Source organism: Plantibacter sp. VKM Ac-2885, assembly GCF_015351205.1.
GTDB classification, from domain to species: Bacteria; Actinomycetota; Actinomycetes; order Actinomycetales; family Microbacteriaceae; genus Plantibacter; species Plantibacter auratus.
In genome coordinates this window covers 1,967,538-2,197,684 of record NZ_JADKSK010000001.1, presented here as the reverse complement: position 1 = coordinate 2,197,684, position 230,147 = coordinate 1,967,538, and the positions used below count along the sequence as shown (strand labels likewise).

The window sequence follows — 230,147 nt, the reverse complement described above, 5'->3', positions numbered from 1 at the left end:
CTCGAGTGTGTATGCACTCGAGTATAACGAGTCCAAGCTCGTCGTTTCAAGATGGTTAGACTACGCGACTAAGTCGGCAACGGCGGACGAAATCTTAAAGAGAGTTTTGGGTCTGCCCAGCACATATCCGGTATGGGCGGAGGATCGATTCGCTCAGATTTTGGAGCGACACCTGCATGGATCCCTTAGTGCAGAAGCGATTGCAAGCTTGAGGCGGGAGCTCGAGAATGCGGGACTCGAGTCGGTCTTCCCGGAAGCGACGCTAGCCCTCCTCGATGGCGAACAGCGAGGACTCGCGGAATGAGGACGCTTCAAAAGCAACCGGAGCCTCAGGTCTTGATCCAAAAGGGCGCTGCGTGGACTCGCAATTATGTCGAGGCCGCCGCCCCGGATCGAACCACGAAGGAACGCTGGCGACACAGCCAGATCAAAGACGCACTACGGGTCGAGACTGGGGATCGATGCGCTTACTGCGAAGCCTACGTGCGAGACGTCTCATACGATCATGTCGAGCACATCAGGCCCAAGACACTGTTCCCGGAATTGGCGCATGTTTGGACAAATCTGACGGCTGCTTGCGCTGTCTGTAACGTCTCAAAAGACGATTACTATGACAGTGATTTCCCCGTGCTGAATCCGTACACTGATAGTCCTGAGACGCGACTACGTCCAATCGGGCCTCTTATCGACTGGACCACAGGGGACGCTCAGGCAGAAATTTCTATCTCTAAGCTTGGCTTGAACCGAATCGAGCTGGTTCATTCACGGACTCGGCGCCTTCTAGCGGTCCGGCAGCTCCTGGAGCGTTGGAGGACTAGTTCGCAGCCCCTTCGAGACGTCGTTGCTGATGCGATCCTCGAAGATGCCAGAGAGGGCGAGTTTCCTCAATCTGTGCGTGGCTTCCTTGCCGACCAGGGGTTCCCGTTGGGCTGAACCGGGCAACTTTCCAAACCTTTCACCAATTGGACCGGAAGTTCGACGGCCACCCGGACCCCGAAGGCGTTGCACTAACGGATTGCTTCGCAAGCAGGGTATAGAGATTCGACCATTGCTCCGGTTTCAACAGTCAACGGCTCGGTGCTGCAACACGTGCACCGGGCAGCAAGCAGGTTCCTGAGTAGTTTGATCAGCACCGCGCAGACTCAAGCGGTTACCCCGCGCAGACAGGTTACGCGTTAGGTTGTGCGGCCGGTCCGAGCAGGGGCTCGGTAGAGCGTCCAGGAAGCCTTCAGTCGGCCTGTGCCTCGGCCTTCGCCGCTGCGATGGCGGCGTGCACCTCGGACATGTCGAGACCGCGCACCTGCGAGATGAGGTCCTCGAGTGCCGGCGCGGGGAGGGCACCGGCCTGCGAGAAGACGAGCACGCCGTCGCGGAACGCCATGAGCGTGGGGATCGACGTGATCTGCATCCCGCTCGCGAGCTCCTGGTTCGCCTCAGTGTCGACCTTGGTGAACACGACGTCCTGGTGCTGCTCGCTCGACTGCTCGAAGACGGGGCCGAAAGCCTTGCACGGGCCGCACCACTCGGCCCAGAAGTCGACCAGGACGATGCCTTCGGCCGACACGGTGTCCTCGAAGTTCGAGATGGTCAGTTCCTGCGTGGTCATCATGTGCCCTTCGGATCGGTGGTCGGACGCTTCGCATCCGACTGACGAGCCTACCCGCGGACGACGGGCCGTCCTCCCCTTGTGCCGCGCCGCGGTCAGTGCCCGGGCGGCTGCTCCGGGAGGAGCAGGAGCCGGCGCTGTATCCGCGACATGATCAGGAGCACCCCGCCGAGGACCGCGAACAGGACGCCGCCACCGACGACGATGCCGCCGATGAACCCTCCGAGGAAGCCGTAGCCGTCGCCGCTGCTATTGACGAGGATGACCACGCCGACGGCCAAGGCGAGCACACCGATCCCGAGGACGACCCAGGACATGACGAGATAGGTGCGGAACGCGCGCGCTCCATGGAACGTCGGCCGGATGCCGTACTGGGTTCCGACGTACTGGGCCCAGCGTGAGCCGGTCCACCACCTCGTCGCCCGAGACGACACGGAGTACCAACCGGCACCGGGACCGTCCTGCTCACCGGGTAACGGACGGACCACGTCCGTGACCACCGGGGTGCCGACCGGCTGCGGGATCCGCCGCACGGCGGTCGTCTGGGCGGCGATACCGAACCAGAGCAGCGTCAGGAGGAGCATCGGGAATCCGTTGAACGACAGGTGGGTGGACAGCGCGCCGAGGCTGAACTGCGCGATCGCCAGCACGAGGAAGACCGATCCGAACACCCAGGCCAAGCTCGGCTGCTCGGTGGTCGCCCAATCGGTCCCGGGCTTCCCGTTCTTGACCCTGAGCCCCGTCCAATGCGAGCCGTCCCACCATCGGAGCTGATCCGGCCCCGTCGGATACCAGCCCAGCTGCGGTCCGGACGGCAGCTGCGACGGCGACACCATGGGAGTCGGCGCCTGCTGCTTCACCCGTGGCGCGGCGTCCGCCTCCTGAGCAGTCCACTGCGTTCCATCCCACCAGCGCAGCTTGCCCGGCGTCCCCGCCTCGTACCATCCCGGTGCAGCGGTCATCGCTGCTCCTTCCCCCGAAGATCACGCTCATGACGTCCATGCAGCGACCCCAGTGTCCCGTCTGCGGGTCATCGCGGCAAGCCGCCGTTGTCGAACATCGTGCGAGCCAGGTAGGTTGACGGCGACGCGACGAAGGGACCACCGTGGCCAGACGCAAGACGCCGGAGCAGATCGCCGACGAGGAACGTCGCTACGAGCTCGCGAGATCGGCAAGCACGTTCGAGGAGTTCTCCGTCCTCGCGAACGACCCCAATCAGGCGATCCGCGCCGCTGCGGCGCACAACCCGGCAGCCGACCCAGCGGCGTTGGAGCTCTTCCTCAAGGATCGATTCTGGGGTGCGCGCATCGAGATCGCGCTGCACCCGAACGCGACCGAGGAGCTCTTGCTCCGCCTCCTCGAAGCCGATCCGCGCAAGCGTGGCGTCGTCCACCACGAGGCGGAACGCCGTCTGGCCGCGAAGGGCGTCCACTTCGACGACGACGGCCTCCCGCTGATCGGCGACGCCGGCACGAGCGCTCGTTGAGCCCGTACAGCCAGGTCGACTGGGACGCGAGCCCCGAGCATCCGTCGTCCGTCGCCGAACCGTATCTGATGGGCACCGGCGTCGTCACCGACGAGGACACCGGGAGTCGACCGCTCTCGCCACCGCACCGTCATCCGGACGCCATGCTCGCCTGGTGCTACCGCGGCACCGTGTGGGTGCACCTCCCGAACGCGTTGTGGCGCCTCGCACCGGGTCAGGGCGTGTGGATCCCAGCACACACGCCGCACACCGCGCACCACGAGCGCGACTCCACCGGGTGCTACACCTACCTCCCCGCCAGCTCGCTGATCGCGCCCGTCGAGACCGTCACCCAGGTCCTGGTCCCGCGTGCGGTGCAGGAGATGTTGCTCCACCTCGGGATCAACGACATGCCGACCGACCTCCGGGTCCGTGCGCAGGCGGTCCTCATCGAGATGCTGCAGCAGCCCGCGCCGGAGACGGCGGACGGCTGGGGCGAGATCCCGATGCCGTCTGACGATCGTGTCCGTCCGCTCGTCCGTGCGATCCTCGCCGACCCGGGTGACCTCCGGGGCGCGCGCGAGCTGTTGGACGTGCACGGCCTCCACGAGCGCACCGTGCTGCGGATCTTCCAGCACGACACCGGGATGAGTTTCGCCCGGTGGCGGACGGGTGTCCGGATGACGCTGGCGGCGCGGCTGATCATCGACGGCATGCCGATCGGGGCGGCCGCGCACCGGTGCGGGTACGCGTCCTCGAGCGCCTTCTCCGCGAGCTTCCGAGCCCGGTTCGGCATGACCCCGCGGGAGTACGTGGAACGGGTGCAGGCGGACCCCGCCCATCAGCTCTACTGGCGCTGATCCACCCGGGCACGCATCGTCGTGTCGGATCGGCGACAGAACTCGTCGGATACTCGACACTGTCGCGCGCGGAAGCGCCCTACGATCGTTCTGTTAGGACATGCTTACCTAACTTCTGGATCGCCAGCGGTGATCCCACTCCCCCCTCTTCAAAGGAGCCCCATGCCGCACGCTTTCGCGCGCCCGAACGTCCGCCGAGGATCCACCCTCCTCGCCGCCGTCATCGCCACCGCTCTCGCCCTCGCCGGATGTTCGGCCGCCACCGGCGACACCGGATCGACGACGGCATCGACCGACGGCGTCGTCATCGAACACGCCCACGGTGAGACCGTCATCCCGGAGAAGCCGGAACGGATCGTGGCTCTCGGGTGGATGACGCCCGACATCGTCGCCGCCCTCGGCACCAACCCCGTCGGCATCGAAGAGGTCTGGGGAGCCGGTGAGAGCGGCTACCAGCCCTGGTTCGAGGACTACGTCTCCGAGGCGTACGGCGAGATGCCCGAGATCATCCCCTTCACGGACGACGGCCCGAACTACGAGGCGATCAAGTCGTTGAAGCCCGACCTGATCCTCAGCCTCTACTCCGGTGTCACCGACATCGAATACGAGCGGCTCACCGAGATCGCCCCGACCGTCCCGTACATCGAGGGACCCTGGAACCCGGGCACCTGGGAGGGCATGACCCGCACCGTCGGGAAGGCGATGTCGGAGGAGGCCAAGGCCGAGGAGCTCATCGGCGAGACCGAGGACCTCATCACCTCCCTCGCCGACGCGCACCCCGAGTTCGACGACAAGAGCTTCGTCTGGGGCCTCACCCTGAACGAGGGCGGGACGGACCTCGGCGTCTACCTCGAGTACGACCCGCGGGTCCGCATCACCGAAGCACTCGGCTTCACCTCGACGTCGGCGATGGACAGCTTCCTCGCGAGCGCCGAGGGCGACAACTGGTACACCGGCGTCAGCCTCGAGCAGCTCTACGACGTGGACGCCGACCTGTTCGCCGCGTGGGGCGGAAGCGCCGAGGAAGGGACGTACACGGTCGAGAACGCCGTGGTGTCGCGCTGGGCGCCGATCGCCGCCGGGTCCTACGTGATCTACGCCGACGCCGCCAAGGCCTCGGCCATCAGCGCGCCGACCGTCCTGTCCCTGCAGTACGTCCTGCCCGGCTACGTCGACGACCTCGCAGCGGCGCTGCAGGGCGAGCCGACCATCGACGGCAAGTGACGTCGGAGATGTCCCGGTCCGCCGCCCCGTCAGCAGCGCCGGCTGCGGGCGGGGCGGCGGACGTCCCGACGCCCGGTGGGGCCGGACGCGCGGACGTCTCGCCCCACCGCACCGGGACCCTCGCCGCCGGGCTCCTCGTCGCCACCGTGGTGCTGATCGCCGCAGCCGTCGCCTCACTCGCCATCGGCAATCGGGCCATCGATCCACTGACCGTCATCCGTGCGCTCGTCGCCTACGACGACGCGAACCCCCTGCACCTCATGGTCATGGAGCTGCGCGTCCCACGGACGCTGCTCGGCATCCTGGTCGGTGCGGCGCTCGCCGTCTGCGGCGGGCTCATCCAGGCCTTCACCCGCAACCCGCTCGCCGACCCGGGCATCCTCGGTGTGAACGCCGGTGCGTCGTTCGCCGTGACCTTCGCGGTCGGTGTCCTGGGACTGACGACTCCCGGCACCTACGTCCCGTTCGCCCTGGCGGGTGCGTTCATCCTCACAGTGATCGTCTACACGCTCGGATCCGTCGGGGCCTCGGGCGCGACCCCGATGAAACTGACCCTCGCGGGGGTCGCCCTCGGTGCTGCCTGCACCGGTTTCACCACTGCGATCGTGCTGCGGGACGAAGGCACCCTCCAGGTCATGCGCTTCTGGAGCGTGGGATCCATCGGAGGCCGCACCCTCGACCAGCTCACGTGGGCTGCTCCGCTGATCGTCGCGGGCCTCGTGATCGGTCTGCTCTGCGCCCGGTCGCTGAATGCCCTGACCCTGGGAGACGAGCTGGCCCAGGCGCTCGGTGCGCGAGTGCGCAGCACCCGGGTGTGGGTCGTCGTCGCCGTCACCCTCCTGGCCGGCACGGGCGTCGCAGCCGCCGGTCCGATCGCCTTCGTGGGCCTCATGATCCCCCATGTCGTCCGGTGGTTCACGGGCCCCGACCAGCGCTGGGTGCTGACGTACTCGATGGTGATCGGCCCCGCGTTCCTGCTGCTCGCAGACGTCCTCGGCCGGATCGTGTTGCCGTCCGGAGAGCTCCGGGTGGGGATCGTCACGGCGCTCCTCGGCGCTCCCATCCTGATCATGCTGGTGCGTCGGAAGCGGGTGAGCGGACTGTGAGCGTCATCGACCACGGCCGACGGCTGATCCGCGTGGAGACCGCGCACATCGCGACGCTCGTACCCGTGCGGTCCGTCCTCGTGTGCCTCGCTCTCATCGTGGTGATCATCGGAGCAGGGCTGTTCGCGACGACGATCGGAGCGTACGAGATCGGCTTCGACGCGGTCTTCCGGGCGATCGTCGACCCCGCGTCCGACCCGGACGTCCGCCAGGTCGTGACCGAGTGGCGACTGCCGCGGGTGCTGTTCGCGGTGCTCTGCGGAGCGGCGCTCGCGCTCGCCGGGGGCATCTTCCAGTCGCTCACCCGCAACCCGCTCGGCTCACCGGACATCATCGGGTTCGGTGTCGGCGCGCAGTTCGGTGTCACGCTGACGATGCTCGTACTCGGGCTCAACACCTACCTGTTCAAAGCCGCCGGGGCACTCGTCGGCGGTCTGCTGACCGCCCTGCTCGTCGCCGTCCTCGCGAACCGCCACACCATGTCGTCCTTCCGGCTGATCATCGTCGGCATCGGCGTCTCGGCCGGGCTCGGTTCCCTCACCTCCTGGATCCTCATCTCCGTCAGCGTCGAGCAGGCGATGATGGCGGCCACCTGGGGTGCCGGATCCCTCGCCTCGCTCGGCTTCGACCAGCTGCTCCCCGCCGCCACGGCCTTCGTCGTGTTCGCCCTGCTGGCGCGGCCACTCCGACGTTCGCTCCCCGTGCTCGAGATGGGCGACGACGCCGCCATGGCCCTCGGGGTGCGTCCTGGGCGAACCCGGCTGATCGCCATGGTGGTCGGTGTGGCCCTCGTGGCGCTCGTCACCGCCGCCGCCGGCCCGATCTCGTTCATCGCCTTGGCCGCCCCGCAGATCGCTCAACGGCTCACCCGCTCGAACACCCCGATGGGCCTCGCGCCGGTGATGCTCACCGGAGCCGCCCTGGTCGTCGTCTCCGACGCCGTCGCCCAGCTGCTCGCGGTCCCGGTCGGCGTGGTGACGCTCTCGGTCGGTGGCATCTATCTGACCTGCCTGCTGGCCGCCCAGTTCGTGCGCCGCACGTGAAAGGAACTCCCATGACCACGTCGCTCCTCGCCCGTGACCTCACCCTGGGCTACGGCGATGCTCCGATCGTCTCCGAGCTGTCGCTCGAGGTGCCGGACGACTCGTTCACGATCATCATCGGACCGAACGCCTGCGGCAAGTCGACCCTGCTCCGCGGACTCGCACGGCTCCTGCGCCCGACCGCCGGTGCCGTCCTCCTCGACGGGGCGGACATCCGCGCGTCGAAGCCGAAGGACACCGCTCGCCGACTCGGGCTCCTCCCCCAATCCGCCATCGCCCCCGACGGGATCACCGTCGCCGACCTCGTCGGGCGTGGGCGGTTCCCGCACCAGAGCGCGATGCGGACGTGGAGCAGCGCCGACGAAGCGGCGGTCTCGGAGGCGATGGCCGCGACTGGGGTCACGGAGCTGTCCCGCCGGCTGGTCGACGAGCTCTCGGGCGGCCAACGGCAACGCGTCTGGGTCGCGATGGCACTCGCCCAGCAGACCAAGCACCTGCTGCTCGACGAGCCGACGACGTTCCTCGACATCGCGCACCAGATCGAGCTGATGGAGCTGTTCACGGATCTGCACCGCAGCGGCACCACCCTCGTCGCGGTCCTCCACGACCTCAACCACGCCGCCCGCTATGCGACGCATCTCGTCGCGATGCGCGACGGCGCGATCGTCGCCCAGGGCGATCCGCAGGAGATCATCACCGCCGACCTCGTGGAGGCCGTGTACGACCTGCCGTGCCAGGTCATCACCGACCCCGTATCCGGTACCCCGCTGGTGCTCCCGCTCGGACGGCGGAGCCGGTGAGCGTGACGACGACGAGTACGCCGCGGCGGCTCTTCGGCATCGCGCTGGGAGCGGACGGTCGCGGCGCCATGCTCGTCGCCGCGACCGGCCTCCTCATCGTGCACGCCCTGTCGGAGGCGGCGATCCCCGTGATCATCGGGGCGACCGTCGACCGAGCGGTGGTGCCGTCCGATCCGGTCGCCCTCGGGGTCTGGATCGGTGTCCTGGTCGGAACCTTCCTCGTCCTGACGGTGAGCTACCAGTCGGCCTCGCGGCTCATGGTGTCGATCTACGGGCACGGCGAACAGGCGCTCCGGCACCTCACGCTGTCCCGGATGCTTCGGCCGCAGCTCTCACGACAGAACCTTTCGGCGGGTGAGGCCCTGACGGTCGTCACGTCCGACACCTACCGGGTGGCCGGCGTCGCCTGGTCGGTCGCGCAGCAGTCCGCCACCATCGCGGCGATCATCGGAGCCGCCCTGGCGATGTCGGTGATCTCGCCCGTGGCGACGATCGTGGTGTTCGTGTCGACCATCGGGATGATGCTCGTCATGCGCGTCGTGTCACGCCCGCTGGAGCGCCGCGGGTTCGCCGAGCAACGGGCGGCGACCGAGGCCGGAGCGGTGGCCGCCGACTTCATGAGCGGGTTCCGAGTGCTCGTGGGCATCGGCGGGCGTGCTGAGGCCGTGCGCCGGTATGACGCCGCCAGTGATGTCTCACGACGCGCTGCGACGGCCGCCGGGCGGTCCCTCGCCCTCTTCGACGCCGTGAGCGGCACGCTGGCGGCGTTCGTCATGGCCGCCCTCGTCGGTTTGTCCGCCTGGTTCGCTGCGGACGGGCGGATCAGCATCGGCGAGCTCGTGACGGTGCTCGGCCTCGCGCAGTTCATCAGCGGATACCTCGCACAGGCGGGATCATTCCCGTCCAACTGGATCCACAAGCTCGCCTCCGCCAAGCGCTTGGCCGTGGTCGTCGACGCCGAAGACCTGATCGAAGCGGGCGGTCGGCTGGACGAGACGTCCGATTCCGGCCCTGCGACGGACGTCGTGCTGTCCTTCCGCCCCGAACACCAGGACCGACCGGTGGACGTCCGTGCTGGTGAACTGCTCGGCGTCCGGCCGCCCGACAGCGACACGGCGCGCGCCCTCTCCCGTCTGCTCGGCATGCGGACCCCCGCCGAGCGCGGCAGCGTCTCGCTCGCCGTCGACGGCAGACTCGTCGACCAGCTGGACCTCGACCCGGTGGCGTACCGCCGTCGTGTGGTCGCGCCACCGCACGGCCAGCGCATCATGAGCGGCACCCTGGCGGAGGCGGTCCGCGGTCATGACGTGACCGGCGACCCGGACGCGATGTTCGTGGGCATGGCGGCGCTCGACGATGCGGTCGTGCAGCTCGGCGGCTGGTCGTCACCGGTCGGTGAGGCGGGCAGACGGCTCTCCGGCGGGCAGCGCCAGCGCGTCGGCATCGCCCGGGCGCTCCATGCCGGTGCGGACGTGCTCGTCCTCGACGAACCGACGTCGGCCGTCGACGTCCTCACGGAGACCCGCATCGCCCGAGCGCTCGCGTCGCACGACGGCACCGTCGTCGTCATCACCACCTCGCCGGTCCTGTTGAACGCCTGCGACCGCGTCGTCGAGCTGACTCCCGGTTCGGAGACCCGCCATGACTGATCCCGCCACGGAGCCCACCACCGCCGCGATGCTGCCCGTCGCCAACGGCTCCCGCGTCCGAACCGTCGTCGGTGCCCTCCTCCGACGACACCGCGGACGGACCGCCGCCGTGGTGGCCCTCTTCCTCGCAGCCGCCGCACTGGGCGTCGTGATGCCCGCGTGTCTCGGGCGGATCGTGGACGCCGTCGCTTCCGATGCCGGGCTGAGCGTCGTCTCAGGCTGGGTGGCCGGAGCCGCCGTCGGCGCTGTCGGGGCCGTCGCGGTGACGCTGTGGGCGACTCGCGTGCTCACGGGGCTGGTGCAGGACCTGCTCGCCGAACTGCGCGAGGACGTGTTCGCCTCGGCCATGCGGCTCCCGGTGAGCACCGTCGACGACGGTGAGCGTGCCGATCTCCTGTCCCGGGTCACCGGCGACGTCGACGCGGTCGCGGAGGCCGGCGGGAACGTCGCCCCGACACTGCTCTCCGCCGGGTTCGCGATCGGGGTGTCGGCCGTCGCCCTGGCAGCCGTCGACCCGTGGCTCGCGCTCGCCGGTCTCGCCTCGGCGCCGTGCTACGTCCTCGGGACCCGTGCGTTCCTCCGGCGATCCCGCGTGGTGTTCCGCACGGTCCGGATCCGCGAGGCATCACGCAGTCAGGCCGTGCTGGACGCGGTCGACGGCGCGGAGACGCTCGCCGCGTTCACCGGGACGGACCACGCGCTCGAACGCGTCCGGGAACGCGCGGCCGCCTCCATCGACGCGCAGATCGAGGGTGTGCGCGTCGCGAACCGTTTGTTCCGATGGATCAACTCGGGTGAGCTCCTCGGGCTGTCGGCGATCCTGGCGACCGGCTTCCTCCTCAACCTGCAGGGCACGATCACCGTCGGGCTCGTGACCACCGCCGCGCTCCTGTTCCACCGGCTGTTCGATCCGGTCGGCCGGCTCATCTTCGGGCTCGACGACATCCAGCGGGCCACGGTCGGGCTGGCTCGGCTGGTCGGGGTCATCGACCTCGCAGCAGCGTCGTCCGCGATGCCGGAGTCGCCCTCGCCCGTCGGCGGTGCCGCAGGCGGCGTCGCCGCAGCGCCGGCGATCCGAGTGCGCGACCTGACGTTCCGGTATCCGACCACGGACCGTGGGATCGCGGAGGTCACCATCGACGTACCGCCCCGGACGACCACGGCGCTCGTCGGCACGTCCGGCTCGGGCAAGAGCACCCTGGCGCGGGTCGTCGCCGGGCACCATCCGCCGACGTCCGGGCGGGTGCTCGTCGACGACACACCGTACTACCTGTCGCAGGAGCTCCACCACTTCCGTGGCTCGATCGCCGACAACCTCCGGCTCGGGGCTCCGGACGCCAGCCGGGACGAGATGGTCTCGGCGCTCCGTGCCGTCGGAGCCGAGTGGGCGGTCACCGCGTTGCAGGACGACCCGGCGGCGGACCCGACCGACTCGAGGGAGTCGCCCGTGCCACTGGACGAGGGACGCATCCAGCAACTCGCGGTCGCTCGGGCGTTCCTGGCGGACCCGGCGATCGTGATCATCGATGAGGCGACGGCCGACGTCGGCTTGCACCATCGCGACGCCGTCGAAGCGGCGATCGCCGTCCTCCGGACGGACCGGACCGCGCTGCTGATCGCGCACCGGTTGGAGCAGGCCGCCACCGCCGACCGGATCGCGGTCTTCGCGGACGGTCGGATCGTCCAACACGGCACGCACGCGGAACTCCTCGCCTCCCCCGGCCCCTACCGCGAGTCCTGGCTCGCGCACAGGCCGCATCCGACCCAGCACACCGAACCGAACCGAGAGGCCGAGACGCCATGAAGATCCACCGCGGAATCGTGACCGCAGCGACACCCCTGAGTCCGAACCTGGTCCGCATCGCCCTCGGCGGTCCGGGCGTCGAGGACTTCGTCAGCACCGGCACGGGTGATGAGTACGTCCGCGTCTTCTTCCCCCACGGTGCCGACCCGACGGACGTCTCGCTCCCGGTGCCCGCAGGCGACTGGTGGGAGACGCCGGAGGGCTCCCCGCAGGCACCGATGCGGACCTACACGATCAGCGCCGTGCGGCAGGATCCCGTCGAGATCGACATCGACTTCGTCGTGCACGAGGCCGGGGTCGCGGGGCCGTGGGCGGCTCGCGCCCAGCCCGGGCACGTGCTGGGCCTGAACTCGCCTACCGGTCTGTACGCACCGCCCGCCGACATCGGTTGGCAGGTGCTCGTCGCGGACCTCACCGGCCTTCCCGCAGTCAGGCGCATCGTCGCACAGACACCGCGCGGACTGCGGACCCGAGTGGTGCTCGAGGTGCCGAGCGAGCGGGATCGGATCGCGGTCGAGACGAACGACGACGTGACGGTGACCTGGGTGATGGGCGGCAACGGACACGGCCCGAGCGCATTGGGTCGTCTCGTCCGGAGTGTCGTGGACGACCGCCTCCCGCTCGATCAGGGCTACATCTGGGTGGCGGGTGAGACGGTCGCCCTCCGCGACGTGCGCAAGTATCTGCGCAAGGAGCTCGGGCTACCCGCCACCTGCTTCAAGGTGGTCGGGTACTGGACGCCGATCACCGCGTGGGACGAGAAGTTCGCCGCCCTGCCGGCGTCCGTCCAACAGGAGCTCGACGCGATCTGGAGCACCGAGGAGGACGCCGAGCCGGAGGACGTGCAGATCCGGTTCGAGGACCAGCTCGACCGCCTCGGCCTCTGACCGCGGTGGGGCGTGTGCCCACGGCCATCATCACCCCAACAGGCCGACCGGCGAGATCCAGACCGTGGACTCCCCCGGAACCGCGCCGGCTTGGAGCGCGCCCAGGACGACGGCATCGTGCTCCGCCTCGAGCGGGAAGGGCTCGGTCCCGAAGTTCGTCACGACCTGCCAACCGTTCGGCCGCACGAATCGGATGACGTCCGTCCGCCCCGTCTCGGCCCACTCGAGGTGCTCCCCGGTCTGGAGCAGCCTCCGCAGTCGGAGTGCCTCGCGGTAGAGCGAGAGCGTCGAGGTCGGATCCGCAGCCTCCACGTCGACCGCGTACTCGGCGAACCAGGCCGGTTGCGGCAGGTGCGCGACCGCGCGTCCGAAGCCGAAGGCCGGGCCGTCCGCCGACCACGGCAGCGGCACGCGGCAACCGTCGCGACCCAGCCCGTCGTACTCGCCGCCGCGGAAGAACGCGGGGTCCTGGCGCTGCTCCGCCGTGATCGCGGCGACCTCCTGCAGACCGAGCTCCTCGCCCTGGTAGAGGTAGGTGCTCCCGGGAAGCCCGAGGAGCAGGAGCGTCGCCGCTCTGGCGCGTCTGAGCCCCTGGTCGCGATCGATGTCGGCCTCGGGACCACCCGCCGCGACCCATTCGGTGCCTTGCTTCACCGGTCGCCCGGCCAGGGGTGGGAGTCCGTACCGCGTGGCGTGACGGGTCACATCGTGGTTGGACAGCACCCACGTCGTCGACGAACCCGTCTCCCCCGCCTGCGCCAGGTTGTCGGTGATGACCGTGCGGAACTCGGCGGCATCGAAGTCCGCCTCGAGCAGGTCGAAGTTGAAGGCCTGGCCGAGCCCCTCCGCCGAGGCGTACTTCGCCCGGCGCTCGGGCGAACTCACCCACGCTTCGGCGACGGCTGTGCGCGGCGGTTCGTACTCCTCGAACACCCGCCGCCACTCGGCGTACACCTCGTGCACGTCGTCGCGGTCGAGGAGCGGATGGTTGCCGTCCTGCGGCATGAGTTCCAGTTCAGCACGACTCGGCAGCGGTTCGGTGAGGTCCTTCGTGAGCATGTGCGCGACGTCGATCCGGAAGCCGTCCACGCCCCGGTCCGACCAGAACCGCAACGTCTTCAGGAAGTCGGCGCGAACCTCGGGGTGGTCCCAGTTGAGGTCCGGCTGCTCGGTGGCGAAGTTGTGGAAGTACCACTGGCCGTCCTCGACCCGCTCCCAGGCGGGGCCACCGAAGACCGACTCCCAGTCGGTGGGCGGTTCCTCCCCCGATGCGCCCTTCCCCTCGCGGAAGACGTATCGGTCGCGTGCCGCCGACCCGCGCCCGGCGGCGAGTGCCTCCTGGAACCACTCGTGCAGATCCGAGGTGTGGTTCGGCACGATGTCGACGATGACCCGGATACCGCGCTCGTGCAGTGCGGCGATCAGTTCATCGAAGTCCTCCAGCGTGCCGAGCCGCGGGTCGACGTCGCGGTAGTCCGCGACGTCGTACCCGCCGTCGGCCAGCGCCGAGGGGTAGAACGGACTGAGCCAGATCGCGTCGATCCCGAGCTCGGCGAGGTAGTCGACCCGGGAGCGGATGCCCGGCAGGTCGCCGAGACCGTCCCCGTCCGCGTCGGCGAAGCTCCGCGGGTAGATCTGGTACACGGCGGCCTGACGCCACCAGGTGGCGTCGGCGGACTCAGTGTCGGTGTCGGTGTCGACGAGTAGTGCGTCGGTCATGACGGCGTGGTCCTCGATTTCTCTGATGGTGGGTGGATCCGGTGTCGGTCCGTCGGTCGGACGGGTCACCCCTTGACGGCACCCTGGGTGACGCCCGACATCACCCAACGCTGCGCGAACAGGTAGGCGATGATCGCGGGGGCCATCGCCATCAGGTACGAGGCGAAGGCGACGTTGTAGTTGCTGCTGAACTGGGTCTGGAAGAGGTTCTGCCGCACCGGAAGGGTCTGGAGTCCCGCGTCCGAGATGATCAGCGACGGCATCATGAAGTCATTCCAGGCGTAGAGGAACGCGAAGATGCCGACCGTGGCGCTCATGGGAGCCAGGAGCGGGAAGATCAGCCTCCAGAACGTCTGCCAGGTGCTCGCACCGTCGATGCGCGCACTCTCCTCGAGTTCGATCGGGATCGATCGCAGGAACGCCGTGAACAGCAGCACGCTGAAACTCAGCTGGAACATCGTGGCGAGGATGATCACCCCGAACGGGTTGTCGAGTCCGACGCGACCGGTCAGCTGGATCTGTGGGAGGGCGACGACCGGGAACGGGATGAACATCGCGGCGAGCAGGTAGAAGAACGAGAAGCGGAACAGTCGGCGATCCCAGTTGCGCACGATGGCGTACGCGGCGAAGGAGGCCAGGATGATCGTCGCGACGACGGTCCCTGCGGTGACGAGCAGCGACATCGCGAAGCCGACCGGGAATTTCGTCAGCGTCCACGCCTGGACGAAGCCGTCGATGCTGAACGGCGCCGGGAGCGAGAAGGCGTTGCCGTCGACCGACTGGGTGTCGGTCTTGAACGCCATCGAGATCGTCACGTAGAGCGGCAGCAGGACGGTCACGGCGCAGAGCAGCAGGATGATCGTCGTCGACCAGCTCACCCGCTCTCCCCTGGTCCGCTGCTTCGGGGTGGCGTTCGCCGTGGTGATGGACTGGGTGCTGAGCACGGTTGGCGTGGCCATCAGAGTGCGTTCCTTCCGCGCGTCGCCGAGAGTTGCACGAGGGCGATGATGATCGTGATGATGAAGAACAGGGTGGCCGTGGCCATCTGGTAGGCATAGTCACCCGTCTGGAACCCGCGGATGATCGTCATCGAGATGCTCCGCGTGGAGGTGCCCGGGCCACCGTTGGTCAGGCCGACGATGATGTCGTAGGCGTTCAGGTAGTTCTTGAAGCCGAGGATCACGTTGATCACGACGTATCCCATCACCAGCGGCAGGGTGATCCGCAGCAGCTGCTGGCGCTTGTTCGCGCCGTCGAGCGACGCCGCCTCGTAGACGTCGCCGGGGACTGCGAGGAGACCCGCGATGTAGATGAGCAGCGTGCCGGGGATCGACTGCCAGGCCGTCACGATCACGATGCCGAGCCAGGCGAGGTCCGGGTTGGAGAGGATGCTCGTCTCGAGGAACGGGATCCCGAGCGCCGAGCCGGCGGCCGGTACCGAGTTCATGAAGAGGAACTGGAACACGTAGGCGATGATGATGCCCGAGATGACCATCGGGATGACGAAGATCCCGCGAAGTCCCATCTTGAAGCGGATCTTCGCGGTCAGGCCGACCGCGAGTAGGAACGCGATGACGTTCACCGCGATGACCGTCACGAGCGAGAACCCGAAGGTGAAGAGGAAGCTCGTGAGGATGGCCGGATCGCTGAACGCGGCGATGTAGTTCGTGAAGCCGATGAACTCCCAGTCGCCGATCCCGATGGAGTCGGTGAAGCTGAAGAAGATGCCGACGACGCCGGGGAGCGTGATCGCGAGCGTGAACAGGATGACGGCTGGGAACAGGAAGAAGTAGTAGATCGGTTCGACCCGTTTGGTGCTGCGTCGGACCTTCGGGTTGCCCCCGGTCACGATCGATGTGGTGGCGCTCATTCGGAACCCTCCTTGCTCGCGACGGGCGGCTGTCGGAACGCGAGTCGTGCCCAGTCCGCGTCCATGGTGCGGAGCATCGACGCCGCGTCGGTGCCGAGGACCAGCGACTGCGCGTAGTTCTCGGTCGGGATGGCGCGGGGGTTGAGCACGCCCGGCCCCTGGTAGAACGCGCCGGCGTCGTAGTACGGGATCATGCCCGCGACGCGCGGGTCGTCGGGAGCCTTGCCGTCGTCCGTCGGGACGAACCCGAGCTGCGACTCGTTGTACGCCTGGATGATCTCCGGCTGGAAGAGGTACTCGAGGAAGTCACGGGCACCCTCCGGGTTCTTCGCCTCCTCGGGGATGATGGTGACGAGGTCGAGGTTCACCCGGACCTTGAGGTCCTTCGGGTCTTCGGTCATCGGCAGCGGGAAGGTCCCGAGGTCGAGATCGGGTGCGGTGAGTGCGATCTGGCTGAACGCCCACGGGCCCTGCAGGTACATGGCGCCCTTGCCCTCGGCGAAGGCGACATTGCCGGCGTCGTAGGTGCGACTCGGCGCATCAGCCTGCGTGTACTCCTTGGCGAGCAGCTGCATCTTCTCGATGGGCTCCAGCAAGTCCTTCTCGAACGAGACCGGAGCATCCGGTCCCACCTCGGTGCCTTCCTCCGCGAGCCGGTCGTAGAAGTCCGGGATGTCGACGGCGCCACCGACCGAGTAGTCGAACCAGCCCTGGTTGGCGGTCCAGGCATCGGCGAACGTCGCGTAGAACGGCGCCACGCCGGCCGCCTTCAGCGTGTCGGAGACGGCGATGAGTTCACTCCACGTCGTCGGCACCTCGAGGCCGTACTCGGCGAAGATCGTCTTGTTGTAGATGACGGAAGCGGCCATCACCGAGTAGGGCAGCGCACTCGTGCGTCCCTCGCAGACGCCGTACTGGTCGAGCAACGGCTGGAGGTCGTCGCGGATGGACGCCGCCGCTGTCGTGTCGGACAGGTCGGAGAGCGCGCACCGTTCGACGAAACGCGACACCTCGTGGTTGTAGTTCGAGAGCATGAGGTCCGGCGGGTTGCCACGGACGAAGCTCGCCGCGAGCGGATCGGGCCCCGAGGTGTCCATGACGACCTCGTACTGCTGCTGCGAGGCGTTGTAGTCCGCGACGGCCTGGTTCATGAAGGTGAACGCCTCACGCTTGCTGAACGTGAAGTGGATGGTCTCCCGGCCATCACTCGAGCAACCGACGAGGACGCTGGCCAGGAGCGCCACACCCGCCACTCCGGCCGTGGCGCGTATCGCGCGTTTCAGTGGGTTCGACATCGTTGTCCTTCCGCGGAACCCTCGATGGATCCGCTGACTAAATACAGAGAGTAAATCAACTGATGACGGAAACTCTGCCATCCGTTCGGCGTCTGGTCAAGCACCGGTTCCATCACGACATCCACGGGCCGGACGCCGTGATCGTTCACGGTTCTGCGCACGGTGCAGCGCCTCCCCGGCTCGGCATCCGCGCGCGGTCTGCGGATCGTGGATATCGTTGTCGGTCATGGAAGCGACGACGACGGAGCGGGCAGCGGAGCCGCGCTCTTCCAGCATCACCGCCGTCCTCGATCACGCCTGGGCGACGTCCGCGTTCACCGCGGCCGACGTCATCACCGCCACCGGGTTGTCACGATCGACGGCGATCACGCTCTCCGACGAACTCATCGGACTGGGTTGGCTGACGGAGCTCGACGACGCACGTCAGGCCGGTGCCGCCTATCGGAAAGGTCGCCCCGCCCGTCGCTACGAGCTGCGCATCGACGCCGGGATCGTCGTCGGTGTCGACGCCGGAGCCCACTCCATCACCGCCATCGCTGCAGACCTGCGCGGTCGGGAACTCGCGAGGTCGCACCACACCGTCGATCCGGCGGCCACCCCTGAGGCACGGGTCGACGCCGTCGACGCGGCGATCGACGAGGCCCTGCGGCAGTGCGGGCCGAAACCGCCGCTCTGCATCGTGCTCGGCGTCCCGGCCCCCATCGACGCACTCGGGCGGTCACCCGAGGGCAACGTCTTCTGGGACCGCATGAACCCTCGGCTCGGTGAGCGCATCCGCGACCACGGCTGCGCGGTCGTCACCGACAACGACGCGAACCTCGCCGCCGTCGCCGAGGGTGCGATCGGCGCCGGCGTCGGCGTCGACTCCTACATCACGGTGGTCACCGGCGAGCGGCTCGGAGCCGGATACGTCGTCGACGGTCGACTCGTCCGCGGTCGCGGCCGGGCGGGCGAGCTGCACCTCCTCGACCTCGTCGACGGCGTCGGTTCGTCGCGAGGCATCGCCGCACTCCTGCGCGACTGGGGTCGCGAGTACCGCGAGAGCGGCGGGCTCCCGGAGAGCAGCCCGCTCAGCCATATACCGGTCGCGCAGGTGGATGCGCAGTCGGTCCTCGCTGCGGCGGACCATGGCGACACGGTCGCGCTCGACCTGGTGCGCCGGATGGGTGATCGCATCGCGCGGATGAGCGCCATCCTGGGCGGGTTGCTCGACGTCGAGCGCATCGTGTTCGCCGGCGGGATCGCTCCGTCGATGTCGCAGCTGCTCGAGGTCGCGTCGGAGCGCATCCCCGGCTACATGAGCGCGGAACCTCCCTTGCTCGTCGCGTCGGAACTCGGTGCCGACATGGTGGCGCAGGGTGCGGTCGCGACCGCGATCGACGACGTGCGTCGCAACGCACTGCGGATCGACCTCGCCCGACCAGTACGCTGACGTCGTAGCCAGCCGGAAGGAGCACCATGGCCGATGCGATCGTCCTCGTGTCAGGAGGTGCGGCCGTGACCCCGTTCACGGGTCCGGACCATGCCGCCGGCTCCGGCCTCGCCGCCGGGAACACCCTCACCGCGCTGCGTGCGCACCTGCTCGGGCGGGAGATCCCGGTCTTCACCGCGCCGGCACGGATCGGTGCCGGGGAGGTGCACGAGGACGCGGGTTGGCAGGGGTTCGCCGACGTCCCGATCGTGCTGCCCGCCGAGGTGACCGTCAACGCCGTCGGTGGGATCGACGCCGGCGGGACGAGCCTGGCCGCGTTCCTGCGGTGGCTGTCCGACGAACACGGCTTCGCGAGCGTCGACCTCGTCGCCCACTCCATGGGCGGTCTCTTCTCTCGTGCCGCGATCCGCGAGTTGCGCGGTTCCGACCCGTCGATCGGCCGCCTCGTCACCCTCGGCACACCATGGGAGGGATCGCTCCTCGGCGACGTGCTCACCGGTGAGGTCTCGGTCCACGACGCCCACGGCGACGAGGGAACCACGACGATCCTCGAGCGCTCGAGCAGCTATGCCGCCGAGAACTCCCAGGGCGCTGCCGACGAGGTCTCACGCCGGTTCCTGCGCGAGTGGAACACGACGCAGGCCGGCTTCCTCGATGGCGTCGCCGTCACCGCAGTCGGGGCGGGTCACTTCCACACGGCAGCCGAACCCCGGCAGCTGTGGCCACACGACGGTCTGGTGGCCCTGCGAAGCGCCCGAGCCGACGACGTCCCGGTCGACGTGCTCCCCCGCGTGGTCCGCCGTTCCTTCGAGGACGACGTCCACAGCATCTTCTTCGCCGACGCCTTCGACCTCCCGTGGGAGCGCGCGCTCACCTGGGATCCCGAGGTCTTCGCCGTGGTCGACGAGGCGCTCACGTCCTGAGTCGGCGTCGATGCCCGTGTGAGCGGACCAGCACTCCGGAATATACCCCCGAGGGGTATCGTTCGACCTCTTGGACGAACCGGAGGAGTGCTCATGAGCGACCAGACCCACCACCACCACCACCACGGCCCAGCAGCCGACAATGCGACCTCCTGGCGGATGGCCGCCACCGCCACCCTCCACTGCCTCACCGGATGTGCCATCGGCGAAGTGCTGGGCATGGTGATCGGCACCGGCCTCGGACTGCACAATCTCGGGACCGTGGTGCTCTCGATCGCACTGGCCTTCGTCTTCGGCTACGCGCTCACGATGCGCGGCGTGCGCCGCGCGGGACTGTCCTGGCGCGCCGCCATCGGTGTCGCCCTGGCGGCGGACACCGTGTCGATCGCGGTCATGGAGATCATCGACAACACCGCGATGCTCGCCATCCCCGGAGCGATGGAAGCCGGCCTCACCAGCGGCCTCTTCTGGGGCTCCCTCGTCGCCGCTCTCGCCCTGGCCTTCATCGTCACCACACCGGTCAACCGTTGGCTGATCGGCCGCGGCAAGGGGCACGCCGTCGTCCACGGACTCCACCACTGAGGCCATGATGGGCCTCCGACCTCGCGGTCTGCGACTGTCATTCGGACGGCGCGTTGCCGTCGACGGGGCCTGCCTGCTTCATCGTCGGCGGAGGTCTCGCAGTGCCTCCGGCGACGGGGTGAGACTGCCGACGATCTCGCCGAGGCTGCTGATGACCGGGTGACGTCGATGCGAAGGCGCGTCCTGGTGACCACCGTCGAATCGCAGGAACCGCACCTGGAGCGCTTCGGCGATCTCCTCGTCATGATTGGTGTCGCCGACCATCAACACGCGCCGGGGATCATGGCCCGAGTCCTCCAACCACGCGGTCACGACATGCTCCTTCGACGCCGCATAGACATCGGTGATGCCGTGGACGTGTGCGAAATGACCGTGCAGCGCGTGGGGAGCCAGCTGACGCTCGAGGGTGACCTCTGGGGTCGCCGAGATGAGGACCTGCTCGACGCCGAGCACGTCGATGGCCGCAAGGGTCGCGCGGGCCTGCGGTTGGAGCGACGCCGCTCCCACACCGGCCGCGAACAGCGCGAGGTATTCGTCGGCCGCCTCCAGGAAGTCGGCTGCATCGACACCGAGCCGGGCGTAGAAGGCCCGGATGGGGAAGCCGAACACCGCCCGATACGCCTCCTGGTCGGAAATCTCGGCAAGACCGCGCTGCCGGAGAACGGTGTTCATCGCGGCAAGCGCCACCTCGACGTCGTCGAGGAGCGTGCCGTTCCAGTCCCAGCACACCGCGTCGATGGTCGTGGATCCGTTCTCGTGCACGAGGTCGAGTCTCACACGGCCGGCTGACATCGGTCGGATCAAACGAGGCCGGTGGCTCCTGCTCAGGTGGTCCCGACGCCGACCGCCAGTCCCTCCAGGACGTCCGCGAGTGCCACGGCGCCGGCCTCGGCGTCGGCGTCCTCGGCGCGCTCCTCCGGCGAATGGGAGACGCCGGTCGGGTTCCGGACGAAGAGCATCGCGGTCGGCACGTGCGACGCGAGCACTCCGGCGTCGTGCCCCGCTCCGGTACCGAGCACAGGCGCCTCCGGCAGCATCCGTTCGAGATGCCCGCGGAGGAACGGGTCGAAGTCGGTCGTGGCGCTGAACGACTCCTCGGTGATCGCGGCCACGCAACCCTCCTCCGCTGCGACGAGCGACAGGCGTTCGGTGATCCTCGCCACGATCGCGGCGGTCACGACGTCGTCGGGATGACGGACGTCGATCCAGAAGTCCACGCTCGACGCGATCACGTTCGTGCCTCCCGGCAACGGGAGCACCCGACCGACGGTCGCCCGAGCGTCCGGCGTGGCCCGCCCGATCGTGCGGATCTCGGTGATCATCCGCGCAGCCGCGACGAGCGGGTCCCGTCGATCGTGCATGAGCGTCGTGCCCGCATGGTTTCCTTCACCGCGGATCGACACCCGCCACCGTCCATGCCCGAGGATGCTCGAGCCGATCGCGACCGGGCGATCGAGGTCGACCAGCGCCCGCCCCTGCTCGACGTGGAGCTCGACGAACGCGTCGATCGCTCCGAGCCCGGCCGGATCGGGCCCCACACCCCGCGGATCGACACCATTGCGTGCGAGGACCTCGGCGAACGTGTCGCCCTCCACGTCGCGCAGGGCCAGCGCCCGCTCCGGACTGATCGCACCGGTGAGGAGCCGCAAGCCGAGGCATGCGACGCCGAAGCGCGAGCCTTCCTCCTCGGGGAAGACGGCGACGACGATCGGCTTGGTCGGCTCGACGCCACGCGAGCGCAGGTGATCGATAGCGACCAGCGCCGATGCGATCCCGAGTGGTCCGTCGTAGGCGCCACCGCCCGGCACCGAGTCGAGATGGCTCCCGGTGACCACCGCACCCGCCGTCGAACGTGATGGCGCATGCCACCAGGCACGGATGACCCCGTTCCCGTCGATGTCCACGTCGAGGCCACGGCGCTCGGCCTGACCGACGAACCACTCCCGCAGCTCGAGTTCAGCCGCGGAATAGACAGGCCTCGAGTAGCCTCCCCGACGCTGATCCCGACCGATCCCCGCGATCTCGTCTAGGAGCGAGACCACGGTGTCGCGGGTCACCGGACCGCTGCCAGGCTCGGCCGGAACATCGCCGGCACATCGTCTCGGCCCTCGATCAGCGCGAGGGCGTATTCGCCGATGAGCGGGGCGAACTTGGCACCGTGGCCGGAGCAGGGCGCCAGGACCGTGATCCCGTCGACCCGGTCGATGACGAAGTCCTCCGTCGGGGTGTTCGTGAACAGGCAGGTCGTCTCGGCGTACGGTTCCGGGACGAGGCTCGGGAGGAACTCGCGGACGTAGGCGACGACCCGTCGGCGGTTCGCGTCGTCGACGACGCCGTCATGACCGGCGGCCGAGGGGATGCGCCTGCCACCGTTGTACTCGGCGACCTTCTGACCACGCCACTCGGCGTCGCGCCCACCGGGGAGCCCGTAGGCCTGCATCCGCTCGGACTTGTGGATGAAGGTGGGCCACACGGGTCCAGGTCGCGCCGGGTCTTCCGAAGCGACGCCGAGTCGGTCCCTGTACGGGAAGTGGTACGCCTGCTCCTGACGGACCTCGAGGGCCGGGAACGCGTCGAGGAACCCGCCTGGCAACGCGAGTACGCTGAGGAGGTCCGGAAGCCAGCCCCCGGCAGCGACCACCACCTGCTCCGCATCGAACGCCCTCCCCCCATACCCGAGCACCCGGTACCCGGTGGCAGTCCGCTCGACCCGCTCGACCGGCTGATCGTTCAGAACCGTGGCCCCGGCGCGGACGGCGGATTCGAGCATCGCCATCACCGCCTGCTCCGCGTCGATCACGCCGGCTCCCGGATGCCACAGGGTGGGCGTGTCGAAGCCGATGTCCCAACGGGCTCTGGCTTCGTCTCGGGAGAGCAGCTCGTGATCGATGCCGTGCTCGGCCAGCACCGACGCGAGGTGCTCCGGGCGACGGGTCGTCCCGAAGTCGAGCGCCCCCGTCGGCGTGATCAGTGGACGCCCGTGCTCCAGGCCGAGCTCGTCCCACCCTGATGCCGCCGCGAGGACGAGACGAGTGTAGGACGCCTCCGGGTAGGCGTAGCGGAAGATCCGGGCCGATCCGTGGGACGATCCCCACTCGTTGGCCGGGCGACTCCGCTCGAGGACGGTGACGTCGTGCCCGGCCTGGGCGAGGCGCCAGGCCGCCGCAGCACCTGCGAGCCCGGCTCCGACGACGATGACGCTCGTCATGCGCGTGCTTCCAGGTCTTCGTCCTCGTAGGCGCGCTCGGCGTGCGCGTGCTCGTCGATCCCGGCGACCTCGTGCTCCTCGGGGATCCGCAGACCGATGGTGATCTGGATCAGCTTCGCGATCACCCAGGTGACGATGAACGAGTAGGCGAGGACCGCGACGGTCGCGATCGTCTGCACGCCGAGCAGTTCGAATCCGCCGCCGTACAGCAGACCCGAACGTCCGTTCGGAGCCGCATCCGTCGCGAACACCCCGATGAGGAGCGTCCCGATGATGCCTCCGACGAGGTGGACCCCGACGACGTCGAGGGAGTCGTCGAAGCCGAGCCGGAACTTCCACTCGATGGCGAGGCAGCAGACGACGCCCGCGATGGCCCCGATGATGATGGCACCGATGGGCGAGACGGCACCGCAGGCGGGGGTGATCGCCACGAGGGCGGCGATGATCCCCGATGCGCTGCCGAGGCTCGTGACCGCTCCGTGGCGGAGCCGGTCGACGATGGACCAGCCGATGAGCCCGGCACAGGCGGCGACGGTGGTGTTGAGGAACACGACGCTCGCCGCATTGCCGGCTGCCAGCGCCGAGCCGGCGTTGAAGCCGTACCACCCGATCCAGAGCAACCCGGCGCCGACGAGGACGAGCGGGCGGTTGTGCGGACGGAGCTTGCCGCCCCAGTCCTTGCTCTTCCCGAGCACGAGGGCCAGTGCGAGCGCCGCGACGCCGGCGTTCATGTGCACGGCCGTCCCGCCGGCGAAGTCGACGGCACCGAGGGTGTTCGCGATCCATCCACCGGTCGCCGTGTCGTTCGAGAAGGCGAACACCCAGTGCGCGACCGGGAAGTACACGAGCGTCGCCCAGAGCCCGGCGAACAACAACCAGGCGCCGTACTTCATGCGACCGGCGGCCGCGCCGGCGACGAGTGCCGTCGTCACCCCGGCGAACAGCAGTTGGAACGCCGCGAAGAGTGCGAGGGGAATGCCGGCATCGGGGTCGTCGACGAGTGCCTGGTCGAGCCCCGCGAACTCGAACGGGTTCCCGATGAGTCCGAGCCCGCCGACGGAGTCACCGAAGACGAGCGAGTACCCGAAGGCCACCCAGAGCAGCGCGACGAGGCTGGCCCCGCCGAAGCACATGATCATCATGTTGAGGATGCGGCGGGACGAGACCATCCCGCCGTAGAACAGAGCCAGGGCCGGGATCATGAGGGCGACGAGCGCCGAGCTCGTCAGGATCCAGGCGACGTTTCCAGCGTCCACAAATCACTCCATCGTTCGAGGTGCACAGCGGCCGGGCGGCCACAGCGTCGGGTTCGGGTGGAACAGGTGTCGGTGCTCGGTGCCGGACGGCGGTCAGGCCAGGTCGGGGGCTTCCCAGAGGTTGAGCTTCGTGCCGATCCCCTGCTCGACGGCGTTCTCGTAGATCGTCTTCGCCCACGCGACGTCCTCGACGCCCATCCCACCGACGCTGAAGAGCACCGGCTGCTCGGGGAACTCGCGCCCGACGGCGTTCCCGTCGAAGACGTCTCCGATGTTGACCACGCGGGACTCGTCGAGTTCACCGGTCCCGATGAGGTCCTGCCAGTAGAGGCCGATCATGCCGAACGCGGTCTCGTGCGACGGTGCCGGGTACTCCTCGGCCCACGCCTCGTAGATCTTCTTCGCGTCCGCGATGAGGCGCGCCTTGCCGGAGAGGGTGTACTCCTTGTCCATACGCAGGTTGGCGGGCAGGCTCAGGAAGGCGCCCGGCTTGATCCAGTCGCCGTCGATGAACGGGTAGTTCTCCGAGCCGACCAGGCCGGTGACGGCTTCGGAGACGATGTCCGAGTCGCGCACAGCGGCCTCGACCGTCTCGGCGATCTCGATCGTCGTGAACTGCGGGTAGTGCTCGCGGACGTAGTCGGCGAACGCCTCGGAGGTCGACCGTCGGCGCCCGTGGATGCGGATGGTGTCGAGCGAGGGGCGGGCGGTGGTCATGGCGTGCAGGGCGCTCTTGTTCATGGCGCCGGGCCCGATGATGCCGAGTGACTTCGCGTCCACCGGTGCCAGGAGCTTCGCGGCGGCTCCCGGCACGGCAGCAGTGCGGTAGGCGCTCTCGAGGTTGCCGGACATGATCGCGTAGGGCGCGCCGGTGTCCTTGTCGTTGAGCACGATGAGGTGGATGGAGCGCGGGAGGCCCCGCTCGCGGTTGTCGACGTTCGACCCGTACCACTTGACGCCGGCGGTGTCGAAGCGTCCGCCGAGGTAGGCGGGCATCGCCATGAACCGACGGTCGGCGGCGTCGAGCGGCATGCCGGGGAACGGTGAGGTGGCGGGGAACCCGATCGGTGCTCCGTGCGAGTTGGCGGTCGGGCCGGCCATCCGGTAGTCACCCTTCGCGACGAGCACCAACACCTCCTCCATGACCTCCATGCAGTGGGCCATGTCCTTCATGCCGGCGGCGATGACCTCCGGTTCGCTCAGGTAGAGCATGTCGATCCGGGTGTTCGGGGAAGCGTCTGCGGTCACGGGTGGTCCTCCAGGTCGGGGTGTGTGGTCCTCAGCGAACACGGTCGCGATCGTCCTGGTCAAATACCGATTCGAACCTCGATTGAGAGCGTTTCGCTCGCAATCTGGACGAAACAGCGCGGTAATACGAGGGTCGTATCGTCGATGGGATGGAGCTCCGCCAGCTGCGCTACTTCCTCGCCGTCGCCGAGGAGCTCCACTTCGGGCGCGCCGCTCGACGGCTGCACATGTCGCAGCCACCGCTGAGCGTCCAGGTCGCACGGCTCGAGCAGGAGGTCGGCACCGCGCTGTTCGACCGTTCGACGAGGCGGGTGGCGCTGACCCCCGCTGGACGACATCTCCAGGCGCGGGCGAGACACATCGTCGAGGAGCTCGACACGGTCCGGGGTGAGATGCGCGACTTCGTCGACGGTCTCGCCGGGGAGCTCACCGCGGGGTTCGTGAGTTCGGCCAACTACACGGTCCTCCCCGGTGTCGTGCAGCTGTTCCGGGCGAGCCGCCCCGGGGTGACGCTACGCCTGGTGCCGTTGACCTCAGGAGAACAGTTCGACCGGCTCCGCGACGGCACGCTCGACGTCGGGATCGTCCGTGACGAGGTCCCGCAGACGCCATCCGACAGCTCTCCAGCGCTCACCACCGAGGTCGTCTTCGAGGAGCGTCTCGTGGCGTGCCTCCCGGTCGGTCACCCGTTGGCAGGGCGACCAGAGGTCACCGCGGAGGAACTCATGGACGTCCCGATGATCTCCTACCCGCGGGCGCTCATGCCGGGATTCGTGGACCGCGTCGCGGAGGTCCTCGGCACGTCGAGTCGGACGCAGGTGGTCGAGGAGGTCGTCCATCAGGAGACCGCCCTCGGGTTCGTCGCGGCCGGCGTGGGCACGACGATCCTGCCCGAGTCGGTGCGGCAGCTGGTGCCGCCGTCGATCGTCGTCGTGCCGCTCGCCGGGTCGCCGACGACACGCTTGCTGGCCGCCCGTCAGGAACGGACGGACGAGAGCCCGGTCCACGACGCGTTCATCGCCTGTCTCCGCGACGCGGCCGCCCAGCTCGGGTGAAGGTCAGCCGGAGACAGTCTCGATGCGACGGGTATCCTCGGGAAGGCCAGGCTCGGCGAGGCCGGGAATCCGGTCGGCAGCTCACCACCAGGAGAGGAACAGCATGACGTCTCTCGCGTCCGCAGGACGACGGGTCGCATTGGTGACCGGCGCATCCAGAGGCCTCGGCGCGGGGATCGCCCGGCGACTCGGGGCCGAGGGGTACTTCGTCGCCGTGAACTACCGCTCCGGGGCGGACCAGGCTGCGGAGGTCGTCGAGTCCATCCGTCAGGCCGGCGGTGCCGCCGACGCGTTCAGCGCGGACGTGACGGACGAGGAAGCCGTGTCCTCGCTCGTCGAGCGCATCACGGGAACCGCGGGTCCCATCGCGGTCCTGGTCGCCAACGCCACCGGGCCGCAACCGACGGTCGCGATCGACGACCTCGACTGGGACGACCACCTCGCCCAGTTGGACTTCTTCGTGAAGAGCCCGACACTGCTGGTGCGGGCGGCCGTCCCGCACATGCGCGAGCACCGGTTCGGCCGGGTCATCCAGATCGGATCCGACATGTTCGAGCGGGCCCTGCCGGGGATGTCCGCCTACGTCGCGGCGAAGGGGGCGCAGCTCGGTCTCACCCGCTCCTGGGCTCGGGAACTCGGACCGTCCGGGATCACCGTGAACCTGGTCGCTCCCGGGTGGATCCCCGTCGAGCGACACGCCGATGCGTCCCCGCAGGAGATCGCCGCCTACCTGGCCGAGGTGCCGATGGGGCGGATGGGCACCATCGACGACATCGCGGAGACCGTCGCCTTCCTCGCCTCGGACCGGGCCGGCTTCATCACCGGCCAGCGGATCACCGTCAACGGCGGCCACACCATCGACTAGGCGGCGCACCTCGCGCGTTCCGCCGCCCGCGATGCCGCTCCGGTGTTCAGGCAGAACCTGGACAAACGGGTCGACCCTGTCCAAGCTGGATCCGATGACCGACACCAGTGACGACTTCACCATCCGACGAGCCACCCCGGACGACGTCCCTCTCCTGCAAGCGTGGAGCTGTGACGAACCCGTCGCCTGGGTCGATCCGGAGCGGCTGACCGCCGAACTCGCGAGTCGGAACTATCGGCCGGAATGGTCGTGGATCGCCGAGCAGGACGGTCGCCCGGTGGCACGAGCACTCTGGTGGGGCAAGGCGGACGCGAACCGGCCCGCCACGCTCGACTGCCTCACCAGCACGGTCGAGGTCGCGGAGCCCGAACGTGTCGGCGCTGCGCTCATCCGCGCTGGACTGGACGCCTTCGGCGCAGGTCCCGCACTGGAGTTCAACGTCGACGTCTCCCCTGCGTGGGCAGATGACGCTGCGAGTGTGGAGGCGGTGCGGTGGCGCCATGAGGCTGCACGCGCGGGTGGGTTCTCGCGCACGACCGAGCGGGTCAGCTTCGCGAGGTCCAGCTCCGATCCGGTGCCGGCACGATCGCAGCGCCTCCGTTTCGTCGCCGCCCCGGACGACGCGTTCCACGAGCTGTTCGCCCTGGTCGCGACCGGCACCCTCGATGCGCACACGCAGGACATGGTCGCGCGCGAAGGACTCCAGGCCCTCGCGGACGACGACCTGGCGTTCTACCGATCACTCCCCGGCGAACGGGACGCCTGGCGGGTCGCTGAGCTCCTCGACGGGACGATGGTCGGGTTCATCATTCCGACCAGGACGGCGTACGACGCGAGCATCAGCTATCTGGGCGTGTTGCCCGAGCACCGCGGACACGGTTACGTGCACGACCTCCTGGCGGAGATGGTCCACGTGCACCACGGGTCGGGGCAGGACCGGATCGTCGGCACCACGGACGCCGCGAACACCCCGATGCGCGGCGCCTTCGATCGAGCCGGTTTCTCGGTCACGCGCGTTCGGATCGTTCACGAGCAGTAGGTTCGCCCCGGGCTCGGTTCCGACCGAGTCAGCTGAGCACCGCGACACGGTCGACCGTCGCGCTCGTCAGACCCGCGACGACCGCAGTACGCGGACGACCCCGGCGCAGACCGCGAGCCAGATGATCGCTTGCAGGACCGCAGCGACGACGAGTGGCAGCACGAACGACCCGCCTTCGGCGGAGGACAGCCAGACCATCGAGACGACGGTTGCGGCGATCCCTGCGCCCGAGACCGCCAGGAAGAGGGTGCGCGTCGCCGCCGCCTCCCGCCGGTCCACGGACTGCGCAGTCGCCGTCTGTGGCTCCGGCGGGCCGCCGGTTCCCGGAGTGACGCCGGACCACACGGAGATGGCGTGGATGATGCGGTTCTCGGAGACCTGCAGCCCGAGCAGGATGACGACGCTCGTCAACGCGACCGCGAACCCGATGAGGACCACGAAGCCGAAGAGCGCCCCGCTCTCCCCCACCCAGAACGGACCGAGGACGGTCACGGTCGCGACGGAGAGGGTGGCGGCCGCGACGAGTGCTACGGACGAGACGAGCCCGAGCGCCAGGCGGGCCGGGCGACGGTACTCCAGGAGCAGGACCTCCAGCGCAACGTCGCCGACCTCAGGCTGTCGCTGTCCACGCTCGGTGGCACTGATCCACGCTCTCGCCTCAGGTCGGAGCAGGAAGGCGTTCCAGGCTGCCGCAGTGGATGACGCGGCCGGCGGCCTCGATGGTGCTCGCCGCAGGGCCGGCTGGCGGGTTCGCTCGGGGTGCATGTGCCGACCTTACGCCGACCGCGTGCCGGGGGAAGGCGACAGGGCCACCCAGAACCGTCCGCACGGCGCGGCCGAGTTCGCCGAAGTCGGGTCCATCGAAGCTGAGCCGGTGATCACGGTCGAGGCTTCAGCCCGTCGAGCATCACCTGCAGGAGGAGGGGCAGGTCTTCGGGAGTACCGAGCCGCACCGCGTGCTCGATTCCGCACACGAGGTGCGACAGACGATCGACCGTGAGATCGGCGCGGACGGCACCCGCGGCGCGGGCGGCCTCGAGGACGGTCGTGAAGGATTCGAAGATCTCGCGTTTGACGTTCCGCACGGAGTCGGCCTCGTCCTCCGGCGAGAGGAGGACAGCCTGCAGACCGCCGTCCTCGAGCTGCAGCCTGAGTGCCGAACCGAGGTAGAGCGCCAGCCCATCGCCCGGATCCGGCTCGGCTGCGGCACGCCGAGAGGTCTCGAGCATCGCGTCGAGCGCGTCGGCTGACAGCGCTTCGATGAGTGCGTGGACCGTCGGGAAGTGCCGGTAGACGGTTCCGACCCCGACTCCGGCCTCGCGGGCGACGTCGTTGAGTCGAAGCGTCGCGCGGTCGTGGGTCCGGGCGACATCGAGGATGTTCGCCCGGCTACGTGCTGCGTCGGAACGGAGAGCGGCCATAGGACCACTCTACGCCAAACGGATTGCCTATCCGCTTGTGCTATCGTCCAAACGGATAGATCATCCGCTTAAGGAACGAGGACAGTATGACCTGGGACCCCACCCGCCTGCCAGACCAGACAGGACGAACCATCGTCGTGACCGGTTCCACCGCCGGAATCGGGTACTTCGCCGCGGAGCAGCTGGCTGCCGCTGGCGCGGACGTCGTGCTCGCCTCCCGATCGCCTGACAAGCTGCGACGGGCCGCCACCTCCATTCGGAGCCGAGTCCCGCAGGCCCGGGTCCGCCACGTGGGACTCGAGCTCGGCTCGCTCGCCGCCGTCGACGAGGCCGCTGCCGAACTCGCCTTGCTCCCCCGCCTCGACGCCGTCCTGCTCAACGGCGGTGCGATGAGCATGAACCGACGCGAGCTGACTGCGGATGGATTGCCCCTCCTGCTCGGCACCCACGTGGCCGGCAACGCCCGACTGCTGGCCAGGTTGCTCCCGACGTTGGTCGCCACGGCCGTGGATCATGGCACGGTGGCTCGGATCGTCCACACCTCGACCGGGTTCGTCCAACTGCTGCGTGTCGGCATCGACGACCTCCGCCAGGTGCCCGCGATCGGGGTCGTGGCCTACACCAAGGCCAAGACCGCGACGGAGGTGTTCGCCTTCGAGCTCGACCGCAGGCTCCGAGCGGCCGGACTGCCCGCCGCATCGGTCGTGACCCGGCCCGGTGTCGGCGTCGACGCGAAGACCCCGGAGCGACCTGGCGTCCGCGACGACACGACTCCATATCAGCGGAATCCCTACACGCCTTGGGCACAGGGCAAGGACACCGCCGCCTGGTCCGCGGTCAGGGCTCTCACGGATCCCGAAGTCCGGGGCGGCGAGTACTTCTCGCCGGTCGGCCGACTTCGGGGCGCTCCCGTCGCCATCGTTCCACCGGCCAGGACTGCTACGCCGGCGGGCGACGCGGCGTCGTCCCTCTGGCGGCAGGTCGAGGACCTCGTTGGCGTGCCCATCGACGTCGGCGCCTGACGCGAGGCGACCCCGGAGCCCGCCTCGTCGAGCCGGTACGTCCTGTGAGATGGGCCCGACCTGATGCGGTGCGTGTCATCTCACTGCGCATCGATGAAGGTGCGAAGCGCCTCGGCCAACTGCTGCTGTGCGTCACGGCGCCACAGCACGGTCCGACTTCTCGCCGAGCCGTGCTGTGGCGGCTACCGAGCCGCGAGCATCCGGTCGGCCGTGCGCAGCGACAGCGCCATCTGTGCCAGGCCCGGGTTCGCGGAGAGCGCGCTCGGGAACGTGGAGTTGTCGCAGATCCACAGATTGTCGATGTCGTGCGATCGACCATCCCCGTCGACCACGCCGTCACTCGGATCATCGCTCATCCGGCACGTGCCGAGCGTGTGTGCCGTGCGCGCGAGCACCCTGGTGCTCCGTGCCCCGGCTGCCTTGAGGATGTCCGTCATCGTGCGGATGGCGTGACGGTCGATGGCCTGCTCGTTGTCGCCGGGCGAGAACGAGATGGTCGCACGCGGCAGACCCCATTCGTCCTCCTCCGACGAGAGCTCGAGCCGGTTGCCGTCGGCGGGCAGGCACTCGGCGTTCATCCCGATGCCGGCGTTGTACCGGGACGCGTCGAGCTCGTCGACGAGCTCGGTGCCCCAGAGACCGCCGCCGCGCACGAGGGTGGTCGCGTAGTTGAACGGCATGACGCCGAGGCTCTGGAGCAGATATCCTCCAGCGAAGTCAACACCTTCGGGGCGGACGAAGTCCTCGGTGATGAGCGCCGACGGGTAGCCGCGGTAGCCGCGGATCTGCTCGTCGAACCGTCCCCACACCTGCACCGCACCATGGGCGAGGAAGTTCCGGCCGACCTGACCGCTGGTGTTCGCGAGGTCGTTGTGCAGCAGGAGCCGAGGGGTCTCCACCCCGCCGCCCGCCAACACGAGCACCTCGCAGCGCTGCCGCTTGTCAACGCCGTCCTGGCGATAGACGACGCCCGTCACCCGACCGCGGGCATCCCGCTCGATGGTGTGCACGACGGCGTCCGGACGGATCTCCGCTCCCGCCGCGACCGCCGCCGGCAGGTAGGTGATGGCGGTCGTCGCCTTCGCACCGTGGCGTTCGCCCTGGTGGATCGAGCCGACGTTCGTCGTGGCGCGTCGCAGGCCGTGGTGCGGCTGATCGCGGTCGCGCGTGATGATCGCGGCAGGTGCGTCGGTCGCACGGATACCGAGCGACTCGGCGCCCTTCGCCATGAGGTCCGCCGGGGCGTTGCGCTTCGGCGGCGCATACAGGTAGGTGCGCGACGGGTCCCACGGATACGGCATCGGCCCGGAGACACCGATGGTCGCCTCGACCTCCTCGACGTAGCGGGTGAACTCCGCATGGTCGACAGGCCAGTCGCGCCCGAGACCGGTCTCGCTGCGCAGACGCAGGTCACGGGCGTCCGGACGGGGCGTGAACGCACCCCAGTGGACGGTGCCACCGCCGACGCCGAACCCGCTGTTGTTCGGGCCGAACGCCGTCGGAGCGTCCCCACCGCTGAACCGGCTGGACATCCAGTTGATCGTCGTCGCGTCGACCTCGTCCGGCGTGGACTCCGCGGGGTCGTGATTCGGCCCGGCCTCGAGCGCGACGACGCGCAACCCCGCCTCAGCGAGTCGGGCGAGCAGTGGCGCACCACCTGCTCCGGTACCGACCACCACGACGTCGACGCTGTCGTCGAGGTCGTAGGTCTTCATCGCGTCCAGGTTCACGCTGTGTCCTCCTGCTGCTGTGCGGGTGTGGGGGCGGGTGCGGCGCCGAGGTCGGAGGGCTCCCAGTCATCCCGGGTGTCGGCACCGAGCTCGCGGTAACCGGCGAAGTCGACGTCCTCAGCGCCGGTCGCGAACCCGTCGTACCCGACCCTGGCCAACGACGCGGGGTGGATGAGCCACTCCCGCGTGACGTCCACGCGCAGGTCCTCGAACCAGCGCCGGAGATCGTCTCCGTCGATCGTGCCCCCTGGAACGCCCTGGCCGTCGATCACGGCGCGGATCAACGCCTCCTGACCGTCGGTCGAATCCGGCCAGGCGACTCGGAGGTCGTCCAGCCCAGCGCGGTACGCCTCGTCGTCCGTGAGCCCTCCGACCGGCCGCCATCCGTCGCCGCCGCCGGCTGCGAGGTCGGCGTCGACCCGCGCGGCGACGTCGATCCGCCCACCCGCCGGCTGCGGAACCAAGCGATCGGCGACGGCGCGGAGCAGGTCCAGCTGTTTCATGCTCAGCGCGCGGGGCCGATACCGGGGGTCGTCCGGCAGGGCGCGTCGTGCCAGCGCACTCCGCACCCGCGGCGTGGTCCGCGGGGACGCGATGATGAGCCCCCACTCCGCGGGGACGATCGCACTGTGGGCGACGATCTCGTCCCACAGCTCGGTGATCGCGCGCGCCACCTCGACCGGACGTTCGGAGGAGAGCAGATGTCCGGCTCCGGCGAGCGACACGAATCGAGCGCGGGGATAGACGTCCGAGAGCAGCTCCGGTTGCACCGCGGCTCCGAGTGCCTCGTCCTGATCTCCGGCGAGCACGGTGCACGGGAGGTCGAGGGTGCCGACGGAGGACGCGATGTCCTCCACGCTGCCCTGCTCCAGCCAGCGGCGCCACGCGACGGGTGACATGGCCTGCGCGGACGCCACGGCGGCGGCCTGCAGCTCGGCCGGCAGGGGCGCACCCACGTTGTCGTCGACGAAGGTCTGTGCGTCCGCCTCGGCGATGGGCCCGTCCTCGACCCAGGTGAGCATCTGGTGGCGCTTGGCGTCCGGCATCGGCTCGGGCGTGGGCGGTGACGGCGCGAGGAGCACGACGCCGAGGAGCCCGAACACGGGGACGTCGCCGTCGCGGACCCGGGCGGCGATCCCGGCGGCGACCTTGCCGCCCATGCTGTGGGCGCACAGCATCCAGGGTCCGCCGTCGGCCTGCTCCGCGATCACGGCGAGGGCCGCGTCGACCTGCGACTCGACCGAACCGTCCGGCGCGTCGGCCGTGTCGCCCTGGCCGGGCAGCTCGACGGCGATCACCCGGAACCGAGCATCGAGCTCACGAGCCACCGGTGCGATCGCGGCGGCGGCGAGGCCCAGCCCGGGGAGGAAGAAGACCGTGCACGCAGCCGCGGTCACGGGGTGACCATGCCGCCGTTGACGTTCAGCGTCGCCCCGGAGACATAGCCGGACTCCGCTGAGGCGAGGTAGACGTACGCCGGCGCGAGCTCGGCCGGCTGCCCGGCACGCTGATAGGTGTTCTCGTCGTCGAAGTGCTCCATCTGCTCGTCGGAGACGCCGTCGGAGACCTGCAACGCGGTCCATACCGGGCCAGGGGCGACGACGTTCACGCGGATCCCGCGCGAGGCGAGCTGCAGCGCGAGCCCCTTCGAGAGGTTGTTGATCGCGGCCTTCGTCGCCGCGTAGTCGAGCCGGTCGGGTGACGGCTTGTACGCCTCGAGCGACGCCGTGTTCACGATGCTCGCGCCCTCGCCCAGGTGCTCGAGTGCCGCCTTGGTGATCCAGAAGTTCGCGAACACGTTCGTCCGGAACGTCTCCTCGAACTGCTCGTCGCTGAGATCTTCCACCCGGTCGACCGCGATCTGCTTGCCCGCGTTGTTGACGAGGACGTCCAGGCCTCCGAGGAAGTCCGCGGCCTCCGCGACGAGCCGACGGCACTGGTCGGCGTGCGAGATGTCGGCGACGATCGCCTTGCCTCGGCGCCCTGCGTCGGCGATGAGCGACAGCACGTGCTCGGCGTCCTCCTCCTCACCCGGGAGGTGAGCGATGACGACGTCCGCGCCTTCGCGAGCGAACGCGATCGCTGTTGCCGCACCGATCCCGGAGTCGCCACCCGTGATGAGCGCCTTCCGACCGTTCAGGCGTCCGCTGCCCCGGTAGCTCGCTTCGCCGAGGTCGGGAACGGGGGTCATCCTGGCCTGCACGCCGGGCTCCGGCTGATGCTGCAGTGGTGGCTCGACCCGGTCGTACTGGGTCACGGGGTTGGTCAGGTCGTACTGGTCGCGCGGAGACATGACGACCACGCTAAACGAGACGCAGGCCGCAACCGGTGGGGTTGCACTCAGCGCGTCCGGTGGTGCAGACGTCCGACGGAGGCCGGCGTTCGGGCCGCGTGATCCATGCGTGGAGCGCGTCGTCGCCGATCGGGTCAACAGAACGATGAGGGTCCGCCCCAGCCGCCGACCCAGGCCGCCACCCGGGGATCAGGCCGGAGCTGGTGGACGCCGTCGGCGACGAGCTGCTGCGTCTCGAAGGCATCGGGACTGCCCCAGCGTTCCTCACGCCGCGCGGCCCGCCGGGATCGCACGCGGCCGAGCGACGCGCCGTCCGGGTCGACGAGCTCGACGGTGCCCACGTCTCCGGTGCCGAGGCGCGCGACGAGATCGACGATCCACGTCGGGTCGAGGATCACGACCGGACGGTCGAGCTCCCACGTCACTCGGGCGTCGACTCCGGCTACTTCACCCAGGACGCGCGGGTCTGCCCCGAGCTCCTCAGCTCCGCCGTCCTCGAGGACGAACCGAGCCTGCGGGAAGGCGGTGAACAGCGAGTCCGCCGCGACGAACCGAGCGGCCGCCGTGTGGGCGCCCCGCAACCGCACGACGAGATCCACCGTGTCCGACCAGAGCGCTCGTGGCGCTGACCCCGACACGGGGATCGACGTGAGGAGCCGCATGGTCTGGGCGTTCGCGCGGTCCACGCCTGAGCCGTCGCGCTCAGCCCATTCGGGGCCGTCGTGCCAGGCCACCGCGGCCGGGACGTGGGCGAAGACCGCTCCCGCCTGCCACATGCGGTGCGCCCACTCCCAGTCCTCCCCACCGTAGGAGGTGAAGGACTCGTCGAATCCGCCGACCTCGTCGAACATGCTCCGCGAGCATGCGAGGACCGCGCCGATCATGAATCGATAGGAGCGGTCGTCCGCGTCGCGCAGATGCCGACTGCGCGCGTACTCCTCGGCGAGCCACGCCGGTTCGGCGAGCTCACGGCCGGCGGCCGCCTCGACGACCGGTGTCTCCGGGGCGACCCCGGCGAAATCGGCGTGGCGACGCCGCCCCACCGTGACCGCCTCGGGCAGCAGGGCGGGCAGCCGCGTGAGCGCGCGCACGTACCCCGGCTCGGGGACCGTGTCGGCATCGAGGAAGCACAACACCTCGCCGCTGCTCGCCCCCACGCCCAGGTTGCGGACGGCGGCAAGCCGGAACCCCTGGTCCTCCTGCCGGACGAGGATCACGTCGTCCGGAACCGACACGTCACCCGGGGATCCGTCGTCGGCGACGATCACCTCCAGGAGGTGACGCGGGTAGTCCTGCGCGGCGAGGGCGTGCAGGGTCCGGAGCAGCTCACCGGGCTGGTCGTAGTGCGCGACGATCACCGAGACGCGTGGCAGCGGATCAGGATGGACGTCGTCGAGCGTGTCCCACCGGTTGCCGACGACCCACGGCTGCGCACTCCCGGTCACGCGTTGCGCCACACGGAAAGCAGGGCCGCGAGCCGGTCGACGGCAGCGACGACGAACTCGGGGTGGGACGCATACCAATCGATGTGGGCGGCGCGCACCTCGGCATCATCGACCTCGACGCCATCGATGATCCAGTGGTCGCGGGGCTCGTCCGTCAGGGACCAGGCGTCGACGACCTCGGGTGCGATGGGCGCGCGCACCGCGTTGAGCAAAGGGCGCCCGGGGTCGGTGACGCCGCCAGGGGCCCCCAGGGTTTCGAGGACGCGGGCGCCGAGCGGCAACCAGATCGCGTTCCCCGGGTGGTTGACGGTGCGCGCGTGGTCGGCGGTGACCGAGTCGAAGAGGTCGGACACCGGCACGTCGGTCGCGGCCTCGCGTCTCCGCAGTTCCTCGACGGAGGCTCGGCCGATCGCGCGCACGGCGTCCGGCTGGAGCGCAGACACGACGGGGATGCCTGCGGCGGCCGCGAGCGTCCGGACGTCGTGGTACGCCACGATCGGCGGGTTCTCCTCGACGCCGGGGACCCGGACGGCGGCCTGGAACGGATGCAAGCCCCCGAACCGCACCGGAGTCACCGTGAGCACGCGGCCGCTCGTGGAGGCTGCCACCTGACGCGTGCCGAGCGGCAGATCGTGGTAGTCGTCCCGTACGGGTTGCGACACCACGGTGTGCGCGACGCCGACCACCTCGTGCAGTCGCTCCGCATCCTCGGGGGTCATCTCATGCACGGCCGGCACGCGCACGAACCGGCGGTCCGGCGCATCCATCACGGTGCGCAGGGATTCCGCCTGGCAGTTGCCGAGCACCACCCCGAAGTCCGTCGGCAACGGAGCGAGGCCGTAGAACTCCGCGTAGTGCCTGCGGCGTGCCTCGATCGGCGACCCGGCGGGTGCAGCGGTCGTACCCGGTTCCAGGGTGTGGCTCATGCCTCGACGGTATACCGTCGCCGAACCTGGCATGGTCCTGCCGCATCGGGGTTGCGCCGGGAAGCCGCGGTCTGCCATCAGCGCCGGGCATGCGCGTCTGCACCGCGCTCGATCGGGGTGGCGCTGCTCGCCTGGCGGCACGGCGCGGCCTCATGACGGTGGTGACGGTCTGCAAGAATGGGCACATGTCGTCCGCCCGCTCGACCCGCACCCTTCGTGGTGTGGTCGCCGCGGCGTTCTCGACCTTCGTTGCACTCCTGTCGCACGTCGCCGGCGGCGGCTCGATGCCCGGCGTCCTCGGTGTCGTCGTGCCACTCGTGTTCTCGACCGTCGTCTGCGTCCTGCTCGCAGGCAGACGGCTGTCGATCGTCCGTCTGTCCGTCTCCGTCGCGGTGAGTCAGGTCCTGTTCCACACGCTCTTCGTCCTCGGCACCGCCCAGGGCACCACCTCGACGACGACGCCGAGCGGCCACCTCTCCCACGGATCACCGGTGATCCTCGAGACGTCGTCGATGCCGATGATGCACGACGGCCACGCCGGTGCCGCCATGTGGTTCGCCCACCTCGTCGCCGGCCTCGTGACCATCGCCGCGCTCCACCGAGCCGAGACGCTGCTGTCGACGGCCGGAGCCATCACGGAGTTCGTCCTCGCACGGCTGGTGCCCGCGGTCCTCGCGGCTCTGGCGTCGCCGGTGCTGCCCGCCCGGGTGCTGCCGCAGCGTGACGTGCCGATCCTGCGCCCACTCGGCGTGTATCCGGAGACGACCGCCTTGCGCGGGCCTCCGGCGCTGTCCTTCCTCTGAGATCACGGCACGACCTCGCCGAGCTGCACGCTCGGTCGACGGTCACCGCTGCGTGCGCATAGGACGCTTCCTCGACGACGACGCTCGAACCAGCGTCGTCCCGATGCGCCGTGCACCGGCGGAGTGCCACCATTTCCGCCGCTCGGTCCTGCCCCGGCGCCCGTTCGGGTGCGGTCGCGGGCTCACCGGGTGAGCTGTGCCGCTGGGTTCGTCCACTTGAGCCCGCGGGGAAGGAGCCACCTCCTGTGGCAGAAACAACCATTCCGTCGAGTGCGCCCGAAGCCGATCCGAGCGGTCAGCGAGGCCAGTCGCCCGTCCTCGTGCCGATCCGTGCACCTGAAGCCGTCATGCTGGCTGCGTTGCCGGTGGCGGTCGTCGTGGCGCTCTCCGCGCTGCAGTTCACGGGTGCGTTCACGACCGGCACGCTGCTGTCGGATCCGGGGGTGATCGTCACTCGCGGTCTGCCGGTCGCGAGGGTCGTCCACGATGCGGCAGCGTCGGTCACGATCGGCCTGCTCATCGCTGCGACCTTCCTGCTGCCAGGGCAGCGGATCCTCCCGGGTGTCGTGTCGTTCTCGCAGTCGAAGGCGATCCGCTGGGCGGCCTGGGCGGCCTCCGTCTGGCTCGCGGCGGGAATCGCAGTGCTGGTGTTCACCGCGGCGAACTCCATCGGTGTGCCGGTGTCCTCGCCGACGTTCGCGAAGACCTTTGTGTTCTACGCGACGCAGTTGGAACTCGGGCAGACCCTGGTGTGCTCGCTCGCGTGCGTGCTGGTGGTGTTCTGCATCGTGCTCCTCGCCCGCCGTCTGGCGTGGATCGCCGCCGCGAACGCGATCGCCGTCTTCGCACTGCTTCCGCTGTCCCTGTCTGGTCATGCTGCAGGCTCCGACGAGCACGGCAACGCGGTCAACTCGCTCGCGATCCACCTGATCGGCGTCACCGCCTGGGTCGGCGGTCTCGTGGCCGTGATCCTGCTCCGTCGGAAGATCGGTGATCAGATCGGCGCGGTCGTCGCACGCTACTCGGTGCTCGCCGGTTGGGCGTTCGGTGCGGTGGCCTTCTCGGGCGTCGTGAACGCCTCGCTGCGACTCGCGGGCCCGACGGACCTCCTCACCCCGTATGGGCTGCTCCTGGTCGCGAAGACCGTCGCGCTCGTGCTGCTCGGACTCGCCGGCGTGTGGCACCGGCTCCGGCTCATCCCCCGGCTGCAGGCCGAACCCGGGAAGCGGTCGACGTTCATCCGGCTCGCTGTCGTCGAGGTCGTCGTCATGGCGGTCACGATGGGCGTCTCGGTCGCGTTGTCGCGCAGCCAACCGCCGGTGTCGCAGGAGCCGGTCGCCGACGACGTCCGCCGCCGGCTCCTCGGGTTCGCCTACCCGCCGGAGGTGACGCCACTGCGGATGTTCACCGAGTGGCACGTCGACTGGATGTGGGCCGGCCTCGCCGTGGTCGGTGCGGCCTGGTACCTGTGGGCGTTCCGGACGCTCCGGCGCCGCGGCGACGCCTGGCCCGTGGTCCGCCTGATCGCTTGGCTGGCCGGCTGCGCGGCGCTGTTGTACGCGACCAGCGGTGGCCTCGCCGTGTACGGGCAGATCCACTTCAGCACGCACATGCTGCAGCACATGGCGCTCATGATGATCGTGCCGCCGTTGCTCGTCCTGGGCGGCCCGATCCTCCTCGCCCTGCGAACCCTGCCGAGTCGCACCGACGGAGGCCGAGGCCTCCGGGAGTGGATCCTCGCCGTCGTGCACTCGCGGTACCTGCGGCTGCTGTCGAAACCGGCCGTCGCAGGAGTGCTCTTCGCCGGGAGTCTGGTGGTGTTCTACTACACGGGTTGGTTCGAGTGGGCGATGCTCGCCCACCAGGGTCACATCCTGATGACGGTGCACTTCCTCGCCACCGGGTACCTGTTCTTCTGGGTCCTCATCGGCATCGACCCGGGCCCGAACCGTCCGGCCTATCCGTTCCGGATCATCCTGCTGCTCGCGACACTCGCCTTCCACGCCTTCTTCGGACTCGCGATCATGTCCAGCGCCACCGTGCTCGCGGAAGGGTGGTGGACCGCGCTCGGCTACACGGACACCGCAGCGCTCCTCGCCGATCAAGCGGTCGGTGGCGGTATCGCGTGGAGCGTCGGCGAGATCCCCGCCGTCCTCGTCGCCCTCATCGTCGTCTCCCAGTGGGTGCGGAGTGACGAACGTGCCGCGAAACGCTACGACCGCCGAGCAGAACGCGACGGGGACGCAGAACTCACCGACTACAACGCCCGCCTCGCACGCATCAACGACCACGACCAGGCCCCTCGAAAGGACCACCCGTGACCACACGCGCACCGGCCCATCTCCACGCCGACGGCCCACCCCCGAAACCGGACCGCAGCCGAGGCTGGTTCCCGCAGCTGCTGCTCCGCCTCCACTTCATCGCCGCGATCTTCGTCGGACCGTTCATCCTCGTCGCGGCGACCAGCGGCGCGCTCTACGCCCTGACCCCGCAACTCGAGCAGCTCGTGTACGCCGAGCAGCTCCATGCGCCGGAGGCCGACGAGTATCTGCCGCTCGCAGACCAGATCGAAGCTGCGAACGCGTACACGAAGGACCAGGACACCATCGTCGCCGTGCGCCCCGCACCGAACCCCGGCGACACCACGCGCGTCATGTACACCGGTGACGGGCTCGGCGAGAGCGAGACCCGCGCCGTGTTCGTCGACCCGGCCACCGCCCAGATCCGCGGCGACCTCACCGCGTACGGCACCAGCGGAGCACTGCCGCTGCGCACCTGGATCGACCAGCTCCACCGCAACCTGCACCTCGGCGAGGTCGGACGCCTCTACAGCGAACTCGCCGCCTCCTGGCTCGGTGTCGTCGCCCTCGCCGGCCTCGGCCTCTGGATCGCCCGCATCCGCAAAGCCCGCACCAAGAAGGACTTCGTCCGCCCGAACAACCGAGCCAAGGGGTACCGGCGCATCCTCTCCTGGCACACCTCCACCGGCATCTGGCTCCTCGTCGGCGCACTGTTCCTCTCCGCCACCGGCATCACCTGGTCGCATTACGGCGGCGGCAACGTCGGCACCCTCCGCGCCGCCTTCGACTGGTCCACGCCATCCGTGACCACCGACCTCGGCGGTGAGTCCGCACCGGCCGATGAGCATGCCGGCCACGGAGGCACCGTGGCTCCCACATCCGATCCCGAGACGGTGACGGCGAACCCGGCGACATTCGACGCGGTGCTCTCCGTCGCCCGGAAGGTCAACGTCAACACGGGCCTCGTCGAGATCACGCCACCGGCCACCGCGGGCACGGCGTGGGTGGTGCAGGAGATCCAGCGCAGTTTCCCGACCGAGGTCGACGCGGTCGCGATCGACGGACGGACGATGCAGGTCACCGATCGGGTCGACTTCGCGGACTTCCCCCTCGCCGCGAAGCTCACCCGATGGGGCGTCGACACCCACATGGGCTCCATGTTCGGCCTCCCGAACCAGCTGCTCCTCTTCGTCCTCGCATCCGGGATCATCGCCATGGTCGTCTGGGGCTACGTCATGTGGTGGCAGCGACGACCGACCCGCGAGCCCGGACGGATCGTCGGCCGGGCCCCGGCACGCGGAGCGCTCCGCCGCGCACCCTGGTGGGGCGTCGCCGTGGTCCTCGTCGTCGCGGCCGGTATCGGCATGCTCCTGCCCCTCCTCGGCCTCAGCCTCGCCGCCTTCGTCGTGGTCGACGTCCTCCTCGGCCTCCGAATCCGCCTACGGTCTGCCGAGATCGGCTGATCGCTGAGGAGCAGCGAGGAGAGGAGTCGTCGCGCTGGGCGGATTCAGGCGGTAACCACCGCGATGACGAGCAGCAGGACGGTCACCGCGAGCACTCCGAGAGTCACGGCCCGCGTACGGCTCCGGTGCTTCGGCGGCATAGCCAGCGGCAGCGAGACCGCCACGACCAGACCGGCGAACACGGCGACCGGGGTGCCGAAGAGCAGGCTGTACCCGTGGACGTCGCGGTCGTCCCAGCCGAACCGGCTCGACACCACCATCCAGATCGCCAGCAGGAACACGGTGGCGGCCGCGGCGCCGACGACACCGGCGATCACCCGGAGGACGAGACGTGTCCGGGTGGTCGCCCGCCGTGCATGCGGGTGGGCCATACGGCCACCCTAGAGCGGAAGCCGAGGCGTCGGCCAGACCCACGGGGGCGGTCGGTCTGCTCAGAGCGTCATGAAGCCGCACCCGTCTTCGGATCAGACGACCTCCGCCGACCGGCTCTTCGCGGCGTAGACGGCGGGGGTCATGGAGAACCGGGCCCGGAACGCCCCGATGAAGCTGCTCACCGACTCGTAGCCGACCGCGGGTGCGACGTCCTGTACGGCGACACCCCGTCCGAGCATGCCCGCGGCAGCATGCAGGCGCACGCGGACCCGCCATTCGCGGAAGGTGCATCCCGTGCCGTCCACGAACGCCCGGCCGATCGTCTTCGAGCTGACGCCCGCCGCCGAGGCCCAATCGTCGAGCCCACGCGGGTCGGCGGGGTCGGCCATCAGGGCCGACGCGATGGCACGCGCGCGCGGTTCACGGGGCATGGCCAACGCCTCATCGTCGCGAGCCGCCGCCGACAGCAAGTCGATCAGGAGCGACCAGCATCGCCATCGCCGGCGCCCGGTCGGGTCGGCGTCGAGCAGGTGGGCCAGCAGCGCTGCCGACAGCTCGTCGACCCGGACGGTCCGTGCACCGTTCCACCGGCCGCCCTGGGGGCGCAGTTCCGGGTCGGCGTAGACGCTGATGAGCTCGCCGGGCTCGCTGAAGCTCATTTCGTGCACCATCCCCGCGGGGATCCATGCGAGGTGCTCTCGCCGCAGTCGCCGTCGATCGCCGGGGACCGACACCTCCATCGCGCCGGAACTCATCCACGCGAGTTGGTCCTCGCGGTGGGAGTGCTCATCGAACCGTGTCGTCGCGTCGACCCGCGAGCGGGAAACCCGGAACTCCCCCGATGTCCCTTCGGCGTCATCCAGCGGGCCGAGGAGCTTGATTCCGCCGTCCGAGTGATCGCGACCAGACATCCAGCTGTCTCCATTCGACAAGTCCTGTCCACTCAGCGCGATAGCGCGAAGCGATTAGGCAAGGCTAACCTGACTGTCGTCATCCCGCCAGCCGAACCGATGAAGGACCCCATGATCGTCCCGAAGCACCACCGCGCCCCGAGCGCGAGGACCGCTCGTCTGCTTGCCGCGGTGAGCGCGCTCGCCCTCGTCGGTGTCGCGTTCTCCGCCTGCTCGAGCGCCGCGTCGACCACCGCCGAGAACCCGAACTACACGACCGAGCCGAGCGACTCGTTCCCGGTGACGATCGAGCACGAGTACGGCGAGACGGTGATCCCGTCGGAGCCGCAGCGGATTGTCGTGGTCGGTCTGACCGAGCAGGACATCCTCCTCGAACTCGGTGTCACACCGATCGCGACGACGGAGTGGTACGGCGAGCAGCCGTATGCGGTGTGGCCGTGGGCGACGGATCTCCTGGGCGATGCCGAGCCGACCGTCCTCACCACGACCGACGGGTTCGAGTACGAGAAGATCGCGTCACTGCGGCCGGACCTGATCATCGGGACGAACGCCGGCATGACCGAGGAGAACTACGGGAAGCTCGCGGAGATCGCGCCGACCGTGACCAATGAGGAGGGCGCTGGGCTCTACTTCGCGGACTGGCGGGACCAGACCAGGATGGTCTCCAAAGCCGTGGGTCGGTCGGCGGAAGGCGAGGCGCTCATCACCGGCGTCGACGAGGCCTACGCTGCGGCGGCGGCAGCGCACCCGGAGTTCGCGGGCCTCACGGCGACCTTCTCGCAGGGTGGGCCGTGGGACGGCAACCTGTGGGTCTACCCCGACGGCCTCAACACCGACTTCCTGACGGATCTCGGGTTCACGATCACGCCCGGGCTGCAGCAGTACGTCCCGAGCGAGGGCGGACAGGCGCAGATCGCCGCGGAGAACGTCGGTGTCATCGACGCGGACGTGATCGTCTTCGCCACGGAGTCCGCGGATGCCGTCCAGGAGGTGCTGGGCTTCGGCACCACCTCGAGCCTCGACGCCGTGACCGGCGGGCGAGCGGTCTTCACCGACGGCGAGCTCGCCGGCGCGATCTACTTCCTCACCCCACTCAGCCAGAAGTACGTCCTCGAGCAGCTGGTGCCGCGCCTGGTGGACGCCGTCGCCGGCACAGCTCCGCAGAGCGTCGACGGCTGACCCGTCGGTGACCTCGCGCACCCCTCGCGGGCGCCGTTCGCTGGGGCTCGGGATCGCGGTCGCGGCACTCGCGACCGCGGTCCTGCTCAGCGTCCTCGTCGGGTCCCACCCCGTGGGCCCGACGGACGTCTGGCGGGCACTCACGAGGCCCGATGGCTCCGTCACCGATCTGGTCGTCCTCGATCTGCGGATCCCCCGCACCGTGGCAGGACTCGTCGTCGGCGTCGGGCTGGGCGTCTCCGGCGCCCTGATCCAGGGCCTCACCCGCAATCCCCTCGGTGATCCAGGTATCCTCGGCGTCGACGCGGGCGCGGCACTCTTCGTCGCGATCGGTGTCCTGTTCGGCGCTCGCACGCCCGTGCAGTACCTGCCGTTCGCGTTCCTGGGAGCCCTGGTCGTGACGGCACTCGTCTACGTGATCGGCTCGGCAGGACGTGGTGGCGCGGATCCGGTCCGGCTGACCCTCGCCGGCGTCGCCCTGGCAGCGGTGCTCAGCGGCATCACGACCGCCATGATGCTCCTCGATCCGGTCGCCTTCAGGCAGCTCCGCGGCTGGAACGCCGGGTCCTTCGTGGAGCGCGGCTTCGACGTCATCCTGCCCGCACTCCCCTTCGTCGTCGCGGGCGTCGTCATCGCGCTGTTCAGCGCGCGATCGCTGAACGCCCTGGCGCTGGGCGACGATCTCGCCTCCTCACTCGGTACTCGCCTCGTGAGCACCCGCGTGCTCGCCGTCGTCGCGATCACCCTGCTGGCTGGTGCGGCGACCGCGATCGCCGGGCCGGTCGGCTTCGTCGGCCTGATGGTGCCCCACATCGCGCGGTGGATCGTCGGTCCCGACCAGCGGTGGATCGTGGCGTATTCGATCCTGATCGCGCCGGCCGTGCTGCTCACGTCCGACGTGATCGGTCGCGTGATCCTCTGGCCGAGTGACGTCCCGGTCGGGATCGTCACCGCGTTCATCGGCGCGCCCGTGCTGATCCACCTCGTGCGGCGCGCGAAGGCGAGCGCACTGTGACCGGCGTCGAGACGGGACCGCGCACGGTCGTGTGGCGTCGGCGATCCCTCTCCGTCCGCGTCCGGCTGCGCACGATCGTCGTGTGCGGCGTGTTCTGCGCGGTCCTCTTCACCCTGGCGCTGCTCGCGTTGTGTCTCGGCGACCTGCCACTGTCGGTCGACGAGGTGGCGTCGGCGTTCCTCGGCGGGCCAGGCGGTCTGGTGCAGACGGTGGTGCTCGAGTGGCGCCTCCCGCGGGTCCTCGCCGCGCTGCTCTTCGGAGGGGCCCTCGGACTCTCCGGCGCGATCTTCCAGTCCCTCACCCGCAACCCACTCGCGAGCCCCGACATCATCGGGCTCACCGCGGGATCGTACGCGGGCGGTCTCATCGTGATCATCGTGATCGGTGCCGGCGCCGGTTCCGCCGCCGTCGCAGGCGGTGCCATCGGTGGCGGCCTGATCGCCACGGCGCTGGTCTACCTCCTCAGCTACCGTCGAGGTGTCCAGGGTTTCCGGCTCATCGTCGTGGGCATCGGCGTCTCGGCCATGCTCGAAGCGCTCAGCTCCTACCTCGTGCTGCGGGCGAAGCTCGAAGTCGCGATGCTCGCCACCGTGTGGGGTGCGGGCTCGCTGAACGCCGTCGGTTGGGCTCAGCTCATCCCCGCCGCAGTGGTGATCATCGCCATCGCAATCATCCTCGGTCCGCTCGGCGGATCGCTCCGCCAACTCGAGCTCGGCGACGACGCGGCGAAGGCGCTGGGCTCGCGGGTCGAACGCTCACGGCTCGGCCTCGTGGCGTGCGCCGTCGCGCTCACCGCTGTCGTCACGGGAGCAGCCGGGCCGATCGCCTTCGTCGCGCTCGCCGCCCCGCAGCTCGCGCAGCGGATCACCCGCACGGCCGGCATCGCGCTGGTGCCGTCCGCGCTGCTCGGGGCCCTCGTGCTGCTGGCATCCGACATCGTCGCGCAGCACCTGTTGCCGACGTCGCTCCCGGTGGGGGTCGTCACCGTGATCGTGGGTGGCGGCTACCTCGTCTGGCTCCTCGTCCACGAAGTCCGGAGGCGTTCGTGACGGTTCTGTCGTGAGGACCGGGGATACCCCCTCACCGCAACGATGGGCGGCCCTCTAGCCTGATGCCGAAGAGCCGACGCAGCCCACGCGACGGCGGAAACGAGGCACGATGTCGCTCCCTCCCGCCCCCGATCCCACCCGAACCACGAAGCGCTTCATCCTCGCCGCCTTCAGCTTCGTCGCGCTGATGGCGTCCGGCATCGGTGTCGTCGCGTGCTCGATCGGCCTCGCAGACACCGGCCATCCCGCCATGATCGTCGGGCTCGCCGGAAGCGTGCTCGGCATCGCCGCCGCCTTCGTCGTGATGTGGACGGCCCTGCGCGCCGAACGCTGACGCCTCCAGAGCGTTCAGGTCGGGAACGGCGAGGCTGATACGCTCTCGCAGGTCTGCGTTCGCGTCGCCACCCGGGTCGTGACCGGGGTCAGGGACGTGCTCATGCGCAGCTGGGCGTGAGGAGTCGCAATGAGCATGGAAAGCGCGGCCTGGAGCTCGCTGTACAAGATCTCGACCGCCAAGGACGGCAAGCACGGCATCTCCCGTGAGTCCGTGCGGCGCATCATGACGTTCGCGGTGCCCTACCGGTCCAAGCTGCTGGTCTTCATCGCCCTCTCCGTCGCGGGGGCGTTCCTCGCGGTCGCGACGCCGGTGCTCGCCGGCCAAGTGGTCGACGTGATCGTCGCCCGGGGCGAGGTGTCCACGATCGTCCGTCTCGCCGTCGTCATCGCCCTCGTGGCCGTGGCGGACGCCGCCGTGTCGCTCGTGACGCGCTGGTATTCGGCGCGGATCGGCGAAGGCGTGATCCTGGACCTCCGCACCGCCGTCTTCAACCACGTGCAGCAGATGCCGATCGCGTTCTTCACCCGAACCCGGACGGGCGCGCTCGTGAGCCGCCTCAACAACGACGTGATCGGCGCGCAGCAGGCCTTCAGCGGCACGCTGTCCGGCGTGATCACGAACCTCGTGGCCCTCATCCTCACGCTGATCGTCATGCTCAGCACATCCTGGCTCGTGACGGTCCTCGCCGTGGTGATGCTCCCCATCTTCCTGGTACCCGCGCGCCGCATGGGTAGCCGCCTCGCCGCGCTGCGTCGTGAAGCCGCCGACCACAACTCGGCCATGAGCACCCAGATGACCGAGCGCTTCTCAGCGCCCGGCGCCACGCTCGTCAAACTGTTCGGCCGACCGGATCAGGAGGCTGAGGAGTTCCGCGTCCGCGCCGCTCGCGTCCGCGACATCGGCGTCCGGACGGCGATGCTGCAGTTCGTCTTCTTCACCGCGCTGATGCTCGTCTCCGCCCTCGCGCTCGCCCTCGTGTACGGCCTCGGCGGTTTCCTCGCACTCGCCGGGCAGCTGGACACCGGTGAGGTGGTCACCCTGGCGCTCCTCCTCACCCGCCTCTACGCGCCGCTGACCGGCCTCGCGAACGCCCGGGTGGAGATCATGAGCGCGGTGGTCAGCTTCGAGCGCGTCTTCGAGGTGCTCGACCTCGAACCGCTCATCCAGGAGAAGCCCGACGCCGTCACCGTCGCCAATGGTCCGGTGTCCGTCGAGTTCGACGACGTCCACTTCGCCTACCCGTCCGCGGACAAGGTGTCCCTCGCCTCCCTGGAAGAGGTTTCGACGCTGGACACCCGCGGCGGCGAGGAGGTGCTGCACGGCGTCTCCTTCCGGATCGAGCCGGGGCAGACCGTCGCCCTCGTCGGCTCGTCAGGAGCGGGGAAGTCCACGATCGCGCAGCTGCTGTCGCGGCTGTATGACGTCGATGAGGGCGCCGTGCGTCTCGCGGGGACGGACGTCCGCGATGTCGCCTTCGCCTCCATGCGGCACACCCTGGGCATGGTGACGCAGGACGGTCACCTGTTCCATGAGACCATCCGCTCCAATCTGCGCCTCGCGCGTCCGGAGGCGTCCGAGGACGAGGTGTGGGACGCCGTCCGCCGCGCGCGGCTCGAACCGCTCATCCGGTCCCTGCCGGACCAGCTGGACACCATGGTGGGCGAGCGTGGCTACCGACTCTCCGGTGGTGAGCGCCAACGGATGACCATCGCGCGGCTGCTCCTCGCCCAGCCGCGCGTCGTCATCCTCGATGAGGCGACAGCGGCACTGGACTCGACCTCGGAGGCGGCGGTGCAGGCGGCGCTCAGCGAGGCCCTCGAAGGCCGGACGGCGATGGTCATCGCGCACCGGCTCTCAACCATCCGCAGCGCGGATCTGATCCTCGTGGTCGAGGACGGCTCGATCGTGGAGCGGGGCACGCACGAGGAGCTGCTGGCTTCCTGCGGGCGGTACGAAGAGTTGCACCGGACGCAGTTCGCCGTCCAGAAGAACCTGGCAGCGGATGAGGATACACCGAGCGGGACCTGACCGCGGTCGCCCCCTCGCAGCCTCCGGGCCGATGGGTTACCGGAGACGCCTGCGCAAGAGCAGGGCGGCTCCGCCCGCGAGCAGGCCGGCGGCGACGACGCCGGCCCCGCCGAGCTGCCAGCCCGTCAGCGCCAGGTCTCCGTCAGCGGAGGGTCGCGCTGTGGCCGAGGGGCCCGGCGACGCGATCGCCCCTGCTCCAGAACCTCCCGAGGGTGGGGCCGCGGTCGGCGTGACCGTCGGAGGAACCGGCTCGACCTGAGCGCCGGGCACCGACCAGGTTCCCGCGGCGAACGTGACGGGCAGGGTCGCCGCCGTGACCACTGACGACGGGATGCCCGACTCGAGGACGAGGCACTCGAGCGCGAGGGTCGCGTCGCCCTGTTCGACGCCGCCGTCCACGACCTCCTGGAACGAGATGGCCATCGGCACCTCGACCGGCTGCCCGGCGGCCACCGTGACGGTCGAAGACGTGACGACGGTGACCCCTCCCGCCGTCACGGAGAGGCGGGCGGCGTCATCCGCATCGGCGGGGCAGCCCGCGGCGAGCACCGCGGAGCCGAACGACGGGACGGCGCGCGCGTCACCTGACGTGACCGCGGCGCCGGTGGTGTCGCGCAGCGTGAGCGGTGCCGGCGCCGAGGCGGCGACAGCAGCACCGGCGCCGACGAGGCAGAGCACCGCGCTGGCGCTGAGCGCTGCCGTGACGAGCAGGGCGCGCCCTGCGGCACGGAACGGAGAACGGCGGATGACGGGGACAGTGGAAGACATCGGGACCTTTGGTGGGTGCGGTGGGCCTCCGGGACGGGGATACCCGGCGACGCCAGGACTATCGCCCACGCAGGTGAATGGGTCGTAAACGCCGGGCGTCCCCCACGGCACCGGCCGTTGGGCCGAGGTTCACCTCCGCTACCTACGATCGGCGCGTCCGTCCGATGAAAGTGATGCCATGCCCTTCGATCCCCGCCCCGAGCAGCCCGCGCCAACCGGTGGCGCATCGTCCGTGCCCGAGGAGAAGCGGGGCGCATCGGCCCGGTACGGCCTCTCCCGCCGGTCCTTCCTGGGGGCCTCCGTCGCTGCGACGGTCGCCGTGGGAGCGACCGCCCAGGGGCTCGGGAGCGCGGCCTCTGCCCAGGCCGCGCCGCTGCCGTCCGCGTCGGCAGTCGTCGACCCGGACGCGCTCTCCTGGCTCGTGTTCGACCACCACGTGCACTCGGTCTACTCGCACGACGCCAAGTACCCGATGACGACGATCCTCGACCAGGCGCAGCGCTTCGCGGTCGACGCGATCGCCTTCACCGAGCACAGCAACAAGGGACATGCCAACGTCGGCGGGGTGTTCAACGCGGCACGCGAGATCGACACCGCGCGGGCGGCGCGGCCCGACATGCTCGTGCTCCAGGGGCTCGAGTGGTACATCCCGGGAGCCGAGCACGCGACCGTGCTGATCGCGCCCGGGCCCCAGACGACCCTCGTGCTGCGCCGCTTCGAGCTCGACCACGACGGCAAGCTCAACGGTTGGGAGAAGCCGCGCCCCGGCACCGAAGACGCCGCCGAGTGGCTCGTGCACGCGACCGACGGCATAGCCTGGCTCGGCGCCCAGAAGCGTGCAGGCGTCATCGACGACGTGATCGTCCTGGCGAACCACCCGAGCCGGCTCGGCATCGACTCGCCCGGCGAGCTCCGTGCCTGGCAGGACGCCGACCCCGAGGTGTTCGTGGGCATGGAGGGCGCCCCCGGCGCCCAGGCCGGAGCGATCGCCGCGAACGCGACCGAACGCTCACGGCGTGGCGAATACGAGAACACCCCCAGCGAATTCTCGTTCCCCGGCTACCCCGCGGAGGCCTATCTGACCCACGGCGGCTTCGACTGGACGACGGCCGTCGTCGGCGGCGTGTGGGACTCGCTCCTGAGCGAGGGACGGCGCTGGTGGATCACGACGAACAGCGATCTGCACCTCAAGGAGTCCGACGCGACTCGCGTGGGCGACTTCCCGACCGGGCCGGGCTGGGAGGCCGGGGCGACGCTCACGAACTTCAACCGCGCCGGCCGTCGGCCCGACCCGATCGCGACGGACACACCCCAGAACGGCGCTGACTTCTGGCCGGGCGAGTTCAGTCGGACGCACGTCGGGGCCGTCGACCGGTCGTCCGCCTCCCTGCTCGACGCCATCCGCGCCGGCCGAGTCTGGGTCGACCACGGGCACCTCGTCGCCGGACTCTCCGTCGTGCTCCGTGCCACCGACCAGCCGGAGACCGTCGCCACCTTGGGCGGTACCCTCACCGTCGAAAGCGGCACCGCCCTCGAGCTCGTGGTCGACGTCACGCCCACGACGACGCCCACCTCGCGGGGCACGACGCCGAGACTCGCGCACCTCGACCTGATCCGCGGGCTCGTCACCGGGCCCGTAGCCGACCGCGAGGAACAGCGCGCACCAGGCACCCGAGTCGTCGAGATGCTCGACGTCACGGACCGCAGCGACTCCCCGTTCCGTGTCGTGGTACCGCTCGTGCCTGCCACTGAGGACGGCTACGTCCGCCTTCGCGGCAGCGACGGCCAGGTCCACGGGGTCGGTCCGCTCGGCGCCGAGGTCGACCCGCGGGCACCTCAGCCGTACCCGGTCTCCCCTGCCGACCCCTGGGCCGACACCTGGCTGTACACGAATCCGATCTTCATCAGCGTGCGCTGAGCCCGGCCGGGCGCGGTCTGCGCCAGCGGTGTTCGCCGGATCGGAAGCAGGGTTCGCCCTCGCTGACGCGATGCTCGAAGCCGTACTCAGTGTGATTGAAGACGAACCCTCCTCGAGGTCGTCCTGCTTCGCTCTCCACGCGTCCGTCGGTCCATCCCTCGTGGCGGATCACGTCGCAAGCAGGTCAGCGAGATCCGTCTCACCGACGCGGATCCGAGCCGGCACCGTCAGGTTGCACGGGACCCTGCCGAGGTCGGCAGTCGATCCCGGTCGTAGGTCGTATCGGTGTACCCGTGCGGAAGCGGTTGTCCGTCGTCGTCGAGACTCACGAACACGATGCGGTCGATCGTGAGGATGCTTCGTCGGGTGACCATGTTCCTGACCTCCGCCCGCATCGTGAGGGACGTCCGCCCGAAGGCGGTCGCGCGGAGGCCCATCTCGATCAGGTCGCCCTGCAGCGCCGAGGAGACGAAGTCGATCTCCGAGATGTACTTCGTCACGGCCCTGGGGTTGCCGAGTTGCAGGATCGCGTAGATCGCCGCCTCCTCGTCGATCCACCGCAACAGACTGCCCCCGAAGAGCGTGCCGTGTGCGTTGAGATCCTCGGGCCGCACCCAGCGCCTCGACCGGAAGGTGATGCGCTCCCCGTCGTCGACTCCGTCGGCGACGGCCGAATCCTTCGAAGTGGTCACGCGTCCCTCCTAGATCACGGGAAGGATGATGTCACGAACCAGCGCATCCAGCTGTGCATCCGCCTCCAGGAACTGACGGAGGGTCCGCCGCGTCGCACCGAAATCGTCGAACTCGGCGACCGCCATCCCGTCGACGAGATACGCCTTGCGGAATTCCGGGACGCGTTCGAGGAGCGTGTCGATGATGTGCTGGGCGACCGGCACGTCGATGCGGTGCGGGTCCACGGGGATCCGGTTCTCGTTGATGCGCAGCTGCCAGTCGAACGGCGGGGAGACGACGAGGTCGCCGCCGACCAGCTCGGACCACTGCAGGTGGTTGCGGAATGCGGCGGAGAGTATCCTCGATCGGAACCCGCGTCGGGTGAAGATGCGGTGCGCCTCCTTCAACGCTGCCACACCCGCCCACTCGAGGTAGCCGGGATCGATGAGGATACGGTCTTTGGCAACGGACGCCTTCAACCAGTCGTCCAGGCGCCCGCCCATGATGGTGACGACAGAGCCGAACTCCCAGTCCGGGAGCCCCTCGGCGGCCCGTCGCTCGAGACCGCGCTCGATCGCCTCGCCGACCGCGACGGCCTGGGCCACCGTGAATGACACGGTCGCATTGATGCTGACCCCGCGATAGGTCGCCTCCTCGATCGCGCGGATACCGACAGCGGTTGCAGGGATCTTCACGATGATGTTCTCTGCCAGTGCCGAGAACCGAACGGCCTGCTCGACGAGCGCCTCAGCGTCCCGGTGCAGGCGTGGATCGGTCTGGATCGACAGACGACCGTTCCGGCCGTTGCTCTCCCGGAACGCCGGCTCGAGGAGCACGGCCGCCTGGATCGACAGCTCCTCGACCACCTTCCAGCCAAGCTCGGCCTCCCCCGCTGTCGGGAACTCGGCAGCGAGTTCGGTGATCCGCGGCGCCCAGACGTCGAGGTTCTGGGAGATGACCGCGAGGGCGATGACCGGGTTGCAGGTCGCGCCGACCGCACCGAACGCGATCGACCTGGCGAGTTCGTCGGGGTCGGCGGAATCGTTCCACAGGCTCGTGGGCGTCGAGGCCGCCGCGGCTGCGAGCGGAAGCGTGTCGGCTGGGGTGAGGGTGACGGTCATCGAATTGCCTCCGGGAGTCGAGTTGGCGATCGCCGGAGCTGCGGCGACGCAGTCCGATCACCATACCTGAACTTTGACAGCATGTCCTAACAATATGCGCGCAACCCGGCGTGACCTGACATACTCCCATTTTGGAAAGCCCTGATATTGTCAGGACAAGTTCTCTCTCCCAATCGAAGGAGCCGCATGGCACAGCCCGAGCAAACGCTCCCCGTCGAACTCTTCCTCGACCTCGATCGATCCGGACCGGTGCCGCTGTACTACCAGATCGCAACCAGGCTCGAGCAGGCCATCCATGATGAGACACTCCCAGCGGGATCACGTCTGGAGAACGAGGTAGCGCTGGGCACCCGCCTCGGACTCTCCCGCCCCACGATCCGTCGGGCCATCCAGGAACTCGTGGACAAGGGCCTTCTCGTCCGTCGCCGAGGTATCGGCACACAGGTCGTCCACGGCAAGGTGACGCGCAACGTCGAGCTCACCAGCCTGTTCGAGGACCTGGAGCGTACGGGGCAGAAGCCGGAGACGGACATCCTCTCCGCCGAGGTCACAACGGCGGACGAGAAGGTCGCGGACGCCCTCGGCGTGGCGACCGGGAGCCCGATCGTCCACATCAGGCGGCTGCGCCGGGCGGACGGTGTCCCACTCGCGATCCTCGAGAACTTCCTCCCCGAAGACCTCACGGACCTCGACCTCGGAGCCCTCGAGCACCACGGCCTCTACCAACTCCTCCGGGCACGCGGCGTCACGATGCGTGTCGCCAAGCAACGCATCGGCGCACGGGAGGCGTCAGGCCCTGAGAGCGAGATGCTCGACGTCCGGAAGGGCAGCGCACTCCTGACCATGTCGCGAACCGCCTTCGACAACTCCGGTCGGGCGGTGGAGTTCGGCCAGCACGTCTACCGACCCGACCTGTACTCCTTCGAAGTCACCCTCGTCGACCGGTAGCGAGTCGATCGCGCGACCTCAACGCGCCGGAACGGCGAGCTCCCCGGTGAGGTACTGCGCGCGACCGAAGCCGAAGGACCAGTCCTGCGGACCGTTCTCGACATAACCGATGAAGACGTCCGAACCGTCGACGCCGGCCTCGGAGAGACGGTCGGCCACTGCCGCATAGAGCGCCTGCTTCGTCTCATCGCTTCGACCGCGCTGCGTGAAGATCTGGATCATGACGACGCCTTCGGAGCGTGCGAAACCGAGCCCCGCATCCTCGGCGATGATCTGGCCAGACGAGTGTTCGGTGACGATCTGGAAGCGGTCACGAGGCGGAATCCCGTAGACGGAGACGATCGCCTCATGGATGGCGTCTGCGATCTGCTGGATGCCTGCGGCGTCGCGGCCTGTGGCGAGGTCGATCCTGACGAGCGGCATGAAAGTCTCCTGATCGGTTCAAGTTTGTTAGGACATGAGAACGTTACCTCCCTCAACCCCATTTGTCACCAATAAGTAAATATGTCCTGACTTACTATTGCCCTCTTGTCTGTTCTTCACTAGCTTGAGCCCTGCAATGATGCACGGGCCGCCCGAGGCCCGACCCTCGAAAGGACACAACGAAGTGAAAACCTCAGCACGACGCTCGCTCCTCGGCACGATCGCCCTCGTCGGCGCCGCCGCACTCGCCCTCAGCGGCTGCACCGCCACCGCGGGCGCGAGCAGCACCTCGGACGCCGGTCTCGCGTCCGGCTTCGGATCGCGCGCGGACAACCGCGACGCCTACTTCTTCACCTATTACAACCCGGCGAGCGACCCGTTCTGGGCGCAGATCCTGAAGGGTGGCGAGGACGCTGCCGAGCTCGGCCACCTGAATCTGACGCACCAGACGGCCGAGGGCGACCCGGACAAGATGGTCGACCTCGTCGGCACCGCGATCGCGACGAAGCCGTCCCTGATCTTCATGCCGTTCAACGAGGGCGAGAAGTGGTCGAAGGTCGCCTGCGACGCCCACGACGCCGGCATCACGGTCATCGCGTACAACGTCCCCGCTCCGGACAGCGCCAAGGACTGCGTCTCGGGCTTCGTCGGCCAGGACTTCACCGAGGTCGGCAAGCTCGTCGGTGAGCGCCTGTTGAAGGAAGTCGACCTCAAGGAGGGCGACAAGGTCATGTTCCCGGCCGAGGAACCCGAGCAGGACTACGCGATCAAGCGCGGCGGCGGCGTTCAGGACGCCCTGGATTCGGTCGGTGCGAAGGGCGAGTATCTCCGTACCTCCGGTGCTGACGAGGAGGCGCTCAACTCCATGACCTCATGGCTGACGGCGAACCCCGACGTCAAGGCGATCGTCCCGCTCGGCGGAACCCCGCACCGCAACGTCGTCGCGGCCATGGAAGCCGCCGGGGTCTCGGTCCCGGTCGTCGGGTTCGACACCTCCCCGCAGGTGATCCAGGGGATCAAGGACGGCAAGATCCTCGCCACTGCGGACCAGCAGGGGTACGTGCAGGGGTACCAGTCGGTGATGCAGGGCATCCTGTCGATCGACTTCGGCCTCTCCCCCGCCAACATCAACTCCGGCGGCCTCGGACTGATCGACAAGTCCAACGTCTCCTTCCTCGAGGAGAAGGACCTGCAGGGCATCCGCTACTGACACTCGACCGTCGTGTGCCGGGGATCGCTCCATGAGCCTCGGCACACGGCACCCCTCCCCGAACCGACCGCGATCCGTCGCGCACCGAAGGACCCCCATGTCTCAACCACCTCCGCGCGAACCCGCGCCCATCCTGACCGCTCCGCTCTCCACGGAGAGCATCTCGCAGCCTCGCAGACTGTCGGACAACCAGCCGCAGGGCTTCGCCGACCGCCTCCGTGACACGATCACCTACACCCGTGGACGCGGCGCGCTGGAGATCGGCATCATCTTCGCGATCGTGCTCCTCGGCTTCGTCATCGCCGGCATCGTCGCCCCCGACGCGTTCCCGTTCCTCTCACCGAGCAACCTCTCCGGAGTGATCTCCCAGTCCATACCAGTGCTCGCGATCCTCGGTATCGGTGCCGGGATCCTCATGATCGCGGGCGAGTTCGACCTGTCCCTCGGCGCGAACATCGGCTTCTCCGCGATCATCTTCATCCGCGTCTCAGAGGCGGTGGGCTGGGGATGGGGTGCTCTCGCCGCGATCGCCTGCGGCACGGGCATCGCGCTCATCAACGGCCTCATCGTGGTCGTCACCAAGATCCCGTCCTTCATCGCAACGCTCGGCATGGGCTTCTTCTGGACCGGGGCGAGTCTCTTCGTGAACGGGACGTCACCGGCGATCCTGTCCAGCGCGAAGGACGACACCCTGGTGACGCTCTTCGCCGGCGACTTCGGGCTCTTCCGCTCACAGTTGGTCTGGCTGCTCGTCATCGGCGTGATCGCCTGGCTCTTCCTGCACCGACACAAGCGCGGCAACCACGTCTACGCCGTCGGCGGCAACGCTGCAGCGGCGAAGGCGATCTCGATCAACCCTTCGGCGGTCCGACTCATGGCCTTCGGCATCTTCGGCGGACTCGTCGGCTTCGCCGCGATCCTGATCGCCGTCCGCACGTCGTCGATGCAGCCGGGTAGCACCGACGACTACACGCTGATGGCCATCGCAGCCGCCGTCGTCGGCGGAACCTCCCTGCTCGGTGGCCGAGGAAGCATCGTCGGCATGATCATCGGCGCCGCGCTGATCCGGATCATCGAGAACGGCCTCATCCTGGCCAAGGCCCCCGGCTTCTACATCCAACTCTTCGTCGGGCTCATCATCGTCATCGCCGCCATCTTCAACAAGCTCATGGAAGGAAAGGCATCGTGACCGTCGACGCCACCATCGATACCGCGACGCCGCTCCTACGGATCGAGGGCGTCACCAAGCGCTATGGGGCGAACACCGTCCTCAACGACGTGTCCTTCGACATCGGCCACAGCGAGGTGGTCGGACTGCTTGGCGACAACGGAGCGGGCAAGTCCACCCTCGTCAAGATCCTGTCCGGAGTCGTCCAGATGACATCTGGCTCCTACACCTGGGAGGGACAGCATCACGACACGGTCAACCGAGCGCTCACCGAGCATCTCGGCGTCGAGACGATCTTCCAGGACTCGGCTCTCGTCCCGCAGATGTCGATCACCCGGAACCTGTTCATGGGTCGCGAGATCACCAACCGCCTCGGACTCATGAAGATGAAGCAGATGGACGCGATCACCTCCGAGATCCTGGACACCGTCGTGACGATCGAGGGCATCAAGTCCTCGAAGCAGCTCGTCGCCTCGCTGTCAGGCGGCCAGGCACAAGCGGTCGCCATCGCGCGCGCCGTCCACTTCAAGCGGAGCCTCCTCATCCTCGACGAACCCACCTCGGCCCTCGCGGTTCGGGCGACCGAGGCGCTGCTGAACTACCTCCGGCAGCTGAAGTCGGAGGGCGTCAGCTCGGTGCTCGTCACCCACAACCTGCACCACGCCTACCAGGTGTGCGACCGGCATATCGTGATGAACCACGGACGGAAGATCCTCGACGTCCGCCGTGAGGACACGAGCGTGGAGGAACTCACCGCCGCGGTCGTGGAGGGCGCCGTCGGAGTCGAACGGTTCCGCGCCGGTCGCTTCTGAACCGCCCCGCCCGACCGCTGCGGTCGCCCTGCCGTGACGGCGGGGTGGCCGCAGCGCTCGTCTCTCCGTCACGCCACGTGCAGGCCGTGTCAGCCCCGCCGGGCTCGCAGCAGCTCGTCGACCGCTCGAAGCCCCTGCTCGAGCGCTCGGAGGTCCTCGGTGGCGAGGTCCCGAAGGACCTCCGAGCCGAGCTCCGGACGCGACGCCATCATGCGCAACACCACGGCCCGACCGAGCTCGGTCGCACGGATCCGCCGGACGCGCTGGTCGTCCGCGTCGAATGCTCGCGTGACGAGCCCCTGCTCGACGAGGCGATCGACGTGCTTCGACGTCGTCGCCATCGACACGCCGAAGGTCTCCGCGAGTCCCCCGCCGGTCGCGCCGTCCTCGCTCGTGACCACGAGGGAGAGCACCTTGAGCTGCGCGATGGTGAGGTCGGTCTTGAGGAGCGGCTCGAGACTCATGGGGATCGACCGGATGGAGATGGTGAGCGCCAGCGCCTCGACGCTGCGGACAACCGCGTCCCGACCCCGTTCCGCTGTGCTCATGAGACCACGGTAGTGGTGACTCAGCAGATCCTCAGGACTATTTACTTAGCCAAAAGCTAAGCTTTCCCCATGACCAAGACAGCCCCCCGCCCCGAGATCGACGACATCGACCTCGACGCCCTCCGCGCGACGTACGCCCACGAACGCGACCGACGGCTCCGCCCCGACGGCCAAGCCCAGTACCGCCGTGCCGCCGGTGAGTTCGGATATTACGCGAAGGACCCCTACACGGCCTGGCAGGAGCGCGAGCCTCGCACGGACCACGTCGAGGTGCTCATCATCGGCGCCGGATTCGGCGGCCTGCTCACGGCGGCCCGACTCCGCGATGCCGGTGTGGAGTCGATCCGACTCATGGACGAGGCCGGCGGCGTGGGCGGCACCTGGTATTGGAACCGCTACCCCGGCATCCACTGCGACGTCGAGGCCTCCGTGTACCTGCCACTACTCGAGGAGCTCGGGACCGTGCCGTCGTGGCGGTACGCACCGGGCGAGGAGATCAGGCAGCATGCTGTCGCGATCGCCGAGCACTACGGACTGCTGCACGACGCCCTGTTCCAGACGCGCGCCACCGGACTCACCTGGGACGACGACGACGGACACTGGACCGTCGAGACGGACCGCGGTGACCGCATGACCGCCCGGTTCGTCATCACCTCCTCCGGCACACTGACGCAGCCGAAGCTCCCCGGCATCCCCGGCATCGAGACGTTCCGCGGCCACACCTTCCACACGAGCCGATGGGACTACGACTACACGGGCGGGAGCGCGGACGGCGGACTCACCGGCCTCGCGGACAAGCGGGTCGCGGTCGTCGGCACCGGGGCGACGGGCATCCAGGTGATCCCCCACCTCGGCCGCGACGCCCAGGAGCTCGTCGTGTTCCAGCGCACGCCGTCGACCGTCGACGTCCGCGACAACCGCCCGACGGACCCGGACTGGGCGGCATCGCTCCGTCCCGGTTGGCAGCGCGAGCGGATGGACAACTTCATCGCTGTGCTCTCCGGTGAACCGGTCGAGGAGTCGCTCATCGACGACGGTTGGACGGCGACGGCGGCACTGCAGCGGAAAGTGGTGTCGGGGAACGTCGACACCACGGTCCCCGACGACGAGCGGGAACGGCTCGAAGAGTTGCAGGACGCCGTCACCATGAACCGCATCCGAGCGCGGGTGGACGCGGTCGTCGAGGATCCGACGACCGCCGCGGTGCTGAAGCCCTGGTACCGCTACATGTGCAAACGTCCCGCGTTCAGCGACCACTACCTCCAGACGTTCAACCGACCGAACGTCACCCTCGTCGACACCGCGGACCACGGCGGGATCACCCGCATGACCGAGCACTCGGTGGTGGTCGGCGACACCGAGTACGAGGTCGACTGCGTCATCTTCGCCACCGGGTTCGAGGCCGGGGTGTCCGGCGTCGTCTCCGGCACCCTGCCCGTCATCGGACGCGACGGCCGGAGCCTGCTCGAGGCCTGGGGTCGCGGCCCACGGACGCTGCACGGGTTCATGACCAACGGCTTCCCGAACCTGTTCCAGCTCGGCCCGATCCAGAACGCCACCTCGGTGAACTTCGCCCACATCCTGCGCGACCAGGCCGAGCACATCGCGGCAGTCGTCGAGCAGGCGCGCACGGTCGATGCCGTCCGCGTCGAACCGAGGGCGGAGGCCGAGGAGGCCTGGGTGCAGACCGTCGCGCGCACCGCCCGCGACGTGACCGCGTACCAAGCCACCTGCACGCCCGGGTACTACAACGGGGAGGGGACGCGGTCGATGACCGGCGCCTCCTACTCGGGCAGCCCGCTCCAGTTTCGACGGCTGCTGGCCGACTGGCGGGCGAACGAGCTGCACGAGGCGCTCGTGACCGCCGAGGCCGCCGAGATCACGACCGCGGGCGCGAGCCGATGAGCGCCGACACCGCCCTGTGGCGACGTCGCGACGTCCGTGTCCTCGGCGGGCTCGTCCTGGCGACGACGCTGGCGGGCTGCACCACCGTCACCACCACGCCCGCCGTCTCGTCGACGACCGGACCGTCGGGCGCGAGCACCATCACCGCCACCGAACTCCTCCAGGTCACCTCACCCCACGACCTCACGGGGATGACGCTCCTCGAGGGTCCGACGTTCGGCCCCGACGGCGACCTCTACGTGGTGGACGTCACGGCACCTCCCGGCGAACCGAAGGTGCTCCGCATCGACACCGAGTCCCTCGACGTCACGCCCATCCACACGGATTCGACGAGCGCGTACACCTCCGCGCAGTTCAGCCCCGTGGACGACCGGCTGTACCTCACGGACTTCATCGGCGGCCGGATCGACAGCATCACTGCGGACGGCGACGATCTCAGGCAGTTCTTCGCCGGCGACGTCGACGGGGCCCCGATCCACCCGGACGATGTCTCCTTCGACGAGGCGGGTCACCTCTATGTCTCGGACTCCGCCGGGTACGACCGGCCGTATTGGGAGGCGTCGGGCCGGCTCATCCGGCTTGACGGTTCGACCGCGGAGCCGAGCGTCCTCGCCGACGGGCTCGCCGCCCCCAACGGCGTCGCCTTCACCCCCGGGTTCGACGGCCTCTGGGTGACGCACAACACGGGGAACCAGGTCGACTTCGTCCGGCTGGACGAAACCGGCTCCCGGGTGGTGACGGCATTCCCCGCACTTCACATCGACGGCGGGACGACGCAGGTCGACTCGGCGGCTGTGGACGCCGACGGCAACCTCTACCTCGGTCTCCACGGGCGGGCGGCGGTCCTCGTCTACAGCGACACCGGCGAGCACCTCGCCACCGTGGAGATGCCCCACGACGAGGACGGGGTCGGATCGGCGACGAACGTCGCCATCGAGCCGGGGACGACCGACGCGTATGTGACGGTCAGCGGCGAAGCGGGCGGGTACGTCTACCGGTTCACTGCGCTCGGCGAGGGTATCCGGCAGTCGAACGGCGGGTGACGGTGCCCCTCGCCAGGCTCGGCGGACGGATGTCCGCTCACCGAGCCTCGCGGGGCGCCTACCGGATGCCCTTCACCTTCGTCAGGATGATCGAGCCGCCCAGCAGGGCGAACACCCCGCCGACGAGATACAGCAGCGTGTAGTTCTTCACTCCGTCCACCGCACCGATCGCGATGATCGCTGGGGCGAGGAGCGGGGCGATCGCGCTCGGCAGCTTCTGCGCGAAGGACACGACCGACATGTAGCGACCGGCCTCAGAGCGGTCGGGGAGGATCGCCAGGACGATGGCCTGGTCGACGGCGCCGAACGCCGCCAGGGCGAGGTTCATGATGACAGCTCCGATGACGAGCTGCGGGAAGGAGAACGCGGTGGCCTCGATCACCGCGCCGACCGCGAAGAGCAGTGCACCGATGAGGACGAAGAGCTTCCGGCGTCCCAGCTTGTCGGACACCCACCCGCCGCCGAGCGCTCCGATGACGGCGGCCACGACCCCGAGGAGGCCGATGACGGTCACGGCGCCGGCGATCTCGGAGACCGGCAGCCCGAGCCGCTGCGCGTAGAAGAAGGTCGCGAAGCTCGTGTTGAAGTACAGCCCGATGAAGAAGGTGAACCGTCCGAGCCAGTTCCACCCGAAGTCGGGGTACTTCCGCGGGTTGAAGGCGTAGCTCGAGAACACCTTCCTGAGGGAGATCCGGTCGTTCGGCAGCGCCATGCCGCGCGAGTCCGGGTCCTTGCCGAGGAAGACGAACACGAGCACGGTGACGGCACCGATGACGCCAGGCAGCAGGAACACGAGGATGGTGCTGATGTCGACCACGGCGTAGACGACGCCGATACCGAGGATCGGTGCGACCTGGGCGGTCAGACCGGTGAGCCCGGAGATCTTGCCGCGCTGCTGCTCCGGCACGAGGTCCGCCTGGAGGAACATGATCGCCGCCCCGACGTTCGCCCAGCCGAACATGGCGATGATCCAGCCGATGATGAGGACCGGCACGCTGGGCGCCACCGAGATGACGAGGAGACCGACGAGACCGAAGACGATCCCGCCGAGCATGAACGGGCGCCGACGACCGATGCGGGAGCGGGTGCGGTCACTCCAGATGCCGATGAGCGGCGCCGTGAGGATGAACACCGCCTGCGCGAGGCCCGTGGCGTACCCGAGGACCTCCTCGTGGCCGGGAACGAGCTCTTGGATCCGGAGGGCCAACGAGTAGGACAGCGGGACGATGAACGCCATCGAGGATCCGAAGTTCGCGAGCATCATCGTCACGATGAACCGCGCGCTCACCGGCCGCGTCGGTCCGTCCGGCGTCGGGAGGTTGGTGGTGGTGGGACCTGCGGCGGTGCCGGAGGTCATGGGACGCGCCGTGGCAGCGGCGATGGTGATGCGTGAGGACTCCTCTGGAGTGAGCTCGTCGTTGATGCCCATGGGTTCCTTCTTCGGATCGGGTGGTGCGGGTGTGGTTCGGGTTCGGGATCACCCACGGCGGCCCTCACCCCCGAGGGGCCGCACGCGGATGGAGGGGTCACCGGTCGTCGGTGCCTCCGTCGGGCGCTTGTCCGGGCTTCGACCCGTCGAGCCCGGTCCACCGACGGCGCAACGAGAACGCGGCACCCTTCGGTTTGCGATCGCGGGTGAAGACGCCCTTGCGGTTGCCGTCGACGCGGTGGATGCCGGGGGACGTCTGGAAGTCGGCGAAGTTCCAGACGTGCTCGCCGATGAACTCGGGGATCCGATCGAAGACGCGGTGGTTCATGGCGAGGTAGTCGGTCTGGTACTCCTCACTCCATGGCATGTCCCACACGGAGTGCTGGCCGGGCATGGTGTCCGCGCCGTACTCGGACATCATGATCGGTTTCCCGAACCGCTCGGCCCAGCCCCTCAGGTCCTGCTCGAGGTAATGCTCGGCCGTGGCGAGGTCACCGGTGAACACGTACCAGCCGAAGTAGCGGTTGATGCTGAGGACGTCGAAGAGGTCGGCGATCTTGTCATTCTGCGCGTTCGCGAACATGACCGCCGCGTAGGTGAGCGGCCTCGTCGGATCGAGCTCGCGGGCGAGGTCGACGAGCGGTTCGAAGTATTCGCGCGCGCCCTCCTCGTTCGACGCCGGCTCGTTCGCGATGCACCACATGACGACGCTCGGGTGGTTCTTGTCGCGGTCGATCAGCTCTCGGAGATGCTGGGCGTGGACCTCGCGCGTGACCCCACCGAAGTTCTCCGGTGCGAACGTCGGTGTCGGTGGGATACCGGTGAGCCCGCCCTGCACGCCGAGGTTCAGGCCGACTGCCGCCGTCTCGTCGATCACGACGATGCCCTGCCGGTCGGCGAACTCGAGCACCTCCTCCGCGTAGGGGTAATGCGAGGTGCGGAAGGAGTTCGCGCCGATCCAGTCGAGGAGCTGGAAGTCGTGGACCAGGTAGGCGTTGTCGTGCCCCTTCCCTCGGATGGCGGTGTCTTCGTGCTTGCCGAAGCCGGTGAAGTAGAAGGGCGAACCGTTGATGAGGAGTTGTGCTCCGCGGACCTCGACCGTGCGGACGCCGAACGACTGCGTATAGCTGTCGATGAGGATCTCGTCGTCGAACAGCTCCACGACGAGGTCGTAGAGGTGGGCCGCGCCAGGCTGCCAGAGGGTGACTTCCGGGATGACGACGGTGGCGGAGTCCCCTGCGCCGGTGGCGACCTCGGTGCCGTCGGGGTCGAGAACCCGCGCGCGGACCGAGGCCGGAGCGCTCGTCTCAATGCGGTATCGCACGACACCGTCAGAGCCGTCGACGTCCGTGACGACGGTCACGTCCTCAACGCGGACCTTGGGCGAGCTGTACAGCCAGACGGAGCGAGCGAGCCCCGCGTAGTTGTAGAAGTCGTGGAGCACCGTCTGCTTCGCGCGTCCGTCCGGCGCCTCGCTGATGATGCCGGGCGGGATGGTGACGTTCGTGAGTCGGTTGTCGACGCCGACCGTCAGCCGGACGGTGTCCCCTGGCCGGACCCGCCCGGTGATGTCGATCTCGAACGGCGTGTACCCGCCCTGGTGCTCGCCCACGAATGCGTCGTCGACATACACCCGCGCGGCGTGCGTGGCGGCGTCGAACCGCAACCGCACGCGCTCATCGGTCCACCCGCGGGGAATGGTCACCGTGCGCTGGTAGTACACCCATCCCACATGGTCGCGGATGGTCGAGGACGTGAACTGGTCGTTGAAGCTGGCTGGGACGGCGGCCTCCAGCCTCGTCGACAGGCGTCCGAGCCAGGGCTCGTCTTCGACGGCGGAGTCGAGCGCGAACGCCCAGAGGCCGTCGAGGCTGACGAGGTCTCGGGTGGGGGTGGAGCGGGGTTTCAACATGGGTTCCTTCTTCGCGTCGATGCGAGGTGGTGACGGTCGATGAGGCGGGGCTGGTGTCAGTGGAGTGCGGTGTAGGAGAACCGCGTGACGGTCGCGTCGCCGCCGAGCGCCTCGACGCCGATCACGCGACCCGTGAACCCGCCGGCGACCTCGGTCGAGCAGTACCGACCGTCGATGTCGGCGAGTACGTCCGGCTCGGTGCCGAAGCCGAGGACGATGCGGTCGGGGCCGGTGCGCGCGCCTGGGCGCTGTTGCGGGTTCGCGATGGCCCGGACGACCAACGGCTCGCGCCGGTCGACGCCGGTCCGTTCGGCGACGAGCTGGTCGAGCGGGCCGATGACGACCCGGACCGTCACGCGGTCACCGATCCGCTGGACCACGGCCTGATGCGCGTCGTCGATGCGGACGCCGAGCGCGATGTCGCCATCGGGTGCGACCACCTCGACGGCCCATTGCTCGTCACGTGCGCGCACCGCCAGCAGCCGTTCGGCGTCACGGCTGACCGCCGCACGTCCGGCCGCCAGACGCAACGCACCGTTCCCGACGTGCGCGAAGGATGCCGGGGCCCGACCCGGGGCGATCCACCGCGGGTGGAGACCTGCAGCGTCGAAGGTGTCCACGAACGAGGTCTCCGTGGTCACACCCGCGAAGCGGTCCTCCACGACGACGGGCCAGTCGTCCACCCAGTCGATGCCGACGAGGAAGGTCTCGCGGCCGTTCGTGTGCCATCGCGGGAACGACCCACGCAGTCGGACGCCGAGGTGGACCATCGCCCAACTGCCGTCCTCAGCTTCCACCAGGTCGGCGTGTCCGGTGGACTGGACGGCGTGCGTCGTGCTGCGGTGCGACAAGATCGGATTCGCCGGGTTCCCCGCGAACGGGCCGTCGATGCTCGCCGATCGCGCGATGGTCACCATGTGGCCAGGACCGGTGCCGCCCTCGGCGACCAGCAGGTACCACCAGTCTCCGCGTTCGAACACGTGCGGGCCTTCGGGATGGGTGTCGCCGGTTCCGATGCCACGCCAGAGCACCACGGGTTCGGACAGGACCCGACCGGTCGACGGATCGACCTCGACCTGGGAGATGCAACCGCGCATCACATCGCCCCATGTGAGCCTGCAGACCCCGTCGTCACCCCAGGCGAGGTCGGGGTCGATCCCGATCAAGCCCTCCGTGTAGACCGGCTCGCTCCAGGGCCCCCCGGGACGCTCCGCGTGCACGATGAGATGCCCCCGGGTGATCTCGTCGACGTTGGTCGTCGTGAGCCAGAACCGGCCGTCATGGTGTCGAAGGGTGGGTGCGTAGACACCGCCGCTGGCGCCATCGACGCCGGTCCGCACCGTCAGCTGACTTTCGCGGTCGAGGGCGTTGCCGAGCTGGTCCCACGAGCGGAGGTCCGTGCTCGTGAAGATGGGCACACCGGGTGAGTACTCGAAGCTCGAGGTGGCGAGGAAGTAGTCCGCTCCGACACGACAGATCGACGGATCGGGGTGATAGCCGGGGATGACCGGGGTGTTCGTCATGGGTGGTTTCCTTCTTCCTCCGCGACGGTGCGAGGGGCTCGTGGTGCTATTTTGACTGAGCAAGACAAAATCTGTCAACCGATTGCCAGAACTTGCCATTACGGGCGCAGCACCGGCAATCCGACGCAAGACGGACAGAGGACGACATGGATGATCCACAGGGCAAGCTCGCCGAGGAGACACCGGCCCGGGCGGGCGGGCGACGCCTCGTTCCGACCATCTACGACGTCGCGCGGGCGGCCGGCGTCAACGCGTCGACGGTCTCCAGGGCGCTCAACAAGCCCGGGCGGGTCAATCGCGCGACGGAGCAGCGCGTCCGCGCGGTCGCCTTGGAGTTGGGCTACCGCATCAACCCGATGGCGCGTGCACTCCCGACCGGCCGCACCGACACCTTGGCAATCCTCATCTCCGACATCACCAACCCTGTCTACTTCGACCTCGTGCGCGGAGCAGAACGCGCGATCGCCGCCACTGGACAGACACTCGTGTACGCGGAGTCGCAAGAGTCCGGCGAGCTCGAGCTCGCCACCGCCGGCCGCCTGCAGTCCGCGGTCGACGGCCTGCTCCTCGTCGGCTCCCGCCTGCGCGACGACGAGATCAGTCAGCTGGCCGCGACGAAGCCGGTCATCCTGGCCAACCGCGTCGTTCCCGGCCTCCCGTCCATCACCCCCGACGTGATTGCGGGTGTCGCGCAGGCGATCGGCCACCTCGCCGACCTCGGCCACCGCTCGATCGGCTACCTCGCAGGACCGGCCGTGTCGTGGATGAACCGCACCCGATGGGACAGCATCTTCGGTTCGGCCCGTGCACGCGGCCTGTCGATCGCGATGTTCACCGCCAGCCGGCCGACCGTCGATGGCGGTGAACACGCTCTGCCGAAGATCATCGCGTCCGGCGTGACCGCGGTCATCACCTACAACGACCTCATGGCCCTCGGACTGCTGCGGGCGTGCAGGGCAGCGGGCGTCCCGGTACCCGGCAGACTCAGCGTCATCGGCTTCGACGACATCTTCAGCGCCGATCTGACCAGCCCGTCGCTGACGACCGTCCGCAGCCCCCTTGCCGCCATCGGTGAGGCTGCCGTCCACCGTCTCGTCGCCGAAGTGCGCGGAACGCCTCGGGGTGACGAGGAACCCGGCCTGACGACGACGCTCGTCGTGCGAGAGTCGACCGGGCCGGTCGTCCAGAACTGAAGCGAGGACGCCGGGTGCGGAGTCCACGAACATGACTCCGCACCCGGTTGTCAGGCGCCGACTGCGTCGAGCGCGTTCCGTCGGGCGACGTCGCCCAGCCACGCGAGGCTCGGCTTCGGGGTGCGGACGAAGGTCTCGCGGTCGATGGCGATGAGGCCGAAGGTCGGCTCCCAGTGGCCCCACTCGAAGTTGTCGAGGAGTGACCAGTGGAGATACCCGCGCACATCGATCCCGTCGGCCATCGTGCCGGCGAGGCCCTCGAGCGCCTCCCTGGTGTATCGGATGCGCTGCCCGTCGTCGGCGGTCGCGATGCCGTTCTCGGTGATCATCACCGGTACCCCACCGGTGACCTCCCACGCGTGCCGCACGCCCATCGCGAGGGCGTCCGGGCGGTAGGCGGTGCCGACGAGGGTGTTGTCCGGGTGGGGCGGGTGCGGCACGAGTCCGCGCGCATCCACCTGCTGGCTGGAGTACGCCTGCACCCCGACGAAGTCGTCACCACGGCTGCCCTCCCAGTAGACGTCCTCCTTGCCGTACCGGATCTCGAGCAGCTTCTCCTCGCCGCCCGGAGCCGCGGTGAGCGCGCCGGCGGCGATGGTCCAGCCGACCTTCGCGCCGGTGCGCTCGCGCACGATCGCCCGCGCCGCATGATGGATGGCCGTGAACGCCCGTCCGATCTCCGGATCGGCGTAGGTCAGGAAGTCGCTGTGCGACTGCTGCTCCTCCTCTCCGTCCGCTTCAACGGTCGGACTCTGCCACTGTCCACCGGCCTGCTGCATGCGCCGCATCGCGGTCATGATCGCCGCCTGCATGTTCGGCTCGTTCATCGTGACGACCCATTCGACGCCGTCGAGGATCGCGGTCGCCTCGGCGACGTACGCCTGGAACCGCTCCGAGGCGTCGGGCGCCAACCAGCCGCCTCGATCGGCGAACCACTGGGGGGTCGTGAAGTGCTGCAGGGTGACCACTGGGGTGACACCGTGCTCGAAGCAGCACTCGATCATGCGCCGGTAATGAGCGAGCTCCGCCCGTGAGAAGTGCCCCTGCACCGGCTCGATCCGCGACCACTCGAGGCTGAAGCGGTAGGAGGTGAGGCCTGCATCGGCGAGCAGTGCGATGTCCTCGCGGTAGCGGTGGTAGCTGTCGCAGGCGTCTCCGGACAGTTCCATGCCCGGCATGGACTGCTCGCGCGCCCACCAGTCGCTGTTCACGTTGTTGCCCTCGATCTGGTGGCCGGCGGTCGCCGCGCCCCAGAGGAACCCGTCGGGGAAGGTCGTCGTCATGGTCGTCGGTGCTCTCTCGTTCGTGGTGCGATGGTCAGATGGTGGCGACCGAGGCCTCGGCCTCGGAGGTGCGGTGCGGGCGGCGGGCACTGAAGCGGCCAGGTCCCGACCGGAACTCGGTGCCGTCCGGGAAGACGATCCGTGCCGTGGTCTCGGCCGGGATCTCTGCGTCGATCAGCAGTTCGCCGCCTTCGAGCCCCCAGCGGACGGTGATCGTCCCGTTCGGCGACTCGTGGGAGCCCTGCGCCCGGGACAGCCCGGCGCCGGGTACGGGTGCGATGACGATGGAATCCCAGGCGATCGAGTCCTCGGCCTGCCGAAGTCCGAGCGTGTACTCGTGGAGGAACCGCGCGAACGTCCCCTTGCTGTAATGGTTGAGCGACTCGTGCGCCACGCCGTCCGCGTCGATGCCCTCCCAGGCCTCCCAGATGGTCGTCGCGCCGCGGTCGACCATGGTGAGCCAGGAGGGCTCCGAGCGCTGCGTGAGCAGCTCGTACGCCACGTCGGCGCGACCTCCCTCGACGAGCACGGGGAGGAGGTCCCCCGTCGACAGGAAGCCGGTGCCGAGGTGGGTGCCGGCCAGCCGGATGAGCTCCACGAGACGATCCAGCGCCGCGGCTCGACGGTCCTCCGGGAGGAGGCCGAACGACAACGCCCGGACGTACGCCGCCTGCGTGTCCGTCTCTGTCGTGCCGTCGGGCCGGAGGTAGGCCGTCTGCCAGGCGGACCGGACCTGCTCGGCGACCAGCGCGTAGCGACCGGCCGCCTCGTCCTGCCCGAGGATCGCCGCGATCTGCGCCAGCGTGGACGCGGAACGGAAGAGGTAAGCCGTGCCGACCTCGCCCTTGTCGGCCATGAACCAGGCCATCGGGTCGTTTACGATCGGGTCGATGCCGTTGCCGTCGGCATCGAGCTCCCTCGGTTCCGTCCACTCACCCCAGTGGAAGGTGCCGTCCCAGAGGAACTCCTCGAACGCCTCAGGTTCCGGCGAGCGCTGCTGCCGGGCGTGGTGGCGGGTCTCCCGGGCGCGGTCGAGCGCCCAGTCGACCCAGCGGACCATCGCCCCCCAGTTCTCCGCGAGCACTGCGGTGTCGCCGTAGCTGCGGTACAGCTCCCAGGGCACCGCGACGATCGCGTCGCCCCAGCCCGCGGAACCCGTCATCATCGCGAACTGGTCGTCCAGTCGCTGCTTGATGCGGCGACCGTCGGGCGAGAAGTTCGTGATGCGTCCGTCGTCGAGCTGGTCGTCACGGACGGAGCGCAGCCACTTCCTGCTGAACCCGCTCACATCGCGGAGCCGGGTCGCCGTGGAGACGAACACCTGATAGTCCCCGCTCCAGGCGAGGCGTTCCCTGGTCGGGCAGTCGGTGGGGACGTCGACCGCGTTGCCGAGGAAGCTCCACTCCGCGAGTCGGTGGAGCTCGTTCAGATCGGGGTCGCTGCACGAGAACGTCCCGGCCTGCGCGAGGTCGGTGTGCACGATCTGCATCGAGATCGTCGCGGGGTCGAGCGGCGCACCGTGTCGCACGATCCGTGCGTATTGGAAGCCGTGGACGGTGTGCCGCGGTTCGAAGACGGCCGGCGTCTCCCCCGCGACCACCTCGTCGTGCTGTCGGAAGACCCGTACCGGTTCGCCCGGACGGTGGGAGTCGAGGTGGGTCGTCGAGAGGTCGCCGTCCGCTTCGACATACTCGCCGTAGTCGATCTCGGTCCGGGTGCCCGCGGGGCCGAGATCTCCGAGCCGGAGCCATCCGGAGGCGTTCTGGCCGAAGTCGACGACCCACACGCCCTCGCGCAGCTCGCGGACACTGCTCGGGGCGCGCGAGGCGACCACCGTCACGGCGGGCGCCGGCGACCAGTCGATGGCCGGTGGGTCCACGACGGCGTCGATGAGCACGGACGAGACCGTCTCGTCGGCGGCCTCCACATCGGCCACCGTCAGGTCGACCGTCTGGCCGTCCATGAGGTCGGCCCGGGTGATGGTGGACGGCCGGCTCTCCCAGCGGTCGTCCGAACGGACGACGAGGGTGCCCCCGTCGGCGAAGTCGACGTGCAGCTCGGCGCGGAGACCGAGGACGGACCCCCAGCCCGACGGGATGCGGAACGCCCCCACCTGGCCTCGGTACCAGCCGTCGGACAGGTCGACGTCGAGGCGGTTGGAGCCGGTCACCAGGGCGGCGGCGACGTCGAAGGCCTGGGCGTACAGGGTGCGGTCATAGGAGGTCGACCCCGGGGAGAGCTCGGCCCGGCCGGCCCGCACCCCGTTGACCGCCGCGGTGTACAGACCGAGGGCGGTCGCATAGAGCCGCGCGGACCGGACCTCGCCCTCCAGCGTGAACTCCACGCCGAGGAGGTGCGCCGGGCGGTTCCCGTAGCCGGGATCATCTGTCTCGACGGGCGAGATCCAGGCCGCCCGCCAGTCCTCGTCCAGGAGGCCGACCTCGAAGGACGCCGATTCGGACCACTCGGCACCCGCATCGGCCGAACGCACCCGCCACTCGACGCGCTGACGGCTGCGCAGCGCCGACCACGGCCAAGCGACGTAGCGGTGCCCGTCCGCGAGCACGACCGATTGCCGCACCCCGTCGATCACGGCCTCGAGCTCGAAGCCGCCGATCGCGCCGTCTCCCGGCTTCCAGGAGAGCCGCGGCGTCGCCCCGGTGACGACGAACTGGTCGCCGCCGCTGTCGACGGTGAGATCGTGGGGTGTCGCGTGCATACTGTGGCTTTCTGCTGGGTGGTGCTGGTCGGGGTGTCGGCGGTGACGTCAGGCGGTCGATCCCACCGGGTCAGCGAACGGCTTTGACCTTTGTGGAGACGATGATCCCGCCGAGGAGCGCGAGGACCGCACCCGTGAGGTAGAGGATCGTGTAGTTCTTCTCCGCACCGGTGGCACCGAGGGTGATGACGACCGAGGCGAGCAGCGGTGCGACGGCGCTCGGGATCTTCTGCGCGAAGGCGACGACCGCCATGTACCGGCCGGCCTCCTCGCGGTTCGGCAGGATGGCGAAGATGATCGCCTGGTCCACCGTCGCGAACACCGCGATCGCGGTCTGCATCAGCACCGCACCGATGATCAGCTGCGGCAGTGACCACGCGAAGGCCTCGGCCAGGGCGCCGGCGACGAAGAGGAGCGAGGCGATGAGCACGAACAGCCGCCGACGCTTGAGCTTGTCGGAGAGGAACCCGCCGAGTAGCGCAAGACCGGCGGCGGCGACCACGCCGAGCATCCCGATCGTGGCGACGACCCCGGCGACCTCGCGGACCGGGAGGTCGAGCCGCTGCGCGTAGAAGAAGGTGCCGAACGTGGTGTTGAAGTAGAGGCCGATGAAGAAGACGAAGCGACCGAGCCAGTTCCAGGCGAAGTCCGGGTACTTGCGGACGTTGAAGCCGTAGCTGCGGACGACGGAGCCGACCGTGACGGTGTCCGTCTTCGCGAGGTGCTTGGAGCTCCCCTCCGGCTTGATGAGCGGGAAGATCGCGAGGAGGACGGCGCCGATGACGCCGGGGACGAGGAACACGAGGAAGGTGCTGGATGACACCGCGTAGGCGACGCCGATGCCGAGGACCGGAGCGATCTGCGTCATGAGTCCGGTCAACGCCGACACCTTGCCGCGCTGCGACTCGGGGAGCTTGTCGGCCTGCAGGGTCTGGATCGCCGCGCCGCAGATGGACCAGCCGGACATGCCGAGCACCCAGCCGGCACCGACGATGAGGAGGTCGGGTGCGAGTCCCATGACGATGAGGCCGATGAGGCCGATCCCGACGCCGAGGAAGATGAACGGCGTGCGGCGCCCGAGGCGCGAGCGAACGCGGTCGCTCCAGATGCCGATCATGGGGCTGATCACGAGGTAGATGAGCTGGGCTGTCCCGGTGATGTAGCCGAGCACCTCCTCGTGTCCCGGCGCGAGCTCGGAGATGCGGACGGCGATGCCGTACGACAGCGGCACCATCATGGCCATGGACGCGCCGAAGCTGGCGAGCATGAGCCAGAAGATGTAGGAGCGGCTGACCGGGGCCTGTGGCTCCTGCACGGCGGCCGGTGCGGCGTCGAGTCCGTCGGGTTCGGCCTGGGCGCCGGGGGTGGGCTGGGCGGCGGCGATACCGGCGGCTGTGCGCGCGGTGGGATCGGGTTCGTTCGGGGACACCATGACTCCTTCATCGGGTGTGTCGACCGGCTACGGTGCTGGTCTGCGTCCGGGCGACAGCGGTGTGCGACTCCGGCAAACTGTAACCACCATGGTTACTGTTTGGAAACAGTAACCACCCCGGATACAATTGGCAAGTCCCGCGCGGCACCGGTCCGATCCGCGGGAGGAGGGCCCGGCATGACGACGAGCACGGTGACGGACACCACGCCTGAGGCACCGCACCCCTCGGCGCGCCGGGGGCCTCGCGGACCCTATGCGACGACACCCGCGCGCCGCGCCGAGATCATCCGGGCGGCGTCGGCGAGCTTCGCCGAGCACGGCTACGAGCGGGCCTCACTGCGGGACATCGCCTCCCGCGCGAGCGTCACGCACGCCGCGCTCCTCCGCCACTTCGCGACGAAGGACGACCTCCTCCTGGCCGCCCTCGCGCAGCGCGACGCCGACGACCTCGAGCTCGCCCAGCGCATCATGCAGTCGAGACTGCCGGCGGACCGCGTCCTGAGCGCGGTGCTCGAGGAGGACTTCGCCCACCCCGAGCAGCAACGCAACTGGCTCGCGATCACGATCGCGGCGACGAACCCGCACCACCCCGCGCACGACTTCTTCATGGCCCGCCGAGCCCGCATGCGCGAGCACTTCACCGACAAGCGACTGTCGACGGCCGCCGACGGGGAGCAGCTCACCGCCGATGACAAGGTGACGATGACGCTGGCGATGATCGACGGGCTCCGCATCCAGGCGCTCCTGGACCCGGACCGCGAAACCCTTCCGCTGCTCGAAGCGTTCATGCGGTTGATCGCATCACCGGAGGACGGCGCCGCCACGACCGGCTGACGTCAGCGGGTCGGCGAGTCCACCCCGCTCGCACGGATGACGTCGAAGCCGCGGAGCGCCTCCGCGACCGCCTGCGCGGGAGAGGCATGGCGATCACCGGCCGCCCACCAGGCCAGCGCCTCGTCGATCGCGGCCTGGACCGCGGCCCCGACGGCTCGCGGGACGATGTCGGACGGCGAGGCCCCGAGGCGCCGCGCGACGAATGCGATGGTCTGCTCGCGCCACCGCTGGTAGGTCTCCGGCCTCGTCTCACGCAACTCCGGGGTCGTCGCGATGAGGCGCATCCGCGCGCGGCCGACGGCGAGGGCGTCGGCGTCCTGGTCGAACACGTCGAGTACGACGGCGGTGATGGCGTCGGTGATCGGCAGTGAATCGTCGGCCGTCGCGAAGCCGTGGGCCAGCGCATCGATCGCCCCCTCGATGCCACCCCAGACGATGTCGGCCTTCGTCGGGAAGTACCGGTGCAGGGTGCGGACACTCACCCCGACCTCGTCCGCCAGCACGCCCATCGTCGTGCCCTGGTACCCACGGCGGTAGAGCACGTCGAGCGCTCGGGACCGGAGTTCGTCAGGCTCGGAGACGGGCGGGCGGCCTGGGCCCCGTTTGGCGGTCATGTACCCACGCTAGCCTCCCGCCCGCGGGTGGCTTTATGACATACTCTGCCAATACCGTTGTCACGACATGGAGGTCGTCATGCCCTACCCCTTTCCCGATGTCTCCGAGACCCCGCTCGCAGACCTCCTCTCCCTCGCCGGGCGACGAGCCGTCGTCACCGGAGGCGCGCAAGGACTGGGCAAGGCCATCGCCGCCCGACTCGCGGAGGCCGGTGCCGACCTCCTGATCGTCGACCTGCATGAGGACGCCGCGCGCGCAGCGGCCGACGAGCTCCGCGCGCGGTTCGGTGTCACGGCCCTCGGGACCCGCGCCGACGTGAGCGACGCCGCCTCGGTCGCGGCCGCCGCAGACATCGCCGTCGCCGAGCTCGGCGGGATCGACGTCTGGGTGAACAACGCCGGCGTCTTCCCCAACGCCCCCGTACTCGAGATGGACGACGCGACCTGGGATCAGGTCTTCGCCGTGAACACCCGCGGCGTCTTCCTCGGAGCCCGCGAAGCGGCACGACGCATGACTTCGGACGGCTCCGGTGGCGTCATCGTGAACATCGTCTCGACGGCCGGGTTCCAGGTGGCCTTCCCTGGTATGTCCGCCTACGTCAGTTCGAAGCACGCGGCACTCGGGCTCACGAAGTCGCTCGCGGTCGACCTCGCCCCGCTCGGCGTCCGGGTCCTCGGTGTCGCTCCGAGCTTCGTGCCAACGGAGGGGAACCTCGCCGCAGCCACCGCAGCATCCGAGGCCGCTGCAGCCGCCGGCATCGAACTCCCGAAACTCGACGTCATGAACCAGAGCCTCATCGGACGTTTCGGCACCCCGGACGACATCGCCCGCGTCGTGCTCTTCGCAGCGAGCGACCTGTCCATGATCATGACCGGCAGCACCCTGCTGGCGGACGCTGGAGAGACCCTGTAGTTCCTCAGGCTTGGAGCCGATGGGCCCACCCATCTCACCAGATCAGAACACTCACTAGCGCTTGTTGGCAGAATGTCCTAACATAAGGACACATTCTCACCCGGTTCAGCGTCGACAACCGGCCCATCGGGGCTGGAGGCGGGAACACGCAAAGGAGCGAACAACGTGTCTCATGGTGGAACGATCACCAACGCCGTGAAGGTGGCCTTGCCGCCCCTCGGCAATGGCCCCTACAACAAGCGTCTCGGCCTCGTCGCCGTCATCGCGACATTCGGTGGGCTCCTCTTCGGATACGACACCGGGGTGCTCAACGGCGCCCTGTCGTTCATGATGGAGTACTTCGGGCTCAACTCCTTCCAAGAGGGCCTCATCACCTTCACCCTGCTGATCGGCGCTGCTGTCGGCGCCTTCTTCGGCGGGCGGCTGTCGGACCGACTCGGTCGGAAGCGCAACATCCTCATCATCGCCGTCCTGTTCTTCATCGGCGCCGGCGGCTGCGTCATCGCTCCGAGCTACGAGATCCTCCTCGTCTTCCGCTTCATCCTCGGTCTCGCCGTGGGTGGTGCCTCGGTCACGGTCCCGGTCTACCTTGCGGAGGTCGCCCCATTCGAGAAGCGCGGAAGCCTCGTCTCGCGCAATGAACTGATGATCGTCGGCGGGCAGTTCCTCGCCTTCGCCATCAACGCCATCATCGGCAATGTCTGGGGCTCCAACGACCACGTCTGGCGCTATATGCTCGCCATCGCCGTGATCCCGGCGTTCGTCCTGTTCTTCGGCATGCTCCGGATGCCCGAGAGCCCGCGCTGGCTGCTCGCTCGCGGTCGCGACGACGAGGCCCTCGCGGTGCTCCGCCAGGTGCGCTCCGAGGAGCGGGCCGTCGCCGAAATGGAAGAGGTCCGGCAGCTCTCCGTGATCGAGAAGGACGAGCAGTCCGGCACCTTCATGGACATCGTACGGACCCCGTGGATCCGACGCCTCCTCTTCATCGGCATCGGCATCGCCGCCTACCAGCAGCTCACCGGCATCAACTCGATGATGTACTACGGCACCCAGGTGCTCGAGGCCGCCGGCTTCACACGGAACGCCGCACTCAGCTTCAACGTACTGAACGGTGTGATGTCCGTCACGGCGATGCTCGTGGCGCTCTCCATCATCAACCGCTTCAACCGTCGCTCGCTGATGCTGTTCGGCTTCATCGGGACCACGACGATGCACCTGCTCGTCGGTGCCATCGGCCTGGGGCTCCCAGAGGACAACCCCGTCCGCCCGTGGCTGCTCCTCATCGCGATCCTGCTCTTCATCGGGATCATGCAGGGCACCATCGGCCCCCTCGCGTGGCTCATGATCGCCGAGATCTTCCCACTGAAGATGCGCGGCGTCATGATCGGCATCACCGTCCTAGTGCTCTGGTCCACGAACGCGATCATCTCGCTGGCGTTCCCCTCGCTCGTCGAGTCCCTCGGATTCGGAACGTTCCTGCTCTTCGCAGCGGTCGGTCTCCTCGCCATCCTTTTCGTCGCGACGAGCGTCCCGGAGACGAAGGGCAAGAGCCTCGAGTCGCTCGAGGACCACTTCAAAGAGCAGTACAAGACCTTCTGATCCTGGTCCGCACCACAGCGCAGAGCGGCCCGCCCTCATCGAGAGGACGGGCCGTTCTGCTGTGCCGGGAACACGCACCGAGGAATGTCAGACGGACGAGACGTGCACCCAGGTTCCGAGCTCAGCGCTCCGGCGAGCAGCCTCGAGGATCGCGAATGTGGCGAGGGAGCCCTCGACGGCGACGGGGAGGACGCCTGACCCGGTGTCGATCGCCTCACGCACTCCGGCGTAGAAATCCTGCCAGCGACCGTCCGCGCGCGGATATGGTCGCTGCTCACCGGCCGTCGTCGTCAGCGTGCCCCATCGTTCGTGCGGCTCGACACCCCAGCCATGACCGGCCGGTCTCAGACCGGCGAGCATCTGATCCGTCTGGATGTCGAGCCCGCGTACGGTGACGGTACCGGTGCTTCCGGTCACCCGCAGGCGTGGGCGCCCGTCGGGTTGCAGGACGTCGGAAGCGACGATCGACCGGATACCATCCTGGTGCTCGAGGAGCAGGTCGAAGGCGTACTCGTACTCGTCACCCGGCCGGCGGTCGATCGTGGCGAACACCCGCTGGACAGGCCCGAGCGCGTCACGAACCTGGTCCACGGTGTGACTGCCCAGATCCAAGAGTTGACCGCCGCCGGATCCGTCTCCGGTCGCGCGAGGTTCCCACCGGTCGAGGACGTTCTCGACGAGGCGGATGTCACCGACGGCGCCCGAGCGCACGATCGCCTGCAGCGTTCGGGCCTCGGAATCCCAACGCCGGTTCTGGAAGACGCTGAGCAGGACGCCTCGATCAGCCGCGTAGGCGACGAGTTCACGCGCCTCGGCAAGGCTGCTCGCCATCGGCTTGTCGACGATAACAGGGACTCCGGCGTCGATCACGCGCTTGGCGATGTCGAGCCGACCCGATGGCGGCGTCGAGATCGTCACGATGTCCACACCCGCTGCGAGCAGATCGTCGACGGTGTCGTACACGGGCACCCCGGGATGGTCGGCGGCGAGCTCCGCCCGGCGGGCAGCAGAACGGGTCACGACCCCGGCGAGGACCCCCTCGCCGAGAGCGGCGACGAACGGGGCGTGGAAGGTGCGTCCGCCGAATCCGTAGCCGACGAGGCCGAGTCTCACGCTCCGGCGCCCACTCCCCCGTCGTTGGTGTTCGTACGCGCCGCGTCCACGAGCTCATGGAGTCGGGTGAGCTGTGACCGGGAGACCTCGTCGGCCCGCTCATCCTCGGCGAAGACGTTGGACACGATGATCGCATCGTCGCGGTCCAGGAAACCCGTCCGCGCCAGCACGTCGAACAATCGCGTCCAATCGACGTCGCCGTCGCCGATCGCGAGGTGCTGGTGCACCCGAGCAGCGTTCCCCGGCGGGTTGCTGATGTACCGGAGTCCGTGGGAGCGGTGGTGGTCGAACGAATCGGCGGCGTACACCGCGCCGAGCCGGTCGCCGATCTCGGGCAGCAGGGTCGTCGCGCGGTCGCCGTAGTGGAAGGTGTGGGACGCGACGTACACGAAGCCGACCGATGCCGAGTTGAGACCGCGGATGATGCGCCATGCCTCAAGACCGTCCTCGACGAAGTCGTCGGGGTGCGGGTCGAAGTTGATCCGGACACCCTCCCGCTCGGCCAGCGGCAACAACGTCTCCATCGAGCGGTAGAACGCGGCTTCGGAGTCCTCACTGCGCTCCGGGCGCCCGCTGAACTCGGTGTTGAGGGTGTCGACGCCGAGTTCCACGGCGAGGTGGATGGTGCGCGAGAAGTTCCGCACGGCCGCCTCCCGCTGCTGCTCCTCCGGTGAGGAGATGCGTTGCACCGGCAGGAGCGCCGGAATCGTGATCCCGGCGTCGGCGACGCGCTTGCGCAGGGCGGCGACGAGGGCGTCATCGGCCTTGGGGTACCGGAAGAACGGCCCGAAGTCGGCGTGCGGCGTCAGCTGTAGATGGTCGTATCCGAGCCGCGCGGCGATGTCCGGGAAGTCGAGCAGTGCATAGTCGTGGTGATACGGGGTCGGATCGAGGGCGATGCGGACCATCGGGGAACTCCTTCGTCAGTGCGTCCGCCCGGCATCGCGAGGCTTGCCGGCCGGACGCGGATCAAGCGTAGAACGCGGGGCGCTCGGGAATGGCGACCGGCACCGGGCCGTCGGTGGTGAGTGCCGCGACTCCCGCTTCACACGCGAGCGCCACCTTGTAGCCATCCCATGCGTTCGGCCCGTCGACGAGGGTGCCCCCGCGGACCGCGTTCACCCAGCGCTGGACCTGCTCGTCGTATGCCGCGGCGAACCGCGTCACGAAGCTCGTGTGGTCGGCGACGCTGAAGCGGCCGTCCTTCCACTGCTGGAGGCCGGACGGCTGACCGATCCGCGCGATGCTCTCGGCGAAGACCGCCTCGGTCGCGACCTGATAGCCGAACTGGACGCTCACGTTCATCTCGACGTCGATGAGGACACCGTTCGCGAGCTCGATGATGACGAGGATCGGCTCGCGCAGGTGGTCAGGGCTCAGCCGGTTGCGACGCGGGTACTTCACCTCGACGCTCGCGACGGTGGAGCCTGCCACCCACGGCAGCACGTCGAACTCGTGCACGACGGAGTCGGTGATGAGCATCGTCTGCGTGTAGGTGTCGGGGACGACCGCGTTGCGGTGGACACCGCGGAGCATGAGGAGCTCGCCGGCCTCGCCGGACTCGACGAGGGCGCGCAGCTGCTGGTACTCGGCGTCGAACCGGCGCATGAACCCGACCTGGATGTGCGGTCGGTCGAGCTGCTGCTCGGCCTCGAGCACCCGCCACGACGACGTGGAGTCGGGCGTCAGCGGCTTCTCGCAGAGGATCGGGAGTCCGGCGGCGAGTGCCGGCAGGAGCACCGGCTCGTGGAACTGCCCGGGGGTCGCGATGAGGACGGCGTCCACGGCGCCGGCCGCGATCGCGTCCTCGATCCGCGTGAACGCCTGGGCCCCGGGGGCGTTGGCGGCCGCGGCTGCGGCGCGGCCTGCGTCCGGTTCGATGATCGCCGCGACGACCGCACCGCTCACGCGTTCGGTGATCCGTTTGACGTGGTCGGCTCCCATCAGGCCGGCACCGACGATGCCGACCCGGAGGTCGCCGGTCCGTGCGTCGGTCCCCGTGGGACGGTCGGTGGTCTGGGTGGTGGTGCTCATGGCGTCGGTGCCTTCCGTGGGTTCTGGCTGGTCGGGGTGGGTCAGCTGACGCGGGCCGCGGCGGTCTCGCCGAAGATGTGCTCGCGCGTGCGCTTGGCGATGGGGAACGGGCGATCGATCGAGCAGCCGTACATGTCCTGCTCGACGATCCCGAAGATCTGCGGGTCGAGTGCAGCGACGCGTTCGATGATCGGACCGAGCTCCGGGACCCCGAACGGCGGCTCCACCATGATGTCCTGGGTGACAGCCTCCGCGAACGGTACGTCGTTCTTCAGCACGTCGAACAGCAGGCTCGTGTCGACCTGCTTCAGGTGCAGGTAGCCGATCCGCGACGGGTGGTCGTCGATGAGCTTGAGGTTGTCGCCGCCGTAGTAGGAGAAGTGGCCCGTGTCGAGGCAGAGGTTCGTGTACCGCTCGTCGGTCTCCGCGAGGAAGCGCTCGACCTCTCTGGTCGTCCCGACGTGGCTGTCGGCGTGGGAGTGGAACTGCTGCTTGATCCCGAACTCCTCGAGGAGGGCCTTGCCGAGGCGATCGTGCCCGGCGGCGAGCTTCGCCCACTGCCCGTCGTCGAGGGTGCGAGCCTCGAGGACCTCACTCGTCGCGTCACTGCGCCACAGGTCCGGGATCACGACGAGGTGCTCGGCCCCGAGCTTCGAGACGAGCCCGGCGATGTCGAGCGCCTGGTCCCAGGCGCGCTTCCACTGGTCGTCGCCCTTGTGGAAGCCGGTGAAGACGGTTCCCGCCGAGAGCTTGAGCCCACGGGCGCCGAGTTCGTCGGCGAGCTGGTTCGGATCGGTGGGGAGGTACCCGTACGGGCCGAGCTCGATCCACTCGTAGCCGGAAGCGACGACCTCGTCGAGGAAGCGCTCCCACGGGACCTGCTTCGGGTCGTCGGGGAACCAGACGCCCCAGGAGTCGGGAGCGGTGCCGATACGGATCGACGGGGTGGTGGTGGATGCTGACATCGGGTTCCTTCGGTACTCGTTCGTGGGATCCTGGTCGTTCACTCAGCCGAGCAGCGGCTTCTGGGTGGCCTTGATCTCGGCGTACTCCTCGTACGCACGCTGCGTGCTCGGCAGCTCGGAGACCGCGGGCACGGGGACGTCCCACCAGCCCTCGCCGTCGGGCGCGTACAGCAGCGGGTCGCTGTTGATGTGGATGAGCGTCGTCCGGTCGGAGGCCTTCGCGGTCGCCAGGGCCGCCCTGAGGTCGTCGATCGACGAGGCGCCGGGCTCGACCTCGATCACGTCGACGCCGTAGCTGCGCGCGTTGGCGGCGAGGTCGACGGGCAGGATCTCCTCGCCCTGGAAGTTGCGGGCCTCGGGATCGAGGCTGCGGTACCAGGTGCCGAAGCGCTCGGATCCGACCGTCTCCGACAGATGTCCGATCGAGGCGTACCCGTGGTTCTGGATGAGGACGACGATGAGCTTGATGCCCTCGGCGACCGCGGTCACGAGCTCCGTGTGCAGCATGAGGTAGGACCCGTCGCCCACCATCACGACCACGTCGCGGTCGGATCCGCTCGCCTCGGCACCGCGCTTCACCCCGAGCCCGCCGGCGATCTCGTACCCCATGCAGGAGAAGGCGTACTCGACGTGGTAGCCGAGGGCGTCCCGCACGCGCCACAGCTTGTGGAGGTCGCCGGGGAGTGATCCCGCCGCCTGGACGATGACGTCCTCAGGCTGGGTCGACGATTGGACGGCACCGATGATCTCCGCCTGTCCGGGGAGGGCGAGTCCCGACGGCTCGAAAGCGGCGTCGACGGTCGCGTCCCATGCCGCCTTTTCACGGCGGATGGTCTCGGCGTAGTCGGCAGCGACTCGGAACCGAGCGAGCTCATCGTGGAGCGCTTCGACCGTCTCCCGCGCGTCGGCGACGACGGCGATCTGCGTCCCATGCTTGTAGGCGTCGAAGCTCGCGACGTTGACGTTGACGAAGGTCACGCCCTCGGCTTGGAACGCCGTGCGGCTCGCCGTGGTGAAGTCGCTGTAGCGAGTGCCGATGCCGATCACGACGTCTGCCTCCGCCGCGAGACGGTTGGCCGCCGTCGTCCCGGTGGCGCCGATCGCGCCGACATTCTGCGGGTGGTCCCAGACGAGCGACCCACCACCGGCCTGCGAGGTGCCGACGGGGATGCCGGTCGCCTCGACGAGCAGACGCAGCGCCTCCTCCGCGTTCGAATAGATCACTCCCCCGCCGGCGATGATGATCGGACGCTTCGCCCCGCGGATCGCCGCGACGGCGCGGGCAAGCGCAGCTCGTTCCGGCAGCGGACGGCGCAGGTGCCATTCACGGTTCTGCAGGAATTCGAGTGGGACGTCGACGGTCTCCGCCTGCACATCCTCCGGCAGCGCGATCGTGACCGCACCCGTCTCGGCGGGGTCGGTGAGCACACGCATGGCGGCGAGGGCGATCGAGAACAGCTGCTCGGGCCGCTGCACCCGGTCGAAGAACCGGGACAGCGGACGGAACGCGTCGTTGACGGTGATGCCGATGTCGTGGGGCAGCTCGAGCTGCTGGAGGACCGGGTCTGCGACGCGCGTCGCGAAGGTGTCACTGGGCAGCAGCAGCGCCGGAAGCCGGTTGGTGGTGGCGAGGGCGGCACCGGTCAGCATGTTCGCGGCACCCGGGCCGACCGAGGCCGCGCTCGCGAAGGTGCCGAGGCGGCGGTGCATGCGGGCGTACCCGACGGACTGGTGCACCATCGCCTGCTCGTTGCGTGCCTGGAAGTACGGCATGAGATCGGGTTGCAGGGAGTTCGCCTGCTTGAGTGCCTGACCCAGTCCGGCGACGTTGCCGTGTCCGAAGATGCCGAACATGCCGGGGATGGTCCGCTCACGGTGGTCCCCGTCCACGGTCCACTGGTGACCGAGGAATTCAACGAGCGCCTGGCTCACCGTCATCCGTTTCGTCCTGGGGTTCGTCGCCATCATTGCTGTCCTTCTGCGTTGGTGCGGATGTTCGTCTGAGATGCTGTGGGACCGACGTAGGGCAGCCGCGGGTCGATGTCCTGGCCCTCCCAGCTCTGGCGGATCCACGCGTGTGCGGGGTCGTCGCTGATGTTCCAGACCCGTTCGTGGTCGGGTCCGGCCATGACGTTCAGGTAGTAGAGGTCGTACCCCGGCGCGGCGACGGCAGGACCGTGGTATCCGAAGGGGACGAGCGCGATGTCACCGGTGCGGACGATCGCGTTGATGTCGATCTCCCCGGCGGGTGAGGAGTAGGTCGCGAACATCCCGAAGGGGTCCGCGGCCGTCGATGCTTCCAGACCCTTCGAGACGGCGGACTCGAAGTAGTAGATCTCCTCGAGGCGCGATTCCGCCCCAGGCAGGTGCTCGTCGTGCTTGTGGGCGGGGTAGGACGACCAGTTCTCTGCGGGCGTCACGACCTCGCACACGATGAGCTTCGCGGCGTCGAGCGCGTCCGGCGTGCCGAAGTTGTGGACCTGACGACTCGACCGGCCCGCGCCGCGCAGCTCGACGGGGATCTCCTCCGCAGCGACATGACGCGTCGGGTGGACCGCCGTCGTCGAGGCCTCGGCCACAGCGACTCGACCGGCTCCGCTCAGCACGCACGCTGTCCCCGCACCCATGTAGAGGACGTCGGTCGGTCCGTCGAAGACGGATCGACGGCCGGAGAGCGCCGTCGTGCCGTCCCGCTGCTCGGCGTCCGTCCAGCTGATGCTGAAGGAACCGGCGAGCGGGACGACGATCCGTTCCACATCGCCCGCCGGGAGGTCGATGGCATCACCGTCGGCGAGGACCGCGACGCGGAGACCCGTGTGCGCCCAGCCGTCGATCGAGCCGTCGACGACGCTCTCCCAGCCGTCTCGGGCGAGGTCACCCCGCTCGTACATCCACTGCATGTTGTTCACTCCGTCGTGTGTGATTCGATCATGCCCTTCGACAGGACTGCGGAACGATGTCGGCTCGGGCACCGCGCCGTTCCCTGGGCCTGTCGAAGGGCCGTCCGGGCAACCTCAGTTCTGGGGGAAGCCGAGGTTGATGCCGCCGTGGGAGGGGTCGAGCCAGCGGGAGGTGATGGCCTTCTGCTGGGTGAAGAAGCGGACGCCCTCGGCACCGTGGGCCTTGGTGTCGCCGAACAGCGAGTCCTTCCACCCGCCGAAGGAGAACGTCGCGACCGGGACGGGGATGGGCACGTTGATGCCGATCATGCCGACCTGGATCTCGTTCTGGAACCGCCGTGCCGCACCGCCGTCGTTGGTGAAGATCGCCGTCCCGTTCCCGAATGCACCGCCGTTGATGAGTGCAACACCCTCCTCATACGAGGCCACGCGGACGACGGCGAGGACGGGTCCGAAGATCTCCTCCGTGTACACCTTCGACGTCGTCGGGACGTTGTCGATGAGGGTCGGGCCGAGCCAGAACCCGTTCGGGTCACCGTCGATGGGCGTGTTGCGGCCGTCGACGACGATCGTCGCGCCGTCGGCTTCAGCGATGTCGAGGTAGGACGCGACCTTGTCGCGGTGCACCTTCGTCACCAGCGGCCCCATGTCGCAGTTCCGACGTCCGTCACCGATCCGCAAGGTCGCCGCACGTTCGGCGATCTTGGCGATGAGCTCGTCCGCGACGGGCTCGACGGCGACGACCACGGAGATCGCCATGCACCGCTCACCCGCGGAGCCGAAGCCGGCGTTGATCGCGGAGTCGGCGACGAGGTCGAGGTCGGCGTCGGGCAGCACGAGCATGTGGTTCTTCGCCCCGCCGAGCGCCTGGACGCGCTTGCCGTGTGCGGTGCCGGTCTCGTACACGTACTTCGCGATCGGCGTGGAACCGACGAAGGAGATCGCACGGACGTCGGGGTGGGTGAGGAGCCCGTCGACGGCCTCCTTGTCACCGTTCAACACCGTGAACACCCCGTCGGGGAGCCCGGCTTCCTTCCACAGCTTCGCGAGCCAGATCGCCGCGGACGGGTCCTTCTCGCTCGGCTTCAGCACGACCGTGTTCCCGGCCGCGATCGCGATCGGGAAGAACCACATCGGCACCATCGCGGGGAAGTTGAACGGCGAGATGATCCCAACGACCCCGAGCGGCTGCTTCGTGGAGTACACGTCGACACCGGTCGAGACCTGCTCGGAGAACTCACCCTTGAGGTGGTGCGCGAGACCGGTCGCGAACTCCACGACCTCCTGACCGCGCGTGATCTCACCCAACGCGTCGGAGACGACCTTGCCGTGCTCCGCCGTGATGATCTCCGCCAGCTCACCCTTCTTCGCCTCGAGCAGCTCACGGAACTTGAACACGACCTGCTGACGCTTCGCGAGTGACAAGTCGCGCCAAGCCGGGAAGGCCTTGGCAGCCGATGCGACAGCTGCGGCGATCTCGTCCTGATCGGCGAGCGCGACGTGCTTCGTCGCGACACCGAGCGCGGGGTCGTAGACCGGGGCGGTGCGACCGGAACTGGAGGGGGCTTCGGCTCCGTCGATCCAGTGCGGGACGACGGGGAGGGAGTCAGTGCTCATGATGCGGGTGGTTCCAATCTGTGAAGGATCAGCGATCGCGGCGGATCGGGAGGCTCAGGAGGGGAGGTCGGCGTGGACGAGCCCCGCCGCGGTGTCGACTGCAGCGGAGACATCGCCGTCGGCCGGGTAGATCAAGGTGCGTCCGACGACCAGGCCGCGGACACCGGGCAGTTCGAGGGCTCGTTCCCAGGACGAGTAGACGTCGTCCTGATGGCCGTTCGGCTCGCCACCGAGCAGGAGTGTCGGCATCGAGGTGGCAGCCATGACGCGTTCCATCTCCTCGACGACCGGCAGCTTCATCCAGGTGTACGCCGAACTCGATCCGAGACCGGACGCGATGGCGATCGAGGTGATGACCGCCTCGGCTGAGAGGTCGTTGACGATCCGTCCCTCGCGCCACTCACTCATGAACGGTTCGAGCATGATCGGCACACGAGCCTCGACCGCCTGGTCTACGGCACGGGCGTTCGCCTCGATGGTCGCGACCGATCCGGCATCGCCGAGGTTCACCCGGAGGAGTGTCTTGGCGAAGTCGAGACCGTCTCGCACGATCCCGGGAATGTCGTAGCCGGTGAAACGGTCGTCCATCTCGAACGCGGCGCCGCGCAGCCCACCCCGGTTCATCGACCCGACCACGACCTTGTCGTCGAGCAGGCCGAGGAGGGCGAGGTCGTCGACGATGTCCGGGGTGCCCAGCACGCCGTCGACACCAGGGCGCGAGAGCGCGAGCGCGAGGCGGTCCAGAAGCTCGTACCGGTCGGCCATGGCCATCGACTCGTCGCGCACACCGAGGGCTCCGCGAGCCGGGTGGTCGGCAGCGACGATGAAGAGTCGACCGTCACCGCGGATGAGCTCGCGCCGACGCCGGCCGGCATGGGCACGGGCGATGGCGGCCGGGTCGGATGCGCGGACCTCTCGCAGGCGCTCGAACTCGCTTTCGCGGAGGAACCGCGATGTCCTGGCGTTGTTCACGATGGTCATCGGGCACCTCCGAGTTCTGCTGCACCGACGGTGCCGATGGTGTCGAGGATCTCGAGCACCTCGGTGGAGTTCGGCATGGCCGTCGAGCACTCCCGCCGCGACGCGACGATCGCCCCGGCGATGTTGGCGAACCGCAGGATCTTCTCGAGACCCCACCCTTCGATGAGTCCGTGGCAGAGGGCGCCACCGAAGCTGTCCCCCGCGCCGAGTCCGTTCACGACGTCCACGAAGTACGGCGGGACCTCGACGGTCTCGTCGCGCGTTTTGGCGAGGACCCCCTTCGGACCCTGTTTGACGACGGCGAGTTCGACGCCGCGTTCCAGCAAGGCGTCTGCAGCGCGGTGCGGATCCGTCTCGCCGACAGCCACCTCGCACTCCTCACGGTTGCCGACCGCGACCGTGACGTGTTCGAGCGCTCGCCCGACCTGGGCGGAGGCCTGCTCGGCCGAGTTCCAGAACATCGGACGGTAGTCGAGGTCGAGGATCGTCAGCGGCCGGCGGGCGCGGGCTTCCCACGCGGTGAAGTGGGCCGAGCGGCTCGGTTCCTCACTGAGCCCCGTCACCGTCGCCCAGAACACCTTGGCGCGGTAGATCGCGTCGAGGTCGAGGGACTTCGACGTGATCGTCAGGTCGGGCGCCTTCGGCTTCCGGTAGAAGTACAACGGGAAGTCGTCCGGCGGGAAGATCTCGCAGAAGGTGACCGGCGTCTGCAAGTCCGCCTCCCAACCGACGAACTCGTCAGCGACGCCGAGGCGCTCGAGTTCGCGATGGACGTATCGACCGAAGGGGTCGTTGCCTGTCCTGCTGATGAGCGCCGTCGGGTGCCCGTGCTGGGCCGCGGCGACAGCGACGTTGGCGGCGCTCCCCCCGAGATACTTGCCGAAGGTGTCGACGTCCTCGAGCCCGAGGCCGTCCTGCAACGGGTAGATGTCGACGCCGACGCGTCCCATGGTGACGACGTCGTACGTGGTGGCTGATGGAGCGGTCATACGTCTCTGTACAACTTTCTGTGAGCTGTTCGGTGAGGCCATGACCAGCATACACAGAATGTCTTAACAAATGAACATGGATCGAGAATCTTGCTTACGGGCCAACCCGTCCGCTGGGACGCCACGGGGACGTAGCCAACAGTGGGAGCCAAGACCTGCTGGGCGTCCATACGAAGAAGCCCCGAGATCCGCATGATCTCGGGGCTTGCTGTTCGGTGGGCCCTGCCGGGATCGAACCGACGACATCCACGGTGTAAAGGCTCTCGGATAGGGCAGTTCCGCCTGTTTCCGCGCTTCAGGCGTTGCTCGACGCTCCTCACTGCAGCAGCTGTTGCATCGTGAGGGGACGGCTCGGGGACGAGCGGCGGGTTGGAAGTCACGGCTTCAGATCGTGGCGGACAGATGGGCCCGCCCGGCCAACGGGAGAGCTCACTCCGACCGGCACAGCGGCGACCGTCAGGGTCGATGCCGCCCTGGCAAACCGATAGCGACCTGGAGAACGGCGACGTCCTGTCAGTTCACGAGCATGCCGCGCGGACGACCTCGTTCGTCGTCTGGACCACCGCGAATTCCTGGTGCAGGCTGGCCAGGGCGGCGTCGTGCAGCTCGGTCGCCGACCACCGTCGCCCATCGGGACCGAGTCGCTCGAACGTCGCCGTCGCATCACTGACGATGGTGACGTGGAAACCGAGATTGGCCGCCATGCGGGTTGTGGTGGACACACAGTGATCGGTCGTCAGGCCACAGATGACCAACGATGAGATGCCGGCACGGCGCAGCTGCACCTCCAGATCAGTGCCGATGAACGCGCTGTTGACGGTCTTGACCACGACCGGCTCCCCCGCGACCTCGCGAGCCTCCGGCTTGACCTCGTAACCGGGCCCACCCAGCGAGAACAGTTGACCCTCGCTGGCGCTCTGATGTCTGACGTGGAACACCGGTCGACCGGCCAGGCGCCAGTCGCTCAACAACATCCCGACGTTCGATTCGGCATCGTGGTTGTTGCGTTGCCCCCACTGTGGATCGTCGAATGCCTGCTGGACGTCGATCACGAGGAGCGCGGTCTTCTCCCGGGCGGTGACTGGATCGTTCATGCTTCCACTGTGCAGCGGGCCCGCCGGAGGTGCCATGTCCATCGCGCCAGAAGGCCCCCATTTCCGGACAAAGCACCGAATGCGGCCGCTAGGCTCGCCGGCATGACCGACCAGCCGAACGTTCCCATCAGCCGTGAAGAGATCGAGGCCAAGTACAACACCAACACGCCGCGAGAGCGCTACTCCAATCCATACTTGCGAACGATGGGATTGGCGGCCGCCATTCTGGTGGCGATCGGTCTGTTGGTCACCGCTGCAACGTTCTCGAGCTACAGCGGCGCGGCCGGTGGTCTCTCATTGATCTTGGCAGGACTGACCATCGCCGTGTTCTGGCTGCTCGCCGGCGCCGTCGTGCACGCCGTTCGATCTCTCCACCAAGCGCCCAGCACACGGCGCGCAACCGAACAACCGGACTAGCGCGCACGGCGCCCGCCGGGCGCTGAGCATCGGCACGACGGCTGCGGGTCGACCCGTAGTTCCTCGCCTGTGGCGGGCGACTTCACGTCAGGTTGACGCGCATTCGACGACGGTCGCGTCGTCGACGAGCGCTCGCACCTGGGGCTCAGTAGCGCAGCTTGGCTACGCCTCGCATGCGGAGATCGTTGCCTCCAAGGTACTGAGCCCCAGCGCACCACGCTCGGTGAGCCGGACGGCCCGCGAGTCGGGGCGACGGGTGATCCACTGCTGCGTTTCCATCGCCTCCAGGATTTGAGCTCCAACCTGGCCGGCGACGTGAGCGCGGCGCCCGGTCCAGTCCAGGCAGCCTCGTGACCACGGCCGTGAACCAGAACCAGGATGCAGACGGAGCGACTCCACAACGGGGCCAGCCGGGAACGGTGACGGGGCGTTCTCCGTCGCCGCGGTGCGGATGCTCGAGAGGATGCTTGCGTGGACGAGCAGGTCCGTGACGCGTAGGCCGAGATCTCCGGCGAGATGGTCGTAGCAGGTCCGCGCCTCCCGGAGATCGGCCGAGACTCGGTGCTGTCGGAAGGACCGCACGACCGTGCGAGGGGCGATGGCCTGGAGCGCCTCCACCGCCCGGGCGACCTCGTCGTTCGTCAGACGGAAGAAGCGGTTCCTGCCCACCCGATCGACCGTGACGATGCCTGCGTCGAGGAGCACGCGGAGATGCTCGCTGGCGGTGGAGGCTGAGACGCCGGCAGCGCGGGCGAGCTCCCCAGCGGGGATGGCACGGCCACCGAGCAGCGCTGTCACGATCCGGCCGCGAGCGGGATCACCGAGTGCTCGCGCCGGCACCGAGATGTCCGCGTCGCCGGTCACGACCCGGCCGTTTCGAGCGCTCGACGGGCAGCGGCGACATCGTCCACGAGCAGCACCTTGCGGTTGTCATGGTCGCTGTACTGGCCGTGCAACACCACACCGGCCCCGGCGAGCCGCTCCATCATCCGGCCGAGCGCACCCGGCGCATCCACGACGAGATCGACCACGAGCGCTTCCCGCACGAGCACCGGCCCGAACCCGATCCCACGCAATACCTCCCCAGCGCAAGCCCCCTCAGCTACGAGATAGTGCGCCACTCCCGACCACAGGCCCCCGCCCTCCAAGCCGATGCCGGCCGCACCCAATGCGCGTCCGATCGCCGCGAGGGAGGAAGCACCGTCCGGGGCCGGGATCTCGATGTCGAACATCACCGCACCGTGATCTCGGGTTCGAGGGTGACGACGGCGGTGAGGCTGTTCGCGATGTAACACTGCCGGTGGGCTTTCTCCAGGAGTCGCTCCACCGCTCCCGTCGTCGTGCCCTGGGCCACGATCGTCGGTCGAAGCACGATCTCGGTGAGCCGCATCGGACGTGTGTCGTCCGGCATGATCCCGGTCGCGGCGTCCCGGTAGTCGATGATCTCGACGCCTGCATGGGCGGCGACCGCGAGGAACGACAGCAGCTGACACGAACTCGCCGCCGCCACCAACAATTGCTCAGGGTTCGGCAACCCGCTGTCGCCTCGGAACTCGGCCGCTGCGCTCAGGTCGATCGACGAATCCCCCAACCGCACCCCATGGCGACGGCTGTAGGTCTCGTAGGCATCGGTCCGCCCGCTCCACGTCACGGTAGCGGTGTAGTTGTGCGTCGTCATGCAACCACGCTAGGTCGCGAATGCTTCGGCAAGTACCGAAACAACACCGCTACGGCGTTCGGTGGTTCGCGGGAGAAATCGGCGTGGCGGTCGCGTTCTGCCTTTCCTGGCTGCTGTGTTTCTTCCGCACTGCAGGTCACGACGCATTCACTCACATCTGATCGGACACGGCGTGCTCTGCGGCGCTATGCTCCGGGCAGGTCATCACCCCGACGAGAGCCTGCCTCGGATGATTAGGGTCCGGAGAGACAGCGGGGCACACGTCTCCGCTCCTGCACACGCCTCTACCGACGTCGGAGCGACGTGCCCGAACCCGCCGCCCCGAGACCAGAGCAGCGTGTCATGCGCGGAACCCGAATCCCGTGCTGGCCCACAACTGCGCCGGTCCCGTGCATGGTAGATCTGTCGCGCCGGGCCCACAAGGTGCAATCGGCACGGTGCAGGGCGGAGACTGTGCGGCGCGATCCCACGCGGGCGCTGCTGAATCGACTCCACCCACACGATCGGTGTCCGCTCCAACGCTGCGGCCGTAGCTCGCATCAACGCGCTCATCGACATCGGCGGTGCTGCCGTTCGCGCCCCAAGGCCTCCGGTCGTCGAACTCTCCAACATCGAGTGTCCGGCGATGAGGCGCGCACGGCTGAGCGAAAAGGCCCCGAGATGCCCATGATCTCGGGGAACTTCCTTCGGTGGGCCCTGCCGGGATCGAACCGACGACATCCACGGTGTAAACGTGGCGCTCTACCAGCTGAGCTAAAGGCCCGCGATCGGATGGAAGCGTCCGATGCGACTCGTCGAGTCTAGCCGGAGTCGCCGTCGGAGCCGGAACGCTCCACAACACGGGTTCGCGCGCTTCCGCCGCGACACCGGACGATCGGTCGGGCGCGGTGACGGTCGCTGGCCGTACGATCGAGGGGATGGATACGACGATCCCCACCCCGTACGAAGACCTCCTGCGCGACACGCTCGAGCACGGCGCCGCCAAAGGCGACCGCACCGGAACCGGCACGCGCAGTGTGTTCGGCCGCCAGCTCCGCTTCGACCTCTCCCAGGGCTTCCCGCTCATCACCACGAAGCGGGTGCACTGGAAGTCCATCGCCTACGAACTCCTGTGGTTCCTCCGCGGCGACGGCAACGTCCGCTGGCTGCAGGAACACGGCGTCTCGATCTGGGACGAATGGGCCGACGACCAGGGCGAACTCGGCCCCGTCTACGGCGTGCAGTGGCGGTCCTGGCCGACCCCCGACGGCTCGCACATCGACCAGATCTCGCAGGTCATCGACCAGCTGCGCACCGACCCGAACTCGCGCCGCATCATCGTCTCCGCTTGGAACGTCGCCGACATCCCCAATATGGCGCTCGCCCCGTGCCACGCCTTCTTCCAGTTCTACGTCGCCGACGGCAAGCTGTCCTGCCAGCTCTACCAGCGCAGCGCAGACCTCTTCCTCGGCGTCCCCTTCAACATCGCCAGCTACGCGCTCCTCACCCACCTCGTCGCCGAGCAGGTCGGCCTCGAGGTCGGCGACTTCGTGTGGACCGGCGGCGACTGCCACATCTACGACAACCACGTCGAGCAGGTGACGGAGCAGCTCACCCGCGCACCGTTCCCCTACCCGAAGCTGCGTATCAACACGAAGCGCGACAGCATCTTCGACGTGGAGTACGACGACCTCGAGATCGTCGACTACCAGCACCACCCCGCCATCCGAGCGGCCGTCGCCGTATGAGCCTGGCGCTCATCTGGGCCCAGGCCCACGACGGCGTCATCGGCGCCGACGGCGACATGCCCTGGCACGTCCCCGAAGACCTCGCGCACTTTAAGGCGCTCACCGGATCCGACGCGGTGATCATGGGACGCCGCACCTGGGATTCACTCCCCCCGCGGTTCCGTCCGCTCCCAGGACGCCCGAACATCATCGTCACCCGCGATCACGCGTGGTCCGCCGACGGCGCGATCGTCGCCCACTCCCTGGAGGACGCGTTCGAAGCGGCGCAGCTCGCCGGCAACGGCCAGGCCTGGGTCACCGGCGGCGCGGGGCTCTTCACCGAAGCGCTCGCGCTCGCCGACCGGCTCGAGGTGACCGAACTCGACCTCGACGTCGCGGGCGACACCTTCGCGCCGATCATCGGCGAGGAGTGGGTGCCGGTCACGATCGACCCGGCACACGGCTGGTCGGAGTCACGAACGGGCGTCCCGTACCGGTTCATCCGCTACGAGCGCGCACCCGCGGTCACGATCACCGGCTGAGACTCTCGACGATCCGGAGCGAACACAGCGAGCCGCGGCTCAGGCCGGCTGACGCAGCTCTTCGAGCGCGGCGCGGTAGGCCGCGAGCGAACGGGCCTCGCCCGGTGCCGTGATGAAGCTCTCACGGATGATGCCCTGCTGGTCGATGAGGAAGGTCGCACGGTTCGCGAACCCTTTCTCCTGCAGGAACACCCCGTACTCCTTGGCGACCTGGCCGTGCGGCCAGAAGTCGGCGAGCAGCTGGAAGCCGTACTGCTCCTGCTCCGCCCACGCGCGCAGCGTGTGCTTCGAGTCGACGGAGATGCCGACGAGCGTGACCTGGTCGTCCGTGAACAGGCTGAGGTTGTCGCGCAGCTCGCACAGCTCCCCCGTGCAGGTGCCCGAGAACGCCAGCGGGAAGAAGACGAGGGCGACAGCTGAACTGCCGCGGAACTGACTCAACCTGACGAGTTCACCGAACTGGTTCGCCAGTTCGAAGTCGGGTGCCAGGGTGTCGTTCTCGAGTGCCATGAGGGTCCTTTCAGGCGGGTTCGCCTGCTCCGGATCGCCCGAGCGGTGGACGGGTCCGATCCGGTCACACATCCTAACCCCGCACCGCAGCTGCACAAACCCGGAGGGGTGCGCCGCTCGGTCACCGTTCCCTGGGGTGACCGGATAGGGTGAAAGGTGGCGCCCGCGTCCATACCCATCAGGACGCATGGAGTTCACCATCACAACCCAGGCACGATCTGCCACGAGAGAAAGGTCGACGGTGACTGTTCACGACCAGGATCCATACTCGTCCAACCACGTAGACGCCGATCCTGAGGAGACGTCCGAGTGGAATGAGTCCCTCGACGCCCTCGTCGACGAACGTGGCCACGGTCGCGGCCGCGACATCATGCTGAGCCTCCTGAAGCGCTCGAAGGAGCTGCACCTCGGCGTGCCGATGGTGCCCACCACCGACTACATCAACACCATCGCCTCGGAGAACGAGCCCGACTTCCCGGGCGACGAGGACATCGAACGCCGCTACCGCGCCTGGATCCGCTGGAACGCGGCCATGACCGTGCACCGCGCGCAGCGCCCCGGCATCGGTGTCGGCGGACACATCTCCACCTACGCGTCGTCGGCCGCGCTCTACGAGGTCGGCTTCAACCACTTCTTCCGCGGCCAGGACGCCCCGGGCGGTGGCGACCAGATCTACATCCAGGGCCACGCCTCCCCCGGCACCTACGCCCGCGCCTTCCTCGAGGGCCGCCTCAGCACCGACCAGCTCGACGGCTTCCGTCAGGAGAAGTCGCACGCGCCGCACGGGCTCTCCTCGTACCCGCACCCGCGCCTCATGCCGGACTTCTGGCAGTTCCCGACGGTCTCGATGGGTCTCGGCCCGATCAACGCGATCTACCAGGCGCACCTCGCCAAGTACGTCACGAACCGTGGCATCAAGGACGCCAGCGACCAGCAGGTCTGGGCCTTCCTCGGCGACGGCGAGATGGACGAGGTGGAGAGCCGCGGTCAGCTCCAGGTCGCCGCGAACGAGGGCCTCGACAACCTCAACTTCGTGATCAACTGCAACCTGCAGCGCCTCGACGGTCCCGTCCGCGGCAACGGCAAGATCATCCAGGAGCTCGAGAGCTTCTTCCGCGGCGCCGGCTGGAACGTCATCAAGGTCATCTGGGGCCGGGAGTGGGACGACCTCCTCAACCGCGACACCGACGGCGCGCTCCTCAACCTCATGAACGTCACGCCCGACGGCGACTTCCAGACGTACAAGACGGAAGACGGCGCCTACGTCCGCGAGAACTTCTTCGGCCGCGACGAGCGCGCCCTGAAGCTCGTCGAGGGCTACACCGACGACGAGGTCTGGAACCTCAAGCGCGGCGGCCACGACTACCGCAAGGTCTACGCGGCGTTCAAGGCGGCCAGCGAGCACAAGGGCCAGCCGACGGTCATCCTCGCGCACACCATCAAGGGCTACGGCCTCGGCCCGAGCTTCGAGGGCCGCAACGCGACCCACCAGATGAAGAAGATGACGCTCGACAACCTGAAGACCTTCAGGGACACGATGCGCATCCCGATCACCGACTCGCAGCTCGAAGAGAACCCCTACCTCCCGCCGTACTACCACCCGGGCGAGGACGACGAGGCGATCCAGTACCTGCACGAGCGTCGCCGCGCGCTCGGCGGCTACGTCCCCGAGCGTCGCAGCAAGTACACGCAGCTGAACCTGCCCGACGACTCCGCGTACGCGGCAGCGAAGAAGGGCTCCGGAACGCAGGAGATCGCCACCACCATGGCGTTCGTCCGACTGCTGAAGGACCTCCTCCGCGCCAAGGACTTCGGCAACCGCATCGTCCCGATCATCCCCGACGAGGCACGCACCTTCGGCATGGACGCGTTCTTCCCGAGCGCGAAGATCTACAACCCGAACGGTCAGCACTACACCTCGGTCGACCGCGAACTGCTGCTCGCCTACAAGGAGAGCCCGCAGGGTCAGATCGTGCACGTGGGCATCAACGAGGCGGGCGCCGTCGCGGCCTTCTCCGCGATCGGAACCTCGTACTCGGTGCAGGGCGAGCCGCTCATCCCGGTCTACGTCTTCTACTCGATGTTCGGCTTCCAGCGCACCGCCGACGCCATCTGGGCTGCCGGCGACCAGATGACCCGTGGCTTCATGATCGGCGCCACGGCCGGTCGCACGACGCTCACGGGTGAGGGCCTCCAGCACGCCGACGGCCACTCGCTGCTGCTCTCGTCGTCGAACCCCGCGGTCGTCAGCTACGACCCGGCCTACGGCTACGAGATCGCGCACATCGTGCGCAGCGGTATCCAGCGCATGTACGGCGGCGAGCACGAGGACCCGAACGTCATGTACTACCTCACGGTGTACAACGAGCCGATGGTCATGCCCGTCGAGCCCGAGGGCGTGGATGTCGACGGCATCGTGCGCGGTATCCACCGCATCAGCACGAGCGAGAAGCAGGGCCCGAAGGCTCAGCTCATGGCCTCCGGTGTCGCGGTCCCGTGGGCGATCGAGGCGCAGCAGCTGCTCGCCGACGACTGGGGCGTCTCCGCAGACGTCTGGAGCGTCACGAGCTGGACCGAGCTCCGTCGCGACGGTCTCGCCGCCGACCAGCACAACTTCCTGCACCCGCAGGAGGAGCGTCGTGTGCCCTACGTCACGGAGAAGCTGAGCGGTGCCGCAGGCCCGTTCGTCGCCGTGACCGACCACATGCACGCCGTGCCGGACCAGATCCGTCAGTTCGTGCCGGGCGACTTCGCGACGTTGGGGGCCGACGACTTCGGCTTCTCCGACACGCGCGCCGCTGCCCGTCGCTTCTTCAAGATCGACGGCCCGTCGCTCGTCGTCCGCACCCTCCAGCAGCTCGCTGCTCGGGGTGAGGTCGATGCGAGCCTCCCGCAGCAGGCGATCGACCGCTACCGCCTCCACGACGTGAACGCCGGCAACACCGGTAACGCGGGTGGCGAGAGCTGATTCCATCGCTACCACGGTGACGAAGACGAAGACGAAGGCCGAGACACTCGACTGGCTCCGCCGGATCTCGGGTGAGCTCGCGACCGCGACGCTCAAACGTCTCGAGGACACCCTTCCCTGGTACGCCGAGATGCCACCAGGCCGCCGCTCAGCGGTCGGCCTGGTGGCCCAGGCGGGCATCAGTTCGTTCATCTCGTGGTTCGACGATCCCCGGTCGACGCCGTGGATCGCCGCCGACGTGTTCGGGGCGGCTCCTCGCGAGCTGCTCCGTTCCGTCAGCCTGCAGCAGACACTGCAACTCATCAAGGTCACCGTCGAGGTCGTCGAGGAACGCGTCGCGTCCGGAAGCGTCGACCTCCGCGAGGCGATCCTCCTCTACTCACGCGACATCGCATTCGCCTCGGCTGACGTGTACGCCCGTGCGGCCGAAGCCCGCGGACTCTGGGACGCCCGCCTCGAGGCCCTCGTCGTCGACTCGATCCTCAGTGGCGAGGCCGACGACGAGCTACCGAGCCGGATCGCCGCCCTCGGGTGGCACGGTCACGGCGAGGCCTGCGTCCTGGTCGGTACGACCCCACGGGTGCTCGATGTCGACATGCTCCGCCGGACCGCCCGACACCTCGACGCCGACGTCCTCATCGGCGTCCAGGGCAACCGGCTCGTGCTCGTCCTGGGTCGCGCTGAGCTGCCCAGCACCGAGCCCGGAGACGGCGAGCCCGTCGACGAGGCCGAACAGGCCGCCGCGGACGCCCGCACCAGCTCACAACTCACCTTCCTCGACATCGCCGCCAAGCTCGAGCACGGCTTCGGGCCGGGGCATCTCGTGCTCGGTCACGCTGTGCCGTCCCTCATCGAGGCGTCGCGCAGCGCGAAGGCCGCGCTTGCCGGGTTCGCCGTCGCGAAGTCCTGGCGTCACGCACCTCGACCGGTCGCGGCGGACGACCTCCTTCCTGAGCGCGCCCTCGCCGGCGACAACCTCGCGAAGACCACGCTCATCGAGCGGGTCTACCGCCCGCTCAAGGACTACTCCGGCGAGCTCGTGACGACGCTCTGGTGCTACCTCGACAACGGCCGCTCGCTCGAAGCGACCGCGCGCGAGCTGTTCGTGCACCCCAACACCGTCCGGTACCGCCTCAAGCGGGTCTCCGAGGTCATCGGATGGGACGCGACCGGTGCCCGCGAGTCGCTCATCCTGCAGGCGGCCCTCATCCTCGGCGCCATCGCTGAGCCTGAGCCGTCCCGACGTCGGCTGACCTCCTGACGCTGGCAGGGCCGTTCGACCGGTCGGCTTTGTGGAGTCCACACAACACATTTTCCAAAGGTTCGTGGTGTTGCTCCACTGCTGGGCGTCCTCCGGTTGGCAGACTAGAGCGGTGATCGTCATCGCCTGCCCTGGACAGGGCTCCCAAACCCCCGGCTTCCTCGACCCCTGGTTGCAGGACGCCTCCGCGAAGGACGCGCTCGCGCGCTTCTCCGACGAAGCCGGACTAGACCTCGTCAAGCACGGCACCGTCTCCGACGCCGACACCATCCGCGACACCGCGGTGGCCCAGCCGCTCATCGTCGCGGCCGGCATCGTCGCCTTGGACGCCCTGCGGAAGGCCCTCCCCGCCGACGCCGCGCCGTTCGGCGGCATCGCCGGACACTCCGTCGGCGAGATCACCGCGGCCTACGGTGCCGGCATCCTCTCGGACAGCGACGCCATGAGCTTCGTGAGCGAACGCGCCGTAGCAATGGCCGAAGCAGCAGCCACCACCCCGACGGGCATGAGTGCCGTCCTCGGCGGCGACCAGGACGCCGTCGTCGCGCACGTCCGCTCCTTCGGGCTGGAGCCCGCCAACTACAACGGCGGCGGCCAGATCGTCGTCGCCGGCGCGCATGACGCCCTCGCCCGCCTCGCCGACGAGCCGCTCAAGGGCACGCGGGTGATCCCGCTGCAGGTCGCAGGCGCCTTCCACACGAGCTACATGCAGTCGGCCCGCGACTGGCTGGCCGGGGCGAGCCGCACGGTCGAGCCCCAGGATCCGACGCTCCGCATCTGGACGAACCACGACGGCACCGAGGTCACCTCGGGTACGGCGTTCTTCGACCTCCTCATCGGTCAGGTCGCCTCCCCGGTACGCTGGGACCTGTGCATGGACGCGTTCAGCGCCGCAGGGATCACCGGACTCATCGAGCTCGCCCCCGCCGGGGCGCTCACCGGACTCGCACGTCGCGGCCTGAAGGGCGTGCCGACGGTCGCCATCAAGACCCCCGACGACCTGCCGGCAGCCCTCGACCTCATCGCCCAGCAGTAGCGCAGACGGAGAACCAGTCAATGACCACCCCCACCCTCAAGCAGTCGCGCGGTCCCGAGTTCACCCGCATCCTCGGCCTCGGCGCAGCTCGCGGAGACCTCAGCGTCCCGAACGACGACCTCGTCGGTCCGATCAACTCGTCCGACGAGTGGATCCAGCAGCGCACCGGCATCGTCACCCGCACGCGGGCGTCGGCCGACGTCAGCGCCGTCGACCTCGCAGCCGAAGCCGGCGCCGAGGCCATCGCGGCCGCGGGCATCTCGCCCGAGCAGGTCGACCTCGTCCTCATCGCGACGATCAGCAACGTCCAGCAGTCCCCGTCGATGGCGGCCGTCGTGGCCGACCGCGTCGGAGCGAACCCCGCTGCCGCCTACGACCTCAACGCCGCATGTGCCGGATACGCCTACGCGATCGCTCAGGCCGATGCCCTCATCCGATCGGGCGCGGCTCACTACGCGCTCGTCATCGGCGCCGAGAAGCTGTCCGACATCGTCGACCCGACCGACCGGTCGATCTCGTTCCTCCTCGGCGACGGTGCAGGCGCGGCCGTCGTCGGTCCGAGCGACTTCCCCGGCATCTCCCCCACCGTGTGGGGATCCGACGGCTCGAAGGCCGACGCCGTCGGCATGAGCGGCACGCTCACCGAGTTCCGCGACGGCACCGCCGCCTGGCCGACCCTGCGCCAGGAGGGCCAGACGGTCTTCCGGTGGGCGGTCTGGGAGATGGCCAAGGTCGCCAAGCAGGCACTCAAGGAAGCGGGCGTCGAAGCCTCCGACCTCGCGGCCTTCATCCCCCACCAGGCGAACATGCGCATCGTCGACGAGTTCGCCAAGCAGCTCAAGCTGCCGGAGACCGTCGTCATCGCGCGCGACATCGAGACCACCGGCAACACCTCGGCGGCGTCCATTCCGCTCGCCACCCACCGGCTCCTCCAGGGGCACCCCGAGCTCAGCGGCGGCCTCGCCCTGCAGATCGGATTCGGTGCCGGACTGGTCTTCGGCGCTCAGGTCGTCGTCCTGCCGTAGCAGGACGCCCGACGCGACTACACTCGACTACGGTCAAACCTCACCCAAGGAGTAGAACAATGGCACTGTCCACCGAAGAAGTCCTCGCCGGCCTGGCCGAGCTGATCAACGACGAGACCGGCATCGCGACCGACACCGTCGAGCTGGACAAGTCGTTCACCGACGACCTCGACATCGACTCGATCTCCATGATGACCATCGTCGTCAACGCGGAGGAGAAGTTCGACGTGAAGATCCCGGACGAAGAAGTCAAGAACCTGAAGACCGTCGGCGACGCCGTCGACTTCATCGTCAAGGCTCAGGGCTAGTCCCAGCGCAGTGCTGAAGGGTCGGCCGGCAGTTGGCCGACCGGCCCTTCAGCGTTCGAGGCGGCTCGTCCGTCCGGACACGGGCTCGACCGCCGCAGGGCTCGGACCCCCTCGTCGTCTCCACAGAAGGTTTGACTGAATGACCACCAAACGCATCGTCATCACCGGCATCGGTGCCACCACTCCCCTCGGCGGCAACGCCACCGACTCCTGGGACAACCTCCTCGCCGGCAAGAGCGGTGCGAGCCGTCTCGAGCAGCCATGGGCTGAAGAGCTCGAGCTGCCCGTACGCTTCGCCGCGCAGGCCGCCGTCCCCACCGCGGACATCCTCGACCGTCGTGAGGTCAAGCGCCTCGACCCGTCGAGCCAGTTCGCCCTGATCGCCGCGCGCGAGGCCTGGCAGGACGCCGGCGCCCCCGAGGTCGACCCGGAGCGACTCCTCGTCGACTGGGCCACCGGCATCGGCGGCGTGTGGACGCTCCTGGACGCCTGGGACACCCTGCGCGAGAAGGGCCCCCGCCGCGTCCTCCCCATGACCGTCCCGATGCTCATGCCGAACGGCCCGGCAGCGGCGATCGGCATGGACCTCGGTGCCCGAGGCGGAGAGCGCACCGTCGTCTCCGCTTGTGCGTCAAGCACCGAGTCGCTCGCCAACGCCTACGACCACCTCCAGGCCGGCCTCGCCGACATCGTCGTGGCCGGTGGCTCCGAAGCCGCCATCCACCCGCTCCCGCTCGCGTCCTTCGCAGCGATGCAGGCGTTGTCCAAGCGCAATGACGACCCCGCCATTGCCTCGCGTCCCTACGACGTCGACCGCGACGGATTCGTCCTCGGTGAGGGCGCCGCAGCGCTCATCGTCGAGACCGAGGAGCACGCCAAGGCCCGTGGCGCCCGCATCTACGCCGAGCTCCTCGGTGGTGCGGTGACGAGCGACGCGTACCACATCACCGCTCCCGATCCCGAGGGTTCGGCTGCTGCCCGCGCCATGCGTGCGGCCGTCGAGAACGGCGGCGCGTCGCTCGACGACGTCGTGCACGTCAACGCACACGCCACGAGCACGCCCGTCGGCGACATCGCGGAGTACAACGCGCTGCGTCGGGTCTTCGGTGCCCACCTCGACGACATCGCCGTGACGGCCACCAAGGCCTCGACCGGCCACCTCCTCGGCGGCGCGGGCGCCATCGAAGCGGCCTACACGGCGCTCGCCCTGCACCACCGGGTCATCCCGCCGACCATCAACCTCGACAACCAGGACCCGGAGATCCCGCTCGACGTCGTCACGACGCCGCGTGAGCTCGGGGCCGGCGACCTGCTCGCCATCAGCAACTCGTTCGGGTTCGGCGGTCACAACGCGGTCGTCGCGTTCCGAAGCTACTGAGCCGTCCGCGACGGAGACGACGACGGGTCGTGGTGCACGCACCACGACCCGTCGTCGTCTACTGACCAGGGTGCCGCCGTTTCGTCACCTCGTGTCTGCCGGGAGTGTCACCGACCTCGCACGGTCCACGCCACGTGGGCACCCTGTCGTCTGTGAAGTTGTCTCGCGTGCGCGGTGCCGCCGCGCCGGCGGGGCCGGATCAGCCCACGTTGTGCAGCCAGATGACGGAGGACCCGTCGCCGGCGTGACGGAACGGCTCGAGTTCGTCGTCCCACGGTTGTCCGAGCGCGACGCGGAGTTCGCGCTGGAGTTCGGCGGCGTTCCCGGCGCCGACCTCCATGGCGTAGCGAATGCGATCCTCCGGGACAACCACGTTGCCGATGCTGTCGGTCTGTGCGTAGAAGATCCCGAGGTCGGGCGTGTGCATCCACCGGGCACCGTCGACACCCTGGGCCGGGTCTTCGCTCACCTCGTAGCGGAGGTGCTCCCAGCCGCGCAGGGCTGAAGCGAGTGCGGCTCCAGTGCCGTGCGGGCCTTCCCAGAAGACCTCGGCACGCTGCGCACCGCGGAGGATCGGCTGGTCTTCCCAGTCGAAACTGATGGCACGACCAAGAGCGCGACCTGCCGCCCATTCGAGGTGCGGGCAGAGCGCGCGAGGCGACGAGTGCACGAACAGCACACCCTTCGTCATCGGTGTCGACATGATTCCTCCACTGCGTCCGGGTGCGTCTTCCCCAACGACCCATGCAGTGTGATCCATGCCGCTGTCCGGCTGACCGGACCTCCGTGTATGCAGTTGTACGGCTCGCGCCGATACGAGCATTATGCCCCATGACCTGGAGGAATGACAACCGTGTCGTTCCCAGTACGCTGGATCGGGAGCCGGCCCGGACCGACGGCCCTCCAGGATGGAGCGGTGATGCACGAGGCCCTCGCGATCGACATCGGCGGCACAAAGGTCGAAGCGGCCGTCGTCGACACCCATGGACGGATCCTGCCCGGCACCCGGTTCCGCGGTCCGACGGGCGCCGCGGCCACCCGCGAGGAGCTCGTGGCGTCGATCCTCCAGACCGCTGAACGGAGCACCGCGGCCCATGGCGGGCCGGTGTCCGGTGTCGGGATCGGTTCGGCGGGCCCCATCGGCAGCACCAACGGGACCGTCTCGCCGATCAACCTGCCCCGACTCGCCGACTTCCCCATCGTGGCGGAGCTCCGGCGCTTCACGTCAGGTCCGGTGGAACTCCGACTCGACGGCACCTGCATCGCCTTGGCCGAGCATTGGCAGGGCGCACTCCGCGGAACCGAGAACAGTATGGGCATCGTCGTCTCGACCGGGATCGGTGGCGGGATCATCCTCGGATCCCGACTCGTCCCCGGCACCTCGGGCAACGCCGGCCACCTCGGACAGATGCAGCTCCGCCGACGCGAACCGGATGCCGTCGGCACACCCTGGACGTTGGAGGGCATCGCGTCAGGCACCGCGACGGTCGCCTGGGCGCGCGCCCAGGGATGGACCGGCACGACGGGCGAACAGCTCGGGGCCGACTACGCAGCTGGAACGGAAATCGCGATCCGCGCCGTCCGACGTTCCGCCGAGGCCGTCGGCGAAGCCCTCTGTAGCATCACGACCCTGCTCGACCTGGAACGCGTCGCGATCGGAGGCGGCTTCTCGCGGGTCTCCCCCGACTACCTCGACCTCGTCCAAGAGGCTGCGACCGCCTCGGCATTGCACGCCTACGCCCGTGAGCTGCGCGTGGTCCCGGCCGGGCTCGACGCCGACGGGCCGCTCATCGGTGCCGCCGCCCTCGTCCTCGCGGACTGACCGGTCCCTGAGCAACCCTGCACCGGTCCCTGAGCCACCCCATCCCGGTCCCTGAGCTTGTCGAAGGGCGCCCTTCGACAAGCTCAGGGACCGGAACCAAGGCTCAGGGGCCGGATCTCGGTAGGGCGGGTGGGACTTGAACCCACGCATCGTTCGGTTATGAGCCGAATGCCTTCACCAGCTTGGCTACCGCCCCGTGCGGAATCCAGTGTACCGAGTGGCCCGCCGGGCGGGAGTCAGTCGCGGGATTCCTGGCGGTCTGCGGTCGCCGTGTGACGCTCGGTCGTCGGGTCGACGACCTGCTCGCCACGGTAGAGCGCTTCGAAGGTGTCGAGCGTGCGCTCGATGTCGTGCGCGGAGACGAGCTCCAACGAGGCGTCCTGCATCCGGCGGTACTCCTCGGGCGCGGCGCTGAGTACCGTCGCGAGCCGCTCGGCCAGGGCGTCGACGTTGCCCGGCTCGAACAGGTACCCGTTGACCTGATCGTGCACGAGGTGGGGCAGCGCCATGGCGTCGGCCGCGACCACCGGGAGACCGGAGGCCATGGCCTCCATCGTCGCGATGCTCTGCAGCTCCGCGATGGACGGCATCGCGAAGACGGTGGCGTTCGTGTAGGCCTGCTTCACCTCATCGTCGGACACCTTGCCGAGGAATCGGACGCGGTCGCCGATGCCGAGCTGCTGGGTCAGCTGCTCGAGGTTCTTCGCCTGGTCGCCGCCACCGATGACGTCGACGTGGGCGTCGAGTTCCTTCGGGAGTTTCGTGAGCGCGCGCAGGAGTACGTCGATCTGCTTCTCGCTCGTGATGCGACCCACGAAGAGGATGGTGTTGCGCTTCCGCGGTTCGAACGACGGCGTGTACTGTCCGGCCTCGATCCCGCAGGAGATCGCGTGCACACCGGTCAGGCCCGTGAACTGCTCCAGGAAGTCGGCGGCCTTGCGCGTCGGGGTCGTCACGGCGAAGGCACGATCGAAGACGCGACGGGCGGCAGCCCACTGCGTCCGGACGAGCCACTCCTGGGTGCGCTTGGGGATGACGGTGAAGTCGAGGATGTTGTCGGGCATGATGTGGTTCGTCGCCACCATGCGGATGCCGCGTTGCTCGGCCTCGATCGAGAGGCCACGGCCCACCACGATGTGCGACTGCAGGTGCACGACGTCGGGCTTCACGCGGTCGAGGATCTTCCGGGCGTTCCGTCGCATCGACCACGGCATCGCGAAGCGCAGCCAGTCGTGCGGGTACCACCGGAGACTGAAGAGGCGGTGCGCCGTCATCGTCTGACCCTCGTGGGTCTCCTTCCACGTGCCGAACTTGCGCGAGCCGGCGGGCGCCACGATGTGGACGTCGTGGCCTCGGCGGACGAGTCCGGCCGCGAGGCGTTCGGCGAAGCGTGCGGCGCCGTTCACGTCGGGCGAGAAGGTGTCGGCACCGATGACCACCCGCAGCGGCTTGTGGGTGTCGGCGCTCGGCGTCGTGCTGGACGCCTTCGCGAGGTGCTGGTCGTCGGGAGAAGTCAAGGTATCGGTGATTCCTCTGTGCTTGGCCAGTGATGTGAGGGGGTGCGGGCGGTCGCTCACGACCCTGATGCGGCGCGGAACGCCATGCTCAAGCATACCTGCAGCCCGTTCGGGCTCCAGGGCTCAGGCGGGCGCGTCGCCGGTCGCGAGGGCCTTCGCGGCTGCTGCGGCCGCCGGCGTCTGGCTCACCTGTGGGTGATGGCGAGCGAGCTGGAAGACTCCCCACACGGCGATCGCGCCGGCCACGACGAAGCCGAAGCCAGCCCAGAACGGTGCGTTGCTCGCCTCCCCCAGCACGATGATGCCGATGCCGACCGCGATCATCGGATCGATGACGGTGAGGCCCGCGATGACCAGGTCGGGCGGCCCCGAGGAGTAGGCGGTCTGCACGAAGTAGCCGCCGAGCGCACTCGCGGCGACGAGGCCGAGCCCGCAGAGGACCGTGAGCCAGTCGAACTCGCCCTGCTGCAGCCGTCCGATGATGACCTTGGCGAGCGTCGCGACGAAGCCGTAGAGCACGCCGGTCCCGACGATGTAGAAGATGGCCGTGAAGCGGGAACGGAACACCATGAAACCGAGTCCGAACACGACGAGCACGACGCCGAGCATCACCAGGATCGTGACGAGCTCGGCCTCGGTGATCCGTTGCTCGCCCGTGAAGACCGCCGCGATCGTCACGAACAGACCGACGCCGCCGACGCAGGCGACGATCGCGACGACCGATCGACGGTTCAACCGGACGCCGCTGATCCTGCTGTTCACCACCGCGGTGATGACGAGCGCGACCGCACCCAACGGCTGGACGAGGGTGATCGGTGCGAGGGACAGACTGCCGAGCTGGAGCACGATCGCGAGCCCGAGCATCACCGTTCCGGTCACCCAGGACGGCCGACTGAGCAGCGCCAGGAGCTGAGCGACGTTGAGCCCCGACGTCGCGTCGGTGCCGCTCGACGACTCGACCTTGGCCACGCCCCGGTGCTGCAGCTGCGCGCCGAGCGAGAGGAAGACAGCGCCGAGGAGCGCGAACGGGATACCGAGGAGCTGCGAGGGGTTGCGGGTGAAGTCGTCCGCGAGGTCGGCGATGTCGATGGCGGAGTGGATCACCCGTCGAGGGTACCCCGCGGTCCCGCTGATCCCGGCGCGGCAGGCCGAGCCCAGCGGATAGGCTCGAGCAATGGCAATTCTCGAGATCCACGTGACCGGTGACCCGGTGCTCCACTCCGTCGCCCGGCCGGTCACCACGGTGGACGACGACCTCCGACGGCTCGTCGCCGACATGTACGAGACCATGGATCTGGCTCCCGGCGTCGGGCTCGCGGCTCCGCAGGTCGGCGTGCCGCTCCGCCTCTTCGTCTACAGCTACGAGGACGACGACGGCCAGCCATGGCGCGGCGTCGCGATCAACCCGGTGCTGTGGATCAGTCCCCCGCCGGTGGGCGAGCTCGACGAGGAGGATGAGTCGGAGGGCTGCCTCTCCGTCCCCGGCGAGCGGCACCCGCTCCGTCGAGCGGAAGCGGCCATGCTCATCGGGACCGACCTCGAGGGCGCCCCGGTCGAGCTGCGGGTCGTCGGCTGGCGCGCACGCATCCTGCAGCACGAGTTCGACCACCTCAACGGCGTGCTCTACGTGGACCGCCTCGAACTGCCGCACTCGCGCCGAGCGGCGAAGGCGATCCGCAAGGCGGGCTGGGGCGTGCCCGGGATCTCCTGGCTCCCGGGTCGCGACGACCTCGAGGGCTGAACCACCTCGACGGAGACGACGCCGGCACGATCGGCACGGTGTCCCCTCGACAGGCGCAGGGTGTCCGGACATGCAACGAGGCCCGAAGAGTGGAGTCTTCGGGCCTCGTTGCCTAGTCTACGGCGTCCCTGCCGGTTTCGTGAAACCGGCCTCGAACGACGAATCCCCCGGTCCATATGGACCGAGGGATTCTGTGCAGCTCCTCGAGTTGGACTCGAACCAACAACCTATCGATTAACAGTCGATTGCTCTGCCAATTGAGCTATCGAGGAATACGTGCTTCGACCGGCCGGACGAATCCGGCCTCTGCGTTGCAGCGCGTATCTACTGTAGCAAAGGATTCGCAGACTCCAAATCGACACGCGATCAATCGATGCCGACGGCCTCGGGCGTCTCGTACTGGGTCTCGGTGCCGCCCGACTGGGCGAGCGCTGCGAGGAACTCGTGCGGCGGATCGGCGAGCATCGCGTCGATCGGGCCGTAGCCCACGACCCGCGACTGGTGGAGCGCCAGGACGTCGTCGGTCACCTCGCGGAGCATCGCGAGGTCGTGCGTCACGACGATGACCGTGCCGCCGTCGCGTCGGAACCCGTCGAGCAACTCGGTCACCGTGTGCCGGACCGTGATGTCGATGCCGGCCGTCGGTTCGTCGGCGATGAACACCTTCGGACCGAGGACGAGGGCGCGCGCGATCGCGATGCGCTGCCGCTGACCACCGCTCAGCTCGTAGGGGTACTTGTCGAGGCTGGAGAGGGGCATCTGCACGGCGTCCAGCAGTGTGGCGACCCGGACGCCGAGCGCCTGCTCGCTGAACTTCTTGTCGCGCGCGAGGACGGGTTCGGAAATGAGCTCCGTGACGGTGAGTTCGGGCTTCAGGTGCGCACCGGCCTCCTGCTCGAGCAGCGACACTTCGAACGTGAGTTTCGTGAGTTCTTTGCGGCCCACCTTGCGCATGGAGCGACCGAGCGTGCTCGCGTCGCCGCCGGACACGAACGGACGGGAGTCCGCTCCGGTCAGGTGGCGTCCGGACAACACGCGCATGAGCGTGCTCTTCCCCGAGCCCGAGCTGCCGATGACCCCGAGCGAGCCGCCGACGGGCAGCTCGAAGCTGATGCCGTCCAGGGCTCGATTGCTCGGGCTCACGCCGTGCGCGGCGTAGTCGACGCTCAGATCGCTCGCCCGGACCGCCGGTCCGTCCTGCTCTGGGTGCTTCATGAGACCTCTCCTTCCGGTGCACGGGGAGCCACCGGATCGCCATCGAGTGTATCCGGCGATCCCGGCGGGGCCACGTGCCACGCTCGGTGGAGGCGGACCGCGTCAGGCCTCGGCGCGGAGCGCACGCCGTTCCGCCTCGACGTCCGCGAGCTGCCGCGTGATCTCCCGGTGCGACTCGTCGCGGGGGTCGGTACGGCGCAACGACCCGAGCAAGGCCGCCTTCCGACCGAGGAGGTCGCGGTCGATCAGCGCCCGCGCGATGTCCCGGACATAGCTCGGCAGCTTCTCCTCGTTCGTCTCGGGCAGTGGTGACACCCCGAGCTCGCGGACCAGTCCGTCGAAGCCGGGTGGGACCTGTGCGATGACGGTCTCGAGCCAGGCGTTCGTCCCGAGGTGGTCCAGGCTCACACTCATGGCGTCGCGCACCACGGCGAGGGAACTGTTGGCGACCGAGCTCTGGACCGCGCGCTCCAGCATGGGGCGTTCGAGGTGCTGGGGCAGCTGCAGGATCGCACGGAGGGCGTCTTGCTCGAGGCGCGTCGATGGGTCCTTGGGCAGGTCGTTGAGCGAGGCCTGTCGCTCGCGCGGCGGCTCGGCAGCGGGTGCGCCGGTGCCCTGCTGGCGGGCGTCTCGTGCGGAGTTCTGTGAGCCTCCTGCGGCGGCACCGCCGGCAGCCCGCACGGCGCGGGCCACCTCGTCGAGTTCCATGCCGAGCTGCTTCGCGAGCACCCGGGTATACCCGGGACGGAGCGAGGGATCGCGGATCTCGGCGACGACCGGAGCGGCCGCCCGGAGTGCGCCGACCCGGCCCTCGACCGTCTCGAGGTCGAATCCCGCCAGCGTGCGCCGGATGATGAACTCGAACATCGGCTCGCGGCCGTCGACCAGCTTCCGGATGGCGCCGTCGCCGCGGTTGAGGCGGAGGTCGCAGGGGTCGAGGCCGTCGGAGGACACGGCGACGTACGTCTGGGCGGAGAACCGCTTCTCCTCACCGAACGCACGCGTCGCAGCCTTCTGCCCGGCCTCATCAGGGTCGAACGTGAAGATGACCTCGCCGGTGGCGGAGTCGTCGCCCATGACGCGGCGGATCATCTTGATGTGGTCGACCCCGAACGAGGTCCCGCAGGTCGCCACCGCGGTGGTCTCCCCCGCCAAGTGGCAGGCCATGACGTCGGTGTACCCCTCGACGACGACGACGCGCTTGCCGCGCGAGATGTCGCGTTTGGCAAGGTCGAGGCCGTAGAGGACCTGCGCCTTGTGGTAGATCGCCGTCTCCGGGGTGTTGAGGTACTTCGGCCCCTTGTCGTCGTCGCGGAGGCGCCGGGCGCCGAAGCCGAGCACCTGCCCGGTCGTGTCGCGGATGGGCCAGATGAGGCGTCCGCGGAACCGGTCGTAGACCCCGCGGTCGCCGCTCGACACGAGCCCGGCCGCGAGCATCTCCTCGTCGGAGAATCCGCGAGACCGCAGCGCCTTCATGAGGTGGTCCCAGCCGGCAGGCGCGAACCCGATCCCGAAGTGGTCGGCAGCGGCGGCGTCGAAGCCGCGTTCGCCGAGGAACCGCCGCCCGAGGTCGGCGTCGCCGTCGTGGAGCTGCTGCTGGAAGTACTCGGCGGCAGCCTGGTTGGCGGCGAAGAGCCGAGCCCGGTTGCCGTGATCGACCTTGCCGCCGCCCTCCTCGTAGCTGAGCGGGTACCCGATGCGCTGAGCGAGACGTTCCACCGACTCCGCGAACGTCACGTGGTCCATCTTCTGCAGGAAACTGTAGACGTCGCCGCTCTCGCCACAGCCGAAGCAGTGGTACAGCCCGACCGTGGGGCGCACGTGGAAGCTCGGGCTGCGTTCGTCGTGGAAGGGGCACAAGCCCTTCAGCGAGCCGACGCCGGCGGACTTCAGCGAGACGTAGTCGCCGACGACGTCGCCGATGTTGGTGCGTGCCTTGACCTCTTCAACATCGCTCTGTCGAATCCGTCCGGCCATGCTTCGATCCTAGTCTCGTGCGTCCATCGTCCATCCCTGAGGGCCTCCGCGCAGCGGAGTCGGAGGCCCGCTCCCGTGTGGAGGAGCGTCAGGCGCCGACGTGCCGTTCATGCCAGGAGAGGGCGCTCTGATCGGTCAGGCTCGCGATCTGGTCGACGACGACGCGACGGCGTTCCGCGTCGGACCCGGCTGCCCGCCAGTCCGCCGCGAAGCCGACGTCGAGGGCCGACTCGCCGAGCGCGAACACCGCGTCCGACAGTTCGATGAGGATCTCCCGCTGCCGGACGTACAGCGGCTGGCGGGAGTCGCTGTACATCACGAACGCGGCCACGATCCCCTTGAGGAGGGCGATCTCGGCCTGGATGCCGTGGGGCACCACGACGTCAGCCCCGAACCGCACGAGGCTGGCCTGCGGGAAGGCCTCGCGGGTCGCCGCGGTCGCCGCACCGGCGAACCGACCGATCATCTGGCTCGTGAAGTTCTTGAGGCGACCGAGGTCGCGCCGGGAGCCGTCCCAGGCGGTGATCCAGGTGTGCGAGGACTGCAGCCGGTCGAAGGCGGCGGCGAGGTCCTCGTGGGTGAAGTCGTCGCCGGCCCAGGACAGCGCCGTGTCGATGAGGCGGTCGTGTCCTGCGCGCGCGTTCAGGAACGCCGGGTCGATGTACTCCCCGACGACGGCGTCCTCGAAGTCGTGCACGGAGTACGCGATGTCGTCCGCGAGGTCCATGACCTGCGCCTCGACGCAGCGGACGCGCTCGGGAGCGCCGGCTCGCAACCAGCGGAAGGCCGCAGAGTCCTCGTCGAAGAACCCGAACTTGGCGCGACCACCGGGATCCGGCACCGACTGGGCGGCCGGCCACGGGTACTTGCAGCTGGCGTCGAGGCTCGCGCGCGTGAGGTTCAGACCGTACGGCTCGCCGTCGGGACCGAAGACCTTGGATTCGAGGCGCGTGAGGATCCGCAGGGTCTGGGCGTTGCCCTCGAACCCGCCGATCGCGGCGGACCAGTCGTTGAGTGCTCGTTCGCCGTTGTGACCGAACGGCGGGTGACCGAGGTCGTGCGCGAGGCACGCCGTGTCGACGACGTCCGGAGCGAGGTCGAGGCTGGCTGCCAGCTCGCGACCGACCTGCGCAACCTCGAGGGAATGGGTCAGACGGTTCCGCGCGAAGTCGACACCGCTCGTCGGGCTGAGCACCTGTGTCTTGGCGGCGAGTCGCCGCAGGGCACTGGAGTGCAATAACCGTGCACGATCGCGGGCGAAGTCGGAGCGTCGCGTCGAGTGGTGCTCGGGCATCCAGCGTTCTTCGTCGTGCAGGGTGTAGCCGTCCCGGTCCGTGGAGACGCTCCCCCGCTCGATGATGCTATCCGCCACTGTGGTCCAGTTCCGCTCCCGCGATCTCGGTCTGCTCGTCGGCACCCAGCGACTGCGAGTCGAGCCAGCCGTACGGCAGTGCCGGTCGTTTCGGCGTGCCGGCGCGCCCACGCTGGCCTTCGGCTGCGGCACCCGGGTAGGGGGCCGTCCAGTCGAGGGTCGCGAGCAGGTCGTCGAGCTGGTCGAGCGACTCCACGGTCGCAAGGCTCGCGCGGAGGTCACCACCGACGGGGTAGCCCTTGAAGTACCAGGCGACGTGCTTCCGGATGTCGCGGCAGCCGCGCTCCTCGCTCTCGAAGAACTCTGCCAGGAGCTCGGCGTGACGCCGGAACGCGGCCGCGACGTCGCCCAGGGACGGCTCTGCCTTGCCGCCCTCGCCGGCGAACGCCGAGCTGAGGTCGCCGAAGAGCCAGGGGCGACCGAGGCAACCGCGGCCCACGACGACGCCGTCGCAACCCGTCTCGTCGACCATCCTGAGGGCGTCCTCGCCCGACCAGATGTCGCCGTTCCCGAGGACCGGCACCGAGGTGACCGTCTCCTTGAGCTTGGTGATCGCCGACCAGTCCGCGTGGCCGGAGTAGAACTCGGCGGCGGTCCTGGCGTGCAGCGCGATCGACGCCACGCCGGCGCCCTCGGCGATCCGGCCGGCCTCGAGGTAGGTGAGGTGGTCGGAGTCGATGCCCTTGCGCATCTTGATCGTGAGCGGGACGTCGCCTGCGGCACGGACCGCGCCCTCGACGATGTCGCGGAAGAGCCCGGTCTTCCAGGGCAGCGCCGCTCCCCCGCCCTTGCGGGTGACCTTGGGCACCGGGCAGCCGAAGTTGAGGTCGATGTGGTCGGCGCGATCCTCGGCGACGAGCATGGTGACGGCCTCGGCGACCGTCTTCGGGTCGACGCCGTAGAGCTGGATGGACCGGAGCGTCTCGCTCTCGTGGTGCTGGATGAGCCGCATGGTCTCCGGCGTGCGTTCGACGAGCGCACGGGAGGTGATCATCTCGCTGACGTACAGTCCGGCGCCGTATTCGCGGCACAGGCGACGGAACGCCGTGTTGGTGATCCCGGCCATGGGGGCGAGCACGACCGGCGAGTCGAGCACGATGGGCCCGATCGCGAGGCTCGGGCGCTGCGAGAGCGTGGTAGGAAGAGACATCACCCTCGATTCTCCCAGATGATCGGCGCTCCCGCGCCCAGTGAGGACCACATGTCAGACGCCGTCCCGCCCGCCGACCTCCAGCCGTCCGGCCGCGAGCGCGTCCGAGCAGCGGCCGCCGCACTCGGTCTCGACGTGGAGCTGGTCGAGCGACCGCCCGCGCGCAGTCTCCACGAGGCGGCGGAGCTGCTCGGCATCGAGCCCGCGGACATCGTCAAGACGATCGTCGTGAAGCGTCGCAGCGGCGACTACCTCTTCGCCCTCGTGCCGGGCGGCCGCAAGATCTCCTGGCCGCCGTTCCGCACGCTGCTCGGTGTGAACAAGCTCGCGATGCCGGACGCGGCGACCGCGTTCCAGGCGACCGGCTACGAGCGGGGCACCATCACCGTCCTCGGTGCGAGCGCTCCACTCCCCGTCTACGCGGACGAGCGCATCCTCGAGCGCGGTGGGCGCATCTCGATCGGCGCCGGCGAGCACGGGTGGAGCGCCTTCGTCGACACGGCGGAGTACCTCACCGCCATCGGCGCCGTCACCGCGGACCTCACCGAGCCGGAGGAGCCTCAGTCCTGAGCCGGCTCCGGCGGGAGCACGAGACAACTGTCGCCCTCGCAGACGACGGCGTCGCCCCCGAGGAGTCGGAGCGCCGGCCGGACCGTTGCGGGCTGCTGATCATCGACGCTGCGCTCAGGGGACGCCGTCTCCGTGCTCACGCCTGCACCGGCTCGGTGCTCGCGCGTTCCGTCCAGACCTGCTCGAGGACCTGCGTGAACGCGGCCGCCTCCTGCGCCCCGGACACCCCGTAGGCGCCGTCGATGACGAAGAACGGGACGCCCTGGATGCCGTACCCCTGTGCCGTCGCCTGGTCCTCGCGGACCGCCTGCGTGTACTGGCCGGATTCCAGCGCCGAGACCACGGCGGACCGGTCGAGCCCCACCTCGACGGCGAGGTCGGCGAGGTCCTCGATGCGACCGACATGACGGCCCTCGGTGAAGTAGGCCCGTAGGAGGCGCTCGGTCATCTCGAGCTGCTTCCCCTCCGCCTTGGCGAGGTGCAGGAGTTCGTGCGCCTTCACCGTGTTCGTGTGCTGGAGGATGCCGAAGTCGTACTCGAGACCGGCGTCCGAGGCGATCCCCGTCACCCGATCGAGCATCTGCTGCACCTGGTCGGCCGGCATGCCCTTGTGCTTCACGAGGAAGTCGATCTCGGTGCCGTCGAAGTCGACCGGGGTGTCGGGTGCCAGCTCGAAGGAGTGGTACTCGACCTCGACCTCGCGTCCGTCGCCGAGCTGCGCGAACTCCGCCGCACCCCGCTCGAACTTGCGCTTGCCGATGTAGCACCACGGGCAGGCGATGTCGGACCAGATGTCGATCTTGATGGGTTCACTCATGTCAGGGCCAACCACCGACACCCGTCGGTCATTCCCCCGAGGGCGCCGGGGCGTCTGGCACGTCGCGCGCGCCGCCGAAGCGGCGGTCACGTCCGGCGTACCGCTCGACGGCCTCCCAGAGCTGACGCCGCCCGAAGTCGGGCCAGAGGGTGTCGAGGAAGACCATCTCCGCGTAGGCCGACTGCCACAGCTGGAAGTTGCTGGTGCGCTGCTCCCCGGAGCTCCGGACGAAGAGGTCGACGTCCGGGAGGTCGGGCAGGTAGAGCCGACTCTGGACGAGACGCTCCGAGACGGCCGACGGCTTGATGCGGCCGGCGGCGACGTCGTCGGCGATGCTGCGGACCGCGTCGACGATCTCGTTGCGACCGCCGTAGTTGACGCACATGGTGAGCGTCAGGCGGTCGTTGTCGCGCGTCAGCTCCTCCGCCGTCTGGAGCTCCTTGATGACCGAGGTCCACAGCCGCGGCCGACGCCCCGACCAGCGCACGCGCACGCCCCACTCGTTCAGTTGGTCGCGCCGTCGATGGAGCACTTCGCGGTTGAACCCCATGAGGAAGCGGACCTCGTCGGGTGAGCGCTTCCAGTTCTCCGTCGAGAACGCGTACACCGACAGGTGCTTGATCCCGAGTTGCAGGGCACCGGCCACGACGTCGAGGAGTGCGGCCTCGCCCGCCTTGTGCCCTTCGACACGCGTGAGTCCGCGTCGGTTCGCCCACCGGCCGTTGCCGTCCATGACGATCGCGACGTGCGACGGCACCTCGCCCTTCGCGAACTCGGGCGGGACCTCCCCCGTCCAGTCGATCGGTTTGAACGGCACCGCGTCGCGGTGGGTGTATGGCTTCGGGGTCACCCGCGGCTCCGATCCTGTTCGAGGTGCGCGAGCGACCGCAGGCCGCGCTCCAGATGCCATTGCGCGTAGGCGGCGGTGAACCCGCTCGCCCGTGACGCCGTCTGCTCGGCGGCGGCCTCCGCGTACTCCCAGTCGCCGGAGAGCAGTGCTCCGAGGAGCGAGAGGGTGTCGGCGTCCAAGCGAGGGCTGCCCGAGGGCGCGCAGTCGTCGCAGACGACCCCGCCGAGCTGCACGACCACGTGGGAGTACTCGCCCTCCGTGCCGCACCTCGAGCAGGCGCCGAAGCTCGGTGCCCAACCGGCGAGCGAGAACGCACGGAGCAGGTAGGAGTCGAGGGTGAGCCGCGGACCGTGCTCATGCTTCGAGAGCGACCGCAGGGCGCCGACGAGCAGCAGGTACTGCTGCAGGGAGCCCTCGGACTCCGTCAGGCGATCGGCCGTCTCGACCATCGCGCTGGCGGCGGTGTAGCTCCCGTAGTCGGCGCTGATCTCGGCGCCGTACGAACCGAGCGACTCGGCCTGGGTGATGGTGTCGAGGCTGCGGCCCTCGTAGAACTGGACGTCGGCGACCATGAACGGCTCGAGCCGGGACCCGAACTTGGAGCCGGTGCGACGGACACCCTTGGCGACCGCCCGGATCTTGCCCCTGCTGCGTGAGAGCATGGTGACGATGCGGTCGGCCTCGCCGAGCTTGTGGGTCCGCAACACCACCACTTCGTCTCGATATACCGGCACGCATCGATTATCCCGCCTCGCACCGACAACGTGACCCGGGAACCGCCGTCGGGGATCGAAGGAGCGCCTGGAGAGATGAAGCCGTGAACGAGGTCCTCTTCGTCGTTCCGCTGTGGGTCGACCTCTCGGCGGTCGCCATCGGCGCCGTCCAGGGCGCGATGTTCGCGGCCAGATTCCAGGATCGTCAGCTCGACTGGCTCGGCGTCGCCATCATCGGCGTCGTCGTCGGACTCGGCGGCGGTCTCATCCGCGACATCCTCCTCGGACAGGTGCCGGCGTCCCTCCAGAACAACTGGTACCTCCCCGTCGCCTCGGGAGCCGCCCTGCTCGGGATGTTCCTCCTGCGCACCATCACGAGGCTCGGGCCGGTCATCATCGGTCTCGACGCCCTGACGATCGGCATGTTCGGAGCGATCGGCTCCACCAAAGCCCTGGCAGCCGGCCTGCCGGTCATCCCGGCGATCTTCGTCGGCACCGTCTCCGCTGTCGGAGGATCGGTGCTCCGCGACGTCATGCTCGGTGTCCCCGTCGCCCTCATGCACGTCGGGTCGCTCTACGCCGTGGCGGCCGCGGTCGGGACCGCCCTCCTCGTCCTCGCCGTGACCTTCGGTGCGCCGCTCGGGATCGCGGCGATCGTCGGTGTCTCCTCGACCGCGGTGATCCGCCTCCTGGCGGTCCGGTTCGGGTGGACGTTGCCCGAGCAGCGCCAGATCGGCGGATGGCGGATCTGGCGCCGCTCGACGCGCGGCTGAGTCGTCTCAGTCGACCGCGAGTGCCGCGACGGGCGCGATCCGGGTCGCCCGACGTGATGGGGCGACCGAGGCCACAGCCGTGAGGAGTGCGGCGAGCACGACGATCACGGCGACGATGGCCCACGGGATGACCGGGAAGATCAGCCCGGGCGAACCGTTGATCGCGCCGAGCATCGACTGGGCACCTGCCCACCCGTAGAACGTCCCGAGGACGAGGCCGACGACGACGGCCGCGATCGTCAACTGGGCCGCCTCGATCACGATCATGCGACGGATCTGCGCTGCGGAGAACCCCAGGGCGCGGAGCAGCCCGAGTTCGCGGGTGCGTTGCAGGACGCTGAGCGAGAGGTTGTTGACCATCCCGACCGCGGCGATGAGCGCGCTCAACCCGATGAGGGCGGAGAAGACGCCGACGGTCGTCGCGACCACGGCCTGCGTGCCCTCGTAGACCTCCGGATTCGCAGCCTGCGCGTTCAGCACGAACTCCTGGAAGTTGGCCGCTGCGACCGCGAACATCGTCACGAGGGTGACGCCGATCACCAGACCGATCGTGGTTCGTGAACTGCGCTCCGGGTAGCGGACGGCGTTCTCGGCGGCGAGTCGAGCCGTCGCGGAGGTGCCGAACAGCCGACCGACCAACCGCAGCGCCGGCGGCATCACGAGGTGCGCACCGAGCACGAGGCCGGAGAAGGAGACGATCCCGCCGACGATGCCGATGAGCACGCCGAGCGGCGACACGAGCCCGACGCCGACACCGGCGAGCAGGAGCAGGACACCGACCACGAAGAGACCGATCGCGACCGCGTTCCGGGCGGGCCGCGCGGTGGCCTCCTCCCGGCTCAACTCCTGCGATCCTCCGATCGCCTGCATCGGGGTGACCGTCAGGACGCGACGCGCGCCGATCCAGGACGCGAGCCACGTGGTCAGGACGACTGCGACGACCGGCAGGAGCACGGCCGGTTCGACGATCGCGTACGGCAACTCGGGCAGCACACCGGTCGCGACCCCGATCCGCACGAGCGCGAAGGTCGCGAGGAGCCCGACGAGCAGCCCGGCTCCCCCGCCGAGCAGGCCGACGACGACGCCCTCCTTCGCGACGGCGCGACGCTGCGATCGCGCCGTCGAACCGATCAGGCGGAGCAGCGCGATCGTCCTCGTCCGCCCGGCGACGATCGTCGCGAACGTGTTCGCCGTGACGATCGCACCGACGTACACCGCCAACGAGACGAACACGGCGGCCGCGAGGATGAGCATGATCACCACGGTGCCGCTCGACCCCGTGACGTCGTCGGCCAGGATGAAGGTGGAGAGCACACTCGTGACCATGAGCAACAGGACGCCGAACGAGGCGCTGAGCGTCGCGACGAGGAGGCTCGCGCGATGCTCGCGGGCCCGGGGGCCGAGGTCCGCCCGGCTCATGCCGCACGCTCCATGTTGAGCATGAGCGCTGAGATCTGCTCGGCGGTCGATCGGGGACGGTCCTCGACCACCCGGCCGTCCGCGAGGAACACGATCCGGTCCGCGTAGCTCGCGGCGATCGGGTCGTGCGTCACCATCGCGATGCTCTGCCCGTATTCGGTGCTGGCCGCCGCCAGCAGGGCCAGGACGCTCCGCCCGGTGCGCGAGTCGAGGTTGCCGGTCGGTTCGTCCGCGAAGAGGAGCTCGGGTCGCGTCGCAAGGGCACGCGCGATCGCGACGCGCTGTTGCTGTCCGCCCGAGAGTTCGTGCGGGCGGTGCCCGAGTCGGGAGGCGAGTCCGAGCGTGCTCACGAGCACGTCGATCCAGCTCTGCTCCTCACCGGTCGGACGGCGGGCGTCGAGTTCGAAGGGCAGCCGGATGTTGGCCGCGACGTCGAGCGTCGGGACCAGGTTGAAGGCCTGGAACACGAAGCCCATACGACGCCGACGGAGGATCGTGAGCTGCCCGTCGTCGAGGTCCGTGATGTCCTGGTCACCGAGGCACACCCGCCCCGCGGTGGCCTGGTCGAGGCCGGCCATGATGTGCATGAGCGTCGACTTACCCGAGCCGCTCGGGCCCATGATGGCGGTGAAGCGGCCCCGCTCGATCTCGAGGCCGACGCCGTCGAGGGCGACGACCTGGTTGTCGGCTGGTCCGTAGCTCTTCCGGAGTCCGTGGACGCTGGCGACGACGGACTGTTGTGCTGAAGTGGTCATACTCCGAAGCTACGGAGCGAGGTGCCGGGTGCGCGTCGGGCGCACGAGCGACCCTGGTACATCGCGGGGATGATCCTCGATCACTCCACAGGTGCCCGCTGGACCGCCGTCAGACCAAGCCGTGCTCGAAGGCGAACACGACGAGCTGGACCCGGTCGCGCACCTCGAGCTTCGCGAAGATCCGGCTGATGTGCGTCTTCACGGTCGCCTCGCTGAGGAACTCGGCGGCGGCGATCTCGGAGTTGCTCAGCCCGCGCGCCGCGAGGAGGAAGATCTCCCGCTCGCGCGCCGTGAGCTCGGCATACCGCTGCGGTGCGGCCGGAGCAGCCGGCGCCTGCTGGAAGTGCTCGAACAGCTCGCGGGTGGCCGACGCGGCGATGACCGCGTTCCCGGCATGGACGGTGCGGATCGCTGCGAGCAGGAACTCCGGCTCCGCGTCCTTGAGCAGGAACCCGCTCGCACCGGCTCGGATCGCCGTCGCGGCCGCCTCATCGAGATCGAAGGTCGTCAGCACGACGATCCGTGGCCGCTCGCCCCCGCGCGCGTCCGCCTCCGCCAGGATCGTCTTCGTCGCCTCGATCCCGTCCATGACCGGCATCCGGACGTCCATGAGGATGACCTGCGGGCGCGTGCGTGCGGCCAGCTCGACCGCTTGACGCCCGTCGGAGGCCTCGCCGACGACACGGAGGTCCGGCTGCGAACCGATGAGCATGCGGATCCCGCCTCGGAACAGCGCCTGGTCGTCGACCAGCGCGATCGTGATCGCCCCCGCTGCCGTCGCGTCACTCGGATCGGTCATCTCGTCACTCGGATCGGTCATCTCGTCACTCCCACCGTCGCGTACGGGATCGATGCGTAGACGGTGAAGAGACCGTCCACCAGGGTCGTCCCGAACCTGCCGCCTGCCAGCGTAGCGCGCTCGTTCATCCCGGCGAGTCCGTGCCCCGTGCCGGCCTTCGGCGGTTCGACCTTGGCCCGGTTGACGACCCAGAGCTGCAGCTCGGGTCCGGTCCAGTCGAGATGGACGTCGATCGGCCCCCGATGGTCGCCGTGTCGGAGCGCGTTCGTGAGCGCTTCCTGGATGATCCGGTAGACGGCGAGCTGCGAACCGGTCGCCACCGGTCGTTCCTGACCGTGGCTCTGGACCACCACGTCCAGTCCGGCTCCTCGCAACTGCTCGTAGAGCCGGTCCAGGTCGGCCATGACCGGCTGCGGGCCCTCGGTCTGTTGGAATCGCAATTGCGCGAGCAACACCCGGACGTCGGCGAGGGCCTCGCGGGAGATGCTCGAGATCGTCCGCAACGCCTGGTCGGCCGAGTCCGGGTCTGCGGCCAGCGCATATCGGGCACCGTCGGCCTGCGCGATGACCACGGCGAGGGAGTGCGCGACCACGTCGTGCATGTCGCGCGCGATCCGGTTGCGCTCCTGCTCGACCGCGACGTCGCGCTCGGCCAGGAGCTGCGCCTGTCGGCTCTCGCGGGCGAGCCGCCAGGTGCGCATGAGGACACCTGCGGTCCAAGCGAGGCCGAAGAAGGCGGCGAACGCGAGGAACATGAACAGCCCGACCGTCACCTGCGCGACCGGTGTCATGTCGTTCGCCAGACCGAAGGTGCTGATCTCAGCGGAGATGTTGGAGGTCCAGCTCGGGACGACGATCACATAGAACGCGATGAGCGCGGCTCCGACGAACGCAGAGGCGAAGGAGATCCAGCGCAGGGCCCGTCCGCCGTAACTCGCCGCCGCGTAGAGCACGACCGGGATCGCGAAGTTCGCGGGATCGGGTGCCAGGAGGAGCAGCATCTGCGCAAGCGCCGTGACCCAGGCGACGGCGAGGGAGATCCCGGGAGCCAGGCGGCGGAGGGCGAGCGCCACGCACATGCCGAGCAGGACGATGACGTACTGGGTCGGCCGAGCGGCGTATGCCGCGAACGTGACGAGGAACAGCACCGAGGGCAGCGCGATGTCGAGGGCCAGTTGGCCGGGTCGGAGCGAGCGGAGCATCCCCCAACCGTACGACCTGGCGGCCGGTCACCCCGTCCTCGCGCGGGAAGATCATCCTCCGGGTGTACACCGGAGGACAGCGCTGCGCCGGGCCGACCCGAAGGCCGACCCGGCGCAGCGGGATCGTCAGATGGAGGCCAGTTCCCGCGCCTCGACCTGCGTGCGCACGGCCCGGTTGACCGCCGAGACGACGGCCTTGAGCGAGGCCGTCGCGATGTCGCCGTCGATGCCGACGCCCCAGAGGCGCTGGTCGTTCACCTGGAGCTCGACGTAGGCGGCCGCCTCGGCGTCGCCTCCGGCGCTCAGCGTGTGCTCGACGTAGTCGTACAGCGTGACTTCGATGCCGCGGCCGGAGAGCAGGTTGAGGAAGGCCGCGATCGGGCCGTTGCCGGTCGAGGTGCGCTCCTCGACCTGTTCGCCGTCGCGAAGGGCGACCTCGAGGACCACGGTGCCGGCGAGGTCGCTCGACGTCTTCGTGGACTGCAGTTCGAACCGACCCCACTTGGCGTCCGCGACCGCGGCCGGAAGGTACTCGTCCTGGAAGATCGACCAGATCTGGCCGCTCGTCACCTCGCCGCCCTCGGCGTCGGTCTTCGCCTGGACGACGCCGGAGAACTCGATCTGCAGGCGCCGCGGCAGGTCGATCGCGTGATCGGTCTTGAGCAGGTAGGCGACACCGCCCTTGCCCGACTGCGAGTTCACGCGGATGACCGCCTCGTAGCTGCGCCCCAGGTCCTGCGGATCGACCGGCAGGTACGGGACAGCCCACTCGAGGTCGGCGACGTCCTTGCCCTGCGAGACGGCGTCGACGGACATCGCCTCGAAGCCCTTCTTGATCGCGTCCTGGTGCGAACCGCTGAAGGCTGTGAAGACGAGGTCGCCCGCCCACGGGCTGCGCTCGTGCACCGGCAGCTGGTTGCAGTGCTCGGCCGTCCGTTTGACCTCGTCGATGTCGCTGAAGTCGATCTGCGGGTCGACACCCTGCGTGAACATGTTGATGCCGAGGGCGACGAGGTCGACGTTGCCGGTCCGCTCACCGTTCCCGAAGAGGCACCCCTCGATCCGGTCGGCGCCGGCCAGGTAGCCGAGCTCGGCTGCCGCGATCGCGGTTCCGCGGTCGTTGTGCGGGTGCAGGGAGATGATGATGTTCTCGCGGTTGGCCAGGTTGCGGCTCATCCACTCGATCGAGTCCGCGTAGACGTTCGGCGAGGCCATCTCGACCGTCGACGGCAGGTTGATGATGACCTTGCGGTCGGGCGTCGCCTCGAGGACCTCGACCACCTGGTTGCAGATGTCGACGGCGAACTCGAGCTCGGTACCGGTGTAGCTCTCCGGCGAGTACTCGTAGTAGATCTGCGTCCCGGGGACCGTCGACTCCATCTCGCGACACTTCCGGGCGCCGTGGAGGGCGAGGTCGATGATGCCCTGCTTGTCGCTGCGGAACACGACGTCGCGCTGCAGGATGCTCGTCGAGTTGTACAGGTGCACGATCGCCTGCTTCGCGCCGCGCAGCGACTCGTAGGTGCGTTCGATGAGGTGGTCGCGGGCCTGGGTCAGCACCTGGATGGTGACGTCCTCGGGGATCGCACCCTCGTCGATGAGGCTGCGGACGAAGTCGAAGTCGGTCTGGCTCGCGCTCGGGAACCCGACCTCGATCTCCTTGTAGCCCATCTTCACGAGCAGGTCGAACATGATGCGCTTGCGCTCGGGGCTCATCGGGTCGATGAGGGCCTGGTTGCCGTCGCGGAGGTCGACGGCGCACCAGCGCGGGGCCTCGGTGATCCGACGGTCAGGCCACGTGCGATCGGGCAGCGAGACGTCGAACTGGTCCTGGTAGGCGCGGTAGCGATGGACCGGCATGCCTGATGGGGTCTGGGTGTTCTTCATGATCCTGGGATCTCCTCGTGGGATTGGGGGTGAGCCAATGACGAACTCCGCGACGAGGGAGGCCTGGAACTAGGACTCGTCGCGGCAGCTAAGGAGGAGCAGACCGGAGAACACGTCGTCAGCATAGCACTCCCCCGCGCGGCCGATCAGGTGACCAACGAGGCGAGGTCTCGCACGGACACGTCCGGGAGGTACGCGCGCCCGACCGCGATGCCGATCGCCGGCAGGGTCAGCGGGTCAGCGTAGCCGAGGACGAGCGGACGCTCCTCGGGCTGGAACTTCCCCTTGAAGGCGAGGAGCGAGCGGAACCCGTACACGGGTTCGAGCACGTTCCCGAGGTAGGTCAGGACGCGGTCGATCCCGTCCGTCTCCGGCTGCGCGGTGCTCCTCGAGCGGGCGAGTGGAGCCCCGGAGAGGCTCATCTCCTCGATGCCGTCCTCCTTGAACCGCGCGGCGGCCTCGGCGATGAGGAACTCCATGACGCCGTTCATGCCGTCCGTCCGACGCCGCATGAAGTCGAGGGTCCAACCGACCAGCTCACCATCGCGTCGGACCGGGAGCCAGCTCGTGACACCGTGCAGCCGTCCGTGCTCGTCGACCGCGAGCAGGAGCCGGACCTCCTCGTCGACGAGCTCGTCGATCCCACCGAGGGTGAACCCCATCTCGGGCAGCTTCCGCTCGGCGACCCACTCCTCGGAGATCTCGGCGATCTGCGCCGCGAGCCCGACGCCGAGCGCCCCGTAGGTCGACCAGACAGCGGTGATCCCCGCACGATCGGCTCGGTTCACGGAGGATCTGATGTCCTGCCAGCGCTTGCCGACCATGCTCCAGCCCTGCGGGTGCAGGACCGTCTCCTCGGCGACCTGCACGGTGCGCCAACCGATCCGGTGGAGCGCTCCTGCGGTCTGCTCGTCCACGCTGTACAACGCCACCGTCAGGCCCGAGTCCTCACAGTGCTCGATGAACCGCTCGAGCACCCCCTGCTCGTGGCGGTGCATCCCGAAGAATCCGCCCGTGGTGACCGCGACCCCGGCGACGATCCGATAGGCGACACCCGCGCTGCGCTGTGGGTCGAACCAGGTGAGGTTGCCCGGCCAGGTGGCCATGTGCCCGATGGAGTCGCTGCCCTCGGCCAGGAGCTCGCGCAGGCGGCGCTCGTCGGCCGGCGCGATGGCGTTCGCGACCCGGCTCAGCGGCCAGACCGCGCCGAGCAGGATGATGCTCCACCAGACGGGTCCGACGGCGTGGAACACCACACCGGTGAGCGGCGCGACCGGCACGAAGCCCGGAAGGACGTTCCGCAGGTACGCGGCGGGGACGAAACGCTCCGGCGCCGCACGGAGGACCTCCCAGACGTCGGGTCTCGGTGAGAATCCTCCGGGTTGCAGCAGGGCGACGACCACGAAGAGCGCGGCGAGCACGACCCAAGATGCGCCGACCAGGGCGAGGTACCCCCAGGCACTGCGCCGGGTGGCCCGCACGGGGAACCCACGACGGAGCACGACCAGGAGCGCCGCCACGACGAGCGGCAGCAGGATCGCCGCCCACAGTGCTATCGCGATCTCGACGGACCGCTGCTGCGCACCGTGCCCCGTCCCGAGCAACGACGAGGGGTGTCCCGTCGGGTGGAGTCGCACCCCCGCCCCGAGCGACAGCGCACTCAGGACGGCGAAGGACACCATGATCGCCGTGGCGAACCAGACCGCGAACCGTCTGCCGCGGAGCAGGCCCCAGGCTGCGAAGAGCAGGGCGATCATGGGGACCACCGACAGGAGCACCGCTCCGAAGCCGTCGACGCGCACCAGCGTGAGGTCGCGCAGGCACTGTGCTGACACGCCGACGGTGCGGCATTGCCCGATGACCCGTCCGGCGTCCGGGATGTTCTGTTCGAGCAGGAGCACGAGCGGCGCGAGCGGACCGAGGTGCCGGCCGGACAGGAAGGTGATGAGCGGTCCGACGCCCATCATCGCGACGACGGACGCCAGGAGCACCCGGGTCTCGTGGTGCGAGCTCCGCACGCGTCGCACCGACGGGGTGGTCCCGGCGAGCAGGATCCCGAGCAGGACGCCGACCAGCGCTGCGAACAGTCGTGCGAGATCCTGCGGGAGCCCCGAGTACAGCAGCACGATCAGGGCACCGACGACGACGAACGCGCGGATCCGTCGACGCCAGAGCGGCCCGTGGAACGCACTCGACGCGGCGAGGGCGCCGAGCGCGCCGGCCACGGGGTCGAAGGCCACGATGCGGGCGACCTCGCCGCTCCAGAACTCGCCGCCGAGCGTGCCCAGGAGTTGGAGCCCGATGGCGAGCGCGTTCCCGGCGACCGCGGTCACGAGCACCGCCAGGAGCGTCTTGGCTGCGCCAAACCGTCGCTCGGCGAGCACCAGTGCGGGGACGCCGATCAGCAGGAAGGCGAGGAGCCCGAGCACCCCGTCGGTTCCCAGGGCGCCGGTCAGGAGTGCCCACCAGTGCCCGTCGACCACGACCTGCTCGTACCCCACGCCCGCCGCCTCACGGATCGCCGACCGCCAGGCCGGCGTCGCCACCGGCGGCGTCCGCCACACGAACGCACTGACCACGAGCACCAGCGCCGTGATCCCGATGCTCATCGGCACCGATCGGATCACGCCGGTCACGAGTCGACCGAACGGCGTCGCCCTCCCCGCGCGCATCAGGCGAGCCCGAATCGTGCGGCGATCACGGGGAGCGCTCGCTCGAACACCGTGTGCACGGTGTGCCAGTCGTGCGCCGTCCCGTCGGAGACGAAGGTCGTCGTCCGCATGCCGGCGGCCGAGGCCATCGCGGCGACCCGCCGGACGCCGGGACCGTAGCGGCTGTCGTCGCTGCCGTAGCCGAAGACACCGACGGTGTCCGCGTACGGGGTGTGTGCGGCGAGGATCGCGGAGGGGGCTGCAGCCTCGTACGCCGTCGCCGACCCGCCGAAGCCCTGTGCGATCGTCGTCGGTCCGATGGACGGGACGACCTCCCCCGAGATGTCGAGGATGCCGCCGTAGCGTTCGGGGTGCGCGGCGCCGAGCTGGATGGAACAGGTCCCTCCCTGCGAGAAGCCGGCGATGAACCAGTCCGTCCGCGATGCGGACACCGGGAGGTGCGCCGAGATCCACGCGGGGACGTCGACCGTGAGGTAGCTCGCCGAGTTGCCGAGCTGCCCGTCGACGCACATCGGGTTGCGGTCCGGAGCACCGAGCTGGTCGGGCACGACCACGATCGGTGCGAGACCCGCATGCGAGGCGGCGAAGCGGTCGAGGATCCCGGCGATCCCAGCCGACGCGAACAGGTCGGCAGGCTCTCCCGGCTGACCGCTGAACGCCTCGATGACCGGCAGTGCCGGCGGGTGTGCGGCCAGGGCGGCCGGTGGCAGGTAGACGAGCGCGTCCCGGTGGGCGAACCCGGAGGTCGTCGCCGGGATGTCCACGTGTTCGACCCGCCCGCCGCTCGGCAGATCGGCGGGTCGCTGCCACGTCGTCGTCGTCCCCCGGGCGGCAGGCAGGGCCGAGAACGACTGGTACGGGCTGATCCCCAGCGCCGCCCGCACCGTCGCGAACTCACCGAAGTCCTGGTTCACGCCGACCGCCCCGATGAGCAGGAAGACCGGGACCGCGAGGCTTGCCACGACGACCCGCCACGCCCGGGTCCGCACGATCGCGGCGATCGCGAGGGCGGCACCGGCGAACCCGACCGCCGCCCACGCACGGGTGACCGGCGTCAGTTCGATCCCGAAGACGTCGAACACGTCACCGAGCAACCAGGCCGTGGCATAGGCGAGGAGCGCCCCACCGCTCGCCACGAGCAGCATCGTCAGCCAGCCGCGAACCGTTCGGCGCCCGGTCAACAGGAGGATCGCCAGAAGGACGGCGGCACCGCCGACCCAGACGAGGAGCTCCGGACGATCCAGCCTGATGGCCAGCAACCAGTCGAACACTCGGACTCCTTCTCGCGACCCCGAGGACCAGTATGTCCGCGCGCTCGCGCGCCTGTCGGCCAGACGAAGGGTTCCACAGCGGGCCCAAAGCAGACACGCAAGTCACGTTCAGGTAACGGAGACCACCCGCACTGATCCGCACGGGCCCACGGCGCCGACGGTCGACCGGATCCGGGTCAGAATCCCAGGCGACCGAGCAGTTTCGGGTCGCGCTGCCAGTCCTTCGCGACCTTGACGCGGATGGAGAGGAAGACCCGCGATCCGACGAGCGGCTCGATCCCGGCACGGGCCCGGGCTCCGACGTCGCGGAGTCTGGAGCCGCCCTTGCCGATGATGATCGCCTTCTGACTGTCGCGCTCCACGAACACGTTCGCGTAGATGTCGAGCAGGTCGGTCCCCTCGCGCGGGATCATGTCGTCGATGGTCACCGCGAGCGAGTGGGGCAGCTCGTCCTGGACGCCCTCGAGCGCGGCCTCACGGATGAGCTCGGACACGCGGTCGACGACGGTCTCGTCGGTGGTGGCCTCGGTCGGGTAGAGGCGTTCCGAGAGCGGCATGAGCTTCGTCACCTCGGTGACGAGGATGTCGAGCTGATCGTCGGTCACCGCGGACAGCGGGATGACCGCGTCCCAGTCCCGGAGCTCCGAGATCGCGAGCAACTGCTCGGCGATCGTCGTCCGGCTGGCGGTGTCGGTCTTCGTGACGATCGCCACCTTCTTGGCGCGCGGGAAGCCGTCGAGCGACTCGTTGATGAAGCGGTCGCCGGGGCCGAGCTTCTCGTTGGCGGGGATGCAGAACCCGATGACGTCGACGTCGGAGAGGGTGGACTGCACGAGGTCGTTCAACCGCTGGCCGAGCAGGGTGCGCGGGCGGTGGATGCCGGGGGTGTCGACGACGATGAGCTGGCCGTGGTCGCGGTGCACGACCCCGCGGATCGCGCGACGCGTGGTCTGCGGCTTCGAGCTCGTGATCGCGACCTTCTCGCCGACCAGGGCGTTGGTCAGCGTGGACTTGCCGACGTTCGGACGCCCGACGAAGGACACGAACCCCGCTCGGAAGTCGGACGGAGGGGTGGTGTCGTTCATGGGTGCTCCCGGTGGTCGGTGGACGCCTGCTGGGCGTCCTGCAGCTGGTCGTCGCGCTGGGCGATGACGGTGAGGATGCGTCCCCGCCGCCCCTCGACGCGCTCGGCGGTGAGTTCGAGGCCGTTGGTCGACACCGTCGATCCGACGACGGGCAGCCGACCGAGGGCTTTCGCGAGGAGGCCGCCGACGGAGTCGACGTCGTCGTCGTCGAGTTCGAGGCCGAACAACTCCCCCAGCTCGTCGACGGGGAGACGCGCATCGACCCGGAACCGTCCGTCGTGCAGGTCGGTGATCTCGGGGGTGTCGGTGTCGTACTCGTCGGAGATGTCGCCGACGAGTTCCTCGATGAGGTCCTCGAGGGTGACGAGACCGGAGATGCCGCCGTACTCGTCGACGACCATCGCGATGTGGTTGGACTCCTTCTGCATCTGCTGCAGAAGCGAATCGGCCTTCTTGGACTCGGGTACGAAGCTCGCCGGCCGCAGGAGCGGCTCGATCGAGCCCACCTCGGTGACGCCGTCGCCACCGAACATCGCTCGCACCAGGTCCTTCAGGTACAGGATGCCGACCAGGTCGTCGATGTCGCCGTCGCTGACGGGCGCCCTCGAGATCCCCGTCTCCAGGAACACCTCGAGCGCCTCGCGGACGCTGAGATCGCGCTGCAGACTCACGAGGTCGGTGCGCGGGATCATCACCTCGCGGACGAGCGTCTCGTTGAACTCGAAGATCGAGTGGATGAGCTCGCGGTCGTCCTCCTCGAGGACCGAGTGCGCGGCGGCCTCGTCGACCATGCTCAGCAGTTGTTCCTCCGAGGTGAAGGAGACCGAACGGGGCAGCCCCGGGGTCACCCGGTTGCCCAGGGAGACGAGGACGTTCGCGACCGGGCCGAGGACCACGCGTGCGGCACGGATGGCGGGGGCACTGAAGCGCAGCACTCCGCTCGCGTGGGTCCGTCCGACGCCTCGCGGGCTCGCACCGACGAGCACGAAGGAGGTGCCGGTCATGATGACGACCGCGAGGACGAGGACGACCCACAACTCGTCGATCGACGAGGCCAGTGCGAGGGTGACGAGGACGGCGGCCGTGGTCTCGGCCAGGATCCGGATGAAGTTGATCGCGTTGACGTGCGCACCCGGATCGGCTGCGATGGCGCGGAGCGCGGATCCCGAGCGGGCGCCCTCTGCCAGGTCGAGGATGTCCGCGCCCGACTGGACGCCGATCGCGGCGTCGGCTGCGGCCATGAGACCCGCGAACGCGACGAGCAGGAACGCGACGATGACGAAGACGGCGACGAGGGACATCAGCTGGTGCGTCGTCTCTCCTGGAGCGCGAACGCGAGGAGGATGTCCCGCTGGATGCCGAACATCTCCTTCTCCTCGTCGGGCTCCGCGTGGTCGTACCCGAGCAGGTGGAGCACACCGTGGCAGGTGAGGAGCTGGAGCTCGTCCATCGTCGAGTGCTTCGCGGCGGCCGCCTGCGTCTCGGCGACCTGCGGGCAGAGCACGATGTCGCCGAGCAGCCCGGGCGGCGTCGGGTTCTCCTCGGTGCCGGGACGGAGCTCGTCCATCGGGAAGCTCAGGACGTCCGTCGGTCCGGGCTCGTCCATCCACTGGACGTGCAACTGCTCCATGGCGCCCTCGTCGACCAGGACGATGGCGAGCTCGGCATCGGGGCTCACGTGCATCGCGTCGAGCGCGAACGACGCCAGGGCGAGGATGCGCGATTCGTCGACGGCGACGCCGGACTCGTTGTTGATCTCGATGGTCATGAGCGTCCTCGCTTCGGCTGGTGGTCTCTGGCTGCGCCGCGACGCTCGGCACGGTTGGCGAACTCGGCGGCCTGCTCGCGTTCGAACCGCTGCGCCTGTCGGACGGCGTCGTACTCGCCGTAGGCGTCGACGATCCGACCGACGAGGGTGTGGCGGACGACGTCCTCGCTCGTGAGCTGGGCGAAGTGGATGTCGTCGACGTCCTTGAGCACGCGGGTCACGAGTCGCAGACCGGACGCACCGGTCGGCAGGTCGATCTGCGTGACGTCGCCGGTCACGACGATCTTGGACCCGAACCCGAGCCGGGTGAGGAACATCTTCATCTGCTCGGGGGTGGTGTTCTGCGCTTCGTCGAGGACGATGAACGAGTCGTTGAGGGTACGACCGCGCATGTAGGCGAGCGGCGCGACCTCGATCGTCCCGGCCGCGAGCAGCTTCGGGACGATCTCCGGGTCCATCATCTCGTTGAGCGCGTCGTAGAGCGGACGCAGATACGGGTCGATCTTGTCCGTCAACGTGCCCGGGAGGTACCCGAGTCGCTCGCCGGCCTCGACGGCCGGGCGCGTCAGGATGATCCGGTTGACCTCCTTGCGCTGCAGAGCCTGCACCGCCTTCGCCATCGCGAGGTAGGTCTTGCCGGTACCGGCAGGGCCGATGCCGAACACGATCGTGTTCTCGTCGATCGCGTCCACGTACGCCCGCTGCCCGACGGTCTTCGCCTTGATCGTCTTGCCACGCGAGGTGAGGATGACCTGCCCGAGCACCTCCGACGGGGAGGCCGAGCCGTCCTGCCCGAGCATGCGGGCGGAGGTGCTGACCTCCGCCGGCCCCGGGTCGTGTCCTTCTCGGACCATGGTGATGAGTTCCTCTACGAGTCGTCTGGCGGCGTCGGCCTGCGGCGCCGGGCCGGTGATGGTGATCTCATTGCCGCGCACGTGCACCGAGACACCGGGGTGTTCGCGCTCGACGGTCGTCAGGAGTCGGTCCTGTGGGCCGAGGAGACGGACCATGGCGAGCCCGTCCACCAGGAGGACGTGCTCGACCTCCTCCGTCCGCGCCGCAGCGGGGCGGTCCGGGTTCGAGGACTCAGGCTCCGCCAAGGGTGCCCTCCTGCAGAGAGCCGCCGAGGACATGCGCGTGCACGTGGAAGACCGTCTGGCCGGCGGACTCACCGGTGTTGAAGACGAGTCGGAACTCGCCACCCGTGTGCTCCTTCGCAAGCGACGACGCCACCTCGACCATCTCAGCGAGCAAGGAGGGGTCGCCAGCGGCCAACTCCACGACGTCGCGGTACTCGGCGGTCTTCGGGACGACGAGGAGGTGCACGGGCGCCTGCGGTGCGATGTCGGCGAACGCGATCACCCGATCGGTCTCGGCGAGGAGGGTCGTCGGGATCTCCCCCGACACGATGCGGCTGAATACCGACGATGCTTCACTCATGTCCACCAGTCTAAGGTTCGTGGCGGCCTCATGCGCGGGCTGGTGGATCGTCACCACCGACCGAGCAGCACGTTGAGCGCGGCGATCGCCGCAGGCCCTGCCGTCGAGGTGCGCAGGACGCCCGAGCCGATCCGGACCTCGATCGCGCCGGCCGCTTCGAGCCGCTCGCGCTCCGCCGGCGAGATGCCGCCCTCCGGACCGACGACGAGCACGAGCTCCTCGGCGAGCAGCGCCGACGGGTCGAGCTCCGAGAGCGCGAGTGCCGCACTGGGTTCGAGCACGAGGACAGTCCGGCCGGCGACGATCGACGCGAGTCCGCGGGTGTCGACGACCTCGGCCACCTCGGGCACCCGGGCACGGATCGACTGCTTCGACGCCTCCCGCACGATGAGCTGCCAGCGCGCACGGCCCTTGACCGCTTTGTCGCCCTGCCATCTCGAGATGCTGCGCTCGGCGCCCCACGGGACGATCCGGTCGACACCCAGCTCGGTCGCCGCCTGGATGGCGAGTTCGTCGCGATCACCCTTGGCCAGCGCCTGCACGAGGACGAGCCCGGGACGGTTCTCCGGATGCACCACGACCGACTCGACGCGGATCTCCAACTCGCCCGGCTCGCTGCGCACGACCGGTCCGGTCGCGATCAGGCCCCGGCCGTTGCCGATCGACGTCGTCTCGCCGACCCGCAGCCGACTCACGGCGACGGCGTGCTTCGCCTCGGGACCGCGGAGGATCACCGAGTCGCCGACACCGGTCGATTCGAGATCCTCGCGGAGGTACAGCGAACTCATCTCAACCGACGCCGTGGAAGCGGTCGCGGATCTTCGCGAACAGACCCTGCTGGAACTGCGCGAGCGCCGGAGCACCCTGGCGTCGTCCCGAGGCGAAGCTCTTGATCAGCTCGCGTTCGCGGTGGTCGAGCTTCGTCGGGGTGACGACCTGGACGCCGATCTTGAGGTCGCCCCGGCTGTTCCCGCGAAGGCGCGTGACTCCGCGGTCCTTGACCGTGATGACCTCCGAGCTCTGCACGCCCGGCCGCAGCTCGACCTCGACGTCGCCGTCGAGCGCGTGGACGGTGACCTGGCGGCCGAGGATGGCGTCGGTCATCGGGACTTCGAGCGTGCACAGCAGGTCGTCGCCGTCGCGGCTGAAGACGTCGTGGTGCTTGACCTTCATCTCGAGGTACAGGTCGCCGTTCGGGCCGCCGGCCGGGCCGACCTCGCCACTCCCCGGCATCTGCAGACGCAGACCGGTGTCGACGCCGGCCGGGATGTCGACCGACACGGTGCGGCGGGCACGGAGCCGACCCTGACCCTGGCAGGTGACGCACGGCGTCGCGATGATCGTGCCGTAGCCGCGGCAGGTGCCGCAGGGTGCCGACGTCATGACGTTGCCGAGCAGCGAGCGGACGGCCCGCTGGATGGAGCCGGTGCCGTGACAGATGTCGCAGGTCACCGGTGAAGTACCGGGCTGGCAGCAGGAGCCGTTGCAGGTGCTGCAGAGCACGGCGGTGTCGACCTCGAGGTCGCGGTGGGTGCCGAAGATGACCTCGTCGAGGTCGAGCTCGACGCGCAACAGGGCGTCCTCGCCGCGTGCGCGGCGGGACTTGGGTCCGCGCTGCTGTCCACCCCCGCCGAAGAAGGTGTCGAAGATGTCGCCGAAGCCGCCGAACCCGGCGTCGCCACCACCGAACCCACCAGCCTGCGGACCGAGGTCGTACTGCTGGCGCTGCTTGGGGTCGCTCAACACGTCGTAGGCGTGCGTGACCTCCTTGAACCGCTCCGAGGCGTCGGAACCCGGGTTCACGTCGGGGTGCAGTTCGCGTGCGAGGCGGCGGTACGCCTTCTTGATCTCTTCGGGCGTCGCCTCCTTGGCGACACCGAGTGCTGCGTAGTGGTCGGGGTAGTCAGCCACTGAGGGCCTTTCGTTCGAGGTGCGGAAGGTGTTGGGGGACGCGACGAGGATGCGTCACTCGGCGTCGAGGATGCGCGAGAGGTACCTGGCGACGGCGCGGACCGCAGCCATGTTGCTCGCGTAGTCCATTCTCGTGGGGCCGAGGACGCCGAGCCGGGCGATTTCGCCACCAGAGGAACGGTAGTTCCCGGCGAGGACACTCGTGGTCTCGAGGCCGAACGACGCGTTCTCCCGCCCGATGCTGGCGACCACGCTGTCGCGCTCGGACTCCATCTCACCGAAGAGCCGAAGCAGCACGACCTGCTGCTCGATGGCGTCCAGGACCGGATAGATGCTGCCGGGGAAGTCGTCCTCGGTGCGGGCGAGGTTGGCGGCGCCGGCCATGACGAGGCGGTCCTGGCGCTGCGCCGACAGCTGCTCGCGCACCGCGTCGACGATGCGGACGGCCGCCGCGCGGTCGAGGTCGGCGATGTCGGCGGGGACGTCGCCGATCGCGTCGTGGGCGTCGAGGAGTGGACGGCCCGCGACCGCCTCGTTGCACAGCGAGCGGAGCCGCGAGATGAGGTCGTCGTCGACCGGGCTCTCCGTCTCGATGAGCCGCTGCTCGACGCGGCCGTTGTCGAGGATGATGACCGCGAGCACACGGTTCGGGGTGACGCTCACCAACTCGAGATGCCGGACGCGTGCCCGGGAGAACATCGGGTACTGGACGAGCGCGACCTGGTTCGTCAACTGTGAGAGCAGCCGAACCGTGCGGTGCAGGACCTCATCGAGGTCGCCGGACGCGCCGAGGAAGGTCTCGATCGCCGTCCGTTGCGCGTTGTTCAGCGGACGGCGGTCGGCCAGGTGGTCGACGAACATCCGGTAGCCCTTGTCGGTCGGCACCCGGCCGGAGGAGGTGTGGGGAGCGGCGATGAGCTCTTCGTCCTCGAGCTGCGCCATGTCGTTGCGGATGGTGGCTGCGGAGACCCCGAAGGAGTGGCGGTCGACGATCGTCTTGGAACCGACGGGCTCACGCGAGGCGACGTAGTCCTGCACGATGACGCGGAGCACTTCGAGACCGCGATCCGACACCATCTCGATCTCCTCCCGTCATCCACCCCGGAGCACCGACCATCAGCACTCGAAGACCCTGACTGCCAATCATATCGCGGCCTCCGCGCAGCCGTCCCTTGCGCGGCCCCGTGCCGCGGGAATACCGTTGGCCGCAGGCGTGGGTCCCTGATGAGCAACACCTGGTGCGATACGCTCAGCTGGACCAATTGAATATCACTCTCCGTGAAAGGTGCGAAGATGTCCGATCCGAACGCTCAGCCGCCCGTCGACCCAGCGAAGGGCGGGTCGGTTCCGCCTGCAGGAGACGGCGCGACGCCCCCTCCCGCAGCTCCGCAGCAGCCGCCCGCAGGCGCCTACCCGCCCCCGCCCGCCGGTGGCTACGCGCCGCCGCCGCCCGCTGCCGGCTCCTACCCGCCGCCGCCCGCAGGCGCCCCGCAGTACCAGCAGCCCTACGCCGCCGCTCAGCCCATGAGCCCGTCGGATGAGAAGCTCTGGTCGACGCTCATCCACATCGGTGGGATCTTCTTCGGATTCATCCCGCCGCTGATCGGCTACCTGGTCCTCAAGGACCGCGGCCCGTTCATCAAGGCGCACACGCTCACCGCGCTGAACTTCCAGCTGACGATGCTGATCGCGCTCGTGGTCGGCTCGATCCTGACGATCGTCGTCGTGGGTCTGTTCATCATCATCGCCGTGTACGTCGTCGTGATCGTATTCAGCATCATCGCCGCGATCAAGGCGAACAAGGGCGAGCTGTACAACTACCCGCTCACGATCCAGTTCATCAAGGCCTGATCCGTCGAGTCGCACGAGAACAGCCCCGTCCGGTCCGCCGGGCGGGGCTGTTCTGCGCCTCGGGCAGGGTCAGTCGCCGACCAGACGGCGGACGACCGCGTCGGCGAGGAGCCGTCCGCGGCGCGTGAGCTCCAGCCGTCCGAGGAGGGCCTGCCGTGCGTCGACCAGTTCCTCGGCGATGAGCCCGGCGACGGCCGTGCGAGCCTCGGGGGCGAGCGTCCGGATCGGGATGCCGTCCCGTGTGCGAGTGAGCAGCAGGATGCGTTCGAGTTCCCGGGTCTCGTCGTCCAGGGTCTCCCGGCCGGCGGCCGGCGACTCCCCCGCCGCGATCCGCTGGGCGTACGCCGCCGGGTGCTTGACGTTCCACCAGCGCACCCCGCCGACGTGACTGTGCGAGCCCGGGCCGACACCCCACCAGTCCTCGCCGGTCCAGTAGGAGAGGTTGTGTCGGGAACGGTGCGTGTCGTCCGTCGCCCAGTTGCTGACCTCGTACCAGCCGTAGCCGGCCTCGGTGAGCAGGTCGTCGGCGAGCTCGTACATGTCGGCCTGCAGGTCCTCGTCGGGGGTCCCCACCACGCCCGAGCGGATCTGGCGCGCGAGTTTCGTCCCGGGTTCGACGATGAGCGAATAAGCCGACACGTGGTCCGGAGCGCAGGCGATCGCCGTCTCGAGTGAGACGCGCCAGTCGGCCAGGGTCTCCCCCGGCGTCCCGTAGATGAGGTCCAGGCTGACGCCGAGGCCGGCCTCGCGAGCCCACTGCACGACGAGCGGCACCCGAGCCGGATCGTGCGTGCGCTCGAGGGTGGCGAGCACACTCGGCACCGCGGACTGCATCCCGAAGGACACCCGGGTGAATCCGGCTTCGGCGAGCGTGCGGAGGTAGGCGGCGTCGACGGAGTCGGGGTTCGCCTCGGTCGTCACCTCGGCGCCGGGAGCGAGGTCGAAGTTGTCCGTCACGCCACGGAGCATCCGGACCAGGTCGTCAGCGGGGAGGAGCGTCGGTGTACCTCCACCGAAGAACACGGTCGAGACCGGTCGGTCGGGGACGGTCGACGACGCCAGGACGGACTTGCCGAAGCGGAGTTCTGCGACCGCCTCGTCGGCGTAGTCCGACTGCTTCGCGCCACGGAGCTCGGTCGCCGTGTAGGTGTTGAAATCGCAGTAGCCGCACCTGACCCGGCAGAACGGCACGTGCAGGTAGACCCCGAAATTGCGCTCGTTGGCACCGACGGCCGCCGTCGCCGGGAGGAGTCCGTCGGACGGGGCCGGATCGGCGAGTGGAAGGGCGCTCGGCACGGTCCGTCGCTCAGACGCCGCGCGACGGCAGGAGCGCGCGGAGGTAGGCGTCGTTCATGGTCTTGCGGCGGCGCTTGGAGCCGACGAGCTTCGCGGCACCCTTCGTCGGGCGGAAGAACGAGCGCACGACGATCCAGACGGAGTCGTCCTCGCGCTGCTCGATCGTGAAGGACTGCTCACCGCTCTCCGGATCGCCCTCCATCGTGCCGATGGCCAGACTCACGTGACCCGGCTCCTCGGTGACGGAGATGACGCGATGCGGCCCGACGAGCGGTTCCCCGCCGACGGTGCCGGCGAAGACGACCGTCGTGCCCGGCGTGATGAACGGCGTGCCGTCCTCGGCGAAGCGCTGTTCTTGGTGCGTCTCGATGGGTTCCAGCGGCGTCCCGTCCTCGGCGAAGGCGATACCGCCGTACTGCACGCCCGTGCCGGGGTGCACCTCGGAGATCTCCACGCCGCTCGAGCGGTGCAGTCCCCAGGTGAGGAGGGCGCTGCTCGCGAGGGCGAACCGCTCCTCACCGCTCCCGAGGCGGAACTCGTCCTCCGACGGCACGTAGCCCTCCGGCGGGTACTGCATGAGGTCGGTCCGCTGGGTGGCGCCGACGGCCGCGTAGTCGACCGCCTCATCCTCGAACGAACTGCGTCGTGCGTTCACTTCTTGTCCTTCGTCTCCACGTCCCCTGAGAGCGCTGCGATGAACGCCTCCTGAGGCACCTCGACCTTGCCGACCATCTTCATCCGCTTCTTGCCCTCCTTCTGCTTCTCGAGGAGCTTGCGCTTGCGGGTGATGTCACCGCCGTAGCACTTGGCCAGGACGTCCTTGCGCATGGCACGGACCGACTCGCGGGCGATGATCCGCGCACCGATGGCGGCCTGGATCGGCACCTCGAACTGCTGGCGCGGGATGAGCTTCTTCAGGCGCTCGGTCATGAGCACACCGTAGGCGTACGCCTTCTCGCGGTGGACGATGGCGCTGAACGCGTCGACCTGGTCGCCCTGCAGCAGGATGTCGACCTTCACGAGGTCGGCGGCCTGCTGACCGGAGGGCTCGTAGTCGAGCGATGCGTACCCCTGCGTGCGGCTCTTCAGGTGGTCGAAGAAGTCGAACACGATCTCACCGAGCGGCATCGTGTACCGCAGTTCGACGCGGTCCTCGCCGAGGTACTCCATGCCGAGCAGCGCACCTCGACGACTCTGGCAGAGTTCCATAATGGTGCCGACATAGTCCTTGGGGGCGAGGATGCCCACCTTGACCATCGGCTCAGACACCTCGAGGATCTTGCCGGAGGGGAACTCGCTCGGGTTCGTGACGGTGACCACCTGCTTGTCCTCCGTCTTCACCTCGTAGGTGACCGACGGTGCCGTGGCGATGAGGTCGAGGTCGAACTCGCGCTGCAACCGCTCGGTCACGATCTCGAGGTGGAGCAGGCCGAGGAAGCCGACGCGGAAGCCGAAACCGAGGGCGACGGAGGTCTCCGGCTCGTAGTTGAGCGAGGCGTCGGAGAGCTTCAGCTTGTCGAGCGCGTCGCGGAGGATCGGGTAGTCGCTGCCGTCGATCGGATACAGACCGGAGAAGACCATCGGCTTCGGGTCGGTGTAGCCCGGGAGGGCGTCGGTCGCCGGCTTCACCGCGGTCGTGACGGTGTCGCCGACCTTCGACTGCCGGACGTCCTTCACGCCCGTGATGAGGTAGCCCACCTCACCGACGCCGAGGCCCTTCGTGGGCGTCGGCTCCGGCGAGCTGACGCCGATCTCGAGGAGGTCGTGCACCGCGCGCGTCGACATCATCTGGATGCGCTCACGCGGACTCAGCTGGCCGTCGATCATGCGGACGTAGGTGACGACGCCACGGTAGGTGTCGTAGACGGAGTCGAAGATCATGGCACGCGTGGGTGCGTCCGGGTCGCCCACCGGGTTCGGGATGCGGCCGACGACGCGGTCGAGGAGTTCCTCGACACCCATACCGGTCTTGCCGGACACCCGTAGGACGTCTTCGGGCTTGCCGCCGATGAGGCTCGCGAGCTCCTTCGCGTACTTGTCGGGGTCTGCCGCCGGGAGGTCGATCTTGTTGAGCACCGGGATGATCTCGAGGTCGTTCTCGAGGGCGAGGTAGAGGTTCGCGAGTGTCTGCGCCTCGATGCCCTGTGCGGCGTCGACGAGGAGGATCGCGCCCTCGCAGGCGGCGAGCGACCGCGAGACCTCGTAGGTGAAGTCGACGTGCCCGGGGGTGTCGATCATGTTGAGCGCGAAGGTCTCACCGTTGAGCGACCACGGCATGCGCACGGCCTGGCTCTTGATGGTGATGCCGCGCTCGCGCTCGATGTCCATGCGGTCGAGGTACTGCGCCCGCATGTCGCGGTCCGAGACGACGCCGGTGATCTGCAACATGCGGTCCGCCAGGGTCGACTTGCCGTGGTCGATGTGGGCGATGATGCAGAAGTTCCGGATGAACGCCGGGTCGGTCGATGCCGGCTCGAGGGCCTTCACTGCTTGGGGGCTCACGCGTTCCTCGGGGTCAGGGGTGGAATCGGGCAACCCTCATTGTCCCACGGCGGGGAGCACCCATGCTGCGGTACCCTGGATTGCCAGAACTCAGCCCGACTGGTAATGTTGCCTGTTGGCTTGCGTGTGAGTTGAGACCACACGAGAACTCGCTTGAAGACGCCCTCTTCCGTCCGACGGCACCGAACATCATTTCCTCGAACCGAAAGTTGACCCAACGTGGCAAACATCAAGTCGCAGATCAAGCGCATCGGCACCAACAAGAAGGCCAACGAGCGCAACAAGGCCGTCAAGAGCCAGCTGAAGACCGCCATCCGCGCAACCCGTGAGGCCGTCGTCGCCGGCGACAAGGCTCAGGCTGAGTCCGCTCTCAAGCTCGCCTCGAAGAAGCTCGACAAGGCCGTGAGCAAGGGCGTCATCCACGAGAACCAGGCAGCGAACCGCAAGTCGGCCATCGCCAAGCAGGTCAACGCGCTCTAAGCGACACCAGCTGCAAGGCCCCGGCGTTCCTCGGAACGTGCGGGGCCTTTCGCGTTCCCGGAGCACACCGGTCCCGGAGCACACCGGTCCCTGAGCACACAATCGGTCCCTGAGCACACAACCGGTCCCTGAGCACACAACCGGTCCCTGAGCTTGTCGAAGGGCATCCCGCCCGCCACCACGGCCCGCTCGGCGGGCTACCGCTCCGACAGATCGACCCCGCGTGCCGCGATGACGCCGACGAGCCGTTCGAGTGCGAACACCGGGTCGCGGCTCGCGCCTTTCACGCCGGCGTCGGTCTCGGCGAGCATCTGCACCACGCGGCCGATACCGGCGTCCGTCCAGCCGGACAGGTCCCGACGGGCGCGGTCGACCTGCCATGGCGCGAGGCCGAACTGCTGCGCGATCTGCCCGGACCCGCCGCGTGCCGACGACACCTTGGCCATCGTCCGGATCTTCATCGCGAACGCGGCGACGATCGGCACGGGGTCGGCACCCGAGTCGAGCGCCTGCCGCAGGGCGAGCAGTGCTTCCCCGTGTCGTCCGGCGATCGCGGCGTCGGCGACGTCGAACGCGCTCGTCTCGAGACGACCGCCGTAGTACTTGTTGACCGTCTGCTCGGTGATCTCCTCGGAGGCGTCGGCCATGAGCTGACTGCACGCGGCAGCGAGCTCGGCGAGGTCGTCGGAGAAGGCGCCGACGAGTGCACGGAGCGCCTGGGGCGTGATGCGACGACCCGCCGTCTTGAACTCCGCCGCGGCGAAGTCGGCCTTGTCGCTGTCCCGCTTGAGTTCGGTGCAGACGATCTCGACACCGCCACCGGTGCCTGAGCGGATGGCGTCGAGCAGCTTCTTGCCGCGCACGCCTCCGTTGTGCCGCAGCACGAGGTAGGCGCCCTCCGGCGGTGCTTCGAGATACCGGATGGCTTCGGAGAGGAACTGGTCGGAACACTTCTCGACCTGGCTGACGCGGACGAGCCGGGGCTCACCGAAGAGCGACGGGCTCGCGACCGTGAGCAGCTCCCCAGGGGCGTAGCTGTCGGCGGCGACGTCGTTGACCTCGAGCGAGGGGTCTTCGGAGACGAGGAAGTCGCGCAGCCGGCGGATCGCCCGGTCGGCGAGGAAGGACTCCGTGCCGGTCACCAACACGATCGGCGCCGGGCGGATCTCCGACCAGCCGAGCTGCGGGATCGCCGCCGAGGCTTTGGCCGCCGTCTTGGCCTTGCCGCGACCGGCGGAACGTGGTGCAGCCACAGCGGCTCCTCTCGACCGTCCGAGTCTACCGGCGACCGCCGACGCCAAGCGGGGCGGTCGGCGGCTCACCCGCCGCGCTCCGACCACACGCGGAACCCGCCGCCGTCGTCCGGGCCGAGGACGATGGTCCCAGACTCGTCCGTGCGGAGGACCTCGGCCCCGGTGGCCTCGTAGAGCTCGAGCGCTGAGCGCGTCGGATGCCCGTAGCCGTTGTCGGCCCCGACGGAGACGAGCGCCACCGTCGCGCCCACCCGGCGCGCCAGGCGGTCGCTCTGATCGGCGGAACCGTGATGCGACACCTTGACGATGTCGACCGCGTCCCCGAGCGCGTGCCGTCCGAGCAGCCGGTCCTGTGCTTCCTCACCGAGGTCGCCGAGCAGCAGCACCGATGCGGCGAGGAGGTCGAACCGGACCACCACGCTCGAGTCGTTCCCCGGTTCGACGCCACCTGCCGCGGGGTCCGGCCACAGGACGCGCCACGGCGCCGCGCTCTCCGGATCCCCCAGCACCCCCTGGTCCCCGGCGCCGGCCTGTCGCACCTCCGCACCGCCCGCTCGGAGCACTCGCGCGATGCGCTCGTCCTCCGGGTCGCCGACCGGCCCGAGCAGCACCTCGTCGACCCTGCCGACGACCGCGTCGAGGCCTCCGACGTGATCGAGGTCGTAATGGGTGAGGACGAGCAGCTCGATGCGGGAGACCCCGAGTTCGTCCAAGCACGCGCGGAGCGGTTCGGGGTCGGGCCCGACGTCGACCAGGGCGGTGGCGCCGCCCTGTCGCAGGAGGACCGCGTCGCCCTGACCGACGTCGCAGGCGGCGACGATCCAGTCGCCCGGCCGATGCAGGGCCGGGCCGAGTCCGTCCCCGACCGCCCGACCGCACAGTGCAACGAGCGACACGACCACCGCCACCCCGATCGTCCTCGACCACCGCGGGGGCAGATCCCGACGGAACAGCAGGAGCGTGGCGATCAGGGCCGTCGGCACCGCGACGAGCACGACGCCGAGTGGCCCCTCCGGCCACGGCACCCTCGCGGCAGGGACGCCCTCGAACCACCGGGCCACTGCGGCGATCCACGTCGCGGGCACCCACCCGAGCCATGCGACGAGCAGCGCGAGTGGTGGTGCGAACGGGACCAGCAGGCAGGCGAGCAGCCCGAGCATGGTCGCGGGCGCTGCGGCCGGGCCCGCGAGCAGGTTCGCGGGGACACCGCCGAGCTGGATCGCGGGATCGAGGAGGACGAGCATCGGCTGGCAGGCGAGCTGGGCGGCTGCCGGGATCGCGATGAGGGCCGCGATCCCTCGCGGCAGCCATCTACCCAGCAAGTCCGTGAGGGGTCCGCTCAGAAGCAGCAGACCGCTGGTCGCGAGCACCGAGAGCCCGAACCCGTACTGCCCGGCCAGCCAGGGGTCGGCGACGAGGAGCACGACCACCGCCAACGACAGCGCGGCGAGGCCACGGATCGGCCGCCCGAAGCCGCCCAGCACCAGGACGAAGGCAGCCATGAGTGCCGCCCGTTGCACGCTCGGTTGGGGCGTCACGAGGACCACGAAGGCGACGAGGCACAGCAGGGCGCACGAGATCCTGAGCTTCCGTCCACCACCGACCGCCGCGACCGCCGTGCTGACGAGCCACACGATGACCGCACAGTTCGCTCCGGACACGGCCGTCAGATGCGAGAGTGAACTGCGCTGCATCGACTCCGTGACCGCGTCACTCACCTGGCTGACATCGCCGATCGCGAGGCCGGGCAGCAGTTCCCCACCCGGGCCGGGCAAGGTGGACGCGAGGCCGACGAGGCCGGAACGGAGCGACGCCGACCAGTCGAGGATCGCCGGCGGCTCCCCCAGCAGCTCGGGTTCCTCCCGCGCGAAGAGCAGCGCTGCCCGCGCATCACCCGGTGCATTCCATCGGAGCGAGCCGTCGACGCGCCAGCGCTCGCCGATCCTCGGCGCCCGATCCACCGGCACCGGCGCGAAGACGAGGACCGGGACCGAGAGTCCCTCCAGGGCTCCCCCGTCGTCCGAGACCGTCACAAGGTCGGCTGCGAACCGAACCGTGGGTGCAGTCGTGACCGAACCGGTGGGCACGGCGTCGCCGGTCACCACGACCTCGGCGGTCACGGGCGTGCTCCCGAGCTCGAGCAGAGCCTCCGGCTGCCGGTCAGGCGCGCGTGCGGCGATCGACGCGGCGACCATGCCGAACAGCGCCGCGGCGCACGCGCACAGCAGGAGTGTCGTGATGACGACAAACCCTGTCCGACGCTCCCCCGGGCGATACTCCGCACGGCGACGCCGGACGACCGTGCTGCACCCGAGGCAGGCGGAGGCGACGAGGAACGCGACCAGTACCCCACCCCAGGCCAGCGTTGGAGCCGCGCTGCAGACGGCCGCACCGACCCAGGTGACCGCCGCCGGGATGAGCAGGCGCGGGAACCGCATCGCGCTCTCACCTCGCCCGGATGTCGGTCCGGTGGCCGCGTCTGTGGTCACACCGTCGCCGCCGCGCGAAGGCCCTCGAGGGTCTTCGCGCCGATGCCTTCGACCGCGCTCAGGTCGTCGAGGGTGGCGAACGCTCCGTTCGCGTCCCGCCAGGCGACGATGCGCGCAGCCAGGGCCTCCCCGATCCGCGGGAGTGCGGTGAGTTCGGCCGCGGATGCCGTGTTCACGTTGACGAGCTGCGAGCCGGACGGACTCCCGGCAGCCGACCCGCTCGCGCCTCCGCCAGGTGGCACCTCGCCCACCACGGGGACATAGAGCTGCTCGCCGTCGTTCACGAACCGTGCGAGGTTCACGGCACTGGTGTCCGCTTCCGGCAGGAGGCCGCCGGCGGACGCCACCGCATCGAACGCACGTGATCCGTCCGGCAGCCGGTAGACACCAGGGGCCGCGACCGCTCCAAGTACATGGATGAACAGCTCCCCCGCCGCCGAGCCGGCGGGCGCGGTCGCTCCCGGAGTCGCGCCGGGCACAGGGCTCGCATCCGCCGACAGCTCCGCCCCACCGATCGTCCGCACCGCCCCACCTGAGGTGAACAGCGAGACGAGGATGGCGACCACGAGGGCCGCGATCACCAGCACGACGACCGCCCCGGCGCGGAACTCTGGGCGCGGTAGCTCACCGAGCAAACGGCGCGTCGACGAACGCCTGGACGGCACCGGGTGGGACGTGGGTTCCGGTTCGATGGTCATCCTCGAACGCTACGAGCCCGGACGCCCCGCACCACACGCTCGCCGTCGCCATGGACACCGAACACCCCGCGCCCGCCCCTGTGGAGCGCGTTCGCCTGGGATGCAGAATGCAGTCAGCTCACTGAGCGCCTCGGTGTTGACCGGTCGTCTTCCGACTGGGGGTCAGGCCACTCTGGCTGGCTCGGCCCGCGCTCGTGTCGAACACTTCCCGAACCAGATCCACAGCCAGCGAGCCGTGGCGAGGATGAGCACCGCGAACAGGCTCTGATTGATGACGCCGAACCACGACAGTCCGCCGAGCAGAACGAAGACGGTCCAGTTCACCGCGATGTCAGCGACGATCACCGCGATGCCGAGCACGATGCCGGCGCGCCGCCGAAGGATGATCAGCACCGCGGTGATGGGGTCCAAGACCGTGAGTGTCACCCAGAACAGCCGGACGCCGGGCGGGAAACCGCCGTAGACGTCCAACCCGCCGAGGATCAGATCAGCGGTGTGCGTGGTCGTTCCGATCAGGAAGCCGATCACCCACAGGATCTGGAACACGCGGAGCGTTCGTACTGATGGGGCGAGAGCGGTCACCCGGTCATGCTACCGAGGAAGCACAGGCAACCGGGCGGGACGCGATCCGAGAACACCCTGCCGTCGGATGGGACACGGGGTCCGACTCGATGGTCGTGCTCGAGCGCTCCGAGCGTGTTCGGGACGGGCCGCAGGGCCCGCCCCGAACCGCATCAACCCTTCGTGGCGATGCTCACCACGCGCGGGGCACGCACCACGACGTTGACGATCTCGCGGTCGCCCACGGAACGCTGCACCGCCGCACTCGCGCGCGCGAGCTGCTCGAGCTCCTCGCCGGAGATCTTCGGCGACACCTCGAGCCGGTCGCGGACCTTGCCGTCGACCTGCACCACCGCGGTCACCTGGTCCTCGACCAACAGCGACCGGTCGGCCTTCCGCCACGGCACCAGCGAGATCGACGGCTGGTAGCCGAGCTTGGCCCACATGTCCTCGGCGGTGAACGGCGCGAAGAGGTCGAGCGCCATGGCCGTCACCTCGGCGGACTCGCGCACGGCGGGGTCGCCCGCGCCGGGCCCGGCGTCGATCGCCTTCCGCGTCGCGTTGACGAGCTCCATGAGCCGTGCCACGACGACGTTGAACTTGCCCGCCTCGATGAGGCCGGGAGCCTCCGCGAGGAAGTGGTGCGTGACCTTCCGCAGCTTCTCGTCGCCGTCCTTCCAGGCGACGTCGGGCGAGCTCGTGACGTCGTGCGCGACCCGCCAGGCGCGTGCCAGGAACTTGGCCGACCCGGCCGGCGAGACGTCCGCCCAGTCGATGTCGTCCTCCGGAGGACCGGCGAACGCCATCGTGACGCGCAGGGCGTCGGCGCCGTACGACCGCAGCTCCTGGGCGAACTCCACCAGGTTGCCCTTGCTCTTGCTCATCTTCGAACCGTCGAGGATGACCATGCCCTGGTTGAGGAGCGCGCTGAAGGGCTCGGTGAAGCCGACCTTGCCGAGGTCGAACAGGACCTTCGTGATGAACCGCGAGTAGAGCAGGTGCAGGATCGCGTGCTCGACACCACCGACGTACTGGTCGACCGGGGCCCACTTGTCGGCCTCCTTCGGGTCGAACGCGATCTCGTCGGAGGTCGGGTTCAGGAACCGGAGGAAGTACCACGAGCTGTCGACGAAGGTGTCCATCGTGTCGGAGTCGCGCTTCGCAGGCTTCCCGCACGACGGGCAGTCCACGTTGATCCAGTCCTCAGCCGCCGCGAGCGGGCTCATGCCCTTCGGACGCAGGTCGAGACCCGCGGCATCCGGCAGCCGCACGGGGAGCTGGTCCTCGGGGACCGGCACCTCGCCACAGGCGTCGCAGTGGATGATCGGGATCGGCGTGCCCCAGTAGCGCTGTCGCGAGATGAGCCAGTCGCGGAGGCGGTAGTTCTTCGTCTTCGCGCCGAGGCCGCTCGATGCCAGCGCCGCCGTGACCTTCGGGATCGCGTTCGCCTTGCTCAGGCCGTCGAAGGGGCCGGAGTTCGTCAGGCGACCGTCGCCCGTCAGCGCGACACCCGTCTTGGCTGGATCGATCGACGGGAGGTCCTCCGGCAGCTCACCGTCGACGATGATCGGGATGGCACCGGTGACGGGCTGGGTGGTGTCCACCACGACGCGCACCGGGAGGTCGAACGCCCGCGCGAAGTCGAGGTCACGCTGGTCGTGCGCGGGAACCGCCATGATCGCCCCGTGACCGTAGTCGGCCAGGACGTAGTCGGCCGCCCAGATCGGCAGGCGCTCGCCACTCAGCGGGTTGATCGCGTAGCGCTCGAGGAACACGCCGGTCTTCTGTCGGTCGGTCGCGAGCCGCGCGATCTCGCTCTCGCCCTTGACGCTGTCGAGGTAGGCCTGGAAGCGTCCCTTGACCTCGTCGGAGGTGTCGGCGACGAGCTCGGCTGCGAGCTCCGAGTCGGGCGCCACGACCATGAACGTCACGCCGTACAGCGTGTCGGGTCGGGTCGTGTACACGGAGACCGGCTCGGCACGACCCTCGATGGAGAACGAGACGTCCGCGCCGTTGGATCGGCCGATCCAGTTCCGCTGCATGCTGAGGACCTTGGCCGGCCAGGTGCCCTCGAGCTGGTTGAGGTCGTCGATCAGGCGGTCCGCGTAGTCGGTGATGCGGAAGTACCACTGGGTGAGCTTCTTCTTCGTCACCTCGGCGCCGCAGCGCTCGCAGTGTCCGTCGACGACCTGCTCGTTCGCGAGCACGGTCTGGTCGTTCGGGCACCAGTTGACGGGGCTCGCCTTGCGGTACGCGAGGCCCTTCTCGAACAGCTGGAGGAACAGCCACTGGTTCCACCGGTAGTACTCGGGGTCGCTCGTGTGGAGCTCGCGGTCCCAGTCGAACGAGGGGCCGTACTGACGGAAGCTGGCCTTCTGCTGCGCGATGTTCGCGTAGGTCCACTCGCGCGGGTCGACACCGCGCTGGATGGCCGCGTTCTCGGCGGGGAGCCCGAACGAGTCCCAGCCGATCGGGTGCAGGACGTTGAAGCCCTGGTGACGCCAGTACCGCGCGACGATGTCGCCGAAACCGAACGCCTCGGCGTGACCCATGTGCAGGTCGCCCGAGGGGTACGGGAACATGTCGAGCACGTACTTGCGCGGACGTTTGTCGGCAGGGTCGCCTGCCGCGAAGGGCTTCAGCTCGTCCCAGACGGGAAGCCACTTCTCCTGGATCGCCTGGAAGTCGTACCGCTCGCCGTCTCGGCGGTCGTCGGTGTTGCGCTCGTCTGACACGTCACTCTCAATCACTGCAGGTGCTGGGGGTGGAATCCCGTGGGTTGCTCGCACGGCGCTCGGCCGCAGGATGGACGGGCTGGAGCGCACGACGGCGCTCCGTCCAACGGTCAAGCCTACCGGGATTCGGCAGGCGGACGTCCGACGCCGAGTGCCGCCAGCGGGGCCGCCGCCTTGGTCCACGTCTCCTCGAGCTCCTCCCGGGCGTCGGACAGCGCCGTGATGCCGCCACCCGTGCCGATCGACGCACCCTGCGGATCGATCACGATCGAGCGGATGACCATGGCGAGGTCCATCGATCCGTCCGCGGACAGCAGGCCGAAGGCACCGGCGTACACCCCGCGCGGGCCCGCTTCGAGGTCGTACAGCAGTTCCATCGCCCGGCGTTTCGGGGCCCCGGTCATCGATCCGGCCGGGAATGCGACCTCGACGACGTCGAGCGCGTCCAGCCCTGCGCGCAACCGTCCTTCGACGGTGCTGACGAGTTGGTGCACCTGCGGGTAGCTCTCGACGTGATGGAGCGCCGTGACCGCGACGGAACCCAGCTCGCAGACTCTGGAGAGGTCGTTCCGCATCAGATCGACGATCATGAGGTTCTCCGCGCGCTCCTTGGGACTCGCGAGCAGATCGGCGCGCTGACGGGCGTCCCCCTCGGGAGCGGCACCTCTCGGCCGGGTCCCCTTGATCGGCTTCGTCCGGACGCGGCCGTCGGCCGAGACCTCGAGGAACTGCTCCGGTGACGCGCTCGCGAGACTGATCGAACCGAACCGGAGGAAGCCGCCGTGGTGCGTGGGGCTCGTCCTGCGCAGCCGCAGATAGGTCGCCAGCGGGTCGTGGACCCCGTCGACGCGCAGGTGGTTCGTCAAACACAGCTGGTAGGCGTCCCCACGGGTGATGTGCTCCTGGCACCGCTCGACGAGCCGCACGTATGCGACATCGCTGTGACGGGGCGCGCAGACCCCGCCGGCCGCCTCGGCCACGGGAGGAGGCTCGGTCGCCGTACTCAACCGCTCGACGGTCGTCGCGATCCAGTCGGGATCGTCCGACGAGATCGTCACCGTCCGCGCCGCATGGTCGAACCGCACCTGGTCGTCGAGGCGCAGGAAGAGCGCGTCCGGGGAGGCGGCCGCGTGTGCCGGAACCCCGACGAGACCGGCCCCCGACTCGTAGCCGAACCACCCGACCCAATCGCCCGGGTCGTCGTCGGCACGCACGGTACGGAGGGCGTCGAGCATCGTCGTCTGGTCAACCGAGGCGGCCACCGGGCTGACGCGCTTCACCGTGCCGAGCCGGACGTCCGCCACGAGGCGTTCGGTCCCGCGCCCGATGAGACTGACGCCGGTCCGGGCGCCCTGGCCCGAATCCAACCAGGCAGCCCAGGGCTCGTCAGCGAACACGCGTCGGTAGACGTCCTCCGGCTCGGACCAGGCCGGGAGGAGGACCTGCCGGCGCGCTCCGGTGGATCGCATCAGCCGACGGCCGCGATCGGCGGCGCGACGATCCGAAGGCGACCGGTCACGAGGTCGTCGGGAACCGGCGTGTGCGAGATCACGATGACCGCACGACCCTCGGATCCCGCGACACCGAGCAGGTCCTCGAGCAGGGCGGTCGCGCGCTCGGGATCGACGTTGGCGGTCGGCTCGTCGAGCACGAGCACGGGGAACTCGCGGAGGAGCGCACGGGCGAGGGCGATGCGTTGCGCCTGCCCCCCGGAGACGAGCGCGCCGTGCTCCCCCACCGGGCGGTCGAGCCCGCCGCGCTCGGCGAGCCAGGACGAGAGCCCGACCCGCTCCAGCACGGCCTCGAGCTCAGCGTCGTCGGCCGTGTCCCTGGCGAAGAGGAGGTTCTGGCGGATGTCGGCGTCGAAGAGGAACGGACGCTGCTCGACGAGCCCGACCGACTCGCGCAATGTATCCGGGCGGAGGTCGCGTGCCTCGACACCGCCGACGCGGTACCCACCCTCGTACTCGAGGAAGCGGACGAGGGCGTGCGCCAGGGTGGTCTTCCCGGCTCCGCTGTCACCTTCGACAAGCAGCCGGTCGCCGGCCGACAGCCGGAAGCTGATCGGTGCGAGCGCCGCCGCCGTGCTCCCGGGCCACCGTGCGCTGAGGTTCTCCGCCTCGAGCATGACGCCGTCGAAGGTCGGCGTGAGGATGCTGCCGGTGTCCTCGTCCGGGATCTCGCGTGGGCGCTCGCTCGGGACCGCGTCCGCCACGCGCTCGGCGCTCGCGACCGCTTCCCGCCAGGCCCCGAAAGCCAGGGGCACCATCGCGCAGACCTCGAACACGGCGAGCGGGACGAGGACGATCACGGTGAGCGCGGGGCCGCCGATCGTTCCCAACGCCGGCATGCCTGCCCAGAGCGCCGCGACGACGGACGCCCCGGAAGCCAGGGAGAGGACGGCGCCGGCAACCCCGGCGCCCGCGGCCCGCCGCACCATCGCGCGCGTGAGTGCCGCGTCGGCATGTTCGATCCGTGCCCGCGCGGCGTCGACCGCGCCGTAGGCGGTCAGCACGTCGAGACCGGTCACGAGTTCGAGCAGGGCTTCCGACAGCGCACCGCGCAGCGGCGCGAGTTCGCGTTCGGCGCGCGCCGCCACCCGGCTCACGAGCAACCACGAGACGAGGAAGGCCGCGACGAGGCAGACCGCGAGCGCGATCCCGGCGGCCGGGAGCAGCGCGGTCGTGAGGATGACGGAGGCTCCGGCGACGACACCCGAGACCACCAGTGGTTGGACGACCCGCAACGGCACGTTCTGCAGCTCGTCCACATCGATCACCAGGCGGGTGAGGAGGTCGCCCCGTCCGGTGAGCTGCAGTCCATCGGGAGCCACCGGGATGACGCGTTCGATCATGCCGGCGCGCAGCTGCGCCAGTTGACGGAATGCGGCGTCGTGGCTGAGCAGGCGTTCGAGGTACCGGAAGGACGCCCGGGCCAGCGCGAATGCGCGCACCCCGACGACGGCGACACCCAGCTCGACGATCGAGGGCTGCTCGGCGGCCTTCGTGATGAGGAACGCGCTCGAAGCGAGGAGGGCGACGGCGGCCCCAGCGGAGAGGATCCCGGCGAGGAGACCAGGGACGAAGCGGCGAGCCGGCGGCTGCGCCAGTCGGATGATCTGTCGGACGCGCTCATCCATGGAGCATCACCTCGTCGTCCTGGACGTGTTCCGACCGCACGCGGATCTCGAGCACGGCATCCGCGTGTTCGACGATCGACGGTCGGTGGGTGATGACGATGACGGCCGCCCCGGCCCGAGCGGCGCCGCGCGCGGCGTCGATGACGAGCTCCTCGGACGCGGCGTCGAGCGCCGAACTCGGCTCGTCGAGCAGCAGCACCGGCGTTCCAGCATCGACTGGGGTGCGCCGCAGTCGGTACAGGGCCCTCGCGATCGCGATCCGTTGCGCCTGTCCACCGCTCACGCCGTCGCCGACCGCGCCGATGGGGTGCCCGAGCGGCAGCGCGGACAGCCCGAGTGCCGACAACGCCTCGACGATGAGCGCCTCGTCAGGGGCGTCGTCGCCCAGCGCGACGTTGCTGCCGACCGTCCCCGCGATGAGGACCGGACGCTGCGGGGCCCACGACAGCCAGCGTCGTCCGCCGGGCGCGGGCGGCACGCGTCCGCCGTCGTGCAGGATCGATCCGGTGGCGTTCACGAATCCGAGGATCGCCGACGCCATGCTCGTCTTCCCGGCTCCGCTGGCGCCGACGACAGCCGTCACCACGCCGGCCGGGAACGTCGCATCGAGGTCGTCCAGTACCCGCAGCTCGTCGTACTGCACGCCGAGACCGTCGAGTACCAGGCCAGACGTCCGGCGAGCGGAGTCGCCGACCGTTGCCGAATCGCCGACCTGATCAGGAGCCGACGGCGATTCGCGCACGGCCTTCGCTTCGTCGAGGATCTCGAAGACCTCGTCGGCGGCGGTGACGCCCTCGGCAGCCGCGTGGTAGTTCGCACCGACGTTCCGCAGTGGCAGGAAGGCCTCCGGGGCCAGGATCAGGACGAAGAGCCCCGTTCCGAGGAGGAGCGAGCCGTCGAGAAGCCGCAGGCCGATGCCGACCGCGACCACGGCGACCGCGAGACTCGACAGCAGCTCGAGGGCGAAGCCGCTCACGAACGAGAACCGCAGGACCTTCATGGTCTCGACGCGGTACTCCTCGGTGACGGTTCGGATCCGCTGCACCTGCCGGTGCTGCCGTCCGAACAGCTTGAGGGTCGCCATGCCCGCGACGAGCTCCAGGAACCCGCGCGACAGGTGGGCCAGGGTCTCCCACTGGCGCCGCTGCACCGCCTGGGTCGCGAATCCGATGAGGATCATGAAGACCGGGATGAGCGGGAGCGTCACGATCACCGTGATGCCGCTGAGCGGGTCCTGGATGAAGATCACCGCCGCGATGATCGGCATGGCGATCGCCGTGAGGATGAGCTGCGGGACATAGCGACCGAAATACGCGTCCAGGGCGTCGAGCCCGCGGCCCGCCACGGTCGTCAGTGCGGCGGAGCTCCGACGCGAGACCCACCCCGGCCCGAGCGTCTCGAACGCGCCCGCGAGGGCCCGCCGCAACTGACTGCGGACGATCGCGGAGCCACGGGCGTTCACCGAGTCGGATGCCAGGACGGTCCCGGCACGCAGCACCACGATGCCGATCAGCAGCCAGAGCGACGGCAGGAGCTCCTCGACCGGATCCCCCGCGATCGACCGGGACACGAGCTGGGCCACGAACCAGGCGAACCCGAGCGTGCAGGCGGTCTGGACGAGCGCGATGACCGCGCCGAGTCCGAGGACCGACCGGGCTCCGCGGGCATAGCGGAGCAGTCGCGGATCGAGGGGGCGCACGATGACAGGTTAGTGCGCGGCGGCTTCGATGTGCTTCCGCGTGATGCGCTTGCGGAACACCCAGTACGTCCATCCCTGGTAGGCGAGGATCAGCGGCAGGAAGATCAGGGCGGTCCACGACATCACCGTGAGGGTGTACTCCGTCGAGGAGGCGTTCGCGATCGTCAGGCTGTTCGCCGGGTCGTTGCTCGCCGGCATCACCGCTGGGAAGAGCGCGGTGAACAGGGTGAGCACGGCCGCGGCGACGGTCACGGCCATGAGCGCGAACGCACGGCCTTCCAGCCCTCGGCTGTTCGCGAACCAGGCGCTGATGAGCGCGACCGCGGCGATGGCCGCGAGGATCAGCACCGGGAGCGAGAAGTGCGCGAGGACGGTCCACCCGAGGAACGACGCGGCGAGGAGGATGGCGACGAGCCCGGCTCGGCTCGCGAGGCGGCGGGCGCGCTCGCGGATGTCGCCCTCGGTCTTCAGCGAGGCGAACACGGCTCCGTGGGCGAAGAAGAGCACGAGCGTCGTGAGACCCCCGAGGATGCCGTACGGGTTGAGCAGGGTGAAGAGCGTGCCGGTGAAGTTGTGGTCGGCATCGAGCGGGACGCCCTGGACGATGTTCGCGAAGGCGACGCCCCAGAGGAAGGCCGGCAGGGCTGAGCCGACGATGATCATGAGGTCGAAGCGCCGCTTCCAGGAGGCTTCCGGCCGCTGGTGCCGGTACTCGAACGACACCCCTCTGATGATGAGCGCGAGCAGGATGAACAGCAGCGGGAGGTAGAAGCCGCTGAACAAGGTCGCGTACCACTCGGGGAACGCGGCGAAGAGGCTCGCCCCGGCGACGATCAGCCAGGTCTCGTTGAGGTCCCAGACCGGCCCGATGGTGTTGATGAGCATCCGGCGGTCGGTCTCGTCCTTCCCGAGGAAGGGGATCGTCATGCCGACGCCGAAGTCGAAACCGTCGAGGACGAAGTAGCCGACGAACAGTGCGGCGATGATCCAGAACCAGAGAATCGTGAGGTCCATGATGCGCTCCTAGTAGACCGTGGTCGCGGGGGCGGCGGGCTTCTGCACGCCGTCCTCGTCGGGTTCGGACAGCTCGATCGGGTCGGGCCCGGCCTTGATCGTCTTCTTCAGGAGTCCGAACTCGACGACGAGCAGCGACCCGTAGACGACGGTGAAGGCGATCAACGAGATCAGGACGTCGAGCCCAGTGGTGTTCGGCGAGACCGCGTCCTCCGTCTTCAACAGGCTGAAGACGATCCACGGCTGGCGGCCCATCTCGGTGAAGACCCAGCCCATGGTCATGGCGAGGAACGGCATCGGGACGGCCCAGACCGCGACGCGCCACATCCAGCGCTTCGGCTCGCGGCCCTTGCGGGTGAACCAGAGACCGGCGGCCGCGACGAGCATCGAGGCGAGGCCGAGACCGATCATCCAGCGGAACGCCCAGTAGGTGACCCAGATGACGGGCGAGTAGTCGCCCGGACCGTAGAGCTGGGTGTACTGCGCCTGCAGGTCGTTGATGCCCTCCACCGTGCCGTCGAAGGTGTGGGTCGAGAGGAACGACAGGAGGTACGGGATACGGATCGAGAAGAGCTCGTGGACGCCGTCGGGCGTGCCGAGGGTGAAGATCGAGAAGGAGGCGTCGGCACCGCTCGCCGTGTTGTACATCGCCTCCGCAGCCGCCATCTTCATCGGCTGGGTCTCGACCATGGCCAGGCTGAGCTGATCGCCGGCGAGCATGGTGGCACCACCCGCGAGAAGCATGCTCCACGCACCGACCTTGAGCGCCGGGCGCATCGCCTCGACGTGCTGGCCCCGGGCGAGGTGCCAGGCGGCGGCGGTGATGATGACGGCTGCGGAGACCATGAAGCACGCGAAGATCGTGTGCGGGAAGGCGGCCAGGGCGACCTTGTTGGTCAGCAGCTCCCAGATGTTCGTGAGCTCGGCGCGGCCGCGCTCCTCGTTGATCCGGAAGGCGACCGGGTTCTGCATGAAGGCGTTCGCCGCGATGATGAAGTAGGCCGACAGCACGGTGCCGAGCGCCACGATCCAGATGGTGGCGAGGTGGAGCTTCGGTGACAGCTTGTCCCAGCCGAAGATCCAGAGCCCGATGAACGTCGCCTCGAGGAAGAACGCGAGCAGGCCCTCGAGTGCCAGCGGTGCGCCGAAGACGTCGCCGACGAACCTGGAGTAGGTGGACCAGTTCATGCCGAACTGGAACTCCTGGACGATGCCCGTCACGACGCCCATGGCGAAGTTGATGAGGAAGATCTTCCCGAAGAATCGGGTGAGCTGCAGGTAGTGCAGCTTGCCGGTCCGGACCCACGCGGTCTGGAACCCGGCGACCGTCACCGCCATGCCGATGGTGAGCGGCACGAAGATGAAGTGGTAGACGGTGGTGAGGCCGAACTGCCATCGGGACAGCAGTAGCGGGTCGAGAAGGTCGTTCACGATGAACACTCCATTTTTCGCGGCATCCAGGGAAGGCGGCGCAGGTGCGGCCCGATCGGGGTGGTCATCCCCGTGGCTTCGATCCATGTCGTCGAGATCAATCGTACAGGACTTCACGCCTGTGGTCAGACCACACATCCAAGGGTGTCCTAACAGGGGTTTCCGAGCCGCTCACACATCCACGGCAGTAGGCTCTGAGCCGTGAACGACGTGCTCGGCTGGCTGCTCGACCTGGTGCAGAGCGTCGACCCCGTGACGCGCACGATCCTCGCCGGCGTCGGCATCATGCTCGAGACCTCGGTCCTCGTCGGCCTCGTCGTCCCGGGCGACACGGTCGTCATCGTCGCGAGCACCGCCGTCGTCGGACCCGTCCAGTGGATCTCGATGATCCTCGTCGTCATCACCGGCGCGCTCATCGGCGAGTCGGTCGGCTTCGCGCTCGGCCGCTGGTTCGGCCCGCGCATCCGTGCCAGCAGACTCGGCCGACGGATCGGCGAGCGGCACTGGGCCCGTGCCGAGCGCTACCTCGACCGGCGGGGTGGCATCGCCGTCTTCATCTCGCGGTTCCTCCCGGTCCTGCACTCGCTGATCCCTCTCACGGTCGGGATGAGCACGATGAGCTACCGACGCTTCATCTCCTGGACGCTGCCCGCCTGCGTCATCTGGTCCTCGGCCTACGTCTCCGTCGGCGCACTGGCTGCGGGCAGCTATCGCGAGCTGTCGGACCGCCTCCATTGGGCGGGCTACGTGTTCGTCGGCATCATCGTCGTCTTCGCCGTCGTGGTCCTCGTCGTGAAGCGACTCCTCCAGCGGAGCGAGGAGCGACACATGCTGGCCCAGGAGGACGCGACACCACCCGACGACGGCTCGACGCCCCAGTAGCAGACGACCCTCATCGCCGCGAGACGGCGGGCCGGACGCACCGGCATGACAGACTGAACGGGTGAAGGCATCCGACGATCGTCCAACGGCCTCCTCCGACGCCGCCGAGCAGATCCGGCACTTCGCCGCACGGATGGAGGACGCCGTCCAGTTGCGCCGCCAGCGTCGTGCGAGGCGGCACGGACGCGAGGCGGCGGTCATCCCCTTCACCGGCTACGGATCGACGTCCTGGATCCGTGTCCTGGCCAGGGTCGTACTGGCGGAACCGGGCAAGACCACCGTCCAACCGCAGCAGAAGGTGCGCGGCTGGAAGAGCTTCTTCGCGCTGAGCATCGCCGACCCGACGGTCGAGGTGGAGGTCGACGGGCAGCGTCACACGGTCACGGGCGACCGAGGTGGCGTGGTCGACGCGGTGGTCCAGGTATCGCTCACCCCCGGCTGGCACACCCTCAGACTGAGCTCGGAGGGCAGCGACCCGGTCGAAGCGCCGGTCTTCATCGTCGCCGACGACATCGAGTTCGGCATCGTGTCCGACATCGACGACACGGTGATGGTGACGGCGCTCCCCCGCCCGCTCGTCGCGGCCTGGAACACCTTCGTCCTCGACGAGCACGCCAGGACACCGGTGCCCGGCATGGCGGTGTTCCTCGAGCGCACGGCCCGCGAGCACCCGGGCTCCCCGATCATCTACCTCTCCACCGGCGCCTGGAACGTCGCGCCGACGCTGACCCGGTTCCTCTCGCGCAACCTCTACCCCGCCGGCGCCCTCCTCCTCACCGACTGGGGCCCGACGCACGACCGGTTCTTCCGCAGCGGTCGCGAGCACAAGCGCAACAACCTCGACCGGTTCGCCGAGGACTTCCCGCGTCTGCGGTGGCTGCTCGTCGGCGACGACGGACAGCACGACGAAGCCCTCTACCGGAGCTTCGAGGAACGCCACCCCGACCGCGTCGCCGCCGTGGCGATCCGTCAGCTCTCCCCCGGTGAGGCGGTCCTCGCCGGTGGGCGCTCGAAGGTCGGCGCCCAGCACGAGGGTGCCCCCTGGGTCTACGCGGGGAACGGCGCAGAACTGCTCGACCAGCTCCACGACAAGCTCTGACGGCACCGATGTCCGTCGTCCCCGTCCTGCGCACCAGATCGCGGCTGCCCCTGCTCCAGGTGCTGAAGACGGCGCTGGCCGCCGTCGCGTCCTGGATCGTCGCGATCACGATCATCCCGGGCCAGCTCCCGGTCTTCGCCGCCATCGCGGCGATCCTCGTGGTGCAGCCGAGCGTCAACCAGTCGTTCGGGAAGGCGCTCGAGCGCAGCCTCGGGGTGATCACCGGCGTCATCCTCGCGACGGCCATCGGGATCGTCTTCGGACACTCCGCCTGGATCGTGCTCCTGGCGATCGTCATCTCCATCCTGCTCGGATGGGTCCTGCGCCTCGGGCCCGGATCCGCCAACCAGATCCCGATCAGCGCGATGCTGGTGCTGTCGATCGGCGCTGCGACCCCGGACTACGCGGTCGCGCGGATCGTCGAGACCGTGCTCGGTGCGGGCATCGGACTCCTCGTCAACGTCGTCCTCGTCGCACCGGTGCTCCTCGCTCCCGCGAAGGCGGCGGTGACCACCCTCGCGCTCGCATGCGCCGACACCCTGGACCATCTCGCCACGTCACTCACGCGTGCGAACTCGGATGCGGAGCTGGTGACGCTGCTCCAGGAGGCTCGGGCGCTGAAGCCCCTGCGGGACCAGGCGATCGCCGCGGTGAAGGAAGGCGATGACAGCCTGCTGCTCAACCCTCGTCGATCGAGGCACCGTGACGAGCTCGACCGGCAGCGCCTGCTGCTGCGTCGACTGGAGCCGGTGGTCACGAGGACGCTGGGCATGGCGCGTTCGGTGCACGACCACGACGACCCGACCCTGCACGAGGAGCCGACGGTGGCGGACATCGCCGTCGAGCTGACGCGGGCGGCCCACGATCTCAGGCTGCTGGTGAACGATCGTGCCGCGTCCGACGAGCCGCCGACCGAGACCGCGGAGATCCCGGCGCTGACCGCTCCCCTCGTGATCGCCCGCCCGCACCCCCAGCACTGGATCCTCATCGGATCGCTCATGGAGGACCTCCGTCGCGTGCGCGACGAGATCGTCGGCGAACCGACCTGAGTCGGCCGGATACACGAAGGGCCGGTGGAGCGATGCTCCACCGGCCCTTCGACGTCCTGGGACTACGCCTGGTGCGCGGCCTGCAGTTCGATGGTGATCGTGACGTCGTTGCCGAGCAGCACGCCGCCGGTCTCGAGCGCCGCGTTGTAGGTGAGGCCGAAGTCCTCGCGGTTGATCTTGGTGGTCGCCGTGGCGCCGAACTTGTAGTTGCCGTAGGGGTCGGTCGCGAAGCCACCGAACTCGACGGTGAAGGTGACGGGCTTGGTCACGCCCTTGATCGTGAGGTCGCCGTCCACGAGGAAGTCGTCGCCCTTGGCGCGGGCGCCGGTCGAGACGAAGTCGATCGTCGGGTAGGTCTCGGCGTCGAAGAAGTCGCCGGTGCGGAGGTGACCGTCGCGGTCGGCCTGGTTCGTGTTGATCGATGCGACCTCGGCGGACGCGGTGATCTTCGTCTCGAGGGGGTTCTCCGGCGTGACGAACGTCGCGTTGAAGCGCTCGAACTTGCCCTTGACCTTCGAGACCATGATGTGGCGGATGCTGAAGCCGACCTCGCTGTGCGTGGCGTCGACCTCCCAGGTGCCAACCTTGTAGCCGGGAATCGTCAGGGTGTCGGTCATGCGGTACTCCTTGCGTCGATGTGCGGCGCGCTCGCGCCACGTTCTATTCAAACGCACGGACCTGGGAGCTATTCCCGCATCCCCGAGAAATTCTCCTCACCGACATCAGCGCGACATCGGCCGGAGCGACGGCAGGCCGAGCCGGACGCGCAGCAGTCGGTGCGCCGCATCGGCGACCGTCGACTCCGGAATCCTCCCGGACCTGACCGCGGCGGCGATGTCGGCCACGAGCACGGCCGGGTCGACACCGGTCGACGACGGGTCGGCCCCGAGGACGTAGAGCAGCATCGTGCTGCCGGCGGCCACGGCGCGGATCGCGTTCTCCGAGGGGTTCTGGTACTCCGGCAGACCCGTGTGCTGCAGCATGAGCATGTCGTCGGTGATCGTGACACCGGTGAAGCCGAGGTCGTTCCGGAGGCGCTCGTGCCAGGCCGCCGACAGCGTCGCCGGTGCGGCGTCCACCGCCGAGTAGACCAGATGGCCGAACATCACGACCTCGGCCCCGGCCTCGATACCGGCGATGAACGGCAGGGCGTCGGTGGCAGCCCAGTCCGCGGCACCGATGGCGGTCGTCGGGACCGTCGAGTGGGAGTCCCCCGGGGCCTGTCCATGGCCGGGGAAATGCTTGAGCGTGCTCAGCACCGCACCCCGCTCACCACGGACGGCCGCGGCCACCCGCTCCGCCGAGGCGTCCGGCGTCGTCCCGAGGGCACGGTCGTAGATGAAGGAGCTCGGATCGGCGGTCTCGTCCGCGACGATGCCGAAGTTCACGGTGCAGCCGGCACCGGCGAGCATCACAGCGCGTTGGCGGAACGCCTCCTCGCTCGCAGCTGGCGGCTGCGACTTCAGGGTGTCGGCAGCGGCGAAGACGTCCTCGTCGATGCGCCGGACATCGCCGCCCTCCTGGTCGATGCCGATGAGCAGCGGCATGGTCGGGTCGGGGCTGAGGGCGCTCGTCACAACGGGCAGCCCAGCGAGGCCCGGCACGTTGTCGCCCATGATGATGAACCCGCCCGGCTGATACCGCTCGACGAACGCCCGGAGCGTGCCCGGGTCGGTGCCTGGAGCGTGGAGCATCAGCATGGATGCGATCCGCTGCTCGAGGGTCATCGCTGCGAGTTCGGCGGCCGCGCGCTGGTCGGCGACAGCCGGAGTCGTACTCGTGGGACGGCTCGACGGCCTCGAGGATCCGGGCTCCGTGCACCCGGACAGGCCGAGGACGGCACCCGCCGCCATCGAGGCGCCGACTGCGAGAAACCCTCGTCGTCCCAGCTGCACCGGCCCACTCTAGGCTCGGATCTTCCACGCAGGCTGGGCGTCGCTCCCGGTGTGGCAGGAGTGACGAATGTGACATCGACGGCTACACTTGCGTGGGTGACCGCCAGGATGGACGCATGCGCAAGCCGCTGACAGCCCTCTCGCCCCGCTCGAGGGGCTTCTCGCGAGCCACCGCCCTCGGCGCCGCGCTCGTCATCGCGGTGTCGGTCGCAAGCCCGGCGGCCGCCGTGACCCCCACCTCGTTCCGGACCGCCGACTACCCGAGCTGGGACGACGTCCAGGCGGCCAAGGCGAACGAATCGACTGCCCAGGCCGAAGCCGACCGGATCGTGTCCCTCCTCGACGGACTGCGCGACGAATCCGCCCGGCTCGGCGACGAAGCCGTCCGCCAGGGTGCGGCGGCCGGTGAGGCCAAGGCGGCGTTCGACGCGCAGGCCGCAGTCGCCGACACGATCAGTGCGCAGGCGACCGCCGCAGCGTCGGCAGCGGCATCGAGCAAGCGTCAGGCCGGAGCGGTCATCGCCCAGATGACGCGCACCGGCGGCGTGGATCCCACGCTCTCCCTCGTCCTCTCCGGTGCGGCCGACGACGACCTCCTCTCGAAGCTCAGCGCGATCAGCAAGCTGAGCGAGACCTCGGCTCAAGACCTCGCGTCCGCTACCGCCGCGAGCAACACGGCGACCGCGCTCGCCGAGCAGGCGACGGCGGCCGAAACCGAACGTCAGCGACTCTCGGAGGCGGCGGACTCCAGCTACGAGACGGCGCAGTCCGCGAGCGACGCCGCCGATGCGGCGGTCGCCGAGCAGCAGGCCAACCGCGACCGGCTGTACCAGCAGCTCGCCGTCCTCAAGAACACCACCGCGGCGGTGGAACAGGCCTACGCGCAGAGCCAGGAGGCGATCGCCGCAGAAGAGCAGCGACGCAACGAGGCCACCGGTGGCGAGGGATCCACGAGCGCCCCGCCGCCGGACCTCGCAGCCGACCCGGCCGGCGCGAAGGCGTACGCGCAGTCCGCGATCGGCGCCTACGGCTGGGGCAGCGGAGAATTCCAGTGCCTGCTGCAGCTCTGGACCCGGGAGTCGAGCTGGCGCGTCAACGCCTACAACGAGTCCAGCGGCGCCTACGGCATCCCGCAGTCCCTGCCCGGGAGCAAGATGGCCAGCTCCGGCGACGACTGGCGCACCAATGCGGCGACGCAGATCAACTGGGGCCTGAACTACATCGACAGCCGGTACGGCTCCCCCTGCGGCGCATGGGCGCACTCGGAAGCGACCAACTGGTACTGACGCCCGTCTCAACCGACCTGGGCTGCGCCGAGATTCGTCCCGGCCACTGCCAGCACCACGGTGACGAGCAGGGCAGCCCCGATGATGAGCCGGAACAGCAGACGGTCCGGCGTTCGGGTTCCGACGAGCACGAGCCCCCACACGACGAGCGCGAGGACACCGACGGCGCCCAGCACCCCGACGATCGGCGGTGCGATGGGCCTGCCGACGAAGATCCCGCTCTGTCCGAGGACGGCGACCACGCCGGAGACGCCGAGGGCGACGAAGGCCGTCCGACCGGCGGTCCGCGCGCCGAGCCGGTGCGGCAGACCGCGGACGCCGGTCCGCAGGTCGTCCTCGAGATCGGGCAGGGCGTTCGTGAAGTGGATCGCCACACCGAACAGACCACCGACGGCGAGCGTCCACGCGGCCGGCACGATCGGCGGGACGGCAGCGAAGGTGACCACCGCGGGCAGTGCGCCGAACCCCACGATGAACGGGACCACCGACCAGGCCGTCGCCTTGAGACCCAGGTTGTAGGCCCATCCGCAGACGAGGAACAGCAGGTGCGAGGCCGCCGACGCCCAGCCGAGTGATGCCGAGAGCGGAATGCTCGCCGCACCGGCCAGCAGCGCCGCCGCCCGGACTGCCGAGACGCTGAGGTCGCCGCGCGCGACCGGCTTGTCCTGTCGTCCCGAGCGACGATCGCGTCTGGCGTCGAGCCAGTCGTTGGACCAGCCGATCGAGAGTTGTCCGACGAACACCACCACGGCGAGCAGGGCCGTCCGGAGGGGTGGCAGGCCGACGGCCGATCCGAGCACGACGGCGAGCACGGTCACCGCGACGGTCGGCCCGGGATGCGAGGACGCGAACAGACGGCGGGCCATGGAGAACACCGCCTCAGCTTAGGGTGACACCCGGGTGACGGCGCTACACTGCAGCATGACCGTCTCCGTGAGGGCGATCGGCGTGGCCGTTCCTCAGACCATCCTTCATCAAGACGAGATCAGGGATGTGTTCCGCGACCAACCCGGGCGGAGCCGTCTCGCCCAACGTCTCATCGGCGCCGCGTTCGACGCGTCCGCGATCGACACCAGGCACACCGTCATCGACGCCTTCGACCACGAGGTCGAGACGACCACGGCCGCCTTCTACGACGCGGAGCAGCGGCAGGTGCTCTCCCCGCCCACCGGCGTGCGGAACGACGCCTACATCGAGCACGCTCCCCCGCTGCTCCTGGAGGCCGCGCGGCAGGCACTCGATGCAGCCCCCGGTCTGTCGGCAGCGGACGTCACCCACGTCGTGACCGCCTCCTGCACCGGGTTCTTCGCGCCCGGGCCGGAGTACCTCCTCGTGCGCGACCTTGGTCTCGATCCCGGTACGGAGCGCTACCACCTCGGGTTCCAGGGGTGTTTCGCCGCGTTCCCCGCCCTTCGCGCAGCACAGGCGTTCTGCACAGCCGACCCCGACGCCGTCGTCCTCGTGGTCTGCATCGAGCTCTGCTCCATCCACCTCCGTTCCTCCGACGACCCCGACGTGATCCTCGGTTCCTCGGTGTTCGCCGACGGCGCCGCGGCTGCCGTCGTGACCGGTCGGGACACTGGTTCCTCCGCGCCCGTGCTCGAGTTCGACGGCTGGTCCACCGCGCTCGTGCCGGACGGCGAGACGGAGATGGCCTGGACGATCGGCGATCACGGGTTCGAGATGGTCCTGAGTGGCGCGGTGCCCAAGCTGATCGGCGAGCACCTCGAGATCGCCCTCCGCCCACTCCTCGCCGCTGCCGACGACGCCCCGGTCTCATCGATCGACCGCTGGGCGATCCATCCCGGTGGCCGGAGCATCCTCGACCGGGTCCAGCGCGGATTCGGGCTCGACGACGAACTGCTGGCTCCGTCACGCACGGTGCTCCGCGAGTACGGCAACATGTCGAGCGCGACCGTGCTCTTCATCCTCCAGCGCCTGCTCGACGGCGCGCCGGCCGACGCCGATGAACGGGTGTGCGCCCTCGCCTTCGGTCCGGGACTGACGATCGAGAGCGCGCTGCTCCGGCTCCGGGCCGGCCGAGCCTGATGCTGCCCGACCTCGGCCGCCGTGCGACGGATCTCCTCGAACTGATGGACGATCCCGACTGCGATCCCGCGCTGCTGGACGCCACCTACGCCAGGTTCGCGACGGTGAACCGGCTCGTCTCAGGCTGGCGTGGTCTGTACCGGTCGCGCATCCGTCCACTCCTCCACCCGTCCCGGACCACGACGATCCTCGACATCGGCTTCGGTGGTGGCGATGTCGCCGTGGCCATCGCCGACTGGGCGAGGGCCGACCACCTCCCCGTGCAGGTGGTGGGGATCGATCCCGACGAGCGGTCCGTGGCCTTCGCCCGTCGCCGGTACCCCGATGGCCCCGTCGCCTTCCGCCCGGCGCACAGCAGCGACCTCGTCGCCGCCGGTGAGGAGGCCGACATCGTCCTGTCCAACCACGTGCTCCACCACCTCGATCACGCGGGCCTGTCGAGCCTGCTCGCCGACAGCTCACGGATCGCCAGACGACTCGTCCTGCACAGTGACCTCGAGCGCAACCGACTCGCGTACGCGGTCTACGGTCTCGCCACCCGTGCAGGGCGAAGGCGTTCCTTCCTCCACATCGACGGGCTCCGCTCGATCCGTCGCAGCTATCGCCAGGAGGAGCTGCGGCGCGTCGTGCCGAACGACTGGATCGTCGAGCGAAGCTTCCCCATGCGACTCCTGCTCTCGCAGACCGTCCCGTCGGCAGCGGACGGCCCTCGGTGACCGAGGTGCTCGTCATCGGTGGCGGACCGGTCGGCCTCGTGTCGGCGATCCTCCTCGCTCAGGCCGGCGTCGACGTGACCGTCTGGGAACGACGGTCGGACGCCCCCTCCGGCACCCGGGCGATCGGGATCCACCCGCCGTCGCTCGACCTGTTCGAGGAGCTCGGCGTCCTCGACGAGATCCGCCGCGACGCCGTCCGGATCGACCAGGGCGAAGCCTGGAACGCCGGCCGACGCCTCGGGGCGGTCGTGTTCCGTGATCGGCCCGTACCGCACCCCTACGTCGCCGCGCTCGAGCAATGGCGGACCGAACGGATCCTCCGTGCTCGACTCGAAGCCGTCGCGCCGGGATCGCTCCGGACGGGGACGAGCTGTACGCGGTTGACTCCGGCCGAGGAGAGCGTCCTCGTGTCCGGCGAAGACGCCGACGGAACGGTGAGCATCCGCGCCGCCGTCGTGGTCGTCGCAGCAGGAGGACGCGCCACCGTCGCCGGGATGCAGGCTCCGGGCCCCGTGCACCGATATCGGGACCGGTACCTCATGGGCGACGTCGCGGATCGGAGTGGGGCAGGTTCCATCGCCAGGGTGCACCTGCACCACCGAGGGGTCGTCGAGTCCTTCCCGCTCCCCCATGGCATGCGACGATACGTCGTGCACACCGGGTACTCGGACGATCAGGACGCGGCCCGCCCGGAACCCACCGCGTCCGACCTCGCGTCCCTCGTCGCCGACCGCACCGGCGACGAGGTGGATCCGGCGACGAACACCATGCTCAGCGCCTTCGGCGTGCTTCGTCGACGACGGAAGCGCGTCGTCGACGGTCGGGTCGTCTACCTGGGCGACGCCGCCCACGAGATCAGCCCGATCGGCGGGCAGGGCATGAACCTGGGCTGGTCCGACGCACGGGTCTTCGCGCCACTGATCGCCCACATGACCACCGGACATCTCTCGACACAGCACGACGTGGCCGCGGCCGTCTCCCGCCAACAGCGCGCGATCCGTCGGGCCTCACGGCAGGCGGAGCTCAACATGCGCTTGGGGCGTCCGTTGCCGGGCCCGCTCGTCGGGATCCGGGACCTCACGCTGCGAACAGCGCTCAACGGCCCCGCGATGCCCATCCTCGCCGACGCCTACACGATGCGCTGGCTGCGCTGACGCAGTCCGAGGTCGCGCGGTTCAGTGACCGACGTGCACGCCCGCCGGAGCCTGGTCCGTCCGCCGGATGAGGAACGACGCTCCGATCGCGAGCAGCGAGAGCACGGCGCCGCACATGAACGCAGCCTGCACGCCGGCTGCCGTCGCGTCGACCGCGGAGCTCCCGACCGCCGCACGTGCTGCGGACGTGGTCGACATCATGGTGATGAACAACGCCGTCCCCGCCGCACCGGCGAGCTGCTGGACCGTGCCGACGATGGCGCTGCCGTGCGGGTAGAGCTCGGGCCTCAGTGAACCGAGCGCTGAGGTCAGCAGCGGCGTGAACATGAACGCGAGACCGGCGCTCAGCAGCACGTGCACGGCGATGATCATGACGATGGCGCTGTCGACGCCGAGCATCGTCAGCAGCCAGAGCGCAGCACTCACGGCGAAGGCCCCGGGGATCACCAGCGGACGCGGACCGAACCGGTCGAACAGCGACCCGACCAGCGGCGCGAGAGCGGCCATCGTCAGGCCACCCGGCAGCAGCATGAGGCCCGTGGTCAAGGTGTCGACCTGGAGCACGGTCTGCAGATAGATCGGCAGGATGATCAGCGAGCCGAACAACGCCATCATGACGATCGCGACCAGGATGATCGAGACGGAGAACGAGCGGTTCGCGAAGGTGCGGAGGTCCATGAACGCCCGGTCGTCGCGTGCGAGAGCGCGCTGGCGGAGGACGAAGGCGAGCAGGGCGAGGACACCGACCGTGAGCGGGATCCAGACGGGCATGAGCGCGTGTCCCTCGGCGGACTCGCCGATGCTGCTGAGACCGAAGATCAGGCCACCGAACGCGAAGGCGGAGAGGACGAGCGACAGCACGTCGAAGCGGACCCGACGCGGCTCCGTCACGTTCCGCACGAGGATGGCGCCGAGGACCAGCGAGGCGACGGCGATGGGGAGGACGATCCAGAACATCCAGCGCCAGTCGAGCACGCTCAGGATGAGCCCGGAGACGGTCGGCCCGACGGCCGGCGCGACCGAGATGACGATCGAGATCGCCCCCATCGTCCGGCCACGTGCCGAGACCGGCACGACGTTGAGCACGGTCGTCATGAGCAGCGGCATCATGATGGCGGTACCGCTGGCCTGGACGACACGACCGAGCAGGAGGGTGCCGAATCCCGGGGACAGCGCGGCGATGAGCGTGCCGAGGCTGAACAGCACCATCGCGGTGATGAACATCGTCCGGAGGGAGAACCGCTCCAAGAGGAACCCGGTCGCGGGGATCACGACGGCCATGGTGAGCATGAAACCGGTGGTCAGCCACTGCGCGGAACTCGCCGTGATGTCGAGGTCCTCCATGAGCCGCGGTAGGGCGACGCTCATGATCGTCTCGTTGAGGATGACGACGAACGCCGACACGAGGAGCAGCCCGATCAGGAGCTTCGACCCGGGTGGAAGGCGGTCGTCCGAGGGCTTCCCGGTCGTCGGGACGGAACCGGTCGGATTCGGCACGGTTTCAGTCGTCATAGCGGTGTCATCCTTCTCAGGCCTCGGCCGTCGTGCGGGCAGACGCCTGCCCTCTCGAAACACAAGCGTCATGTCGCCGATGGTATTCCCATGCGTGTCGACCGGTTACGCGCAGGGCGAAGACCCGTTCCGGACGGACGGTTCCGGTGCCAGCATGAAGTCATGACTGTTCCCACCATCACCCTGAACGACGGCCACACCATCCCTCAGCTCGGCTTCGGCGTCTTCCTCGTCGACCCGCAGGAGGCCGAGCGCATCGTCTCGGACGCGCTCGAGGTCGGCTACCGCCACATCGACACCGCGGCCATCTACAAGAACGAGGAGGGCGTCGGTGCCGCCATCGCGAAGTCGGGCATCCCCCGCGACGAACTCTTCATCACCACGAAGCTCTGGAACGACCGCCACCAGAAGGCGTCCGCGCACACTGCCATCGACGAGAGCCTCGACAAGCTCGGGCTCGACCATGTCGACCTGTACCTGACCCACTGGCCGACCCCGGCCAAGGACGACTACCTCGAAGCATGGCTCGCCCTCGAGGAGATCAAGGCGGCCGGCAAGGCGCGTTCGATCGGCGTGTCCAACCACCAGGTCGAGCACCTCGAGAAGCTGATCGCCGGTTCCGAGACGGTCCCTGCGGTCAATCAGATCGAACTCCACCCGGCGTTCGCCCAGCGCGAGCTGCGCGCCTTCGGTGCCGAGCACGGTATCCACATCGAGTCCTGGGGCCCGCTCGGTCAGGGCAAGTACGACCTCTTCGGCGAGCAGGCCGTCTCTGCTGCAGCCGAGGCACACGGCGTCACGCCGGCGCAGGTCGTCATCCGGTGGCACCTGCAGAACGGGCTCATCGTCTTCCCCAAGTCGAACTCGCGCGAGCGCATCGCCCAGAACTTCGACGTCTTCGGCTTCGAGCTGTCCGCCGACGAGATCGCGTCCATCGACGCCCTCGACTCGGGCAAGCGCGTCGGCAGCCACCCCGACGAGGTGAACTGACCTCAGGGTCCCGCCAAACGAAGAAGTCCCCGTCAGCTGTTCGGCTGACGGGGACTTCTCGGTGTTCGGGTGGATCTGAGGGGACTCGAACCCCTGACCCCCTGCATGCCATGCAGGTGCGCTACCAGCTGCGCCACAGACCCGTATTCAACTTGCTTGCCCCTGCTGTTTCAGCGGAAGCAACTTGAATAGGTTACTACATCTTGAGAGCGGTTGTGACCACTTTCGGTGCTCGGCACCGACGGGATGGTCAGTTCGCGGGCTGCGGTGCGGACGAGACCAGCGGAATCACCGGGCAGTCCTTCCACAGACGCTCCAGCGAGTAGTACATCCGCTCCTCCTCGTGGAAGACGTGGACGACGACCTCGCCGAAGTCGAGCAGGATCCACCGCCCCTCAGACTTGCCTTCGCGTCGCAGCGTCTTCACGCCGCTCGCGTTCAGGCGGTCCTCGACCTCGCCGGCGATGGCGACGACGTTGCGCTCACTCCGACCGGTGACGAGGAGGAAAGCGTCGACGAACGGCAACGGACCGGAGACGTCGAGCGCGACGAGGTCCTCGCCGCCCTTGGACTCGGCTGCGGTCGCTGCGAGCTGGACGGCGTCCAGTGTGGTGTCGGACAGGGTCATGTGGTGTACTCCTCTGGCGATCGCATGGTGCGCGATCGGATGAATGCCGGCAGGGCTAGAACGCTCCGCCGAAGAAACCGATGATGAGCACCGCGATCACGCCGGCGGCGAGTACCGCGGCGGCGATCGCGAGCGTCATCAGCAGCTTGTTGCTCTGGTTGGTGGTGGCCGGGACGACGTCGCGCGTGGAACCGTGGCTGCTGACTGCGCGGCTGGCCGCGACCGGGGACGCTGCGGTGACCGAGGCCGGCAGCTCGTCGCCCTCGATGAGCCGGTCGATCCCTGCACCGTCGAAGTGGTTCGGGTCTTGACCGGCGGAACCCAGTCCGCGGGGCAGATCGATGGTTCCGGTGATGAGGATCTCGCCCGTGGAGTTGGATGTGGCACCCGCCTCGGCCTGCGCCGGAGCGACGGGGATGATGAGCGAGCTCGTGGTGATCTGCCCCGTGCTCGTCATGCCGCTTCCGAGGAGGTCTTCGAACGCGACCTCGTTGTCCGCCTGCGAAGCCTTCTCCGCTTCGAGTGCCGCGACGAGCATGGAGTCGCGCCCGAACCCCTTCGACAGGGTCGACGCGGGGTCCTCGGAGATGTCGTCGCGGTCCGAGACGTCGAAGAGTGAACCAGTGGCCACCGGTGTCGTGGCGGCGGGGGTCGCGGGAGGCGTCGGCGCCTCGGCGGACCGGGCCTTGGCTGTGCGCTGGTCGGCGGCGGCCCGCTCAGCGGCCTTGCGTTCAGCCGCCTTGCGTTCGGCTGCCTCGCGTTCTGCGGCCTGCTCTTCCTCGGCCTTGCGCTCGGCGGCCTTGCGCTCGGCGGCCTGGCGCTGCTCGGCCTGCTTGGTGGCCTCGGCTTCGCGACGTTCCTGCTCAGCTGCAGCGGCAGCCTTGGCGTCCGCTTCCTGCTGAGCGAGCTTCGCGGCCTGCTGACGGGCCGCCTTGTTCTGCTTCTGGGGCGGAGCGACCACCTGATCGGGCGTCCGCGGCGGCAGGGCGACCGAGGGGACCGGCTGCTCGACCGGAGGAGCGACCGGCGCTGCCGGGGAGCCCACCTGCTCGATCGAGCCGGTGCGCTCGAGTTCTCGCAACTGACGGCGCGTGAGTCCACCGGTCGGGGCCGGAGCAGGTGCACCGGAGGACGGAGCGCTCGTCGACGGCGCGGGTGACGTGGACGCAGGCGCTGGAGCGCTCTCGTCGCGCGACGTGGTCTGCTCGGGGATCGCTCCCCCGGCGACGGGTTCGGATGTCGACGCGCGTCGTGTCCGTGGTGCAGCGGCGTCCGGCGTCGCTTCGTCAGCGGACGTCGACGGCTGCTGGCTCGCTCGAGCCTGTCGCCTGGTCAGGGGCGCATCCTCTGGCAACGCGGTCATGTGGCTTCACTCCGATACAGGTGGTGCTTGGTGATGTACTGCACGACACCGTCGGGAACCAGATACCAGACCGGAAAGCCTTTGCTCACCCGGCTCCGGCAATCCGTCGACGATATCGCTAGGGCCGGAACTTCCAACAAGCTTACGTCGTGCTGTGGTAATCCGGAAACGTTCAAATCGTGTCCCGGTCTACTCACAGCGACGAAGTGAGCGAGGTCCCACACCTCTCTGACGTCTTTCCAACTGAGGATCTGGGCGATCGCGTCGGCACCCGTGATGAAGAACAGCTCGGCATCGGGACGCTTCCGCCGCAGATCGCGGAGCGTGTCGATCGTGTACGTCGGTCCGGCTCGATCGATGTCGACCCGGCTGACGGTGAAGCGGGGGTTCGCTGCGGTGGCGATCACGGTCATGAGGTAGCGGTGCTCGCTGTCGCTCACGCCCGACTTCCGGTACGGCATGCCGGTCGGGACGAAGACGACCTCATCGAGATCGAAGTGCTGCGCGACCTCCGAGGCGGCGACGAGGTGCCCGTGGTGGATCGGGTCGAACGTCCCGCCCATGACCCCGATCCGAGGACGACGGGTCTTCGTCTCGGTGACGGGCGCGCTCACGCCGGACAGCTTAGTGGCCGTGCTCGCCGTGAGCGGAGGCCGACTCGCCCTTGTCGGCATGACGGTTGGCGACGTCGCGGTAGCTGAAGGTCACGGCGCCGAGGATGGCGAACAGCACGAGGGCGACCGCGCCGAACACCCAGGTCGGTGCGGCGAGTTCGACGGCGTGCTCCGATTCAGCCAGTACGGCGGTGGCCAAGACGGACGCGGCAATCGACATGATCTCTCCTTCTGTGCGACGCCTGGTGACGCCCGTACCAGTCTAGCGACTACCGACGGGTGTGGCCCGAACCACGCACGAGCCACTTCGTACTCGTGAGTTCCGGCAGCCCCATCGGTCCGCGGGCATGGAGCTTCTGCGTCGAGATCCCGACCTCGGCGCCGAATCCGAACTCGGCGCCGTCGGTGAAGCGGGTCGAGGCGTTGACCATGACGACGGCCGAATCGACCTCGGCGAGGAACCGGTCGGCGTTCACCACGTCGTTCGTGATGATCGCGTCGGTGTGTCCGGTGGAGTATCGATCGATGTGCTCGAGCGCGGCGTCGAGATCGTCGACCACGCGCACCGAGAGCTCGAGCGACATGTGCTCGGTGGACCAGTCCTCCTCCACGGCGGGCACGACGTCGGCGAAGACCTCGCCGGCACGTTCGTCCGCGTGGATGAGCACCCCGTGCTCGCGCAGGTCGCCGAGCACGGCGGGCAGCAGGCGCGCGGCCGCAGCGCGGTGGACGAGGATCGTCTCGAGCGCGTTGCAGACCGATGGCCGCTGCACCTTGGCGTTGCGCACGATGTCGACGGCCCAGTCGAGTTCGGCACTCTCGTCGAGGAACACGTGGACGACGCCGGCGCCGGTCTCGATCACGGGGACCGTCGACTCTCTGACGACCGTCTCGATGAGTGACGCGCTCCCCCGCGGGATGAGGACGTCGATCAGGCCTCTGGCGTTCATGAGCTGCTTCGCACCGTCGCGACCGAACTCGTCGATGGTCTGTACCGCGTCCCCGGGAAGACCGACGGACTCGAGCGCCGATCGCAGCAGTCCCACGAGGACCGCGTTCGAGTGTTCCGCCGCTGACCCGCCGCGGAGCACCACGGCGTTGCCGCTCTTGATCGCGAGGGCGGCGATGTCGACCGTGACGTTCGGGCGCGCCTCGTAGATCGCGCCGACCACGCCGAACGGGACGCGTACCTGCTCGAGCTTCACCCCGTCCGGAGTGTTGCTTCCGCGGACCACCTGGCCGACCGGGTCGACGATCGCGATGACGTCGCGGACCGCCACCGCGAGCCCGTCGATGCGGCCCCGGTCGAGGCGGAGACGGTCTTGCAGGCCGACACTGATGCCCTGCTCGCGTCCCGCGACGAGGTCGCGCTCGTTGGCGGCGATGACCGCATCCGCGCCCTCGACGATCGCGACGGCGATGGCCTCGAGGGCCCGGTTCTTCTGCGCGGTGGTCGCCTGGGCGAGGACCCGGGAGGCACGCTTCGCAGCGGTGAGACGATCCGCGAGTGGCAGCACGGTGGTGGTTGGCGACGACATGCGTCGATTCTACTCAGCGGCGTCTGGTGGACGCTCTCCGCGTCACGCCGGTTGGAACCAGGTGCCGAGGTGCTCACCGCGGAGGGCGGACGCGACGTTCGTGGTCGACGTCACGAGGACGGACGTCCCCGCCTCGGCGGCCAACCGGGCGGCCGACACCTTCGTGCCCGCTCCCCCGGTGCCGACGCCCGCGGAGCCGATGTCGCCGAAGGTGACGCCCGAGAGGGTGTCTCCGAACGGGACCTCCTCGATGCGCTCGGCACCCGCTTCGTGCGGAGGGCGGGTGTACAGCGCGTCGACGTCACTCAGCAGGACGAGGACGTCGGCCGCGACGAGGACCGACACGAGGGCGGCAAGGCGGTCGTTGTCGCCGAACCGGATCTCGTGTGTCGCGACGGTGTCGTTCTCGTTGACGATCGGCAGGATGCGCAACCCGAGGAGGCGTTCCATCGCCCGCTGGGCATTGCTCCGGTGACTGGGGTTCTCGAGGTCGCCGGCGGTGAGCAGCACCTGGCCCGCGACGATGCCGAACCGGTCGAGGCTGTCCTGGTACCGGTAGATCAGCACGTTCTGCCCGACGGCGGCAGCCGCCTGCTGCGTCGCCAGGTCGCTCGGACGGGCGTCGAGGCGGAGGTAGGGCATCCCGGTCGCGATGGCGCCCGAGGACACGAGGATGACCTCGGTGCCTCGGGCGTGCGCCTCGGCCAGAGCCTCGACCAGCGCAGTGATCTGCCCGGCGTTGTCGCCACTGATCGAGGAGGACCCGACCTTCACGACGATGCGTCGCGCCGAGGGGATGCCACTGCGCTGGTGGATGGTCACCGGTCGTCGTCCTCCGTCGTGACACCCTCGTCCTGCTGCGCGTCGGCCGGCACGGAGCCGACCTCGAAGCCCTCGTCGTCGTTCCAGAGACCGGCCGCACGTTCGCGGAGCAGCTCGGCACGGGCCTCGGCCTTGGCGTCCATGCGCTCGAAGTACTCGTCGCGACGCTGGTTGCGCGTCGGGCGGTGGCTCGCATCGAGACGCGGGTCCGTTCCACGCGGCTGCGTCAGCAGTTCCGCGGTGCTCGTGAGTGTGGGCTCCCAGTCGAAGACCACACCGCCACCCGCACCGATCATCACGGTCGCGCCGGCGACGGCACCGGCCTTGAAGAGCGCCTCTTCGACGCCGAGCTTCGCCAGGCGGTCCGCGAGGAACCCGACGGCCTCCTCGTTGTTGAAGTCCGTCTGCTGCACCCAACGTTCCGGCTTCGCGCCGAGGATGCGGTAGAGGTTGCCGTAGGTGCCACCCTCGACCGTGACAGTGAACTTGGAGTCGTCGACCGGCTTCGGGCGCAGCACGATCCGAGGCTTGGCGGCCTCGAGGGCTGCGCGGGCGCGGCTCTCCTCGACGAGCTCGCTCAACGCGAACGAGAGCTGTCGGAGGCCTTCGCGCGAGACCGTCGAGATCTCGAAGACCTTGTAGCCGCGCGCCTCGAGGTCGGGACGCAGGAACTCGGCGAGCTCCCTCGCCTCCGGGACGTCGATCTTGTTGAGGGCGATGAGCTGCGGGCGCTCGACCAGCGGCGTCTGCCCCTCCGGCACCGGATACGCGGCGAGCTCCGCCAGGATGATGTCGAGGTCGCTGATCGGGTCGCGTCCCGGTTCGAGCGTCGCGCAGTCCAGCACGTGCAGGAGCGCGGAGCAGCGCTCGACGTGACGCAGGAACTCGAGACCGAGGCCCTTGCCCTCACTGGCGCCCTCGATGAGTCCGGGGACGTCCGCCATGGTGTAGCGGACCTCGCCGGCCTCGACGACGCCGAGGTTCGGGTGCAGGGTGGTGAACGGGTAGTCCGCGATCTTGGGTTTCGCCGCGGACATCGCCGCGATGAGGCTGGACTTGCCGGCGGAGGGGTACCCGACGAGCGCGACGTCGGCGACGGTCTTCAGCTCGAGGAGGACGTCGCCTTCCCAGCCGGGCGTGCCGAGCAGCGCGAAGCCTGGGGCCTTGCGCTTGGTCGACGAGAGTGCCGCGTTCCCGAGGCCGCCCTGGCCGCCGGGAGCGACGACGAACTCCATGCCGGGCTCGACGAAGTCGACGAGTTCGACGCCGTCGACGTCCTTGACGACCGTCCCGACGGGGACCGGCAGGATGAGCGTCTCGCCCTGGAACCCGTTGCGGTGGTCGCCCATGCCGAAGCCGCCGGTGTCGGAGCTCCGGTGCGGTGACCGGTGGTATCCGAGCAGCGTCGTGATCTGAGGATCGGACACGAGCACGATGTCACCACCGTGTCCGCCGTTGCCGCCATCGGGGCCGGCCAGCGGCTTGAACTTCTCGCGCTTCACGGAGACGCAGCCGTTGCCGCCGCCGCCCGCTCGCAGGTGCAGTGTGACCCGGTCGACGAATGTGACCATGGACGCTCAGCCCCTCTCTGGATCATGGAACTCGGTTGTACGACAGCAGGGGGCGGGCCGAAGCCCGCCCCCTGCTGGAAAGACGTTGTTGCTACTCTGCAGCAGCGACGATGTTGACGACCTTGCGGCCACCCTTGTTGCCGAACTGCACGGAGCCGGCCTCGAGGGCGAACAGCGTGTCGTCGCCGCCACGACCGACGTTGGCGCCGGGGTGGAAGTGCGTGCCGCGCTGACGGACGAGGATCTCGCCCGCGAGGACGACCTGGCCGCCGAAGCGCTTCACACCGAGACGCTGTGCGTTGGAGTCACGACCGTTGCGAGTGGAACTCGCACCCTTCTTGTGTGCCATCTCTTCTTCTCCTCGATGCCTTACTTGATGCCGGTGATCTTGACGCGCGTGAGCTCCTGACGGTGCCCCTGACGCTTCTTGTAACCGGTCTTGTTCTTGAACTTCTGGATGATGATCTTCGGACCGCGGAGGTTCTCGAGCACCTCGGCCGTCACCGTGATCTTCGCGAGCGACTTCGCGTCGGAGATGATCTTCTCACCGTCGACGTGGAGCACCGCGGGAAGCTCGATGTTGCCATCCTTGTCGGCCTTGACCCGGTCCATCGTGACGATGGTTCCGATCTCGACCTTCTCCTGCCGTCCTCCGGCGCGCACAACTGCGTAAACCACTACGTACCCGTTCTTTGGGGAGCGAAACGCTCCGACTGACTGTTGCTGGAAGTTACTGCTCGGAAAGGCTCGAACACGTGGGACACCTTGATGGCAGAAAACCGTTGGGCGTGGCATTGAAAACTCAATGCACACCAACGGTCGAGTTTACTTCATCGTGCAGTCCAGGTCAAACCAGTGGGCACAGAACCTCGTGACCGAGGCTGTTCCTCACGGCTCCCACACCGGACGCACTCGACCAGTGTACCCCGGGGGCTCCTGAACGCCGGCCGGGTGCCCGGCGCGTCCGGCCACGGACGGGAATCGCGCGAGGGGCCCGATGGTTGGATGGAGGCATGACGGTGCTCATCGATCCCCCGCTGTGGCCGGCGCACGGCACGCTCTGGTCCCACGTGGTGAGCGACAGCTCCCTGGAGGAGCTGCACGCCTTCGCCGGACGCACCGGGCTCCCGCCGCGATCGTTCGACCTCGACCACTACGACGTCCCCGCCGAGCGCCATGCCTCGCTCGTGGCGGCCGGCGCCGTCGCGGTGACCGGCGGCGAACTCGTCCGTCGACTCATCGCCAGCGGCTTGCGCATCACCGCACGCGAACGGCGCGCCTCCCGAGGAGACGCGCCGTCCTGATGCGACCGGACTATTCGGCCTGACGCTGGGCGCCGTCCGAGCCGACGGCCTGTCCGCCCGCGAGTGAAGCGGTCGACACCCGGCGGCTCCGGCCGCGACCCTGGCCCGGCTGCTTCGGCTCGGGGAGCGCGTCGAGGACGGACTCGAGCAGGTGCTCGGGGTCCGCGACGGCTGCGCGACGCGGCTTGTCGGCGACCGGTGCGATCGGCAGGTCGAGCAAGGCCAGCGTCGGGGCCGCGGATTCGGTCGGCGCCTCGGTGGAGCGCTCCTCCGAAGCACCCCGGCGGGACCCGTCACCGCCACGACGACGCGGTTCGCGCTTCTCGCGCCGGCTCCGACGACCGTCGTGCGATCCGGACTGATCCTCCGGTGACGTCGTGGACTCGTCCGCGACCGACTCCTCGGAACCCTGCGCCTCGGTGTGCTGCGCCTGCGTGTGCTGCGCCTCGGCCACGACGGCGTCGGCCACGGCCTCGGCGGCGGCGAGCTCCTCGTGGTGCAGTGTGCGCGCCGCGATCAGGGCGAGCGCGTTCTTCGCGTCGTCGGTGATCCCGTGCGTCTGTCCCGCCGGCTTCTGCTGGGCGCTCTGGCCGTTCGAGGACGGCTGGCCGCCCTGCGACCCGCCCTTGCCGCGCCGACGCTGCTGCTCCGGCTGCGGCGTCTGGCGGTGCTTCACGACGGGGTCGTGGTGCACGACCACGCCGCGTCCGGCGCAGACTTCGCAGGGCTCGCTGAACGTCTCGAGCAGGCCGAGGCCGAGCTTCTTGCGCGTCATCTGCACGAGACCGAGCGAGGTGACCTCGGCGACCTGGTGCTTCGTGCGGTCGCGGCTGAGGCACTCCACGAGGCGGCGCAGCACGAGGTCGCGGTTCGACTCGAGCACCATGTCGATGAAGTCGACGACGATGATCCCGCCGATGTCGCGCAGTCGCAGCTGACGCACGACCTCCTCGGCGGCCTCGAGGTTGTTCTTGGTGACCGTCTCCTCGAGGTTGCCGCCGGAACCGACGAACTTCCCCGTGTTGACGTCGACGACCGTCATGGCCTCGGTGCGGTCGATCACGAGGGATCCGCCGGACGGCAGCCAGACCTTGCGGTCGAGCGCCTTCTCGATCTGCTCGGCGATGCGGTAGTCGACGAAGGAGTCACCCGTGCCGTCATACGGCTCGACACGCTCGAGCAGGTCGGGGGCGACACCGCGCAGGTAGCTCTGGATGTCCTGCAACGCGTCCGAGCCCTGGATGACGAGCTTGTGGAAATCCTCGTTGAAGACGTCGCGGATGATCTTGATGAGCAGGTCGGGCTCGCTGTGCAGCAGTGCCGGCGACTGCACGGTCTCGATCTGACGGGAGATCTCCGACCACTGCGACTTCAGCCGCGTGACGTCCAGCGTGAGCTGCTCCTCGGTCGCGCCCTCGGCGGCCGTGCGGACGATGACGCCGACGTTCTCCGGGAGGACCTCCTTGAGGATCTTCTTCAGGCGGGCGCGCTCCGTGTCGGGCAGCTTGCGCGAGATGCCGTTCATCGAGCCGTTCGGCACGTAGACGAGGTACCGACCGGGGAGCGAGACCTGACTCGTCAGGCGCGCGCCCTTGTGTCCGACCGGGTCCTTCGTGACCTGGACGAGGACCTTGTCGCCGCCCTTGAGCGCGAGTTCGATCCGGCGGGGCTGGCTACCCGTCTCCACGGAGTCCCAGTCGACCTCGCCGGAGTACAGCACCGCGTTGCGTCCGCGACCGATGTCGACGAACGCCGCCTCCATGCTGGGGAGGACGTTCTGCACGCGGCCGAGGTAGACGTTGCCGATGAGCGACGCCTCCTGGCTCCTGGCGACGTAGTGCTCCACGAGCACGCCGTCCTCCAGGACGCCGATCTGCGTCTTGCCGTTCTTGGAGCGGACGACCATGACACGGTCGACCGATTCGCGGCGGGCGAGGAACTCGGCCTCGGTGACGACCGGACGACGACGACCGGCGTCGCGTCCGTCACGGCGACGCTGCTTCTTGGCCTCGAGCCTCGTCGAGCCGCGCACCTTCTGCGGTTCGGTGATGAGTTCGGGCTCACGCGGCGTGCGGACCTTGACCACGTTGCGGGTGTCGGGGCGTGAGTCGCCACCCCGCTCGCCCTGCTCCGGTCCGTCCTCGCCGGCACGACGACGCGTGCGACGCCTCGACGAGCTGAGCTCCGCCTCGAGCGGTTCGTCGTCGCGGTGGACGATCGGCGGCAGGTCGGGCGCCTGGAACAGCAGCATGGTGGTCGGTGGACGCACCGGTGCGGCAGGTGCCGACTGCTCGTCGGGCCCGGCCGCCTGGGCGTCCGTCTCGGTGCTGGTCGACTCGTCCGCCGTCTCGGGCGTCGTGAGGTGCTGGTCGGTCGGTTCGTGCTCGGTCCCCGGCGTGGCCGGATCCTCGGTGTGCTCTTTCACCATTCCTGGTGTACTCCCCTATGCCGGGTCGGTGGCCGCGCCACCCTCCGGTTCTTCGTCTCGTGCGTGCGGCCGCGGGTGCAGCCGTTCGCAAATCCTGTGTGATCGCTGGCTCTCGGAGCTCTCACGATCGTGCCGGCACGTGCCGGCGGGTCCTGGGCTCTCATTGCCCAACAAGCCTGTTGTGTCGTGCGGTCGAGCGCGGCTCGGGCACCACCCCACGATTATCGCACGAACAGGGCCGACGGTCCTGAGTACGGACCACCCGGGCATGTCCCGCCACCGTTCAGGCGGGCGTGCGAGAATCAGGGCGTGTCAACTCCGGTCATCGACGCGCGCCCCACGGGCCTCGCGATCTTCCTCATCGTCGCAGGTGTCATCGGGTGGATCGCGGCGTTCGCGCTCACCCTCGACAAGTTCCAGCTCCTGCAGGATCCGAACGCCCAGCTCGGCTGCAATCTGAGCATCCTCGTGCAGTGCGGGGTCAACCTGAACTCCTGGCAGGGTGCCATCCTCGGATTCCCGAATCCGATCATCGGCCTCGCCGCCTGGATCGCCCCGATCGCCGTCGGCGTCGCGGTCCTCGCCGGTGCGCAGTTCGCGCGGTGGTTCTGGATCGCCTTCAACATCGGGTTCCTCGGTGCGCTGGGATTCGTCATCTGGCTGATCTCGCAGAGCATCTTCGTCCTCGGCACGCTGTGCCCGTGGTGCATGGTCACCTGGTCGGTGACGATCCCCTCGTTCATCGCGGTGACCTCGTTCACCCTGCGGAACGGCATCATCCCGGCGTCCCCCGCCGTCCGCCGCGTCGCCGGGGTCGTGTCCTCGTGGATCGTGGTGGTGACGCTCGGGTGCTACCTCGTGGTGGCGGTCATCGCCCAGCTCCGCCTCGACGTCCTGTCCTACCTGTAGCCGGTGGCGGCCCGAACGGCCGCCGGACGCGCACGACGAAGCCCGCCCCCGGAATCGGAGGCGGGCTTCGTCGTGCGGAGTCGGTGCGTCAGGCGAACCAGAGCGCGAGCTCGCGGGAGGCGGACTCGGGGCTGTCCGAGCCGTGGACGAGGTTCTGCTGGACCTTGAGGCCCCAGTCGCGGCCGAAGTCGCCGCGGACGGTCCCGGGCGCGGCGGTGGTCGGGTCGGTCGTGCCGGCGAGCGAGCGGAAGCCCTCGATGACACGGTTGCCGGCGACGCGGATCGCGACGACGGGACCGCTCAGCATGAACTCGACGAGGGGCTCGTAGAACGGCTTGCCCTCGTGCTCGGCGTAGTGGGCGGCCAGGAGCTCGCGGTCCGGCTCGACCATGCGCAGGTCCACGAGCGAATAGCCCTTCGCCTCGATCCGACGGAGGATCTCGCCGGTCAGGTTGCGTGCGACGCCGTCAGGCTTCACGAGTACCAGGGTTTCTTCAACAGCCACGGTCAATCCTTCGCTTCTCGGTAGAGCGCCTGCTGACGCTCGATCTTGTCGCCTTGGACCATCGCATAGGTCCAGACGGCTGCGGCCATCCCGCCGACGAGGAACATCATCGGCACGAGCAGGCCGGTAGCCACGATAGCGGCTTGCACCGCCCAGCCCAGCCAATACCCCCAGCGGAATCGCAGGAGCGGGATCGTCGCGACGATGATCAGACACAGCACCGCTCCGCCGATCAACGCGACCGGGGCCGGGAGGGCCTTCAGCCCGAAGATGACGAGCGCGCCGAGGAACATGACGATCATCTCGAAGCCGAGGATGATCGATCCGAGGGTCTGCTTGATGCTCCGTGGAGCCCGACTCCGTGCCATGCCGCTCATGCGGTCGCCTTCCATTCCCGGTCGTCGGCGATCTCGATCGCCTCGCCCACGAGGGTGATCGAGCCGGTGATCACCACCAGCCGGCGCGGCGCCTCCTCGGCCCAGCGCCGTGCGTCCTCAGCGGCCTCGTCGAGCGTGTCGGCGAAGGTCGACGCCGGCAGGTCGAGCGACGCGGCGAGGCGCGAGAGCTCCTCGCCGGGGATCGCCCGCTCCGACTCCGACTGGGTGAAGAAGAAGCCGGATGCGGCGGGCGCCAGGGTCGTCAGGATGCCGGCGGCGTCCTTGTCCTGGAGGATGCCGACCACGAAGGCGATCTCGTCGACGTCGAAGTAGCTGCCGAGTGCGGCGACCAGGGATGCAGCACCGTGCGGGTTGTGCGCAGCGTCGACGAGCACGGTCGGCTCGGTGCCGATGAGCTGCAGACGCCCCGGGGAGGCGACCTCGGTGAGGCCCTCCGCGAGGACGTCCTCCGCGATCGGCTGGGTCGCTCCGCCGAGGAACGCCTCGACCGCGGCGATCGCGAGCGTCGCGTTCCGTCCCTGGTGGTCACCGTAGAGCGGGAGGTACAGCTCCGGGTAGGTGCCGGCGCGCCCTCGGACGGTGATGAGCTGTCCGCCCACCGCCACGGCGTCCTGCACGAGGGCGAACTCCTCACCTTCGAACACGGCCGGGTCGTCGACCGCCGCGGCGGCGTCGACGATCGCCTGACGCGCGTCGGGATGCTGCGCGGCCGAGACCACCTGCGCACCGGGCTTGATGATGCCGGCCTTGGTGCGCGCGATCTCGGCGATCGTCTTGCCGAGACGCTGCACGTGGTCGAGGTCGATGGGCGTGAAGACGGCGACCTCGGCATCGGCGGCGTTCGTCGAGTCCCAGGCACCGCCCATCCCCACCTCGACGACGGCGACGTCGACGGGGGCGTCGCCGAAGCAGGCGAACCCCAGGACGGTGAGCGCCTCGAAGAAGGTCAGCGCGGGCTCACCGGCCGCCGTGAGCTCGGCGTCGACCATCGCCAGATACGGCTTGATGTCGTCCCAGTTCCTGGCGACGGCCTCGTCCGAGATCCGCTCGCCGTCGATCCCGATGCGCTCGGTGAACCGGACGAGGTGCGGACTCGTGAAGAGACCGGTGCGGAGCCCGTGGGCGCGGAGGATGCTCTCGATCATGCGGGCCGTGCTCGTCTTGCCGTTCGTTCCGGCGATCTGGATGATCGCGAAGGACGACTCAGGGTTGCCGAGGAGCTCGAGCGCCCGCTTGGTGGCACCGAGACGCGGCTGCGGCTGTGCCTCCCCCAGCCGTTCCAGAAGCTCGCGGTACACGGCGTCGGCGGCATCGGCCGCGGACGACTCGTCTCCGGGGATCAGGTCATCGGACATCGGCGGTCTCCTCTGCACGCGCGACGGTCACGGTGAAGGCTCCGGCGTTGCCGAACTTCCCGGCCGCGAACGACTGGGCGAAGCCCGACGCTCCAGCCTGCGCCTCGTCGTCGGACCAGGTCAGGGACGTCGCCAGGGTGTCGCCGGCGAGGTCGACCACGTCGAGGGCACTGCGCACCGCGCGTTCGTCGGCGTCGTCCTCGAATCGGAGCTGCAGCCGGATCCGGTCGCTCACCTGCAGGTCCGCCGCCTTCCGGGTGTCCTGCACGGCACGGATGACGTCTCGGGCGAGTCCCTCCGCTTCGAGCTCGGGCGTCAGCGTGGTCTCGAGGAGAGCGAAGCCACCCGAGGGCAGCAGCGCGAGCGCAACGCCACCGGCGGCGCCCGAGGACGCCTCCATGACGAGCTCGTACTCGCCGTCGACGAGCTCGATGCCGCCGGCCGTGACCGTGCCGTCGACCTCGGACCAGTCGCCGCTCCGAGCGCCCTTGATCGCCTGCTGCACCGTCTTGCCGAGGCGCGGGCCCGCCGCGCGGGCGTTGACCGAGAGGCGCGAGGTGACGCCGAACTCGGTGCCGCTGGTGTCGGTCAACTCGGCGAAGGAGACGGCCTTGAGGTTGAGCTCCTCGCGGAGGATCGCCTCGAACGGGGCGAGCGACGCGGGGTCGGGCGTGACCACGGTGAGCGAGGCGAGCGGCAACCGGACACGGAGACCGGCCTGCTTGCGGAGGGCGAGGGTGACACCCGAGACCTCGCGGACCCGGTCCATCGCCTCGACGAGTGCCGCGTCCTCCGGGAACGCCTCGGGCTCCGGCCAGTCGGTGAGGTGCACACTGCGCTCGCCCGTCAGGCCGGTCCAGATCTGCTCCGTGATGAGCGGCAGGAGCGGAGCGGCGACCCGGCAGTACGTCTCGAGGACGGTGTAGAGCGTGTCGAAGGCGTCGCGGTCGAAGACGCCGCCGTCGGTCGACCAGAAGCGGTCGCGGGAACGACGCACGTACCAGTTGGTCAGGACGTCCGCGAAGTCCCGCAGCGAGGCCGCTGCGAGGGTCGCGTCGAACGCCTCGAGGTGGTCGGTCACCGTGACGACGAGCTCACGTGTCTTGGCGAGGATGTAGCGGTCGAGGACGTCGGTGGAGTCCGTGCGCCACTCGGCGTCGTAGCCACCAGGGACCGCCGTGTTGGCGTACAGCGAGAAGAAGTACCAGGTGTTCCACAACGGCAGCATCACCTGGCGGACGCCCTCACGGATGCCCTCCTCCGTCACGACGAGGTTGCCGCCGCGCAGCACCGAGCTCGACATGAGGAACCAGCGCATGGCGTCGGAGCCGTCGCGGTCGAAGACCTCGTTGACGTCCGGGTAGTTGCGCAGCGACTTCGACATCTTCTGGCCGTCGCTGCCGAGGACGATGCCGTGGCTCACGACGCTCGTGAACGCCGGCCGGTCGAACAGCGCGGTCGACAGCACGTGCAGGAGGTAGAACCACCCACGCGTCTGGCCGATGTACTCGACGATGAAGTCCGCGGGGCTGTGCGAGTCGAACCACTCGCGGTTCTCGAACGGGTAGTGCACCTGGGCGAACGGCATCGATCCGGAGTCGAACCAGACGTCGAGGACGTCGGTGATGCGGCGCATCGTCGACCGGCCGGTGGGGTCGTCGGGGTTCGGCCGCGTGAGCTCGTCGATGTACGGGCGGTGCAGATCGGTCGGGCGCACGCCGAAGTCGGCCTCGAGCTCGTCCAGCGATCCGTACACGTCGATGCGCGGGTAGGCAGGGTCGTCGCTCTTCCACACCGGGATCGGTGAGCCCCAGTACCGGTTGCGGCTGATCGACCAGTCGCGCGCACCCGCGAGCCACTTGCCGAACTGTCCGTCCTTGACGTTCTCCGGGACCCAGGTGATCTCCTGGTTGAGCTCTTCCATCCGGTCGCGGAACTCGGGCACGCGGACGAACCAGCTCGACACAGCCTTGTAGATGAGCGGCTGCTTGCAGCGCCAGCAGTGCGGGTAGGAGTGCTCGTAGCTCGCCTGACGCAGGAGGCGGCCCTGTGCCTTCAACAACTGGGTGAGCGGCTTGTTGGCGTCGAAGACCTGGAGACCTGCGACGTCGGACACCTCCGGGAGGAACTTCCCGCCGTCGTCGACGGAGACGATCACCGGGATACCGGCGGCCTCGCACACCTTCTGGTCCTCTTCACCGTAGGCGGGGGCCTGGTGCACGATGCCGGTGCCGTCCTCGGTCGACACGTAGTCGGCGACGAGGATGCGCCAGGCCTGCTCCATGCCCCACTCGGCGTCGGCGTAGTAGTCCCAGAGGCGGTCGTAGGAGACGCCTTCGAGCTCGCGCCCGACGATCGTCCGGGAGACGGCGGCCTGCGCCTCGGCCGCGGAGTCGTAGCCGAGGTCCTTCGCGTAGTTGCCGAGCAGCGCCGAGGCGATGAGGTACTCGCCGCCGAGGACCTCGGTGTCGGCGTGGGCGGAGCCCTCCTCGCGGAGCACCGTGGCGTCGGGGGTGCCGTTCGGGCCGGCCGGGACGACCGCGTATTCGATGTCGGGCCCGACGGCGAGCGCGGCGTTCGTCGGCAGGGTCCAGGGCGTGGTCGTCCAGGCGAGCGCGCGGACGGCGGTGAGCCCGAGGCTCTCGGCCTTCGGACCGACCAACGGGAAGGTGACCGTGACGGTCTGGTCCTGGCGGGAGCGGTAGACGTCGTCGTCCATCCGCAGCTCGTGGTTGGAGAGCGGCGTCTGGTCGCGCCAGCAGTAGGGCAGCACCCGGTAGCCCTCGTAGGCGAGGCCCTTGTCGTGGAGCTGCTTGAAGGCCCAGATGACCGACTCCATGTAGGTCACGTCGAGGGTCTTGTAGTCGTGCTCGAAGTCGACCCAACGCGCCTGGCGCGTCACGTAGTCCTGCCACTCCTCCGTGTAGCGGAGGACGGAGTCGCGTGCGACCTGGTTGAACGCGGCGAGCCCCATCTCGTCGATCTGGCGCTTGTCGGTGATGCCGAGCTGGCGCTCCGCCTCGAGCTCGGCGGGGAGGCCGTGGGTGTCCCAGCCGAACCGGCGGTGCACCTGCTTGCCGCGCATCGTCTGGAACCGGGGGAAGAGGTCCTTGGCGTAGCCCGTGAGCAGGTGACCGTAGTGCGGAAGGCCGTTCGCGAAGGGCGGGCCGTCGTAGAACACCCATTCCGGAGCGCCCTCGCGCTGGTCGATGGAGGCCTGGAAGGTGCCGTCGGCGGCCCAACGGGCGAGCACCCCCTCCTCGATCGAGGGGAAGCTGGGCGACGGCGTCACGCCGAACGCAGCGCCGTTCGACGCCGACGCGGTTGGGGTCGGTTCCTGGGACTTCGGGTAGCTCATCGTTCTCCTGGCAGGTCTCGTGGGTCCTGCGAGGACGCCGGCGTTGCCGACGCGGTACCACCCCGCTTGCCGCTCCACTGGAACGGCCGCTCTGCATCGGCTGTGACGGGCCTGACCCGCTCGGTTCTACTGGGCTCCCGCTGAGCGGTCGCTGTTCTGCCGAGGACTCCCCGGTGATGGCCGGATCGATGTCGATGGTCCCATCGTACAGCCTGCGGAGCGGCTGCGAGGAGGGTCGGCTACGAGGAGCTCGGCCCGTCGATCCGGGCGAGGGCGCGGGCGTACCCGTCCACCACCGGAGCGATCGCGCGGCGGAGGTAGTCGCCGAGCTCGCCCCGGCCGACACCTGCGGCCGCCCAGGCCCCGGCGCCGGCGACGATCGCGCCGGCGAGTGCCGCTGCAGCGGAACGGATCGTCAGCTCGTCGGCGCGGACGGCGAGGCGGGCGAGCGAGACCCGGAGCACGGCTTGGAGACGCAGCAGACGTTCGAGACCGGACGCCTGCAGTTCCCACGCGGTGTCCATCAGCTCGATCTGTGTCAGTGCCCAGGGCACGGCGCCGTTCGAGCGCTCCTCGGCGATACCCAGGAGGGCGGCTTGTAGGGACGGCATCGCGTCGGCGACGTCCGTTGCAGGGGTGTCCCCGCCTGCGGCGAGCGCCCGTTCGAGTCCGGCGAGCGCGGCGTCGACGTCGACCCAGAGGACGTCGCTCTTGGAGCCGAAGTAGTTGAAGAAGGTGTTGCGGCTGACGCCGGCGCGGCTCGCGATCTGGTCGACGGTGGTGCCGGGGTATCCCTGTTCGAGGAAGAGTTCGGCGGCCGCCTCCTCGAGGACGCGTCGGGAGGATCGTCGGGGTCTGCCGACGGCGTTCCGTGCCGGTGGTCGTGCCATGTGGGCTCCTTCCGCCGCCTGTGAGCCTAGCCGTCGTGCGAGGGGTCGGGGCGTGGTGCTGAGGCTCTATGCTGGTTCCGAGACGGCGTCCAATAATTCGTCCGACGCCGCCACCGGGCCCTCAGCACCCGGTCGATCGCCTTCTGGAGTCCCTGTGCCCGCATCCCCCTCCTCTGCCCGTCGACGCCCTGCATCCTCGCGTCGTCCGTTGCGCATCGCCGCGGCGCTCGTTCCGCTCGCGGTCCTGCTCGCAGCGTGTGCACCGGGGACGCCGGCCGCGTCGAGCACGCCGAAGGCCGGTGGGACGCTCGTCTACGCCAGCGGGGACGCCGAGCCCACGTGTCTGGATCCGCACGTCGGTGGCAACTACCCGCAGGCCCTGTTGAGTGCGCAGTTCCTCGAGCCGCTCGTCTCCCGAGACGCGAAGGGTGAGATCATCCCGTGGCTCGCCGAATCCTGGACGACGTCGGAGGACGGTCTGACCTGGGAGTTCACGCTGCGGTCGGACGTGACGTTCACCGACGGCACCCCGTTCGACGCGGCGGCGGTCAAGGCGAACATCGAGCACCTGCAGGACCCGGCGACGAAGTCGTCCACGGGCTACCTCGCGGTGGGCAAGGTCGCGTCGGTCGAGGCGGTCGACGCCACGACGGCCCGGTTCATCCTCTCCGCTCCCGACAGCGCGCTCCTGGAGTCGTTGTCGCAGCCGTGGACGGCGATGGAGTCCCCGACGGGGATCGCCCGCGGTGAAGCGGCGAACTGCGATGCGCCGGTCGGTACCGGACCGTTCGTCGTCGACGAGTGGGTGAAGCAGGACCACGTCTCGCTCGTCCGGAACGACGCGTACGACTCGGCACCGGGCGACGCCGCGAACGACGGGCCGGCGTACCTCGACGGCATCACGTGGCGCTTCATCCCCGACTCCGCGTCGCGCTTCGCGGCACTCCAGAGCGGCGACGTCGACATCATCGACAACGCGCAGCCCGACACGATCGCGCAGGCGAAGGACTCGAAGACGATCGTCGACCTGGACGCACCGCGCCCCGGTGCCTCGAACCGCATCGAGCTCAACGCGGGACAGGCGCCGTTCGACGACCAGCGCGTGCGAGAGGCCTTCGTGCGGTCGACGGACGTGAACGCCGGCATCGAGTCCCTGTTCTTCGGCACGGCGAAGCGTTCCTACTCCCCGCTGTCGAGTGCGGAGGCGACCGCCTACTCCGACGAGAGCCTGTTCGGCTACGACCTCGATGCGGCCAACACGCTCCTGGACGAGGCCGGCTGGACCGAGAAGGACGAGGACGGCGTGCGGACGAAGGACGGCGTCCGACTGACCGTACGGTTCCCCGTCAGCACGAACCAGTCGATCCCGGCCGAGCAGTCGCTCTTCGAGCAGATCCAGGCCGGAGCCGGCGACGCCGGCTTCGACGTGCAGCTCGAGCTGCTCGACCTCTCGAGCTGGTACGAGGCGCTCGGCTCTAACGCCTACGAGGCCGTCAGCGCTCCGTACACGAAGGTGGGACCGGACGTCCTCCGCGTGCTCTACGACTCCTCGGGCATCGTCCCGGCGCCGAGCGGCTACTTCGCGAACCACGCCCAGCTGGACGACCCCGCGCTCGACGAGATCCTGAAGCAGGCGAGCGACACCCTCGATCCCGAGGAACGGGCGTTCCTCTACGAGCAGGCGCAGCAGATCATCCTCGACGGCTACTACATCCTGCCGCTCTACGACCAGCAGAACCACTTCCTGCTGAGCACCTCGCTGCAGGGCGTCCGCGCGCTGCCGACGGTGTCGACGCCGGTCTTCGGGGACGCCTGGCTCGTGGAGTGAGCTCCGTCGGCCGCTCGGGACGCGACCTCCGCCGCCTGGCCGGGCGGATCGGGGCACGTCTGGCCGGTGCGGTGTTCGTGCTCTGGGCGGTCGCGACGGTCACCTTCTTCGCCGTCCGGCTGATCCCCGGCGACCCGGCGCAGGCCTATCTCGGTGGCCCCGGCTCCCAGGCGTCGGCGGAAGCGCTCGCGCGGGTGCGCGAGCAGTACGGCCTGGACCAGCCGCTCCTCGTCCAGTACCTGGCGCAACTGGTCCGGCTGGTCCAGGGAGATCTGGGCGCGTCGGCGTCCCTCCGCACGCCGGTGGCCCAGGTGCTCGCCGACCAGCTCGGCGGGACGCTGGTGCTGGCCACGGCGTCGCTCGCCGTCGCCTGGCTCCTGGCGCTCGGCCTCGCGGTCTGGTCGACCCGTGGCGGGCGGGTGTCCGCGGCCCTCGGATCGGCCGTCGAGCTCGTGGCGGCGTCGCTCCCCCAGTTCTGGCTCGCGACCGTCCTCATCACGCTCTTCAGCACCTGGCTCGGATGGCTCCCTCCGGTGAGCACGGGTGATGCGGTCGGTCTCATCCTCCCGGTGCTGACCCTGGCCATCCCGGTCGCCGGGTTCCTGGCCCAGGTGATGCGGGAACCGTTGCTCGACGCGGGGAGCGCACCGTTCGCCGTCTCCGCGGCCGCCCGAGGTGAGTCGACGACCGGCCTGCTGCTCAGACACGGCCTACGCCACGCCGCCGTGCCCGCGGTGAACCTGTCGGGATGGGCCTTCGGATACCTCATCAGCGGCGCGGTGGTGGTGGAGACCATCTTCGCCCGGCCCGGTCTCGGACGGACGCTGCTCCAGGCGGTGACCGTGCGCGACGTCCCGGTGGTCACCGGCGTGGTGTTGAGCTCGGCGGTGGCCTACGTCGTCGTCATGTTCCTCGCGGACCTCGCGGCGGAGCTGCTCGACCCACGCGACCGGATCCGGCGGTCCGGTTCATGAGCGGGCTCGCGATCACGCCGACGTCCGGAAGCGCCGACGCCCGGGTCCGCCGCGGATGGCGCCGGTCATCGGGATTCGGCGCACCCGAGATCGTCGCGGCCGTGGTGGTGCTGTTCCTGCTCGGCTGTGCGCTCGCCCCCCAGCTGTTCGCGACAGCGTCACCGACGGCGGTCGACCCGCGGGCCGCGTTCTCGCCGCCCTCCCTCTCGCACTGGTTCGGGACGGACGAGTCCGGCCGCGACGTCTGGAGCCGGGTCGTACACGGTGCGGGGACCTCGCTCCTCATCGGCGTCGCCGCGACGGCCATCGGACTACTCCTCGGGGCAGTCCTCGCGACGATCGCCGCAGTCGGCGGGCGGATCGCGGACTTCGCCGTAGGACGCGTCCTCGAAGTGCTCTTCGCGTTCCCCGGCCTGTTGCTCGCGCTCCTCGTGATCGTCATCGCGGGGCCCGGTCCCGTCACGGCGACGATCGCGGTCGGCCTGTCGACGGCGCCGGGCTACGCGCGCCTCATCCGCGGTCAACTGCTCCAGGTCCGCTCCTCCGACTTCGTCGAGGCCGCGCGAGTGCTCGGGCACGGGCCGGCCCGGATCCTGTTCCGACACATCCTCCCGAACGCCGTCGCCCCGCTGTTCGTCCTCGCGACCCTCGGCATCGGACAGGCGGTCGTCTGGGCGTCCGCCCTGAGCTACCTCGGGCTCGGGGCGCAACCACCCGCGCCGGAATGGGGCGCCATGCTCGCCGCAGCACGAACCTACCTCGCGACGGCGTGGTGGCTCACTGCGTTCCCCGGTCTGATGATCGTCGCGACCGCCCTGTCCACCACGGTCCTCGGCCGGGGTCTCCAGCGCCGATCTCGGGAGGACGGCCGATGAGCGACTCCACTCCACTGCTCCAGGTGGAAGCACTGACGGTCGGATTCGGCAGTGGGGACGCCGTCGTCTCCGGCGTCTCCTTCCACGTCGAGCGCGGCACCTGCGTCGCGATCGTCGGCGAGTCGGGCTCCGGCAAGAGCGTGACCGCCAGATCGCTCCTCGGCCTCGCCGGCGCATCGGCGCGGGTGACGGCCGCTCGACTCGACTTCGACGGCATCGACCTCCGCGGACTCGGAGCATCGGCCTGGCGACGCCTGCGCGGGCGTCGCATCGGACTCGTCCTCCAGGACGCCCTCGTGTCACTCGACCCCCTGCGACCGATCGGGCGCGAGATCGACGACGCACTCCGACTCGGCACCGACCTCGACCGGACCGCCCGCACCCGGCGGGTGCTCGAACTCCTCGAATCCGTCGGCATGCCCGACCCGGCTTCCCGCATCGGCCAACGTTCCGGTGAACTCTCCGGCGGGCTCCGCCAGCGCGCGCTCATCGCGTCGGCGATCGCACTGGACCCCGACCTCCTCATCGCCGACGAACCGACGACCGCGCTCGACGTCACCGTCCAAGCTCGCATCATCGGCCTCCTCGACGACGTCAAGCGGCGCGGCGCGGGCCTCCTCCTGATCAGCCACGACCTCGCCGTCGTCTCGTCGATCGCCGACCACCTCGTCGTGATGCAGCACGGTGTCGTCGTCGAGCAGGGGCCGGCCGAGCAGGTGCTGACCAGGCCGACACACCCGTACACCCGAGCCCTCATCGCCGCGGTCCCCACCGACCGCGCTCGAGGGACGCACCTCAGCGCGGACCCGGCGGTCGACTCGGCCCCGATGGCCGAACAGCCGGCGACGGGCACCCGCCCGACGACGCAGACCGGATCGGACGCACCCGCGCTGGAGTTCCGATCCGTCACCCGGAGCTTCGAACGCGGCCGCGGCGCCTCGGCGATCCTCGCGGTCGACGACGTCTCGCTCCGCCTGGACCCGGGGACGACCCTGGGCGTGGTCGGCGAGTCCGGTTCGGGCAAGACCACCCTCGCCCGCATCGCACTCGGCCTCACGGCGCCGCAGTCGGGAGCCGTGCTCTTCGAGGGCGAACCGTGGTCGGAGCTCCCCGAGCAAGCGCGTCGTCCACGACGGAACCGTCTGGGCTGGGTCTCGCAGGATCCGCTGAGCTCGTTCGACCCACGCTGGCGCGTCGACGCCATCCTCGCCGACGCCGTTCGTGGACGCGAAGCCGCACCTCGCGACATCACCCGTCTCCTCGCGGACGTCGGCCTCGATCCCTCGCTGGCTCGCGCGCGCCCGCGGACGCTCTCTGGCGGGCAGCGGCAACGCGTGGCGATCGCCCGGGCACTCGCGAGTCGACCGTCGACGCTCATCCTCGACGAACCCGTCTCCGCGCTCGACGTCACCGTCCAGGCCAGGATCCTGGACCTCCTCGACGAGCTGCAGCGACACCACGGCCTGAGCTACCTGCTGATCTCCCACGACCTCGGCGTCATCCGGCACATGAGCGACCGGGTCGCCGTGATGCAGCACGGACGGGTGGTCGAGCATGGCGACGCCGAGCAGGTGTTCACCGCCCCGGCCCACCCCTACACCGCCCGACTCGCAGCCGACGCTCCGCGCCTCATCGCGCCCGGTGCGGCGTCAGGGCGCGACGCCGTCTGACTCCGGCGTCGGGATCCGATCCAGCACCGCCTGGACGACGGGCGCGAGGGTCTCGGCGTACACCCAGCTCAGGTGGTGGTGGTCGCGGTACGCGAGGACACCGCCGATCACCGGCGAGCACCGATCGGACGCGCACAGGGCGTCCGAGAGGTCGACGGGTCGGACCCGTGGGTCGGTGCTCGCGAGGGCGGCCTCGTACTGCGGATCCTCCGTGAGCGCGTCGCTCCGGTTCCGGGCGCACCCGTCCTCCGGGTCAGCGTCGTCGCGGACGCACTCCAGCACGTCGTCCGACATCGTCGGGGTGTCGCGCAGCACGACGATCTGCTCGATCGTCGCGGGCACGAGCGCCCAGCGCTCCGCATAGGCTTCCGCGGCCACCTCCCGCCAGTCGCGGTCCCCCTCGGCGACGACCGGGTTCCGAGCGCGCGCCGAGACGACGAGCGTGTCGATCTCCGGTTCGTCCTGCAGCAGCTCGAGGGCGTCGCGGTTCCAGCTCAGGCACCCGGCGCGCATCTCGGCGAGCACCGCCGCGCTGGTCCCGGGCTCGGTGCGCTCGGCGTCGCTGAACGGGCAGGAACTCTTCGCCGCGACCAAGAGCCGCCACCCGTTCGCCTCGGCGGCCGTCGCGAACGCCGGCAACCACTGCTCGGCGTGCGAGTCGCCCATGAGCGCCACCGTCCTCGTCGCCTGCTCCGCGCTGGCACCGTAGGCGCAGACCTCGAACGCTGCAGCCCGGATGTCGGTGATGCAGCGGTCCGGCGGGAGGTCGGCGAGCGACGCGTCGGGAATGACGACCCCGCGGGTCTCGTCCCCGGGCGACGCCGAGGAACCGTCGCGCGAGGTCTCGCCACCAGAACCGTCCGTACCGTCCGATGGCGCTCCGCCGCTTCGCGGGCACGCCGCAGCATCGACGAGCTCCGCGGCACCGAGGCAGTTCGACGGGGTCGCGACCAGGGTCTCGATGCGCTGCTGTTCGGCCGCGATGCGCGCCTCGGCACCGGGGAGCACCCCGATCGAGGCGGCCAACAGGACGCTCATCGCGAGGGCGGTCGCGCCGATGACCCGTCGGGGCCGCCAACCGGCGATGCGCCCGAACCGGATCGGGCGCTCCACGAACCGCGTCGTCACCTCCGCCAGGACGCCGGTGATGACGAGGAGGACGAGCTGCTCGGGGACGGTGGCCGACCGAGCGAGCACGATCCCGCCGAACACGATGAGGGGCCAGTGCCAGAGGTAGACCGCGTAGGAGCGGTCGCCGAGCCACTGGATCGGCGCCCGGGCGAGCAGCGCGGTCGGCGACCACCGGACGTCCGGGGCCCAGGCCGCCATCACGGCGATCGTCCCGCCCACCGGCAGCGCCGCGGTCAACGCCGGGAAGGGCGTCTCCCCCGAATACCAGACGGCAGCCGCCCCGATCGCGGCGAACCCGAGCCAGGCGACGACCGTGCGCGCACCCGCCCGCAGCGCCCACCCGCGCCGCGCTCCCTCGGCCACCAGGATCGCTGTCAGTCCCCCGGCGGCGAACTCCCAGGCCCTCGTCGTCGTCGCGAAGTAGGCCGGAGACGGGTCCTGCGCGGTGAAGACGACCGACCAGGCGGCCGACGCGATGCAGACGAGTCCGATCGCGATCGCGACGCCCCGACGCCGTACCGTCGGCGCAGCCGAGCGTCGGGCGAACCGCACGGCGAGCCAGCCGGCGACGAGGACCAGGATCGGCCAGACGAGGTAGAACTGCTCCTCGACCGACAGCGACCAGAAGTGCTGCACGGGCGACGGAGCGTCCTCCGCCGCGAGATAGTCGACCGCGGATCCGGCGAGCGCCCAGTTCTCGATGTACAGACCCGACCACGCGATCTCGCGCAGGAACCGGGGCAGGTCCCCGAGTGGCGCGAGGTACCAGCTCGCGACGAGGGTCGCCGTGAGGACGGTGAGCGCGGCGGGGAGCAGCCGTCGTGCGCGCCGCGCCCAGAACCGCCCGAGTCGGACCGAACCGGACCGCTCGACCTCGGCGAGGAGGTGCGCCGTGATGAGGAACCCGGAGATCGCGAAGAACACGTCGACGCCGACGAACCCGCCCGGCACGAGCCCCGGCCAGAGATGGAACACCACGACGAGCGAGACCGCCACGGCGCGAAGGCCTTGGAGGTCGGCTCTCACGGGGCCGGAGGCGGCTCTGGTCGACACGGTCCGATGCTATCGGCGGAGGATGACGGCCTGCGGTCCGGCGTCCTCCCGCTCCCCTGCGATAGCATGGGATGTTCCCACACACTCAGGCACGCAGACACGGTGCCGCACATATCAGCAGGAGATCGCCTCATGACCGCTGCCAGCATCCCGGACAAGCCGGCCCTCGAAGGTCTCGAGCAGAAGTGGGGCTCCTCCTGGGAGTCCGCGGGGACCTACCGGTTCGAGCGCGACGGCGCCACGCGTGAGTGCATCTACTCGATCGACACCCCGCCGCCGACCGCATCCGGTTCCCTGCACATCGGTCACGTCTTCAGCTACACGCACACCGACGTCATCGCCCGCTACCAGCGGATGACCGGCAAGCGCGTCTTCTACCCCATGGGCTGGGACGACAACGGTCTCCCGACCGAACGCCGCGTCCAGAACTACTACGGCGTCCGGTGCGACCCGACGCTCCCCTACGACGCCGACTTCACCCCGCCGTTCGAGGGTGGCGACAACAAGAGCACCAAGGCCGCCGACCAGATCCCGATCTCGCGTCGCAACTTCATCGAGCTGTGCGAGCGCCTCACCGTCGAGGACGAGCAGCAGTTCGAGGCCGTCTGGCGTGCGCTCGGCCTCTCCGTGGACTGGACGCAGAGCTACCGCACCATCGGCGACGAGTCGATCACGGCGAGCCAGCTCGCGTTCCTGCGCAACCTGGACCGCGGCGAGGCCTACCAGGCCATGGCGCCGACCCTCTGGGACATCACCTTCCGCACGGCGGTCGCCCAGGCGGAGCTCGAGGACAAGGAGCAGCCGGGCACCTACCGTCGACTCTCCTTCCACCGCCCGGACGGCGGCACCATCGAGATCGAGACCACACGGCCGGAGCTCCTCCCCGCCTGCGTCGCCCTCGTCGCCCACCCCGACGACGAGCGCTTCAAGCCGCTGTTCGGCACGACCGTGACCACGCCCGTGTTCGGCGTCGAGGTGCCCGTGCTCGCCCACCACCTCGCCCAGCCCGACAAGGGCGCCGGCATCGCGATGGTGTGCACCTTCGGCGACATCACCGACATCGTGTGGTGGCGCGAACTCGACCTCCCCAACCGCGCGATCCTCGGCTTCGACGGCCGCGTCATCTCGGAGGCCCCTGAGGCGATCACCTCCGAAGCCGGCCTCGAGGCGTACGCGCAGCTCGCCGGGAAGACCGTCTTCAGCGCCAAGCAGACCGTCGTCGACCTCCTCGCCGCCTCGGGCGACCTGATCGGCGAGCCGAAGCAGATCACCCACCCGGTGAAGTTCTTCGAGAAGGGCGACAAGCCGCTCGAGATCGTCTCGACCCGCCAGTGGTACATCCGCAACGGCGCCCGCGACGAACAGCTCCGCGGCCGCCTCCTCGAACTCGGCTCGGAGCTCGAGTGGCACCCCGACTTCATGCGCGTGCGCTACGAGAACTGGGTCGGTGGCCTGTCCGGCGACTGGCTGATCTCCCGCCAGCGCTTCTTCGGTGTGCCGATCCCCCTCTGGTACCCGCTCGACGCCGACGGCAACCCGGTCTACGACCAGCCGATCGCGCCAGACCATGCCACCCTGCCCGTCGACCCGTCCAGCGATGCCGCACCCGGCTACGACGAGTCGCAGCGCGGCGTGCCCGGCGGGTTCATGGGCGAGGTCGACGTCATGGACACCTGGGCCACGTCGAGCCTCACCCCGCAGCTCGCCGGCGGCTGGGAGCGCGACCCCGAGCTCTGGGACCTCGTGTTCCCGTACTCGCTGCGCCCGCAGGGTCAGGACATCATCCGCACCTGGCTGTTCTCCACCATGCTCCGCAGCGTCCTCGAGTACGACCAGAAGCCGTGGGAGCACGCCTCCGTGTCCGGCTTCATCGTCGACCCCGACCGCAAGAAGATGTCGAAGTCGAAGGGCAACGTCGTCACGCCGGCAGCCATGCTCGAACAGCACGGTTCGGACGCCGTCCGGTACTGGGCGGCCTCGAGCCGTCTCGGCACCGACGCCGCCTTCGACCCGCAGAACCCGACGCAGATCAAGATCGGCCGGCGCCTGGCGATCAAGGTGCTCAACGCCTCGAAGTTCATCCTCGGGTTCACCGGTCGTGAAGACGCCCCGGTGACCGAGGCCGTCGACCTCGCCATGCTGAGCGTCCTCAGCAAGGCCGTCGCCGACGCCAGTGGTGCGCTGGCGGGTTACGACCACGCGCGCGCGCTCGAGCTCACCGAGGCGTTCTTCTGGACGTTCTGCGACGACTACCTCGAGCTCGTCAAGGAGCGGGCGTATGGCGAGGAGAGCCCTGAGCAGGCCTCGGCGGTGGCCGCGCTGCGGATCGCGCTCTCGACCCTGCTCCGCCTGTTCGCCCCGTTCATCCCGTTCGCGGCGGAGGAAGCCTGGTCCTGGACGCACGACGGCTCCGTGCACCGTGCCAGCTGGCCGACCGACGAGGAGTTCGCCGGACTCGCAGCGGGCGAACCGCAGGTGCTGCAGCTCGCGAGCGAGGCGCTCACGGGCATCCGGCGCGCGAAGACCGACGCCAAGGCGTCCCAGAAGACCCCGGTGGACTCCGCGGTCATCGCCGGACCCGCCGCATCGGTCGAGCTGCTCGCGCTCGTCGCCGACGACCTCCGCGCCGTCGGACGCATCGAATCCCTCGAGTTCCGCACCGCCGACGTCCTGTCGGTCGGCGACATCGTCTTCACGCCGGCGGCCGACGCCGAGGAGGCACGCGCATGAGCGTCACCATCCGTCCCGCCGTCGAGAGCGACCTGTTCGCCTGGCACGCGCTGTACTCCGGCTACGGGGAGTTCTACGGCAACCCCCTGACCGACGAGAAGGCCGTCCTCGTGTGGGGCTGGCTCAGCGACCCGACCCACCCGTTGACCGCGCTCGTCGCTGAGGACGCACAGGGCGCCCTCGTCGGCCTCGCTCACTATCGGGTGTTCCCCCGCGCCCTCGCCGGTGGGACCGGGCTCTACCTCGACGACCTCTTCGTCGCCGAGGACGCCCGCACCGGCGGGGTCGGGACCGCGCTGATCGAGCATGTCCGCGACCTCGCGAAGGCGGACGGCCACAGCGTCGTCCGGTGGATCACCGCCGCCGACAACGAGCGCGCCCAGGCCGTGTACGACAAGCTGGCGACCCGCACGAGCTGGGTCACCTACGACCTGGAGCCGTGATGCAACTCGGAACCCGCTGGGCCGTCGGCGCCAAGCCACCGGAGAACGTGCCGACGCCGGTGCAGACGGCCATCGCCGCTGAGGAGCAGGAGTTGCTCGCGCAGGGTGTCGACACGTCCTCGTGGCGCTGGACCCTCACCTGGCTCGAACGCCGACCCGTCGTCGAGCTCGACGACGGTACGACCATCCGTCAACACGCGGACGGATCCGTCAGCCTCACCCGGCCGGACGACGACCACGACGACGACGAGGACTGAGCCTCCTCCCCGGCACGCTGGATAGGGTGAGGTATGGAATCACACACGAATCCGTTCCTCCAGCCGAGCACGCTCCCCTATCAGCTGCCGCCGTTCGGCGAGATCCGCGAGGAGCACTTCCGCCCCGCCTTCACAGCCGGGTTCGCCCAGCAACTCGACGAGATCGCGGCGATCACCGCGCAGGACGACGCGCCGACCTTCGAGAACACGCTCGTCGCGCTCGAACGGAGCGGCGCGATCCTCAGGCGGGTCGCAGCGGTCTTCTTCAATCAGAGTTCGGCGGACAGCTCCGCGTTCACCAATGAACTCGAGGAGGAGCTCGCTCCGCAGCTGGCCGCCCACGAGGACGCGATCAGGCTCGACCCCGTGCTGTACGCGCGGATCGCGGCGGTCCACGCGAATCTCGACGACCTCCAGCTGACGGCCGAGGCGGCTTACCTGGTCCGACGCGTGTACAGCGAACACACGCTCGCGGGCGCCGGTCTCGACGCCGAGGAGAAGCAGCGGCTCTCCGACCTCAATCTCCGCCTCTCGACACTGACCACCCGGTTCGAGAAGCAGCTCCTGGCCGACACCAACGAGCTCGCCGTCCACCTCACCGATGCCGCAGAGCTCGACGGCCTGAGTGCGGGCGAGATCTCCGCCGCGGCCCAAGCGGCCGCCGAGCGAGGCCTCGACGGTTGGCTCGTCACCCTCGTCCTCCCGACCGGCCATCCGGCGCTGTCGTCGTTGACGCACCGTGGCGTCCGCGAGCGGATCATGACGGCCTCCCGTGCTCGGGGCACACACGGCGGACCGAACGACAACCGCGACCTCGTCCTCGAGATCACCCGCCTCCGCGCTGAGCGTGCCGCACTTCTGGGATTCCCGTCGCACGCGGCAGTGGTCACCGCGGACCAGACCGCGGGGACCCCGGAGGCCGTCGCAGCGCTCCTCTCCCGCCTGGCGATCCCCGCCGCCCGCAACGCGGATCGGGAACAGCGCGAGCTCGAGCGGGTCACTGGTCTCGAGACCGTCGAGGCCTGGGACTGGCCGTTCGCGACCGAACAGGTCAGGATCGACCGGTTCGATGTCGACACCAGCGTGATGCGCCCGTACTTCGAAGCGGAGCGAGTCCTGTTCGACGGGGTGCTCGCCGCAGCGACCAAGCTCTACGGCATCACCTTCGCCGAACGGACCGATCTCCAGGGCTACCACCCCGACGTCCGTGTCTTCGAGGTCTGGAACGAGGACGGCTCCGGCCTCGGCCTGTACCTCCTCGACCTGTACACCCGCGACAGCAAGCGCGGCGGCGCCTGGATGAACGCGCTCATCTCCCAGAACCGCCTGCTCGACCAGCCCACCGTCGTGGTCAACAATCTGAACGTCCCGAAGCCTGCCGAGGGTGAGCCGACCCTGCTGAGCCTCGACGAGGTCACGACCTTCTTCCACGAGTTCGGCCACGCGCTGCACGGTCTCTTCGCGGAGGTCGAGTACCCGCGGTTCTCCGGTACGAACGTCTTCCGGGACTTCGTCGAGTTCCCGAGCCAGGTGAACGAGATGTGGATGCTGTGGCCCGAGGTGCTCGCCGGCTACGCCAGGCACGTCGAGACCGGTGAGCCGATGCCGCAGGAACTGGTGGCGAAGCTCCAGGCGTCCGAGGGGTTCAACGAGGGCTTCTCGACGAGCGAGTACCTTGCAGCGGCGATGCTCGACCAGGCGTGGCACAGCATCGGTGCAGAAGACCGGGTCGACGATGTGGAGGCGTTCGAGGCGGCGGCACTCCGGTCCGCCGGACTCGACAATCCGGCCGTCCCGCCCCGCTACGCGAGCACGTACTTCGCCCACACCTTCTCGGGTGGATACGACGCCGGCTACTACTCCTACATCTGGAGCGAGGTGCTCGACGCGGACACCGTCGACTGGTTCACGGAGAACGGCGGACTGACGAGGGAGAACGGCGACCGCTTCCGCACCAAGCTCCTCGGGGTCGGCGGTTCGAAGGATCCTCTGGAGGCCTACCGCGACTTCCGTGGACGCGACGCGGTCATCGAGCCGCTCCTCCGACGCCGCGGGCTCGAGGACTGAACGACGAAGCCCGCCGCAGCGACTCCGGAGGATCCGGGGGCTGCGGCGGGCTTGTTCACCGCTGGGTGTCGTCTAGGCCGACTTCTCCTGACGGCGAGCCGCACGCGGGACGATCGTCGGGGCCGCGTTCTCGACGACGGACTCCCGGGTGATGACCACGCGAGCGACCTCGTCGGTGGAGGGCACCTCGAACATGATCGGCCCGAGCACCTCTTCCATGATGGCTCGGAGCCCTCGGGCACCGGTCTTGCGGAGGACGGCGAGGTCGGCGATCGCTTCGAGTGCCGCCTGGTCGAACTCCAGCTCGACGCCGTCGATCTCGAACATGCGCTGGTACTGACGCACGAGCGCGTTCTTCGGGACCGTGAGGATCTCCATGAGCGCATGCTGATCGAGCGGGGTGACCGTCGTGACGACCGGCAGGCGACCGATGAACTCGGGGATGAGACCGAACTTGTGGAGGTCTTCCGGCAGGACCTCGCCGAAGAGGTTCACGTCGTCGCCCTTGCTGTGCAGGGGTGCGCCGAATCCGATGCCCTTCTTGCCCGCGCGGGAGGAGATGATCTCCTCCAGCCCGGCGAAGGCGCCGGCCACGATGAACAGGACGTTCGTCGTGTCGATCTGGATGAACTCCTGGTGCGGGTGCTTTCGGCCGCCCTGCGGGGGTACCGAGGCGACGGTTCCCTCGAGGATCTTAAGGAGCGCCTGCTGGACACCCTCACCGGAGACGTCGCGCGTGATGGAGGGGTTCTCCGCCTTGCGGGCGATCTTGTCGACCTCGTCGATGTAGATGATGCCGGTCTCCGCGCGCTTGACGTCGTAGTCGGCAGCCTGGATGAGCTTGAGGAGGATGTTCTCGACGTCCTCGCCGACGTAGCCGGCCTCGGTCAGTGCGGTCGCATCGGCGACGGCGAAGGGGACGTTCAGTCGCTTCGCGAGGGTCTGCGCGAGATACGTCTTGCCGCAGCCCGTCGGGCCGATGAGGAGGATGTTGCTCTTCGCTATCTCGATGTCGTCGTGCACCGTCTCGGCGGGAGCGAGCGTGGCGCGTGAGCGGACGCGCTTGTAGTGGTTGTACACCGCGACCGAGAGCGCCTTCTTCGCGGCCTCCTGGCCGATGACGTACTCCTCGAGGAAGGCGAAGATCTCCTTCGGCTTCGGGAGGTCGAACTCGCTCACCGTCTCCTCGCTCGCTTCGGCGAGTCGCTCGGCGATGATCTCGTTGCACAACTCGACGCACTCGTCGCAGATGTACACGCCGGGACCAGCGATCAGCTGCTGGACCTGCTTCTGGCTCTTGCCGCAGAACGAGCACTTGAGCAGATCGGCGCTTTCGCCTATCCGTGCCATGTCTTTCCCTCTCCCTGGAGATTCGGTGCTCCGAGCCTAACCTGTCCCTGCGACAACTCGGCGCGCCACCCCGCTGGGATGACGCGCCGAGTCGTGAGCACTGGAGCCGGGTCAGGCCGTGATGGCCGCGATCGGGTTCTTCCGTGAGGTGAGCACCTGGTCGATGAGACCGTACTCGAGCGCCTCGGCGGCCGAGAGGATCTTGTCGCGGTCGATGTCCTTGTTGACCTGCTCCACCGAACGGTTGGAGTGGTGTGCGAGGGTCGACTCGAGCCAGCCGCGCATGCGGAGGATCTCGGCCGCCTGGATCTCGATGTCCGAAGCCTGTCCGTGGCCGGCCTCGCCGACGGCGGGCTGGTGGATCAGGATGCGGGCGTTCGGGAGCGCCAGGCGCTTGCCCGGCGTGCCGGCGGCGGTCAGCACGGCAGCGGCGGAGGCCGCCTGTCCGAGGACCACCGTCATGACGTGCGGACGGATGTACTGCATCGTGTCGTAGATCGCCGTCATCGCGGTGAACGAGCCACCGGGTGAGTTGATGTACATGACGATGTCGCGGTCGGGGTCCATGCTCTCGAGCACGAGCAGCTGGGCCATGATGTCGTCGGCCGATGCGTCGTCGACCTGCACGCCGAGGAAGATGATGCGGTCCTCGAAGAGCTTCGCGTACGGGTCCTGGCGCTTGTAGCCGTAGGCCGTGCGCTCTTCGAAGCTCGGGAGGATGTAGCGAGCACCCGGCATCTGCAGCGAGCGGCCCGCCGCACTGAACGTTGGAGTCTCCATGTGTTGCATTCCTGTCTGGTCGAAGCCGGGTTACTTGTCGCTGTCGACGGTTCCGCCGCCGCCGGCCACGTCGAGCGCGGACTCACGGAGGTGGTCGACGAAACCGTATTCGAGCGCCTCTTCGGCGTTGAACCAGCGGTCGCGGTCGCCATCGGCGTTGATCTGCTCGACGCTCTTGCCGGTCTGCGCCGCGGTGATCTCGGCGAGACGGCGCTTCATGTCGAGGATGAGCTGCGCCTGGGTCTGGATGTCGCTCGACGTCCCGCCGAATCCGCCGTGCGGCTGGTGGAGGAGCACGCGGGCGTTCGGGGTGATGTAGCGCTTGCCCTTGGTGCCGGCCGTGAGGAGGAGCTGACCCATCGACGCGGCCATACCGATGCCGACGGTGACGATGTCGTTCGGCACGAACTGCATGGTGTCGTAGATGGCCATGCCGGCCGTGATGGAGCCACCGGGCGAGTTGATGTAGAGGTAGATGTCGCGCTTCGGGTCGTCCGCGGCGAGGAGCAGCAGCTTGGCCGCGATCTCGTTCGCGTTCTCGTCGCGGACCTCGGCGCCCAGCCAGATGATCCGGTCCTTCAGCAGGCGGTCAAAGACACTGGGCGAGAACTGTGGTTCGGCCATTATCGCTCCGTTTCGGTTGTGCAGTGGTTCGAATCTATCGGAGGCCACGCGCGACCAACGCCCTGTTCGCCCTCGGCAGACTCCCGGGCGACGAGGTTCGCCGGCAGCGGACGGCGAGCGGACGGAAGGCGCGACCGTCGGGGCTCAGCGGAGCGGATCCGTCTCGAGTTCGTCGGCGTAGGCGCGGACGGACCGGTGGTAGCGCGGGAGGTGCGGCACGAGGGCACGGAGGGCGACCGCGGTCGCTCGGCGCGGGTCCCCCGAGCTGGCGAGCGCCAGGGCCAGGAAGGCCGCGGTCGCGTCCGCGTACGGACCGGTCGGATCGTCCGCGAGCTGCTGTTCCAGCAGGACGACGCTCTCAGCGGTCCGGCCGAGGTTGCGGAGGGTGCTGGCCAGTTGGATGATCGCCTGCGGACGGTGCTCCTCGTCGAGCCCGGCCTCGAGCGCGGCGCGATAGAAGACCTCGGCCTCGACCTCGTGGCCGGCGGAGTCGCGTGCACCGGCAACCTCGAAGGCGGCGCGGGCGTCACCCGCCGGACGCTCGGCGGCCAGGGCGTCGATCGCCGCGATGCGCTGCTCGTCGTCGATGGTCTCGTCGGCCCAGACGGCTGCGACGCGGTCGTCCCAGCCGGTTGCGTCGGTCGTCGTCATGATGGCTCCCATTCGGCTGACGTGTCCGGAGACGACGACAGGGGCGGAATCGCTTCCGCCCCTGTCGCCACTGCTGGTGCTGTCCTACTCGGCAGCGGCCTCGTCGGCAGCGGCCTTCTTGGCCGGTGCCTTCTTGGCGGGCGCCTTCTTCGCAGGTGCCTTCTTGGCGGCGGCCTTCTTCGGCTCTGCCTCGGCCGGAGCCTCGTCGGCGGCGTCCTCGGCCGGAGCCTCGGTCGTCTCGTCGGCCGCGGTCTCGGTGGCGGCGTCCTCGTCCTCGACCACGGCGACGAAGTCGCTCAGGTCGACGGGCTTGCCGTTGGAGTCGACGACCTCGGCCTTGCCGAGCGCGATGGCGATGGCCTTGTTGCGGGCGACCTCGCCGACCATGGCGGGGATCTGGCCCTGCTGGCCGAGTGCCTCGATGAACTCACCAGGCTCCATGCCGTACTGCGACGCGCTCTGGATGAGGTACTCGGTGAGCTCGTTCTGGTTCACCTGGACGTTGAGCGACTCCGCCAGTGCGTCGAGGAGGAGCTGCGTGCGCAGTGCCTTCTCGCTGGACTCGGTGACCTCGGCGCGGTGCTCGTCGTCCTCGAGGCGGTTCTCGCCCTCGAGGTGACGGTGCACCTCGTCCTCGATGACGCTCTCGGGCACGGGGATCTGCGCGGCCTCGAGCATGGCGTCGACGAGCGCGGTGCGTGCGTCGCGGCCCTGGGTGATGACCTGCTGGCGCTCGACGACCTCGCGCAGCTGCGCCTTGAACTCGTCGATGGTGTCGAACTCGCTCGCGATCTGAGCGAAGTCGTCGTCGGCCTCGGGAAGCTCGCGCTCCTTGACGGCGGTCAGGGTGACGGTGACCTCGGCGTCCTCGCCCTCGTGCTCGCCACCGAGCAGCGGCGAGGTGAAGGTGGTGGTCTCACCGGCGGTGAGGGAGTCGAGTGCCTCGTCGATGCCGGTGAGCAGCTCGCCCGAACCGATCTCGTAGGAGACTCCGCTCGCGCGGTCGACCTCGGCGTCGTTGATCTTGGCGACCAGGTCGAGCTGGGCGAAGTCGCCCGTCTTGGCCGGGCGGTCGACGGTCACGAGCGTGCCGAAGCGTGCACGGATGCGGTCGAGCTCGTCCTGGACGTCGGCTTCGCCGGCTTCCTGAGCGTCGACGGTGAGCTTGAGGCCCTCGTAGGCGGGAAGCGTGATCTCGGGACGGACGTCGACCTCGATGTTCACGAGCAGGTCGCCGGAGAAGTCCTTCTCGTTCGGCCACTCGACGATGTCGGCCTGCGGGCGGCCGAGCGGACGGAGTTCGTTCTCCTCGAGTGCCTTGCGGAAGAAGCCGTCGAGGCCCTCGTTGACGGCGTGCTCGATCACGGCGCCCTTGCCGACGCGCTGGTCGATGATCGCCGGTGGCACCTTGCCCTTACGGAAGCCGGGGACGTTGATGTCCTCGGCGATGTGTCCGTAGGCGTGGGTGATGCTCGGCTTGAGCTCCTCGGGCGTCACCGCGATGGCGAGCTTGACGCGAGTGGGGCTCAGCTTCTCGACCGTGGTCTTCACGTGATTACTTCTCCTGTGTCGGGGATTCTGCCTCAGTTGAGGACGCAAAACGGAGTCGGGGCGACAGGATTCGAACCTGCGACCTCCCGGTCCCAAACCGGGCGCTCTACCAAGCTGAGCTACGCCCCGGATCGGCGACAATCCGGCCAGCCGGCCCGACCGACGAGCGGTGGGCGAAATGGCCTCGGTCAGTCTAGCCCAGAATCTGTGCGGCCCCTGTGCGGTTTCCGGGGCGGAACCGGCCTCGGGACACGGAGCTGCACGGATGGGCGCTCGGGATGCAGTAGCATTACCGGGTGAGTTCGTCGCATTGCGACGCCTCGGGGATGTAGCTCAATGGTAGAGCCTCAGTCTTCCAAACTGATTACGCGGGTTCGATTCCCGTCATCCCCTCTCCATTCGTCAGAACCATGCAGCGCCGTGCGAGCAGGCGCGACGGTTCGGCTCCGGTCCAGCGGCCTTCTGACGCCGCGCCCTTCGACAGACTCAGGGACCGGATCGTTCCCGTTGACCCTCCTCCGGTCACTGAGCTTGTCGAAGTGCCCACGAGGAACCCGTCGGCAGGCCCAGGAACCGGAGCCATCCGGGCACACCTCACCCCGGGACACCGAGCATGCGCGACCGAGCTGCCCTTCGACAGGCCCAGGGACCGAATCGTCCCCAGTGAACCTCGCCCGGTCACTGAGCTTGTCGAAGTGCCCACGAGAAACCCTTCGACAGGCTCAGGGACCGGTGGGGGTCAGAACGGCGCGGGATCCGGTTCGGTTCGATGGCGTTTCCCGTCAGGTGTCGTCCAGTCGAGTACCCCGCCGGATCCGTGGTCGAGGCTCCAGCCGGGCAGATGCTTCATCCGGTGGTGATGTCGACACAGGCAGGCGAGATTGCCGACATCTGTCACCCCGCCGTCCTCCCACGCGACCGAATGGTCGAGGTCGCAGGCTCTGGCCCGCCTCCCGCAACCGGGTGCGCGACAGGTGCCGTCTCGCAGGCGGACCGCGCGTTGAAGATCGGCGGGAACGCGGTACTGATTCCGCCCGACGGAGAGGATGGCGCCGGTCTCGGGTTGTACGAGGATCCGGGTGAAGCTGGGTGCGTTCACGGCGATACGCGCGGCGGTCTCCGGGTCGATCGGGCCGTACCCGTCGAGCATGCCGGGTGCGTCGGATACTCCGGCCATCGTGAGTGCCGGGACGGTGATCTGCACCGTCGGCTTGATGTGCTCCTGCACCTCGATCGGGTGCGGCAGGACTGGGCTGGACATCACGTCTTCCGGGGTCACACCGGTGAGCGCGAGCGCCGCGAGGGCGTCCGCTTGCAGCTGGGCGCAGGTGCGGGTGTCACCGGCCTTGCGCGACTCCGCTGCTGCTGCTTCGACCCGCTCGACGAGCCCCTGGGCGATCGGCGCCGTGGTGAAGAGGTGCACCCACGCCATGCCGTCAGCCGCTGGCTCGAACTCGACCCGGCGGTCGGCCTCGGAGCGGACGGCGCGGGTGGTGATGGATTCGGGGTGGAGGCGCTCGCGCATGACGCGGGCGCTCGTGCGGAGGCCAGCGGCCGTGGTGCGCTCGGCGACGACGAGAATCTGTTCGAGGAACACCGCCCGCCCAGCAGCAGGGACGTCGCAGAGTTGGTCGGTGATCACTTGCGCATGCCGCGCCGAGATACGGCCTGCCTCCAGCGACGCGAGCACGGCTGGTGCGTCGTTGACGAGACGTTCGGCGTCGTTGGTCGCGCGCTGGATCGTCCGTTCCGGTATTCGGGTCGCCATCGCGAGGGCCGCACACGTCGACCGGCGGGAGAGCTCCCGACGCTCAGCCGGCGGAAAGATCGCCGGGACCGTGACGTCCGCGAAGGCGTCCGCATAGGCGGCAGAGCGGGCCAGGAGGCGCGCCTTCCGTGCGTCCAAGACGGCTTGCTGCCGGTGGATCTCCGCCCACTGATCCGAGAGCCCTGCGAGGCGCGCGGCGTGCTCGTCGCTCGCGCGGATCGCGGTGGCGGTGGTCTCGGTCATGGAACCAGTCCACCATGGACCACTGACATTCCAGATGCCGAGCTGCGCCGGTTGTGGAGGTTGCTCGTGTGCCCTTCGACAAGCTCAGGGACCGGAGGGGGTTACTCAGGGACCGGGAGAAGATCGCCGGAGCCGGAAGTCCCTCGTGTGCCCTTCGACAAGCTCAGGGACCGGAAGAGGTTACACAGGGACCGGAGGAGGTTACACAGGGACCGGAGGAGGTTACACAGGGACCGGAAGAGGTTGCTCAGGGACCGGGAGAAGGCCACCGGAGCGGGAGGTCCCACCCGTGCCCTTCGACAGGTCGTCGCCTGGGGAGGACGGAGGACAGGATGCCCGACGCCCTAGGCTGAGCGCATGCGACTCGACGCGATCTGGCCCCACATCTGGACGGTGGCCGGCGCACTCGTCTTCTTCGTCGGGGTGTACGCGCTCGCAACCGGACGACTGGGCGTCGGACTCATCTGCATGATCGGCTGCGTCGTCTGCCTGTCCGGCTCGCTCGCCGCGCAGCGTCGCCTCAGGAAGCGCGACGCACGCCGTCGCTAGTCGTCGTCGACGGCCGCGGCGTGGACCGCTCTGAGGGCGACGTAGTGTGCGGCGTTCTGCCGGATCGCCTCCTGCTCGTCGGCCGTCAGCTCCCGCCGCACCTTGGCCGGGACCCCCGCGACGAGCGAACCGGGCGGCACGATCATGCCCTCGAGGACCACCGCTCCCCCGGCGACGAGCGACCCGGCACCGATCACTGCTCCGCTCAGGACCACGGAACCCATACCGATGAGGCAGTCGTCCTCGACGGTGCAGCCGTGGACGACCGCGTTGTGTCCGACGGAGACGTTGCGTCCGATGACCGTCGGGTGCCCGCTGTCCGTGTGCACGGCGACCCCGTCCTGGATGTTGGACCCTGCGCCGAGCGTGATCGAGTCGGAGTCCGCGCGGAGGACCGCGTTGTACCAGACGCTCGAATCCGCGGCGAGCGTCACGGCGCCCACCAGCACGGAGCCCGGCGCCGTGTAGGCGCTCGGGTCGATGTGTGGCGAGCGTCCGTCTGAGAGTTTCCTGACCGTACCGTGCAGCGTCATACCGGCCACGCTATCGCAGGCGGCCGCGGCCGACGGGAACCCGCGTCGTTCCGGGGTGAATCGCCGGTACGGTCAGGCTTTCCTTGCTGAGTGCACCCTTCGTAAGCCGAGCCTCGACTTCCTTGCGGAATGTCTGCGGCTGAGTACCGTTGCATTCAAGCAGACCGACGAATCCGCCCGACCAGGGCCTCACTCGTCAACGAAGGGGAAACACCATGACCGACATCACCACCTCCATTCCGCAGGCCGTCGCCAACCCGGACGTCGCAGCAGGCACCGCGCAGTTCCTCAGCCCCGTCGTCGTCGACCTCACCGCCATCGTCGTCAACGGCAAGCAGGCCCACTGGCACGTGCGTGGCGCGAACTTCATCGGCGTCCACGAGCTGCTCGACGACATCGTCGACCACGCGCAGGAGTGGGCAGACCTCGCCGCAGAGCGCATCGTCGCCCTCGGCCTCCCGGTCGACGCACGCCTCAGCACCGTCGCCGCGAAGACCAGCACGCCCGAGCTGAGCGAGGGCTTCCAGCAGTCCGACCGCACCATCGCCGAGGTCATCGCCCTCATCGACGCCGCCTCCGCCTCGGTCAACACCGCGGTCGACGAGCTCGACGAGCTCGACCAGACCAGCCAGGACATCGCGATCGAGATCGCCCGCGGCCTCGACAAGGACCGCTGGTTCCTCTTCGCCCACCTCAGCCGGTAGTACTCCGGCGGGGCGACCCGCTCGCATCACCCACGAAGGGGCAGTCATCCGTGACTGCCCCTTCGTCGCGCGTGTCACCCTTCAGCCGTTGCGCTGGAGCAGGGCGAGGACCGCGAGGACGCGTCGGTGGTCGCTCCCGGAGTCCTCGAGACCGAGCTTCTGGAAGATGGCCGAGATGTGCTTCTCGACCGCACCGACACCGACCCGCAGGCGTTCGGCGATCGCCGTGTTCGTGCGCCCCTCCGCCATGGCGGAGAGCACCTCCGTCTCACGCGGGGTCAGGCCGGCCAACGGGTCGCGCTGTGCTGCGAACAGGGTGCGGACCACGTCGGGGTCGAGGACGGTCCCTCCCTCGACCAACCGGTGGATGGCGTCCTGCACCTCCTCCAACGAGGCGACCCGGTCCTTGAGCAGGTAGCCGATCCCACGCCCGCCGTCCGCGAGCAGCTCCCGGGCGTAGACGGTCTCGACGTACTGGCTGAGCAGCAGGACGGGGAGGTCGGGATGCTCGGCACGCAGCGCTATCGCTGCGCGGACCCCTTCGTCCCGGAACGTGGGCGGCATGCGGACGTCCATGACGATGAGGTCCGGTCGGTCCGCCGCGAGTCCGCGCTGGAGCGCCTCCGCATCGGCGTACGCGGCGACCGTGACGAAGCCGGCCTCGTCGAACAGTCGCATCAGGCCCTCGCGGAGGAGTGTCGAATCCTCGGCGATCACGATGCGGAGCGGTCCTCCACCGGCACGGTCAGGGCTGATCACGCGTTCAGCCTACGGGGAGCGAGATCGAGACGGCGCTGCCACGTGCGACGCCGTCCCACACCGGGGCCGGCTCGATCACCAGCCTCCCGCCGAGGCCCTGCGCCCGTTCGGTCAGGCCTTCGAGACCGTGACCCGGTTCCAGGTGCGCGCCGCCCCGACCGTCATCCGTCACGCGGAGGGTGAGCCGCGAACCCAGCTGCTGGTCCACCGTCACATGGGCCTCGACGCCGGCGCGCCGCGCATCCGCATGCTTCGAGACGTTGGTCAGGAGCTCGGCGACGATGAAGTAGATCCCACGCTCCGTCTCACGAGGCAGCGTCACCGATGAGACGACCGCCAGCTCCGTCCTCGTCGGCACCGGACACCGCGCGGCGAGGTCGTCGAGTGCCGCGACGAGGCCGCGGTCCTGCAGCAGTGGCGGCATCAGGCCCTTCGAGAGCGCACGGAGTTCGTCGAGCGTCTCGGCGGCCTGGGCGCGCGCCTCGCCCAGGAGCGAGCGTGCGGAGGCGGGGTCCGTGTCGAGGCGTCGTTCGGCGGCCGCGAGATCCATCTGCAGCCGGACGAGCCGCTGCTGCGGACCATCGTGGATGTCCCGTTCGAGCCGCCGCACCGCACCCGCCTCAGCCGAGACGGCGGCACCGCGTGCACGCCGCTCCGCCAACAGCTCGGCTCGGAGCTCCTCCTGTGGCCGCGCACCGAACAGCCCGGAGGCGATGGCGTGGTGCAGCAGCACCAGCACCCGGAGGACCAGCGGGAGCGTCACGAGGAACACGACACCGAGCGCGAGATTCCAGAGCTTGTCGGCGAGCAACGCGTCCGACGGGTCCAGCGTGGGAGCCAGCAGCTCCGCGAAGCCCGAGGAGGAACCAGCCGAGAGCCGGTCCGCCCAGATCCAGTAGGTCGTGCCGGCGACGGCACCCACGGTCCAGGTGATGGTCAGCCCCCAGGTGATGCCCCCGACGATCGGGTTCACGAGGACCGTGTGCAGGGCCGCCAGCCACCAACGCGGTCCGGCGAGTGGAGCGAGCACGGCACCCAGTGTCGTCTCGGTCCCGATGGACGACCGCCAGGCTCCTCGTCGGATCGGCGGGAGCCCCGTCGTGCTGAGACGCGCGACCTCGAGCTCCACGAACGCCCGCGAGACCCAGAGGGCTCCGACGACGATCAGGAGACCGACCCCCAGGATCGCGAGCCCGAAGCCGAGCGAGAGGATCACCACGGCGACGACGCCGCCGGCGATGACGATCGGCAGGTTGGGCAACAGGAACAGGAGCGATCCGGGGACGTCCAGCCAGAGCCGACCGTATCGCCATGCGCCTCGGGTGGAGGGATCAGGCTTCGCCGACGCGTCGAGCTGCCGGCCGATGGCGGTGGTCATGAAGGAGGTCCTTTCGACGGAGCGGTCCCGGCTCTCGCACCGGGCTCACCTCAGTCTGTTCGGCTCCGCCGACGAACGGCATCCGGTGGACGCCCCGTTCCGATCGGGGGTTATCCCCCGGCCGGGTGGACGGATGGAGCCGCCGTCAGGCGCCCACCCAGCATCGTCGCACGGACCGGCATGGTGCGCAGGGCTTCCGGCGCGCAGGAGAACGGGTCGAACCCCACGACGACGAGGTCGGCGGGGCGGCCGACGGCAACCACGTCGTCGTCTCCTCTCGTCGACGCCGCCAGTGCTTCCTCGACCGTGATGGCCTGCTCGCCGTGCCAGGCCTCGCGTCCATCGCGGCTGCGCGTCACGGCGGCGGCGATGGAGACCCACGGGTCGAGGGGAGCGACCGGGGCGTCGGAACCGAGTCGGAGCGTGGCGCCGGCGTCGAGGAGGCTGCGGAGCACGAAGGCACGGTCGGTGCGCCCGGCCCAGTGGACCTCGGCGATGTCCCGATCGTCCATCGCGTGTTCCGGCTGGACACTCGCAGCCGTTCCGGTCCGCGCGAACCGCTCCAGGTCCGATGCCCGGAGCAGCTGCGCGTGTTCGATCGTGCCCCTCGCGCCGGTCGTCTCGATCGCGTCGAGCGCGAGGGTGTTGGCGCGGTCACCGATGGCGTGCACCGCGCAGTGGAGGCCGTTGGCGGTCGCCAGGGTGAGCAATGCGGTGAGTCGCTCCGGCGGGACGTTGAGCATCCCGTGCGCGTCGGTTCCGGGAGACGAACCCGGATAGGGCGCGTCGCAGCAGGCCGTCCGGGTGTTGAGGGATCCGTCGGTGATGACCTTGAACGGGCCGACCTGCACCAGGCCGTCCGTTCCGGCGAGCACTCCCCCGGTCACGAGCCCGGCGTCGATCGCGCGCTCGAGGTGCTCGGCGTACACACCGAACGAGATGCGGAGCGCGCGAGTCCCGTTCCCGACCCGACGGATCCAGTCGGCGGCGTTCCAGCGCATCTCCAGGTCGACGACACCGACGACGCCGCGTGACGCCGCCTGATCGGCTGCGGCGTCGACCCAGCGGTCGGAGAGCTCGTCGGCGACCTGGTCGAGCTGCTTGAGGACGGCGAACGACTCCTCCTCCCGCAACAGGCCGGTGGGATGGTCGGCGAAGCCCGTGGCCCGGAGCGCCGCGCTGTTCAGCCAGCAGCAGTGGAGGTCGGCGCTGACCAGCACGACCTCGCGGTCCGGTGCGATCGCGTCGAGCAGCGCGAACGTCGGCGCGTCCGGCCAGAGGGCGTCCCGGAACTTCGCGCCCTCGACCCAGCCGTCACCATCGGCCCCCTGAGCGATCCGCTCAGCGACCAACTCGACCGCCTCGGCGGCGGATGCAGCAGAGGACAGGTCGACGCGCCTGGCCGTACGCGCCCACTGGGTGAAGTGCACGTGGTGGTCCCAGAGCCCGGGCAGGAGGAACCCACCACCGCCGTCCAACACCCCGGGGTCGGAGCGAAGCAGGACCTCGGGGTCGGCGGGTCGGATCGCCACGATCGAGCCGTCCTCGAGCAGGACGTCGACCCGTTCGGCGTCGGACGAGCCTCCGCGGCGCGGTCCGGACAGGTGGACGTCGGCGATCGTCGTGACGAGGTCGCCGTCGGGTCCAGGGCGGTGCTCGGTCATCACATCGGTCCTCGTCGGTTCGGCGGGCGGGTTCGGTTCAGCGCTGACAGTTCGGGCACCAGTACAGCTTGCGGGCGCCCATCTCCTCGAGGAGGATGTTCGTCCCGCAGACCCGGCACGACAGTCCCTCCCGCTTGTAGACCCAGTGGCGATCAGCGCGGTTGGCCATCGCGAGGCGGTAGTCGGCCGCCGACAGGTCGTCCATCGTCATCATCTGGCCGGTCTCGACCCCGGTCGCGAGCAACCGCGTCCAGTCGAGCCAGATCTCGCGAAGCGTCTCGACGGGGACCGTCTTCCCGGTGCGGTGCGGATCGAGACGGGCGCGGAACAGCAGTTCGGCGCGGTAGACGTTGCCGATCCCGCTGATGATCTGCTGATCCATGAGGAGCAGACCGATCGGGGAACCCTTGCGGTGTGCACGCGACACGAACCGCTCCCCCGCCTCCGCGCTCGGGTCGAGCAGTGGATCCGGTCCGAGCCGATCGATGACGGCCTGCACCCCGGCGGCGTCGATCACCTCGCAGGCGGTCGGCCCGCGGAGGTCCGCCACGGTCGTCTCGGTCAACAGCCGCACGCGCACCTGACCCACCGGTTCGGGTGGGAACCGCTCGTCGATCTCGGCGAGTGGACTCGACTGCTCGGACATCCGGACCCTGGCCCGGCGCGGTGCACCGATGCTGTGCAGGGAGTTCTCCCCGTCCGCATCGTGGATCGGCGCATCGTCGTCGTCGAGCACCGTCCCGCGCTGGTTCGTCTGCCCCATGCGGCCGTTCGAGGCGGCGATGGTCGGGTCCGACCGGATCTCACCGGCGAAGTCCCACGCGCCGTACAGACCGAGGTGCACCCGCAACCACAGTCCGTCGTCGAACTCGAGGAACATCTGCTTGCCCACGGCCTTGGCGTCGGTGACCGTCCGGCCGTCGAGCACGGCGGCACCCTCGGCGAAGCGCCCCTGGGGAGACGACACGGCGACCCGGTGTCCGACGAAGTTCTGAGCGAACTGTCGGGCGATGCGATGGACGGAGTGCCCCTCGGGCATGGTGACTCCTCACTCGGTGGGGGCGCGATCCGGCGCGCCGCGCGGTGGCGGTGGAGGACGCGTCAGGCGTCGACGTGCTTGCCGGCGATGGTGCCGGTCGCCTCGAACTCGGCGAGCTGGGCGATCCGACGGGCGTGACGTTCCTCGAGGCTGAACGGCTCGGCGATGAACGCGTCGATGAAGGACACCGCCTCGTCGGTGCTGTGCTGGCGCGCACCGATCGAGATCACGTTGGCGTCGTTGTGCTGCCGAGCCAGCTGCGCCGTGCTGAGGTTCCAGACGAGCGCCGCGCGGACACCGACGACCTTGTTCGCGGCGATCTGCTCGCCGTTACCCGAGCCGCCGAACACCACGCCGAGGGAGTCCACACCGGCCTGCTGGTCGCGCACGACGGCCTTCGCCGCGTTGATGCAGAACGCCGGGTAGTCGTCCAACGCGTCGTACTCGGCCGGGCCGTGGTCGACGACGTCGTGACCGGCCGCGCGCAGGTGGTCCTGCAGGAACTGACTGAGCTCGAGACCGGCGTGATCGGTGGCGATGTGGATGCGCATGTGGAAAGTCTAGGGTTCCGGGCGCCGGCGTCGCGTCAGTCGAAGATCGGGTCCGCCGTGCGGCTGCGCTTCAGCTCGAAGAAGCCCGGGTAGGCGGCAGCGGCGACGACACCGTCCCACAGCGCGAGCGCCTGCTCGCCCTTCGGCGCCGGCGAGATGACGGGTCCGAAGAACGCCACGTCGTCGATCGCGATGACGGGGGTGCCGACGTCCTGGCCGACCCGTCCGATGCCGTCGAAGTGGCTCTCGCGCATGGGCCCGTCGTAGGCGTCCGTCGTCGACGCTTCGGCGAGCGCCGCCGGGAGCCCGGTCTCGGCGAGGGCTTCGGCGATCACGGCGTCGACGTCCTCCGCGCGTCCGCCGGGGTGGATCCGCGTGCCGAGCGCGTCGTAGAGCGGCTTGACGACCGCGTGTCCGTGTTCGGCTGCCGCGGCGGCGACGAGCCGCGTGTATCGGAGCGCCCGGGGGAAGAAGGCCCGGTAGTCGTCGCTGACGTCCTGGTCCTCGTTGAGGACGGCGAGGCTCATGATGTGCCAGTGGACGTCGAGGTTCCGGGCTTCGGTGACCTCGTCGACCCAACGCGAGGTCATCCAGGCCCACGGGCAGGAGGGGTCGAACCAGAAGTCGACGCGGGTGGTGTCTGCAGCGGAAGTCGTCATGCCGTCACCCTACGCGCCGATCCCCGTCGACTCCCCCGAAACCGATGGACGGCGGGTCTAGGCTGGTTGACCGTGCCGCGGTCGTCACGAGCGACCACGTGCAGTTCACACGTCACGTGTCCATCAACACCAGGGAGCAGTTGTGCCAGGAGAGAACCTCACCCGAGTCGAAGCCCAGGAGCGCAGGGCGCTCGTCGACACGTCGAGCTACGAGGTCGTGCTCGACCTCACGACCGGTCCCGAGGTGTTCCGCAGCACCACGACGGTGCGCTTCACCGGTGAACCGGGTGCCTCGACCTTCATCGACGCCATGACGCGCACCGTCCACTCCGTCACGCTGAACGGCGTCGAGCTCGACCCGTCGACCGTCTCCGACGGCGTGCGCATCCAGCTCGACGGCCTCGCTGCGGAGAACGTGCTCGTCGTCGACGCGGACGCCGAGTACACCAACACCGGTGAGGGCCTCCACCGCTTCGTCGACCCCGTCGACGGCGAGGTGTACCTGTACAGCCAGTTCGAGGTGCCGGACTCCCGTCGGGTGTTCGCGGTCTTCGAGCAGCCAGATCTGAAGGCGACGTTCACCTTCACGATCACGGCGCCCGCGGCCTGGCAGGTCGTCAGCAACTCCCCCACGCCTGAGCCGGTACCGGCGCACGACGGCGCGGCGACCTGGAGCTTCGCACCCACGCAGCGCATCTCCTCCTACATCACCGCGATCGTGGCAGGCCCGTACGACGTGGTGCGCAGCGAGCTCACCTCGAGCGACGGCCGGACCATCCCGCTGGGCGTCTTCGCTCGCAAGAGCCTGGCGGAGTACCTCGACGCCGACTACATCTTCGAGAAGACGCGTCAGGGCTTCGCGTACTACGAGGAGAAGTTCGCCTACCCGTACCCGTTCGAGAAGTACGACCAGCTCTTCGTCCCCGAGTTCAACGCGGGCGCGATGGAGAACGCCGGCGCGGTGACCTTCACCGAGACCTACGTGTTCCGCTCGAAGGTGACCGACGCGATCAAGGAGCGCCGGGTCGTCACGATCCTGCACGAGCTCGCCCACATGTGGTTCGGCGACCTCGTCACCATGAAGTGGTGGAACGACCTGTGGTTGAACGAGTCGTTCGCCGAATGGGCTTCGACGATCGCCACTGCTGAGGCCACCGAGTGGACCGAGGCGTGGACGACGTTCAACGCGATGGAGAAGACCTGGGCCTACCGCCAGGACCAGCTGCCGTCGACGCACCCCATCGTCGCGACCATCAACGACCTCGAGGACGTCCAGGTCAACTTCGACGGCATCACTTACGCCAAGGGCGGCTCCGTCCTGAAGCAGCTCGCCGCCTGGGTGGGCATCGAGGCGTTCTTCGCCGGCGTCGGCAACTACTTCCGCAAGCACGAGTTCGGCAACACCGTGCTCGACGACCTGCTCGTCGAGCTCGAGGCGACGAGCGGCCGCGACCTCCGCGAGTGGTCGAAGCTGTGGCTCGAGACCGCCGGGGTCGGGACGTTGAGCCCGGAGTTCACGGTCGACGCCGACGGCGCGTTCACCGCGTTCGCCGTCCGGCAGACGGTCCCCGCGGACTACGACACGCTGCGTCCGCACCGCCTCGCCATCGGCCTGTACCGACTGCAGGACGGCAAGCTCGTCCGCACCCGACGCGTCGAACTCGACGTCGACGGGGCGCTCACCGAGGTGCCGGAGCTCGTCGGTGAGACGCAGCCCGACCTGGTGCTGCTGAACGACGACGACCTCGCCTACGCGAAGATCCGCCTCGACGAGCGGTCGCTCGCGACGGCGATCAGCCACCTCGCCTCGATCGAGGACCCGCTCGCACGCTCGCTGGTCTGGGGCGCTGCCTGGGACGCGACCCGCGACGCCGAGTCGAGCGCCTCCGACTACGTGGAGCTCGTCCTCGGGAACATCGCCACGGAGACCGAGTCGACGACCCTGCGCACCACGCTCGGCCAGCTCGGTCTGGCCGCGCGCAACTACGTCGCTCCGGAACGCCGCCTGGCGACCATCTCCCGGGTCGGCGACGCGCTCTGGACGCTGGCCCAGGAGGCGGAGGCCGGCTCCGACGCGCAGTTCCAGTTCGTGAAGTTCTTCGCCGCCCTCGCCTCGACCCCCGAACACGGCGAGCACCTGCGCGCACTGCGCGACGGCTCCGCGGCACTCCCGGGCCTGGAGATCGACACCGACCTCCGCTGGGAGCTCCTCGAAGGCCTGGTCCTCCTGGGTCTTGCGGACGGTTCGGACATCGATGCTGCGCTCGCCGAGGACAACACGGCGAACGGTGCGCAGGCGGCCGCTCGCGCACGGGCGACGATCCCCACCGTCGAGGGCAAGCGCGCAGCGTTCGACTCGGTCGTCGAGCACGACGACCAGCCGAACGCGATCGTCCGGAACGTCGGTCTCGGGTTCGGGCACGTCATCGACCCGGCCGTCCTACAGCCGCTCGTGGAGCCGTATTTTGCCGCGCTCACGTCGGTCTGGGAGTCGCGCAGCTACAAGATCGCCGAGTACATCGTCGAGGGGCTCTATCCGGCGGCGCTCGCCTCCACCGAGCTCCGCGACCGCACCCGCGCGTGGTTGGAAGCCAACGCCGATGTCCCGGCACTCCGACGCATGCTCGTCGAAGCCCTCGCCGGGGTCGAGCGGGCACTCGCGGCACAGGCACGGGACGCCGCGTGATCCACTCGGCCGGATAGCACTCCGGTACCAGGATCCTCTGGCGAGAACCCCTCCACGGCACGACCCGCTGTGGAGGGGTTCTCCGTATCCTGGAGGGATGCGCGGCCCAGTGAACGACGACCGACCCTCAGGGTCGTCCTCGTCGTGACCGCTCGGAAGCCCTCCTCCGACCGCGACCGGGCCGCGACTGAGGCCGCACTGATGCTCCCGCGCCCACCCGGGGTCGTCCGACGCTGGTGGTCGAGGCATCCGTGGACCGCCGACTCACTCATCGCCGCCGGGTACCTCCTCGTCGCGCTCTCGGTCAGCACCGTGGAGTGGTTCGACGTCGACCTGGCGGCACAGCCCGGTCGCATCGCCCTCGCCGTCGCGATCGTGGGCATCACGACGCTCGCCGTCCTGCTCAGGCGACGGCGCCCGCTCGCGATGACCGTGCTCGTCATCGCGGTCGGGCTCGTCTCGGTCGCGCAGACGGTGGGCGTCGACGCGTTCGCGGTGCCGATCCTGCTCTACTCGGTGGCCGTGTACCGGACCGTCGCACTCGGCTGGCAGGCCTTCGCCGCCGCCGCGGTCGTCGCCGTCCTCGCCCCGTTCCTGCCCTGGGCCGCGCCACATGAGCCGGGAGAGCCGCAGCAGACCATCATCTCGGTCGTCCTCTTCGCGCTCTTCGGACTGCTGATCGGGATCAACGTCGGCAACCGCAAGCGGTACGTCGAAGCACTCGTCGATCGGGCGGCGCAGCTGGCCCGCGAGCGCGACCAGCAGGCCCAGCTCGCCGCCGTCGCCGAGCGGACCCGCATCGCCCGCGAGATGCACGACATCGTCTCCCACAGTCTCACCGTCATCGTCGCGCTCAGCGAGGGGGCCCTGGCGACGAAGGACCCGACGGCGTCCCGGTCCGCCATGACCGCCGTCACCGACGCCGCCCGGGGGTCCCTCGTCGACATGCGACGCATGCTGGGCGTCCTCCGCGAGACCGGCAGCGCACCCCTCGCACCGCAACCCGACGCCGCGTCGATCCCCGCGCTCGTCGAGACCTTCCGCGGGCTCGGTCTGCCGGTCGCACTCACCGTCTCGGGGCCGTCGACGGACGACCCGTCGATCCTCCTCGCCGTGCACCGCATCACGCAGGAGGCACTCACGAACGCGCTCCGGTACTCGGAGCGGCCGAAGCGCGTCGACGTCGTCATCACCACCGACGACGATCACCTCGAGCTCATCGTCGAGAACGACGGGTCCATTCCGGACGCGCCGTCGCTCGGCGCCGGCCAGGGGTTGCTGGGCCTCCGCGAACGCGTCGCGTTCCAAGGGGGTCGGGTCACCGCCGGAGCCGTCGGCGATCGGCTGTGGCGCGTCCATGCCGTCCTCCCCCTGGAACCACGCCCGTCGAGAACGTCCCCGCCGACCACCGAACCACGAGGAACCACATCATGACCGACCCCGTCCGCATCCTGCTCGTCGACGACCAACAGCTCATCCGGCTCGGATTCGGTCTCGTGCTCGGCGCTGAGGACGATCTGGACGTGGTCGGTGAGGCTTCGAACGGCGCCGAGGCGATCGACCTCGCCGCCAGCCTGCGGCCGGACGTGATCCTCATGGACGTCCGGATGCCGGGACTCGACGGGATCGAGGCGACCAGGAGGATCGTCGACGCGAACCCCGACAGCCGCATCATCATCCTGACGACCTTCGACCTCGACGAGTACGCCTTCGGAGCGCTGCGGGCCGGCGCGAGCGGCTTCCTCCTGAAGGACGCCCTGCCGAACGAGCTGACGTCCGCGATCCGCGCGGTCCACGCCGGCGACGCCGCCGTCTCGACCCGCATCACGAAGCGGATGCTCGAACTCTTCGCGACGGCCCTCCCCGGCACACCCACGGCCGCCGAAGACGGCTCGGCAGCAGAACTCGCCGAGCTGACACCGCGGGAGCACGACATCCTCGTCGCCATGGCGGAGGGGCTGAGCAACGCGGAGATCGCCGCCCACTTCGTCCTCTCCGAGTCGACGGTGAAGACGCACGTCGGTCGCGTACTCATGAAGCTGCAGCTGCGCGACCGCGTGCAGGCGGTCATCTTCGCCTACAAGCACGGACTCGTGCGTCCATGACCGTTCACGCAGGCACCGTCCGGCTCGCACTCGGGCGGCTCACACGGTTCACTCCGGGTCGCTCGATACACTGAGGCCCATATGAACTGGGATGAGATCTGGCCTGACGTGACCGCCTTCCTCTGGACGGCGGGGTGGAAGATCATCGGCGTGGTGGTCGTGATCGGCCTGGCGTTCGCCGCCGCATGGGTGCTCCGATTCGTCATCCGACGCGTCGTCGGCCGCATCGTGAGTGGCGTCAAGAAGAGCGCCGACGTCACCGACACGCAATCGCTGCTCGCCTCGCCGCTCGCCGCCGTCCGACTCGTCCAACGCACGCGGACCCTCGGCACCGTGCTCAGCAACATCGTCAACGTCACCATCGTCATCGTCGCGGCCATCCTCGTCGTCAACGTCATCGACTCGAGCATCATCGGCTCCTTCGCCCTGCTGACGGCCGCGGTCGGTGCCGGTCTCGGTTTCGGCGCGCAGAACATCGTCAAGGACATCCTCAACGGCCTGTTCATGGTGGTGGAGGACCAGCTGGGCGTGGGCGACGTGGTCGACCTCGGACCCGCCACCGGCGTCGTCGAGACCGTCGGCATCCGGATCACCCAGGTACGCGACGTCAACGGCACGCTCTGGTTCGTCCGCAACGGCGAGATCCTGCGGGTCGGCAACATGTCGCAGGGGTGGTCGCGGGTCATCATCGACCTGGCGATCCCGTACGACACCGACGTCGAAGCCGTCCAGGAGCGCATGCTCGACACGGCCAACGAACTCGCCCACGACCCCAAGTGGCGCTCCCGCATCCTCGAGAAGCCCGAGCTGTGGGGTCTCGAGTCGATCTCGGGTGACGCACTCGTCATCCGCCTGGTGATCAAGACGCGCACGAGTGCCAAGGACGACGTGGCTCGCGAACTGCGGATGCGGTTGAAGCGGGCCGTCGACGAGATGGACGTCAAGCTGCCGTCGCTCAACAGCATCGTCCTCTCGGGCTTCGAGGGTGCCGCAAGCGTGACCGGTTCGCGTCCCCCGCGCACCCACCCGACCACGGTGGTCCCTCCACGGGCGCCGAAGACCAAGCGACCCCCGAGAGGGCAGCAGTGACCGACTCCCAGGCACCAGGCATGTCCTTCTACGAGCAGGTCGGCGGACACGCCACCTTCAAGGCCCTCGTGGACGAGTTCTACCGCGGCGTGGCCGGCGACCCCGTCCTGAAACCGATGTACCCCGAGGAGGACCTCGGTCCGGCGGCCGACCGGCTGATGCTCTTCCTCGAGCAGTACTGGGGTGGGCCGGGCACCTACAGCGCCGAACGCGGCCACCCGCGTCTCCGGCTCCGACACCAGCCCTTCCACGTGAACCCCGACGCTCGCGACCGCTGGCTGCTGCACATGCGCGCCGCCGTCGACAGCCTCGACCTCGCGCCGGTGCACGAGGCGACGCTCTGGGACTACCTCGAGCGGGCAGCCCACGCCATGGTCAACACCTTCGACGAGGATCCAGGGGCACCGCACCGCAGTCTCCTCTGATTCCGGCCGCACGGTCGTAGGATCGGACGCACGTCCGTGCCGAAGGAGTCAGCAGATGCCAGCAGCCGTCCCTCCCAACCCGTCCGCCGATCGAACCGAGGCCGACGCGATCGTGATCGGCAGCGGGCTGGCGGGGCTCGTCGCAGCCGCAGAGCTGATCGACGCCGGCAAGCGGGTCATCCTGCTCGAACAGGAGCCGGAGTCGAACCTCGGTGGCCAGGCGCACTGGTCGTTCGGCGGCCTGTTCCTGGTCGACTCCCCCGAGCAGCGCCACCTCGGCGTCCGTGACTCGCTCGAGCTCGCGACCCAGGACTGGTTCGGCGCAGCAGCGTTCGACCGTCCCGAGGACCACTGGCCCAAGCGCTGGGCAGAGGCGTACCTCGATTTCGCCGCGGGCGAGAAGCGCGCCTGGCTCCACGAGCAGGGCGTGCGGTTCTTCCCGGTCGTCGGCTGGGCGGAACGGGGCGGCTACGGCGCCATCGGCCACGGCAACTCCGTTCCCCGCTTCCACATCACCTGGGGCACCGGACCCGGGGTCGTCGCGCCCTTCGTCCGACGGGTGAACGCCGGCGTCGAGGACGGCTCGGTGTCGGCTCACTTCCGGCATCGTGTGGACGAGCTGCTCACCGAGGACGGTGCGGTCGTCGGCGTACGCGGCTCCGTGCTCGCCCCGTCGCATGCCGAGCGCGGGGCTCCGAGCTCGCGCGAGGTCGTCGGCGAGTTCTCGTGCAGGGCGCCTGCGGTGCTCGTCGCAAGCGGTGGCATCGGAGGGAACCACGACCTCGTCCGCGAACAGTGGCCGGCCCGGCTCGGGACGCCGCCGACGACCATGCTCTCCGGTGTCCCGGCGCACGTCGACGGACGCATGCTGGCGATCAGCGAACGCGCGGGCGGGCATCTCATCAACGGCGACCGGATGTGGCACTACGTCGAAGGCATCACCAACTGGGATCCGATCTGGCCGCAGCACGGCATCAGGATCCTGCCGGGGCCGTCGTCGCTCTGGTTCGACGCGACCGGGAAGCGACTCCCGGTGCCGCTCTTCCCGGGCTTCGACACGCTCGGTACCCTCGCGCACCTGCGTGCCACCGGCCACGACCACAGCTGGTTCGTGCTGACCCAGCGGATCATCGAGAAGGAGTTCGCACTGTCGGGGAGCGAGCAGAACCCCGACCTCACCGGGAAGGACCTCGGGCTGCTCGCGAAGCGCATCGGCCCGGGAGCGCCCGGCCCCGTCGAGGCGTTCAAGGAACACGGCGCGGACTTCGTCGTCGCCGACACGCTCACCGAGCTGGTCGCAGGGATGCAGGAGCTCAGCCCGGGGACGCCCATCGACGCGGCGAACGTCATCGCCGAGGTGGAGGCCCGCGATCGCGAGATCGACAACCCGTTCACGAAGGACCTGCAGATCACGGCGCTCCGCGGTGCCCGCTCCTACCGGGGCGACAAACTCATCCGCGTCGCCGCACCGCACCGGCTCCTCGATCCGAAGGCCGGACCGCTCATCGCGGTGAAGCTGCACGTACTGACCCGCAAGAGCCTCGGTGGGCTCGAGACCGACCTCGCGAGTCGGGTACTCGGCCCGGACGGGAACCCGGTGCCCGGCCTCTACGCCGCCGGTGAGGCGGCTGGCTTCGGCGGTGGAGGGATCCACGGCTACCGCGCGCTCGAGGGGACCTTCCTCGGCGGCTGTCTGTTCAGCGGTCGGACCGCCGGCCGCGCGATGGCCGCCGGCTGAGGATCAGGACACGGCGCCCGCGAGCACATGCCCGCGTCGGGTGCTCAAGCGGACCCATCCGCCTGAGCGGAAGACGGCCGCGCGCTCCGGCTCGGCGATGAAGCCGAGGCCCACCGCGGCGAACGCGGCACCGGTCGGGAGTCCGTGGCCGTCGCCGAGGGGCCGAGACCAGACCTGCGACCGCACCTTCTGGACGATCTGATCGCCCACCGCTGTGGGGAGCGTCTCGGCGATCTCCGAGGCCCCCGTCCTGGCGACGAGTTCGAGCTCGATGGTGTCCACGTCGCCCGCACGTTCCCAGCCACCACGGGGCGGTGCCTGTCCGACCCACGGGGCCGTCCTCGTGGACGGCGGCAGCTCGAGCGGCACGGTCTCGCGGGCATCCGCGACCAGGTCCTCGGCAGCGACGCCGCCGAGCGTGCGGACGATGCGGTCGATGAGTTCACGCGGGGTCGCGAGCACGTCCGCCGTGGCGGGTTCGGCGAGTGCGAAGGTGCGCATCCCGATGATCGTCGGACTCCGGTCGAGCAGACCCTGCGGGTGCAGCACCGGAGCGGAGACCGCCAGGACGTCCCCGATAGCCAGGAGCCGCACACCGGAGTCGTCGATCCGGGCGGCGCGTGCAAGGAAGGTGCGGAGGTCGGCGAGCGAGGTGGCGTCGAGGAGCTGCAAGGTGGTGGACATCTCCTCTCAATCTACGCCACCGCCGCGTGCGCTCCGGCACCGCGTCGCCAGGGCCTGGATAGACTCGGCGGGTCGGGTCGGGCATCGACGACCGAGCCTCGACCCCCGGATGAAAGGCGTGTTCGCGTGAAGGAACCGATCCACTCCCTGCTCACCGCACTCGACCTCAGTGCTCCCGGTGTCCGGACCGACGAGGACATCTTCACCGGTCCGTCCCAATGGATGCCACAGGGGCGGGTCTTCGGTGGTCAGGTGCTCGCCCAGTCCGTCGTCGCCGCGACCCGGACCGTCGACGCCGAGCGCATCATCCACTCGATGCACGGGTACTTCCTCCGACCAGGCGACGTCGACCTGCCGATCACCTTCGCGGTCGACCGCATCCACGACGGACGCTCGTTCGCCACCCGGCGCACCCAGGCATACCAGAACGGGGTGCCGATCCTCTCGATGATCGCGTCCTTCCAGACCCAGGACGAGGGCCCGGAGCATCAGATCGAGCTGCCCGACGGGATCCCCGACCCGGAGACCCTCCCGTCGGCCGCCGAGCTCCTCAGCGGGATCGACCACCCGGCGGCCGAGGCCTGGGCGACGGGACGCCCCTTCGACCTCCGACACGTCGGCTCCCCCGTCTACCTCCGGGTGGAGGGCGAGCGGACCACCCGGCAAGCGGTGTGGTTCAAGACGATCGAGGACCTGCCCGACGACCCGGCGCTGCACCGTGCCGCGCTCGCCTACGCGAGCGATTACACGATCCTCGAGCCGGTGCTCCGTCGTCACGGCGTCCCGTGGGCCACGCCAGGCATCAAGATCGCCAGTCTCGACCACGCCATGTGGTGGCACCGTCCCGCGCGCGTCGACGAGTGGCTGCTCTACCTGCAGGATTCCCCGAGCGCCACCGGCGGACGAGGCCTGTCCCTCGGGCGCATCTACGATCGGGCGGGTCGCCTCGTCGCGAGCGTCGCCCAGGAGGGCATGGTGCGGTTCCCGACGCCTCGGTGACCGGCGTCGCTCAGCGCCGCGAGAACTCGATCGGATCCTCGACGAACGGCTCCCATGCGGCACGTTCGACGTCCGAGATCCGGCGCGGCTTGAGTGTCTTGGCGTCCACCATGACGACCGTCGTGGAGGCTCGGGCGTACAGCGTCTGCGCTGCTCCGCCCAGCGGCGAGTAGACCTCGTACGCGACCTGCAGGCTGGCTCCGCCGATCTTGCCCATCCAGAGCTGGACGTCGAGAGGATCGCGCTGGTACGGGATCGGGGCCAGGTACTCGATCTCCTGGTGCGCCACGAGCGTCAGCGTCTCGGCCTCGAGGCTCGCATCGATGACCGCGGTCGGCGGGACGTCCTCCGACGCCAGCGTCGGAATCCAGAAGACGCGGACGCGCGCTTCCTCCAGCAGCTTGAGCATCGAGGCGTTGTTGACGTGGTTGAAGGCGTCGAGGTCGCCCCACCGCAGTGGGATCGGCACGTGGAGTCTGGTCATTGCTGGGCCCTCCGTGGGTCGGGGACGTACGGGTCGTGAACGGACGACGGCCCACCGGCAGAAGCCGATGGGCCGTTCGCACGGGTCCTAGTCGCGTGTGAGCTTGCGGTACGCGGAGCGGTGCGGCTTGGCCGCGTCCGGTCCGAGGCGCTTGATCTTGTCCTCTTCGTAGGACTCGAAGTTACCCTCGAACCAGTGCCAGTTCGACGGGTTCTCCTCGGTGCCCTCGTACGACAGGATGTGCGTCGCGATGCGGTCGAGGAACCACCGGTCGTGGGTGATGACCACGGCACAACCCGGGAACTCGAGAAGCGCGTTCTCGAGGCTCGAGAGCGTCTCGACGTCGAGGTCGTTGGTCGGTTCGTCGAGCAGCAGGAGGTTACCGCCCTGCTTGAGCGTCAGCGCGAGGTTCAGTCGGTTGCGCTCACCACCGGAGAGGACGCCGGCCTTCTTCTGCTGGTCTGGCCCCTTGAACCCGAAGGTCGACACGTAGGCGCGGGACGGGATCTCCTGGTTGCCGACCTGGATGTAGTCGAGCCCTTCGGACACGACCTCCCAGAGCGTCTTGTTGGGGTCGATGCCCCCGCGGGACTGGTCGACGTAGGAGAGCTTCACGGTCTCGCCGACCTTGAGCTCACCGCCATCGAGCGGCTCGATGCCGACGATGGTCTTGAACAGCGTGGTCTTACCGACACCGTTCGGGCCGATGATGCCGACGATGCCGTTGCGCGGGAGGCTGAAGGAGAGGTCGTCGATGAGGACGCGTCCGTCGAAGCCCTTCTCGAGCTTCTTGGCCTCGAGGACCGTCGAGCCGAGTCGCGGACCGGCGGGGATCTGGATCTCCTCGAAGTCGAGCTTCCTGGTGCGCTCGGCCTCCGTCGCCATCTCCTCGTAGCGAGCGAGACGAGCCTTCGACTTCGCCTGGCGTCCCTTCGCGTTGCTGCGGACCCACTCGAGTTCGCTCGCGAGTCGCTTGGCGAGCTTCGCGTCCTTCTTGCCCTGGACGTTGAGACGCTCGCCCTTCTTCTCGAGGTAGGTCGAGTAGTTGCCTTCGTACGGGTACAGGCGACCGCGGTCGACCTCACAGATCCACTCTGCGACGTGGTCGAGGAAGTACCGGTCGTGGGTGACGGCGAGCACGGCGCCCGCGTACTGAGCGAGGTGCTGCTCGAGCCAGAGCACGCTCTCGGCGTCGAGGTGGTTGGTGGGCTCGTCGAGGAGCAGGAGGTCGGGCTTCTGCAGCAGGAGCTTGCAGAGCGCGACGCGACGCTTCTCACCACCGGAGAGGTGGGCAACCGTGGCGTCGGACGGCGGGCAGCGCAGGGCGTCCATCGCCTGCTCGAGCTGCGAGTCGAGGTCCCAGGCGTCAGCGGCGTCGATCGCCTCCTGCAGCACGCCCATCTCGGCGAGCAGGGCGTCGAAGTCGGCGTCGGGCTCGGCCATCGCGAGCGAGATCTCGTTGAAGCGGTCGATCTTGCCCTTGATCTCGCCGACGCCCTCCTGGACGTTCTCGAGCACCGTCTTGTCTTCGTCGAGTTCCGGCTCCTGCATGAGGATGCCGACGCTGAAGCCCGGCGTGAGCTTCGCCTCGCCGTTCGAGGGGGTGTCGATCCCCGCCATGATCTTCAGGATCGTGGACTTACCGGCACCGTTCGGGCCGACGACGCCGATCTTCGCTCCGGGCAGGAACGCCATCGTCACGTCGTCGAGGATGAGCTTGTCGCCGACCGCCTTGCGGGCGCGGACCATCGAGTAAATGTATTCAGCCATGTCGCCGTACAGTCTACGGGCGGACCCTCCGTTTGCGCTGCACGACGACACCCGCGACGACGGCCGCCGCAGCGATCGCGCAACTCGTCGTGACCTCGAGGAGCCGGGCGGGTCCGCCGAAGAACATCGACACCAGCAGCACGACGAGCGCGACGACGACCACGATCGTGAGCCACGGGTGTCCCCACATGCGGATCCCGCCGATGCGATCGCCGCTCTCCAATGTGGCGACCCGATCGAACCGTCGACTGCGCAGTTGGGCCACGGCGATCACGATCCACACGAAGATCGCGATCGCGCCGGTGGAGTTGACGAGGAACGTGAAGACCTCGTCCGGTGCGAGGTAGTTCAACAGGACGCACACGAGCCCGACGACCGCCGAACACAGGATCGCGACCGCCGGCGTGCCGCGTCGCGTCGTCGCGCGGACCGCTCGCGGGGCCTCCCCGCGGCCGCCGAGCGAGAACAGCATGCGCGACGCCGTGTACAGCGAGGCGTTGAGCGTCGACAGCAGGGCCGTGAAGACGATGATGTCCATCGCCACCCCGGCACCGGGGATCCCGGCGGCGTGCAGCATGGTGACGAAGGGACTGATCCCCGGCGTGATCTCCGTCCACGGCACCACGATGAGGACGACCAGGATCGAGCCGATGTAGAACAGCAGGATCCGCCAGACGACCGAGTTCACCGCTCGCCGGACGGCACCCTTCGGGTCCACCGATTCTCCTGCCGCGATCGTGGCGACCTCGGCACCGAACATCGAGAAGATGATCGGCAGCAGTGCCGCCAGGACGCCGCCGATGCCGAACGGTAGGAAGCCCCCGTCGGTTGGATTGAGGTTTGCGACGGTCGCCGTCTCGGTCGGGACGACGCCGACGATGATGAGGGATCCGAGCGCGATGAACAGGATCACGGCCGCGATCTTGATCGACGAGAACCAGAACTCGAACTCACCGAAGGACTTCACCGAGACGAGGTTGGCGGCGAGGAACGCGACGGTGATCACGAGCGCCGGGATCCACTGCGGGAGGCCGGGTAGCCACTGACTGACGATCTGCGCTGCGGCGGTCGCCTCGATGCCGACGACCACGACCCAGAACCACCAGTAGAGCCACCCGATCGCGAGACCGGCCCAGGGGCCGATGAATCGCGAGGCGTAGGCGGAGAACGACCCGGTCTCGGGCGACGCGGAGGCCATCTCCCCCAGCATGCGCATGACGAGCACCACGACCACGCCGGCCAGGGCGTACGCGAGGATCACGCCGGGCCCCGCTGCGAGGATCGCCGTGCTCGACGCCACGAGGAGCCCGGCGCCGATCATGCCGCCGAGGGCGATCAGCGCCAGATGACGAGGCTTGAGTGTGTGCGCCAACGCCGTCGGCGCCACGGCCAGACGTTCGTCGGCCAGGAAGACGGCCTCGGTGGCAGGTTCCCCGCCAGGTGATGGGTTGGCGGTCATGCAGGCCCTCGATTCCGGATCGAGCCACCCAGGAGGTGGCGATATCTGAAATGTCAGGTTATGGCATGCCCACGGCTTGCACCAGCCCGGGAGTGGTCGGCGGCTCTACCAATCGATCGCGCGGGTGACCCCGATGAGGCATCGCCCGGTGTCGAGCTGCGACGCCACCGACGAGTGGTACCCCGTCGCCGGCCCGTTCTGCCCGAGGATGCACTGCCCTTGCCACCGGATGGCGAACTGGATCGAGTCGGCCGGCTCGCCGATGCTCGTCGTGTCCGAGGAGACCTCCATCTCCGCCTTCGGGAAGCCGGCGGCGACGAGACCGTCGATGATCGCCTGGCCGCCGGCGGCGGGGTTCGCGGCGAGCGTGGCGGCGTTCACGGCGTCGAAGAACGGCAGGTTGTCGGTGGCGGTTCCCTCGGGGAGCAGCACGGGCGCCGCCGGAGCCGTCTCAGTGGCGGTCGGCGTCTGGCTCGGCGTGGCCGTCGGCTCGGGAGCGGGCTGGGAGCAGCCGGTCACGGCGATGCCGAGCAGGCCGAGCACCACGCCAGCCCGGACGCCGGCGATCGACGTGCGGCGACGGATCGAGGTGACGGCTGAGACGGGGCGGTCGCGGAGGCTCTTCTGCACGTCGAGCAGTCTACGCGGCGCGTCAGAACGGCGTGTCCTGCGGCGGTGCCGACGCCCACTCCCCGGTTCCGGAACCGGTCGACTCCGATGCGGCGGGCGCCGGGTTCGCTCCCGCTCGGACCGGCGCCTCACCGGACCCCTTCGGTTGCCAGCCGATGTCCGGCCCGATGTGATCGGCTTCGATGTCGACCGACGTCCCTCGTCGATCGCCCTGCTCCCAGTCGCGGATCCGCAACCGGCCGAGCACGATGACGCGTTGTCCTTTGACGAGCGATGTGGCGGAGGCGGTCGCCAATCCACGGAAGGCGCTCACCGTGTACCAGTTCGTCTCCTGCGCCACCCAGGAACCCTGCTTCTGGTCGTACCGACGTTGCTGCGACGCCAGGCGGAAACTGGTGATGTCCAGCCCGGACGTCGTGCGATGGTGCTTGGGGTCTGTCGCGACGTGTCCGCAGACGGTGATCTGGTCGTTCATGGGTTCCTCTCCTGTCGGTCCGACGATCCTGGCGGCGGATCGCGGAAGCGTCCGGGGCGGGTCCGTGCCGATCGCCGCCCCGGACGCGCTGCCAGCCTCACCGATCCCGTAGGCCCCGTGGCGAGCCGGGCGGCCCTCGTCGATGTCCACAACCGCACACCTCGCTGTGGAGGACCCTCGCTCCGCTCTGACCAGGGCCGATGTCGGTGGCCCCGCATACGCTGACGAGTACCAGCCGGCAGTCCCAGTCCGGTATCGCCCCACCAGCGCACGAGGAGTCCCATGCCCAACGCCCTTAGCATCCGTCCCGGCTACTGGCGCGTGACGACCCCCGACGGCCGCGTGCTCGGCAACATCGAGGCCGTCGGAGCGGACGGCGTCCCGGAGTACCGGGCCAACCGGTTCAGACCGGCGGTCCTCGGGTACGCCCCACTGGGCAGCTTCAGCGATCTCGCGGTCGCCATCGACGCCTTCCGCAACTGAGCGACGACCCTCCCGCCGTTCCCGTCGAACCCGGTGCGTCGCCCGTGTTCACGCCCGAACGAGGGGTAGTCTGCGGCCCATGCAGTGGTGGAATGACTTCGTAGAGTGGGTGACCTCAGCTGAGGTCCGCCCCATGCTGTTCGCTGCGGCCCTCTTCATCGTGGCCGTCGTGGTGTCCTCCCTCGTCGCCGCCGGCGCAAGCCGTCGCGCGCTGCGAGCCATCGTGGACCAACGCGACCGAGAGCAGAAGAACGTCGCGATCCTGGCGCTCGTCGACGCCGCCACCGAGGCCAGCGTCTGGAACTCGCTCACCCCGCAGGAGCAGGTGCTCAGCGATCGGGCCGTCGCCCAGGCCGACACCCTCGTGCGACTCAGCCCGATCAAGGGTGCGGCCGTCGCCGCGGACTGGGCGAACCACCAGCTCCACGAGATGAAGCGCAACTCCGCGACGTTCGGGTACGAGTTGGACCCGGTGGTCGAGGACTTCCGCGACCGCCTCGTCGAGTGGTCGAAGAAGCCGGCACGGGCCCGTAAGGACTTCGACGGCGACCTCCGTCGCTGGCGCGCCGAGTCCAGCGGATCGGAACAGGCGCTCGTCGCGGAGCAGGAGTCGTGGGTCGCCAAGCAGCACCACGAGCAGTACGCCGAGGTGAAGCCCGCGTCCACCGCCCCGGCTTCACGGCCCGGCGACATCACCCGCTCGACGGGCGGCACGATCAACACCAGCACGACGCAGCGCATCATCGACGATGTCGCGGTCCTGGAGGCCGAACGCAAGCAGTCCAGCGTCAGCTGACTACCGAAACCGACAGACGGCGGCCCGTTCATCCGATCGGGCCGCCGTCTGCGTGTCAGGGGTTCGTGGTCAGCGCCACCAGGTGTCGAACTTGCTGACCGGGACCTGTCGCTTGTGCTCCGTCGCGGCGTACCGAGCCTCGATCGCTTCGGCGGCCGCCGGATCGATCTCGCTCCCCTCGAGGAAGTCGTCGATCTGCTGGTAGCTGAGTCCGAGGTTCTCCTCATCGGTCTGGCCGGGGGTGCCGTCGAGGAGATCGGCGGTCGGGGCCTTCAGGTAGAGGCGTTCCGGAGCGTCGAGCGACTCCAGGAGCGCACGCCCCTGACGCTTCGTCAGGCCGCTGAGTGGGAGCACGTCGGCCCCACCATCGCCGAACTTCGTGAAGAAGCCGGTGACCGCCTCGGCTGCGTGGTCCGTCCCGACCACCAGGAGCCCCTGCTGACCGGCGATCGCGTACTGCGCGACCATGCGCGCCCGGGCCTTCGCGTTGCCCTTGACGAAGTCGCTGAGGGGTTCGCCGGTCGCATCCGCATACTCGGCTTCGAACCCGTCGACCGCACGCTGGATGTTGAACACGACGGAGTCGTCCGGGCGGATGAACGACAGCGCCAACTGGGCGTCGTCCTCGTCGTGCTGCACGGCGTACGGCAGACGGACGGCGACGAACCGGGCCTCGTCACCTTCGGCTCGGACCTCTTCCGCCGCGAGCTGGCACAGGCGCCCGGCGAGCGACGAGTCCTGTCCCCCGCTGATCCCGAGCACGAACCCCTTGGTGTGCGTCGCCCGCAGGTACGACTTCAGGAAGTCGATCCGGGAACGGACCTCGGTCGCCGGGTCGATCGTGGGGCTGACATGGAGTTCCGCAATGATGCGGGCCTGGATCTCGCGCATGTCCCCAGGCTACTCGCTCACCGGAGGCGCACCCGGAACTCCGAGGCACTTGCAACACACCGGAAACACGGTTCGGTGGACGAGGCGGGTCTCAGGCCCAGCCGAGCTCGTGTAGCCGCTCGTCGTCGATGCCGTAGAAGTGCGCGATCTCGTGGACCAGGGTGGTGTGGATCTCGTCGGCGAGCTCGTCGCGTGTCTCGCACGCCGCCAGATGCGGCTCGCGGTAGACGATGATCCGGTCGGGCATCTCACCGAATCCGTAGCGGTCGCGCTCCGTCAGGGCGACGCCGTCGTACAGCCCGAGTGTGTCGAGCGTGCCGTTCTCAGGGCGGTCCTCGACGACGAAGACGAGGTTGTCGAGACCGTCGACCATCTCGTCGGGCAAGCGGTCGAGTTCGTCCACCACGAGGGCTTCGAACGCCTCGGTGTCCAGCTCCAACATGCCCGCTCCCCGGATACGACAGAAGCCGGAGGGATCCTCCGGCTTCTGTACGACATGGGGTGAGTAACGGGGCTTGAACCCGCGACCTCCTGGACCACAACCAGGCGCTCTGCCAACTGAGCTATACCCACCATGCGACCTGCTCCGCGGAGACCGCGTCACAAGCGACTGGACGAGTCTATTACATGTTTGGGGCGTACCGTGACACGACGGCTTCCGAAACCTGCTTCGCGTCGTCGGACGACGGGCCGGGGAGGTCGACGAACAACGCTCCGCGGTAGTAGGCGAGCTCACGGATCGACTCGAGGATGTCCGCCAGCGCGCGGTGTCCGCCGTGCTTCGACGGGGCGTTGAAGTACACCCGCGGGTACCACCGACGGGCGAGTTCCTTGATGGAGGAGACGTCGACGTTGCGGTAGTGCAGGTGGGCGTCGAGTCGCGGCATGTACCGCGCGAGGAACCCTCGGTCGGTCCCGATGGTGTTCCCGGCCAGCGGCGCCTTCGACTCGTCGGGGACGAAGCGCTGGATGTACTCGATGACCTGGAACTCGGCGTCCGCGACGCTCACGCCGTTCGGGATCTCCTCGAGCAGCCCCGACGTGCGGTGCATGTTCGTCACGAACTCACCCATGTTGTCGAGTGCCGACTGGTCGGGCTTGATCACGACGGAGTAACCCGGGTCGAGGATGTTCAGTTCGAAGTCGGTGATCACGACGGCGATCTCGACGAGTTCGTCGACCTCCAGCTCGAGTCCGGTCATCTCGCAGTCGATCCAGACCAGACGGTCCCCAGCTGTGCTCATGGGTCGAGTCTACTCAGCACGACCGACGCCGCCGGTTCCGTAGACTCGAGCGGTGATCATCGCCATCTCCGTCCTGCTGCTCGTCAATGGTGTCTACAACGTCGTCGTCTGGCCCCGCTTCCTCAAGCGGATCGTCGCCGACCCGCGTGCCCGCGACGATCAGGGACGTGCGACGACCTTCCTGCGCGTCCACGTCATCCTCATCAGCATCGCCCTCGTCCTCGCAGCCGTGTCGCTCATCTTCGGTGTCCTCGGCCTCCTCGGCGTCGGCGCCTGAGACACCGCTGCGGTATCCTGGACGACGCCCGCCTCCGTAGCTCAGGGGATAGAGCAGGAGCCTTCTAATCTCTTGGTCGCAGGTTCGAATCCTGCCGGGGGCACCTCACACGACATCGTGGACCCTTCTCATCTCTTGGTCGCAGGTTCGAAT

General features: G+C 69.1%; 208 protein-coding genes and 8 tRNA genes (1 of these 216 only partly in view). 84 read left to right on the top strand and 132 right to left on the bottom strand.

Features of this window, described 5'->3' with window-relative positions; translation table 11 throughout:
- A protein-coding gene (locus ITJ66_RS19805; RefSeq protein ID WP_228501563.1) for an AAA family ATPase crosses the window boundary here: on the top strand, positions 1–304 show its end. 512 nt of this gene lie to the left of the window's left edge; the window shows 304 of its 816 coding nt (coding positions 513–816); the start codon falls outside the window, past its left edge; it ends in the stop codon at positions 302–304.
- Entirely contained in the window at positions 301–933 is a 633-nt protein-coding gene (locus ITJ66_RS20160) for an HNH endonuclease (protein ID WP_370582617.1), read from the top strand. The genes ITJ66_RS19805 and ITJ66_RS20160 overlap by 4 nt, the downstream gene beginning before the upstream one ends.
- Positions 934–1,228: 295 nt before the next feature.
- Here the strand turns inward: ITJ66_RS20160 and trxA are convergent, their stop codons facing one another.
- Positions 1,229–1,606, bottom strand: coding sequence for a thioredoxin (trxA, locus tag ITJ66_RS10545; protein WP_194644554.1), 378 nt, complete (start codon positions 1,604–1,606; stop codon positions 1,229–1,231).
- A gap of 95 nt (positions 1,607–1,701) precedes the next feature.
- Entirely contained in the window at positions 1,702–2,568 is an 867-nt protein-coding gene (locus ITJ66_RS10540; RefSeq protein ID WP_194644553.1) for a DUF2510 domain-containing protein, read from the bottom strand.
- A 143-nt stretch (positions 2,569–2,711) separates the two neighbouring features.
- On the opposite strand from ITJ66_RS10540, the gene ITJ66_RS10535 reads away from it, so the two are divergent.
- The 9 genes from ITJ66_RS10535 (at position 2,712) to ITJ66_RS10495 (ending at position 12,444) form a co-directional block, all read left to right on the top strand.
- On the top strand, positions 2,712–3,092 hold the full coding sequence (locus ITJ66_RS10535; protein ID WP_194644552.1) for a hypothetical protein: 381 nt from the start codon (positions 2,712–2,714) through the stop codon (positions 3,090–3,092).
- The gene (locus ITJ66_RS10530; protein WP_191941049.1) at positions 3,089–3,931 is read left to right on the top strand and encodes an AraC family transcriptional regulator; all 843 of its coding nucleotides are present in this window, start codon (positions 3,089–3,091) and stop codon (positions 3,929–3,931) included. The genes ITJ66_RS10535 and ITJ66_RS10530 overlap by 4 nt, the downstream gene beginning before the upstream one ends.
- 162 nt (positions 3,932–4,093) lie before the next feature.
- Positions 4,094–5,155, top strand: a complete 1,062-nt coding sequence (locus tag ITJ66_RS10525; RefSeq protein ID WP_194644551.1) for an ABC transporter substrate-binding protein — start codon at positions 4,094–4,096, stop codon at positions 5,153–5,155.
- A gap of 8 nt (positions 5,156–5,163) precedes the next feature.
- Complete coding sequence (locus ITJ66_RS10520; protein WP_194644550.1) at positions 5,164–6,261, top strand: iron ABC transporter permease; 1,098 nt, start codon at positions 5,164–5,166, stop codon at positions 6,259–6,261.
- The gene (locus ITJ66_RS10515) at positions 6,258–7,304 is read left to right on the top strand and encodes an iron chelate uptake ABC transporter family permease subunit (protein ID WP_194644549.1); all 1,047 of its coding nucleotides are present in this window, start codon (positions 6,258–6,260) and stop codon (positions 7,302–7,304) included. Before ITJ66_RS10520 ends, ITJ66_RS10515 begins: the two co-directional genes overlap by 4 nt.
- A gap of 11 nt (positions 7,305–7,315) precedes the next feature.
- A complete protein-coding gene (locus tag ITJ66_RS10510) occupies positions 7,316–8,104 on the top strand; it encodes an ABC transporter ATP-binding protein (RefSeq protein WP_085510797.1) in 789 nt (262 codons plus the stop codon).
- Positions 8,105–8,106: 2 nt separating this feature from the next.
- On the top strand, positions 8,107–9,753 hold the full coding sequence (locus ITJ66_RS10505) for an ABC transporter transmembrane domain-containing protein (protein WP_370582616.1): 1,647 nt from the start codon (positions 8,107–8,109) through the stop codon (positions 9,751–9,753).
- Positions 9,746–11,557 (top strand): ABC transporter ATP-binding protein, encoded by a 1,812-nt coding sequence (locus ITJ66_RS10500; RefSeq protein WP_194644548.1) that lies wholly within the window; start codon positions 9,746–9,748, stop codon positions 11,555–11,557. Before ITJ66_RS10505 ends, ITJ66_RS10500 begins: the two co-directional genes overlap by 8 nt.
- Complete coding sequence (locus ITJ66_RS10495) at positions 11,554–12,444, top strand: siderophore-interacting protein (protein ID WP_194644547.1); 891 nt, start codon at positions 11,554–11,556, stop codon at positions 12,442–12,444. Before ITJ66_RS10500 ends, ITJ66_RS10495 begins: the two co-directional genes overlap by 4 nt.
- Before the next feature lie 30 nt (positions 12,445–12,474).
- Here ITJ66_RS10495 and ITJ66_RS10490 read toward each other — a convergent pair whose 3' ends face one another.
- The 4 genes from ITJ66_RS10490 to ITJ66_RS10475 form a co-directional block, all read right to left on the bottom strand.
- A complete protein-coding gene (locus ITJ66_RS10490; RefSeq protein ID WP_194644546.1) occupies positions 12,475–14,163 on the bottom strand; it encodes a glycoside hydrolase family 13 protein in 1,689 nt (562 codons plus the stop codon).
- Positions 14,164–14,228: 65 nt separating this feature from the next.
- Positions 14,229–15,122, bottom strand: coding sequence for a carbohydrate ABC transporter permease (locus tag ITJ66_RS10485; RefSeq protein ID WP_085510777.1), 894 nt, complete (start codon positions 15,120–15,122; stop codon positions 14,229–14,231).
- The gene (locus ITJ66_RS10480) at positions 15,122–16,033 is read right to left on the bottom strand and encodes a carbohydrate ABC transporter permease (RefSeq protein WP_079002413.1); all 912 of its coding nucleotides are present in this window, start codon (positions 16,031–16,033) and stop codon (positions 15,122–15,124) included. Before ITJ66_RS10480 ends, ITJ66_RS10485 begins: the two co-directional genes overlap by 1 nt.
- Positions 16,030–17,328, bottom strand: coding sequence for an ABC transporter substrate-binding protein (locus tag ITJ66_RS10475; RefSeq protein ID WP_194644545.1), 1,299 nt, complete (start codon positions 17,326–17,328; stop codon positions 16,030–16,032). Before ITJ66_RS10475 ends, ITJ66_RS10480 begins: the two co-directional genes overlap by 4 nt.
- A gap of 226 nt (positions 17,329–17,554) precedes the next feature.
- Here ITJ66_RS10475 and ITJ66_RS10470 point away from each other — a divergent pair, with 226 nt between their 5' ends.
- From ITJ66_RS10470 to ITJ66_RS10460, 3 genes are all read left to right on the top strand, one after another.
- The gene (locus ITJ66_RS10470; RefSeq protein WP_194644544.1) at positions 17,555–18,760 is read left to right on the top strand and encodes an ROK family protein; all 1,206 of its coding nucleotides are present in this window, start codon (positions 17,555–17,557) and stop codon (positions 18,758–18,760) included.
- 26 nt (positions 18,761–18,786) lie between these two features.
- Positions 18,787–19,683: a triacylglycerol lipase gene (locus ITJ66_RS10465; protein WP_194644543.1), complete on the top strand. Its 897-nt coding sequence runs from the start codon at positions 18,787–18,789 to the stop codon at positions 19,681–19,683.
- Between the two features lie 93 nt (positions 19,684–19,776).
- On the top strand, positions 19,777–20,265 hold the full coding sequence (locus tag ITJ66_RS10460; protein ID WP_194644542.1) for a DUF4396 domain-containing protein: 489 nt from the start codon (positions 19,777–19,779) through the stop codon (positions 20,263–20,265).
- A gap of 78 nt (positions 20,266–20,343) precedes the next feature.
- On the opposite strand, the gene ITJ66_RS10455 is transcribed toward ITJ66_RS10460, so the two are convergent.
- The 5 genes from ITJ66_RS10455 to ITJ66_RS10435 all read right to left on the bottom strand — a co-directional run bounded on the left by ITJ66_RS10455 (position 20,344) and on the right by ITJ66_RS10435 (position 25,977).
- Positions 20,344–21,027, bottom strand: coding sequence for an HAD hydrolase-like protein (locus ITJ66_RS10455; RefSeq protein WP_194644541.1), 684 nt, complete (start codon positions 21,025–21,027; stop codon positions 20,344–20,346).
- 62 nt (positions 21,028–21,089) lie between these two features.
- A complete protein-coding gene (locus ITJ66_RS10450) occupies positions 21,090–22,322 on the bottom strand; it encodes an allantoate amidohydrolase (RefSeq protein WP_194644540.1) in 1,233 nt (410 codons plus the stop codon).
- Complete coding sequence (locus tag ITJ66_RS10445) at positions 22,319–23,473, bottom strand: FAD-dependent oxidoreductase (protein ID WP_194644539.1); 1,155 nt, start codon at positions 23,471–23,473, stop codon at positions 22,319–22,321. The genes ITJ66_RS10450 and ITJ66_RS10445 overlap by 4 nt, the downstream gene beginning before the upstream one ends.
- On the bottom strand, positions 23,470–24,729 hold the full coding sequence (locus ITJ66_RS10440; protein WP_086473388.1) for an ammonium transporter: 1,260 nt from the start codon (positions 24,727–24,729) through the stop codon (positions 23,470–23,472). Before ITJ66_RS10440 ends, ITJ66_RS10445 begins: the two co-directional genes overlap by 4 nt.
- A gap of 93 nt (positions 24,730–24,822) precedes the next feature.
- Positions 24,823–25,977: a tyramine oxidase subunit B gene (locus ITJ66_RS10435; RefSeq protein WP_240043873.1), complete on the bottom strand. Its 1,155-nt coding sequence runs from the start codon at positions 25,975–25,977 to the stop codon at positions 24,823–24,825.
- 149 nt (positions 25,978–26,126) lie between these two features.
- Here ITJ66_RS10435 and ITJ66_RS10430 point away from each other — a divergent pair, with 149 nt between their 5' ends.
- From ITJ66_RS10430 to ITJ66_RS10420, 3 genes are all read left to right on the top strand, one after another.
- On the top strand, positions 26,127–27,032 hold the full coding sequence (locus ITJ66_RS10430) for a LysR family transcriptional regulator (protein WP_194644538.1): 906 nt from the start codon (positions 26,127–26,129) through the stop codon (positions 27,030–27,032).
- Positions 27,033–27,135: 103 nt separating this feature from the next.
- Entirely contained in the window at positions 27,136–27,897 is a 762-nt protein-coding gene (locus tag ITJ66_RS10425; RefSeq protein WP_194644537.1) for an SDR family NAD(P)-dependent oxidoreductase, read from the top strand.
- Between the two features lie 94 nt (positions 27,898–27,991).
- Complete coding sequence (locus tag ITJ66_RS10420) at positions 27,992–28,936, top strand: GNAT family N-acetyltransferase (protein WP_194644536.1); 945 nt, start codon at positions 27,992–27,994, stop codon at positions 28,934–28,936.
- A 66-nt stretch (positions 28,937–29,002) separates the two neighbouring features.
- Here ITJ66_RS10420 and ITJ66_RS10415 read toward each other — a convergent pair whose 3' ends face one another.
- Both ITJ66_RS10415 and ITJ66_RS10410 read right to left on the bottom strand, forming a co-directional pair.
- Positions 29,003–29,701 (bottom strand): hypothetical protein, encoded by a 699-nt coding sequence (locus tag ITJ66_RS10415; protein ID WP_194644535.1) that lies wholly within the window; start codon positions 29,699–29,701, stop codon positions 29,003–29,005.
- 113 nt (positions 29,702–29,814) lie between these two features.
- The gene (locus ITJ66_RS10410) at positions 29,815–30,357 is read right to left on the bottom strand and encodes a TetR/AcrR family transcriptional regulator (protein WP_086473393.1); all 543 of its coding nucleotides are present in this window, start codon (positions 30,355–30,357) and stop codon (positions 29,815–29,817) included.
- Positions 30,358–30,443: 86 nt separating this feature from the next.
- Here ITJ66_RS10410 and ITJ66_RS10405 point away from each other — a divergent pair, with 86 nt between their 5' ends.
- Positions 30,444–31,379: an SDR family NAD(P)-dependent oxidoreductase gene (locus ITJ66_RS10405; RefSeq protein ID WP_194644534.1), complete on the top strand. Its 936-nt coding sequence runs from the start codon at positions 30,444–30,446 to the stop codon at positions 31,377–31,379.
- A gap of 182 nt (positions 31,380–31,561) precedes the next feature.
- On the opposite strand, the gene ITJ66_RS10400 is transcribed toward ITJ66_RS10405, so the two are convergent.
- The 5 genes from ITJ66_RS10400 to ITJ66_RS10380 form a co-directional block, all read right to left on the bottom strand.
- Complete coding sequence (locus tag ITJ66_RS10400) at positions 31,562–33,109, bottom strand: GMC family oxidoreductase (protein ID WP_370582614.1); 1,548 nt, start codon at positions 33,107–33,109, stop codon at positions 31,562–31,564.
- Positions 33,106–34,506 carry an alpha/beta fold hydrolase gene (locus ITJ66_RS10395; RefSeq protein ID WP_194644533.1) on the bottom strand — a complete coding sequence of 467 codons (1,401 nt, stop codon included), beginning with the start codon at positions 34,504–34,506 and terminating at the stop codon, positions 33,106–33,108. Before ITJ66_RS10395 ends, ITJ66_RS10400 begins: the two co-directional genes overlap by 4 nt.
- Entirely contained in the window at positions 34,503–35,402 is a 900-nt protein-coding gene (locus ITJ66_RS10390; RefSeq protein WP_194644532.1) for an SDR family oxidoreductase, read from the bottom strand. The genes ITJ66_RS10395 and ITJ66_RS10390 overlap by 4 nt, the downstream gene beginning before the upstream one ends.
- Positions 35,403–35,536: 134 nt before the next feature.
- Positions 35,537–36,847 (bottom strand): glycosyltransferase family 2 protein, encoded by a 1,311-nt coding sequence (locus tag ITJ66_RS10385; RefSeq protein WP_370582613.1) that lies wholly within the window; start codon positions 36,845–36,847, stop codon positions 35,537–35,539.
- A complete protein-coding gene (locus ITJ66_RS10380; RefSeq protein ID WP_194644530.1) occupies positions 36,844–37,773 on the bottom strand; it encodes a WcbI family polysaccharide biosynthesis putative acetyltransferase in 930 nt (309 codons plus the stop codon). Before ITJ66_RS10380 ends, ITJ66_RS10385 begins: the two co-directional genes overlap by 4 nt.
- A 185-nt stretch (positions 37,774–37,958) precedes the next feature.
- On the opposite strand from ITJ66_RS10380, the gene ITJ66_RS10375 reads away from it, so the two are divergent.
- The 3 genes from ITJ66_RS10375 to ITJ66_RS10365 all read left to right on the top strand — a co-directional run bounded on the left by ITJ66_RS10375 (position 37,959) and on the right by ITJ66_RS10365 (position 42,339).
- Positions 37,959–38,576 carry a hypothetical protein gene (locus ITJ66_RS10375; protein ID WP_194644529.1) on the top strand — a complete coding sequence of 206 codons (618 nt, stop codon included), beginning with the start codon at positions 37,959–37,961 and terminating at the stop codon, positions 38,574–38,576.
- Positions 38,577–38,821: 245 nt separating this feature from the next.
- On the top strand, positions 38,822–40,897 hold the full coding sequence (locus tag ITJ66_RS10370; RefSeq protein ID WP_370582612.1) for a cytochrome c oxidase assembly protein: 2,076 nt from the start codon (positions 38,822–38,824) through the stop codon (positions 40,895–40,897).
- A complete protein-coding gene (locus ITJ66_RS10365) occupies positions 40,894–42,339 on the top strand; it encodes a PepSY-associated TM helix domain-containing protein (RefSeq protein WP_194644528.1) in 1,446 nt (481 codons plus the stop codon). The genes ITJ66_RS10370 and ITJ66_RS10365 overlap by 4 nt, the downstream gene beginning before the upstream one ends.
- Positions 42,340–42,383: 44 nt before the next feature.
- Here the strand turns inward: ITJ66_RS10365 and ITJ66_RS10360 are convergent, their stop codons facing one another.
- Positions 42,384–42,710 (bottom strand): hypothetical protein, encoded by a 327-nt coding sequence (locus ITJ66_RS10360; protein ID WP_194644527.1) that lies wholly within the window; start codon positions 42,708–42,710, stop codon positions 42,384–42,386.
- Between the two features lie 93 nt (positions 42,711–42,803).
- Positions 42,804–43,622, bottom strand: a complete 819-nt coding sequence (locus ITJ66_RS10355; RefSeq protein ID WP_194644526.1) for an AraC family transcriptional regulator — start codon at positions 43,620–43,622, stop codon at positions 42,804–42,806.
- A gap of 111 nt (positions 43,623–43,733) precedes the next feature.
- Between ITJ66_RS10355 and ITJ66_RS10350 the strand changes: the two genes are divergently transcribed.
- The 5 genes from ITJ66_RS10350 to ITJ66_RS10330 all read left to right on the top strand — a co-directional run bounded on the left by ITJ66_RS10350 (position 43,734) and on the right by ITJ66_RS10330 (position 49,230).
- Positions 43,734–44,801 carry an ABC transporter substrate-binding protein gene (locus ITJ66_RS10350; RefSeq protein WP_194644525.1) on the top strand — a complete coding sequence of 356 codons (1,068 nt, stop codon included), beginning with the start codon at positions 43,734–43,736 and terminating at the stop codon, positions 44,799–44,801.
- A 7-nt stretch (positions 44,802–44,808) separates the two neighbouring features.
- Complete coding sequence (locus ITJ66_RS10345) at positions 44,809–45,816, top strand: iron chelate uptake ABC transporter family permease subunit (protein ID WP_191941008.1); 1,008 nt, start codon at positions 44,809–44,811, stop codon at positions 45,814–45,816.
- Complete coding sequence (locus ITJ66_RS10340) at positions 45,813–46,865, top strand: iron chelate uptake ABC transporter family permease subunit (protein WP_194644524.1); 1,053 nt, start codon at positions 45,813–45,815, stop codon at positions 46,863–46,865. Before ITJ66_RS10345 ends, ITJ66_RS10340 begins: the two co-directional genes overlap by 4 nt.
- A 109-nt stretch (positions 46,866–46,974) precedes the next feature.
- On the top strand, positions 46,975–47,199 hold the full coding sequence (locus ITJ66_RS10335; RefSeq protein WP_086473403.1) for a hypothetical protein: 225 nt from the start codon (positions 46,975–46,977) through the stop codon (positions 47,197–47,199).
- A 129-nt stretch (positions 47,200–47,328) separates the two neighbouring features.
- On the top strand, positions 47,329–49,230 hold the full coding sequence (locus ITJ66_RS10330; RefSeq protein ID WP_194644523.1) for an ABC transporter ATP-binding protein: 1,902 nt from the start codon (positions 47,329–47,331) through the stop codon (positions 49,228–49,230).
- Positions 49,231–49,266: 36 nt separating this feature from the next.
- Here ITJ66_RS10330 and ITJ66_RS10325 read toward each other — a convergent pair whose 3' ends face one another.
- On the bottom strand, positions 49,267–49,998 hold the full coding sequence (locus tag ITJ66_RS10325) for a hypothetical protein (RefSeq protein ID WP_192018041.1): 732 nt from the start codon (positions 49,996–49,998) through the stop codon (positions 49,267–49,269).
- A gap of 178 nt (positions 49,999–50,176) precedes the next feature.
- Between ITJ66_RS10325 and ITJ66_RS10320 the strand changes: the two genes are divergently transcribed.
- A complete protein-coding gene (locus tag ITJ66_RS10320) occupies positions 50,177–51,916 on the top strand; it encodes a PHP domain-containing protein (RefSeq protein ID WP_194644522.1) in 1,740 nt (579 codons plus the stop codon).
- Between the two features lie 227 nt (positions 51,917–52,143).
- On the opposite strand, the gene ITJ66_RS10315 is transcribed toward ITJ66_RS10320, so the two are convergent.
- The gene (locus ITJ66_RS10315; protein WP_342365678.1) at positions 52,144–52,608 is read right to left on the bottom strand and encodes a hotdog domain-containing protein; all 465 of its coding nucleotides are present in this window, start codon (positions 52,606–52,608) and stop codon (positions 52,144–52,146) included.
- 9 nt (positions 52,609–52,617) lie between these two features.
- Positions 52,618–53,709, bottom strand: coding sequence for a transaldolase family protein (locus tag ITJ66_RS10310; protein ID WP_194644521.1), 1,092 nt, complete (start codon positions 53,707–53,709; stop codon positions 52,618–52,620).
- A 186-nt stretch (positions 53,710–53,895) separates the two neighbouring features.
- Here ITJ66_RS10310 and ITJ66_RS10305 point away from each other — a divergent pair, with 186 nt between their 5' ends.
- Complete coding sequence (locus tag ITJ66_RS10305) at positions 53,896–54,657, top strand: GntR family transcriptional regulator (protein ID WP_138946937.1); 762 nt, start codon at positions 53,896–53,898, stop codon at positions 54,655–54,657.
- Between the two features lie 18 nt (positions 54,658–54,675).
- Here the strand turns inward: ITJ66_RS10305 and ITJ66_RS10300 are convergent, their stop codons facing one another.
- Positions 54,676–55,080, bottom strand: coding sequence for a tautomerase family protein (locus ITJ66_RS10300; RefSeq protein WP_194644520.1), 405 nt, complete (start codon positions 55,078–55,080; stop codon positions 54,676–54,678).
- Between the two features lie 184 nt (positions 55,081–55,264).
- Between ITJ66_RS10300 and ITJ66_RS10295 the strand changes: the two genes are divergently transcribed.
- The 3 genes from ITJ66_RS10295 to ITJ66_RS10285 all read left to right on the top strand — a co-directional run bounded on the left by ITJ66_RS10295 (position 55,265) and on the right by ITJ66_RS10285 (position 58,270).
- On the top strand, positions 55,265–56,290 hold the full coding sequence (locus ITJ66_RS10295) for a substrate-binding domain-containing protein (protein WP_194644519.1): 1,026 nt from the start codon (positions 55,265–55,267) through the stop codon (positions 56,288–56,290).
- 97 nt (positions 56,291–56,387) lie between these two features.
- The gene (locus ITJ66_RS10290; protein WP_194644518.1) at positions 56,388–57,479 is read left to right on the top strand and encodes an ABC transporter permease; all 1,092 of its coding nucleotides are present in this window, start codon (positions 56,388–56,390) and stop codon (positions 57,477–57,479) included.
- On the top strand, positions 57,476–58,270 hold the full coding sequence (locus ITJ66_RS10285) for an ATP-binding cassette domain-containing protein (RefSeq protein ID WP_370582610.1): 795 nt from the start codon (positions 57,476–57,478) through the stop codon (positions 58,268–58,270). Before ITJ66_RS10290 ends, ITJ66_RS10285 begins: the two co-directional genes overlap by 4 nt.
- Positions 58,271–58,359: 89 nt before the next feature.
- Here ITJ66_RS10285 and ITJ66_RS10280 read toward each other — a convergent pair whose 3' ends face one another.
- Positions 58,360–58,818 carry a MarR family winged helix-turn-helix transcriptional regulator gene (locus ITJ66_RS10280; protein ID WP_079002378.1) on the bottom strand — a complete coding sequence of 153 codons (459 nt, stop codon included), beginning with the start codon at positions 58,816–58,818 and terminating at the stop codon, positions 58,360–58,362.
- A 69-nt stretch (positions 58,819–58,887) separates the two neighbouring features.
- Here ITJ66_RS10280 and ITJ66_RS10275 point away from each other — a divergent pair, with 69 nt between their 5' ends.
- Entirely contained in the window at positions 58,888–60,723 is a 1,836-nt protein-coding gene (locus ITJ66_RS10275) for an NAD(P)/FAD-dependent oxidoreductase (RefSeq protein ID WP_194644517.1), read from the top strand.
- Positions 60,720–61,766, top strand: a complete 1,047-nt coding sequence (locus ITJ66_RS10270) for an SMP-30/gluconolactonase/LRE family protein (protein WP_194644516.1) — start codon at positions 60,720–60,722, stop codon at positions 61,764–61,766. The genes ITJ66_RS10275 and ITJ66_RS10270 overlap by 4 nt, the downstream gene beginning before the upstream one ends.
- A 58-nt stretch (positions 61,767–61,824) precedes the next feature.
- Here ITJ66_RS10270 and ITJ66_RS10265 read toward each other — a convergent pair whose 3' ends face one another.
- The 3 genes from ITJ66_RS10265 to ITJ66_RS10255 all read right to left on the bottom strand — a co-directional run bounded on the left by ITJ66_RS10265 (position 61,825) and on the right by ITJ66_RS10255 (position 66,630).
- The gene (locus ITJ66_RS10265; protein WP_191940990.1) at positions 61,825–63,195 is read right to left on the bottom strand and encodes an MFS transporter; all 1,371 of its coding nucleotides are present in this window, start codon (positions 63,193–63,195) and stop codon (positions 61,825–61,827) included.
- Positions 63,196–63,292: 97 nt separating this feature from the next.
- The gene (gene uidA / locus ITJ66_RS10260; RefSeq protein ID WP_191940989.1) at positions 63,293–65,107 is read right to left on the bottom strand and encodes a beta-glucuronidase; all 1,815 of its coding nucleotides are present in this window, start codon (positions 65,105–65,107) and stop codon (positions 63,293–63,295) included.
- 56 nt (positions 65,108–65,163) lie between these two features.
- On the bottom strand, positions 65,164–66,630 hold the full coding sequence (locus ITJ66_RS10255) for a glycoside hydrolase family 43 protein (protein ID WP_194644515.1): 1,467 nt from the start codon (positions 66,628–66,630) through the stop codon (positions 65,164–65,166).
- 146 nt (positions 66,631–66,776) lie between these two features.
- Here ITJ66_RS10255 and ITJ66_RS10250 point away from each other — a divergent pair, with 146 nt between their 5' ends.
- A complete protein-coding gene (locus ITJ66_RS10250; protein WP_191940987.1) occupies positions 66,777–67,823 on the top strand; it encodes a LacI family DNA-binding transcriptional regulator in 1,047 nt (348 codons plus the stop codon).
- Between the two features lie 50 nt (positions 67,824–67,873).
- On the opposite strand, the gene ITJ66_RS10245 is transcribed toward ITJ66_RS10250, so the two are convergent.
- The 3 genes from ITJ66_RS10245 to ITJ66_RS10235 all read right to left on the bottom strand — a co-directional run bounded on the left by ITJ66_RS10245 (position 67,874) and on the right by ITJ66_RS10235 (position 73,257).
- Entirely contained in the window at positions 67,874–69,106 is a 1,233-nt protein-coding gene (locus ITJ66_RS10245; protein ID WP_194644514.1) for a glycoside hydrolase family 1 protein, read from the bottom strand.
- Between the two features lie 34 nt (positions 69,107–69,140).
- Positions 69,141–71,825: a family 78 glycoside hydrolase catalytic domain gene (locus ITJ66_RS10240; RefSeq protein WP_194644513.1), complete on the bottom strand. Its 2,685-nt coding sequence runs from the start codon at positions 71,823–71,825 to the stop codon at positions 69,141–69,143.
- A 70-nt stretch (positions 71,826–71,895) separates the two neighbouring features.
- Positions 71,896–73,257 carry an MFS transporter gene (locus ITJ66_RS10235; RefSeq protein WP_194644512.1) on the bottom strand — a complete coding sequence of 454 codons (1,362 nt, stop codon included), beginning with the start codon at positions 73,255–73,257 and terminating at the stop codon, positions 71,896–71,898.
- A 177-nt stretch (positions 73,258–73,434) separates the two neighbouring features.
- On the opposite strand from ITJ66_RS10235, the gene ITJ66_RS10230 reads away from it, so the two are divergent.
- Positions 73,435–74,091 (top strand): TetR/AcrR family transcriptional regulator, encoded by a 657-nt coding sequence (locus ITJ66_RS10230; protein WP_191940983.1) that lies wholly within the window; start codon positions 73,435–73,437, stop codon positions 74,089–74,091.
- A 2-nt stretch (positions 74,092–74,093) separates the two neighbouring features.
- On the opposite strand, the gene ITJ66_RS10225 is transcribed toward ITJ66_RS10230, so the two are convergent.
- Positions 74,094–74,705 carry a TetR family transcriptional regulator gene (locus ITJ66_RS10225; protein ID WP_191940982.1) on the bottom strand — a complete coding sequence of 204 codons (612 nt, stop codon included), beginning with the start codon at positions 74,703–74,705 and terminating at the stop codon, positions 74,094–74,096.
- 79 nt (positions 74,706–74,784) lie between these two features.
- On the opposite strand from ITJ66_RS10225, the gene ITJ66_RS10220 reads away from it, so the two are divergent.
- On the top strand, positions 74,785–75,618 hold the full coding sequence (locus ITJ66_RS10220) for an SDR family NAD(P)-dependent oxidoreductase (protein WP_194644511.1): 834 nt from the start codon (positions 74,785–74,787) through the stop codon (positions 75,616–75,618).
- 165 nt (positions 75,619–75,783) lie between these two features.
- On the top strand, positions 75,784–77,217 hold the full coding sequence (locus tag ITJ66_RS10215; RefSeq protein WP_194644510.1) for a sugar porter family MFS transporter: 1,434 nt from the start codon (positions 75,784–75,786) through the stop codon (positions 77,215–77,217).
- 87 nt (positions 77,218–77,304) lie between these two features.
- Here the strand turns inward: ITJ66_RS10215 and ITJ66_RS20155 are convergent, their stop codons facing one another.
- The 10 genes from ITJ66_RS20155 to ITJ66_RS10165 form a co-directional block, all read right to left on the bottom strand.
- Positions 77,305–78,330, bottom strand: coding sequence for a Gfo/Idh/MocA family protein (locus ITJ66_RS20155; RefSeq protein WP_194644509.1), 1,026 nt, complete (start codon positions 78,328–78,330; stop codon positions 77,305–77,307).
- Positions 78,327–79,238 carry a sugar phosphate isomerase/epimerase gene (locus ITJ66_RS10205; RefSeq protein ID WP_194644508.1) on the bottom strand — a complete coding sequence of 304 codons (912 nt, stop codon included), beginning with the start codon at positions 79,236–79,238 and terminating at the stop codon, positions 78,327–78,329. Before ITJ66_RS10205 ends, ITJ66_RS20155 begins: the two co-directional genes overlap by 4 nt.
- A gap of 61 nt (positions 79,239–79,299) precedes the next feature.
- Positions 79,300–80,364 carry a Gfo/Idh/MocA family protein gene (locus ITJ66_RS10200; protein WP_194644507.1) on the bottom strand — a complete coding sequence of 355 codons (1,065 nt, stop codon included), beginning with the start codon at positions 80,362–80,364 and terminating at the stop codon, positions 79,300–79,302.
- A 41-nt stretch (positions 80,365–80,405) separates the two neighbouring features.
- Positions 80,406–81,329 (bottom strand): sugar phosphate isomerase/epimerase, encoded by a 924-nt coding sequence (locus ITJ66_RS10195; protein ID WP_079003906.1) that lies wholly within the window; start codon positions 81,327–81,329, stop codon positions 80,406–80,408.
- A 42-nt stretch (positions 81,330–81,371) separates the two neighbouring features.
- The gene (iolD, locus tag ITJ66_RS10190) at positions 81,372–83,294 is read right to left on the bottom strand and encodes a 3D-(3,5/4)-trihydroxycyclohexane-1,2-dione acylhydrolase (decyclizing) (protein ID WP_228501558.1); all 1,923 of its coding nucleotides are present in this window, start codon (positions 83,292–83,294) and stop codon (positions 81,372–81,374) included.
- Positions 83,294–84,229: a 5-deoxy-glucuronate isomerase gene (gene iolB / locus ITJ66_RS10185; RefSeq protein ID WP_194644820.1), complete on the bottom strand. Its 936-nt coding sequence runs from the start codon at positions 84,227–84,229 to the stop codon at positions 83,294–83,296. Before iolB ends, iolD begins: the two co-directional genes overlap by 1 nt.
- A gap of 114 nt (positions 84,230–84,343) precedes the next feature.
- Positions 84,344–85,846 (bottom strand): CoA-acylating methylmalonate-semialdehyde dehydrogenase, encoded by a 1,503-nt coding sequence (locus ITJ66_RS10180; protein WP_194644505.1) that lies wholly within the window; start codon positions 85,844–85,846, stop codon positions 84,344–84,346.
- A gap of 54 nt (positions 85,847–85,900) precedes the next feature.
- Positions 85,901–86,827 (bottom strand): class I fructose-bisphosphate aldolase, encoded by a 927-nt coding sequence (locus tag ITJ66_RS10175; protein ID WP_194644504.1) that lies wholly within the window; start codon positions 86,825–86,827, stop codon positions 85,901–85,903.
- A complete protein-coding gene (gene iolC / locus ITJ66_RS10170; RefSeq protein ID WP_194644503.1) occupies positions 86,824–87,816 on the bottom strand; it encodes a 5-dehydro-2-deoxygluconokinase in 993 nt (330 codons plus the stop codon). Before iolC ends, ITJ66_RS10175 begins: the two co-directional genes overlap by 4 nt.
- A gap of 518 nt (positions 87,817–88,334) precedes the next feature.
- On the bottom strand, positions 88,335–88,910 hold the full coding sequence (locus ITJ66_RS10165; protein ID WP_191940972.1) for a cysteine hydrolase family protein: 576 nt from the start codon (positions 88,908–88,910) through the stop codon (positions 88,335–88,337).
- A gap of 102 nt (positions 88,911–89,012) precedes the next feature.
- On the opposite strand from ITJ66_RS10165, the gene ITJ66_RS10160 reads away from it, so the two are divergent.
- A complete protein-coding gene (locus ITJ66_RS10160) occupies positions 89,013–89,327 on the top strand; it encodes a hypothetical protein (protein ID WP_191940971.1) in 315 nt (104 codons plus the stop codon).
- 162 nt (positions 89,328–89,489) lie between these two features.
- Here ITJ66_RS10160 and ITJ66_RS10155 read toward each other — a convergent pair whose 3' ends face one another.
- The 4 genes from ITJ66_RS10155 to ITJ66_RS10140 all read right to left on the bottom strand — a co-directional run bounded on the left by ITJ66_RS10155 (position 89,490) and on the right by ITJ66_RS10140 (position 91,768).
- Positions 89,490–90,191, bottom strand: coding sequence for a helix-turn-helix transcriptional regulator (locus ITJ66_RS10155; protein ID WP_191940970.1), 702 nt, complete (start codon positions 90,189–90,191; stop codon positions 89,490–89,492).
- Complete coding sequence (locus ITJ66_RS10150; RefSeq protein ID WP_194644502.1) at positions 90,188–90,559, bottom strand: amino acid-binding ACT domain-containing protein; 372 nt, start codon at positions 90,557–90,559, stop codon at positions 90,188–90,190. Before ITJ66_RS10150 ends, ITJ66_RS10155 begins: the two co-directional genes overlap by 4 nt.
- Complete coding sequence (locus ITJ66_RS10145; protein ID WP_194644501.1) at positions 90,559–91,005, bottom strand: OsmC family protein; 447 nt, start codon at positions 91,003–91,005, stop codon at positions 90,559–90,561. The genes ITJ66_RS10150 and ITJ66_RS10145 overlap by 1 nt, the downstream gene beginning before the upstream one ends.
- A 690-nt stretch (positions 91,006–91,695) precedes the next feature.
- A tRNA-Val gene (locus tag ITJ66_RS10140) sits at positions 91,696–91,768 on the bottom strand.
- A gap of 154 nt (positions 91,769–91,922) precedes the next feature.
- Between ITJ66_RS10140 and ITJ66_RS10135 the strand changes: the two genes are divergently transcribed.
- Entirely contained in the window at positions 91,923–92,732 is an 810-nt protein-coding gene (locus tag ITJ66_RS10135) for a thymidylate synthase (RefSeq protein WP_191940967.1), read from the top strand.
- Positions 92,729–93,253 (top strand): dihydrofolate reductase, encoded by a 525-nt coding sequence (locus ITJ66_RS10130; RefSeq protein WP_194644500.1) that lies wholly within the window; start codon positions 92,729–92,731, stop codon positions 93,251–93,253. Before ITJ66_RS10135 ends, ITJ66_RS10130 begins: the two co-directional genes overlap by 4 nt.
- Positions 93,254–93,292: 39 nt before the next feature.
- Here the strand turns inward: ITJ66_RS10130 and ITJ66_RS10125 are convergent, their stop codons facing one another.
- Positions 93,293–93,763 (bottom strand): peroxiredoxin, encoded by a 471-nt coding sequence (locus tag ITJ66_RS10125; protein WP_064293656.1) that lies wholly within the window; start codon positions 93,761–93,763, stop codon positions 93,293–93,295.
- Between the two features lie 241 nt (positions 93,764–94,004).
- Here ITJ66_RS10125 and aceE point away from each other — a divergent pair, with 241 nt between their 5' ends.
- The 6 genes from aceE to ITJ66_RS10095 all read left to right on the top strand — a co-directional run bounded on the left by aceE (position 94,005) and on the right by ITJ66_RS10095 (position 101,739).
- A complete protein-coding gene (gene aceE, locus ITJ66_RS10120) occupies positions 94,005–96,731 on the top strand; it encodes a pyruvate dehydrogenase (acetyl-transferring), homodimeric type (protein ID WP_194644499.1) in 2,727 nt (908 codons plus the stop codon).
- A gap of 16 nt (positions 96,732–96,747) precedes the next feature.
- Complete coding sequence (locus tag ITJ66_RS10115) at positions 96,748–97,992, top strand: CdaR family transcriptional regulator (protein WP_175484370.1); 1,245 nt, start codon at positions 96,748–96,750, stop codon at positions 97,990–97,992.
- A gap of 112 nt (positions 97,993–98,104) precedes the next feature.
- Positions 98,105–99,028, top strand: a complete 924-nt coding sequence (locus ITJ66_RS10110; RefSeq protein WP_085510735.1) for an ACP S-malonyltransferase — start codon at positions 98,105–98,107, stop codon at positions 99,026–99,028.
- A gap of 20 nt (positions 99,029–99,048) precedes the next feature.
- Positions 99,049–100,053 (top strand): beta-ketoacyl-ACP synthase III, encoded by a 1,005-nt coding sequence (locus ITJ66_RS10105; protein WP_191940964.1) that lies wholly within the window; start codon positions 99,049–99,051, stop codon positions 100,051–100,053.
- A gap of 59 nt (positions 100,054–100,112) precedes the next feature.
- Complete coding sequence (locus ITJ66_RS10100) at positions 100,113–100,361, top strand: acyl carrier protein (RefSeq protein WP_056006457.1); 249 nt, start codon at positions 100,113–100,115, stop codon at positions 100,359–100,361.
- Between the two features lie 139 nt (positions 100,362–100,500).
- On the top strand, positions 100,501–101,739 hold the full coding sequence (locus ITJ66_RS10095) for a beta-ketoacyl synthase (protein WP_194644498.1): 1,239 nt from the start codon (positions 100,501–100,503) through the stop codon (positions 101,737–101,739).
- Between the two features lie 199 nt (positions 101,740–101,938).
- Here the strand turns inward: ITJ66_RS10095 and ITJ66_RS10090 are convergent, their stop codons facing one another.
- On the bottom strand, positions 101,939–102,442 hold the full coding sequence (locus ITJ66_RS10090) for a DUF3145 domain-containing protein (RefSeq protein ID WP_064293650.1): 504 nt from the start codon (positions 102,440–102,442) through the stop codon (positions 101,939–101,941).
- Between the two features lie 150 nt (positions 102,443–102,592).
- Here ITJ66_RS10090 and ITJ66_RS10085 point away from each other — a divergent pair, with 150 nt between their 5' ends.
- Positions 102,593–103,561, top strand: a complete 969-nt coding sequence (locus ITJ66_RS10085; RefSeq protein ID WP_370582609.1) for an ROK family protein — start codon at positions 102,593–102,595, stop codon at positions 103,559–103,561.
- Between the two features lie 121 nt (positions 103,562–103,682).
- On the opposite strand, the gene ITJ66_RS10080 is transcribed toward ITJ66_RS10085, so the two are convergent.
- The 3 genes from ITJ66_RS10080 to ITJ66_RS10070 form a co-directional block, all read right to left on the bottom strand.
- Positions 103,683–103,757: transfer RNA gene (locus tag ITJ66_RS10080), tRNA-Ile, on the bottom strand.
- A gap of 40 nt (positions 103,758–103,797) precedes the next feature.
- The gene (locus ITJ66_RS10075) at positions 103,798–105,078 is read right to left on the bottom strand and encodes a glycosyltransferase (protein WP_370582608.1); all 1,281 of its coding nucleotides are present in this window, start codon (positions 105,076–105,078) and stop codon (positions 103,798–103,800) included.
- 123 nt (positions 105,079–105,201) lie between these two features.
- Complete coding sequence (locus ITJ66_RS10070; RefSeq protein WP_370582607.1) at positions 105,202–106,182, bottom strand: DMT family transporter; 981 nt, start codon at positions 106,180–106,182, stop codon at positions 105,202–105,204.
- Between the two features lie 70 nt (positions 106,183–106,252).
- On the opposite strand from ITJ66_RS10070, the gene def reads away from it, so the two are divergent.
- Positions 106,253–106,819, top strand: coding sequence for a peptide deformylase (gene def / locus ITJ66_RS10065; protein WP_194644495.1), 567 nt, complete (start codon positions 106,253–106,255; stop codon positions 106,817–106,819).
- A gap of 199 nt (positions 106,820–107,018) precedes the next feature.
- Here the strand turns inward: def and ITJ66_RS10060 are convergent.
- From ITJ66_RS10060 to dusB, 5 genes are all read right to left on the bottom strand, one after another.
- Positions 107,019–107,091, bottom strand: a tRNA-Asn gene (locus ITJ66_RS10060).
- 94 nt (positions 107,092–107,185) lie between these two features.
- Complete coding sequence (locus ITJ66_RS10055) at positions 107,186–108,034, bottom strand: ATP-binding cassette domain-containing protein (RefSeq protein WP_194644494.1); 849 nt, start codon at positions 108,032–108,034, stop codon at positions 107,186–107,188.
- A 102-nt stretch (positions 108,035–108,136) separates the two neighbouring features.
- Positions 108,137–110,011 carry a DNA primase gene (gene dnaG / locus ITJ66_RS10050; RefSeq protein WP_137241788.1) on the bottom strand — a complete coding sequence of 625 codons (1,875 nt, stop codon included), beginning with the start codon at positions 110,009–110,011 and terminating at the stop codon, positions 108,137–108,139.
- An 88-nt stretch (positions 110,012–110,099) separates the two neighbouring features.
- Positions 110,100–111,305, bottom strand: a complete 1,206-nt coding sequence (locus ITJ66_RS10045; RefSeq protein ID WP_194644818.1) for a deoxyguanosinetriphosphate triphosphohydrolase — start codon at positions 111,303–111,305, stop codon at positions 110,100–110,102.
- A gap of 67 nt (positions 111,306–111,372) precedes the next feature.
- Positions 111,373–112,533 carry a tRNA dihydrouridine synthase DusB gene (gene dusB, locus ITJ66_RS10040; RefSeq protein ID WP_085510729.1) on the bottom strand — a complete coding sequence of 387 codons (1,161 nt, stop codon included), beginning with the start codon at positions 112,531–112,533 and terminating at the stop codon, positions 111,373–111,375.
- Positions 112,534–112,584: 51 nt separating this feature from the next.
- Here dusB and ITJ66_RS10035 point away from each other — a divergent pair, with 51 nt between their 5' ends.
- Positions 112,585–113,103, top strand: coding sequence for an aminoacyl-tRNA deacylase (locus ITJ66_RS10035; protein WP_194644493.1), 519 nt, complete (start codon positions 112,585–112,587; stop codon positions 113,101–113,103).
- A gap of 136 nt (positions 113,104–113,239) precedes the next feature.
- Here ITJ66_RS10035 and ITJ66_RS10030 read toward each other — a convergent pair whose 3' ends face one another.
- Genes ITJ66_RS10030 through recO form a run of 3 tightly spaced genes read right to left on the bottom strand, consistent with a single transcriptional unit; the run spans position 113,240 to position 115,504 of the window.
- Positions 113,240–113,920 (bottom strand): DsbA family protein, encoded by a 681-nt coding sequence (locus ITJ66_RS10030; protein ID WP_085510728.1) that lies wholly within the window; start codon positions 113,918–113,920, stop codon positions 113,240–113,242.
- 28 nt (positions 113,921–113,948) lie between these two features.
- Positions 113,949–114,770 carry an isoprenyl transferase gene (locus ITJ66_RS10025; protein ID WP_124769218.1) on the bottom strand — a complete coding sequence of 274 codons (822 nt, stop codon included), beginning with the start codon at positions 114,768–114,770 and terminating at the stop codon, positions 113,949–113,951.
- Positions 114,767–115,504, bottom strand: a complete 738-nt coding sequence (gene recO / locus ITJ66_RS10020) for a DNA repair protein RecO (RefSeq protein WP_064293640.1) — start codon at positions 115,502–115,504, stop codon at positions 114,767–114,769. The genes ITJ66_RS10025 and recO overlap by 4 nt, the downstream gene beginning before the upstream one ends.
- An 83-nt stretch (positions 115,505–115,587) precedes the next feature.
- Between recO and ITJ66_RS10015 the strand changes: the two genes are divergently transcribed.
- Entirely contained in the window at positions 115,588–116,256 is a 669-nt protein-coding gene (locus ITJ66_RS10015) for a trimeric intracellular cation channel family protein (RefSeq protein ID WP_079705760.1), read from the top strand.
- 6 nt (positions 116,257–116,262) lie between these two features.
- Here the strand turns inward: ITJ66_RS10015 and ITJ66_RS10010 are convergent, their stop codons facing one another.
- From ITJ66_RS10010 to hrcA, 15 genes are all read right to left on the bottom strand, one after another.
- Positions 116,263–117,675 (bottom strand): FtsX-like permease family protein, encoded by a 1,413-nt coding sequence (locus ITJ66_RS10010; RefSeq protein WP_194644492.1) that lies wholly within the window; start codon positions 117,673–117,675, stop codon positions 116,263–116,265.
- Positions 117,672–118,430: an ABC transporter ATP-binding protein gene (locus ITJ66_RS10005; RefSeq protein ID WP_194644491.1), complete on the bottom strand. Its 759-nt coding sequence runs from the start codon at positions 118,428–118,430 to the stop codon at positions 117,672–117,674. Before ITJ66_RS10005 ends, ITJ66_RS10010 begins: the two co-directional genes overlap by 4 nt.
- A gap of 109 nt (positions 118,431–118,539) precedes the next feature.
- A complete protein-coding gene (locus ITJ66_RS10000; protein WP_228501554.1) occupies positions 118,540–119,250 on the bottom strand; it encodes a response regulator transcription factor in 711 nt (236 codons plus the stop codon).
- Positions 119,247–120,431: a sensor histidine kinase gene (locus ITJ66_RS09995; RefSeq protein WP_194644490.1), complete on the bottom strand. Its 1,185-nt coding sequence runs from the start codon at positions 120,429–120,431 to the stop codon at positions 119,247–119,249. The genes ITJ66_RS10000 and ITJ66_RS09995 overlap by 4 nt, the downstream gene beginning before the upstream one ends.
- Before the next feature lie 126 nt (positions 120,432–120,557).
- Positions 120,558–122,318, bottom strand: a complete 1,761-nt coding sequence (leuA, locus tag ITJ66_RS09990) for a 2-isopropylmalate synthase (protein ID WP_079705755.1) — start codon at positions 122,316–122,318, stop codon at positions 120,558–120,560.
- Between the two features lie 146 nt (positions 122,319–122,464).
- Complete coding sequence (locus ITJ66_RS09985; protein WP_194644489.1) at positions 122,465–124,990, bottom strand: bifunctional lysylphosphatidylglycerol flippase/synthetase MprF; 2,526 nt, start codon at positions 124,988–124,990, stop codon at positions 122,465–122,467.
- On the bottom strand, positions 124,990–126,261 hold the full coding sequence (locus ITJ66_RS09980; protein WP_191940951.1) for an esterase family protein: 1,272 nt from the start codon (positions 126,259–126,261) through the stop codon (positions 124,990–124,992). The genes ITJ66_RS09985 and ITJ66_RS09980 overlap by 1 nt, the downstream gene beginning before the upstream one ends.
- Before the next feature lie 176 nt (positions 126,262–126,437).
- Positions 126,438–127,346 (bottom strand): GTPase Era, encoded by a 909-nt coding sequence (gene era, locus ITJ66_RS09975; RefSeq protein WP_086473479.1) that lies wholly within the window; start codon positions 127,344–127,346, stop codon positions 126,438–126,440.
- Positions 127,343–128,647 carry a hemolysin family protein gene (locus tag ITJ66_RS09970; RefSeq protein ID WP_194644488.1) on the bottom strand — a complete coding sequence of 435 codons (1,305 nt, stop codon included), beginning with the start codon at positions 128,645–128,647 and terminating at the stop codon, positions 127,343–127,345. The genes era and ITJ66_RS09970 overlap by 4 nt, the downstream gene beginning before the upstream one ends.
- Positions 128,647–129,114, bottom strand: coding sequence for an rRNA maturation RNase YbeY (ybeY, locus tag ITJ66_RS09965; protein ID WP_079705750.1), 468 nt, complete (start codon positions 129,112–129,114; stop codon positions 128,647–128,649). The genes ITJ66_RS09970 and ybeY overlap by 1 nt, the downstream gene beginning before the upstream one ends.
- Entirely contained in the window at positions 129,111–130,124 is a 1,014-nt protein-coding gene (locus ITJ66_RS09960; protein WP_228501858.1) for a PhoH family protein, read from the bottom strand. The genes ybeY and ITJ66_RS09960 overlap by 4 nt, the downstream gene beginning before the upstream one ends.
- A gap of 76 nt (positions 130,125–130,200) precedes the next feature.
- Positions 130,201–130,554: an HIT domain-containing protein gene (locus ITJ66_RS09955; RefSeq protein WP_137241797.1), complete on the bottom strand. Its 354-nt coding sequence runs from the start codon at positions 130,552–130,554 to the stop codon at positions 130,201–130,203.
- Between the two features lie 50 nt (positions 130,555–130,604).
- A complete protein-coding gene (locus ITJ66_RS09950) occupies positions 130,605–131,342 on the bottom strand; it encodes a 16S rRNA (uracil(1498)-N(3))-methyltransferase (RefSeq protein ID WP_137241798.1) in 738 nt (245 codons plus the stop codon).
- Between the two features lies 1 nt (position 131,343).
- Positions 131,344–132,465 (bottom strand): molecular chaperone DnaJ, encoded by a 1,122-nt coding sequence (dnaJ, locus tag ITJ66_RS09945; protein WP_064293629.1) that lies wholly within the window; start codon positions 132,463–132,465, stop codon positions 131,344–131,346.
- 54 nt (positions 132,466–132,519) lie between these two features.
- Positions 132,520–133,542, bottom strand: a complete 1,023-nt coding sequence (gene hrcA / locus ITJ66_RS09940) for a heat-inducible transcriptional repressor HrcA (protein WP_085510717.1) — start codon at positions 133,540–133,542, stop codon at positions 132,520–132,522.
- A 216-nt stretch (positions 133,543–133,758) separates the two neighbouring features.
- On the opposite strand from hrcA, the gene ITJ66_RS19790 reads away from it, so the two are divergent.
- Positions 133,759–134,316 (top strand): DUF4870 domain-containing protein, encoded by a 558-nt coding sequence (locus ITJ66_RS19790; RefSeq protein ID WP_228501552.1) that lies wholly within the window; start codon positions 133,759–133,761, stop codon positions 134,314–134,316.
- Between the two features lie 69 nt (positions 134,317–134,385).
- On the opposite strand, the gene hemW is transcribed toward ITJ66_RS19790, so the two are convergent.
- From hemW to lepA, 3 genes are read right to left on the bottom strand one after another with little or no spacing between them, the layout of a single operon-like run.
- The gene (hemW, locus tag ITJ66_RS09930; protein WP_137241799.1) at positions 134,386–135,612 is read right to left on the bottom strand and encodes a radical SAM family heme chaperone HemW; all 1,227 of its coding nucleotides are present in this window, start codon (positions 135,610–135,612) and stop codon (positions 134,386–134,388) included.
- Between the two features lie 10 nt (positions 135,613–135,622).
- Positions 135,623–136,267, bottom strand: a complete 645-nt coding sequence (locus tag ITJ66_RS09925; protein ID WP_229938518.1) for a DUF1990 family protein — start codon at positions 136,265–136,267, stop codon at positions 135,623–135,625.
- Entirely contained in the window at positions 136,264–138,114 is a 1,851-nt protein-coding gene (lepA, locus tag ITJ66_RS09920) for a translation elongation factor 4 (protein ID WP_079705746.1), read from the bottom strand. Before lepA ends, ITJ66_RS09925 begins: the two co-directional genes overlap by 4 nt.
- Positions 138,115–138,333: 219 nt before the next feature.
- Between lepA and rpsT the strand changes: the two genes are divergently transcribed.
- Complete coding sequence (gene rpsT / locus ITJ66_RS09915) at positions 138,334–138,594, top strand: 30S ribosomal protein S20 (protein ID WP_064295571.1); 261 nt, start codon at positions 138,334–138,336, stop codon at positions 138,592–138,594.
- A gap of 197 nt (positions 138,595–138,791) precedes the next feature.
- Here rpsT and holA read toward each other — a convergent pair whose 3' ends face one another.
- The 10 genes from holA to ITJ66_RS09865 form a co-directional block, all read right to left on the bottom strand.
- Positions 138,792–139,847: a DNA polymerase III subunit delta gene (gene holA, locus ITJ66_RS09910; RefSeq protein WP_194644486.1), complete on the bottom strand. Its 1,056-nt coding sequence runs from the start codon at positions 139,845–139,847 to the stop codon at positions 138,792–138,794.
- A gap of 65 nt (positions 139,848–139,912) precedes the next feature.
- The gene (locus ITJ66_RS09905; protein ID WP_194644485.1) at positions 139,913–142,285 is read right to left on the bottom strand and encodes a ComEC/Rec2 family competence protein; all 2,373 of its coding nucleotides are present in this window, start codon (positions 142,283–142,285) and stop codon (positions 139,913–139,915) included.
- 47 nt (positions 142,286–142,332) lie between these two features.
- Positions 142,333–143,034, bottom strand: a complete 702-nt coding sequence (locus ITJ66_RS09900; RefSeq protein ID WP_194644484.1) for a ComEA family DNA-binding protein — start codon at positions 143,032–143,034, stop codon at positions 142,333–142,335.
- A 162-nt stretch (positions 143,035–143,196) separates the two neighbouring features.
- Complete coding sequence (locus ITJ66_RS09895) at positions 143,197–143,616, bottom strand: hypothetical protein (RefSeq protein WP_194644483.1); 420 nt, start codon at positions 143,614–143,616, stop codon at positions 143,197–143,199.
- 152 nt (positions 143,617–143,768) lie between these two features.
- Entirely contained in the window at positions 143,769–146,330 is a 2,562-nt protein-coding gene (gene leuS, locus ITJ66_RS09890) for a leucine--tRNA ligase (protein ID WP_085510711.1), read from the bottom strand.
- A 116-nt stretch (positions 146,331–146,446) separates the two neighbouring features.
- Positions 146,447–147,799: an anthranilate synthase component I family protein gene (locus tag ITJ66_RS09885; protein WP_194644482.1), complete on the bottom strand. Its 1,353-nt coding sequence runs from the start codon at positions 147,797–147,799 to the stop codon at positions 146,447–146,449.
- Positions 147,799–149,469 (bottom strand): thiol reductant ABC exporter subunit CydC, encoded by a 1,671-nt coding sequence (cydC, locus tag ITJ66_RS09880; protein WP_194644481.1) that lies wholly within the window; start codon positions 149,467–149,469, stop codon positions 147,799–147,801. Before cydC ends, ITJ66_RS09885 begins: the two co-directional genes overlap by 1 nt.
- Entirely contained in the window at positions 149,462–151,168 is a 1,707-nt protein-coding gene (gene cydD, locus ITJ66_RS09875; RefSeq protein ID WP_191940935.1) for a thiol reductant ABC exporter subunit CydD, read from the bottom strand. The genes cydC and cydD overlap by 8 nt, the downstream gene beginning before the upstream one ends.
- 9 nt (positions 151,169–151,177) lie before the next feature.
- Positions 151,178–152,182: a cytochrome d ubiquinol oxidase subunit II gene (gene cydB / locus ITJ66_RS09870; protein WP_194644480.1), complete on the bottom strand. Its 1,005-nt coding sequence runs from the start codon at positions 152,180–152,182 to the stop codon at positions 151,178–151,180.
- Between the two features lie 9 nt (positions 152,183–152,191).
- On the bottom strand, positions 152,192–153,613 hold the full coding sequence (locus tag ITJ66_RS09865; RefSeq protein WP_079003899.1) for a cytochrome ubiquinol oxidase subunit I: 1,422 nt from the start codon (positions 153,611–153,613) through the stop codon (positions 152,192–152,194).
- 201 nt (positions 153,614–153,814) lie between these two features.
- On the opposite strand from ITJ66_RS09865, the gene ITJ66_RS09860 reads away from it, so the two are divergent.
- The 3 genes from ITJ66_RS09860 to ITJ66_RS09850 all read left to right on the top strand — a co-directional run bounded on the left by ITJ66_RS09860 (position 153,815) and on the right by ITJ66_RS09850 (position 156,643).
- Positions 153,815–154,495, top strand: a complete 681-nt coding sequence (locus ITJ66_RS09860) for a DedA family protein (protein WP_137241811.1) — start codon at positions 153,815–153,817, stop codon at positions 154,493–154,495.
- Positions 154,496–154,628: 133 nt separating this feature from the next.
- Complete coding sequence (locus ITJ66_RS09855; protein WP_079706285.1) at positions 154,629–155,594, top strand: App1 family protein; 966 nt, start codon at positions 154,629–154,631, stop codon at positions 155,592–155,594.
- Between the two features lie 8 nt (positions 155,595–155,602).
- Positions 155,603–156,643, top strand: a complete 1,041-nt coding sequence (locus ITJ66_RS09850) for an aromatic acid exporter family protein (RefSeq protein ID WP_137241812.1) — start codon at positions 155,603–155,605, stop codon at positions 156,641–156,643.
- 62 nt (positions 156,644–156,705) lie between these two features.
- Here the strand turns inward: ITJ66_RS09850 and ITJ66_RS09845 are convergent, their stop codons facing one another.
- Positions 156,706–157,260 (bottom strand): YceI family protein, encoded by a 555-nt coding sequence (locus tag ITJ66_RS09845; protein ID WP_079705738.1) that lies wholly within the window; start codon positions 157,258–157,260, stop codon positions 156,706–156,708.
- Between the two features lie 105 nt (positions 157,261–157,365).
- Positions 157,366–158,538, bottom strand: a complete 1,173-nt coding sequence (locus ITJ66_RS09840) for a glycoside hydrolase family 3 N-terminal domain-containing protein (protein WP_370582606.1) — start codon at positions 158,536–158,538, stop codon at positions 157,366–157,368.
- Positions 158,539–158,654: 116 nt separating this feature from the next.
- On the opposite strand from ITJ66_RS09840, the gene ITJ66_RS09835 reads away from it, so the two are divergent.
- A complete protein-coding gene (locus ITJ66_RS09835; RefSeq protein ID WP_194644479.1) occupies positions 158,655–159,824 on the top strand; it encodes a hypothetical protein in 1,170 nt (389 codons plus the stop codon).
- Between the two features lie 8 nt (positions 159,825–159,832).
- Here the strand turns inward: ITJ66_RS09835 and ITJ66_RS09830 are convergent, their stop codons facing one another.
- Positions 159,833–160,690 (bottom strand): UbiA family prenyltransferase, encoded by an 858-nt coding sequence (locus ITJ66_RS09830; protein ID WP_194644815.1) that lies wholly within the window; start codon positions 160,688–160,690, stop codon positions 159,833–159,835.
- A gap of 55 nt (positions 160,691–160,745) precedes the next feature.
- Here ITJ66_RS09830 and ITJ66_RS09825 point away from each other — a divergent pair, with 55 nt between their 5' ends.
- The 3 genes from ITJ66_RS09825 to ITJ66_RS09815 are packed head-to-tail and all read left to right on the top strand — an operon-like array spanning position 160,746 to position 163,743.
- Positions 160,746–161,873: a type III polyketide synthase gene (locus ITJ66_RS09825; protein WP_194644478.1), complete on the top strand. Its 1,128-nt coding sequence runs from the start codon at positions 160,746–160,748 to the stop codon at positions 161,871–161,873.
- On the top strand, positions 161,873–162,589 hold the full coding sequence (locus tag ITJ66_RS09820; RefSeq protein ID WP_194644477.1) for a methyltransferase domain-containing protein: 717 nt from the start codon (positions 161,873–161,875) through the stop codon (positions 162,587–162,589). The genes ITJ66_RS09825 and ITJ66_RS09820 overlap by 1 nt, the downstream gene beginning before the upstream one ends.
- Complete coding sequence (locus ITJ66_RS09815; protein WP_194644476.1) at positions 162,586–163,743, top strand: NAD(P)/FAD-dependent oxidoreductase; 1,158 nt, start codon at positions 162,586–162,588, stop codon at positions 163,741–163,743. Before ITJ66_RS09820 ends, ITJ66_RS09815 begins: the two co-directional genes overlap by 4 nt.
- A 21-nt stretch (positions 163,744–163,764) precedes the next feature.
- Here the strand turns inward: ITJ66_RS09815 and ITJ66_RS09810 are convergent, their stop codons facing one another.
- Positions 163,765–165,255, bottom strand: a complete 1,491-nt coding sequence (locus ITJ66_RS09810; RefSeq protein WP_194644475.1) for a DHA2 family efflux MFS transporter permease subunit — start codon at positions 165,253–165,255, stop codon at positions 163,765–163,767.
- A gap of 162 nt (positions 165,256–165,417) precedes the next feature.
- Here ITJ66_RS09810 and ITJ66_RS09805 point away from each other — a divergent pair, with 162 nt between their 5' ends.
- Complete coding sequence (locus ITJ66_RS09805) at positions 165,418–166,245, top strand: aldo/keto reductase (protein WP_137241817.1); 828 nt, start codon at positions 165,418–165,420, stop codon at positions 166,243–166,245.
- 70 nt (positions 166,246–166,315) lie between these two features.
- On the opposite strand, the gene ITJ66_RS09800 is transcribed toward ITJ66_RS09805, so the two are convergent.
- The 10 genes from ITJ66_RS09800 to rplU all read right to left on the bottom strand — a co-directional run bounded on the left by ITJ66_RS09800 (position 166,316) and on the right by rplU (position 173,459).
- Positions 166,316–166,388 (bottom strand) — tRNA-Ala (locus ITJ66_RS09800).
- 107 nt (positions 166,389–166,495) lie between these two features.
- Entirely contained in the window at positions 166,496–166,873 is a 378-nt protein-coding gene (rsfS, locus tag ITJ66_RS09795; protein WP_079002329.1) for a ribosome silencing factor, read from the bottom strand.
- A 55-nt stretch (positions 166,874–166,928) separates the two neighbouring features.
- The gene (locus ITJ66_RS09790) at positions 166,929–168,236 is read right to left on the bottom strand and encodes a hypothetical protein (RefSeq protein WP_191940926.1); all 1,308 of its coding nucleotides are present in this window, start codon (positions 168,234–168,236) and stop codon (positions 166,929–166,931) included.
- Positions 168,233–168,910, bottom strand: coding sequence for a nicotinate-nucleotide adenylyltransferase (gene nadD, locus ITJ66_RS09785; RefSeq protein ID WP_137241820.1), 678 nt, complete (start codon positions 168,908–168,910; stop codon positions 168,233–168,235). Before nadD ends, ITJ66_RS09790 begins: the two co-directional genes overlap by 4 nt.
- Positions 168,861–169,070, bottom strand: a complete 210-nt coding sequence (locus ITJ66_RS09780) for a hypothetical protein (RefSeq protein ID WP_064295593.1) — start codon at positions 169,068–169,070, stop codon at positions 168,861–168,863. Before ITJ66_RS09780 ends, nadD begins: the two co-directional genes overlap by 50 nt.
- Before the next feature lie 49 nt (positions 169,071–169,119).
- Positions 169,120–170,388: a glutamate-5-semialdehyde dehydrogenase gene (locus tag ITJ66_RS09775; RefSeq protein ID WP_137241821.1), complete on the bottom strand. Its 1,269-nt coding sequence runs from the start codon at positions 170,386–170,388 to the stop codon at positions 169,120–169,122.
- A gap of 42 nt (positions 170,389–170,430) precedes the next feature.
- A complete protein-coding gene (gene proB / locus ITJ66_RS09770) occupies positions 170,431–171,210 on the bottom strand; it encodes a glutamate 5-kinase (protein WP_079002325.1) in 780 nt (259 codons plus the stop codon).
- On the bottom strand, positions 171,207–172,781 hold the full coding sequence (obgE, locus tag ITJ66_RS09765) for a GTPase ObgE (protein WP_079705726.1): 1,575 nt from the start codon (positions 172,779–172,781) through the stop codon (positions 171,207–171,209). Before obgE ends, proB begins: the two co-directional genes overlap by 4 nt.
- Before the next feature lie 91 nt (positions 172,782–172,872).
- Positions 172,873–173,130: a 50S ribosomal protein L27 gene (gene rpmA / locus ITJ66_RS09760; protein ID WP_056006626.1), complete on the bottom strand. Its 258-nt coding sequence runs from the start codon at positions 173,128–173,130 to the stop codon at positions 172,873–172,875.
- A gap of 20 nt (positions 173,131–173,150) precedes the next feature.
- Positions 173,151–173,459, bottom strand: a complete 309-nt coding sequence (rplU, locus tag ITJ66_RS09755) for a 50S ribosomal protein L21 (protein WP_079002324.1) — start codon at positions 173,457–173,459, stop codon at positions 173,151–173,153.
- 335 nt (positions 173,460–173,794) lie between these two features.
- Here rplU and ITJ66_RS09750 point away from each other — a divergent pair, with 335 nt between their 5' ends.
- Positions 173,795–174,085: a DUF4031 domain-containing protein gene (locus tag ITJ66_RS09750; RefSeq protein WP_064295598.1), complete on the top strand. Its 291-nt coding sequence runs from the start codon at positions 173,795–173,797 to the stop codon at positions 174,083–174,085.
- A gap of 10 nt (positions 174,086–174,095) precedes the next feature.
- Here the strand turns inward: ITJ66_RS09750 and ITJ66_RS09745 are convergent, their stop codons facing one another.
- Complete coding sequence (locus ITJ66_RS09745; RefSeq protein WP_370582605.1) at positions 174,096–176,510, bottom strand: Rne/Rng family ribonuclease; 2,415 nt, start codon at positions 176,508–176,510, stop codon at positions 174,096–174,098.
- 312 nt (positions 176,511–176,822) lie between these two features.
- On the opposite strand from ITJ66_RS09745, the gene ITJ66_RS09740 reads away from it, so the two are divergent.
- Positions 176,823–177,422 (top strand): vitamin K epoxide reductase family protein, encoded by a 600-nt coding sequence (locus ITJ66_RS09740; RefSeq protein ID WP_194644473.1) that lies wholly within the window; start codon positions 176,823–176,825, stop codon positions 177,420–177,422.
- 88 nt (positions 177,423–177,510) lie between these two features.
- Here ITJ66_RS09740 and ndk read toward each other — a convergent pair whose 3' ends face one another.
- The 5 genes from ndk to ITJ66_RS09715 all read right to left on the bottom strand — a co-directional run bounded on the left by ndk (position 177,511) and on the right by ITJ66_RS09715 (position 183,928).
- A complete protein-coding gene (gene ndk / locus ITJ66_RS09735) occupies positions 177,511–177,927 on the bottom strand; it encodes a nucleoside-diphosphate kinase (RefSeq protein ID WP_194644472.1) in 417 nt (138 codons plus the stop codon).
- 2 nt (positions 177,928–177,929) lie between these two features.
- Positions 177,930–178,304, bottom strand: coding sequence for a DUF4233 domain-containing protein (locus ITJ66_RS09730; RefSeq protein ID WP_064295611.1), 375 nt, complete (start codon positions 178,302–178,304; stop codon positions 177,930–177,932).
- Entirely contained in the window at positions 178,301–179,680 is a 1,380-nt protein-coding gene (locus tag ITJ66_RS09725) for a folylpolyglutamate synthase/dihydrofolate synthase family protein (RefSeq protein ID WP_194644471.1), read from the bottom strand. Before ITJ66_RS09725 ends, ITJ66_RS09730 begins: the two co-directional genes overlap by 4 nt.
- Positions 179,670–183,038, bottom strand: coding sequence for an isoleucine--tRNA ligase (ileS, locus tag ITJ66_RS09720; RefSeq protein ID WP_194644470.1), 3,369 nt, complete (start codon positions 183,036–183,038; stop codon positions 179,670–179,672). The genes ITJ66_RS09725 and ileS overlap by 11 nt, the downstream gene beginning before the upstream one ends.
- Positions 183,039–183,277: 239 nt before the next feature.
- Complete coding sequence (locus ITJ66_RS09715) at positions 183,278–183,928, bottom strand: TetR/AcrR family transcriptional regulator (protein WP_191940922.1); 651 nt, start codon at positions 183,926–183,928, stop codon at positions 183,278–183,280.
- Between the two features lie 208 nt (positions 183,929–184,136).
- On the opposite strand from ITJ66_RS09715, the gene ITJ66_RS09710 reads away from it, so the two are divergent.
- From ITJ66_RS09710 to ITJ66_RS09695, 4 genes are read left to right on the top strand one after another with little or no spacing between them, the layout of a single operon-like run.
- Positions 184,137–185,756, top strand: a complete 1,620-nt coding sequence (locus ITJ66_RS09710; RefSeq protein WP_228501548.1) for an ABC transporter substrate-binding protein — start codon at positions 184,137–184,139, stop codon at positions 185,754–185,756.
- On the top strand, positions 185,753–186,730 hold the full coding sequence (locus ITJ66_RS09705) for an ABC transporter permease (protein ID WP_194644469.1): 978 nt from the start codon (positions 185,753–185,755) through the stop codon (positions 186,728–186,730). The genes ITJ66_RS09710 and ITJ66_RS09705 overlap by 4 nt, the downstream gene beginning before the upstream one ends.
- Complete coding sequence (locus tag ITJ66_RS09700) at positions 186,727–187,605, top strand: ABC transporter permease (protein ID WP_194644468.1); 879 nt, start codon at positions 186,727–186,729, stop codon at positions 187,603–187,605. Before ITJ66_RS09705 ends, ITJ66_RS09700 begins: the two co-directional genes overlap by 4 nt.
- The gene (locus ITJ66_RS09695) at positions 187,602–189,275 is read left to right on the top strand and encodes an ABC transporter ATP-binding protein (RefSeq protein ID WP_194644467.1); all 1,674 of its coding nucleotides are present in this window, start codon (positions 187,602–187,604) and stop codon (positions 189,273–189,275) included. Before ITJ66_RS09700 ends, ITJ66_RS09695 begins: the two co-directional genes overlap by 4 nt.
- Here ITJ66_RS09695 and ITJ66_RS20150 read toward each other — a convergent pair.
- Positions 189,255–191,459 (bottom strand): acyltransferase family protein, encoded by a 2,205-nt coding sequence (locus ITJ66_RS20150; RefSeq protein ID WP_194644466.1) that lies wholly within the window; start codon positions 191,457–191,459, stop codon positions 189,255–189,257. The genes ITJ66_RS09695 and ITJ66_RS20150 overlap by 21 nt on opposite strands.
- Before the next feature lie 132 nt (positions 191,460–191,591).
- Here ITJ66_RS20150 and valS point away from each other — a divergent pair, with 132 nt between their 5' ends.
- The 4 genes from valS to ITJ66_RS09670 are packed head-to-tail and all read left to right on the top strand — an operon-like array spanning position 191,592 to position 196,956.
- The gene (valS, locus tag ITJ66_RS09685) at positions 191,592–194,189 is read left to right on the top strand and encodes a valine--tRNA ligase (RefSeq protein WP_194644465.1); all 2,598 of its coding nucleotides are present in this window, start codon (positions 191,592–191,594) and stop codon (positions 194,187–194,189) included.
- Positions 194,186–194,632, top strand: coding sequence for a GNAT family N-acetyltransferase (locus ITJ66_RS09680; RefSeq protein WP_064295157.1), 447 nt, complete (start codon positions 194,186–194,188; stop codon positions 194,630–194,632). Before valS ends, ITJ66_RS09680 begins: the two co-directional genes overlap by 4 nt.
- Positions 194,632–194,889, top strand: coding sequence for a hypothetical protein (locus tag ITJ66_RS09675; RefSeq protein ID WP_079705712.1), 258 nt, complete (start codon positions 194,632–194,634; stop codon positions 194,887–194,889). The genes ITJ66_RS09680 and ITJ66_RS09675 overlap by 1 nt, the downstream gene beginning before the upstream one ends.
- 33 nt (positions 194,890–194,922) lie before the next feature.
- Entirely contained in the window at positions 194,923–196,956 is a 2,034-nt protein-coding gene (locus ITJ66_RS09670) for a M3 family metallopeptidase (RefSeq protein ID WP_194644464.1), read from the top strand.
- Between the two features lie 72 nt (positions 196,957–197,028).
- Here the strand turns inward: ITJ66_RS09670 and clpX are convergent, their stop codons facing one another.
- From clpX to ITJ66_RS09640, 6 genes are all read right to left on the bottom strand, one after another.
- Entirely contained in the window at positions 197,029–198,306 is a 1,278-nt protein-coding gene (gene clpX / locus ITJ66_RS09665; RefSeq protein WP_064295154.1) for an ATP-dependent Clp protease ATP-binding subunit ClpX, read from the bottom strand.
- Positions 198,307–198,417: 111 nt separating this feature from the next.
- Complete coding sequence (locus tag ITJ66_RS09660) at positions 198,418–199,086, bottom strand: ATP-dependent Clp protease proteolytic subunit (protein ID WP_071260849.1); 669 nt, start codon at positions 199,084–199,086, stop codon at positions 198,418–198,420.
- 30 nt (positions 199,087–199,116) lie between these two features.
- Positions 199,117–199,710 carry an ATP-dependent Clp protease proteolytic subunit gene (locus ITJ66_RS09655; RefSeq protein ID WP_056006680.1) on the bottom strand — a complete coding sequence of 198 codons (594 nt, stop codon included), beginning with the start codon at positions 199,708–199,710 and terminating at the stop codon, positions 199,117–199,119.
- A 144-nt stretch (positions 199,711–199,854) separates the two neighbouring features.
- The gene (locus ITJ66_RS09650) at positions 199,855–200,361 is read right to left on the bottom strand and encodes a tetratricopeptide repeat protein (protein ID WP_194644463.1); all 507 of its coding nucleotides are present in this window, start codon (positions 200,359–200,361) and stop codon (positions 199,855–199,857) included.
- 84 nt (positions 200,362–200,445) lie between these two features.
- Positions 200,446–201,912: a trigger factor gene (tig, locus tag ITJ66_RS09645; RefSeq protein ID WP_161578527.1), complete on the bottom strand. Its 1,467-nt coding sequence runs from the start codon at positions 201,910–201,912 to the stop codon at positions 200,446–200,448.
- A 55-nt stretch (positions 201,913–201,967) separates the two neighbouring features.
- Positions 201,968–202,041 (bottom strand) — tRNA-Pro (locus ITJ66_RS09640).
- Positions 202,042–202,234: 193 nt separating this feature from the next.
- On the opposite strand from ITJ66_RS09640, the gene ITJ66_RS09635 reads away from it, so the two are divergent.
- Positions 202,235–202,305 (top strand) — tRNA-Gly (locus ITJ66_RS09635).
- A gap of 346 nt (positions 202,306–202,651) precedes the next feature.
- Here the strand turns inward: ITJ66_RS09635 and ITJ66_RS09630 are convergent.
- Positions 202,652–203,923, bottom strand: a complete 1,272-nt coding sequence (locus tag ITJ66_RS09630; RefSeq protein ID WP_194644462.1) for an HNH endonuclease signature motif containing protein — start codon at positions 203,921–203,923, stop codon at positions 202,652–202,654.
- A gap of 357 nt (positions 203,924–204,280) precedes the next feature.
- On the opposite strand from ITJ66_RS09630, the gene ITJ66_RS09625 reads away from it, so the two are divergent.
- Entirely contained in the window at positions 204,281–204,472 is a 192-nt protein-coding gene (locus tag ITJ66_RS09625) for a hypothetical protein (protein WP_079705708.1), read from the top strand.
- Here ITJ66_RS09625 and ITJ66_RS09620 read toward each other — a convergent pair.
- Positions 204,469–205,005 carry a gamma carbonic anhydrase family protein gene (locus ITJ66_RS09620; RefSeq protein WP_194644461.1) on the bottom strand — a complete coding sequence of 179 codons (537 nt, stop codon included), beginning with the start codon at positions 205,003–205,005 and terminating at the stop codon, positions 204,469–204,471. The genes ITJ66_RS09625 and ITJ66_RS09620 overlap by 4 nt on opposite strands.
- Before the next feature lie 215 nt (positions 205,006–205,220).
- Here ITJ66_RS09620 and ITJ66_RS09615 point away from each other — a divergent pair, with 215 nt between their 5' ends.
- The gene (locus tag ITJ66_RS09615) at positions 205,221–205,709 is read left to right on the top strand and encodes a Dps family protein (protein WP_064295149.1); all 489 of its coding nucleotides are present in this window, start codon (positions 205,221–205,223) and stop codon (positions 205,707–205,709) included.
- Between the two features lie 81 nt (positions 205,710–205,790).
- Here the strand turns inward: ITJ66_RS09615 and ITJ66_RS09610 are convergent, their stop codons facing one another.
- From ITJ66_RS09610 to ITJ66_RS09585, 6 genes are all read right to left on the bottom strand, one after another.
- Complete coding sequence (locus tag ITJ66_RS09610; RefSeq protein WP_290368178.1) at positions 205,791–206,468, bottom strand: response regulator transcription factor; 678 nt, start codon at positions 206,466–206,468, stop codon at positions 205,791–205,793.
- 4 nt (positions 206,469–206,472) lie between these two features.
- A complete protein-coding gene (locus ITJ66_RS09605) occupies positions 206,473–207,846 on the bottom strand; it encodes a sensor domain-containing protein (RefSeq protein WP_194644460.1) in 1,374 nt (457 codons plus the stop codon).
- A 110-nt stretch (positions 207,847–207,956) separates the two neighbouring features.
- Entirely contained in the window at positions 207,957–209,510 is a 1,554-nt protein-coding gene (locus ITJ66_RS09600) for an amidohydrolase (protein WP_228501546.1), read from the bottom strand.
- A gap of 37 nt (positions 209,511–209,547) precedes the next feature.
- The gene (locus ITJ66_RS09595) at positions 209,548–210,549 is read right to left on the bottom strand and encodes an Fpg/Nei family DNA glycosylase (protein ID WP_194644459.1); all 1,002 of its coding nucleotides are present in this window, start codon (positions 210,547–210,549) and stop codon (positions 209,548–209,550) included.
- A 62-nt stretch (positions 210,550–210,611) separates the two neighbouring features.
- Entirely contained in the window at positions 210,612–211,100 is a 489-nt protein-coding gene (locus ITJ66_RS09590; RefSeq protein ID WP_194644458.1) for a ribose-5-phosphate isomerase, read from the bottom strand.
- A 35-nt stretch (positions 211,101–211,135) separates the two neighbouring features.
- Entirely contained in the window at positions 211,136–211,759 is a 624-nt protein-coding gene (locus tag ITJ66_RS09585) for a DsbA family protein (RefSeq protein WP_192018100.1), read from the bottom strand.
- Between the two features lie 142 nt (positions 211,760–211,901).
- On the opposite strand from ITJ66_RS09585, the gene pepN reads away from it, so the two are divergent.
- From pepN to ITJ66_RS09555, 6 genes are all read left to right on the top strand, one after another.
- A complete protein-coding gene (pepN, locus tag ITJ66_RS09580) occupies positions 211,902–214,445 on the top strand; it encodes an aminopeptidase N (protein ID WP_194644457.1) in 2,544 nt (847 codons plus the stop codon).
- Between the two features lie 144 nt (positions 214,446–214,589).
- The gene (locus tag ITJ66_RS09575) at positions 214,590–215,879 is read left to right on the top strand and encodes a histidine kinase (RefSeq protein WP_194644456.1); all 1,290 of its coding nucleotides are present in this window, start codon (positions 214,590–214,592) and stop codon (positions 215,877–215,879) included.
- Positions 215,876–216,550: a response regulator transcription factor gene (locus ITJ66_RS09570; RefSeq protein ID WP_228501544.1), complete on the top strand. Its 675-nt coding sequence runs from the start codon at positions 215,876–215,878 to the stop codon at positions 216,548–216,550. The genes ITJ66_RS09575 and ITJ66_RS09570 overlap by 4 nt, the downstream gene beginning before the upstream one ends.
- 81 nt (positions 216,551–216,631) lie before the next feature.
- Positions 216,632–217,639 (top strand): mechanosensitive ion channel family protein, encoded by a 1,008-nt coding sequence (locus ITJ66_RS09565; protein WP_079705699.1) that lies wholly within the window; start codon positions 216,632–216,634, stop codon positions 217,637–217,639.
- 20 nt (positions 217,640–217,659) lie between these two features.
- Positions 217,660–218,064, top strand: coding sequence for a globin (locus ITJ66_RS09560; RefSeq protein ID WP_191941291.1), 405 nt, complete (start codon positions 217,660–217,662; stop codon positions 218,062–218,064).
- A gap of 55 nt (positions 218,065–218,119) precedes the next feature.
- On the top strand, positions 218,120–219,802 hold the full coding sequence (locus tag ITJ66_RS09555) for an FAD-binding dehydrogenase (protein ID WP_194644455.1): 1,683 nt from the start codon (positions 218,120–218,122) through the stop codon (positions 219,800–219,802).
- A 3-nt stretch (positions 219,803–219,805) separates the two neighbouring features.
- On the opposite strand, the gene ITJ66_RS09550 is transcribed toward ITJ66_RS09555, so the two are convergent.
- Entirely contained in the window at positions 219,806–220,486 is a 681-nt protein-coding gene (locus tag ITJ66_RS09550; protein ID WP_194644454.1) for a hypothetical protein, read from the bottom strand.
- A 126-nt stretch (positions 220,487–220,612) separates the two neighbouring features.
- Here ITJ66_RS09550 and ITJ66_RS09545 point away from each other — a divergent pair, with 126 nt between their 5' ends.
- On the top strand, positions 220,613–221,485 hold the full coding sequence (locus tag ITJ66_RS09545) for an acyl-CoA thioesterase II (protein ID WP_234993952.1): 873 nt from the start codon (positions 220,613–220,615) through the stop codon (positions 221,483–221,485).
- A gap of 10 nt (positions 221,486–221,495) precedes the next feature.
- Here ITJ66_RS09545 and ITJ66_RS09540 read toward each other — a convergent pair whose 3' ends face one another.
- From ITJ66_RS09540 to ITJ66_RS09520, 5 genes are all read right to left on the bottom strand, one after another.
- Positions 221,496–221,969, bottom strand: a complete 474-nt coding sequence (locus ITJ66_RS09540; protein WP_137241842.1) for a thioesterase family protein — start codon at positions 221,967–221,969, stop codon at positions 221,496–221,498.
- Positions 221,970–222,056: 87 nt separating this feature from the next.
- Positions 222,057–223,739 carry an energy-dependent translational throttle protein EttA gene (gene ettA, locus ITJ66_RS09535; RefSeq protein WP_079705695.1) on the bottom strand — a complete coding sequence of 561 codons (1,683 nt, stop codon included), beginning with the start codon at positions 223,737–223,739 and terminating at the stop codon, positions 222,057–222,059.
- A 13-nt stretch (positions 223,740–223,752) separates the two neighbouring features.
- A complete protein-coding gene (locus ITJ66_RS09530; protein WP_194644453.1) occupies positions 223,753–225,198 on the bottom strand; it encodes an amino acid permease in 1,446 nt (481 codons plus the stop codon).
- 105 nt (positions 225,199–225,303) lie between these two features.
- Entirely contained in the window at positions 225,304–225,828 is a 525-nt protein-coding gene (locus tag ITJ66_RS09525; protein ID WP_370582604.1) for a hypothetical protein, read from the bottom strand.
- Positions 225,829–225,850: 22 nt separating this feature from the next.
- On the bottom strand, positions 225,851–226,303 hold the full coding sequence (locus tag ITJ66_RS09520) for a single-stranded DNA-binding protein (RefSeq protein ID WP_194644452.1): 453 nt from the start codon (positions 226,301–226,303) through the stop codon (positions 225,851–225,853).
- A gap of 282 nt (positions 226,304–226,585) precedes the next feature.
- Between ITJ66_RS09520 and ITJ66_RS09515 the strand changes: the two genes are divergently transcribed.
- Positions 226,586–226,786, top strand: coding sequence for a hypothetical protein (locus ITJ66_RS09515; protein ID WP_064295136.1), 201 nt, complete (start codon positions 226,586–226,588; stop codon positions 226,784–226,786).
- 79 nt (positions 226,787–226,865) lie between these two features.
- Positions 226,866–227,582, top strand: coding sequence for a hypothetical protein (locus ITJ66_RS09510; protein ID WP_121290279.1), 717 nt, complete (start codon positions 226,866–226,868; stop codon positions 227,580–227,582).
- 69 nt (positions 227,583–227,651) lie between these two features.
- On the opposite strand, the gene nadE is transcribed toward ITJ66_RS09510, so the two are convergent.
- The 4 genes from nadE to orn all read right to left on the bottom strand — a co-directional run bounded on the left by nadE (position 227,652) and on the right by orn (position 229,717).
- Positions 227,652–228,473 carry an ammonia-dependent NAD(+) synthetase gene (gene nadE / locus ITJ66_RS09505; protein WP_194644451.1) on the bottom strand — a complete coding sequence of 274 codons (822 nt, stop codon included), beginning with the start codon at positions 228,471–228,473 and terminating at the stop codon, positions 227,652–227,654.
- A 91-nt stretch (positions 228,474–228,564) separates the two neighbouring features.
- The gene (locus tag ITJ66_RS09500) at positions 228,565–228,915 is read right to left on the bottom strand and encodes a metallopeptidase family protein (RefSeq protein WP_194644450.1); all 351 of its coding nucleotides are present in this window, start codon (positions 228,913–228,915) and stop codon (positions 228,565–228,567) included.
- A 55-nt stretch (positions 228,916–228,970) separates the two neighbouring features.
- Positions 228,971–229,046: transfer RNA gene (locus tag ITJ66_RS09495), tRNA-His, on the bottom strand.
- A 50-nt stretch (positions 229,047–229,096) separates the two neighbouring features.
- Entirely contained in the window at positions 229,097–229,717 is a 621-nt protein-coding gene (orn, locus tag ITJ66_RS09490; RefSeq protein WP_064295132.1) for an oligoribonuclease, read from the bottom strand.
- A gap of 52 nt (positions 229,718–229,769) precedes the next feature.
- Here orn and ITJ66_RS09485 point away from each other — a divergent pair, with 52 nt between their 5' ends.
- A complete protein-coding gene (locus tag ITJ66_RS09485; RefSeq protein WP_194644449.1) occupies positions 229,770–229,994 on the top strand; it encodes an SCO4848 family membrane protein in 225 nt (74 codons plus the stop codon).
- A 30-nt stretch (positions 229,995–230,024) separates the two neighbouring features.
- A tRNA-Arg gene (locus tag ITJ66_RS09480) sits at positions 230,025–230,097 on the top strand.
- Positions 230,098–230,147 lie beyond the last annotated feature (50 nt).

Coding starts and splice junctions, on each gene's coding strand:
- ITJ66_RS09515 (WP_064295136.1), top strand. CDS start 226,586: ATGCCCAACGCCCTTAGCATCCGTCCCGGCTACTGGCGCGTGACGACC.
- ITJ66_RS10275 (WP_194644517.1), top strand. CDS start 58,888: ATGACCAAGACAGCCCCCCGCCCCGAGATCGACGACATCGACCTCGAC.
- ybeY (WP_079705750.1), bottom strand. CDS start 129,114: ATGACCATCGAGATCAACAACGAGTCCGGCGTCGCCGTCGACGAATCG.
- ITJ66_RS09570 (WP_228501544.1), top strand. CDS start 215,876: ATGACCGACCCCGTCCGCATCCTGCTCGTCGACGACCAACAGCTCATC.
- ITJ66_RS09885 (WP_194644482.1), bottom strand. CDS start 147,799: ATGCGATCCACCGGAGCGCGCCGGCAGGTCCTCCTCCCGGCCTGGTCC.
- ITJ66_RS10200 (WP_194644507.1), bottom strand. CDS start 80,364: ATGAGCACCACCACCCAGACCACCGACCGTCCCACGGGGACCGACGCA.
- ITJ66_RS10290 (WP_194644518.1), top strand. CDS start 56,388: ATGTCTCAACCACCTCCGCGCGAACCCGCGCCCATCCTGACCGCTCCG.
- ITJ66_RS10465 (WP_194644543.1), top strand. CDS start 18,787: ATGGCCGATGCGATCGTCCTCGTGTCAGGAGGTGCGGCCGTGACCCCG.
- ITJ66_RS10280 (WP_079002378.1), bottom strand. CDS start 58,818: ATGAGCACAGCGGAACGGGGTCGGGACGCGGTTGTCCGCAGCGTCGAG.
- ITJ66_RS09510 (WP_121290279.1), top strand. CDS start 226,866: ATGCAGTGGTGGAATGACTTCGTAGAGTGGGTGACCTCAGCTGAGGTC.
- ITJ66_RS09725 (WP_194644471.1), bottom strand. CDS start 179,680: ATGTCCGATGACCTGATCCCCGGAGACGAGTCGTCCGCGGCCGATGCC.
- ITJ66_RS10055 (WP_194644494.1), bottom strand. CDS start 108,034: ATGAAGCACCCAGAGCAGGACGGACCGGCGGTCCGGGCGAGCGATCTG.
- ITJ66_RS10330 (WP_194644523.1), top strand. CDS start 47,329: ATGAGCATGGAAAGCGCGGCCTGGAGCTCGCTGTACAAGATCTCGACC.
- iolB (WP_194644820.1), bottom strand. CDS start 84,229: ATGCAGTGGATGTACGAGCGGGGTGACCTCGCCCGAGACGGCTGGGAG.
- ITJ66_RS09675 (WP_079705712.1), top strand. CDS start 194,632: ATGCAACTCGGAACCCGCTGGGCCGTCGGCGCCAAGCCACCGGAGAAC.
- ITJ66_RS10160 (WP_191940971.1), top strand. CDS start 89,013: ATGACCGACCAGCCGAACGTTCCCATCAGCCGTGAAGAGATCGAGGCC.
- ITJ66_RS09605 (WP_194644460.1), bottom strand. CDS start 207,846: ATGACCACCGCCATCGGCCGGCAGCTCGACGCGTCGGCGAAGCCTGAT.
- ITJ66_RS09790 (WP_191940926.1), bottom strand. CDS start 168,236: ATGACCGCGTTGCCAGAGGATGCGCCCCTGACCAGGCGACAGGCTCGA.
- ITJ66_RS10520 (WP_194644550.1), top strand. CDS start 5,164: ATGTCCCGGTCCGCCGCCCCGTCAGCAGCGCCGGCTGCGGGCGGGGCG.
- ITJ66_RS10480 (WP_079002413.1), bottom strand. CDS start 16,033: ATGAGCGCCACCACATCGATCGTGACCGGGGGCAACCCGAAGGTCCGA.
- ITJ66_RS19790 (WP_228501552.1), top strand. CDS start 133,759: ATGTCCGATCCGAACGCTCAGCCGCCCGTCGACCCAGCGAAGGGCGGG.
- ITJ66_RS10090 (WP_064293650.1), bottom strand. CDS start 102,442: ATGTCGACACCGATGACGAAGGGTGTGCTGTTCGTGCACTCGTCGCCT.
- ITJ66_RS10460 (WP_194644542.1), top strand. CDS start 19,777: ATGAGCGACCAGACCCACCACCACCACCACCACGGCCCAGCAGCCGAC.
- ITJ66_RS10540 (WP_194644553.1), bottom strand. CDS start 2,568: ATGACCGCTGCACCGGGATGGTACGAGGCGGGGACGCCGGGCAAGCTG.
- uidA (WP_191940989.1), bottom strand. CDS start 65,107: ATGTTGAAACCCCGCTCCACCCCCACCCGAGACCTCGTCAGCCTCGAC.
- ITJ66_RS09565 (WP_079705699.1), top strand. CDS start 216,632: ATGAACTGGGATGAGATCTGGCCTGACGTGACCGCCTTCCTCTGGACG.
- ITJ66_RS20160 (WP_370582617.1), top strand. CDS start 301: ATGAGGACGCTTCAAAAGCAACCGGAGCCTCAGGTCTTGATCCAAAAG.
- ITJ66_RS09590 (WP_194644458.1), bottom strand. CDS start 211,100: ATGCGCATCCACATCGCCACCGATCACGCCGGTCTCGAGCTCAGTCAG.
- ITJ66_RS10030 (WP_085510728.1), bottom strand. CDS start 113,920: ATGAGTGAACCCATCAAGATCGACATCTGGTCCGACATCGCCTGCCCG.
- ettA (WP_079705695.1), bottom strand. CDS start 223,739: ATGGCTGAATACATTTACTCGATGGTCCGCGCCCGCAAGGCGGTCGGC.
- ITJ66_RS09660 (WP_071260849.1), bottom strand. CDS start 199,086: ATGGAGACTCCAACGTTCAGTGCGGCGGGCCGCTCGCTGCAGATGCCG.
- ITJ66_RS09560 (WP_191941291.1), top strand. CDS start 217,660: ATGTCCTTCTACGAGCAGGTCGGCGGACACGCCACCTTCAAGGCCCTC.
- ITJ66_RS09550 (WP_194644454.1), bottom strand. CDS start 220,486: ATGTCCACCACCTTGCAGCTCCTCGACGCCACCTCGCTCGCCGACCTC.
- ITJ66_RS10095 (WP_194644498.1), top strand. CDS start 100,501: ATGACCACCAAACGCATCGTCATCACCGGCATCGGTGCCACCACTCCC.
- ITJ66_RS10490 (WP_194644546.1), bottom strand. CDS start 14,163: ATGACCGACGCACTACTCGTCGACACCGACACCGACACTGAGTCCGCC.
- ITJ66_RS10225 (WP_191940982.1), bottom strand. CDS start 74,705: ATGACCGCCAAACGGGGCCCAGGCCGCCCGCCCGTCTCCGAGCCTGAC.
- ITJ66_RS09715 (WP_191940922.1), bottom strand. CDS start 183,928: ATGGCACGACCACCGGCACGGAACGCCGTCGGCAGACCCCGACGATCC.
- ITJ66_RS10235 (WP_194644512.1), bottom strand. CDS start 73,257: ATGGTGTCCCCGAACGAACCCGATCCCACCGCGCGCACAGCCGCCGGT.
- ITJ66_RS10410 (WP_086473393.1), bottom strand. CDS start 30,357: ATGGCCGCTCTCCGTTCCGACGCAGCACGTAGCCGGGCGAACATCCTC.
- ITJ66_RS09825 (WP_194644478.1), top strand. CDS start 160,746: ATGACCGTCTCCGTGAGGGCGATCGGCGTGGCCGTTCCTCAGACCATC.
- orn (WP_064295132.1), bottom strand. CDS start 229,717: ATGAGCACAGCTGGGGACCGTCTGGTCTGGATCGACTGCGAGATGACC.
- trxA (WP_194644554.1), bottom strand. CDS start 1,606: ATGACCACGCAGGAACTGACCATCTCGAACTTCGAGGACACCGTGTCG.
- ITJ66_RS10205 (WP_194644508.1), bottom strand. CDS start 79,238: ATGGTCCGCATCGCCCTCGATCCGACCCCGTATCACCACGACTATGCA.
- ITJ66_RS10010 (WP_194644492.1), bottom strand. CDS start 117,675: ATGAGCCGGGCGGACCTCGGCCCCCGGGCCCGCGAGCATCGCGCGAGC.
- ITJ66_RS10240 (WP_194644513.1), bottom strand. CDS start 71,825: ATGCACGCGACACCCCACGATCTCACCGTCGACAGCGGCGGCGACCAG.
- ITJ66_RS09625 (WP_079705708.1), top strand. CDS start 204,281: ATGCGACTCGACGCGATCTGGCCCCACATCTGGACGGTGGCCGGCGCA.
- ITJ66_RS10325 (WP_192018041.1), bottom strand. CDS start 49,998: ATGTCTTCCACTGTCCCCGTCATCCGCCGTTCTCCGTTCCGTGCCGCA.
- rpmA (WP_056006626.1), bottom strand. CDS start 173,130: ATGGCACACAAGAAGGGTGCGAGTTCCACTCGCAACGGTCGTGACTCC.
- ITJ66_RS09905 (WP_194644485.1), bottom strand. CDS start 142,285: ATGCGGTTCCCGCGCCTGCTCATCCCGGCGGCGGTCACCTGGGTCGGT.
- ITJ66_RS09680 (WP_064295157.1), top strand. CDS start 194,186: ATGAGCGTCACCATCCGTCCCGCCGTCGAGAGCGACCTGTTCGCCTGG.
- ITJ66_RS09670 (WP_194644464.1), top strand. CDS start 194,923: ATGGAATCACACACGAATCCGTTCCTCCAGCCGAGCACGCTCCCCTAT.
- ITJ66_RS10300 (WP_194644520.1), bottom strand. CDS start 55,080: ATGCCGCTCGTCAGGATCGACCTCGCCACAGGCCGCGACGCCGCAGGC.
- ITJ66_RS10390 (WP_194644532.1), bottom strand. CDS start 35,402: ATGTCTCCGCGCGACCAGTACGACCTGACCAACCCCGTGACCCAGTAC.
- valS (WP_194644465.1), top strand. CDS start 191,592: ATGACCGCTGCCAGCATCCCGGACAAGCCGGCCCTCGAAGGTCTCGAG.
- ITJ66_RS09850 (WP_137241812.1), top strand. CDS start 155,603: ATGTCCGTCGTCCCCGTCCTGCGCACCAGATCGCGGCTGCCCCTGCTC.
- ITJ66_RS09630 (WP_194644462.1), bottom strand. CDS start 203,923: ATGACCGAGACCACCGCCACCGCGATCCGCGCGAGCGACGAGCACGCC.
- clpX (WP_064295154.1), bottom strand. CDS start 198,306: ATGGCACGGATAGGCGAAAGCGCCGATCTGCTCAAGTGCTCGTTCTGC.
- leuA (WP_079705755.1), bottom strand. CDS start 122,318: ATGAAGAACACCCAGACCCCATCAGGCATGCCGGTCCATCGCTACCGC.
- era (WP_086473479.1), bottom strand. CDS start 127,346: ATGAACGACACCACCCCTCCGTCCGACTTCCGAGCGGGGTTCGTGTCC.
- ITJ66_RS10445 (WP_194644539.1), bottom strand. CDS start 23,473: ATGACGAGCGTCATCGTCGTCGGAGCCGGGCTCGCAGGTGCTGCGGCG.
- ITJ66_RS10525 (WP_194644551.1), top strand. CDS start 4,094: ATGCCGCACGCTTTCGCGCGCCCGAACGTCCGCCGAGGATCCACCCTC.
- ITJ66_RS09555 (WP_194644455.1), top strand. CDS start 218,120: ATGCCAGCAGCCGTCCCTCCCAACCCGTCCGCCGATCGAACCGAGGCC.
- ITJ66_RS09960 (WP_228501858.1), bottom strand. CDS start 130,124: ATGGTCCGTCTCCTCGGCCCACAGGACCGACTCCTGACGACCGTCGAG.
- ITJ66_RS10045 (WP_194644818.1), bottom strand. CDS start 111,305: ATGCCCGAGCACCACTCGACGCGACGCTCCGACTTCGCCCGCGATCGT.
- ITJ66_RS09985 (WP_194644489.1), bottom strand. CDS start 124,990: ATGCGCGCGGGGAGGGCGACGCCGTTCGGTCGACTCGTGACCGGCGTG.
- ITJ66_RS10470 (WP_194644544.1), top strand. CDS start 17,555: ATGGAAGCGACGACGACGGAGCGGGCAGCGGAGCCGCGCTCTTCCAGC.
- ITJ66_RS10510 (WP_085510797.1), top strand. CDS start 7,316: ATGACCACGTCGCTCCTCGCCCGTGACCTCACCCTGGGCTACGGCGAT.
- ITJ66_RS09810 (WP_194644475.1), bottom strand. CDS start 165,255: ATGACGACTGAAACCGTGCCGAATCCGACCGGTTCCGTCCCGACGACC.
- ITJ66_RS09655 (WP_056006680.1), bottom strand. CDS start 199,710: ATGGCCGAACCACAGTTCTCGCCCAGTGTCTTTGACCGCCTGCTGAAG.
- ITJ66_RS10425 (WP_194644537.1), top strand. CDS start 27,136: ATGACGTCTCTCGCGTCCGCAGGACGACGGGTCGCATTGGTGACCGGC.
- ITJ66_RS10430 (WP_194644538.1), top strand. CDS start 26,127: ATGGAGCTCCGCCAGCTGCGCTACTTCCTCGCCGTCGCCGAGGAGCTC.
- ITJ66_RS10175 (WP_194644504.1), bottom strand. CDS start 86,827: ATGACCATCGTGAACAACGCCAGGACATCGCGGTTCCTCCGCGAAAGC.
- nadD (WP_137241820.1), bottom strand. CDS start 168,910: ATGCCGACAAGGGCGAGTCGGCCTCCGCTCACGGCGAGCACGGCCACT.
- iolD (WP_228501558.1), bottom strand. CDS start 83,294: ATGGCGACGAACCCCAGGACGAAACGGATGACGGTGAGCCAGGCGCTC.
- ITJ66_RS09820 (WP_194644477.1), top strand. CDS start 161,873: ATGCTGCCCGACCTCGGCCGCCGTGCGACGGATCTCCTCGAACTGATG.
- ITJ66_RS10145 (WP_194644501.1), bottom strand. CDS start 91,005: ATGACGACGCACAACTACACCGCTACCGTGACGTGGAGCGGGCGGACC.
- ITJ66_RS09970 (WP_194644488.1), bottom strand. CDS start 128,647: ATGTCCCTCGTCGCCGTCTTCGTCATCGTCGCGTTCCTGCTCGTCGCG.
- ITJ66_RS10405 (WP_194644534.1), top strand. CDS start 30,444: ATGACCTGGGACCCCACCCGCCTGCCAGACCAGACAGGACGAACCATC.
- ITJ66_RS10255 (WP_194644515.1), bottom strand. CDS start 66,630: ATGACGAACACCCCGGTCATCCCCGGCTATCACCCCGATCCGTCGATC.
- dusB (WP_085510729.1), bottom strand. CDS start 112,533: ATGTCTCTTCCTACCACGCTCTCGCAGCGCCCGAGCCTCGCGATCGGG.
- ITJ66_RS09520 (WP_194644452.1), bottom strand. CDS start 226,303: ATGAACGACCAGATCACCGTCTGCGGACACGTCGCGACAGACCCCAAG.
- ITJ66_RS10305 (WP_138946937.1), top strand. CDS start 53,896: ATGGCACAGCCCGAGCAAACGCTCCCCGTCGAACTCTTCCTCGACCTC.
- ITJ66_RS10415 (WP_194644535.1), bottom strand. CDS start 29,701: ATGCACCCCGAGCGAACCCGCCAGCCGGCCCTGCGGCGAGCACCATCG.
- ITJ66_RS09595 (WP_194644459.1), bottom strand. CDS start 210,549: ATGCCCGAGGGGCACTCCGTCCATCGCATCGCCCGACAGTTCGCTCAG.
- ITJ66_RS09830 (WP_194644815.1), bottom strand. CDS start 160,690: ATGGCCCGCCGTCTGTTCGCGTCCTCGCATCCCGGGCCGACCGTCGCG.
- ITJ66_RS10485 (WP_085510777.1), bottom strand. CDS start 15,122: ATGGCCACGCCAACCGTGCTCAGCACCCAGTCCATCACCACGGCGAAC.
- ITJ66_RS10380 (WP_194644530.1), bottom strand. CDS start 37,773: ATGAGCCACACCCTGGAACCGGGTACGACCGCTGCACCCGCCGGGTCG.
- ITJ66_RS10195 (WP_079003906.1), bottom strand. CDS start 81,329: ATGTCAGCATCCACCACCACCCCGTCGATCCGTATCGGCACCGCTCCC.
- ITJ66_RS09845 (WP_079705738.1), bottom strand. CDS start 157,260: ATGACCGACACCCTGACGATTCCCGGCTACAAGGTTGGCACCTGGGAG.
- ITJ66_RS10130 (WP_194644500.1), top strand. CDS start 92,729: ATGAGCCTGGCGCTCATCTGGGCCCAGGCCCACGACGGCGTCATCGGC.
- ITJ66_RS09500 (WP_194644450.1), bottom strand. CDS start 228,915: ATGTTGGAGCTGGACACCGAGGCGTTCGAAGCCCTCGTGGTGGACGAA.
- ITJ66_RS10420 (WP_194644536.1), top strand. CDS start 27,992: ATGACCGACACCAGTGACGACTTCACCATCCGACGAGCCACCCCGGAC.
- ITJ66_RS10355 (WP_194644526.1), bottom strand. CDS start 43,622: ATGTCTGGTCGCGATCACTCGGACGGCGGAATCAAGCTCCTCGGCCCG.
- ITJ66_RS10035 (WP_194644493.1), top strand. CDS start 112,585: ATGTCAGACGCCGTCCCGCCCGCCGACCTCCAGCCGTCCGGCCGCGAG.
- ITJ66_RS09615 (WP_064295149.1), top strand. CDS start 205,221: ATGACCGACATCACCACCTCCATTCCGCAGGCCGTCGCCAACCCGGAC.
- ITJ66_RS09835 (WP_194644479.1), top strand. CDS start 158,655: ATGCGCAAGCCGCTGACAGCCCTCTCGCCCCGCTCGAGGGGCTTCTCG.
- ITJ66_RS10495 (WP_194644547.1), top strand. CDS start 11,554: ATGAAGATCCACCGCGGAATCGTGACCGCAGCGACACCCCTGAGTCCG.
- ITJ66_RS09695 (WP_194644467.1), top strand. CDS start 187,602: ATGAGCGACTCCACTCCACTGCTCCAGGTGGAAGCACTGACGGTCGGA.
- ITJ66_RS09530 (WP_194644453.1), bottom strand. CDS start 225,198: ATGACCGCCAACCCATCACCTGGCGGGGAACCTGCCACCGAGGCCGTC.
- ITJ66_RS09900 (WP_194644484.1), bottom strand. CDS start 143,034: ATGACCATCGAACCGGAACCCACGTCCCACCCGGTGCCGTCCAGGCGT.
- cydB (WP_194644480.1), bottom strand. CDS start 152,182: ATGGACCTCACGATTCTCTGGTTCTGGATCATCGCCGCACTGTTCGTC.
- ITJ66_RS09700 (WP_194644468.1), top strand. CDS start 186,727: ATGAGCGGGCTCGCGATCACGCCGACGTCCGGAAGCGCCGACGCCCGG.
- ITJ66_RS09620 (WP_194644461.1), bottom strand. CDS start 205,005: ATGACGCTGCACGGTACGGTCAGGAAACTCTCAGACGGACGCTCGCCA.
- cydC (WP_194644481.1), bottom strand. CDS start 149,469: ATGGATGAGCGCGTCCGACAGATCATCCGACTGGCGCAGCCGCCGGCT.
- ITJ66_RS10310 (WP_194644521.1), bottom strand. CDS start 53,709: ATGACCGTCACCCTCACCCCAGCCGACACGCTTCCGCTCGCAGCCGCG.
- ITJ66_RS10105 (WP_191940964.1), top strand. CDS start 99,049: ATGACCACCCCCACCCTCAAGCAGTCGCGCGGTCCCGAGTTCACCCGC.
- ITJ66_RS10125 (WP_064293656.1), bottom strand. CDS start 93,763: ATGGCACTCGAGAACGACACCCTGGCACCCGACTTCGAACTGGCGAAC.
- ITJ66_RS09730 (WP_064295611.1), bottom strand. CDS start 178,304: ATGAGCGGCATGGCACGGAGTCGGGCTCCACGGAGCATCAAGCAGACC.
- ITJ66_RS09855 (WP_079706285.1), top strand. CDS start 154,629: ATGGAGGACGCCGTCCAGTTGCGCCGCCAGCGTCGTGCGAGGCGGCAC.
- ITJ66_RS10335 (WP_086473403.1), top strand. CDS start 46,975: ATGTCGCTCCCTCCCGCCCCCGATCCCACCCGAACCACGAAGCGCTTC.
- ITJ66_RS09775 (WP_137241821.1), bottom strand. CDS start 170,388: ATGTCGTCGCCAACCACCACCGTGCTGCCACTCGCGGATCGTCTCACC.
- obgE (WP_079705726.1), bottom strand. CDS start 172,781: ATGGTCACATTCGTCGACCGGGTCACACTGCACCTGCGAGCGGGCGGC.
- ITJ66_RS09805 (WP_137241817.1), top strand. CDS start 165,418: ATGACTGTTCCCACCATCACCCTGAACGACGGCCACACCATCCCTCAG.
- iolC (WP_194644503.1), bottom strand. CDS start 87,816: ATGACCGCTCCATCAGCCACCACGTACGACGTCGTCACCATGGGACGC.
- ITJ66_RS09995 (WP_194644490.1), bottom strand. CDS start 120,431: ATGCTCCGCTCGCTCCGACCCGGCCAACTGGCCCTCGACATCGCGCTG.
- ITJ66_RS10000 (WP_228501554.1), bottom strand. CDS start 119,250: ATGACCGATCCGAGTGACGAGATGACCGATCCGAGTGACGCGACGGCA.
- ITJ66_RS09585 (WP_192018100.1), bottom strand. CDS start 211,759: ATGACGACTTCCGCTGCAGACACCACCCGCGTCGACTTCTGGTTCGAC.
- ITJ66_RS10150 (WP_194644502.1), bottom strand. CDS start 90,559: ATGTTCGACATCGAGATCCCGGCCCCGGACGGTGCTTCCTCCCTCGCG.
- ITJ66_RS10265 (WP_191940990.1), bottom strand. CDS start 63,195: ATGGGCATCAACGACGAGCTCACTCCAGAGGAGTCCTCACGCATCACC.
- ileS (WP_194644470.1), bottom strand. CDS start 183,038: ATGAGCTACCCGAAGTCCCAGGAACCGACCCCAACCGCGTCGGCGTCG.
- ITJ66_RS09750 (WP_064295598.1), top strand. CDS start 173,795: ATGACGGTGCTCATCGATCCCCCGCTGTGGCCGGCGCACGGCACGCTC.
- nadE (WP_194644451.1), bottom strand. CDS start 228,473: ATGCGCGAGATCCAGGCCCGCATCATTGCGGAACTCCATGTCAGCCCC.
- ITJ66_RS10135 (WP_191940967.1), top strand. CDS start 91,923: ATGGATACGACGATCCCCACCCCGTACGAAGACCTCCTGCGCGACACG.
- ITJ66_RS09540 (WP_137241842.1), bottom strand. CDS start 221,969: ATGACCAGACTCCACGTGCCGATCCCACTGCGGTGGGGCGACCTCGAC.
- hrcA (WP_085510717.1), bottom strand. CDS start 133,542: ATGGTGTCGGATCGCGGTCTCGAAGTGCTCCGCGTCATCGTGCAGGAC.
- ITJ66_RS10005 (WP_194644491.1), bottom strand. CDS start 118,430: ATGACCACTTCAGCACAACAGTCCGTCGTCGCCAGCGTCCACGGACTC.
- ITJ66_RS09950 (WP_137241798.1), bottom strand. CDS start 131,342: ATGAGTTCGCTGTACCTCCGCGAGGATCTCGAATCGACCGGTGTCGGC.
- ITJ66_RS10180 (WP_194644505.1), bottom strand. CDS start 85,846: ATGAGCACTGACTCCCTCCCCGTCGTCCCGCACTGGATCGACGGAGCC.
- ITJ66_RS09955 (WP_137241797.1), bottom strand. CDS start 130,554: ATGAGTGAAGCATCGTCGGTATTCAGCCGCATCGTGTCGGGGGAGATC.
- ITJ66_RS10245 (WP_194644514.1), bottom strand. CDS start 69,106: ATGACGACGACCTTCCCCGACGGGTTCCTCTGGGGCGCGGCGACCGCC.
- ITJ66_RS10165 (WP_191940972.1), bottom strand. CDS start 88,910: ATGAACGATCCAGTCACCGCCCGGGAGAAGACCGCGCTCCTCGTGATC.
- ITJ66_RS10270 (WP_194644516.1), top strand. CDS start 60,720: ATGAGCGCCGACACCGCCCTGTGGCGACGTCGCGACGTCCGTGTCCTC.
- ITJ66_RS10220 (WP_194644511.1), top strand. CDS start 74,785: ATGCCCTACCCCTTTCCCGATGTCTCCGAGACCCCGCTCGCAGACCTC.
- ITJ66_RS10350 (WP_194644525.1), top strand. CDS start 43,734: ATGATCGTCCCGAAGCACCACCGCGCCCCGAGCGCGAGGACCGCTCGT.
- ITJ66_RS10375 (WP_194644529.1), top strand. CDS start 37,959: ATGTCGTCCGCCCGCTCGACCCGCACCCTTCGTGGTGTGGTCGCCGCG.
- ITJ66_RS10230 (WP_191940983.1), top strand. CDS start 73,435: ATGACGACGAGCACGGTGACGGACACCACGCCTGAGGCACCGCACCCC.
- ITJ66_RS09600 (WP_228501546.1), bottom strand. CDS start 209,510: ATGACCGAGCACCGCCCTGGACCCGACGGCGACCTCGTCACGACGATC.
- ITJ66_RS09650 (WP_194644463.1), bottom strand. CDS start 200,361: ATGACGACGACCGACGCAACCGGCTGGGACGACCGCGTCGCAGCCGTC.
- ITJ66_RS10100 (WP_056006457.1), top strand. CDS start 100,113: ATGGCACTGTCCACCGAAGAAGTCCTCGCCGGCCTGGCCGAGCTGATC.
- ITJ66_RS09780 (WP_064295593.1), bottom strand. CDS start 169,070: ATGTCGATTGCCGCGTCCGTCTTGGCCACCGCCGTACTGGCTGAATCG.
- ITJ66_RS10250 (WP_191940987.1), top strand. CDS start 66,777: ATGGATGATCCACAGGGCAAGCTCGCCGAGGAGACACCGGCCCGGGCG.
- dnaG (WP_137241788.1), bottom strand. CDS start 110,011: ATGGCCGGACGGATTCGACAGAGCGATGTTGAAGAGGTCAAGGCACGC.
- def (WP_194644495.1), top strand. CDS start 106,253: ATGGCAATTCTCGAGATCCACGTGACCGGTGACCCGGTGCTCCACTCC.
- ITJ66_RS10320 (WP_194644522.1), top strand. CDS start 50,177: ATGCCCTTCGATCCCCGCCCCGAGCAGCCCGCGCCAACCGGTGGCGCA.
- rsfS (WP_079002329.1), bottom strand. CDS start 166,873: ATGACCCTGTCCGACACCACACTGGACGCCGTCCAGCTCGCAGCGACC.
- ITJ66_RS10500 (WP_194644548.1), top strand. CDS start 9,746: ATGACTGATCCCGCCACGGAGCCCACCACCGCCGCGATGCTGCCCGTC.
- ITJ66_RS10475 (WP_194644545.1), bottom strand. CDS start 17,328: ATGTCGAACCCACTGAAACGCGCGATACGCGCCACGGCCGGAGTGGCG.
- ITJ66_RS10360 (WP_194644527.1), bottom strand. CDS start 42,710: ATGGCCCACCCGCATGCACGGCGGGCGACCACCCGGACACGTCTCGTC.